This is a genomic window from Aeromonas sp. S18(2024), assembly GCF_041402525.1.
Lineage (GTDB): Bacteria > Pseudomonadota > Gammaproteobacteria > Enterobacterales > Aeromonadaceae > Aeromonas > Aeromonas enteropelogenes.
Window position 1 is genome coordinate 572,534 of sequence record NZ_JBGLQV010000001.1, and the last position, 168,242, is coordinate 740,775.

Genomic DNA, 168,242 nt, shown 5'->3' on the forward strand with positions numbered 1-168,242 from the left:
CTGGCGGTGATGGCCGAGCTGGATGGTTCGAAAAGCACCCATCTCTGCCCGGGCTGCGGAGAGCCGGCCTACTGCGCCGTCTCCGCTGGCGCCACCATAGATGAGTGTTGGTGCAGTCAGCTGCCGGCCCTGCCCATGAGCGAGGTCGGCGCCTGCTGGTGTCGCCGCTGTCTGGCCAAGGCCATCGCGGCCCAACCCTGAATGTGAGGGTTGACAGTAAAAACGAGAAAGGCGCCGAGGGCGCCTTTTTTATGCCTGTTGCTGGCGATGCCAGCGTATATGAACCTCATTTTCCTGCATCAAGCGGGGCAGCAGGAAGGTGGCGAAGATCACCTCGAATTCATCCTGATGATCCAGCAAGCCGACCCACACCTCTACCCAGCGTTCCATGTCGACCGGCTCGCCCAACTCTGTGGACCAGTCTGCATTGGGCAGCGTCGCCTCGACGGCGCCACGCTTTTCAAACTCCAGGGTGATATCGACAATTTGCTCAGGGGCCAGCATGTCTGCAGCCTGTTCGAGAAACTGATCATAGGCCCATTCGACCAGCTGATCCGGGGTACGCTGTTCCATGAAATCACTCCAGATTCGTCGGGGTTCGCTACTGTAGCAAGGATTGGCACCGGCGGCCAGACCAGTGCGCCGGCAGACGGGCGGGTCTGTCCAATTGGCCCCAGTAGGGGTATGGTTAACACGCAGCCAGGCAGGGGAGTCAGAGGATGAAACCGCGAGGACGACGACGGCAGATCAAGCGACGGCGGGAGACCTGGTGGTGGCACTATCTGCCGCTTCACCGCGAGACGGTGGGTGGCCATCTCGGTCCCCCGGCGCCTCCCGACGCCGGTTAATCATCAATCAGCCTGCTGGACCCGGGTCAGGGTGAGCTGGCCGAGCTGACTCATCTGGCGGCGGATCCAGGCCGAGCGCTGCTGCACATAGGGTGAAGGGGGATTGACCTTGTAGCGCCAGGGGTTGGGCAGCGCCGCCGCCAGCAGGGAGGCCTCATAGCGAGTCAGCCTTGCAGCCGGTTTGCCGAAGTAGTGTCTGGCCGCCGCTTCGGCGCCATAGATCCCCGGTCCGAACTCCACAATATTGAGATAGACCTCGAGGATGCGGGACTTGTCCCAGCCCAGCTCCATCAACAGGGTAAACCAGGCCTCCAATCCCTTGCGCAGGAAGCTGCGATCGCTCCACATGAAGAGATTCTTGGCCGTCTGCTGGCTCAGAGTGCTCGCACCGCGCACCCGGCTGCTCTGCTGATTGTGCTTGAGGGCGGAGCTGATGGCATCGAGATCGAAACCGTGATGCTCGGCAAAATGCTGATCCTCGGCGGCGATCACCGCCAGCTGCAACTCGCGGGAGATCTGCCCAAGCGGCACCCAGTCATGTTTGACCTCAGCCACCTTGGCAGGGGGAAACAGCGCACGCTCAATGCGCCAGCTCCACATGGGCGGATCGATAAAACGCAGCAGCGCCACCGAGCCGACCGACAACAGCAGGGCGGCCAGCAGCAGCTTGCCCACCCACTTCAGCAGGCGTTGCACCAGTGTCGGCCGCACGGGATAAGGCTCTGATCCCCAGTCGTAGTGATCCGGATCATCGGGATCCGGAATTATTGGGGGAGCCATTCGATGTGGCAGAACTTCTCGTCGACACGGCGGGAGAGTAGCATACGGGCAAACAGGTGTTCGTACTCTTCTTGCTCGTTGTCAAGGCCGACCCAGATCTCGGCATAGTCGGCATCGCTGACCTCAAATCCCACGTCCGCTTCCCAGTCGTCGGCCGGATCGGTTTCCGCCAGCAGGCCCCGGTTGTTGAACTCCTGGTTGAAGAGGGTGATCTCCTGCTCCGGCAGGTTGTCGGACGCCAGCTCCATGAAGAGTTCGAGGGCGGTGTCGAGCAGTTCCTCGACGCTGTGCATTTCGGCATTCAAAGACATAAACGGTCGATTCCAGAAAAGGGGGACAAGTGACCGGACGGGGCAAACCCGATGGTCGCGGCTATTCTAGCGATCGTGCGAGCGGTTGGCGAGACGGGGTGGGTCATGAGGGGGAAATAGTGATGATAAAAGACCGGATCCCGCCAAGGATCCGGTCTTTATTTGGGAAAAAGGTCACGCATAGGGCGTCAGCTCATCCCTTCTTGTCATCGGCGAAGGTGATGTTGAGCTCGAGGACCGACAGCTCATCACTCTTCTGATCCAGCTGGACGGTGATCTTGTCCGGATCGATGTTGACGTATTTACGGATCACATCAAGGATATCCTGCTTGAGCTGGGGCAGGTAATCCGGCCCCCCTCTGGATGAACGCTCGTGTGCAACGATGATCTGCAACCGCTCTTTGGCCAGTTGTGCGGTGTTCTGTTTCTTGTTGGAACGAAAATAATCCAATAATGACATGCTTAACTCCCGAACAGTCGGCTAAAGAAGCCCTTCTTCTCTGCTTCCAAAAAACGAAATTCCTTGGTGTCGCCCAGCAGGCGGGACACCGCATCTTCATAGGCCTGACCGGCATCGGACTCTTTGTCCAGAATCACCGGCTCGCCGGAGTTGGAGGCGCGCAGCACCGCCTGGGACTCCGGGATCACCCCGAGCAGGGGGATGGCCAGGATCTCCTGCACATCCTGCACGCTCAGCATGTCGCCGCGGTTGACGCGGGTCGGGCAGTAGCGGGTCAGCAGCAGGTGCTCCTTGATGGGGTCTTCTCCGCGCTCGGCACGGCGGGACTTGGAGGCCAGGATGCCGAGGATCCGGTCCGAGTCACGCACGGAGGAGACTTCCGGGTTGGTGGTGACGATGGCCTCGTCGGCAAAGTAGAGGGCCATCAGGGCGCCCGCTTCGATCCCGGCAGGGGAGTCGCAGACGATGTAGTCGAACTTCATCTCGGCCAGCTGATCCAGGATCTTCTCGACCCCTTCACGGGTCAGCGCGTCCTTGTCCCGGGTCTGGGAGGCGGGCAGGATGAACAGGTTCTCGCAACGCTTGTCTTTGATGAGGGCCTGGTTAAGGTTGGCCTCGCCATTGATGACGTTGACGAAGTCATACACCACGCGGCGCTCGCAGCCCATGATGAGATCCAGGTTTCTCAGACCGATGTCAAAATCGATGACCACTGTCTTGTGACCACGCTGGGCTAAACCTGTGCTCAGGGCCGCACTGGTTGTGGTCTTGCCAACGCCACCTTTACCCGATGTAACGACAATAATTCGCGCCATTCTCGCTTCCTTGTAACTCTATTTGATACGGTCTATTCGGAGTTGTTCATTGTCCAGCCGGATATGTACCGCTTGCTGGATCAGGCCTGCCGGCAGGGCATCGCTCAACTGGAAAGTACCCGCGATGGAGAGCAGCTCGGCCTGTAATTGCTGACAATAGATCCGGGCCCGGGTGTTACCACGGGCGCCGGCAATGGCCCTGCCGCGCAGGGTGCCATAAATATGAATGCTGTCATCGGCGAGCACTTCGGCCCCCGGACTGACTGAGCCCAGCACCACCAGGGAGGTGCCTGCGGCATAAATCTGCTGACCGGAGCGCACCGGCCCCACGTGTACCCTGGTCGGGATCAGGGGAGCTGGCTCGGGTTCGGGGGCCACCACGGGGGCGACCGGCTCGGGGGCCGGTTCACTCTTGCGGCTCTTGCCGGAGGCCATCACCGCCAGCCCTGCTGCCTTGGCCGCCGTCTTCATCTCTTCATTGCGCGCCCCGGTCACGCCCACCAGCACGAACTCCTCGGATTCCACCAACTCCTTGAGCTGCTCAAAATCCGGGATATGTTCCAGCCGGGAGACATTGATCACCAGGGGGGCACAGTTAAAAAAGTAGGGGGCCTGAGCCACCTTTTCGGCCAACAACTGACGGATCCGCTCTGGCTCGCCATCGCTGATATGCAACACAGAAATAGTGAAGGTGGACCCTTTCAATTCGTTATCGCGCTCAACCATGAATCTTCCCCGAGGCAGAGATGCTAATCCGTTATTGTTATTCAATTCCTGATGTTATAGTTTGCCCCCATCAGAGGCAATAAACTCGTCGGATTATATCAATTTCCATGTTGTGTGCAGTCTATAAAAGTCGCAAAAAAGCCGAGACCTATCTTTTTGTTGAAAGAAGAGAGGATTTTTCCCGCGTACCCGAGGCGCTGATGACCACCTTCGGCCGTCCCGAGCTGGTGCTGATGACCAAGCTGGACCCCGCCAAGCCTCTGGGGCTGGCCAATGTCAGCAAGGTGATGGCGGCGCTGACGACCCAGGGCTTCTACTTGCAGGTGCCACCCCCTCCGGAAAATTTGCTGGAACAGCACAAGGCGCAGCTGAAAAAGTCTGGTTAAATATCCAGTACCCAATCGCCGAGAATGGATGGCGAACCGGCTATTTGTATTTAGCGCCCCACTTCGGGGCGCGTCATCTCATGGCAAGGATGCAGATAATTCCGGCAATAATAGGTACGCCGAATTAATCGGTGCGTTGAAATATTGCCCAATACATCCAAATTAAAAGTCAATCCGGCCCGGACACAATATCATCAACTTTTGCGACCGCTCACAAAATAGCGTGAGTGGCCACCCCTGATACTTATTTCAGCGCGGACTTTTTGCCCCTTGTCCATATTTGCAACTCCCTGTTGCGGCTGAACTTCTCTTGTCTGGGCAAGTGCTCTCGTACGCAGACTCGCGCAGGCAATGAGATGGACTGCCTCATGCCGTGATACTGCGGGTGGCTGGCGAGGGCCGATAACGGGCGTCCGGAGCTGTGCCTGGAGATGTGAAAGAGAGTATTAAAGCGAGTCTAAAAAAAGGGTTAGCTGCACGAGCATAGCGGTACTGGCTGGCGCTATTGGCTTGCGTGATCCAAAAAGCTTGGCGCTGGCGTGGCGAAAAACGGCAATAAAAAAGGCGGGATATCCCGCCTTTTTTATATTCTGGACTGCTTATTCGCAAGCAACCTGCATCACCTTGATGGCCAGGCCACCGCGAGAGGTTTCGCGGTACTTGGAGTCCATGTCCTTGCCGGTGATGTACATGGTCTCGATGACCTTGTCCAGGGAGACGCGCGGCTTGGAGGTGCGGCGCAGGGCCATGCGGGAGGCGTTGACCGACTTCATGGCGGCAATGGCGTTGCGCTCGATGCAGGGTACCTGCACCTGGCCGGCCACCGGGTCACAAGTCAGACCCAGGTTGTGTTCCATGGCGATCTCGGCCGCTTCACACACGTGCTCCGGGCTACCACCCATCAGCTCGGTCAGACCGGCTGCGGCCATGGAGCAGGAGACGCCCACTTCACCCTGGCAACCCACTTCGGCGCCGGAGATAGAGGCGTTCATCTTGTACAGGATGCCGACGGCACCGGCTGCCAGGAAGAAACGGGTGTAGTCGTCGCGGCCAACCGGCTGGATGAACTTGTCGTAATAGGCCAGCACGGCGGGGATGATGCCGGCGGCGCCGTTGGTCGGTGCAGTCACCACACGACCACCGGCCGCGTTCTCTTCGCTCACCGCCAGGGCAAACATGTTGACCCAGTCGACGATACCCATGGGATCGTTGGAGAGGTTCTCGTTGGTGCTCAGCTGACGGAACAGGGGAGCGGCACGACGGGGCACGCGCAGCGGACCGGAGAGCACACCCTCGGTGCGGCAGCCGCGATCGATGGCTTCACGCATGGTGTTCCAGATCTTGCCGAACTTCTTGTAGATCTCTTCCGGGGTGTTGAAGCACTTCTCGTTCTCCATCATCAGGGAGGAGATGGAGAGACCGGTCTGGCTGCAGTGGGCAACCAGTTCGGCGGCACTCTTGAACGGGTAACGCACGGCCATGTCGCCGCTGTCGGCCTTGCCGAAGTTCTCCTCGTCGACGATGAAGCCGCCGCCGATGGAGTAATAAGTCTTGCTGTAGATGACGTCGTCTTCGATGAAGGCGGTCAGCTTCATGCCGTTTTCGTGCAGGGGCAGGGCTTCATCGTGGAACACCATGGCATCGCGCGGGAAGCTGACGGTGTGGCAGTGCAGACCGATGGGCAGACGCTCGGTCTGCTCGACACGGGAGATGAACTCGGGGATAGCGTCGATATCAACGTTCTCCGGCAGGTTGCCGGCCAGACCCATGATGATGGCGGTGTCGGTGTGGTGGCCCTTGCCGGTCCAGGAGAGAGAGCCGTAGACGTCGACCTTGATCCGGGTGATATCGCGGATCTTGCCGCCTGCGCGAAGCTCGTCAACAAACTGTTTGGCAGCCTTCATAGGGCCAACAGTGTGGGAAGAGGAGGGGCCTACACCGATTTTGAAGATATCAAAAACGCTGATCATGTCACTATTACCTCAGGGTAGAAGGGGGCGGCATGCCCACTCACTTGAATTGGGGAGATCCATGGTGCGCACAGATTGCGCGGGTCATTGAACCAGATAACCGCAGTGTAACGGTTCAAAGCCTAAAAAAAGTTGAAATAGATCTATTTTTGTTGAATCTGAGGCGCGAGTATAAAATTTATTTTGGTACTTATCCATTTTGTTAAGCCGATAAGCAAAAAAATACCCGGCCAGGCCGGGTAGTTGAGGGCTGAATGAAGCTCGCATCGGCTTATTAACATTCTGTAATGTTAACAGCCAGGCCACCACGGGCCGTCTCCTTGTACTTGGTCTTCATGTCGTTGCCGGTTTCCCACATGGTCTTGATCACCTTGTCCAGCGACACCTTGTGCTCACCGGTACCGCGCAGCGCCAGGCGCGCCGCGTTGATCGCCTTGACCGCCCCCATGGCGTTGCGCTCGATGCAGGGGACCTGTACCAGCCCGCCAATGGGATCGCAGGTGAGCCCCAAATTGTGCTCCATGCCGATCTCGGCGGCGTTTTCCACCATGGCGGGGCTGCCACCGAGCAGTTCGGTGAGGGCGCCGGCGGCCATGGAGCAGGCAACCCCCACCTCTCCCTGACAGCCCACTTCGGCCCCCGACAGCGACGCGTTCTTCTTATAAAGGATGCCGATGGCGGCGGCAGTGAGGAAGTAGCGCACCAGGATCTCGTCATCCACCTTGTGAACGAAGCGATCATAGTAGTGCAGCACCGCCGGGATGATGCCGGCGGCACCGTTGGTGGGGGCGGTGACGACCCGGCCGCCAGCCGCGTTCTCTTCATTGACGGCGAGGGCAAACAGGTCTACCCACTCCATCACCATCAGGGGATCCTTGTTGAAGTTGGTCTCGCAGCTGAGCTGGCGAAACAGTCCGGGGGCGCGGCGACGCACCTTGAGTCCGCCCGGCAGCACCCCCTCGCTCTTGCAACCCCGCTCGATGCAGCTTTGCATGGTGTGCCAGATCTTGCGAAGTCCTGCCTTTATCTGTTCGTCGCTGCGAAAGACCCGCTCATTGGCGAGCAGCAGGCCCGAGATGGAGAGGCCGCTCTCCTGGCAGTGGGCGAGCAGTTGGGCTCCGCTGTCAAAGGGATAGGGGATGGGGTGCTCGGCATCGAGACGGGCCGCGTCCTCCTTGGCGGTGGCGAACTGGCTCTCCTCTATGATGAAGCCGCCCCCGACCGAGTAGTAGGTCTGGCTCGACACCATGGCATCGTCGGCGGCAAAGGCGCGCAGGGTCATGCCATTGGTGTGGGCTGGCAGGGTGGTACGCCGGTTGAAGATGATGGCGCCGCTGCGGGGGAAGCGGCTCGGTTGCTCGCCTGCCAGCAGCAGGGTTTGTTCTTGGTCGACCCGGGCTAGCATGGCCGGGATTGCGTCGATGTCGACGGATTCGGGTTCGAATCCCGCGAGTCCCAGAATGATCGCCTTGCCGGTGCCGTGCCCCTTGCCGGTCTGGCCCAAAGAGCCGTAGCACTCCACCTCGACCCGGGTGATGTGGGGTAAATGGCCCTGCAGCTTGAGTTGTTGAACGAAGGCATAGGCTGCACGCATGGGGCCCACCGTGTGGGAAGAGGAGGGGCCGATACCTATGGAAAAAAGATCAAACACGCTGATCATGACATCACTCCGGTGATGGTTTATGTCTGTTTATTCTAGGATTTTTCCCATGGATGAAAAGCGGTGATCTGCTGCGCTGTGACCTGGACAGTGATATGGGAGCCGGTAGGCAAGCCGGGTTGAAGGGGAAACCCCCTTCAACCGGCAGGATCAGGAGAGAAACTCGCAGAGGTAGGCGGTGGGGGTGGCCACTTGCAGCTTGAAGGAGGAGTGGCCCGCGACCACGAAAGAGTGGCCCTGGCTGTAGGTGTGCCACTCCTCTTCACCGGCCAGTTGAATGGTCAGGGCGCCCTTGATCACAGTCATGCGCTCGGGGGCGGCAGTGTTGAACAGGTAATCACCCACGTTCATGACGCCAACAGTGGATTTCTCGTCATTTTGCTCAAAACCGATGGATTTTACATTTCCGTCGAAATATTCGTTAACTTTCAGCATCTTTACATCCTTGTTTATTCGTTGACAGGGTCAAACTAGCACACTCTTTCGCCCGTTGTCATGGCAAGATGCGGGAAAAACCGACAAGACCGTATTGAATCTTTACTTTTTAGCAAAATTATTAATAGCTTCGGTTAACGATTTGCTGATTTAAAACAGCAATTAAATATGAGATAAAGCGCCCAAACAGGGGAATGAGCAGATGCTCATTCCCCTGTTTGGTTAATTGCACTGGGAAAAGTGTGAATTTTGCTACATAAAGGAACAGATTGTGTTAACTAAAGGACTCATTAGAAATATCGGCTTCCAGGTGATGGTTGCCATGGTACTGGGTGTGCTGGCCGGGGTGTTCATGGGTGAACAGGCGGCCATCTTCGCTCCGCTCGGTAGCCTCTTCATCCAGCTGATCAAGATGCTGGTGATCCCCCTGGTGGCGGTGGCCATTCTCTCCGGTGCCGCCAACCTGGGGACCAGCCCAGCGGCCGGCAAGATAGGTGCCGCTACCCTGGGCTTCTTCCTGCTGACTTCTGCACTGGCCGTCTCCTTGGCGCTGGTGATGGGACAACTCTTCAAGCCCGGCATCGGTGTCGACTTCGGTGCCATGTCCACCCTGTTCAGTGGTGACTACTCCGACAAGGGCGCACTGCCCGATGCGGTGGCCACCGTGCTCGGGATGATCCCGACCAACGTGTTCCAGTCTTTGAACGAGGCCAACATTCTGCAGATCCTGGTGTTCTGCATGTTCCTCGGCATCGCGCTGGCCAAGCAGCCCCGTGAACGGGCCAAGCCGCTGGTCGATGGCCTCAACACCCTGGTGGATGCTTTCGTCTGGATGATCAACAAGGTGATGCTGATTGCTCCCCTGGGGGTCTTCGGCCTGATGGCCGATGCCATCGGTACCTATGGTTTCGATGTGCTGACCCTGGTGCTCAAGCTGTTCCTGGTCTATGTCGGCGCCATCCTGATCTTCGGTTTCGTGGTCTACCCGCTGCTGGTAGCGATCTTCTCCAATACCCCGGTGATGAAGTATCTCTCCGCCATGAAGAAGCCGCAGATCGTGGCCTTCTCCACCGCCTCTTCCATGGCGACCCTGCCGGTCAACATGGAAACCTGCGAGCGGGAGTTGAAGGTGAGCAACGCCACTGCCTCGTTCGTGCTGCCGCTGGGTGCCACCATCAATATGAGCGGTAACGCCATCTATTACGGTCTGGTCGCCATCTTCTTTGCCCAGATCTACAACATCGATCTGAGCGCCGGAGCCTGGGCTGCCATCATTGTGACCTCCACCCTGGGGGCCATTGGTCAGGCCGGCGTGCCGGGCCCGAGCTTCCTGGTGGTGGCTGTGCTGCTGGCGGCCGGCATTCCCATCGAAGGCTTGCCGCTGCTGTTTGCCCTGGATCGCCTGTTCGATATGATCCGTACCGCTCTCAATATCACGGGTGATGCGGCCTGTGCAGTCATCGTCGACCGCTTCAGCCCGGAATATGACCCGCAGCGCTGGAACAAGGCGTAACGGCGCCATCAGCCAACCTGATTGCATAACTTGAAGGACAAAGCCCCCACCTCGCGGTGGGGGCTTTTTTGATCCCAGCTGGCAGGCAAAAGTTCGTTCAGACGAGGTGAGCGAGTACGGTCAGGCCAGGGAAATTCAGATTGGGAGGGCAGGCCGTGGGGGGATGGCAGCGCCGATGGTCATTCAGGATTGAAGATGACGTGAGCAATCGCGGGCAGCAAAAAGGGGAGCCATGATCCCCCGGATATGATTGGACACTTCGTCCTGCTGTCCTGTCACCCTGGCGGTGAAAAAAACGACGCCAAGATGATGAAATCATATTTAAGTGGCTTGTGATGGCATCAAGGCTGAAAAATGCCTGTTAGTGGCGATTTATCAGGCTTGGCTGACACAAGCGGTCCGGATTGATGTCTCCCTATCCGGCTCAGAACTGTGACAGTGAGGGCAGAGAGACAGCAACCAGGGTGAAAAAGACGGTGAATACCGCAGTCACAACAAATTCTTTCATTTTTTTCTCCCCAAGTCGTTGATTGATGATGTCAAGATACCATACGCCAGCCTTAAAACAAGGGTTAAATTTGAAAAAGTGATGTCTTTTGTCGCCCATGATGATGAAGGCTGTATTTTTACAATATGGAGCTCGTTTAATGGGCATGGTGATGGTTAGGGAACATCTTTCTTGTTTGATGATATTTAATTATTTTAAATTCATATGGTTATGCGCTCATTTATCCTTCTTTTTTGTGGGCTTTATATGATTCCCATTCGTGAAATGGCACTTATCTGACTTAAAAGGGGTGCTTTTGGTTGACTAAAGTGCGTATAAACTGGATTTGACAGGATGTGACATGGATATCTCATCCACTGGATATCACCGAGCGTCATTTCATGGTCAGGCCTTGTCATATCAGGCTTCTATTCGTAGTGAACTGCATCCGAATTTGCAGAAAAGGGCCCGTTTTCAGGTGCATTGACTGCATAACAGAGGCTGCAGAGGCGTAGGTGTGCATTTTATCGCCACCAATATAGTGGTGCGACCGGTTAGCCTGTCTAGTGTGTCAGGGCAAGTCGCTGGTAGTGACGGATTGGCACGGGAGGCCAGGCTGGAATGCTCCGCCTTACATTGCTCGGCTTGAGGGCAGCATAAGCAAGGCGGGCGTCTTGGCTGTCGTACACAGCGGTACGCAAGAGAGCAGGGGGAGACAAGGCTGGTCGATGGCGACCGCGTCTTTGTTGAATCGAGACTGTTGAGTCGCGAGCCTGACAGGTACAAGCGCCTGGCGCTTGACGTTTCTCCTGAGCAGAGGCAGGTACAAGCTGTGCTGGATAAGCTCTGGCACAATGGGGTTGGCCATCAGGACGAAATAAAAAAACCCTCCGGGTGGAGGGTTTTTATCAGACTGGCCTGTTTGGGCTGATATGCCTTAGAACAGGGTGGTGGAGAGGTTGTAGAGCTCCTGATCGAAGGGGCGCTTCATGTTCTCGATACAGTCGATGATGTCGTGGTGAACCAGTTCGTTGCGCTGGATACCGACGCAGCGGCCACCGTGGCCGGCCAGCAGCTGTTCGACGGCATAGGCGCCCATACGGCTGGACATGATGCGGTCACGGGCCGTCGGGGCACCGCCACGCTGGATGTGGCCCAGAATGGTGGCGCGGGTTTCGCGGCCGGTCATGGCTTCGATATCCTTGGCCAGTGCATTCACGTCGGTAACGTGTTCACAGATGGTGATAATGGCGTGCTTCTTGCCCTTGACTTCACCTTCCTTGATCTGTTGCAGCAGCTTCTCTTTGTCAAAAGCCACTTCCGGCACGATCACGTATTCGGCACCACCGGCAACGGCGGCAGACATGGCCAGATCGCCACAGTGACGGCCCATGATCTCGACCACGGAGATGCGGTGGTGGGAGCTGCAGGTGTCGCGCAGACGGTCGATGGCGTCTACGACCACGTTCAGGGCAGTATCAAAACCGATGGTGAAGTCGGTGCCGGCGATATCGTTGTCGATGGTGCCCGGCAGGCCGATACAGGGGAACCCCTCTTCGGTCAGCTTCTTGGCCCCCATGTAGGAGCCGTCACCGCCGATCACCACCAGGGCGTCGATGCCGTGCTTTTTCAGGTTCTCGATCGCTTCGGCGCGAACGGCCGGATCTTTGAAGGCAGGGAAACGGGCAGAACCCAGGAAAGTACCACCACGGTTCACCACGTCGGAGACGCTGTGACGCTCCAGCTTGACGATGCGATCCTGGTGCAGACCGAGATAGCCATCATAGATGCCGTACACTTCCAGGCCATGATGCAGGCCGGCGCGCACCACGGCGCGGATGGCTGCGTTCATACCCGGCGCGTCGCCACCACTGGTCAGAACACCAATACGTTTGATTTGTTTGGTCATGAGTGCCTCTGGATCTGAGTTGTCAAATACGAATGTTTGGAAATAGACAAGCCATTTTTACTATATCGGCTTTCGTATGGGATGCGGGGGCCACCATAGGAAAAGCGATACGCAGGAGGGGGCAAGCGCCCCCTCCATGGCAGCCGATTACTTGGCCGCGCCAGCGATGATCTGGGAGAAGTCGTCCACTTTCAGGGACGCACCACCCACCAGGCCACCGTCGATGTCCGGCTGACCGAACAGGTCGGCAGCGGTCGCGCCAGTCACGGAACCACCGTACAGGATCTGTACCTTGGCAGCCACGTCCGCGTCAAAACCGGCCAGGTACTGACGGATGTGAGCGTGCACGGCCTGGGCGATTTCCGGGGTGGCAGTCTTGCCGGTGCCGATGGCCCATACCGGCTCGTAAGCGATGACGGCGTTGGCGAAGGAGGCGATACCGCAGCGGTCGATAACAGCCTTCAGCTGGGTCTCAACCACCTGGTTGGTGGTGCCGGCCTCGAACTGGGCCAGGGTCTCACCGATGCACAGAACCGGTACCAGACCGCCTTTCTGGATGGCTTCGTACTTGGCAGCAACCACGTCGTCGGTCTCTGCGTGCAGGGTGCGACGCTCGCTGTGGCCGACCAGAGAGTAGGTGCAACCGAAGGCTTTGAGCATGGAGGGGGCGTTTTCGCCGGTGAAGGCACCAGACTCGTGCACGTCAGCGTTCTGGGCGCCGTAGGCAATCTTGGTGCCGGCAGTCAGCTGTTCAACCATACCCAAAAAGATAACAGGGGGGCAGACGGCGACTTGAACAGAAGGATGAGCGGCAGCCGCCGGGGTCAGTCCTTTGATCAGTGCTTCGACGGAAGCCTTGGTGCCGTTCAGTTTCCAGTTACCCATTACCAGGTGCTGTCTCATCTTCTATATCTCCTAGGCATTTGATTGCGCGACATTATATGAATTGAACCGAGCCCAAGATAGCTGACCCGGCGGCAAATGACGTAATTTTTTTTCGCTTTCCTGATCCAAATCAGGAATGAAACGCTTGATCGCTCATTCGTTAACCTGCCCCCGCAAGCGTGCCCACCATACCCCAATCCATTCGTGAATGGCAGCCTCGGAATACATCAGATAACGCCCCTTGGGCAGATAACTATAGAGAGGCTGGGGCTCCTGGCTCTGCTTGGCGGTGTAATCGGTGGGTGCCGGCACGGCATTGAGTCCCTGTCCCTGATAGAGGGCCATGGCGCGGGGCAGGTGGGTGGCTGAACTCACCATTGCGACCCGTTTTCCCTTGAGATGGCGGCTGATACTGACTGCTTCATCATGAGTGTCTTTGTTGTTTTCAAACAACGTGATCCGTGTACGCGGTATGCCGAGGCTCTGTGCCACGCGGGCATTGACCTCGGCGTTGGAGAGGGGATCCCCCGACACGTAACCGGAGAAGATCAGCTCGGCATCGGGATAGGCCTGGGCCAGGCGCACCCCTTCCAGAGTACGGGCCAGGGCAATGTTGTTCTGCCAGGAGCGCTCAGGGATCGCCGGATCGCTGACATGGCCGTTACCCAGTACCACGATGGCCTGGATATCCGGATGCTGGCTCACCTCGAAGGGGGGGAAGGTCTGCTCCAGTGGGCGGGCCAGCTCATAGCTTACCGGCCGCATCCCCATCAGGGCGACGATGAGCAGGGAGAGGGTTGCCAGCAGCTTGCCGGTTTTCTGAAAGTGTGTGAACCAGAGCAGCAGCAGGGCCAGCAGCAACAAGGAGAGAGAAAAGGGGAGCGGCATCAGCAGCTGGCCAAGCCACTTCTTGATGGCAAAAAAGTTGAGCGCAAACACGGCACTATCGTCCTTGAGTTTTCAGCAAATTCGGGATGTGACAGAATACCTTCCTTTTTTTGTATGGCCAGAGTTGAGTTTCTCTTGAAGCAAGATCAGAGTTTTGACGGTCGCGCCGACAAGTTCGCCCGCAATATTTATGACTCCACCAAGGGGCGCATTCGTACCACCATCGTCTGGAGTGACATCGAGGCCTGTCTGGCTCGCCTTGGCAACCGGCCCCTGCGCATCCTGGATGCAGGGGGCGGATTTGGCTACTTTGCCCAGAAGCTGGCGGCCATGGGCCATCAGGTGGAATTGTGCGATCTCTCCGCCGAAATGCTGGAACTGGCCCGGACCCAGATCGCCGAGAAGGGGCTGGAAGACAATATTCGTCTCATTCATTGCCCCATTCAGGATCTGAAGCAACATGTGACCGGTACTTTTGATCTGGTACTCTGCCACGCCGTGCTGGAGTGGCTTGCCGAGCCACGCCAGACCCTGTTAGGTCTGTTTCCTTTCGTCAATGCCGGGGGCATACTGTCGCTGCTTTTCTACAACCGCCATGGCCTTCTGTTTCAGAGCCTGGTGGTGGGAAACTTTGACTATGTGCGCCTGGGTTTGCGCAAGAAGCGTCAGACTGCCCTGACCCCCACCAATCCCCAGCTGCCGGAGCAGGTCTATGACTGGATTGGGCGGGGTGGGCTCAAGATAATCGGCAAGACCGGGGTGCGGGTCATTCACGACTACATGCGCCACAAGCAGGATCAGCTGGAAAAATTCGACGATCTGCTGGCCATGGAGCAACAATATTGCCGCCAGGAACCGTTCGTTGCCCTGGGGCGCTATATCCATGTGATGGCGCAAAAGCCCGCCAGCTGATAGACGTTCCTGTTTTATCGGTGGAGATGCTGCTAACGAACGGGTTGCCGCTTGCATTTGATAGCACGACGAGATGGCCGGATTGTTCTGATAAGGCCATCCAATGGATAACAACGAGATGGCCGGATTTTCCTGATAAGGCCATCCAAATGGATAACAACGAGATGACAACGTCATGATGAGTACATCCCGTACCCTGCCCGAGCGTTCTTTGCCGGAGATAGTAGGGTGGGTCAGGCAGGAGGGGTTGGCGCTAAACCTGCCAACCGACCGGCTGGCCTTTCTGATTGCAATCAAGACACTGTCCGAAGATGAGTCGGATCTGTCGGAGGCGGCGTTGCACGACGCCTTCGGCTACGTCAGCAGTGCCTTTGGCCAGATGGACGAGACCCTCACCGGCCGCGCCAACAACGCCATCAACGATCTCATTCGCCAGCAGTTGCTGTCGCGCTTCAACACCGACATGGTGGCGGGGGAGAGCCTCTATCGCCTGTCGCGCCTTGGCATGAGCATCGTCGATTTCTTCCTGGATCAGCGCCAGGTTGACTCCATCAAGCTCTCCATTTTGCTCGAGCACCTGGCGGCCGAGCTCGATACCGCCCGCAAGGCGGCGCTCGAGACCAACACCCGCGAGCAGTGGGATGCCGAGGTGCTGCCGCGCCTCACCTTCTCCCTGGAAGAGACCCTGGGGCGCATCGATCTGACCCAGCGCGCCATGGATGAGCAGCAAAATCAGGTCAAAAACGAGATCGCGGCCCTGCTGACCCAGAACTGGGTCGATGCCATCCACAGCTGCGAAAAACTGCTGCACGAGACCGGCCAGACTCTGCGCGAGCTGCAGGATACCCTGGACGCCGCCGGTCACCGCCTGCAGGCGGGGCTGCTCAACATTCAGGAAGCTGCCCAGGGGCGTGAGGATCTGTTCCACGTCGAGGAGCTGACTCACGCCTTGCAAGGACGGCTCGATGTGATCACCAGCTGGGGCCAGCAGTGCATCGAGCTGTGGGCCCGCTATGACAGGCACGTCCACAAGTTCATCCGCAATGCCATCGACATGGACAAGAACCGCGCCTTCAGCCAGCGGCTGCGGGAATCCATCCGCAACTTCGATCAGCACAACTGGCAGCTGCGGGTGGCCGAAGAGCCGCGTTTGCTGGAGCTACGCGACGAAACCATCGCCATCCACGACGAGGAGGTGACCGGCGAAGTGCCCCTCGAGATGGAGTACATGGAGATGGTGGACATCAACCAGGAGCTGGCCGAGCGTATCGAGCGCTACCTGGCCCGCTATCCCGAGCAGGGTCAGCAGCTGGATTTGGCTGACGTGCTGCGGGAATACCTGCTGGACTACCCGGCCCACGCTCACTTCGACGTGGCGCGTCTTCTGATTGACCAGGCCGTGCGCCTGGGCCATGCCAGCGGCGAGCGCGAGCTGCATCGCCAACCTGCATGGAAACCCATTAACCAAGCTGGATCCAAGGTTCAGGCCTATGTCATTGATCAATACTGAGTTTCCCTTGCCGCTGCGGCTCGCAGAGGCCATTGCCAACCCCTTGTTTCCGCGCATCGATACCGCCTTGCGCTCCGGTCGTCACATCAGTGCCGACGAGTTCGAACAGCACTCGGCGCTGGTGGAGTATCACCAGGAGCTCGAGATCTTCTACGGCCGCTATCAGGTCGAGCTCATCAAGGCGCCGGAAGGCTTCTTCTACCTGCGCCCGCGCCCCAGTGCCGACATCGGCACCACAGTGCTCTCCGAGCTCGATATGCTGGTGGGCAAGGTGCTTTGCTACCTCTATTTGAGCCCTGATCGTCTCGCCTCGGAAGGGGTGTTTGCCATGGGCGAGCTGCAGGAGGAAGTGCTGAGCCTGGCTGACGAGAAGCAGTTGTTGCGCATGGTCAACAGCCGCTCCGGTGGCACCGATCTCGACAAGAAGAAGCTGCTCGAAAAAATTCGCACCTCCATGCGCCGCCTGCGTCGCCTTGGCATGATCACCGCCCTTGGCAACGGTGACAAATTCCGGGTCAACGAATCCGTGTTCCGCTTCGCCGCCGATGTGCGCTCCGATGAGGATCCCCGCGCGGTGCAGCTGCGGATGATCCAGGAAGGGGAGGCCATCTTCCACGACGACGAAATGCCGAGCAGCGACTCGCTCTTTGACGATATCGAGGCGGACCTCGATGAAGAACAACTGGATCTGGAGGTATAAAAGGTGCGAGGCAAGTTCAAATCCCTGACCATGGTCAACTGGAACGGCTTCTTCGCCCGGACCTTCGATCTCGACCAGCTGGTCACTACCCTCTCCGGCGGCAACGGCGCGGGCAAGTCCACCACCATGGCGGCCTTTATCGCGGCCCTCATTCCCGATCAGTCTCTGCTCCATTTTCGCAACACCACGGAGGCGGGATCGAGCAGCGCCTCCCGCGACAAGGGGCTCTACGGCAAGCTGCAGCGCGGTCACTGCTACTCAGTGCTGGAAGTGATAAACAGCCGCGAGCAGCGGATCTGGGTCGGCGTGCATCTGGAGCAGGTGGCCAACCGTGACAACAAGGTCAATATCACCCCGTTCGCCTTGGTGGATGTGCCGGACAATCTGGTGCCCACCGATCTGCTGCTGGAAAAACTCGAGGACGGCAAGGGGCGGGTGCGCGCGTTTGCCGATCTGAAAGGGGCGGCGGCGGAGCTTGGCGCCATCAAGGTCGCCAAGTTCAATACGGTGACCGACTATCACAACTTCATGTTCGAGTTCGGCATCACCCCGAAGAAGCTTCGTGATCAAAAAGATCGCGGCAAGTTCTATCGCCTGATCGAAGCCTCCCTCTACGGCGGTATCTCTTCGTCCATCAGCCGATCCTTGCGTGAATACCTGCTGCCGGAGAACTCCGGCGTGCGCAAGGCGTTCCAGGACATGGAGGCGGCCATCTACGAGAACCGCCGCACCCTTGAGGCTATTAAAGAGACTCAGGGCCAGCGGGATCTGTTCAAGAACCTGATCACCGAGACCACTCACTATGTGGCGGCGGATTATGTGCGCAATGCCGCCGAGAAGAGCCGCCTCTCCGATCTGGCCCTCAAGGCCCGGGCCGAGCTTGCGGGCAAACGCCGCCTGCTGGCCGAGGAGAAGCAGCGCGCCATCTATCTGGCCGACGAGGTGGAGCAGCTCACCAACCGCGAGAAACTGCTGACCGACGAGTTGGAGTCCGCCGCCGAGCACCTGGCCAAGGTGCTGGCCGCCGTGGCACTGCAAAAGAAGATCGAGATGTATCGCGCCGATCTGGCGGATCTGTCTGACAAACTCGAACAGCAACAAGCGGTGGTGGAGGAGATCCACAGCCAGTTGCTGGAGGTGGAAGAGCGCAAGGAGCTGGCTCAGGCCGAGGTGGACAGCCTCAAGACCCAGCTGGCCGACTATCAGCAGGCGCTCGATATCCAGCAGACCCGTGCCATCCAGTACCGTCAGGCGGTGCAGGCCCTGGAAAACGCCCGCGAGCAGTGCGAGCTGCCGGGGCTGACCGCCGAACAAGCGAGCGACACCCTGCACCAGTTCCGCGCCGCCGAGCAGAGCCTCACCAGCCGGGTGCTGGGGGCCGAGCAGCAGCTGGCGCTGGCCAAGGCGGCGGTGGCCGAGCACGAAGCGGCGCTGGCGCTGCTTTTGAACATTGCCCCCGAGACCGCCCGTGAGGCAGCCTGGCCCACCGCCCAGGGGCTGCTCAAGCGTCATATCGAAGACAAGGCCCGCATCGCCCAGGGGCAGGGGCTGCGCGCTGCGCTGGCCCGCCTCGAGAAAGAGAGCGAGAGCCAGCAGGCGCTGCTGCGCTTGCGTGACGAGCTGCAGCAGGCCTCCGGCCAGCTGATCGCGAGCCAGGACGAGCTGGAAATCTTCCTCGAAGCCCAGCGCACCCGTCAGGAGGAGCTCTCCGAGCAACAGGCTGAAGTCAATCAGCGCCGCGCCAGCCTCGAGCATCAGGGCAGCCAGCTCGGCCGCGATATCGCGGAGCTGACCAAGCTGGCCCCGCGCTGGCTGAAATCCTTCGAGAAGCTCGAGCAGCTGCGCGAGCAGAGTGGGCTGCCGCTCGCCACCGCCGAAGAACTTTCTTCCGGCATGCAGAGCGTGCTCGACAAGGAGCGCGAATTCGAGCAGGAGAGCAACCGCATCGCGGCGCAGAAACAGGCGCTGGAGCTGCAAATTCGCAACCTGCAGCTGGGGGCAGGTGAGGCGGATCCCCGTCTTGCCCGCATCGCCGAGCAGGTGGGGGGCGTGCTGCTCTCCGATGTCTATGACGACATCTCCATCGACGATGCCCCTTACTACTCCGCCCTCTACGGCCCGGCTCGCAGCGCCCTGGTGGTGCTCGACCTGGAAGGCGCCATCGAGCGGCTGAAAAAGCTGGAAGATTGCCCGGAGGATATCTACCTCATTCAGGGCAACCCAGACTCCTTTGACGAGGATCTGGTGGAAGCGGACGAGCTGGGTGACGCCGTGTTGGTGCGCACCAGCAAGCGTCAGGTGCGCTTCTCCCGCTACCCCGAGCTGCCGCTGTTTGGCCGCGCCGCCCGGGAAAAACGGATCGAACAGCTCGACCTTGAGCGCGAAGAGCTTATCGAGGGTTACGCCAAGGCCGCCTTCGAGCAGCAGAAGTACCACCGCCTCTACGGCCACTTCCGCGACTTTATTGGCCAGCATCTGGACATCGCCTTCCGCCCCGACCCGGAGGCCGAAGTGCAGGCCAAACAGGCCGAGCAGCGCAAGCTGCAAGAGAGCATCGCCGAGTGCAACAAGCAGCTGACCGAGGCCAAAGCGGCCGCCGCCCAGCTGACCCGCCATATCCAGCTGGTGCAGGGGATGCTGCCCTTTGCCCACCTGTTTGCCGAGACAGAGCTGGCTGCCCGTCTCGAAGCGGCCAACGCCGATGTGGAAGCCCTGAAACAGGCCGAAGCCTTTATCGCCAAGCACGGCAAGTCGCTCGAGAAGCTGGAAACCATGGTGCAGGTGCTGCGTCAGGATCCGCAGGATCTCTCTGCCCTACAGGCGGCGTTTGACGAAGCCAACAAATTGCTGGCCGAGCAGAAGCGCCGTTGCTACGCCCTTGATCAGCTGGTGGCCCGCCTGCCGCACTTTGCCTATCAGGATGCGCAAGACCTGCTGGGCAAGGCCTCCGAAATGAGCGAGCGACTCAAAGAGAAGCTGAAAGCGGCCGAGCTGGCGGCCCGCACCGCTGGCGAGCAGCACAAGCAGATTGCCCAGCGCCACACCGAGGCGTTGCAGCTGCGTACCGCCCTCAACTCCAGCGTCGAGGCCAAGCGCCAGACTCTGACCGAGTTCGAGCAGGAGCTGGCGGCCATGGGGCTGACCCTCTCTGACGATATGGAAGAGAAGGCGCGCGCCCACAAGAAAGAGATCGAGGAGCTGCTTATTCGCACCCGCTCCCGTCGCACCAGCGCCGAGGCCCAGCTGCAGGTAACCAAGCGCGAGATCGAATCCCTTGGCGGTCGTCTCAAGCTCGAAGGCAAGGATTACTACGGCGCCCGCAAATCCCTGGTGGGTCACAAGGCGAGCTGGTCGCGGGTGGTGCGGCTGGCACGGGAGACCGACGTCGAGAAGCGTCTGAACAAGCGCGAGCTGGCGTACCTTGACAGCGACGAGCTGCGCTCCATGTCGGACAAGGCCCTCGGCGCCCTGCGGGTGGCGGTGGCCCACGACGAGGCCCTGCGTGATGCGCTGCGTCTCTCCGAGGGCAACCGCAGCACCGAGCAGAAGGTCGCCTTCTACGTGCAGGTCTACCGTTACCTCAAAGATCGCATCCGCAACGACATCATCCGCTCCGATGATCCGGTCGAAGCGATCGAGGAGATGGAGATCGAGCTGGCCCGTCTTGCCGACGAGCTCAAGCAGCGGGAAACCCATCTGTCCCTCTCCTCCCACGAGGTGGCGGCCAAGATCACCAACATCATCCGCCGCGAGCAGAACCGCATCCGGGTGCTCAACCAGGGCTTGCAGAACATCGCCTTCGGTCTGGTGCGCGGGGTGCGCCTCAACGTCAATATCCGCGAGGCCCACACCCGTCTGCTGACGGCGCTGGCCGACCAAACTGCCATGCACAACGATCTGTTCGCCGACAAGGAGCTCAGCTTCTCCGAGGCGATGGCCAAGCTGTTCCAGCGCCTCAACCCGCAAGTGGAGCAGGGGGATCGCAGCTATCAGGTGATGGGCGACGTGCTGCTCGACTATCGCAACTACCTGGAGCTGGAGATCGAGGTGCAGCGCGGCGCCGATGGCTGGCTGCGGGCCGAAAGCGGCGCGCTCTCCACCGGCGAGGCGATCGGTACCGGTCAGGCCATCCTCTTGATGGTGCTGATCAGCTGGGAGGAGGAGTCCCGCCGTCTGCGCGGCAAGGACATCGCCCCCTGCCGCCTGTTGTTCCTCGACGAAGCGGCGCGGCTTGATGGCAAATCCATCGCCACCCTGTTCGAGCTGTGCGAGCGGCAGGACATGCAGCTGCTTATCGCGGCGCCGGAGAACATCAGCCCCGAGAAGGGCACCACCTACAAGCTCATCCGCAAGGTGCAGGGCAAGCACGAACACGTGCATGTGGTGGGCCTGCGCGGCTTCGGCTTTAGCGATGACAAGCTTATCGCCTGACAAAGCCTGACAAAGGTTGACGGGTGAATAAACAAAACGGGAGGCTTGGCCTCCCGTTTTCTATGGAAAATATGCGAAAGTGGGCGACTCGTGCGCGAAAGCCGCATTTTGGCAACGAAGCGCCAGCCTGCGGGTCGGGTGGCGCCATCAATATCGGGGAGACAGGATGAAGAGGGGAGTGCAAAAAGGGCTGCTGTTATCACTCAGTCTGCTGCTGGCAGCCTGTAGCAGCCAGCCTGATGCCGGTCGTGGCGGCAACTGGCAAGGTTATACCGAGACGGGACTCGCCTCCTACTACGCCGACCGCTACCACAACAAGCGCACTGCCAGTGGCGAGCGCTATCAAACCAATCTCAACACCGCCGCCCATATGACGCTGCCTTTTGGTTCCATGGTGCGGGTCACCAATCTCGCCAACGGCAGGAGCGTGGTGGTCAAGGTCAATGACAGAGGCGCCTTTAAGCGCGGGCGAATCATCGATCTCTCCCGAGCCGCGTTCAGCGCCATCGGCAATACACGCGCTGGCCTTATCAAGGTAAAGATCGAGGTGATGTAGCGAGTGGCGTGAGCCCAAAAATGGTTCAGCTCCCTGCCTTTGACCAACCTGCTCATTTTTCTGTGGAGTTTACTGGCGCCGGTTATGTCAGTTTCGATGGCTCTCGGGTATCGTCCTGATGGACTCGTTCTCTGACTGATAAAGAGGACGGAGTACCCGATACCTATTTTGATGATGTTTCTGGGATGGAGCAGAGTTGATGGAAATTATCAGGGCCGGCATGGATGATCTGGATATCATCAGCCCCTTATTTAACGCATACCGGATCTTTTACGGCCAACAAGAGGATATGACCCTGGCTCGTCATTTTCTGGCCGAGCGCCTGTCACAACAGGAGTCCGTGATCTTTTTTGCCAGAGATAAGCAGGGTGCCGGCATCGGTTTTACCCAGCTCTACCCCTCATTTTCATCGGTCGCCGCCAAACGGATATGGGTTCTGAACGACCTGTATGTCGCGGCGCAGGCCAGGCGCTTGGGAGTTGCCAAAAAATTGATGGATACGGCAAAGGAGTTTGCCATGGCGACAAACGCCAGGGGGCTGGCCCTGGAAACCGCGAGAGACAATTCGGCCGCGCAAAGATTGTATGAGTCCCTGGGGTATAGGAAGGAAGATGGGTATCACTATTTCCTGGCGCTCGATAAATAGCCGTTCGCAGGCGTGTAAAACCAAATACGGGGCCGCCTCTCCTCAAGGTGAATGGGGAGGAAAACAGAGCAGGGGATCAGAGATGAGGCGATGGCCGGGGATATCAATTCACCAGCGGCCCTTATCGCTATGATTGTGACGTGACCGTGATAGGGGAGCCTGATAGCCCGCCCGGGATGCTGGTGGTCTATAAAAAAGTATCGAGATAGTGCGCCAGCCGGTGTTAAAGAGCGAATAGCCATCTCAATGCCATGACGGCGTTTCTCGCCATACCCCGCGGCCAACAGGCCGCTTTTCTATTTGCGCGGTTTGCGTGCGCGATGTGCTCGACAAGTTGTTTGATATGGCCCACACGCCAGTCAGCCCTGCGGCACCCTGACTCCTTTATCGAGATAAAGGCTGCTGTAGTGGGCGCGGTGGGTGATAAACATGATCTGATGACGGCTGCCGTCGGAGAGAATGATAAAGTCCCCGGCGAGGGCGGGGCTTTGCAGGCTGATCTCCTGTTCGGGGGCTGTCAGGCGATCGGCTTCATCCTTGAAGGTGAGGGTGTAAGAGTACATATGGCGCTCCACAACAGGCTCATATCAAACACATCATCAAGGCTAGTTCGTGATAACGCCGTGCGCGGCGCCCGTTCGGCGCTCTTGCCCTTTATTTATGGGCAACCCGCGGGGGCTGGTGTTATTTGAGGATATTCGGCAATAAAAAACCGCCTGCTGGCGGTTTTTCTTATCGCGTAGCCCTTACTTCAGGGCCTTCTTCAGCTTCTTGATCTTGCTCTCGTGCTTGGCAATCTTCTCGAGGCGGGCGGCGATCTTCTTCTTGATCTCTTTCTTGCTGACTTTGGCCATCGGTGGCGCTCCTTTGCTGTGATGACACCTCGGTGTCGTGGTGGATCTTTCCCTGAGATTGGCCAGAGTGCCACAAGCTGGTTGCCCGGGCCACCCATAGCCGTTTCTTTTTGTTGAAAAAGTAGTCTATTTCGCAGCTGTGGGAGGATTGGGTCAGGGATGTTGATTGTCGCGTACCTGTGCTTTTTCCGGTTGTCAGGGGGCGCTGCGGCAGTGACCAGCTCAGGACATCGAAGGAACAGGTCCACCACTGCGAGGCAAGTCACGGTAACGGCCTGGAAAATCACATCTACTTCTTCATATGAAGCTGATGTGAAGGGGCTGCACCATGTCGTTATTTGCGGAAAAGCGTATACAAGGTCTCTGTGCCAGGTTGCTCGATAGCCATAACGAGAAGGGATGTTCATTTGATAGCAAGCATGGTCGTGAACTGCTGATCCGACTGCAGGCGGTTGACGGGATCAGGCCGGTTGGACGCAGTGCCCGTCATGTGTTAACAGAGGCAGGACGTGATTATCTCGTTAGACAACTGGCCCTAGTGGTCTCTGTGGCATCTGATAAACGTGAGCATTTGCAGACCCTTGGAGTGACACTGCCTTCGTATCTTAATCAGGCCAGTTTCCATGCCCTTTGGCATGGCGATAGCAAATATCCCCGCAGTGATAACTTGACCAGCCAACTGCCCATCAACATGGTACTGACACAGGATGAGGTACTCCGTCTGCGTACGTTGGACCCGATAGTCTTTGTTGATCACATTGGCCTGCGCCACGACATGACAGAATCCATGAGGCTATTGGGTGAGCTGGCCTTGCCTGAGCGAGCGCTGGCAACCCTGACTGCCGTTGATTGGCTGGGGACGCAAGTTATCACGGTGGAGAACAAGGGGGCTTTTGTCGATTACCCGTTACAAAGGGGTCAACTGTTGTTGTTTGCGCCGGGCCGTAATACGAGTCTGGCCAAACGGTGTATCCCTTTATTACCTGACTCTGTTCAGTGGGCTCATTTTGGCGATCTGGATCAGCGTGGCATTGATATTGCGGTGGAGTTGGCCCGGGATCTCAATCGCCCGGTAATGCTGTGGTTGCCCTGTCAGTTAACACTTTTCCTGCAACATTACGCTCGTCCGGTATGTGGTCTGTTAACCGGGGATGACAAGATCCCCTGGCGTTCGTCGGATTTCGCCGTGGCTGCGAGCGAAGCGGACAAGGTTGGCACAGGTTGGTTAAACGAGTTGCGGCAACAAGATAAGTGGTTGGAGCAAGAGGTATTGATCGTGGCGCCACACTGGCGAGCCTGGCCCCTTGTGGGAGGGGAGTGATGAGGCTCGTATTCTCATAATGATAATGGCAGCCCCGCCCATATCATTTATGTTCCCCATTGCGGGGCCCTGATGATAATTCCTGGCTGGCAAGGGGCATTTTTATCAATCTTGATTCATGCACTATTCACGGCAAATGACAGAAGCCGCCGACGTGATTGGATAACTCTCTGAAATAATCGTTATTTTTGTGCCGTTCATCACATACTTTTTCCTTTTCTTATTATTCCCCCGCCTTTTTTTAATCTGGCACGCTTATTGATTATCTCTTGTCGACGCTAACCGATGAGCTCACCCACAACCGTGACGCTGGTGACATCGTGAGTGAAAGGGGAGCTATCCATATATCATCCAATGATTGGGGCGAACGATGAAAGCAGTTAACGATTTAATCAAAGAGATAAAGGCACTCAACTCCAACCTTCACGAAAAAGATTTTCTGCTGACCTGGGAGCAAACCCCGCAGGAATTGGAATTGGTATTGAAACTGGCCGAATCCCTCAAGACCCTGCGCGCCGAAAATATTTCCACCAAGCTGTTTAACAGCGGGCTCGGTATCTCGGTTTTCCGCGATAACTCCACCCGGACCCGCTTCTCTTACGCGTCCGCCCTGAATCTCCTTGGCCTGGCCCAGCAGGATCTGGATGAGGGCAAATCCCAGATAGCTCACGGTGAGACGGTGCGCGAGACAGCCAACATGATCTCGTTTTGCGCCGACGCCATCGGCATTCGCGACGACATGTATCTCGGGGCCGGCAACGCCTATATGCGCGAAGTGGGGGCGGCGCTCGACGAAGGGTTCGAGAAGGGGGTGCTGCCCCAGCGTCCGGCCCTGGTCAACCTGCAGTGCGACATTGATCACCCGACCCAGTCCATGGCTGATCTCGCCTGGCTGCAGGAGCATTTCGGGAGCCTCGACAACCTCAAGGGCAAGAAGATTGCCATGACCTGGGCCTACTCCCCGAGCTACGGCAAACCGCTCTCTGTGCCGCAAGGCATCATCGGGCTGATGACCCGTTTTGGCATGGACGTGACCCTGGCCCATCCCGAGGGGTATGACCTGATCCCGGATGTGATAGAGGTGGCCAAAGAGAACGCCAAGGCCTCCGGCGGCAGCTTCCGTCAGGTCACTTCCATGGAAGAGGCGTTCAAGGATGCGGACATCGTCTATCCGAAGTCCTGGGCGCCCTACCAGGTGATGGAACAGCGCACCGAGTTGCTGCGGGCCAATGACCACGCCGGCCTCAAAGAGCTCGAGAAACATTGCCTCGCGCAAAACGCCAAGCACAAGGATTGGCACTGCACCGAAGAGATGATGAAACTCACCAAGGGGGGCGAGGCGCTTTATATGCACTGCCTGCCGGCGGATATTTCCGGTGTCTCCTGCAAGGAGGGTGAGGTGACCGAAGGGGTATTCGAGAAATATCGCATCGCCACTTATAAAGAGGCGAGCTGGAAGCCCTATATCATCGCCGCCATGATCATGGCCCGCAAATTCTCGGCGCCTGCCGAAACCCTGGAAAATCTTATCAAGGAAGCGCAAAAGCGCGTCAAATAATGGCAAGTCGGGCAGGGTGGTTATTTCACCCTGCCCACTGCAACAGCGCATTTATTATCGCGAGTCTTCTCCCCGGATAGCCCCTTTGAATAAGGTCTCTCCGGCGAGATGGCTCTTGGTGAAGTTACTCTTCGTGAGGTCACTCTTTGTGAGGTCACTATGTCCCAATTTTCTCTGAAGATGGATATTGCGGATAACCGCTTTTTTACCGGAGAAACATCCCCGTTATTTTCCCGTATCGAAGCACAAAAGGCCCGTGCATTTCATAAAAAACTGGCCGGATATGAACCGACACCGCTCTGTGATTTGAAAGCACTGGCGGATTATGTCGGGGTGAAAAATATATTGGTCAAGGACGAATCCAAACGCTTTGGTCTCAACGCCTTCAAGATGCTGGGGGGCGTCTATGCCATCGCCAACCTGCTTTGTGAAAAATTCGGGGTGGCCATCGAGGATTTCACCTTCGATCTCATCAAGCGCACCATCAAGGAGCCGATGATCTTCGCCACCACCACGGATGGCAACCACGGCCGTGGCGTCGCCTGGGCCGCCAAGCAGGTGGGCCAGCATGCGGTGGTCTATATGCCCAAGGGCTCGGCCCGGGAGCGGGTGGATCACATCCTGAACCTCGGCGCCGAGTGCATCGTCACCGACATGAACTATGACGATACCGTGCGCCTCACCATGAAGATGGCCGAAGAGCGCGGCTGGCACATAGTGCAGGACACCGCCTGGGAGGGGTACACCAGGATCCCGACCTGGATCATGCAGGGTTATTCCACCCTGGCTGATGAAGCGGTCGAGCAGATGCAGGGGATGGGCATCCAACAGCCCACCCATGTGCTGCTGCAGGCCGGGGTCGGGGCCCTGGCAGGCGGCGTGCTCGGCTATCTGGTGGACTGTTTCGGGGCAAGAAACTTGCACAGCATCGTCATCGAGCCGGATCAGGCCGACTGCCTCTACCGCTCCGGCGTGGCCGGCGAGATGGTCAACGTGGGGGGCGACATGCGCACCATCATGGCCGGGCTCGCCTGCGGTGAACCCAATCCCCTCGGCTGGCCGCTGCTCAAGCACTGCACCACCCAGTTCATCTCCTGTCACGACAAGGTGTCGGCGCTCGGCATGCGGGTGCTCGGCAATCCCCTTGGCGACGATCCCCGCATCATTTCCGGCGAATCCGGCTCGGTCGGCACCGGGCTGCTGGCGGCGGTGCGCCACCACCCACAGCGGGATGCTCTGATGGCGCGGCTGGGGTTCAATCAGGATTCAGTGGTGCTGCTGATCAACACCGAAGGGGATACCGACGTGGCCCACTACCGGGAAGTGGTGTGGGAAGGCAAGCATCCCGCCTGCGAGTAACCTCGGCTGCGAGCCACTTCCTGCAAGAGCAGAGACACGAATTGAAGAACTGATCGCGCCCTGTTAACGGGGGCGTGGTGAAGGGTCAGGGCGGGGCTGGCAAACAGGCCAAACCTCGCACATCAGGTTGTTATGGAGGATCACAATGAGCAAGCAAATTCCGTTTGAAATGGTGTTGGAGAAGGCCTACCAGTACAAGGCCGAGATGAGCCAGTTCCTGCGCGACATGATCGCCATTCCCAGTGAAAGCTGCGACGAGAAGAAGGTGGTGCTGCGCATCAAGCAGGAGATGGAGAAGGTCGGTTTCGACAAAGTCGAGATCGACCCCATGGGCAACGTGCTGGGTTATATCGGCCATGGCCCGCACCTGATTGCCATGGATGCCCACATCGACACCGTGGGGGTTGGCAACATGGCCAACTGGACCTTCGACCCCTATGAGGGGATGGAGGATCACGAGATCATCGGCGGGCGCGGCGCCTCGGATCAGGAAGGGGGCATGGCCTCCATGGTCTACGCCGGCAAGATCATCAAGGATCTGGGGCTGGAAGATGAGTACACCCTGCTGGTGACCGGTACCGTACAGGAAGAGGACTGCGATGGCCTCTGCTGGCAGTACATCATCGAGCAGAGCAAGATCCGCCCTGAATTCGTGGTCAGTACCGAACCGACCGACTGCAACATCTATCGCGGCCAGCGCGGTCGCATGGAGATCCGCGTCGAGGTGCAGGGGGTGAGCTGCCACGGCTCGGCGCCCGAGCGCGGCGACAACGCCATCTTCAAGATGGGCCCCATCCTTGGCGAGTTGCAGGAGCTCAGCCACAACCTCGGCAATGACGACTTCCTCGGCAAGGGTACATTGACCGTCTCCGAGATTTTCTTCACCTCCCCGAGCCGCTGCGCCGTGGCGGACAGCTGCGCCGTTTCCATCGACCGCCGCCTCACCTGGGGCGAGACCTGGCAAGGGGCGCTGGACGAGATCCGCGCATTGCCGGCCGTCAAAGCCGCCGGTGCTGAAGTCTCCATGTACCAGTACGACCGTCCGGCCTACACAGGGCTGGTCTATCCCACCGAGTGCTACTTCCCGACCTGGAAGGTGGAAGAGGATCACATCACGGTCAAGACCCTCTCCAAGGCCTACCGCGAGTTGTTCCGCAAGGAGCCGGTGGTCGACAAGTGGACCTTCTCGACCAACGGCGTTTCCATCATGGGTCGTCACGGCATTCCGGTCATCGGCTTTGGCCCGGGCAAGGAGCCGGAGGCCCACGCCCCGAACGAGAAGACCTGGAAGGAGCATCTGGTCAAGTGCGCCGCCATGTATGCGGTGATCCCCATGCTCTATCTGGCGGAGCTGGACAAGTAAGCAAGGGTGCAGGGATGCCGGCATCCCTGCTACCAACGATATGCCCCGCCCAGGCGGGGCTTGGTGCGTGAAGGGCAACAGGAGTTGAGGGGGAGTGGATGAAACGGCTCATCAAGAACGGCATCCTGGTGGATGCGCAGGGGGAATATCGCCAGGATCTGCTGATCGATAACGGGGTGATCCGGGCCCGCGCCGCCCATATCCAGCCCGATGACGAGACCGAAGTGATCGAGGCTGACGGCTGCTACGTAATGCCGGGGGGGATCGACGTCCATACCCACTTCAACATCGATGTGGGCATGGCCCGCAGCTGCGATGACTTCTTCAGCGGTACCCGTGCCGCCGCCTGTGGTGGCACCACCACCATCATCGATCACATGGGATTTGGCCCGGCGGGGTGCAACCTGCATCACCAGCTAGCTCGCTATCACGATTATGCCGCCGATCAGGCGGTGATTGACTACAGCTTTCATGGCGTTGTTCAGCATGTGGATGATGACATCCTCCACGAGATGGCCGCCATGGTGCAGGAGGAGGGGATCAGCAGCTTCAAGCTCTATCTCACCTACCGCTACAAGCTGGGAGACAGCGACGTGCTGCGCGCCCTGGCCCGCCTCAAGGAGGTGGGGGCGCTCGCCACCGTGCACCCCGAGAACGATGCCGCCATCGCGGTACGCCGTGAGGCGCTCCTGGCCGCCGGTCACCACGAGCCCTGGTATCACCCCCAGAGCCGGCCGCTTGCCTGCGAGGCGGAGGCCATCAGCCGGATGATCAATCTGGCGGCGTTGGCGGGCAATGCGCCCCTTTATATCGTTCACCTCTCCAATGGCCTGGGGCTTGAATATCTCAAGCTGGCGCGCCGTCAGGGCCAGCCGGTCTGGGTGGAGACCTGCCCGCAATATCTGCTGCTGGATGAATCCTGCTACCACCTGAAGAACGGAGTCGACTACCTGCTAAGCCCGCCGCTGCGTGGGCGTTGCGAGCAGGACAAGCTCTGGGTCGGGCTGGCGGCCGGGGATATCGATACGGTGGCCACCGATCACTGCAACTTCTCCCACGCCCAGCGCATGACCCTCTCGGGGGGGTATTTCAGCCGCTGCCCCAACGGCCTGCCCGGGGCAGAGAACCGCATGCTGCTGCTGTTTGCCCACGGGGTACTGGGCGGGCGCATCACGCCGTCGCGCTTCGTGGCCTTAACCAGCGCCAACCCGGCGCGCCTGTTTGGCCTCTGGCCGCGCAAGGGCAATCTGCAACCGGGGGCCGACGCCGATCTGGTGGTGATGGATCCCCGCGGTGAAACCCTGATTTCCCATCGACAGCTGCACGATAACGGCGACTACAGCCCCTACGAGGGGATGCGCTGCCAGGGGCGGATCAGGATGACCCTGAGCCGCGGCGAGATAGTGGCCCGCGACGGCGAGTTTCTGGGGCGGCGTGGCCATGGCCGTTTTCTGGCCCGCGCCCCCTTTGCCCCCGAGCTCAATCCGCTCCTGTACCCGGCGCCGCACTAGCATTTTGAGAACACCGCCCAGGGGCGCCTGCCCGTGGGGCGAGAGCCCAGCATATTGGCAGAACAGTTTTTCATAGAGAGATAGATGCACACAAAGGGAGCCGACCGCGCGCCGGTTTCTCCCATCACTGGAGAGCACAAGATGAAACAGCGAATCGTACTGGCCCTCGGCGGTAACGCCCTGGGCAACAACCTGCCCGAGCAGATGCAGGCGGTGCAGGGCACGGCGCGCACCATCGCCGACCTGATTGCGAAGGGGCATGAAGTAGTGGTGACCCACGGCAACGGCCCGCAAGTCGGGATGATCCAGCAGGCGTTCGAGGTGGCGGCCCGCTACGACCCTAAAGCCCCTCATCTGCCCATGTCGGTCTGCGTGGCCCTGAGTCAGGGTTATATCGGTTATGACCTGCAAAATGCCCTGCGCGAGGCGCTGCTCGAGCGCGGCATCCATAAACCGGTGGCCACCCTGGTGACACAAGTTGAGGTGGATAAAAACGACCCCGCCTTCCTCGACCCGAGCAAACCCATCGGCGGCTTTTTCAGCAAGGAGGAGGCCGAGGCGCTGATGGCCAGGGGCGAACGTCTTAAAGAGGATGCCGGTCGCGGCTATCGCCGGGTTGTGGCGTCCCCCAAACCCGTCGACATCATCGAGAAAGAAACGGTTTCGGCCATGCTGGCAGCAGGGCAGGTGGTGATCACGGTCGGTGGTGGCGGCATTCCGGTACTGCGGGAGGGGAATCATTTGCGCGGTGCCAGCGCGGTGATCGACAAGGATTGGGCCAGTGCCAGGCTGGCGGAGCTGATTGATGCCGACATGCTGATCATCCTCACCGCGGTGGAGAAGGTCGCCATCAACTTCGGCAAGCCCGACGTGCAGTGGCTCGACACCCTGAGCGTGGCGGATGCCCGGGGCTTTATCGAGCAGGGGCAGTTTGCCAAGGGCTCCATGCTGCCCAAGGTGGAGGCGGCGCTCTCGTTTGCTAGCTCCATGCCGGGGCGCAAATCCCTCATCACCCTGCTGGAGAAGGCGGCCGAGGGGATCGCCGGCAAGACCGGCACCCTGATAAGTCAGTAGGCTCGATCTTGTCAGTACAACCAAGGGGGCCATCGGCCCCCTTTCTGTTGGCTGGCGCAAGGGATTGACAGACGGGAAGAATAAGCCGGCAAGTTGTGATCCGCGATGGGCAGGGTGACGGGAGAGGCGTAAGATGGCTCCCCCAAAAGCGGGCTGATTGGCGATAGAAGAGGCAACAAGGCAAGCAATGAGTAGCAAGATCAACATGGCGGCGCTGGGGGGATTGGTCCTGCTCACCGCCATCTGGAGTTACAGCTGGATCGTGATGAAGCAGGTGATGCTCTACGCGGGGGCCTTCGAGTTCACCGCCCTGCGCTGCCTGTGCGGCTCTTTGGTGTTGCTGCTGGTGCAGTGCCTGCGTGGGCGCAAATACCTTAAACCCACTCCGTTTCGCTACACCCTGGCCATCGGGTTGTTCCAGACCTGCGGCATGGTGGGGCTGGCCCAGTGGGCCCTGATCAGCGGCGGGGCGGGCAAGGTGGCGATCCTGAGCTACACCATGCCGTTCTGGGTGGTGATCTTCGCGGCGCTCTTTTTGGGTGAGCGGATGCGCCGACTCCACTACGTGGCAGTGGGGGTGGCCGCCTGCGGCCTGCTGCTGGTGATCGAGCCCTGGCAGCTGCACCTCGACTCCATGAAGAGCGCGCTGCTGGGGATTGCCTCCGGCATCTGCTGGGGGATCAGCGCCATCATCGCCAAGCGGATGTATGTCCGCCATCCCACAGTGGATCTCATGTCCCTCACCACCTGGCAGATGATCTACGCCACCCTGGTGATGGCATTGGTGGCGGCGCTGGTGCCGGAGCGATCCATAGACTGGCAGCCTTATGTGTTCGGTGCGCTCGCCTACAGCGCCATCTTCGCCACGGCGCTGGCCTGGAGCCTCTGGCTGTTTGTGCTGAAAAAACTGCCGGCAGGGATCGCCGGGCTCAGCACATTGGCGGTGCCGGTGAGCGGCGTGTTGCTCTCCTGGTGGCTGCTCGGGGAAAACCCGGGGTCGGTGGAGGGGAGCGGCATCGCCCTTATCGTGCTGGCGCTTGTCGTCATCAGCCGCAAGGGCAAGCGTTCCGTGGTGTCGGTGGCGGGGGAGACCCGGGTCAAGCAGAGTTGAGTCGTATTGCTGACCAAAGGATTAAAAAGGGCCTGCCATCATGGCGGGCCCTTTGTGTTGGTGCGCTGGCTTATCTGCGTTGGGCCAGATGCATCATGGCCTCCTGCACGGAGCCGCCCATCAATGACGCGGGCCTTGCCGATAGGCTGTGTGTTCGCGCTTATCGGCGTTGGGCCAGGTGCATCATGGCTTCCAGCACGGCGCCGCCAATGGCGCGGGCCTTGTCCGACACCGTAGTGGCATCGGCGCGCTCACCTCTGGGGTCGATATCTCCGATCTTGAAGCCTACCGGTACCTCGATGCCGTCACTCAGCAGCCCCCGCACCATGCCTGACAGCGGCGCGATTATGGGGGCGTCCCCCACGTGAGCGATCACGTCCCCCTCCTGCACCAGATCGCCGAGCTTGATCAGGCTCTTCATTACCCCGGGGGCGGGGGCACGCACCACCCGGCGGGCGGAGTGCCCCTCGATGACCCCGGGAATGCCGGTATTGGGCTGGGCGGGGCCCTGATAGATAACCCGGCCCAGATGGTGGCCGCGGTTGGTCTCGATCACCGCATCGCAGTCGCGCCCCGCCTCAAAGCCCGGGCCAAGGGCCACCGTGATGGGGGCCATCTCCCTGTGGGTGCCGAGGTTCTGCTTGGCGAGGATGGCATCCACCAGGTAGCGGGGCTTGAGATCGCGCAGGGTGGCGCCCTCGGGGTCCACCAGCAGGGGGATGATCCCCTGCTCCAGCAGCGCAAAGGCCTGCTCGACACTCTCGGCCCGCTTGGCGCGCACTCCCTCGACGCAGGTCTCGCCGTCAAACATCGCCTGGGCGAAGGCGACGGTGCGGCGGATCACCGTGGGTTTGTCGAGATCCAGCATCACCACCTTGAAGCCCGCATTGTGCAGGCGCAGCGCCACCCCGGTGGCGATATCGCCTGAGCCGCGCATCACCACCAGCCGATCCTGTTTGAGGCGCACATCGTCCTGCATCAGGCCGCCCGCCTTGCCGTTTTTCACCTGCAACAGTTCGGCGAGGATGCTGATGGCGATCTCCTCCGGGGTCTCGGCCCCTATGTTGTAGCCGATGGGGGCGTGCAGTTGCTGCAACTGCTCCTGACTCACCCCTTGCTGGCGAAGGGCCTGGGTAAAGGTTTGCACCTTGCGCTTGCTGGCTAGCAGCCCCAGGTAGGCGAGGGGACGGGTGATGAGCCGATCCAGCGCCTCCTTGTCCTGATGGTTGGTGGCGATGATGACGAAGTTGGCGGGCTCGATGGCCAGCGCCTCGATGACGGCGCTGATGGTGTCGGCCTGCTGAAGATGAGTGCCGGCGGGGAAGCGTTCGGGATTGAGGCTCCCTTCAAAACAGTCGCCGACATGGATATCAAAGCCCAAGGGGGCCGCGGCATGGGCCAGCGCCCGGTTGACGTGACCGGCGCCGATGAGTACCAGCCGGGGACGCAGGCCGTAGACATCGATATAGACCGACATGGCGCCGCCGCAATCCGAGCCCACCGCATGTTCGCCGTTGCGGGCCATCCGACCGTGGAAGATGCGCGGCTTGCGCTCGGCAATGGCGGCGATCGCCTCCTCGATCACCCGTCGCTCTATCATGCCACCGCCGATGGTGCCGTGGATCCGGCCATCTCCCTCGATCAGCATCTGGGCCTGATGGCGCGGGGTGGAGCCGCGGCTCTCGATGATCCTGGCCATGGCGAAGGGGGTGTTGGCTTGTTCCAGCCGGGCGGCGTGTGCAAACAGATTCATAAGGTACCTCTTGTTATCCTTAACCAAATCGGGACCTGGTGGCTAAACCGGCTCCCCGGGTATGAGCGCGATGGCGTGGCGGATGGCTTGCGGTTCGCGCACCGCCCCCTGCCAGATGGCGTGAAGTTCGGGATGACGGGCCAGCAGGTTTATCAATGGCGGCTGCCATGACGCCTCATTTTGATAATCACCGTTGATAAACCAGATCCGTCGCGCCCTTGCAGGGGTGCCCTTGAACACCCCGTCGGGGTGGGAGAGCAGCCTATCGAACAGCGGCCAGTCCAGCGGTTCACCTGGCGCAATCCCGCATAAAGCCTGAAGCTCGGCCCAGCGGTGGATCTGCGCCGGGTCGGCCTTTGCCCCTACCATGGCGCCGCCCACCAGGGCTATCACCCAATCACTGCTTCCTGGAATGCAAGGTTCGTGCAAAGCCGGCACTTTCAATAACTTGTGATGGGCACCGTCCGCCTCGACCAGGATGATGTCGAAGCGCTGCTGCCCCTTGATGAGATCCAGCTGCTGGGGCGTGGGGCCTGCTACCTTGCCGCTGGCCTGCTCGATATGGCTGAACAGGGCGACCAGGGCCGGGCCATCGGGCAGCTGCTGGCAGCGGGTCAGCTGACGGACCGGATCTGCTTCGATGATCAATTCCCGATAGTGGGACGGGGAGGGCAGAAACATCCGGGTGGTGGTGGTGATCAGCACCTTCTTGCCCTGTTGATGGAAATAGTCGGCCAGCCAGAACAGGGTGCTGGTTTTACCGCCGGCCCCGCACAGACTAATTAATGTGGTATGGCTATCACTATTTTTTATGAGCTGGCCTAATAATGAGGAAATATCCGGAAAGGGGATCGATACAGGAGCAGGTAATGACATGGTGATGTCCGAATTAAATAAAGAAGGAAGCAAGAAGCAGTCTGCCAATCGAAAAGAATCGTGCGACTGCGTAATGACGGCGGCGGGATTGTCCTCCCGAATGGGTAGCTGGAAAATGATGCTACCTTACGGTTCGGGGACAATACTTGATGCAAGTCTCAAAAATGCCCTGGCTTGTTGTGAGCGGGTCATTCTGGTGGTGGGATATCGCGGCGACGAGCTGGTGGCCCGTTATGGCGGGCGGCGCGATATTCAGATCGTGAATAATCCCGACTATGAACAGGGGCTGGGCAGTTCCATCCGCTGCGCCCTGGCAGCGAGCGAGGCGGACTACCTCTTTATCAGCCACGGGGATCTCCCCTGCATTCCTCCTTCCGTGTTCCAGACGCTCTGGCAGGCGCGGGGAGAATATGCGCTTTTTCCGACCTGGCTGGGGGAGGCGGGTCACCCGGTACTGTTGCCAAAATCCCTTGCCAGGGCGCTGGCGGCGGCTCCGGCTCAAGGTTCGGTGCGGCGCTGGCTGCAGCAGCACCCTCACCGTCTGGTGCCGGTCGAGAGCCCCGCCATCCTGTTTGATGTGGATACGCCGGACCGTTATCAGGCTCTGCTGGCGCAGGCGCCGACATGCCCGCATCCACTCTTTAAGCAAGCCAGCCTGACAAAGTAGCCGCAGCTCATCTCTTGCTTTTCCTTTATTCCGGCAGCATCCGTGCATCTATATATGGCGGCCGACAGGGGTGCCATTATCGTGATAAAGGCGATAATTTTGGCCGTATCAAAGTGATATGGATACCTGCCTGATTTGATAGCCATCATTTTTATCACGGTATGCCTGAATATATTTTCTGGTGAGTGATAACCACTCTCATTTAATATGGCAGGTCAATTGCCTGTCACTTTCATTAATTGGAGCTGCCTCACGCTTTTATCGCAAAAAAATCATTTGCAGCCGCGCTGGCCTGATAGTTGCTCTTCTCCTTTACAAGGGGCGATCCCGCAGGAAAACCCCAGTTATTCACCATGTAAATGAGCAGAGCCGCTGCAAGGAGATCATCATGGGCGATATTATGCGACCCGTTCCCTTCAAGAACCTTCTGACCCGAATTTTTGCGGAATATAAAGAGAGCCAGTCCATCTTCGGCATTCCCGCCGCGCAATTCTATCGCAAGCAGGACGAGCGCAAGATCAAGGTATTCGGTGAAACCTGCGAGACCCCCATCGGCCCGGCAGCCGGCCCCCACACCCAGTTGGCCCAGAATATCGTCACCTCCTGGCTGACCGGCGGGCGCTTTATCGAGCTCAAGACGGTGCAGATCCTGGACCGTCTCGAACTGGCAAAGCCCTGCATCGATGCCGAGGACGAGTGCTTCAACACCGAGTGGTCCACCGAGTTCACCCTGACCAAGGCGTTTGACGAGTACCTGAAGGCCTGGTTCGCCCTCTATCTGCTGGAGGAGATCTTCGATCCACGCCTCGACGGGGAGGCCAAGTCCTTCATCTTCAACATGAGCGTGGGCTACAACCTTGATGGCATCAAACAGCCCCCGATGCAGCAGTTTATCCACGGCCTGATGGACGCAAGCCAACGCCCGGCATTTGCCGAGTATCAGCAGCAGCTGCGCGAGTTCGTGGCCGACGAGCAGTTTATCGCCGCACTGGGGCTGGAGGCGCGCCGGGATCGCCTGCAGCAGCTGGCGGACTGCATCCCGGCCACCTTGGTCCACGGGGTGACCCTCTCCACCATGCACGGCTGTCCACCCAACGAAATCGAGGCCATCTGCCGCTACATGCTGGAAGAGAAGGGGCTCAACACCTTCGTCAAACTCAACCCGACCCTGCTGGGCTACCCGCGGGTGCGCGAGATCCTCGATGGCTGCGGCTTTGATTACATTGGTCTGAGCGAAGAGTCGTTCGATCACGACCTCAAACTGGATCAGGCCAAGGGGATGCTGACCCGTCTGATGGCGCTGGGGGCCGAGAAGGGGCTCACCTTCGGGGTCAAGCTGACCAACACGCTCGGCACCATCAACCGCAAGGGGGCGCTGCCCGGCGATGAGATGTACATGTCCGGCCGCGCGCTCTTCCCGCTCTCCATCAACGTGGCCGCCGTATTGTCGCGCGCCTTCGATGGCAAGTTGCCCATCTCCTACTCGGGCGGTGCCAGCAAGTTCAATATCTGCGAGATCTTCGAGACCGGCATCCGCCCCATCACCATGGCGACCGATCTGCTCAAGCCGGGTGGCTACCTGCGCCAGCTGGAGTGTCTCAAAGAGATAGATGCGTCCGACAGCTGGGCCATGACCCGGGTGGATGTCGCCAAGCTGGAGGCCCTGGCCGCCAAGGCCCTCATCATGGATTACACCCAGAAGGAGTGGAAGTCCGAGGATCGCATCGAGGTAGGTGGCGGCCTGCCCCTGACCGACTGCTACGTGGCGCCCTGCGTCACCGCCTGCGCCGTGCATCAGGATATCCCCGAGTACATTCGCCTGATGGGCGAGGGGGAGTATGTGGCGGCCCTCGAGCTGATTTACCAGCGCAACGCCCTGCCGGCCATTACCGGCCATATCTGCGATCACCAGTGCCAGTACAACTGCACCCGTCTCGATTACGACAGCCCCCTCAATATCCGCGAGTTGAAAAAAGTGGCCCTCGAGCGCGGCTGGGAAGGGTACAAGGCGCGCTGGCACAAGCCGGCCGGCAGCGGTGACAAGCACCCGGTCGCGGTAATTGGCGCAGGCCCCGCCGGTCTCTCCGCCGGTTACTTCCTGGCCCGGGCCGGTCATCCGGTCACCATCTTCGAGCGCGAGGCCGACGCCGGCGGCGTAGTCAAACACATCATTCCCGAGTTCCGCATTCCGGCCGAACTTATCCAGCACGACATCGACTTTGTCGCCGCCCACGGGGTCAGGTTCGAGTTTGGTTGCGACCCGGCGCTCACCGTCGACAAGCTGCAGGAGCAGGGCTTTACCTATGTCTTCGTCGGGATCGGGGCCGACAAGAACGGCGGCATGCGTCTGGAAGGGGATCACGAGCGCATCTACAAATCCTTCCACTTCCTGCGCAGCTTCAATCAGGGCAAGCCGCTGCCGCTCGGCCGCCATGTGGCGGTGATCGGTGCCGGCAACACCGCCATGGATTGTGCCCGCGCCGCCCTCAAGGTGCCGGGAGTGAGCGATGTGACCGTCATCTACCGTCGCAGCGAAAAAGAGATGCCCGCCTATCGCGAGGAGTATCTGGAGGCGGTGGAGGATGGGGTGCGTTTTTGCTTCCTCACCAATCCGGAGCGCTTTGATAAAGATGGCAAGCTCACCGTGCGAATGATGTCCCTCGGGGATCCTGACGAGCAGGGACGCCGTCGCCCCGTGCCCACCGAACAGACCGAGGTGATGCAGATGGATTCCCTGATCACCGCCATCGGCGAGCAGCCCGATTGCGAGGTGTTGCAGCGCATGGGGATTCCCCTTGGCAGCGATGGTTGGCCCGAGGTGGATGCCCAGAGTGGCGAGACCCGCCGTCGCAACGTCTTCCTCATCGGCGACGTGCAAAGCGGCCCGTCCTCCATCGTGGCCGCCATCGGTGGTGCCCGCCGCGCCGCGGATCTGGTATTGGCCCGCGAGCATATTGCCGGCCAGCCGTGCGATGTGACCAGCCAGCCGTCTGACAAGGACGAGATCTACCGCCGCAAGGGCAATATCGCCGTCACCCTGGTGGACAAGGGAGAGCGGGATGCCTTCGTGGCCCAGGAGGCGCACCGTTGCCTCGAGTGCAACTACCTGTGCAGCAAGTGCGTGGATGTCTGCCCCAACCGGGCCAACGTCGCCATCGCGGTGCCGGGCTTCAAGGACCAGTTCCAGACCTTGCACCTGGACGCCTACTGCAACGAGTGCGGCAACTGCGCCCAGTTCTGCCCCTGGCAGGGCAAGCCCTATCAGGACAAGGTCACCATCTTCAGCCTGCCCGAGGACTTCGACAATAGCCGCAACCCCGGTTTCTATCTGGCCGAAGGCCATGACGGAGGCGGTGAGCTGCGGGTGCGTCAGGGCGGCAAGACCTATCGCCTGACCATAGACGCCCAGAGCCAGATTCTGGATGTGCCCGAGGCCCTTGGTGACATGTGCCGCATCATCAGCCATGTCCATGCGCACCACCACTACCTGCTGGGGGCCGTCGCGGCCTGAGCGAATAACGAATAAGCGAAGGAGCAAACCATGTTTATTCTGAAAAACGTCACCGCCGTCCAGCTGGAGCCGACCCGGGTGTTGGAGGGGGTGGATATCGCCATCGAAGGTTCCCTTATCAAGGCGGTAGGCCCTAATCTGCGGGCCCTCTACCCGGAGGCCAACTACCGGGAGATGGGGGGCAAGCTGGTGATGCCGGGCATTGTCTGTGCCCACAACCACTTCTACTCCGGCCTGTCGCGGGGGATCATGGCCAACATCGCCCCCTGCCCGGACTTTATCTCCACCCTGAAAAACCTCTGGTGGCGGCTCGATCGGGCGCTCGACGAGGAGTCCCTCTACTACAGCGGTCTCATCTGTTCGCTCGAGGCGATCAAGAGCGGCTGCAGCGCGGTGATCGACCACCACGCTTCGCCCAATTTCATCAAGGGCTCCCTCAATGTGCTGCGCAAAGGGTTCATGGAGGCGGGGCTGCGCGGCATGACCTGCTTCGAGACCACGGATCGCAACGGGGGGTTGGCCGAGCTGCAGGCCGGGGTAGAGGAGAATATCCAGTTCGCGCAAGCCATCGATGCCGCCAAGGCCAAGGGGGACGAACCCTATCTGGTGGAGGCGCACATCGGCGCCCACGCCCCCTTCACCGTGCCGGATGAGGGGCTGGCCATGCTGCGCGAAGCGCTGCAAGTCACCGGCCGTGGTCTGCATATCCATGTGGCGGAAGACCGCTACGACCTGGCCCATGGCCACCACCGTTATGGCAATGAGCCCATCGCCCGGCTGGACGCGTTTGATCTTGTCGACAGCAAGTCGCTGATTGCCCACGGCATCTATTTGAGCCCGGCTGACATCGAGCTGCTCAACAGCCGCGATGCCTTCCTGGTGCACAACGCCCGCTCCAACATGAACAACCACGTGGGCTACAACATGCACCTGCCACAGTTTCGCAACCTGGCCCTTGGCACCGACGGCATCGGCGCCGACATGTTCGAAGAGCTCAAGTTTGCCTACTTCAAGCACAGGGATGCGGGCGGGGCGCTGTGGCCAGACAGCTTTGCCCGGTTCCTGTGGAACGGCAACACCCTGCTCGAGCGCAACTTCGGTGCCCAGTTTGGCCGACTGGAGGCGGGTTACAAGGCCGACCTCACCATCTGCGACTACGCCGCACCGACTCCGCTGGCGCCGCGCAACCTCGGCGGCCACCTTGCTTTTGGCATGGGCTCATCCTCTGTCAACAGCGTGATGGTGGAGGGGCGTATGGTCTATCAGGATCGCGAGTTCGCCTTTGACGTCGAGCCCATTTATCAGCAGGCCAGCAAGGTGGCAAGCCGCCTGTGGCAACGGATGGACGCGCTGGCCTAGGGCCGCCGTTTGCAGATTTGCACCGGATTGCCCGCCCTGTGGAACGTCCCGGCGGCGGGCAGCAAGAGTAAGGACGACACATGATTGAACAATTCTTCCGACCCGAGCAACTGGGCCAGGCGTTGGCCCTCAAGGCCCAGTTTGGCAACGACGCCGTCTACATGGGGGGCGGCAGCAAGCTCAACGCCGCCCCGACCCGCACCGACAAGAAGGTCGCCATCTCCCTGGAGCGGCTCGGCCTTGGCCAGATTGAGCAACAGCATGGCCAGCTCCACATCGGCGCCAGCGTCACCCTGCAAACCCTCAAAGATGATCCCCGCACCCCGGCCGCGTTGGGCGAGGCGCTGGGATTTGTCTACTCCCGCCATCTGCGCAACCAGGCCACGGTCGGCGGCGAGCTTGCCTGCCAGCAGCAGGACTCCCCCCTGCTGCCGGTGCTGCTGGTGCTCGAAGCCGTGGTGGTGCTGGAGAACAACCAGCTGCAGCCCATCGACGCCTATCTGGCCGGCCAGCGCAAGGAGCTGGTGTTGGGGGTGGTGCTGCCGGAACCCGACCTGCGCTGCGCGACCCGTCGCATCAGTCGTAACGCCGACGGCCTGGCCGTGATGACGGCGGCGGTGGCCCTCGATGCCCTTGGCGAGATGCGGGTCGCCCTGGCCGGCGTGACGCCGCAGCCCATGCGGTTGCGTGATGTGGAGCGGCGCGATCTGCACGATGCGGCGCTGGAGGCGGCGGTGAGCGAGCTGGTCACTCCGCGTGCGGATCTCGGTGGCAGCGTGGCCTACAAGCGCTATATCAGCGGCGTGGTGGTGGCGGATCTGCTGGTGGAGTGCCAGCAGCAGGAGGTACAGGCATGATGGAACTCAACTTCACCCTGAACGGTGCCCTGCGCACCGTCATTTGCCCCGCTGGCGAGAATGCCCAGCGGGTGCTGTTCAACCAGTGCCGGATGCATTCGGTGCGCAACAGTGACGACGGCTTCGGCTTTGCCGGCTCCGACGCCATCCTCTTCAATGGCAAGGTGGTCAACGCCTCCCTGCTGATCGCCGCGCAACTGGAAGGGGCCGAGGTGCGCACCGCCGAGTCGCTGGGCAGCTGGAACCAGCTCAGCCTGGTGCAGCAGGCCATGGTGGATGTGGGGGTCGTGCAATCCGGTTACAACGATCCGGCCGCCTCCCTGATCGTGACCGACCTGCTTGATCGCCACCCGAACCCCACCCGTGATCAAATCGACGATGCGCTCTCTGGCCTGTTCCACCGTGACGGCGGCTACCAGCAGTTCTACCAGGCCATCGAGCTCGCCTGCTCGCGGATGAAGGATCCGGATTACCTGTGCCAGATCGCCCCCGAGTTTCGGGGCGACTTGCGCCACATCGGCAAGAGCTGCCCGAAGGTGGACGCCGCCAAGATGGTGCAGGCCAAGCCCTGCTACGTGGAGGATCGGGTCACCGAGGATGCGTTGGTGATCAAGATGCTGCGAAGCCCCCATCCCCATGCCCTCATCACCCGGCTCGACGTGAGCCGCGCCGAAGCCATGCCGGGGGTGGTGCACGTCATCACCTACCGCAACTGCCCAGATGTCTACTACACCCCGGGTGGCCAGAGCGCCCCCGAGCCGTCACCGCTGGATCGCCGCATGTTTGGTCGCAAGCTGCGCCACGTGGGGGACAGGGTGGCCGCCGTGGTGGCCGAGAGCGAAGCCATTGCGCTGGCGGCCCTCAAACTCATCGAGGTCGAGTATCAGGTACTGCCGGCAGTAATGAACATCGATGAGGCGATGGCCCCCAATGCGCCGTTGGTGCACGACGAACCCATCGTCTACATGGCCGGCGCCCCGGCGGATCTGGAGGCCCAGAACGCCAACGCCGTCTATCGCGATGACGAGCACATGATCATCAATTTCCCCATCGGGGCTCGCCCCCATGAGAACCAGGCCGCCAGCGTCCATGGCCAGATTGGCGATGTGGCCAAGGGCTTTGCCGAAGCGGATGTGGTGCTGGAGCGCACCTACGAATCCACCCAGGCCCAGCAGTGCCCGACCGAGCCGCACATTTGCTTCACCTACATGGATGGGGAGCGCCTCATCATTCACGCCTCCACCCAGGTGCCCTGGCACGTGCGCCGTCAGGTGGCGCGCATCGTCGGCATGAAGCAGCACCAGGTGCACGTCATCAAGGAGCGGGTAGGGGGCGGCTTTGGCTCCAAGCAGGACATCCTGCTGGAGGAGGTGTGTGCCTGGGCGACCAAGGTCACCGGCCGTCCGGTCACCTTCCGTTACACCCGTGAAGAGGAGTTCATCAGCAACACCTCCCGCCACGTAGCCAAGGTGACGGTGAAGATAGGAGCCAAAAAAGATGGCACCCTCACCGCCATCGACATGGATTTTCGTGCCAACACAGGCCCTTACGGCAACCACTCATTGACGGTGCCAAGCAACGGCCCGGCGCTCTCCCTGCCGCTCTATCCGTGCGACAACGTGCGTTTCACCGTCAACACCTACTACAGCAACATCTGCCCGACCGGGGCCTATCAGGGTTACGGTGCGCCCAAGGGCAACTTCGCGCTGACCATGGCCATCGCCGAGCTGGCAGAGCAACTGGGCATCGATCAGCTCGAGATGGTGGAGCACAACCGGGTCCACGAAGGGGACATCCTCAAGGTGCTGGGGGCCATCGGCGAGGGCAAGATGCCTACCTCGGTGCCCCATGCCGCCAGCTGCGCCCTCGAGCCCATCCTGAAACAGGGGCGCGAGCTCATCGCCTGGGACAGCCCCAAACCTGCGGACGGGGATTGGCGCATCGGCCGTGGCGTCGCCATCATCATGCAAAAATCGGGGATCCCGGACATCGATCAGGCCAACTGCATGGTCAAGCTGGAATCTGATGGCACCTTTATCGTCCACTCCGGTGGCGCCGATATCGGCACTGGCCTCGACACCGTGGTGGCCAAGCTGACCGCCGAGGTGCTGGGTTGCCCGCTCGGCGATGTGCATGTGATTTCCGGCGACACCGACCACGCCCTGTTCGACAAGGGGGCCTATGCCTCTTCGGGCACCTGCTTCTCCGGCAACGCGGCCAAGAAGGCGGCCGAGAACCTCAGGGAGAAGATCCTGTTTCATGGCGCCGCCATGCTGGGCGAACCGGTGACGGATGTCGAGCTGATCTACCCCGGGGTGGTGCGCGGCAAGATGGGAGAGGTCTCCCTTGGCCAGATCGCCCACAAGGCGGAGACCGGCACCGGCTTTGGCATCCTGGTGGGTACCGCCAGCTACATCACCTCGGAGCTGGCCTTCCCGTACGGGGCCAACTTCGCCGAGGTGGCGGTCAACGTGCGCACCGGCGAGATCCGCCTCGACAAGTTCTACGCCCTGCTCGACTGCGGCACTCCCATCAACCCCGAGCTGGCCCTTGGCCAGATCTACGGCGCCACCATGCGGGCCATCGGCCACTCCTTGACCGAGGAGATCTGCTACGACGGCAAGGGGATCCCGCTCACCCGGGATCTCAAGAGCTATGGTGCGCCCAAGATTGGCGACATCCCGCGCGACTTCAGGGCCTTCCTGGTACCGAGTGACGACAAGGTCGGTCCTTACGGCGCCAAGTCCATCTCGGAGATCGGGGTCAACGGCGCCGCGCCCGCCATCGCCACCGCCATTCACGACGCCTGCGGGATCTGGCTGCGCAAATGGCACTTCACGCCGGAGCAGATCCTGCGTGAGCTCGGCAAGCTGGAGCAACAAACGGTGGCATGACAAGAGAAAAGGTGAGGGGCGGGCGCAGGCTCGCCCCGACACCTGACAGCGGAATGAGTACTCCGCCCATATTCTGTGTGATGGGACAATCAAGATGTCTAAAACAACACGCAAGCACTCGGACCTGATTTACGAGCTGGAAGACCAGCCCCCCTTTTCGCAAACCCTGATGGGCGCAGTGACCCATCTGCTGGCCATTTTTGTGCCCATGGTGACCCCGGCTCTCATCGTCGGCGGGGCCCTCGGCCTCTCCACCGAGACCACCGCCTATCTGGTCTCCATGGCGATGATCGCCTCCGGCATCGGCACCTGGTTGCAGGTGAACCGCTACGGCCCCATCGGCTCGGGCCTGCTCTCCATCCAGTCGGTCAACTTCTCCTTCGTTACCGTGATGATTGCGCTCGGCAGCGCCATGAAAAAAGATGGCCTGCACGAGGAGCTGATCGTCTCGACCCTGCTCGGGGTCTCCTTTGTCGGCGCCTTCCTGGTGATGGGCTCCTCCTTCGTACTGCCTTACCTCAAGCGGGTGATCACCCCGACCGTGAGCGGGGTGGTGGTGTTGATGATTGGCCTTAGCCTCATCAAGGTGGGGATCATCGACTTTGGCGGCGGCTTCTCCGCCATGAGTAGCGGTACCTTCGGCAAGTACGAAAACATCGGCCTGGGGCTATTGGTGCTCTGCGTCATCGTCGCCTTCAACTGCAGCAAGAGTCCGCTGCTTCGCATGAGTGGCATCGCCATCGGTTTGCTGGTGGGATATGTGGTGGCCCTGATGCTTGGCATGGTGGATTTCTCCCCGTTAAATGATCTGCCCCTGGTCACCATTCCGGTGCCGTTCAAATACGGCTTTACCTTTGATGCCCACGCCTTCCTCTTGGCGGGTACCATTTATCTGTTGAGCGTGCTGGAGGCTGTGGGGGACATCACCGCCACCGCCATGGTCTCGCGCCAGGAGATCCGCGGCCCCGAGTTTCAAAAACGGCTTTCCGGCGGCGTATTGGCGGACGGCCTGGTGTCGGTGATCGCCTCGGCCCTCGGCTCCCTGCCGCTCACCACCTTTGCCCAGAACAACGGCGTCATCCAGATGACCGGGGTGGCCTCGCGCCACGTGGGCAAGTTTATCGCCGTCATCTTGGTGCTGCTGGGACTCTTCCCCGTGGTGGGGCGCTTCTTTACCACCATACCGTCCCCGGTGATGGGGGGCGCCATGACCATCATGTTCTCCATGATCGCCATCGCCGGTGGCCGCATCATCATCAGCCACGGCTTCGATCGCCGCGAGACCCTGATCGTCGCCACCTCGCTGGGCCTGGGGCTCGGCGTCTCCTACGACCCGAACGTCTTCAAGGTGTTGCCCGCCGGCATCTACATGCTGGTAGAGAACCCCATCTGCGCCGGCGGCATCACCGCCATCATCCTGAATCTGGTGCTGCCCCCGAGCCGCAAGCGCAAGGTGCTCAAGGGCGCCGAGGGGGTGGAAGTGATCCAACTCAGCGACAAGCCGGACAGCGCCTTTCAGACCGCCCCCGCCAGCCGGGAGGCAGTGCCCAGGGTAGAGGAAGCAGGGGGGAGTGAACCCGGGATAGAGCGGGTCTGAATCTCATTACAGAACGATAAAAACAGGGACAAGGTTATGAACTACGACAACTCAGTCAAAGCCATCCGTGGCAGCTTTTTTGACATCACCCGGGTGGTGGATCACCCCGAGGAGATAGAGGCTCACGCCCGCCTCGTCGAGGATGGGCTCCTGATCATCCGCAACGGCTGCATCGACTGGTTCGGTCAGTGGGAGGAGGGCAAGGGGCGAATCCCGACCGAGGTGCGGGTGCGTGATTATCGCGGCAAGCTCATCGTGCCGGGCTTTGTCGACACCCACATTCATTACCCCCAGAGCGAGATGGTGGGGGCCTATGGCGAGCAGCTGCTGGAGTGGCTCAACCAGCACACCTTCCCGGCCGAGCGGCGCTACAACGATCGCGAGTATGCCCGCGAGATGTCCACCTTCTTTATCAAGCAGCTGCTGCGAAACGGCACTACCACGGCGCTGGTGTTCGGCACCGTTCACCCCGAGTCGGTGGATGCCCTGTTCGAGGCTGCCAGTCGCATCAATATGCGGATGATCGCGGGCAAGGTGATGATGGATCGCAACGCCCCCGATTATCTGCTCGATACTGCCGAGAGCAGCTATCTGCAGAGCAAGGCGCTGATTGAGCGCTGGCATGGCAACGGTCGCCTGCTTTATGCCATCACACCACGATTTGCCCCCACCTCGACACCCGAGCAGCTGGCGATGGCAAAACGACTGCGTGAGGAGTACCCCACCACCTATCTGCACACCCATCTGTGTGAAAACAAGGAGGAGATCGCCTGGGTCAAATCCCTCTTTCCCGAGCATCAGGGTTACCTCGACGTCTATCACCAGCACGGTCTCACCGGCCACAACTGCGTGTTTGCCCACTGCATCCACCTGGAAGAGCAGGAGTGGGATTGCCTCAAGGAGACCGACTCCACCATCGCGTTTTGCCCTACTTCGAACCTGTATCTCGGTAGCGGCCTCTTCAAGCTGCACAAGGCTTGGCACAAGCAGGTGAAGGTGGGGATAGGCACCGACATCGGTGCCGGCACCACCTTCAACATGCTGCAGACCCTCAACGAGGCCTACAAGGTGATGCAACTGCAAAGCGAGCGCCTCTCGGCCTATCAGGCCTTCTATCTCGCCACCCTGGGGGGCGCCCATTCACTGGGGCTGGACGAGAAGATAGGCAGCTTTGCCACGGGCAAGGAGGCGGATTTCGTGGTGCTCGACCCGGTCGCCACTCCGCTGCAGCAGCTGCGTTATGACAACTCCACCACCTTGCGCGACAAGTTGTTCGTGCTGTTGACCCTGGGGGATGACAGATCCATCTACCGCACCTATGTGGATGGCCAGCTGGTGCACGAGCGAGGGTAGGGAAGGCAACGGGGCGGCGTGAAGTTGCCCCAGAGAACACGAAGGCTGGCGAACCCGCAAGGGGCGCCGGCATCGCAAACACCGGGGCCAGACCCCGGGACACAAGGGGAAATGGCCCGGTTTTGTTGACCAGCAAGGCAAACGTTTGAATCTGCCTGTCATCTGGTCTTGGCGCTGCGACAGGCCCGCAGGAGAGACCCGCAGTGAGTACCGCCATTTCGTCACGACACGCATGTCGTTACAACACATTCAGGTGTTTTCGAAAGGAGTTGGGTATGACCCAGGCAAACAGCAGGATACGCAGTGTGCAAGAGCAGGCCGGGCAGGAGGTTGGCGAGGCCGGATCAGGACAAACACCCATGGGGGCGCTCGATCGCTTCTTCATGATCAGCGAGCGGGGCAGCAACGTGCGCCAGGAGGTGCTGGCCGGGCTCACCACCTTCCTCGCCATGGTCTATTCGGTGATCGTGGTGCCCAGCATGCTCGGCAAGGCGGGCTTTCCCCCCGGCGCCGTCTTTGTGGCTACCTGTCTGGTGGCGGGCTTTGGTTCGCTGCTGATGGGGCTTTGGGCCAAGCTGCCCATGGCCATCGGCTGCGCCATCTCGCTCACCGCCTTTACCGCCTTCAGCCTGGTGCTGGGGCAGCAGATCTCCATCCCGGTGGCCCTCGGCGCGGTCTTTTTGATGGGGGTACTCTTTACCGCCATCTCGGTGACCGGAGTGCGCAGCTGGATCCTGGATAACCTGCCGATGGGGATCGCCCACGGCACCGGCATCGGCATCGGGCTCTTCCTATTGCTGATTGCCGCCAACGGGGTGGGGCTGGTGATCAAGAACCCGCTGGAAGGCTTGCCGGTGGCGCTCGGGGCCTTTACCTCCATGCCGGTCATCATGTCCCTTATCGGCCTTGCGGTGATCTTCGGCCTTGAAAAACTGCGGGTGCCGGGCGGGATCCTCCTGGTCATCATCGCCATCTCCATCTTCGGTCTCATCTTCGATCCGGCGGTGACCTATCAGGGGCTGTTCGCCATGCCGAGCCTGGCGGATGCGCAGGGCAACTCCCTTATCTTCAGCCTGGACATCATGGGAGCCCTCTCGCCCCTGGTGCTGCCCAGCGTGCTGGCGCTGGTGATGACGGCGGTGTTCGACGCCACCGGCACCATACGGGCGGTGGCGGGCCAGGCCAATCTGCTGGACAAGGATGGCCACATCATCAACAGCGGCAAGGCGCTCAGTGCCGACTCTGTCAGCAGCATCTTCTCCGGCCTGGTGGGGGCGGCGCCGGCCGCCGTCTATATCGAGTCGGCGGCGGGCACGGCAGCGGGCGGCAAGACGGGGCTCACCGCCACCGTAGTGGGGGTCTTGTTCCTGCTGATGCTGTTCCTCTCGCCGCTCTCCTACCTGGTGCCGGCCTATGCCACCGCGCCGGCCCTGATGTACGTCGGGCTCCTGATGCTGAGCAATGTCACCAAGCTTGATTTCAGTGACTCCGTCGGGGCCATGTCCGGCCTGGTGTGCGCCGTCTTCATCGTGCTCACCTGCAATATCGTCACCGGCATCATGCTGGGCTTCAGCGCCCTGGTGATCGGGCGCGTCTGCTCCAACGAGTGGCGCAAGCTCAACCCGGGCACCGTTATCATCGCCCTGGCCCTGGTGATTTTCTACGCTGGGGGGTGGGCCATCTAGGGATGCCTACCCGTTTCGGGGCCGCCGCCAGGCGGCCCCGTTTTTTTGTGGGGAGAGGGGAATTTTTGGCAACAGTGGTTGGCTTCTCTTGCCAGTGTGGCAAGAGAGCGGGGCGCCTCTTTTTGCTATGTGAAAAGAGAGTCAGAGCCCCTTTGGCTGCAAAGATCTGGCCGCTACCATTTTGATAAAGCCGGCTACCAGATTGATACGCCCGCTCTTTATGCTCCCCTTGTTTGCCACCATGCTTGCCTGCCAACAATTACATCGGGGGCAAGATATTCAGGCAGATGGGATCCCCTTCACACTTCTTGCCATCCTCCCGCTCCCATGGGGAAACGGGCGCATATCTTGCTGTTTTTCATCTGGTTCTGGAATTTTCCCATCTGAAAAAGGACTGGATCATGTCCATAGGATTACCCCTCAAGCGGGTGGATGCCGAGGCCAAGGTGACCGGCAGCGCCCGCTATACCGATGACAACATCATGCTCGGCATGCGCCACGCCAAGTACGTGCGAAGCAACATCGCCCACGGCAGGGTGCTCGCTATCGATGCCTCCGAGGCGCTGGCCCTGCACGGGGTCGAAGCCGTGTTTACCCATGAGGATGTGCCCGCCACCTGCTATCGCACCGCCGGTCACGCCTGGTCCCTTGATGAGGCCAAGCGAGATGTCAAAGACCGGCGTCTGCTCACCGACCATGTGCGCCACTTCGGCGACGGGGTCGCCATCGTGGTAGCCCGCGATCCCCTGGTTGCCGAGAAGGCCGCCGCCCTGGTCAAGGTGAGCTACGAGCCGCTGCCGGTGATGACGGATGCCCGGAGCGCCCTGGCTGACGATGCCCATCCCATCCAACCCGGCGGCAACCTGCTGCGGCAAAGCCAAATTCGCGCGGGGGAGCCGGAGCAGGCCATCGCTGCGGCAGATGTTCAGTTCAAGGGCCACTATCAGACCCCTGTGGTGCAGCACTGCCATCTAGAGACGGTCACCTGTTACGCCTACATGGATCAGCCGGATCATATCGTGGTGGTCTCCAGCACCCAGATCCCCCAGATAGTGCGCAGCCGGGTGGCCAAATCCCTTGGCCTGCCCTGGTCGAGCGTGCGGGTGATCAAGCCCTACATGGGAGGCGGGTTTGGCAACAAGCAGGATGTGCTGGAAGAGCCGATGGCGGCGTTTCTGAGCTACAAGCTTGGCGGCGTGCCGGTCAAGGTGACTTTGAGCCGGGAGGAGTGCTTCTTTGCCTCCCGCACCCGCCACGGTTTTGCCATCGACGGCACCCTCGGTATCGACCGGGATGGCACCCTCAAGGGGTATCAGCTTGACGTGCTCTCCAACACCGGCGGTTATGCCTCCCACGGCCATTCGATTGCCAGCGCCGGCGCCAACAAGATCAGCTACCTCTATCCACGCAGCGCCTTTGGCTACGATGCCAAGACCTTCTACAGCAACCTGCCCACCGCTGGCGCCATGCGCGGTTACGGCGCCCCCCAGGTGGTGTTTGCCCTCGAGTGCATGCTGGATGACGCCTGCGCCGAGCTTGGGCTCGACCCGCTCGCCGTGCGTATCGCCAACGTGGCCCGCGAGGGGGACGTCAATCAGGTCAACCAGAAGACCATCTACAGCGCAGGGCTCCCCGAGTGCCTGCGTCGGGGGGGCGAGCAGTTCGAATGGGCGCGCCTGCGGGCCAAGTGTCTGGCGCAGGATCCGGCGAGCCGGGTACGGCGCGGGGTGGGGGTGGCCTGCTTCAGCTACGGTTCCAACACCTATCCGGTGGGGGTGGAGATCGCCGGCGCCCGCATGCTGCTCAACCAGGATGGCACCGTCAATTTGCAGATCGGCGCCACCGAGATAGGGCAGGGGTCGGATACCGTCTTTGCCCAGATGGCGGCCCAGACGTTAGGCATTCCGTTTGAGCAGATCCGGGTCATCTCGACCCAGGATACCGACATCACCGCCTACGATCCGGGCTCGTTCGCCTCGCGCCAGAGCTATGTGGCGGCCCCCGCCATCCATCAGGCGGCGCTGCAACTGAGGGCCCGCATTTTGTCGCTGGCGGCCCAGCTCTGCCATCAGGATGTGGGATCGCTCACCCTGATCGACGGCTACGTGGTGCTGGCCGGTGCGCCGGACAAGGTGCTTATCAGCGTCGCCGAGGTGTCGGTCAACGCCTACTACCACCTCACCATCGGCGGCCAGATCACCTCGGAGGTCTCCCACAAGACCACCACCAACCCGCCGAGCTTTGGCTGCACCTTCGTCGATCTCAGTGTCGACATCGATCTCTGCAAGGTGACCATCAACCGCATCCTCAACCTGCACGATGCGGGCAAGATCCTCAACCCGCAGCTGGCAGAGGGGCAGGTGCACGGCGGCATGGGGATGGGGATCGGCTGGTCCCTGTTTGAGGAGATGATCATCGATGCCAAGAGCGGAGTGGTGCGCAACCCCAACCTGCTGGACTACAAGTTCCCCACCATGCTGGACTTGCCCGAACTCGAGTGCGACTTCGTCCAGACCCATGAGCCCCAGTCGGTCTATGGCCACAAATCCCTGGGTGAGCCGCCCATCATCTCCCCCGGCCCGGCCATTCGCAACGCCATCAGGATGGCCACCGGTGTGGCCATCAACGAGCTGCCCATCACCCCCAAGACCCTGTTTCGGGAGTTTGTCGCTGCGGGTTTGATCACCGAGGGCACAAGGGAGGAGCAACCCCATGTTTGATATTGCCCGTTACTACAAGGCCCACAGCGTGGCCGAGGCCGTCGCCCTGCGCCAGGCCGACCCCGAGGCGCGTCTGCTGGCCGGTGGTACCGACGTGATGATCCAGCTTCATCACCTCAACCCTGCCTATCGCCATATCGTCGATATTCACGACTTGCCCGAACTCAAAGGGGTGAGCGAGGGGGCCGACGGCTCTATTCGCATCGGCTCTGGCACCACCTTTACCGAGCTGATTGAAAACGAACTGGTACAGCGCCGCCTGCCGATGCTGGCGGAAGCCGCCGCCACCATCGCCGGCCCGCAGATCCGCAACGTTGCCACCTATGGCGGCAACATCTGCAACGGCGCCACCAGCGCCGACTCGGCGGCGCCCACCGTGGCGCTTGAGGCCGAGCTGGAAATCGCCGGCCCGGGCGGCACGCGCCGCATCCCCATCGCCGGTTTTCACACCGGCCCAGGCAAGGTGGCGCTGCAACCGGCGGACATCCTGGTGGCATTTCACTTTGCCCCGGACGCGCACCCCCATGCGGGATCCCACTACTTCAAGTACGCCATGCGGGGTGCCATGGATATCGCTACCATCGGCTGCGCCGCCTACTGCCAAATTGAGGATGGTCACTTCAAGCGCCTGCGGCTGGCTTATGGCGTGGCGGCCCCGACGCCGGTGCGCACGCCCCACGCGGAAGCGGCGGCCGAGGGGCAACCCCTGACCCGGGCGACGCTGGCAGCGATCGCCGAGGCGGTGGTGGCCGATGTGGCGCCGCGCTCCTCCTGGCGGGCGGAGAAAGAGTTCCGCTTGCACCTTATCAAAACCCTGGCGCAGCGGGTTGTCGCCTGCGCCGTCGAACGTGCCGGAGGCCAGATCCTATGATGCAACCGCAAAGCTGTCCCACTGTTGCGATCCAGTGCGAGATCAACGGCAAACCCTACTCCTATGCGGTCTCGCCCAGTGTGTCCCTGCTTCACTTTCTGCGCGGGCAGGGGCTTATCAGCGTGAAAGAGGGGTGCAGCGTCGGCGAGTGCGGCGCCTGTACCGTGCGGGTGGATGGCGTGGCCCTCGACAGTTGCCTCTATCTGGCGGTGTGGGCCGATGGCAAATCCATTCGCACCGTGGAGGGGGAGCGCAGAGGTAACGAGCTCTCCGACGTGCAGCAGGCCTTTATCGACGAGGGGGCGGTGCAGTGCGGCTTTTGCACCCCGGGATTGGTCATGGCGAGCGCCGCCCTGCTCGACAAGACAGAGCGCCGTCCGCTGACCGAGGCGGAGATCCGCCGCGGGCTGTCGGGGAATCTGTGCCGCTGCACCGGCTACCAGAACGTGGTGCGGGCGGTGAAAAAGTGCTGCAGGAGTGAGTGACCAGGCGCTTCACCTGCAAGCCGGATAGATAGCAAAAGGCCCGCCTTCATCAGGCGGGCCTTTTTATGGGGGATGGCAAGGGAACTCACCCCTTTTGCTGATCGATCACCAGTTTGCCATCCTTGACCGGGATGGTGGCTCCCGGCGCCTTGTCCATCCGGATCACCCCTTCCTGCCCCGCAAGGCGGTAGGTGACGTCATAGCCCAGAGTGCGGGTGCTGCTCTCCTGCACGGTTTTGCAGCGCTGCTCCGTAGTGGTGTAGGTATCCCCCGCCTGCATGTTGCCCTGCACCTGGTTGCCGGCATAGCCACCCGCGACTGCACCGGCGGCGGTCGCCACCTTCTTGCCACTGCCGCCGCCAAACTGGTGGCCGAGCACACCGCCAAGCGCCGCCCCCACCACTGTGCCCAGCACCTTGTGTTCATCCTGCACCGGCTTACGGTGGGTCACGGTGACGTTGCGACACTCCTGACGGGGCGTCTTGATGGTTTCGGTCACCGGCTTGCTGGCGATCACCTCGGCGAAGGTGGGCTCGGGGGTGAAGAAACCACCGCTGGCCGCAGCCGACAACGCCAGTGCCGATGTAATACCGATCCCGATCCCCGCCATCATGGACTTGTTCATCTTCTCTTCTCCTGCAATCTCAATCTGGGTGCTTGGCTAGCCTGTATTCATCTTGTCAATAGTGCCCTGGTCGGACAAGGCGAGCCGGGGCTGGCTGCGACAGCCGCTGACAAGGTCAAAAAAACGCCACTTCAAAAAGTGTCTGGCTTTGGCGACAACGGCGAAAAAATCGCCGCGAAATGGCGATGTCGAGGGAACAAGAGGGGGCATGGGCCTATTGTGAGTCGCATTTTGCAATCATCTGGCATGTTGATGGCCTCGGGCGAGGCTTGTTGGGTGGTTCGAGAGCCCTGGGCGTGGGGATTGGGGACAAGGTGTCGATCCGGCAAGGCTTTTGCAGCGTATGTGGCAAGAAGCGGAAATAAGTCAGGGCAGATGGATGGCGCGTTGACGCAGAGTCACAGCCAATCCGGGACCTGATACTGAAAGAGTGAGAAGGGGGACTTATGTCACTGTTACCCAGCTGGATCACCCCGGCCATCCAGGCCAATGTCATCACGATGCAGCAAGCCGAACGACTGCTCGCCTCCCTCTATCAGCCGCTGGCGGCAGACGGGGAAGAGTTGCCCGCCGACCTCGCAGACATCAGCCTCAAGCTCTACTGTTTTCGCCAGCAGGGACGGGTGCGTCACTAACGCCGGCATAAAAAACACGCCGCCCTGCGGCGGCGTGTCACGGCATTGGCCGATCAGGCCAGCATCACCTGCAGCACCAGCATCAGGGCGCCAAAGCCCAGCACGAAGCCCACCATGGGCAGCACGAACTTGACCCACTTGTTGAACTGGATGCCGAGCATCTGCAGGGTGACCAGCACCAGGCCGGTGGGGGCCAGGAACAGCATGGCGTATTGTCCCCAGTTATAGGCCGACACCACTATGTAGCGCGGGATCATCACGGTATCCGCCAGCGGCGCCATGATGGGCATGGAGAGCACCGCGAGCCCCGAGGAGGAGGGCACCACCAGTCCCAGCAAGGTGAAGACCAGCATCTGGCTCACCGCGAACACGGCGCCGTGCATGCCGGAGACCAGGTCGGAGGCATAGGCCAGTATGGTGTCCGAGATCATCCCCTGATCCAGCACCAGGTTGACCCCTCGCGCCAGCCCTATGATGAGGGAGACGGCCACCAGCTCGGAGGCCCCCTGGGTGAAGGCTTCGACCGCCTCTTTCTCCTTCAGTCCCGAGATGAAAATGATGATGATGGCGATGGTGAGGAAGGAGGCGGCCATCTGCGGGAACCACCAGCCGGCCATGGAGACGCCCCACACCATCAGCGGGAAGGCGAGGATGAACAGGGTCAGGATGATCTTGCGGCGCAGGGTGAAGGGCACGCCCTCATCCATGGAGCCCTCTTTCAGGAAGCGGGCCCGGAAGCTGTCTCTGTCCTCATAGGTGTAGGAGAAGGCCGGATTGGCCTTGAGCTTCTTGCAGTACCAGTAGAGATAGGCGATTACCACCAGGGTGCCCACCAGGCAGCCGACCGCACGGAAGATGAGCCCCTCGGTGAAGGGGATGCCGGCGGCATTGGAGGCGATCACTACGGAGAAGGGGTTGATGGTGGAGAAGGTGGTGCCCATGGAGGCGGCGAGGAAGATGGCCCCCACACAGACGATGGAGTCATACCCGAGCGCCAGGAAGATGGGCACCAGGATGGGGTAGAAGGCGACCGCCTCCTCTTCCAGCCCGCAGGTGGTCCCCCCCAGCGCCATCACCAGACAGACCAGGGCCACGAACAGGAACTCGTTGCCTTGTGTCTTGCGCGACAGTGCCACCAGGCCCGCACTGAAGGCTCCCGTCTTGTTAATGACGCCGATAAGCCCACCGAGCACCAGGATGAAGACGATGATGTCGGCCCCCTCTATGGTGCCCTTGACCATGCTGACCGCCACGTCACCAAGCCCCTTGGGGGCCTGCTCCAGCCGCTCATAGGTGCCGGGAATGGCGATGGGCTTGCGAATGGTGCCGTTGATGAACTGGGCAACATCGATATTGATATTCAATTTTTCAAGCTCGGCCTGGGTGGCGGGCACCCGACTGGTTTCCCCCTGCGGTGTGTTGACCATCAGGGTAGCGCTGGCGGGATTATAAGAGAGTTTGGCATAGGCTCCCGCCGGAATAATCCAGGTGAGGGCAATAGCCAGCAACATGATCAAAAACAGAATGGTAAACGCAGTGGGGAATTGTCTCCGGGTCTTGGTATTCGGCTCGGCACACATAAAATGCTCCTCGATAAAGCAGGTTAAGGTTCGGCGGAATATCGGGTCGATAGGGTTCCTTCGTCATGACAGAGAAGTGCGCAGTTTGACTGCCAGCTGCGCACTCGTTGGCGAGAAATCTGGCCTGATATTGAACATCCGGTGGATTGTTTCAGGACGTAACCATAACGTGCTGGAAAGGGAATGAACATGGTACTCACTCGGCTTTATGGGCTGGTTCACAGAATATATTTATGGCGATCGCAAACGTTAATTTCATGTTATTTGGTACATCGCAATACTTATTTCATAATTATTCCTGACGTCGCCTTTTAATTTATTGTCGGGTGATGACTGGATGAAAATTAATATATCTGGAGTGCGTATTCGGCTTGCTCCGAACCGCTCGCGCTATATCAATATTCAGCACAGGGAACAGGCTTGGGGGTTGCCCGAATGAGAGCTTGAAAAAAGACCCGCTCAAGATGCCGCACTCACGCTTTTAAAGCCTCATACAGATTCCAATACGACGTTTTGCTAATGGTTGCCACCCCTCCTCCCTGATACCCTGCCATTTTCGCAAGAGACCCACCCGAAGCATGATGCCCGGGTGCGGTGCCCGGTCTGTACCCGGACCGGATGAGCTCCCGCTTTGTGCCATATGTGAGGAAGGAACCCGATGACAAAGCAGAACATCTATGAAATGGGCCTTGAGCAGACATCCGCCAATTTCGATCCCCTGACCCCCATCAGCTTTCTGGCGCGGGCGGCCCGCGTCTATCCCGACTATCCGGCGGTGATCCACGGCCCCTTGCGCCAAACCTGGGCTCAGACCGAACGGCGCTGCCGTCAGCTGGCCTCGGCCCTCGGCCTGCACGGTATCGGCGAGGGGGATACGGTATCCATCGTGGCCCCCAATACGCCGGCCATGTTCGAAGCTCATTTCGGGGTGCCCATGAGTGGCGCTGTGCTCAACACCATCAACACCCGGCTCGATGCCGACGCCATGGCGTTCATCTTCCAGCATGCCCAGAGCAAGGTGGTGCTGGTGGACCGGGAGTTTGGCGCCGTGGTGCAAAAGGCGCTAGCACTTATCGAGAGCAAGCCGCTGCTGGTCGCCATCGATGATCCCCTCTATCAACAGGGGGAGATGATAAGCGAGCTCACCTATGAAGCTTTTGTCGCCATGGGGGATGGTGAAGCGCCCGGCTGGCTGCCAGAGGATGAGTGGCAGGCGATTTCCCTGAACTACACCTCGGGCACCACCGGCAATCCCAAGGGGGTGGTCTATCACCATCGCGGCGCCCACCTCAATGCAGTCAACAACGTGCTCTCCTGGGAGCTGCCCAAGCATCCTGTCTACCTCTGGACCTTGCCGATGTTCCATTGCAACGGCTGGTGCTTCCCCTGGACGCTGGCCGCGACCGCCGGGGTGAGCGTCTGTCTGCGCCATGTGCAGGCGGCGGCCATCTATGAGGCACTGCACGAACACAAGGTGAGTCACTTCTGCGCGGCGCCCATCGTGCTCAACATGCTCAACAATGCCGATCCGGCCCTCAAGCAGGGACTGGATCACCCCATCAAGGTGATGACGGCAGGGGCGGCGCCTCCTGCCACCGTGATCGCCGGCATGGAGGCGATGGGGATCGCTGTGACTCATGTCTATGGTCTGACCGAAACCTATGGCCCCTGCGTGCTGTGTGAACCGCAGCGAAGCTGGCAAGGGCAGGATGCCACCACGCTTTCTCGCCTCAAGGCTCGCCAGGGGGTGGCATCGCCGCTACAAGGCGAGATGCGGGTCATCAATCCGGTCAGTGGCGAGGTGGTCCCCAAAGATGGCAAGACCATGGGGGAAATCGTGCTGCGTGGCAACGTGGTGATGAAGGGGTATCTCAAGAACCCGGCGGCCACCGCAGAGGCGATGGCGGAGGGGTGGTTCAGGAGCGGCGATCTGGCGGTGTGGCACCCGGACGGTTATGTGGAGATCAAGGACAGATCCAAGGACATCATCATCTCGGGCGGGGAGAACATCTCCAGTCTGGAGGTGGAGGATGTGCTCTACCGTCATCCCGATGTGGATGAGGTGGCGGTGATCGCCATGCCGGACGAGAAGTGGGGTGAAGTGCCTTGCGCCTTCGTCAAGCTCAAGGAGGGGCGTGAGGCGAGTCAAGCCGAGCTTATCGCCTTCTGCCGCGAGCAGATGGCCCACTTCAAGGCGCCCAAGCGGATCATCTTCACTCCGCTGCCCAAGACTTCCACCGGCAAGGTACAAAAATTCATGCTGCGCCAGCAGCTGTAAGAAAAGTGACGGGGTGGGGGGCTTCCCCTCACCCCCGGTTATTGCTCAGCAGGCGATGCAATTGCGGCCAATCTGTTTGGCCCGATAGAGCATCTGATCGGCGCGGGCATAGAAGCTCTCCATCGACTCCCCGTGCTCGTTTTGTACCAGACCTGCGCTGATGGTGATGACGAGGCTGCTGCCATCGGGCAGTGTCAGCGGTTTGTTCATGACAGTATGCCGTAACCGCTCCGCCAGGGAGGCCGCGGCCGTCAGGTGGGTCTCGGGTAGCAGGATGGCAAATTCGTCCCCCCCGATCCGGGCCAGCACATCTTCACTGCGCAGCACGGGTTGCATCACCTGACTCAGATGGATTAAAGCCCTGTCCCCCAGCGGGTGGCCGAAGCGATCATTGATGGTCTTGAACTGATCCACGTCCATCAGGATCAGCACCGAGTGGCTGTGATGGCGGGTGTTGAAGTTCAGCTGTTTGTCGCACAGCTCGAAGAAAAACCGGCGGTTGTAGAGTTCGGTCAGGCTGTCGCGCACCGACTGGGCGTGCAACTGCTCCTTGAGATGGTGCAACTCCGTGATATCGGAGGAAAAACCGATCAGGGTAGGGGTGCCATTGGCCAGGACAAAGGGCACTTTCACCGACCAGTAGTAGTGCATCTTGCCCTGCTCATCGAACAGGCACTCCTCGCCGGCCTGGGTCTCACCGGTCGTAAATACTTTCCCATCCATCTGCTGCAACTGGGCGGCGATCTCCGCCGGCAAGAGATCATCGTCGCGCATGTTAACCATCTGCTCGGGGGGCATGCCAAACAGCTCAGAGGTCTTCTGGTTGACGTAGAGGTAACGATGCTGGGTGTCCTTCATGTAGATGTAGGCATCGACGTGGGCGAGGATGATCTCGAGCAGTTGGTGCTGCTCCGCCAGCTTGGCCTCGATAGCCTTGCGCTCCGTGATGTCGGTGGCGATGCCGCACAGGCCGATCAGGCGCTCCTCATCGTCGTACATCGGTTTTTTGACGCTCAGGTAGATGCGCGGCTCACCGGTCGCCTTGATGTAGTTGATCTCCTCGTCGGCGACGGTGATCTGCTGCTCCAGCACCTGGCGATCGTTGCGCCGCAGGGCGTCCGAGTCATTCAGGTTGAAAAAGCGACTGTCATCCTGCCCCTGCAACTGGGTCAGGGTACAGCCAAACAGATCCAGCACCGCCTGGTTGGCATAGGTGTAACGTCCGGCCAGATCCTTGGTGAAGATGTAGGCGCCAATCTCGTTGAAGATGGCTTTGAGCTGCTGCAGCTCTTGCTGGAGCTGGATGAGTGAAGCGGGAGGTTCCTGCATGAGTATATGGCCATCCTTGGAAGACACGATGGGATGGGTGGCAAAGGCGCCCACACCAACGCGCATCAATACTGCTAAATTAAGCTCCACTATCGGAAAAAATAGTGAATTTTCCGCGCCTTATGAGCTATGTCACAATGTTGTCAGTAGTCGAAACAAAAAAGACATCATATGAGTCTTTGTTTGTGCTACCGAAAGAGACGATTGTCGGCGCGTCCGTTTCCGCCGCCATTCATGTAGGCACACTCATGTTATGGATATTGGTGTCTGTGGTGTGAAATCGCCACTTAAGGGGCGAAAAACGGGCTAAACGGAAAGGAGGTTTGACGGTGAGCCGAGGGGGCCGAAATCCTGCTTAGGTCTGTCTGTAGTGGTCTAATACAAGCAGCATCACAGGAGGCAAACATGGCGCAATAAAAAAGGATGGCGCCGAAGCAACCACCCTTTCTGTGGTGTCAGCCCGGCATCATGGTTGCCGAGGGACATACTGTATGCCGGAATCAGGCCTTTTTCAGGTAGGCGGCAACCAGCACGATCTGCACGCCGTTGACCTTGCCTTCGATGTGCAGCGGGTTGTTAGTCAGGCGGATGCCCTTGACCAGGGTGCCGCGCTTGGCGGTGAAGCCAGCGCCCTTCACGTCCAGATCCTTGATCAGGGTGACGGAGTCGCCCTCTTGCAGCACGGCGCCGTTGGAATCGACGGTCGGTACGCTGTCGTCATCCTCATCGGCCATGCCCGCTTCGGCCCAGGCCTTGGTCTCGTCTTCCATGTACATCATGTCCAGCAGATCCTGGGCCCACACTTCGCCCTGACCGGACAGGGCCTTCAGCTGGCGCCATGCCATCACCTGTACTGCCGGCACCTGGCTCCACATGCTGTCGCCCAGGCAACGCCAGTGGTTGACCACCAGAGTGTCCGGTTGTTCCAGCTGACCACGGCAGGTGTCACAGAGGGCAACGCTGTGATCATCGTCGCTGGCGGGGGAGTGAGGTACCACGAAGGCAGTCAGCTCCTGCTCGGCGCTGCACAGTTCACACTTGGCGCCCGCGCGCGCCTGCAGAATGGCGTTGATGGTCATGTTTTTGGTCCCATTGCTATTGGTAAAACGGCCCGCACCAGGCTTGCCGCGTAAAAGAGGGGGCGGAATATAGCATAAAACCCTGTACTTTGTCAGGTTGAGCCTGGACGTTGCGGTGAGGGTGATGATTTTTTGTCTGTAAAAAGCGCCATTGACGCCGTGGCGGGAGTGCATTTTGAAGGGGGATCGCTAGAATGAGCCTCCTTTTTGCTGCTGGATAAGGGCTCCCGTGCTGGCTCAACGTTTTCAACAACTGGATCGACTGCTTACCCGGCACAGGCGCTGGTGGCAATATCAACCCTACCACCACCTGACGATGCCCTTTACAGAGGAGGCCCCCGAGCTGGTGGTGCAGCTCAATGAGCTGACCTGCGAAGAACTCGAGGCGCTCGATGGGGACATGGATGCGCTGGCACGCCTGCTCGCGCCCTGGATTGCGGAGGGTCCGGAACTGCAACAACTCAGTCGGCTTGAGCCCTTCACGCCCGAGCCCATTACTTGCAGCAAGAGCATGGCGAGCCACATTCCTGGGCGCAAGCAGGCCCAGATAGAGGCCTTCACCGCCAGCCTGCCCCCCCATCAGGGACCTTATCTGGAGTGGTGTGCGGGCAAGGGACACCTTGGCCGGCTGGTATCGCTCCATCGCAAGGCCCGGGTATCGAGCCTGGAGCTGCAGCCACAGCTATGCGAAGAGGGGCGTCAACTGGCCGAGCGCGACGGGGCGACCATGACCTTCACCTGCGCCGATGCCTTTTCCCCGGACTCCGCCCTGCTGCTGGCCCCGGAGCACCACGCCATGGCCCTGCATGCCTGCGGCGAGCTGCATACCCATCTGCTGGAACGGGTTGCCGAGCGCGGGGCGCGCGGGGTGACCATCTCCCCTTGCTGTTATCACCTGATCCGCAGTGCCGACTATCGGCCGCTGTCGGCGCTGGCCCGGGCAAGTGTACTGCGCCTGAGCAAAGCGGATCTCAAGCTGCCGCTGCAGGAGACGGTGACCGGTGGCGCCCGCATCACCCGTCTGCGTGAGCAGGAGGTGGTGTGGCGACTGGCGTTCGACTGCCTGCAGCGCCAGGTGCGCGGGGTAAACGCATATCTGCCGGTTCCCAATATGCAAAAAAGCCTGCTCACCGGCTCTTTCGAGGCATTTTGCCAATGGGCAGTTGCACGCAAGGGAATGGTATTGCCTGAGGACCTCGATTATCCCGCCTTTGTAGCGCAGGGTGAGCGCCGTTTTGGCGATGTGGCCCGTATGGAGTTGGTACGCCACCTGTTTCGCCGCCCCCTCGAGATCTGGTTGGCCCTCGATCGGGCGCTCTTCATGCAAGAGCAGGGCTATCGGGTCGAGGTGGGGGAGTTTTGTGCCAAGCCCATGACCCCGCGCAACATTCTGATCCGCGCCTGGCGTCCCTGAGGGGGTGATGAGAGGGGCTTCGAGCCTCTCTGCTCCATGAGGACACCATTCTATGAAGACACAATTAGGCACTGGCGTACATCTTCTCTGACAGGGGTATCAGGCTCAGGGTGTCCGCCTCTTTTTAAGCATGCGATGTGCTCTCTTCTGGCTGCTTGGCGGCACATTTTCAGGGAACTGCACCTCATCTGACGATCCTTTTGACGAAAATGGGCTCAAAGTGAATCCGCTCACACTTCTGATTAATTCTTAATTTTCATCGTGAATTTAGTCGCCCGAGTCCCTATGCTCGGGGGGCCATTCATTGAGGGACAAAGGAGTGTAGTGATGCTAAGACGCAGATATTGCGCCTGCTTGGTCGCAGCCATGTTTGCCGCGCCCGGTTATGCCGCCATGAATATCCAGCCCGATCCGCAAAATCCGGGGGGCTACCTTATCTCGGCGGCGGACGTGAAGGCGGTAGAGCAACAAAAGACCGCCAATCCCATGTACGCCATCTGGTCCAAGGCGCTGGCAACTCGCCCCAATACAGTAGTGGATGCCATCGAGCCTGCCCTTGCCAGCAACCCGGAGAACGTCAAACGGGTGGAGCGGGTCTTTCCACAGGCCGAGTGGGATTTTCTGACCCAGATGGCTGCGCCTGAATATACCTATGTCCGTTTCTTACGGGCCATCGGCAAGTTCCCGGCGTTCTGTGGTGATTACAGCGACGGTCGCAATGCCGACGAGATCTGCAAAAAATCCATTGTGACCGCCTTCGCTCACTTCGCCCAGGAGACGGGTGGCCACATCGCCAAAGACAACATCTCCGATAACCCGCTGGCACTGGAAGAGTGGCAGCAGGCATTGGTACACGTGCGGGAAATGGGCTGGTCGGAAGGGCAGACCGGCTATACCACTGGGTGTGGCCAGAACGACTGGCAAAACAAGAAGTGGCCTTGTGCCACCGGACAGGGCTACTTTGGCCGCGGGGCGAAGCAACTTTCCTACCATTTCAACTATGGCGCCTTCTCGGAAGCCATGTTTGACGGCGATGCCAGCGTATTGCTCAACAACCCGGGCCTGGTTGCCGACTCCTGGCTCAACCTGGCCTCGGCAATCTGGTTCTTCCTGACCCCACAGGCCCCCAAACCGGCCATGCTGCACGTGATCGATCGTACCTGGGTGCCCTCGACGCGAGAGACCAATGCCGGGATTGGTTATGGGTTTGGCACCACCATCAACGTCATCAACGGCGGCATCGAGTGTGGCGAACAGAACAAGGACAAGGGCCAACCGGTTAACCGGATCCGCTACTGGGAAGGGCTCTCCGCTCACTACCAGATCCCCCTCAAGAGTGACGAGAAAAACACCTGCTGGCAGCAGACGCCCTATGGCAGCCTCAATCTCAATGGCGCCACCGACGTGCTCTACACCAACTGGGATGGCAACTGGAAATACTACCCGGATCGCCCTGGGGGTTACTCCTTCGAGTGCGAGCTGGTGGGCTTCCAGACTGCCTATTCGGCTCTGGTGCCCGGAGACTACGAGAAGTGTGTGACCAACCTCTATGGCTCCCACGCCAGCTGGCCCAAGGTGCGGATCGTGGAGACATTGCCTGTACCGCCAGTTGATCCGGGTGAGCCACCTGTGGGCGGGATCCCGGCCTGGGATGCTGGCAAGGTCTACCAGGGGGGTGACAAGGTGAGCCACAAGGGCGTCGTCTATCAGGCCAAGTGGTGGACACAAGGGGACGATCCCGTCAAGGGGGGCCCCTGGGCGCCAGTCAGCCAGTGATGAGCGATGAATATTACTCGCGAGCGTCAGTTTGGTGCTGACTAAATGAAATTAATTGAGCAGCTGTAAGTCAAGAGGGAGGCTTGGTGCCTCCCTCCTTATTTATGCCGCCGGTTTGCCAGATACGAGATATCTCGCCATAGCCAAACCAGAGCGACATAGATAAGAGATAATGAGTGGTGGAATAGTGGAAGGTTCTTTATCTTCGGTACTTCTCAATACACTGAACATGTTGAGACTGTTGTAGCCGGTGTGATCATCATCAAATCGTTTGTGCAGGGTGCGTATAAAACTGTCGCATGCGCAATAAATACTCATGTAACTGACCACTGGGGTGTAAATGCACTATATCGGCGGTCTGCCACCAGATAATCGAGCAACACATCTTAAACTCACCTTCAATCTCATCAGCGAGATGAGATTAGTGTCACATATTATCCGGATACAACATGTTATGCATGTTAAATATACCTTGGATTCAAGCTAGTTAATCATATTAACAATAAAGAATAGCGAGCGATGAACAATGCTCCCCAACCTCATGAGATTAAATGGCTGGAGGGTGATGATAAGACAATGATGGTTCAGATATAGCAGTATTTTCTTCTCGTTATTGATGACAATGTGAGTTGTCGTCGAGTGAATGTAAACGATGTATATGGTTGAGTGACAAAATGACGGAGGGTGGAATGGTAAGACATTTCATAAATGATTCAATCTCATAGAGATATCAATTCTTTCAGGGAGGTTAGACGGTTATCATGGCTAAAACTAAAACAGTTTATTACTTGCTGGCAGTTTCAATAGCACTGATTGTTGTTCTACTGGTGCTTGCAGGATGCAATAATGACTCATCTGATACTGGCAAGCCTGTTACTCCAGAAGTTCCAGTTGTCTCGGTTATTCCAGCACCGGTAAAGCTTGAGCAAACGGAAGGTGGCTGGACGGTAGATAATACGGTGAGTATTGTCTATGAACAAAATACGGAGTTAAAGGATGAGGCTACTTATCTTGCTGATAAGCTTAAGCAGAATAATAATTTAAGCCTCAATATAAAGGAGTCTCCGGTTGATGACTCAACCAAGACTGAAAAATCTATCATTCTCTCTGTCGAAGCGTCAGCCACCGTATCCGAAGAGGGTTATAAACTGAATATTGTTGATGGGCAGGCAAACATTATTGGTAATACAGAGACGGGTGTGCTGTACGGCATTCAAACATTATTGCAACTCTTGCCATATGAAAAAAATACGTTGCCAATTGTCAGCATCATCGACTATCCAAAATTTAGCTGGCGTGGTATGCATCTTGATGTGGCACGAAACTTCTTCAGTGTTGACAATATCAAGAAATTCATAGACCAGCTGTCATATCATAAACTTAATAAATTTCATTGGCACCTGACGGATGATCAAGGGTGGCGGATTGAGATCCGTGACTGGCCAAAACTGACGGAAGTGGGTGGCTGCCGTGCATCAACACCGCCTTATGGGGACAGAACAGGGTCAGATGGTCAACCAACCTGTGGCTATTACACACAAGAAGAGATAAAAGAAGTCGTTGCGTACGCCAAGAGTCGGCATGTGGAAGTGATCCCCGAGATCGATATGCCAGGCCATATGGCGGCGGCCGTGGCAGCCTACCCTGAATTGGGCGTGACGGATACCACGGAACCCTTTAAGCCAGAAGTCAAAACAACATGGGGTGTACACCCTTATTTGCTGAATACAGATGTGGCAACATTTAGGTGGGTTGACCAAATATTCACCCAGATAGCCGAGCTGTTTCCCAATTCTCGCTATGTCCATTTGGGGGGGGATGAGGCGACTAAAGAGCAATGGAAAACATCCAAGTCAGAACAAGACAGGATTAAAGAGCTAAAACTCTCTGATGAGAATGGTCTGCAGCGTTGGTTTGTACGGGAAGTAGAAAAAACTATCAACAGCAAAGGATTCACCGCTGTTGGTTGGGATGAAGTTATGGAAGGTCGTGGAGTGGAAGGGGATGACATATCGAAGAATATGGTTGTGATGGCTTGGCGAGATAAAGATAAAGGCAGACTGGCAGCAGAAAGAGGGAACCCGGTTGTGATGGCTTCAGGGCTGTATTTTGATCATTATCAAGCACCAGAGAAGCAGGAGTTGGCGAAAGGGGTTGAATATGAGGCAATTTGTTGCCTGACAACATTACAGGATGTCTACAACTATGATCCTATTCCTCCCAAATTGGCTATTGAGTACAGGGGTAATATTCTTGGAGCACAGGGTCAGCTCTGGTCTGAGTATATGCATAGTTGGGACAAGGTTGAGTATCAAGCGTTTCCAAGGATGGCAGCACTATCCGAAATGTTATGGACACCGAAAGAAAGGCAAAACTATGAGGACTTTAGAGGACGCTTGAACAGCATGCTGGCTTATTATGAACGTGAAAATATTCGCTATGGCGAGATTTACGATGGCCCCAAACAGTAACAATATGTTGGTTATTGCTTAGTGAAGTGGAAGGGTTATAAAAGTGATGAGATGACTCTGTACTCTCTCGGTACAGAGTCATTGAAAAACCAAAAAGCCATCAAAGCTTTCATTTTTAATGCTGTTGCAGATGAATTTAAAATAATAACTAAAAGTGCTCATTTTGTTGTTGCAATGTACCGATGTAGCACAACTGAGAGAGACACGACATGACTGAACTCATAGCAGTATTAAAAGATGGGGCATGGCCGATAACTATTTTTATCGCATGGTATATGGGCGAGTTGGCGCAGCGCTGGGCAAAATTGCCACGTATTAGTGTGTATGCAGTGGTGGGTTTCATTCTGGCTTCATCACAAAGCGGTTTTTTGCCGCCAACAAACTCGAGCACCACATTGCTGGCAAATATTGCATTCGGGTTGCTGCTGTTCGAATGTGGTTACCGGATTAATTTACATTGGCTTCGTACTAATCCCTGGATTGTGGTAACCAGTGTCACGGAAAGCATGTTCATTTTTATCACTGTGTATGCCGTGATGATCTGGTTTGCGCAATCGCAAATGATTGCATTGTTGCTGGCGGCGTTATCAACGGCATCCTCGCCGGCAACAATCATACGAGTCATCCTTGAACAAAGAAGTTCCGGCCAGGTGACCGAACGGGCGTTGCATCTCTCGGTGTTGAATTCGATGTTGGCCGTGTTGGTGTTCAAAATGATACTTGGCCTGGTTGTGTTCAATACGTCTGGCAATGTATGGGATGCGATACATATCAGCCTGATGGTGTTGTTCGCTTCTGCGGGTGTCGGCGCTGTGATGGGAATGATGATTCCGACCCTGTTAAGGCCGACAGACCGAACCACCCATGATAATACCCTGGCATTCACGATCACCGTTATTGGGCTTGTTGCACTGACACATAGCCTCAAGCTCTCTCCCATCTTTGCTGTGCTGATATTTGGGATCGTGGCGCGCCATCGTCGGGTCGTGTTGACGTCATCACAACGTGGTTTTGGTTCATTGGGTGAACTTGTCTCCATATTTTTATTTGTCTTTATTGCGGCCAAGCTGGCATGGGGACAGGTATATGCCGGTATCTGGCTTGGTCTCTTTATTCTGGTCGTGCGACAGTTGGTTAAAGCGGTTGTGATAAGCATTTTCGCAAAACTGAGTGGTATCTCCTGGCATAAGGGATGGCTTGTCGGCCTGGCAACGGCTCCCATGTCGGTCTCCATTATCTTGATGCTTGAACAGGCCCGCTACCGTGGGGTTGATCTAGTCGATCAACTGTCACCACTTATCGCGATAGCCCTGATGCTGGAGATATTGGGACCTGTCTTGAGTCAGCTGGCATTGCGTTGGGCTCATGAAGTGGCTGAGCCACATAAGGAGGTTTGATATGCCACTTGAACCATTCAAGTCGTCACAGGCTCTGACGCTGGGGGTTGAACTGGAGTTGCAGCTGGTCAGCTTTAGCGATTTTGACCTGGCTGCTGCCAGCCCCGATATGCTCGAATTATTGGAGCGTGATATTTTCCCGGGATTTGTCGTGCCAGAAGTGACCGAGAGCATGCTGGAAGTCATGACGGATGTGCACGCTGAATACACCACGCTACTGTCTCAATTGATAAAAATCAGCACGGCTCTGGTACAGGCAGGTGATCGCCTTAATATCGGCGTCTGTGGGGGAGGGACCCATCCTTTTCAACTGTGGCCTGAGCGTCGTATTTTTAACAAGACAAGGTTCAAGGAGGTGTCGCTGTTATATGGATATTTGACAAAACAGTTTACTATCTTTGGTCAACATGTTCATGTTGGTTGTATTGAAGCCAATGAGGCACTCTTCCTTTTACATGCCTTGAGCCGTTATGTTCCCCATTTTATTGCGTTGTCAGCCTCGTCACCTTTTGTGCAGGGATATGATACCTGGTTTAATTCTGCCCGTCTTAATTCAGTATTTGCATTTCCTCTGAGTGGCCGGGCGCCATTTTATCTGTGCTGGGAAGAATTTGTTCACAAGTTTTTCTCAAAAATGGAAAATACGGGCATTGTCGCCAGCATGAAGGATTTCTATTGGGATATCAGACCGAAGCCGGAATATGGCACAATTGAATTGCGAGTATGTGATACGCCATTATCGGTAACTCGTGCTGCGGCAATAGCCGGATATTTACAGACGCTCTGCAAATATCTGTTGGAACGCAGTGAACCCGATCCGGTAGAGGATGACTATCTGGTCTACAACTACAATCGCTTTCAGGCGTGTCGTTTTGGCATGGAAGGGATACTGGTACATCCCAAGTCTCATGAAAAGATGTCATTACATGATGATATCTTGGCCACCGTTGCCCGCATTCAGCCCCATGCCGATGCCCTGCATTGTTCAGCCGCCCTCGAACATGTCTTGCAGATCGTTCGGGAAGGGAATGATGCACACTATTTGCGACGAGAGTATGAGTTGAACGGGAGCGTCGAAGGCATGGTCGATTTTGCCCTGCAGCGGTTTCGCTCATCGGTACAGAGCTAGTCAACCGCAGACGACCGGATACCTCGCGGATCAAGTGCATGAAAATGGAGAGTGGCTTTTTCGGTCATATTGAATGAGCCAGCCTCTGACACGGGCTTTACCAATGATGTCGTGTTTCACGCAAGGGGTGAGTCGGGCAGGTTACTTCATTACCTCCTGCTGGCAGCAGTTACGCCCCTGCTTTTTGGCCAGGTAGAGAGCGGTATCGGCCCTGTGCACCAGTTGTTCGACCGTATCCTGGGCACCCTGGCTGGTGCTGATGCCAATGCTGACGGTGAGTGGGACTTCGATGCCGCTATTGAGCTCATGAAGCCCTGATTCGATGATCGAGCGGATCCGCTCCGCGCTGCCCCAAGCTTGTTCCTGCGAGGTTTCCGGCAGTAGCAGGACAAATTCCTCGCCCCCCCAGCGTCCCAGCATGTCCACTTCCCGAAGCTGTCTGGCGATGCGCTTGACCAGGCTGAGGATGGCCCGATCCCCTTGCTGATGGCCATAAGTGTCATTGATCTGCTTGAAGTGATCGATGTCGATAAGCAGCAGACTCATGGTATGGCTGAAGCGTTGGCTGCGTTGCATCTCGAGATGCAGCATTTCGTCGATGCGGCGGCGGTTGGCGATCCCGGTCAGGGGATCCGTGGTGGCGGCCACTTTCAGCTCCTCCACCAGACGGGCCCGCTCCGAAATATCCCGCAAGATGGCGGTCATCTCGGTGGTTTGCCCCAGATTGATCTTGGCAATGGTCACCTCCAGCGGAAATTCGCTACCATCACGCCGCAATCCCATCACGGCGGAGCGGGCGTGCATGGGGCGAGAGTTGATGGGGGAGTTGCTGAAAGACTTGAAATAACCCTCATGATGGGCGCGAAAGCGTTGGGGCAACAGGGTTTCCAGGCGCTTGCCAATATAGCTCTCGTCGATCCCGAACATTTCGCAGGCGGCGGTATTGATGAGTTCGATGCGCGACTCGCTGTTGACGCTGATGATGCCGTCATAGGCGGAGTTGACCACGGCCTCGAAGCGCTTGCGGCTCATCTTGAGCGCCTCTTCCAGCTGTTTCTTGGTGGTGATGTCGATGGCGGTGACCATGATCCGGCTGATGCGGGAGTGCTCCGACATGATGGGGGAGATCACAAAACGCCACCAACTGGTGCGTGACAGGGTGTCGATGGGCAGTTCGCTCTCCAGCCCCGTCTGCTGGGTGACGCACTCGTTCATCGGCGGCTCTATACAACCAGTGATGTAACGGGGGAACATTTCGCCCAACCGCTTGCCGATGCTGCCGACGACATCCAGCTCGAATGCCTGGGCAAAGGTGTCATTGGCCGACACTAAAATAAAGCGGTCATCCTCATCAAGCTCAAACATGGCCACAGCGGCACCGATGGCATTGAGTGATGATTTGATATCGGCGTGGGTTCCCTGTGTAAACATGTAACCTCCATTGCGAATAACTCATTGATAATCAGTATAGAGCTGCTTTATTGAGCGTTATGTTTGTGTCGGGCATCGGGGCCGTTTGTACCAACAGTTTCATCCTGTATTGCCTGCATCAGATTTGGCAACTATTCCTTCGCGGCTGGTGGTGAATAAAGGGGTGAGCTTTACTCTGTGGACTCGTGGATCGACGTCATGCATCTTCGCAAGGTATGAATGGCAGCAGTGAGGGCGCGGCTCGATCGGGATTTTACCTTGGTACAAATCGGGAGAGGGTGATGAAGATCAGCGTCGAGACGCGTGTCGAACAAGAGATAGAAGCGGTGTGGTGGGCCTGGAATGATCCGGATTGTGTGGCCAGATGGAATGCGGCTAGCGATGACTGGCACACGACCAGCAGTCGGGTCGATCTGGTGGTTGGGGGGCGTTTTTGTCATCACATGGCGGCCAGGGATGGCAGTGCCGGTTTTGATTTTACTGGCACCTTCACCCGCATCGAGGCACCCAACCTGCTCTGTTATGTGATGGATGACAGGCGAGAGGTAGAGGTTCGTTTCACCGAAGAGGCGGACGTGACGCACGTTCATGAACTCTTCGATGCCGAGACCGAGCACAGTGCGGCCGCGCAGCAGGCCGGTTGGCAGAGCATCCTGGATAACTTCAAGCGTTATGTGGAGGCCGCCGGATAGTGACCCGTCAGCGCCGATAAAAAAACCACCGCAAGACGTCGGTGGTTTTTTTATTGCGCGGTGCGCCTCTGGCGCAGGCCGTGGATAGTCGCGAGGGCGTTACTCTTCTATATCCAGCAGCACCAGGATGGCGCTGTCACCGCCCCATTCGCGGGGGGCTTGGTGGAATGCGCGCACATTGGGGTGCTGGGCCAGCCAGCTCGGGATGCGCTGCTTGAGGATGTGTTTGCCGATGCCGTGCATCACGGAGGCGACGTGAATGTTCTCTTTTTGGCACAGGGTGAGCAGGGCGGCCAGCTCCTGCTTGGCCTGTTGCTGGGTCATGCCGTGCAGATCCAGATAAATCTCCGGCGGGTAGCTGCCGCGCTTGAGCTTTTTCAGCTCGAATTTCGACACGTCTTCACGCACGTAACGGGTCGGCCCATCCTCTTCCAGATGGGGCTGGTACTCATCGCTGAAATAGTGGTCAACCCCAAGCTTTTCGCGGCTTTCACGCTGTTCGCGTTTCTGCTTGACCGGGCGCAACTCGGCCCTTATGGTATCTTGCTTGATTTTCCGGGTACCTTTTATCGCATCGCGGAACAGCTGGGTTTCCTCGTCTGTCGGTGAGGGCGTTTTTTTCATCAGGTACTCGTCTTGCTCGCTTTGTAAAATTCTCGGGCCGGATATTACTCGACTTGGAGGTGGATTTGGACAAGATATTTATCGATGAGGTGGTTGCCGAGATGCACACCATCCAGGACATGTTGCGCTGGGCCATGAGTCGTTTCAACGACGCCGGTATCTTCTACGGACATGGGACCGACAACGCCTGGGATGAGGCTGTGCAACTGGTACTGCCCGCGTTGCATCTGCCGCCGGACGTTGATCCCGCCATGCGCCACTCCCGCCTGACCAGCAGCGAACGTCACCGTATCGCCGAACTCATTATTCGCCGTGTGCAGGAGCGGGTGCCGGCACCTTATCTCACCAACAAGGCCTGGTATGCCGGTTGGGAGTTCTATGTGGACGAACGGGTGTTGATCCCGCGCTCTCCCATCGCCGAGATGGTGGCCAACCGCTTCGCGCCCTTCCTCAAACATGAACCGACCCGGATCATGGATCTCTGCACCGGCTCCGGCTGCATCGCCATCATCATGGCTCACGAGTTCCCCGAGGCGGAAGTGGATGCCATCGACATCAGCGTAGATGCCCTCAACGTGGCCGAGCGCAACATCAATGATCACGGGCTCGAGCAGCAGGTTATTCCGATCCGCTCCGATCTGTTCCGCGATCTGCCGGCCGGGGACAAGTACGATCTCATCGTCTCCAACCCGCCTTACGTGGACTCCGAAGACATGTCGGATCTGCCGGACGAGTTTCGCCACGAGCCCGAGCTGGCGCTGGCATCGGGTTCCGATGGCCTCAAGCTCACCAAGCGCCTGCTGGCCCATGCCGCTGATTTCCTCAAAGAGGACGGCGTGCTGGTGGTCGAGGTGGGCAACAGCATGATCCACCTGGAGGCCCAGTTCCCCGAGATCCCCTTTACCTGGGTGGAGTTCGAGAACGGCGGCCACGGTGTGTTCGTGATGACCCGTGACGAGCTGGTGCAGTATCAGGATCATTTCGCCATCTACAAGAACTAAGCAGGAGCAAGCATGGCAGGGAACAGTTTTGGCCAACTCTTTCGGGTCACCACCTTTGGCGAGAGCCATGGCCTGGCGCTGGGCGCCGTGGTCGATGGCTGCCCGCCCGGGCTCGAGATAAGCGAAGCGGATCTGCAGGGGGATCTGGACCGGCGCAAGCCCGGCACCTCCCGCTATACCACGCCACGCCGCGAGCCGGACGAGGTAAAGATCCTCTCCGGGGTGTTCGAAGGAAAGACCACTGGGACTTCCATCGGGCTGCTTATCGAAAATACCGATCAGCGCTCCAAGGATTACTCCGATATCAAGGACTTGTTCCGCCCTGGCCATGCCGATTACACCTACCACCAGAAGTATGGCCAGCGTGACTATCGCGGCGGTGGCCGCTCCTCTGCCCGCGAGACCGCGATGCGGGTGGCGGCGGGGGCTATCGCCAAGAAGTACCTGAAACAGGTGCACGGCATCGAGATCATCGGTTTTCTCTCCCAGCTCGGTCCCATCAAGGCCGAGGCATTCGATGGGGCGCAGATCGAGCAGAATCCCTTCTTCTTTCCCGATGCGGGCAAGCTGGAGGAGCTCGATCAATTCATGCGCGATCTGAAGAAAGAGGGCAACAGTATCGGTGCCAAGGTGCAGGTAGTGGCCCGCAACGTGCCGGTTGGCCTGGGCGAGCCGGTGTTTGACCGCCTTGATGCCGACATCGCCCACGCCATGATGGGCATCAATGCGGTGAAAGGGGTGGAGATCGGTGACGGGTTTGCGGTAGTGGAGCAAAAAGGCTCCGAGCACCGTGACGAGATGACCCCGACCGGCTTTGCCAGCAACCATGCGGGCGGCATTCTGGGCGGCATCTCGTCGGGTCAGGATATCGTGGTGAGCATGGCGCTCAAGCCCACCTCCAGCATCACAGTGCCGGGCAAGACCATCACCACGGAGGGGGAGGCGACCGAGATGATCACCAAGGGTCGCCACGATCCTTGCGTCGGCATCCGCGCCGTGCCCATCGCCGAGGCCATGCTGGCCCTGGTGTTGATGGATCACCTGCTGCGCCACCGCGCCCAGAATCAGGGGGTGATGACTCATACCCCACAGCTGCGCTAAAGGGTGTTATGCGCTCGTGGCTGAGGCCATGATCAACAAGGCGACCACGGGGTCGCCTTTTTATTGCCGCGCGTCATTTTTGCCAGAAAAGTCCCAAGGCTGGCATCAGTCAGTGGTTTTCCTTCCGTGCTGGGAGGAATGTCACATTTTTCTCGTCTATCCGAAGCAACTCCGCTAGACTGCGCCTCTATTCTTTCCCCTTTGCTCTGCTCCCCGGGGAAATCGTTGTTTTCTCAAGGCCCGGATCCTGCGAGATGGCATCGGCTCAGCAGAGGAGCCCCATCACGGATCCCCGGCGCCCCTATCCCTAGCAGGTAACTATGAGCTTTACTTCCCTCGGTCTGGCCGAACCCTTGTTGCGTGCCGTTGCCGAACAAGGTTACGACACCCCGTCTCCCATCCAGCAACAAGCGATCCCTGCCGTCCTGGCCGGCCGCGACCTGATGGCAGCGGCCCAGACCGGGACCGGCAAGACCGCAGGCTTCACCCTGCCGATGCTGCAGCGCCTGACCGAGAGCAAGCGCAAGGTCTCCCCGAACCGCATTCGTGCCCTGGTGCTGACCCCGACCCGCGAGCTGGCCGCCCAGGTGGGCGAGAGCGTGCGCAACTACGGCAAGCACCTGCCCATTCGCAGCCACGTGGTTTTTGGCGGCGTGAGCATCAACCCGCAGATGATGGCGACTCGCCGTGGTCTGGACGTGCTGGTGGCCTGCCCGGGCCGTCTGCTCGATCTCTACAACCAGAATGCCGTCAAGTTTGACGAGGTGGAGATCCTGGTGCTGGACGAAGCGGATCGCATGCTCGACATGGGCTTTATCCGCGACATTCGCCGCATCCTGACCCTGCTGCCGAAAAAGCGCCAGAACCTGCTCTTCTCCGCCACCTTCGCCGACGAGATCCGCGAGCTGGCCACCGGTTTGCTGGACAACCCGGCGGTGATCGAAGTGGCCCCGCGCAACAGCACTGCCGAGCGTATCGAGCAGCTGGTACACCCGTGCGACAAGGCCAACAAGATTGCCCTGTTGAGCCACCTTATTTCCAGCAACAACTGGCAGCAGGTCTTGGTGTTTACCCGCACCAAGCACATCGCCAACCGGGTTGCCGAGAAGCTTGAAAAAGACGGCATCAGCGCCGCCGCCATCCACGGCAACAAGAGCCAGGGGGCCCGTACCCGCGCCCTGTCCGGCTTCAAGGATGGCAGCGTGCGCGTCATGGTGGCGACCGACATCGCGGCTCGTGGTCTGGATATCGACAAGCTGCCGCAGGTGGTGAACTTCGAGCTGCCGAACGTGGCGGAAGATTACGTGCACCGCATTGGCCGTACCGGCCGTGCCGGCGCCGCCGGTCACGCCATCTCCCTGGTAGCGGCGGATGAGGGCAAGCTTATCAAGGCCATCGAGCGTCTGACCAAGCAGAGCATCCCCTGCGAGCAGGTGGCGGGCTTTGAGGCTTCTCGCGAGACCCTCGACAATATCGCCCGTGGCATCGGTGCGCCGCTGCGCAAAGAGCCCCGTGATCCGGGCGAGCAGCGCCGTGCGCCGCGCCCGCAGGGTCAAGGCCAGCGTCAGGGCGCCGGTCGCTCCGGCAATGGCGCGGGTGGTAACGGTGGTGGCAATCGCACTGGCAACGGCGGCAAGCCCAAGCCTCAGGGTGGCCAGCGTCCGGCCGAAGGCGCCGGCAAACCGGCCCAGGCCCGTCGTCCGCGTCGCGCAAGCCACAATCAGTAATTGGATCGGGAGCGCTTCCGCTCTGCTCGGTTGATCTCACAAGCCCTGCCAATCTGGCAGGGCTTTTTTGTGCCCGCGATCCGGATTCCGCCCTCCGTTTTGGGGATCTGACTTGCTGGATGCAAAACGGGATAGAAAAAGCCCCGCCAAGTTTATTGGCGGGGCTTTTGAACTTCTGTCGTGCGGGAGGCGGGTTTTTACAGCGCCGGCAGCAGACCCATACTGACGCTCACCTGTACTCCGACGATCAGCACGCCCATGGCACCGGCAAGTCCCAGTGCCAGCACGCCGCCCGGGGCGCGGTAGTGGTGCGTCTCTGCCTGCTTGCGGCTCTGCCACACCAGGGCCACTGGCAGCAGCACCGCCAGCACCGCCAGCGCAATGGCCGCGTAGCCCAGCGCCATGATGAAGCCCTGCGGGAAGTAGAGGGCAAACAACAGGGGCGGCACGAAGGTGATGAGGCCGGTCTGGGTGCGACCCTGCCAGTTGTCCTTGCGACGGGTCACCTTGGCCATGAAGTCGAACAGACCCAGGGTCACGCCGAGGAAGGAGGTAGCCAGCGCCAGATCCGCAAAGAGGTGCATCGCCTGGTTGAACGCAGGCCAGCTGACCAGCTTGCCGACGCTGGCGAGCAGGCTATCGAGTGCGCCGCCGTTGGTGAGCAGGGCCTCTTGTCCCAGCAGCCCCAGAATGGCCACCTGCCACAACACATAAAGGATGAGCGGCAGGGCGGAGCCCCAGACAAAGACCCGGCGCAGCTGCTTGGGGCAATCACCCAGGTAGAGCATCACGCTCGGGATGGAGCCGTGAAAGCCGAACGAGGTGAAGATCACCGGCAGACCCGCCAGCAGCAGCCCTTGGCCCAACGGCATGGAGAGCAGGTGCTGTCCCTCGGTGCGCGGCAGCAGCAACGCCAGCACCGCCACCATGATCACCAGTTTCACGGTGAACATCAGGCGATTGAGGTAATCCACCGAGCGGGTACCGATGCAGACCATGCCGCCAAACAGCAGGGTGAAGGCCCAGGCTGCCTGTTCTTGGCTCAGGGGGATCCCGGCGTCTGCCAGTGCCTGGGCCAGCAGGCTGCTGCCGCCGCTGATGTAGGCGGAGGCGAGCGAGTAGAACAGCATCAGGATGCAGAAGGAGGTGATGCGTTTGCCCCAGGGGCCGAGCAGGTGATCCGCCAGCTGGTGCAGGTACCACTTGCCGGTGGTGAGGCTCGCTTCTACCTGCAGCATGGCGGTGAAGGCCATCAGGGCCCACAGGCCGATCATCAGCACCAGTGTCGCGGGGCCGCCGAGGGAAGAGGAAGCCAGCGGCAGGGCCAGCATGCCGGCGCCTATGGTGGTGCCGGCGATCAACAGGGTACAACCCAGGGTTTTGGTATTCATGGAGTCCATCCGAAATCGAGCGTGAAAGTGTAAACAATACGTGCCATTAGCGGTGTCGAGGCGCCTCCGGGAGTGAGACCGGAGGCTAGCAATATCGGAGTGAACCCATCGTTACGAAAAATCCATTGGCTGTAAAAGATGGTTGCCAAGTTAACGGATCAAAATATCGGAAACAACCCCTTCAAGGCAGATTTTGTACTGTAGTCCTGAGATAAGTGGAAATAAATGATGACAAGGAGGCTGGTTCGGTGAAAAAACGCGCTGTGGCAATGCCGTTGCCATCAGCGCGTCAACTTATTGTGCCAGCTTGAAGGGGCGAAGAGGGGGTCAGCGTCGGCGCTTGAGGGTTCGGCTCACATAGTGCAGGCCGCACTGATAGTCACCGTTGACCGCCTTGATGGCGAGCGCCAGCGCCTGGTTGGCGAGGGCATCGTGCTGCTGGGGCAGGGAGTTGATGCCAAAGGGGAGGAAGTCGAGCAGCCGATCGTCGCCGAAGGTGGCCATGGCGAGCCGGCTCATGTCGGCCTCCTGCTCTATCAGGTAGTCGAGCACCCCTTCCATCAGAATGTAGGAGGTGGTGATCAGCGCCTCGGGTAGCTGGCCAAGTTGCTGGTGCAACGTCTTGATCAGTCGATAGCCCTCGGTACGGGAGAAGTGGGCCCCCTCGCACAGATGGCGCTCGGCGCTGTGGCTGGCAACGGCCTGCTCGAAGCCGGCGCGGCGCTCCTGGCTGATCGTGAGGTGCGGCAAGGCGGTGATCAGGGCGATGTGGTGGATGGCCGGGGTGAGCAGGGAGGCGGTGAGATCAAAGCTCGCCTTCTCGTTTTCGCTGGCGACGGTCACGAACTTGTCGGCGGCCATGGCCCGGTCGATGGCCAGCACCTGGATGCCGCGTGCCTGCAAGCCCGGGTAGAAGGGATCGTCCGGCGGCAGACAGCTGGCCACCAGCAGGGCATCCACGTGGCGGCTGGCCAGCATCTGGGCCAGCTCCTTCTCGGTGGCGGGATCATCTTCCGAGCAGACGATGAGCAGCTGATAGCCATGGGGTCGGCTGCCCTGTTCGAGGCGTTTGGCCAGCTTGGCGTAACTGGCGTTCTCGAGGTCGGGCAGGATGAAGCCGAAGGTTTTGGTCTGGCCACCGCGCAGGGAGGCGGCGCGGCTGTCCGGCTGGTAGTTGTGGGCGGTCACCACCGCCATCACCTTGTCACGGGTCGCCTGGCTGATGCGGTATTGATCAGCCTTGCCGTTGATCACATAGCTGGCCGTGGTGCGCGAGACACCGGCGAGGGCGGCGATTTCATCCAGTTTCATCATATCGACTCTGTTCGAGTTGCAAGGCCCACGGGCACTGTGCCGGGTGAGGGCGGCGAAAAGTGTGCGCGGGATCATATCATTGAAAAGCACTCTTTGTGGGTACTTGATCAATTCGCTGAAACGATTCAGTCTGAGTGTAAGTGAAACGATTCAGCTTGTCAGCAGACAATCGATGGACGGGGATGAAAACCCGATAGGCCCGCGAAGGGATGCAATCCGGTCTATTGTCAGCTGATAAATGACCCGCATTGTCAATTGTGATGAGCCGGCGTCCCTCGGGCGCCAGGATCGGATGGAGGATCCCTATGTTGAAGTTGGAGCAACGGCAGATTTTGCTGGGGCAGTCGGTAGCGACCAAGGCTGACGCCATCGCATTGCTGGCAGAGAAGCTGACCGAAGCCGGTCTGGTGGAGGCGGGCTATGTGGAAGGGATGCTGGCCCGCGAGGCGCAGCACGCCACCTATCTTGGCAGCGGCATCGCCATTCCTCACGGCACCACGGACACCCGCCATCTGGTGAAGAGTACCGGCGTCATGGTGGCCCAATTCCCGCAGGGGATTGAGTGGGACGAGGGGCAGATCGCCTATGTCGCCATCGGCATCGCCGCCAAGTCTGACGAGCACCTGGGCATCTTGCGCCAGCTTACCCACGTGCTGGGTGACGAGCAGGCAGCCGCTCAATTGAAAGAGGCTACCGATGCCGACACCATCATCAATATCCTGACCGGCGCGACGACAGCAAAAGAGGTGCAGTTTCTGACCCTGGCTGACTTCCCGGCCGATGATCGCGACCAGCTGCTGCTGGGCGCCGCCGCCCGCGCCAAATCCGCCGGCTGGGGGGACGCCGCCATGGTGAGCGCTCTGCTCGCAAGCGAACCTGCTTATCTTGGTGAGGGGATCTGGTTGGCCCGCGCGCAAGCCGCCCAGACTGGCTGGTTGCTGGCGACCCCAAGCAGTGTGTTGACGGCGGGCGATCTGCCGGTAAATGCCATGTTGCTGCTGTGCGCGGCCGATGCGGGCCACCTGCCACAACTGGATAACCTGGCCAAACTGGCAGCCGCCGGTCAGCTCGAGACGCTTGCGGGCAGCGAGGGGCTGGCCATGCTGCAGGCGGGGCCGGCGAGCGGCCTCAGTGAGACCTTCACCATCATCAACCCCCATGGTCTACACGCCCGTCCGGGCGCCATGCTGGTCAAGGTGGCCAAGGAGTATGAATCGGACATTCGGGTGGCGAATCTGGATGGCAGCGGCGAGGCGGTCTCCGCCAAGAGCCTGATGAAGGTGATCGGCCTTGGTGTCAAGTGCGGCCACCGTCTGGCGTTTCGCGCCGAGGGGCCGGATGCCGAAGCCGCCCTCAAGGGGATCGGCGCGGCCATCGCCGCGGGTCTGGGCGAGGGAGCGCATTGATGGAGATCGTCACCATTACCCTCAATCCGGCGCTCGATCTCACCACCCGCCTCGACGCCATGCAGCTTGGCGAGGTGAACCTGGTGAACGAGGCCTCCTTGCGCGCCGCCGGCAAGGGGATCAACGTCGCCATGGTGTTGAAAGATCTGGGCCGTGACGTGGGGCTGACCGGCTGGCTTGGTGAAGGCAACCAGCAGAGCTTCGTCTCCCTGTTTGCCGAGCGGGGCCTGACCGATCACTTCGTGCGCGTGGTGGGCAGTACCCGCATCAACGTCAAGATTTCTGAGCAATCCGGTCGGGTCACCGATCTCAACCTGCCGGGGCTTACCGTTCACGAAGAAGAAGTACAGGCGCTGGAGGCTGTCATCGACGAGCTAGCCCCGCACACTGACTGGTTCGTGCTGGCGGGCAGCCTGCCCAAAGGGGTGGCACCTGACTACTGCGCGCGCCTGATCAGCCTGCTCAAGGCCAAGGGCAAGCAGGTGATCTTCGATTGCAGCGGCGCTGCCTTAAGCGAAGGGATCAAGGCGGCGCCGACTCTGGTCAAACCCAATCTGGAGGAGCTCGGCCAGTGGGCGGGGCACCCCGTCAAGACCCTCGCCGAGCAGGCCGAGTGTGCCCGCGCGCTGCAGGCAAGCGGGATCCCCCACGTGGTGATCTCCAACGGCGCCGATGGCCTCATCTGGTTTGGCCCGGATGCCACCTGGCAGGCCACTCCGCCGCGCATGCAGGTGGTCAGCACGGTGGGTGCTGGCGATTCCCTGGTGGCCGGGCTGGCTCATGGTCTGAGCCTTGGTTGGGCGCCGGAGCAGACCCTGCGCCTGGCCACCGCCGTCTCTGCGCTGGCGGTCAGCCAGGTAGCGGTCGGTTTTAGCGATATCAAGGTATTGAACCCCTTACTCGAGCAGGTGCGCCTCACCCGTCTGGATGAGCTGGCACAGGCTCACAGCACCACTCCCTCAATGGAAAACTCAGGAGATGCCCAATGAAAGCAATCCCACTCAAAGCAATACTAGTGACGGCTTGCCCGGCGGGCATTGCCACCAGCTTTCTCGCTGCAAAACGGATAGAACAGCAGGCCAAACTGGCAGGCTGGGAGCTCACCCTCGACGTCGGCTCCAGCGTGCAGCCCCGTCAGATACCGGGCAAGGAGCAGATTGCCGCAGCCGACCTGGTGCTGGTTGTCGCCAGCGCCCCGGTGGATCTCGCCGCCTATGACGGTAAGCGGGTCTATCAGGGGAGCATGGATCTTGCTCTGCAGGATCCGGCTGCGCTCCTGGACGCAGCCGCCAGTGGCGCCAGCGTCTATCGCCATCAGGCTGCCCCGGTCACAGCCAAACCGGCAACCACAGGAGCCAAGCGCATCGTGGCGGTAACGGCTTGTCCCACCGGCGTGGCCCACACCTTTATGTCGGCAGAAGCGCTGGAGACCATGGCCAAACAGCTGGGTCATCAGATCCGTGTCGAGACCCAGGGCTCGGTCGGTGCCCAGAATGCCCTGACAGCGGACGAGATTGCATCCGCCGATCTGGTGTTCCTCGCCACCGACATTGAGGTGGACATGGCCCGCTTCGATGGCAAGCCGGTCTATCGCACCAGCACCGGCGCGGCGCTCAAGAAGACCCGTGCCGAGCTGGATAAAGCCTGGGCCGAGGCCAAGGTGTATCGTCACAGCGGCGCTGCCTCGCCGAAGAAAGAGGAAAAGGCGGGTCCTTACAAGCACCTGCTGACCGGCGTCTCTTTTATGCTGCCCATGGTGGTAGCAGGTGGCCTCATCATCGCCATCTCCTTCATCTTCGGCATCGAGGCATTCAAGCAAGAAGGTACCCTGGCCGCGGCCCTGATGCAGATCGGTGGCGGCTCCGCCTTCGCCCTGATGATCCCGGTGCTGGCAGGCTACATCGCCTATTCGATAGCTGATCGCCCGGGTCTTGCTCCGGGTATGATCGGCGGCATGCTGGCAAGCTCCCTGGGCGCGGGTTTCCTCGGTGGCATCGTTGGCGGTTTCCTTGCCGGTTACAGCGCCAAGTTCTTGAGCGACAAGGTGCGCCTGCCGGTGACCCTGGAAGCACTGAAACCCATCCTCATCATTCCGCTTTTTGCCAGCCTGTTCACCGGCCTGGTGATGATCTACGTGGTGGGCGGGCCGGTCGCCGGCATCATGAGTGCCATGACCGAGTTCCTCAACAACATGGGCTCGGCCAACGCCGTGCTGCTCGGGATCATCATCGGTGCCATGATGTGCTTCGACATGGGGGGGCCGGTCAACAAGGCGGCTTATGCCTTCGGAGTGGGCCTGCTTGCCTCCAAGACCTATGCCCCCATGGCGGCCGTGATGGCTGCCGGCATGGTGCCTGCACTGGGCATGGGTATCGCCACCTTCCTCGCCAGCAAGAAGTTCATCAAGGCGGAGCAGGAAGCGGGCAAGGCCTCCTTCGTGCTGGGTCTGTGCTTCATCTCCGAGGGTGCCATTCCGTTTGCCGCCAAGGATCCGATGCGCGTCATCCCGGCCTGCATGGTGGGCGGCGCCCTGACCGGTGCGCTCTCCATGCTGTTTGGCTGCGAGCTGGTGGCGCCCCACGGTGGCCTGTTCGTGCTCTTTATTCCTAATGCCATCAGCCACGTCATGATGTATATCGTGGCGATTGCGGCGGGGTCGCTGGTGACCGGCGTCACATACGCCATGCTCAAGCGCGCCGAGCAACCGGCAGCCAAGCTGGCTGCGGCCTGACAACAACAATGACATTCACCAGGCGGCCTGCGGGCCGCCTTTTTTATGCTGGATAGAGGGGAATGATTGAGAAAGAAGGGAGGGGGTGAGGCTAGAAATCCCAGCCGGGTTGCGGCATCTGCTCAGGCTCTGCCCCTTCTCTGGCCTTGCGCCGCGCCGCCTCGACCCGGCGCTTGCGATCCCGGCACAGGCGCATCACCTCCTGCTGCTGGGCCTGGGTCATCTTCTGCCAGTTGAAACGCTCCTCGCGGCTGCGCAGGCATCCCTTGCAGTAGCCCTTGTTGTTCACTTCGCAGACCCCGATACAGGGGCTTTGCAGCGGGAAGATCTCGAGCTGTTCCATCCATGGCCTCTCACACCTTATTACCTTGTTATAACCCAGAAGATCCCCTTTGGAGAAATCCTGCGTCGTGGCGGGGAAGTCGTTTGCTTTCCCCCTGCAAATTTGGCATCTTCCCCGCCGAGCATGGCTCTTGGTGTTATATGAGGACATATGAACAAACACGCGTACTGGCTGACCGCCGCTGTGCTGGGGCTGGCCGGTTGTGCGGGCAACTCCGAGCAAGCGGAGATGCCCAAAAAACAGGCCGACAACAGATGTTTTCTCAACTGCGAGGTGCCGGAGAATCTGGGCAAGCAGTATCTGGACGGCTTCCTGCCGGATGATCTGGTGCGGGTGGAGCGGGTCAACAGCCAGGTTCCCGCCGATTACAGCAGGTTCGCTCAGCAGAGCAGGCTGGTGCTGGATCGCTCCGGCCGCATGGCGAGCCGCTATGGCGAGCTCTATCACCAGCTCTCCCGCTGGGTCGCCAATGGCGGCCATCCTGCCGACATCACCCGCTACGGCATCAGCCTGGCCCAGCTGGGCGGTGCCGATCGCATGGGCAACGTGCTCTTCACCGGCTATTACTCGCCGGTGCTGGAGGTGCGCCACCGTCCGGATGCCAACTACAAATACCCCATCTACGCCATGCCCAACTGCGGCAGCCGTTGTCCGACCCGGGCCCAGATCCATCGTGGGGCGCTGGCCAACCGGGGACTGGAGCTGGGGTACAGCAAATCCCTTATCGACAACTTCCTGATGGACGTGCAGGGCTCGGGCTTTGTCCACTACGGAGACAACGATCAGCTGCAATATCTGGGCTACAGCGGCAAGAATGGTCACGGTTATGTGAGCATTGGCCGGGTGCTGATCGACCGGGGTGAGGTGCCCAAGGAGCAGATGTCCATGAAGGCCATCAAGGAGTGGGCCAACCGCCAGCCGGAGGAGAGCGTCAAGGAGCTGGTGGAACAGAACCCCTCTTATGTCTTCTTCGAACGCCGTCCCACCAATGACGTGGTCGGCGCAGCCGGCATTCCGCTCTTGCCCATGGCGGCAGTGGCGGCCGACAAGACATTGTTGCCCATGGGCACCCCCATCCTGGCCGAGGTACCGCTGCTCGACAAGGCGGGCAACTGGACCGGCAAGCACCAGCTGCGGCTGTTGATTGCGCTCGATGTGGGTGGGGCGGTGAAGAAGGGGCACCTCGATCTCTACCACGGCATGGGGGAGAAGGCCGGGGTTGCGGCCGGTCACTACAAGCACTTTGGCCGGGTCTGGAAGCTGGGCCTGCACCACGGACCGACTGCTGCACCCTGGTTGTAAATCAGTGCTTTAGAGCAGATAAGAGAGGCAGAGCAGGTAAGAGGACCGTCTGATACAGGCCTGTGGTTTCCTCTTGCCATTGCTCGAACCGGGCAGAAAACGCCATAAAAAAACCGCCGGAGCAATCCGGCGGTTTTTTGTTTGGGCTATGTGTCGAGCACTTCACGAATGCAGATCGAGGTCACTCTTTCTGGCTATCGAGGGTCTGGATATCGAGACGGATGGCACCCACCGGCTTGCAGCAGCAGGGCAGGCACTCGCCCTGGGAGACAAAGGCCAGCGGCACGCTGGGGTAGTGCACCTTGCCGGCCAACAGCGGTGTGCGGCAAGCGCCGCAATAGCCGCTGCGACACTGGAACTCGACGCTGTGGCCGTGGCGCTCCAGGGTTTCCAGTACGCTCTCGCCCGGATGGGCATGCAAAACAACCCCATCCCGGGTATGAACCCGGGGGGAGGTTGTTTCGGCCTGTGTCGGGGCTGGTGACGTGCCCAGAGTGCCGACGGCGTCACTCACAGCTCGAAGTCACCCAGATCGTCGGCATTCACTTCGCTGTCGATCTGGCCCACCAGATAGGAGCTCACCTCGACTTCCTGGGGGGCGACCTGCACGTTGTCGGAGGAGAGCCAGGTGTTGATCCAGGGGATGGGGTTCTGCTTGGTGCCGGAGAAGGCCGGCTGCAGGCCCACTGCGGCCATCCGCAGGTTGGTGATGTACTCCACGTACTGACAGAGAATGTCCTTGTTCAGGCCGATCATGGAGCCGTCCTGGAACAGGTACTCCGCCCACTCTTTTTCCTGAATGGCGGCTTCCTTGAACAGATCGAAGCAGGCCTGCTCGCACTCGATGGCGATCTCTGCCATCTCGGGATCGTCCTGGCCGCTGCGCATCAGGTTCAGCATGTGCTGGGTGCCGGTCAGGTGTAGCGCTTCGTCGCGGGCGATCATCTTGATGATCTTGGCGTTGCCTTCCATCAGTTCGCGCTCGGCGAAGGCAAAGGAGCAGGCAAAGCTCACGTAGAAGCGGATCGCCTCAAGGGCGTTGACGCTCATCAGGCACAGATAGAGCTTCTTCTTGAGCTCGCGCAGGGTGATGGTCACCTCGCGGCCAGCCACCAGATGAGTGCCTTCACCATGCAGGTTGTAGAGGGCGGTCGCCTCAATGAGATCGTCGTAGAAGTGGCTGATGGAGCCGGCGCGCTTCAGGATCTGCTCGTTGGTGACGATGTCGTCAAACACCTGGGCGGGGGTGTTGACGATGTTGCGGATGATGTGGGTGTAGGAGCGCGAGTGGATGGTCTCCGAGAAGGCCCAGGTTTCAATCCAGGTTTCCAGCTCCGGGATGGAGACCAGCGGCAGCAGCGCCACGTTGGGGCTGCGGCCTTGGATGGAGTCCAGCAGGGTCTGGTACTTCAGGTTGGAGATGAAGATGTGCTGCTCGTGGGGAGGCAGGGCCTGGTAGTCGATGCGATCCCGCGAGACGTCCACCTCTTCCGGGCGCCAGAAGAAGGAGAGCTGCTTCTCGATCAGGCGCTCGAACACCTCGTGTTTTTGTTGATCATAACGGGCTACGTTGACCGATTGGCCAAAAAACATCGGCTCTTTGAGCTGGTCGTTTTGGGTTTGGCAGAAAGTTGAGTAGGCCATGGTTACCAGAATACGTGAATAGAGAAAACGGGAGAGCGGGAGCCAATGCTCCCGCCCGGTTTATCAGATCTTGCAGGCCCCACCCGCGCAACCGTCATCTTGCAGATCGGTCTGGGTGTCGTCCGCACCATCACGGGTGTTGTGATAGTAGAGGGTCTTGAGGCCGTATTTGTAGGCGGTCAGCAGATCCTTGAGCAGCTGCTTCATCGGCACCTTGTTGCCTTCGAAACGGGCCGGATCGTAGTTGGTGTTGGCCGAGATGGCCTGATCCACGAACTTCTGCATGATACCGACCAGCTGCAGGTAGCCATCCACGCTCGGCTGCTTCCACAGCAGCTCGTACTGATCTTTCAGACGATCATACTCGGGCACCACCTGTTTGAGAATGCCGTCTTTGGATGCCTTGACGGAGACCAGGCCACGTGGCGGCTCGATGCCGTTGGTGGCGTTGGAGATCTGGCTGGAGGTCTCGCTCGGCATCAGGGCGGTCAGAGTGGAGTTGCGCAGACCCACGGTGCGGATCTCCTCGCGCAGTGCTTCCCAATCCAGGTGCAGCGGCTCGTTGCAGATGGTGTCCAGATCCCGCTTGTAGGTATCGATGGGCAGGATCCCCTGGGCATAGGTGGTCTCGCCAAACAGCGGGCAGGGACCAAACTCGCGGGCCAGCTGCACCGAGGCTTTGAGCAGATAGTACTGGATCGCCTCGAAGGTGCGGTGAGTCAGGGCCAGACCGGATCCGTCAGAGTAGCGGGCACCGTTTTTCGCCAGGTAGTAGGCGTAGTTGATGACGCCGATACCCAGGGTGCGGCGACCCATGCTGCCTTTCTTCGCGGCGGCGATCGGGTAGTCCTGATAGTCGAGCAGGGCGTCCAGGGCGCGCACTGCCAGATCGGCCATCTCTTCGAGATCTTCCAGCTTGTCGATGGCGCCCAGATTGAAGGCGGAGAGAGTGCACAGCGCGATCTCGCCGTTGTCGTCATCGATGTTGTTAAGCGGCTTGGTGGGCAGCGCGATTTCCAGACAGAGGTTGGACTGGCGCACCGGCGCCACGCTCGGATCGAACGGGCTGTGGGTGTTGCAGTGATCCACGTTCTGGATGTAGATGCGACCGGTGCCGGCGCGCTCCTGCATCATCAGGGAGAAGAGATCGACCGCCTTGAGGGTCTTCTTGCGGATGGCCGGATCCTGCTCGTACTTGACGTAGAGCTCTTCGAACTTGTCCTGGTCTGCGAAGAAGGCATCGTACAGACCCGGCGCATCGGACGGGGAGAACAGGGTGATGTCGCCGCCCTTGATGAGGCGCTGATACATCAGCTTGTTGATCTGCACCCCGTAGTCCATGTGACGAACCCGGTTCTCTTCCACGCCGCGGTTGTTTTTCAGTACCAGCAGGCTCTCCACCTCGGTGTGCCACAGCGGGTAGAAGAGGGTGGCCGCACCGCCGCGCACGCCGCCCTGGGAGCAGCATTTGACCGCAGTCTGGAAGTATTTGTAGAAGGGGATGCAACCGGTGTGGAACGCTTCACCGCCACGGATGGGGCTGCCCAGACCGCGAATACGGCCGGCGTTGATGCCGATACCGGCGCGCTGGGAGACGTAACGCACGATGGAGCTGGCGGTGGCGTTGATGGAGTCCAGGCTGTCGTCGCACTCGATCAGCACGCAGGAGCTGAACTGGCGGGTCGGGGTGCGCACGCCGCTCATGATCGGGGTCGGCAGCGAGATCTTGAAGGTCGAGACCGCATCATAGAAGCGCTTGATGTAGTCCAGACGGGTATCTTTCGGGTACTTGGAGAAGAGGCAGGCCGCCACCAGCATGTAGAGGAACTGCGGGCTCTCGTAAATTTCGCCGGTGACGCGGTTCTGGACCAGGTACTTGCCTTCCAGCTGCTTTACCGCGGCGTAGGAGAAATTCATGTCGCGCCAGTGATCGAGGTGGGCGTTGAGCTCCTCGTATTCGGCCTGGGTGTAGTCTTCCAGCAGGTGCTTGTCGTACTTGCCCATGTCCACCAGCTTGGCGACGTGCTGATAGAGGTGGGGCGGCTCGAACTGGCCGTAGGCCTTCTTGCGCAGGTGGAAGATGGCCAGACGGGCAGCCATGTACTGATAGTCAGGGGTCTGCTCGGAGATAAGGTCAGCGGTCGCCTTGATGATGGTCTCGTGGATGTCGGCGGTACGGATGCCGTCATAGAACTGGATATGGGACTTGAGCTCCACCTGGGAGACCGACACGTTGTCGAGACCCTCGGCGGCCCAGTCCAGCACGCGGTGAATTTTATCCAGATCGATGGGTTCTTTGTGTCCGTTACGCTTCGTCACAAACAAGTTCATTGGCTGATGACCCCTTTCATTGATACCTGCCGGTATCGGTTGATTCCCGAAAAACCATCGCACAATGCTGCCGTGCTGACACCGACTTGAGGCGGAATTGGGCAGAGATTGTGCGATGAATCACAAGATATAGTGTTATTTTGATTTCGAGCTACAAGATAGTGAGGTCAGCCCCTCAATGCAATGTGTGGATAACTGGCTTGCTGTGGATAAATTGTGAGTGTTGCGACCGCTGTTAGTGATCGCTCACAGTGAGCGGGTTTTCATTCGTCCGCTTCGTCAAATGCAAGTATCCAGATCGAAGATGGAAAATTTAAATAACTTTTTTTGCTTGCGAAAGAGGGGGGATTTTACTAGCGCCAGAACACTGATTATCCCTTATGCAACAGGGTACAAAAGCTGTCCAGTTGTTGCGGTCGCGCTTCTTCGCGGCGCTGATGCAGGTATGGTGGACCCGGGAACTGCGAGGCGCCTTGGTTTTTCATATGAGTATGGTGGTAGGGATAAGGCGCCTTTAATATCCATCAATAAGGAATGGCGGCGCGGCAGAGTATAGGCATTGTCTGGGCATAAAAAAGGCGGACAACATGTTGCCCGCCTTTTTATGATCGCAGGATCAGCCCAGCTCGTAGCGTAACCAGTGGTGCAGCGCCTGCACGGTATCGAATTGCAGATCCGCGCCCCAGTCGGCGGGATCCTCATTGTCATTGAGGTAACCCCAGCCAGCGACGGCGGTGCGCATCCCTGCATTGCGACCCGCTTCTATATCTCGCACATGATCTCCCACATAGAGGCAGTGGGCGGCATCGACCCCCAGCTGTTCGCAGGCAAAGTACATGGGGGCGGGGTCGGGTTTGCGCACCGGCAGGGTGTCGGCACTGACCGTTACGCCGCAGCTGGCGAGTTCGGGCAGGGCGGCCAGGAGGGGTTCTGTGAGAAAACCCGGCTTGTTGGTGACGATGCCCCAGGGAAGTTGCCGCTCGTCGAGCCATTCGATGAGATCCACCATTCCCTCATAGGGGCGGGTACCGACGCAGAGGTTGGCCGCATAGTGGTCGAGCAGGGCAGTACGCAGGCGCGTTGCTCCCAGCTCCTCAAGCAGCTCGTCGCCAAGGCCTGCCTTGAGCAGGCCGAGCGCCCCATGGGAGGTGGTCTGGCGGATGATGTCGTCAGAGAGCGGGGCAAAGCCCTCACTCACCAGCACATGGTTCACAGCGGCGCCGAGGTCCGGCGCTGTGTCGAGCAGGGTGCCGTCCAGATCAAACAGCACGCAGCGAAGGGGCGCCCGAGGGGTATCTGCCATCAGCTCTGCTCCGGGCGGACGAATTCCACCATGTAGTTGACGTCGACGTTGCGGCCGAGCTTGAAGTGGTTGGTGAGCGGAGAGTAGTGAACGCCGCTCATGTCACGCACCAGAAGGCCTGCCGCTTCACCCATGCGGCACAGTTCGGCCGGAGTGATGAACTTTTTATGGTCGTGGGTCCCCTTGGGCACCATCTTCATCAGGTATTCGGCCCCGACGATCATCATCAGATAAGACTTGGGGTTGCGGTTGATGGTGGAGACGAACACCTTGCCACCCGGGCGCACCAGGGTGGCGATGGCGCGCAGCACGGAGGCCGGATCCGGCACGTGCTCCAGCATCTCCATGCAGGTGACCACGTCGTACTGGCCGGCGGCTTCGGCTGCGTGCGCCTCGGCGGTGATCTGGCGGTATTCAAGCTCCACCCCCTGCTCCAGGGCGTGCAGGCGGGCCACCCCGAGGGGCTCCTTGCCCATGTCGATACCGGTTACCCTGGCGCCACGACGGGCCATGCTCTCGGAGAGGATGCCGCCACCGCAGCCGATGTCGAGCACGCGCTTGCCAAACAGGCCGCCGCTCTTGTCGGTGATCCAGTCAAGGCGCACCGGATTGATCTGGTGCAGGGGCTTGAACTCTCCCTCCATATCCCACCAGCGGGAGGCGATGGCTTCAAATTTGGCGATTTCGGTCAGATCGACATTGGCGTCACTGTTCATTTCTCGAAGATCCTGTGGCAAGGGCGCGAGAGGGAGTCGCGCGCAATCTATTGTCCTGGCGGGCATTATAACGGACGGACTTTGTCAAACCAGCCCGATTTGTGGCTTAAGAAATTCGCCTTGGTGTGTTAACATGTCGCGCTGTTTAAGCCAAAGAACAACTAATTAGGGATTAAGGCTTTCTATGAGCGATCTGGCCAGAGAGATCACGCCGGTCAACATCGAAGAAGAGCTCAAGAGTTCCTATCTTGATTACGCCATGAGCGTGATCGTAGGACGAGCTCTGCCGGATGTGCGTGATGGCTTGAAACCGGTTCACCGCCGCGTTCTGTATGCAATGAACGAGCTGGGGAACGACTGGAACAAGCCCTATAAAAAATCGGCCCGTGTGGTCGGTGACGTAATCGGTAAATATCACCCGCACGGCGACAGTGCCGTGTATGACACCATCGTCCGGATGGCGCAGGATTTCTCCATGCGTTACATGCTGGTCGACGGTCAGGGCAACTTCGGTTCGGTCGACGGCGACAGCGCCGCCGCCATGCGTTATACCGAAGTGCGGATGGCCCGCATCTCCCACGAGCTGCTGGCGGATCTGGACAAAGAGACCGTGGACTGGGTGCCCAACTATGACGGCACCGAGATGATCCCGGCTGTCATGCCCACCAAGGTTCCCAACCTGCTGGTCAACGGCTCCTCCGGTATTGCGGTGGGCATGGCGACCAACATTCCTCCTCACAACCTCACCGAGATAGTCAACGGCTGTCTGGCGCTGATCGAGAATGGCGATCTCACCATCGACGAGTTGATGACCTATATCACCGGACCTGATTTCCCCACCGGCGGCATCATCAACGGTCGCTCCGGCATCGTGCAGGCGTACCGTACCGGTCGCGGCTCCATCTATGTGCGTGCCAAGGCCGAGGTGGAAGTGGACGATAAGAGTGGTCGCGAGACCATCATCGTTCACGAGATCCCCTATCAGGTGAACAAGGCTCGTCTGATCGAGAAGATCGCCGAGCTGGTCAAAGAGAAGAAGATCGAGGGCATCAGCGCCCTGCGCGATGAGTCCGACAAGGACGGCATGCGCATCGTTATCGAGATCAAGCGCGGCGAGTCCGGCGAGATTGTGCTGAACAATCTCTACAAGCACACCCAGATGCAGACCACGTTCGGCATCAACATGGTGGCGCTCGATAACAACCAGCCCAAGGTGATGAACCTCAAAGAGATCCTGGATGCGTTCCTGCTGCACCGCCGTGAAGTGGTGACCCGCCGGACCGTGTTCGAACTGCGCAAGGCGCGGGATCGGGCGCACATCCTGGAAGGTCTGGCAGTTGCACTGGCCAACATTGATCCGGTGATCGAGCTTATTCGCCACAGCGCGACCCCGGCGGATGCGAAAGCGGGCCTGGTTGCCAAGGGCTGGGAGCTCGGCAACGTGGCTGCCATGCTGGAGAAAGCCGGTGACGACGCGGCCCGCCCCGAGTGGCTGGAGCCCGAGTTCGGCATTCGCGACGGTCACTACTACCTGACCGAGCAGCAGGCTCAGGCCATTCTTGACCTGCGTCTGCACAAGCTGACCGGCCTCGAGCACGAGAAGATCCTGGAAGAGTACCAATCTCTGCTGGATCTCATTGCCGAATTGCTGCACATCCTGGCGAGCCCGGTTCGCCTGATGGAAGTGATCCGCGACGAACTGCTGGCCGTGCGCGAGCAGTACGGCGACGATCGTCGTACCGAAATCAGCATGTCCAGTGCCGAGATCAACATCGAAGATCTGATCACCCCGGAAGACGTGGTCGTTACCCTGTCTCACCAAGGTTATGTGAAGTATCAGCCGCTCTCCGACTACGAGGCCCAGCGCCGCGGTGGTCGTGGCAAGTCAGCCACCCGGATCAAGGAAGAGGACTTTGTTGAGCGTCTGCTGGTGGCCAACACCCACGACACCATTCTGTGCTTCTCCACCCGTGGCAAGGTCTACTGGCTCAAGGTGTATCAGCTGCCGGAGGCGTCCCGTGGCGCCCGCGGTCGTCCGATCATCAACCTGCTGCCGCTTGATGAGGGTGAGCGCATCACCGCCATCCTGCCGGTTAAAGAATATGACGCCGACAAGTATGTCTTCTTCGCCACCGCCAACGGTACCGTGAAGAAGACCAGCCTGTCCGATTTCAGCCGTCCGCTCTCCTCCGGTATTCGCGCCATCAACCTCAAAGAGGGCGATGAGCTGATCGGGGTGGACATCACCGACGGCAGCAACGAGATCATGCTGTTCTCCGACGCGGGCAAGGTCGTTCGCTTCGCGGAAGGCAGCGGTCGCGCCGATGCGGATGCCAGCGATGACGTCGAAAACGACGACGATGCCGGCAATGACGATGATGGCAGCGACAACGGCGAAAGCACCGAGAGCAAGGGCACCTTCAAGGGCGTGCGTCCCATGGGTCGTACCGCCGCCGGTGTGCGTGGCATCAAGCTGGGCGCCGGTGACCGTGTGGTCTCCCTTATCGTGCCCCGTGGCGAAGGTGCCATCCTCACCGCCACCGAGAACGGCTACGGCAAGCGTACCGCGCTGGATGAATACCCGACCAAGAGCCGCGGTACCCAGGGCGTTATCTCCATCAAGGTGGACGAGCGCAACGGCAAGGTGATCGATGCGATCCAGGTCGAAGATACCGACCAGATCATGCTGATCACCAATGGCGGTACCCTGGTACGCACCCGCGTCGCCGAGGTCAGCGTCATCGGTCGCAACACCGGCGGTGTGCGTCTGATCCGTACCGGTGAAGACGAAACCGTGGTCGGTCTGCAGCGTATCGCCGAGAGCGACGAGGACGAAAACGACGCAGTGGCCGTGGAAGGTGAGGTGTCCGAAGGCACCGATACCGAAGCGGATACAGGTGCTGTCGATGCCGGGGAGGCGGGCGACGAGTAATCGTTACCCCTTTGTCTGATGAAAAAAGAGCGACCTCATGGTCGCTCATTTTATTTGTGCGTGATTGGTGTCAGCCAGGCGTGAAACCGAAGCGAGTGGCTGTCATGCCCTTGTCATCGGGGAGAGTCATCCTGATGCGGCAACCAGCGAGTTATCCCTGTCATTACCGTTACAAGGAGCTGCATATGACCAGTTGGATCACATGGGAGATCTGGTGGAACCGGGTATGGGGCGAGTCAGAGATGCTGCATGCAAGAGAGGAAGAGCACGAAGTTGCTCATGAACCCTCGCGACTGCCGGTCGAACTACTGGCGCAAGGGCGGGGAGATCGACCTGGTTGAACTGCCCCTCGCAAGAGGGTCAAGTTCAGGGGCCTGCCATCATGATCAGAATTAAAACAGGCTGAGCTGTTCCCCGGGACGCATAAAGAGATCGCGCCGCAATTGAATGTGCCGCTTGCCGAGCGCAAGGCGCCTGCTGATGAGGCGAAAGCGTTGGGCAAGCAGATCGGCAAACTGACCCTGACCGCGCATGCGGGTGCCGAAGGCTGAACTGTTGAGGGTGCCGCCCCGGCTCGCCCGCAACTGGTTCAAAATGGCCTCCTTCTGGCCCGGATAGTGTTCATCCAGCCAGTCGCTGAACAGGGTGGTCAGCTCGTGAGGAAGGCGCAGCAAGATGTAATCGGCGCAGCCGGCACCAGCCGCGACAGCGGCCTTGATGATCTGCTCGAGCTCGGGCTCGTTGAGCCGCGGGATCATGGGGGCGGCCAGCACCCCGACCGGCACGCCTGCCCGGGTCAGCTTCTCGATCACCTTGAGCCGGCCGGTTCCGCTGCTGGCCCTCGGTTCCAGCTGTCGTCTGAGGGTTTCATTGAGGGTGGTGACTGACACCATCACCTGGCACAGGCCTTCCCGGGCCAGCTCGGTCAGCAGATCGAGGTCGCGCAGGATCATGGCGCTCTTGGTGATGATCCCCACCGGGTGGCGATGGGCCAGCATCACCGTCAAGAGCTCGCGAGTGAGGCGATAGTGGTGCTCGATGGGCTGATAGGGGTCGGTATTGGCCCCGAGGACGATGGTTTGTGGCTGATAACCCGGTTTGGCGAACTCCTTACGCAGCAGATCGGCGGCGTTGAGCTTGGCAAACAGTCGGGTTTCGAAGTCAAGGCCGGGGGAGAGCTCAAGATAGGCGTGGCTGGGCCTGGCATAGCAGTAGATGCAGCCGTGCTCGCACCCCTGATAGGGATTGATGGAGCGGCCAAAGGGAATGTCGGGGGAGTCGTTGTAGCTAATGATGTTGCGGGCCTGAATCTCTGTTATCCGGGTTTGCGGGTGGCTTGGGGTGAAGGCCGCTTCCCACTCGGATTGCTGCCAGCCGTCGTCAACCACCTCGATAAGCGGGCCGCTGAAACGGTGATCGATATTGTGAGCGCTGCCTCGTCCTGCCATCGTCTTGCATCATTACTGTTTATATATACAGTAATGATGCAAGTCGGCAGGGTAAAGTGCAAGCCTCTCCCTTCCTTTGCATAAAAAAGCATGACAAATGGATCTCTTGCTTGATCCGTTCGCTACATTTCGTTTACATAAGAAAAGTGCGAACCGGATCACGGAAATCATCATGAAGCCCATCTCTTCCCGCTGGTTGTTTATCGGTGTCATCGGTCTGGCTATCTGGCGTCTCATTCCGCTCACTACCGAGCAGGAGATGGCCTCGGCCAACCGGGCCTGGCGCACCGGCCATTTTGAAGAGGCGACCCGGGTCTGGTTGCCACTGGCCGAGCAAGGGCTCCCCCGTGCCAAAGCTCTGATGGGTTGGAGCCACGAGGTGGGGCAGGGTAGCGAGCAGGACATGACCCTGGCCATCGACCTTTATCGTCAGGCCGCTCAGGCGGGAGACGCCTTCGGCCAATATCGGCTGGGGGAAGTGTATCTGCGCGGAGCCGGGGTCAAGCAGGATCTGCGCGAGGCATTTCACTGGATGGAGCTGGCGGCTCGCAACGGTGATGTACCCGCCATGCTCAAAGTCGGTGTGCTTCACTTGATGGGAGCCAGTGGGCAGGTTGATCTCTCCCAGGCCAAACAGTGGCTCTATCAGGCCTCTCGGAAGGGCAACAAGCTGGCGCTGAAGGTGCTGCAGGAGCTGGTGCGGGCAGAGGAGGGGAACAGCACCTTCGATTTCAACTGGCAGCCTCTTTTGGGGCCATAATTGGCCATGCCCCCGGCCGGTTGTAGAAAATCTCGACAAACCCGATACAGCTGCAACAACTTCTGGTAGGATTGCCCCGTTTTGGCTTGGTTTGCCTCGATAAATTCGCTGTTCTCGTGACAGGCCGGCTTCGCAAAGTGCTGTGGAGAACCAGAACATCACCCTTTTTTGAATCGATTTTCCATCCCGCATGTGACCTTTGGTACGGGTCACCACTGTATAAGGAAACATATAATGCCAATCATTACTCTGCCTGACGGCAGCCAACGTCAATTTGCCCATTCTGTTTCCGTCATGGATGTGGCCGCGGACATCGGTCCCGGTCTCGCCAAGGCGTGCATTGCTGGTCGGGTAAACGGTGAACTGGTGGATGCTTGCGAGCTGATCGAAGCCGATGCCTCCGTGGCCATCATCACCGCCAAAGACGAAGAAGGTCTGGACATTCTGCGCCACTCCTGCGCCCACTTGCTGGGTCATGCCATCAAGCAACTCTGGCCCCAGACCAAGATGGCCATCGGTCCCGTCATCGACAACGGTTTCTACTACGACATCGATCTCGACCGCACCCTGACCGATGAAGATCTGGCTGCCCTGGAAGAGCGCATGATGGCGCTGGCCGCCAAGGATTACGACGTCATCAAGAAGAAGGTCTCCTGGCAGGAAGCACGCGATGTGTTCGAAGCCCGTGGCGAGACCTACAAGGTCGAGATCCTGGATCAGAACATCGCCCGTGATGATCAGCCCGGTCTCTATCATCACGAAGAGTACATCGATATGTGCCGCGGGCCGCACGTGCCCAATATGCGTCACTGCCACCACTTCAAGTTGCAGAAGATGTCAGGCGCCTACTGGCGTGGCGACTCCAACAACAAGATGCTGCAGCGCATTTACGGTACCGCCTGGGCTGACAAGAAACAGCTCAAGGCCTACCTGCAGCGCCTGGAAGAGGCCGCCAAACGCGACCACCGCAAGATCGGCAAGCAGCTCGACCTGTATCACATGCAGGAAGAGGCGCCTGGCATGGTGTTCTGGCACAATGACGGCTGGACCATCTTCCGCGAGCTGGAAACCTTCATCCGCGGCAAGCTTAAAGAGTACGACTATCAGGAAGTGAAAGGTCCCTTCATGATGGACCGTGTGCTGTGGGAGCGCTCCGGCCACTGGGATAAATATGCCCAGGCCATGTTCACTACCCAGTCAGAGAATCGCGAGTACGCCATCAAGCCGATGAACTGCCCGGGTCATGTGCAGATCTTCAATCAGGGTCTGAAATCCTACCGCGATCTGCCGCTGCGCATGGCCGAATTCGGATCTTGCCATCGCAACGAGCCGTCAGGCTCCCTGCACGGCCTGATGCGTGTGCGTGGTTTTACTCAGGATGACGCCCACATCTTCTGTACCGAAGAGCAGATCATGGAAGAGGTGTCTGCCTGTATCCGCATGGTCTATGACGTTTACGGTACCTTCGGTTTCGAGAACATCGTGGTCAAGCTCTCTACCCGTCCGGAGCAGCGCATCGGTTCCGACGAGGCATGGGATCGTGCCGAAGCCGCCTTGGCCGAAGCGCTGGAAGTGAATGGCCTGAAGTACGATCTGCAGCCGGGCGAGGGGGCTTTCTATGGTCCCAAGATTGAATTCACCCTGCACGATTGCCTTGATCGTGCCTGGCAATGTGGTACCGTGCAGCTCGACTTTGCCCTGCCGGGCCGTCTTGGCGCCACCTATGTGGGCGAAGACAACGAGCGACACGTACCCGTCATGATCCACCGCGCCATTCTGGGTTCGCTGGAGCGTTTCATCGGTATTCTGACTGAAGAGTACGCCGGTCTGTTCCCGACCTGGTTGGCTCCGGTTCAGGCAGTGGTCATGAATATCACTGACAATCAGGCCGAATATGCAGTAAAAGTAGCCAAAGCATTGAATGATGCGGGTCTTCGTGCAAAAGCGGACTTGAGAAATGAGAAGATAGGCTTTAAAATCCGCGAGCATACTTTGAAGCGAGTGCCTTTCATGCTGGTCTGCGGCGATAAAGAAGTTGAAGCCGGCAAGATTGCAGTACGGACTCGCAAAGGGGCTGACCTGGGTACTTATCCTGTTGAAGAGCTGATTGCTCTGTTGACCCAGGAAGTTCAGACCCGCGGACAAAAGAAAGTGGAGGAATAAGCTATAAAAGGCGGAAAAAAACTGGGCAAGCAGCCGCAAGCCCGCGCTCACCGGATCAACGAAGAGATCCGACTGAAAGAAGTTCGTTTGGCTGGTCTGGATGGCGAAGCGCTCGGTATCGTATCCATCCAGGAAGCTCTGAACTTGGCCGCTGAGGCCGAAGTGGATCTGGTCGAGATTAGTCCGAACGCTGAGCCGCCCGTTTGCCGGATCATGGATTACGGCAAATTCCTCTACGAAAAGAGCAAAACCACCAAAGAACAGAAGAAAAAGCAGAAAGTCGTCCAGGTCAAGGAAATCAAATTCCGTCCTGGCACTGACGAAGGCGACTATCAGGTAAAACTACGCAACCTGGTTCGCTTTCTGGAAGACGGGGACAAGGCTAAGGTCACCCTGCGCTTCCGTGGTCGTGAAATGGCCCACCAGGATCTTGGTATCAAGGTTCTGGAGCGCGTCAAGAACGATCTGGAAGAGTTGGCCGTAGTCGAATCGTTCCCGAAAGTCGAAGGCCGTCAAGCTGTGATGGTCCTCGCGCCCAAGAAGAAATCTTAAGGCCCACAAGTAATTGACACATGTGGCTCGCTCCATGTGTCGGTTCGCCTTGCGATTTTGTTGTCACTCACAATGCGGAGTATGAAATGCCGAAGATGAAAACCAACCGGGGTGCTGCGAAGCGCTTCAAAAAGACTGGCTCAGGTCGCTTCAAGTGCAAGCACAACCACCTGCGTCACATCCTGACCAAGAAGAGCAGCAAGCGTAAGCGTCAGCTGGGACCGAAGTTCTTTGTTTCCGCTGCCGACCACAAACGTGTTGTCGCTTGTCTGCCGTACGCATAAGGGGGGATGTGAAAAATGCCAAGAGTTAAACGTGGTGTGACCGCTCGTGCTCGTCACAAGAAAGTAATGAAAGCCGCCAAGGGTTACTACGGCGCCCGTTCCCGTGTTTACCGCGTAGCGGTACAAGCGGTAACCAAAGCCGGTCAGTATGCCTACCGTGACCGTCGTCAGAAAAAGCGTCAGTTCCGTCAACTGTGGATTGCTCGTATCAACGCAGCAGCCCGTCAGAACGGTCTGTCCTACAGCCGTCTCATCAACGGTCTGAAGAAGGCTTCCATCGAGATCGATCGCAAGATCCTGTCCGATATCGCCGTTCACGACAAGCTGGCTTTCACCGCCCTGGTTGAAAAGGCTAAAGCAGCACTGGCTTAATCCGGTTCTGTTATGAAAGATAAAAGGAGGCTCAGGCCTCCTTTTTTGTTGCCCCGTTTCTGCTAGCCAGAGGAATGGAAAGTCCAGAAGAGGCGATGTTAAGCCAGCGTGCTCTACTCTTTATATGCCAACAAGCTAATGTTCAAGCGAACGATTTAAAGAGGGTAGGGGATAAAGTGAGACTCGCTTGATATAACAAAATGATTTATAGGGAGAAAAGGGGACCTTAAGTATGGTCAGCGAAGGGGCTTTTTTTGTATTATTCCCCTCTTGACCTTATTTAGCCTAAAGGCTCCTGTACCGGGAGTGGTGACGAGGAAGACATGCAACAGCTTGAAGAAGTAGTCGGCCAAGCCAGGGCCGAAATTGAGGGCGTAAGCGACATCGCCGCCCTTGACGAAATCCGGGTCAAATATCTGGGTAAAAAGGGCTTTTTTACCGAGCAGATGAAGGGCCTGGGCGCCCTGTCCGCTGAAGAGCGTCCCGCCGCGGGCGCCGTGATCAACCAGGCCAAGCAGCAGGTTCAGGATACTCTGAACGCGCGTCGTGAAGCCCTCGAAATCGCCGTGCTGAACCAGAAGCTGGCCGCCGAGACCATCGACGTCAGCCTGCCGGGCCGCCGCATCGAGAATGGCGGTCTGCACCCGGTGACCCGCACCATCGAGCGCATCGAGCGCCTGTTTGGCGAGATGGGTTTCAAGGTTGCCCGTGGTCCCGAGATCGAAGACGGCTTCCACAACTTCGATGCGCTGAATATCCCGGCCCATCACCCGGCGCGTACCGATCACGATACCTTCTACTTCAATCCTGATCTGATGCTGCGCACTCACACCTCGGGTGTGCAGATCCGCACCATGGAAAAGCAGCAGCCGCCGATCCGCATCATTGCGCCGGGCCGCGTCTATCGTAACGACTACGACATGACCCACACCCCCATGTTCCATCAGGTCGAAGGTCTGCTGGTAGACGAGCATGCCAGCTTCACCGAGCTGAAAGGCATCCTGCACGACTTCCTGCGCAACTACTTCGAGGAAGATCTGACCATTCGTTTCCGTCCTTCCTACTTCCCGTTCACCGAGCCGAGCGCCGAAGTGGACGTGATGGGCAAGAATGGCAAGTGGCTGGAAGTGCTGGGCTGCGGCATGGTGCACCCGAACGTGCTGCGTTCGGTCGGCATCGATCCGGAAAAATACTCCGGCTTTGCCTTCGGCATGGGCGTTGAGCGCCTGACCATGCTGCGCTACGGGGTCAACGACCTGCGTGCCTTCTTCGAAAACGACCTGCGCTTCCTCAAGCAGTTCAAGTAAGGGCGAGAGAACATGAAATTCAGTAAATCCTGGGTGATGGAGTGGGTCCGCACCGAGTTGAGTGACAACGCACTGGCCGAACAGATCACCATGGCCGGTCTGGAAGTGGACGCCGTGGAAGCGGTGGCCGGCCAGTTTAATAACGTCGTGGTTGGTGAAGTGGTCGAGTGTGCCCAGCATCCGGACGCCGACAAGCTGCGAGTGACCAAGGTCAATGTAGGTGAAGAAGAGCTGCTGGACATCGTCTGCGGCGCGCCGAACTGCCGCCTGGGTCTGAAAGTGTGCGTGGCCAAGGTAGGGGCAACCCTGCCGGGTGATTTCACCATCAAGAAAGCCAAGCTGCGCGGTCAGCCGTCCCACGGCATGCTCTGCTCCTTCAGCGAGCTGGGTATCGACGTTGAGGCCGATGGCATCATCGAGCTGCCGAGCGATGCCCCCATCGGTACCGATATCCGTGAGTACCTGAACCTCAACGACGTCGCCATCGACGTGGATCTCACCCCGAACCGTGCAGACTGCCTCGGTATCGCGGGTCTGGCCCGTGAAATCGGCGTGCTCAACAGTGTGGATGTGGTCGAGCCGAGCTGGACGCCGGCTGCCGCCACCATTGACGCCACTTTCCCGATCCGGGTTGAGGCGCCGGTCGACTGCCCGCGCTATCTGGGCCGCGTCATCAAGGGGCTGAACCTCAAGGCCCAGAGCCCGCTCTGGATGCAGGAGAAGCTGCGCCGTGGCGGCATCCGTTCCATCGACGCCATCGTCGACATCACCAACTACTTGCTGCTGGAATACGGCCAGCCGATGCACGCCTTCGATCTGGACAAGCTGGAAGGGGAACTGGTGGTGCGCCGCGCCAAGGCTGACGAGCCCATGACCCTGCTCGACGGCACCGAGGTGAAGCTCAAAGAGACCACCCTGGTGATCGCAGACGCCCAGGGCCCTGCCTGCATGGCCGGCATCTTCGGCGGTGATCGCACCGGTGTGTCCGAGACCACCACCGACATCCTGCTGGAGTGTGCCTTCTTCGCCCCCCTCTCCATCACCGGTCGTGCCCGTGCCTACGGTCTGCATACCGACTCTTCCCACCGCTTCGAGCGCGGGGTGGATCCCGAGCTGCAAGCCAAGGTGATGGACCGTGCCACCCGTCTGCTGCTGGATATCTGCGGCGGCGAAGCGGGCCCGGTTATCGAGGTCAAATCCGATGAACATCTGCCCAAGGCTGCTCCTATCAAGCTGCGTCGTGCCAAGCTCGACAAGGTGATCGGCATCAGCGTGGCGGACGCGCAGGTGGTCGAGATCCTGACTCGCCTCGGCATGCAGGTGACCGTGGAGGCGGACGGCTGGACCTCGCTGGCTCCCTCCTGGCGTTTCGATATCGCCATCGAGGAAGATCTCATCGAGGAAGTGGCCCGTATCTACGGCTACAACAACATCCCCAACCTCAAACCGGCTGCCTCTCTGGCGATGGTGGAGCAGGCGGAAGGGCAGGTGACCCTCAAGCGGGTGCGCGACCTGCTGGTCGCCCGTGGCTTCCAGGAAGCGATCACCTACAGCTTCGTCGATCCCAAGACCCAGCAGACCCTGTTCCCGCAAAGCGATGCCATCGTGCTGCCGAATCCCATCTCGGTCGAGATGTCCGCCATGCGCGTCTCCTTGTTCCCGGGTCTGGTGGAAGCGGTGGTCTACAACCAGAACCGCCAGCAGCCGCGGGTGCGCCTGTTCGAGCAGGGCCTGCGTTTCATCAAGGATGAAAGCGCCGAGAACGGCATCCGTCAGGAGCCCATGCTGGCCGGTATCATCACTGGCAACCAGAGCGACGAACACTGGGACATCAAGAGCCGTGGGGCAGACTTCTTTGATCTGAAAGGGGATCTGGAAGCGGTACTGGATCTGACTGCCGAAGGCGCCACCTTCACCTTCGAGCGTACCGAACACAGTGCGCTGCACCCGGGCCAGAGCGCGGCCATCCTGCGCAGCGGCGAGGTCATCGGCCATATCGGCGTGATCCACCCGAGCCTCGAGAAGAAGCTGGGTCTCAAGAGCCGCGTTGTCATGTTCGAGCTGGAGTTGGACAAGCTGACCCCGGCCAAGGTGCCGGTTGCAGCCGAAGTTTCCAAGTTCCCGGCCAACCGCCGTGACATTGCCGTGGTGGTTGACCGTCAGGTTCTGGCAGGCGATGTACTGGCAGTAATTAAAAAAGTTGGCGGAAATCAGGTAGTTGGAATAAACTTGTTTGACGTATACCAGGGCGCTGGTATGGCTGAGGACAAGAAGAGCCTAGCCATCAGCCTGGTGCTGCAAGATACCCAGCGCACCCTGGAGGAGAAAGAGATTGCCGAGACCGTGGACAATGTCGTGCGGGCCCTTGGTGAAGAGTTGAATGCATCCTTGAGGGATTGATCTATGGCGCTTACCAAAGCCGACATCGCAGAGCACCTGTTCACCCAGCTCGGGATGAGCAAGCGTGAAGCCAAAGACATGGTGGAAGCCTTCTTTGAGGAAATCCGACAAGCGCTTGAGCGTGGTGAACAAGTCAAGATTTCAGGCTTCGGTAATTTTGACCTTCGTGAGAAGAATCAGCGTCCCGGACGTAATCCCAAGACTGGCGAAGATATTCCCATCAGCGCCCGTCGTGTGGTGACCTTCCGGCCTGGCCAGAAACTCAAGGCCAGGGTAGAAAATGTTGAACCCAACGAGTAATAAAGAGCCAGGCTGACGCCTGGCTTTTTTCTTTCCCTATGATCCGAACCTCCATGTTGTTGCTGACGGCGCTGGTTGCAACGCCGCTGTCAGCCACCATACTGCCGCTGGCGCCATCCACCCAGGCTTATGCCAACTCTCTCAAACAACTGACATTCTGTTACCCGGCCACGCTGCCGCCACCCTATCTGCTGGCACACGGTGGGTTGCTCAAGGATCAGATCACCCGTCTGGCCAAGCAGCTGCCGGTGCCGCTTCTGTTTCAGGAGCTGCCCGACTGGCAAACGGTGCGCGGCGCCTTGCTGGAGGGGCAGTGCGACATGGTTCCCCATATCGGGGCGGCGACGAGCAATCTGCCCAATACCTGGCTCAGTCGTCCCATGATGGAGACGGACTCTGCCGTGCTCTACCGGGGGGCGCTCCAGCAAGCCACTTTTCTGGCTTACGCAGGTTCCGATGCCGTATCGGTATTGCATGACATCTTTCCGGCGGCGGCGATCAGAACCCTGGCACCGGGGGAGTCCTTGTATGAGGCGATGAAGAGTGGCCAGGGCAATGCCTACTTTGGCGATTACCTGCAACTGCGTTATCTGATGAAGGAGTTTCCGGTGGAGGGGTTGCGACTGCGCCGTCTGCTCGGGGATGACAGGATAATAAGCTACCGTCTGATGATGCGAGAAGAGCCCGAGCTTGTTCGCCTCATCGACACCGCCATTCGCTACATGCCTGCCGGCAGTCTCTATACGGATCTTGATCACTACCTCGATCAGAGCGCGCTCTCCTTCAACCAACCCCGTTTCAGCGATATCGAACAGGCCTGGCTGGCCGGCAGCCGCCGTACTGTGCGGTTGGTGGTCAACCCGGAGCTGATGCCTTATAGCGGCCTTGACGAGCAGGGCAATCCAAAGGGGTGGAGCGCCGACGTGCTGCGCTGGATCACTCAGGAGACGGGTCTGAAGTACCAGGTGGTGCCTGCGCTTAGCAAGGCTGATGCCATCGAGAAATTGCGCAGCGGCGAGGCAGACATGATGACGGGCTTGCCTGAGTCTCCGAACCTGGCAGATGAGTTCACCTTCAGTCGGATGATCTCCATCAACCGCTTTGCGCTGATCAGCAAGGGGACCCTGGCAGCTACTCATATTTCGGCTCTCAAGCGGCAGCGGATCCTGGTGCCCGAATCGCTCTATGATCCCTCTTTGCTGACACTGCTGGGGGAGCAGGAGTGGATCCGTATCGGCACCCTGGAACAGGGGCTTGATGCGCTGCGAAGGGGAGAGGCGGATGCCATGCTGAGCGAACTCTATCAGTTGCAATATCCGCAACGAACCCAGTTGCTGGAAGGGTTCGAGATCAAGGAGATGGAGGACAGATTTGGCATCGGGTTTGCCATTCGCCAAGACGAGGCCGAGCTGGCCAGCGTGCTGGATCGCAGCCTGATGACCCTGACCCGCAACCGGATAAATGAGCTCAATCAACGCTGGCGCCGCTTGGTCGTCGTGCAGCAACCCGGGGTGAGCTATCTCGCCTGGTTCGGCTCTGTCGGCTTGGCACTGTTGATCAGCGCCATCGTCATCGGCGTGATCTGGCGATCCCGCCAGCAACTGGCGCGGGAAGTGGCTCAGCGCCAGGTAGCCGAGCGGGCCCTGGCCATCGAAAGCGAATTGCGTGACACCCTGTTCCAGACGCTGCCGCTGCCGGTGTTTATGCGTGACAGCCAGGGCAGGATCATCAAGTCGAACAAGCTGGGGCGGCGCCTGGCCACTCGATATGGCGATCAGCTGGCGTTGCCTCCGGTACAAGCCCACAAGGAGGAGGGGGAGCTGACACTGGGAGATCTGGTGTTCGCCTTTGTGCAACATCCACTGCCGCGGGACAAGCAGACTCCGGTGACCGATCTTATCGCCCTCTCTGATATCAGCGCGCTGCAGGAGCGGGCGCGTATCCTGCGCCAGGCGGAGCGGCGGCTGCGGGCCCTGACCAATACGGTGCCCGGCGTGGTGCTGCAGTTTTTGTTCGAAGATGGCAGGGTCCAGGGGATAGAGTTCATCAGTCGGGGCTGCTACGGGTTGCTTGGGCTGGCCAGCCAGCAGATCCGGCGCGATCCCGGCCAGGTCTTTGCCCTGCTGGCCCGTCACGAGCTACGCCAGTTGCGCGATACCATGCAGGAGCGGCTGCAAGCGGGCAAACCCTTCGTTTATACCCTGCGCTATCGTCATCCACAGCATCAAGAGCGCTGGTTGCAGCTCGATGGCCGTGGCCGTCGCCAGGGACAGGGGTGGCGCGTCTATGCGGTGATGCAGGATGTGACCGCGCGCATCGAGCAGGAGCGGGCATTGCAACGTTCCCACGAGCAGGCGCAGCAGGCCGTGCTGGCCAAGGGGCGCTTCCTGGCCGCAGTCAGCCATGAGATCCGCACCCCCATGAACGCCATCCTCGGCCTGCTGGAGTGGCTTGCCAGCACGCCGCTCACTCAGGAACAGAGCTCGGCGCTGGGGCGAGTGCGACAGGCAGGGGACGAGCTGTTGGGGCTGCTCAACGACGTGCTCGATTTCAGCCGCAACGAGAGCAGCAAACTCTCTCTCTCCCCCCAACCGACTGACTTCATCGAGTTGTGTGAACAGGTGGCTGCGGTGCACTGGAACAAGGCGCGCGACAAGCGCCTGCAACTGCGCCTGGTGCTGGATCCGGCCCTGCCTGCCTTGCAGACCCTGGACCCTCACCGGATCCGCCAAATCCTGCATAACCTGCTCTCGAATGCCATCAAATTCAGCCAGCGGGGGGAGGTGGTGCTCTGGGCCACCCGGGCGGGCGACAGGCTCCGCTTCGGGGTGGATGACGAGGGCCCCGGCATTACCGCCGAGATGCGTCCCACCCTCTTCATGCCTTTCGAGCAATTTGCCGTGGCAGGGCAGCTGCGGGCGCCCGGCACCGGGCTTGGGCTTGCCATCTGCAAGCAGCTGGTCGAGCAGATGGGGGGCCTGATCGATGTGATGGCCAGAGAGGGAGGCGGCAGCCGCTTCTTCTGCGAGTTGCCCCTCGATGTGATCCGGCAGACTCCCCACTGGCAACCCGAGGTACGGCAGCTGGCGCTGGTGATGCCGTCGGATGAAGCTGAGTCTCTCATCCCCTGGCTGGCGCGACTTGGCGTCAACGTGGCCCCGGATGCCGCCGATGTGCTGGAGGCCAGACAGGACGAGCATGGTTTGTGGCATTGGCAGTGGGCTGGGGAGTCCTGGGTGCCAGGCACCCTGATCAGCCTGTTGCAGCCGCCATGGGTACCTGATGAACCTGTGGCCGACCTCCAGCCAGGGTTGAATACCAGGGTGCTGCTGGTTGAAGATCATGACGTCAACCGGGAGCTGATCATCCTTCAGCTAAGGCAACTGGGTGCCAGGGTGATTGGCGCGGCCAACGGTCAGCTGGCGCTGCAGATCCTCACAGAGCAGGAGGTCGACCTGGTGCTGACCGATCTGCAGATGCCGGTGATGAATGGGGCCGAACTGTGCCGGGCGTTGCGTCATTCCCCCCAATGGCGCCATCTGCCTGCCTATATCATCACCGCCGATCTGAGCGAGCAGGCAGCCCTTGAGTTGCAGTCCTGCGGTTGTGATGGGCATCTCGACAAACCCGTGGCCCTGCGGGAGCTGGCAACCCTGTTGCAGCAGCTGGGAGGCGGGCAGCAGCCAGAGAAGACAAACACGCAGTGGGAGATGGCCCCCTCTCCCATGCTGACCGATGAGCTGATAGCGCTTTATCTGGAAACAACCCGGGGGGATCTCGCCGAATTGGCGCTGCACCTGGCCAACAAGGACACGTCCGGGGTGGAAGCCACTTTACACAAGGTCAAGGGGGCCGCCAAAATGGTGGGAGCTACCCCCATAGTCGCGGTGATTGAAGAGTGGCAGCGTGCTCGCCACTCTTTCCTCCAGGCCAGGTTGTCCCGGGCACTGGACGAGGTCAGTCGCCATTTCACCAAGAGAGCTCAAGATGATCATCACAGATGAAGAATTACTGGCGTTGCTCAACTCGGAAGAGCCCGGCTTGGCCGGCTTTAGACCCATCACTTTGTATACCCTGGATCGTGCCTCCTATGAGCACGTGAAAGGATGTGCACTGCCCGACTATGTCGCACTGCACCGTACCCAGCCCGACGCCTGCTGGCAGTGGGAGGGGCTCTTCACGGCCGGTGCCATCGCCATCTATGATCCCGCCTCTCACCGGCAAACCGGCGATCTTGCCCAGCTGCAAGGCCATGTGGGGATCTATGCCATTGACGAAGAGTGGCAGGCCGGGCTTGCCGACAGTTATCGCCGTTGGGGTGACTGGCTGGCGGCGCAGCGGATCCTGCTGCTCGAAGATCACCCGTTTCAGGGCAAGCAGTTGCAACAGACCATTGCCGAGCTGGGGATCCCCTGCCAGTGGGTGCAGGAGGAGCAGGCCTGTCTGACGGCCCTTGCCGACGGGGAAATCCGCATGTTGATCTGCGATCTCAGCCTGGTGGAGCAGGATGCCATCAGCGTCCTGATGGGGCAGCCCCAGCTGCGTGAGGCTGGGTTGCCGATTGTACTGCTGTCCGCCCATGAGCAGACCCTGCTCAACGGGGCGCGCCGCTTGTTGCACGATGCCGGCTTCAACGTCATGGCCGCTCTTGCCAAGCCCCTCGATACCGATGAACTGCTCAGATTGTTGCGCGCGCTCTATCTTGGTCCGTTGCGCCAGCGCCGCTTGAGCGGCCATCGCCGCACCATTCGTACCTGGCGGGGGGAGGTGCTGGGGCAACTCAGCCCGCGTTCCCATCCTTCCACCACCGCGCCGGTCTGGTTGACGGTGAGCGGCCTGCCGACCCGATGGGAGAGCCTGAGGGAGTGGCTGGGCGAACAGGCTCGCCAGCCTGCGGAGTTGACGCTGCTGATCCATCGCCGGGATCACCTGCTCACCAACGCCGAGCGCTTCGCACTGGTGCTGCAGGCCAGTCTGGCTGGCTGCAAGCTGGCCCTGGTGCTCGACAACAGCCAGCACCTTCCCTTTGATCTGCTGGAACGCCTGCCCCTTGAGGCATTGCTGGTCGGGCAGGGGATGCTGCCCGAGCTGGAGTCCTTGAGTCCGGACTCCCTGCTGGGCCGTTTCATGGCGCGGGTGCGCGAGCTCGGGATCACCATCTATCTTGACGACCCCTACAACCTGCTCGATATCGAGCCGTGGCGTGATCGCGGCATGGCCGGGCGCTGGTAACCATGGCCCGTTATCTTTGCTGGCCGATGCACAGGGAACGTCTGGAGAAGGGGTTGGCGGGATGGCACACTCCGCACTCCCGTGCCGAGCTGCCCGTCGCGATGACGATTGCAGAGGAGCCTTGCCAGCTGCGTGAGCTGCGGGGCGTCGAGCCTGCCAGCATGCTGGCGGCCTACGATGCCCTTAGCGAAGAGAGCGTCTATCTGCGTTTCATGCGCCCCAAGCTGGCACCGCCACCCGATCAGGTCGCGGCGTTTCTTCATTACGATCCGGCCCGCCAGATCTCGCTGCTGCTCACAGCGCAGGATGGCCGTCCGCTGGCCCAGGCCCAATCCATCCGTCGTCACCGCCATCCGGAGCGGGCTGAGTTTTCCTGCATTGTGGCGGATCATTTCCAGCACAGGGGGGCGGGCAGGCGCATCCTGCTGGCATTGGCTCTGCTTGCCAGGTCGGAAGGGATCCGGGAGTGGGTAGCCGAGGTGCTGGCCCAGAACCGCCCCATGCTGACCCTGCTCAAGCGATTGGGGTTGCCCCTGACCCTGGTTACGGGGCGCGAGCTGGTGTTCGTAAGGCTGGATCTCAGCGTGCTGGATGAGTGGCTCCCCGTTCACGCCCTTAATACCAAGGGCGAATAGAGCCCCATTTTCCCCTGTGCTAAGGTCACAGCTATGAGCAGGGATGAAAAGGAAGATGTCATGGGACAGACGTTCAAACATATAGTGATCCTGACCGGTGCCGGGATCTCTGCCGAATCCGGGATCAAGACCTTCCGTGCCTGCGACGGTCTGTGGGAGGAGCACAGGGTGGAAGACGTGGCGACGCCGGAAGGCTATGCCCGGGATCCGGAACTGGTTCAGCACTTCTACAACTCCCGCCGCAAGCAACTGCAGCAACCCCAGGTTCATCCCAATCCTGCCCACTATGCCCTGGCTCGACTCGAGCGCCTTTTCCCGGGGTCGGTGACCCTGGTGACCCAGAATATCGACAACCTGCACGAGAGCGCGGGCAGCAAGAACCTTATCCATATGCATGGCGAGCTGCTCAAGGCGCGTTGCCCCGAATCGGGGCAGGTGATCGAGTGGCGCGGCGATCTGTCTCAGCACGAACTCTGCTCCTGCTGCCAGTTTCCCCAGCCGCTGCGCCCGCACGTCGTCTGGTTTGGCGAGATGCCGCTGGGGCTGGATCGCATCTACAGCGCCTTGGCCCAGTGTGATCTCTTCATCTCCATCGGTACGTCCGGCGCCGTCTATCCTGCCGCTGGTTTCGTGCATGAGGCGGGTTTGAACGGCGCCCATACCATAGAGCTCAACCTGGAGCCGAGCGAGGTGGGCAGTCAGTTTGACGAGAAGCGTTATGGTCCGGCATCCCTGCTGGTACCCGCCTATGTGGACGAGTTGCTCGAGGCGTGTGGCATCCATCAGCCCAGGATAGTGGATGGACACAACTGGATGGAGATGCGTGGCTCCTGACGCTTCGGAACTACTTGTAGGGGAAGGGAAAAATCCATCTTGATTACAATATCTACAGTTGCAATGGCTCATTGAAGTCGCCACACTGACAGCCAAATGATGAGATCTAGTTGGCGCAATAATCATGAATAGAATGAAGCAATGGAGTGCTTTTATCCTCCTGGTGCTGGCCAGTGCCTGTGCATCGGCCGCTTCCCCCCTGATAACGCTGGTGTTGCCGGATGGCCAGCAGCGTCAGCTCAATGAAACCGACCTGGCGACGCTGCCGCAGACCGAATTTCAGACCGTGACCCCCTGGACCCGAGGCACTCATCGCTATCGCGGTCCGACCCTGACGACCGTGCTGGCTGCGCAAGGTGTGCCACAGGCCCGCAAGATCGCCGTATCGGCTCTCAACGGTTATCAGCAAGAGGTGGATCTCTCCCTGTTTGACGGGGTGCCCCTGACCCTGGTTCGCCATGAGGATGACAAACCGCTGACTCGGCGCAACAAGGGGCCGCTCTGGCTGCTGATCCCCTTTTCCGACTATCCCAAGCTGGACGTGCCGGCCATCCACAACAACATGGTGTGGCAGGTGAACCGCATCGAGGTGATCCGCTGATGGGGCGTCGACGCCACAATGGATTGCTGATCGCCATTATCCTGCTGTTTCTGATCTCCTCCGGCTGCGGCCTCTATCTGCAGCACAAACAGGATCAGCTGCTCGATACCTACTACCGCAATGTCCACTGGAACATCAGCCAGGTGATGCTGGAGTCCCAGCGCTTTCTCTTCGATCTGCGCCTCTATCGGGCAGGCCGGCTGGAGATGGAGACCCTGAGTCTTCATTACGATCTGCTGTGGAACCGGCTCGATATCTTCCTTATCGGCAGCGAGACCGCCGAGGTTCGGGAGCGCTATGGATTGGGCAGACATGTCGCCCGGCTGTTCGAGCAGCTCAAACAGCTCGAGCCCCTGATGGATGGTGGGACAGTGCCTTGGCGGGAGTTTGACATCTTGCTGGCTCAGATGGGCGAGCAGACCCGCCAGATTGAACAGATAGGCGAACACATTCTCTCCGGCCAGGAGCGGGAGGCGTCGGTCAACCAGATCCGCGATACCCTGTTCTGGCTGCAGATCTGGCAGCTCGTCCTGCTGGCGACCGGTGGCGTGCTGGTCTATGCCCTGATCCGGGCCAATTTGCAGAACCGGCGTCTCTCCTTGAGCGATCCCCTGACCCGGCTCGGCAATCGTCGGGCACTGCAGGAGGAGCTGGCGCGCGCCCTGCAAACCCCCGGCGTACTGGCGCTGGTGGTACTCGATCTCAAGCGCTTCAAGCAGGTCAACGATCTGCTCGGTTATCAGGTGGGCGATCGGCTGTTGCAAACGGTGGCCAGCAAGCTGCAGCAGGCCCATCAGGGGAATGCCTACCGGCTGGGCGGTGACGAGTTTGCGGTGATCTTGACCGCCGGCAAGCAGCCGCTGGCGGTGCAGATCCGCGATCTGATGGCGCTGCTTCACTTCGAATTCGTGACCCGGGAGAGCCGTTTCGATCTCGCCTGCAGGCTGGGTGGGTCTGAGGTGTTGCCACCGCAGGATCCCGTGCGCCTGCTCGATCAGGCCATCCTCGCCCTCAATCAGGCCAAGCGAGATGGCAGCAGCGAGCCAGTCTGGTACCAGCCCGGCATGCAGCAACAGCTGATGTTGAACCAGCAGCAGACCCAGCGATTGCGCGACTGGCTGGCCGACGAGGCGCCTTGCCCCTTGCTGATCGACAGGCTGGCGCTGTGCAGTGAGCAGGGGGAGCGTTTGTGGCAGTGGTCCCTTCGCTGGCAGGAGAATCTGGCTCCCTGTGAGGTGAGCTGGTTGCAGGAGGGGGGACTGCTTGGGCCCGTCATGGCCCGGTTGCTGCAAGAGGATGACACGGCGGCGAGTGAGCGCGAGTCACGGCTGGTGGCGCTGGATAATCAGGTGCAGTTGGCCCATCTGCTGGCTTATCTGCCGGATGTGCTCCCAAACCCCCTCGTGCTGCGAGTGCCCACCCTGCAACAGGAGGCGGCGCTGCTGGCGCGAGTGCAAGCCTGCGGCTGCGTGCTGGCCCTCGCGGAATTGGGCTCCAGCACGCCCGCCACGTTGGCGGCTGGCTGGCCGGTACGCTACTGGTTGCCTGAGCCTGCAACCCACGGCGATTTGTTGCAGCCGCTGGCCAATCGACTGGGATTGCAGTGGCTGCGTCCGGTCGATACGTCCGAGGCAAACAACCCGGCAAATCCATGACAAAGGGCGACCCCGGGGTCGCCCTTGTTGTCTCTGCGAACGTGTCGGTTCAGGCCTTGGGGGGAGGGGCGCAGGAGGTTCTGATCACCAGATCCGGCTCGACCGTGATCATCCGGTTTTCCACCTGTTCTCCATTGATCCGCGCCAACAGGCGAGTGACGGCAAGGCGTCCCAGCTCCTCCTTGGGTTGGTTGATGGTGGTGAGGGGCGGTGACATAAATTCTGCCAGCGCCACGTTGTCATAACCGACGATAGAGAGATCGCGGGGTATGTGCAGCCCAGCCTGATGGGCGGCACTGATGGCTCCCATCGCCATCATGTCGTTGCAGACAAACAGGGCAGTGGGGCGCGAAGGTTGCGCCAGCAGACGTCTCATGGCCTGATGGCCGCTGGCACAGTCAAAGTCACCCTCCTGGATCCAGGCCGGGTTCACGGTGAGCCCCGCTTCCTGCATCGCCTGCTCGTACCCCGCCTGACGCTGGTTGGCGGGGGCGCGGTTGTGGGGGCCCGTGATGCAGCCGATGGCAGTGTGGCCAAGTTCGATCAGGTGGCGGGTTGCCAGGTAACCGCCGCGATGGGAGTTGTCGGCGATAAGATCCACCTCCCGGCTATCCATGCCCCAGTCCATCACTACCACCGGCAGGCTCTTGAGCCAGTCGAGCTGGTTGAACACCTCCTGCTGCCCCTCGCTGCACATGATAAGCAGGCCATCCACCCGTTTGCGCAGCATCATCTTGAGGTAGGAGAGGGCAGTTTCGGCCTGTCCTTCGGTGTTGCCCAGCATCAGGTTGTAACCCTGTTCGAAGCAGTAACGTTCCACCCCGCGCACCACTTCGGCGAAGAAGGGGTTGCTGGAGGTGGTCACCAGCATGCCGATACTGTTGGTCTCTTTCACCTTGAGGCTGCGGGCGACCAGGCTCGGGGCATAGTTGAGCTCGCGCATGGCGGCAAAGACCCGCTCCCGGGTCGTATCGCTCACGAAGCGGGTCTCGTTGATGACGTGGGAAACGGTGGTGGTGGAGACCCCTGCCAGCGCCGCCACCTCCTTGATATTGGCCATCAGTGCCCCTGCGCTGCTTGGGCCTGCAGGAAGGTGTCGACCTCCTGCTTGCCGGGGATGGAGCTCTGGGCGCCGAATTTGGTGACGGAAAGCGCCGCCGCGCCGTGAGCAAAGCGTACCGCACCGTTGAAATCGGCCCCGGCGAGCTGGGCGGCCAGCAGGGCGCCGTTGAAGGTATCCCCGGCCGCCGTGGTGTCCACCGCCTCGACCCGAAAGCCCGGAATGAGCTGTTGCTGCTGGCCGTTGCTGCAATAGACCCCTTGCGAGCCTAAGGTGATCATCACCTCCGCAATACCCATCTGGTGGAAGCGATTGGCCGCCTCGCGGGCGCTCGCTTCATCGCTCACCTTGACCCCGGTCAGCAGCTCGGCTTCGGTCTGGTTGGGGGTGATGAGATCCACCAGTGCCAGCAGCTCGGCCGCGAGGGGCCGGGCGGGCGCGGGGTTGAGCACCACCCGGGTGCCATGGGCGCGGGCCAGGCGGGCGGCTTCAAATACGCTCTCGAGCGGCACTTCCAGTTGCAGCAGCAGGGTGTGGGCATCGGCGATCATGGTTTCATGGCGTTTTACCACGGCCGGGGAGAGGGCACCGTTGGCCTCGGCGGAGATGCCGATGCTGTTTTCCCCCTCATCGCTCACATAGATGATGGCGATGCCAGTGGGGAGCTTGTCGTCGAGCTCCACCGCGCTGACGTCAATTCCGTCCTGCGCAAAGCCCTCTCTCATCTGGCGGCCGATAGCGTCATCGCCGATACGGGCGATAAAGGAGACGCTGGCGCCGAGGCGGGCGGCGGCCACCGCCTGGTTGGCCCCCTTGCCACCCGGCACCACCTGGTAGCTGTGGCCGGTCAGGGTTTCACCCGGGCGAGGAAAGTGGGGAACGCGCAGCACATGGTCTGCATTGACACTGCCCAGAACGACGAGACGATTCATGTTGACTACTCCTGATGCATCTTGGCCTGGGGATCAGGTGGCGTGAGCCCAGGCCGAGAGACACCGAGGGAAGGGGGAGGCGATCCTCCCCCCATCCGTTTACTTGACGCGCTTACTTGGTGACCACTTGCAGCGGTACCGGGATGGATTTCTCCACCGGCTGACCCTTGAGCACCTTGTCGGCGGTTTCCACGCCGATGGCACCGATGAGCGCCGGTTGTTGGGCCACGGTAGCGGCCAGTTTACCCTTGGCCACGGCAGCCTTGCCATCGTCGGTGCCGTCGAAGCCGACAATCATCACCTCTTTGCCGGCGGCCTGCACGGCGCGGATGGCACCCAGCGCCATCTCGTCATTCTGGGCAAACACCGCCTGTACACCCGGGTGGGCGGCCAGCAAGTTTTCCATGACGTTCAGACCCTTGGTGCGATCAAAATCGGCGGGTTGGGAGGCGAGCACCTCCAGCTTGTTGGCGGCCACGGCCAGGGCGAAGCCTTCGCCACGGTCACGGGCGGCGGAGGTACCGGCGATCCCTTCCAGCTGAATGACCTTGGCACCCGGGCCCAGTTTCTCGGTGATGAAGTCGCCAGCCAGCTTGCCACCGGCCACGTTGTCGGAGGCGATGTGGGCCTTGACCTCACCCTGCGCGGCGCCGCGGTCCAGGGTCAACACCGGGATGCTGGCCCGGTTGGCCAAACGGATGGCGTTGCCCACGGCTTCGGAATCGGTCGGGTTGATCAGGATGGCATTGACCTTGCGCACGGTGAGATCTTCCATGTTGGAAAGCTCCTTGGCCGGGTCATTCTGGGAATCCAGCACCACCAGCTCGTAGCCAAGCTCTTTGGCTTTGGCCTCGGCTCCCTCCTTCATGGTGACGAAGAAGGGGTTGTTGAGGGTGGAGACCACCATGGCCAGGGTGTTGTCGGCGGAGTGGGCGGTGCCCAGCACGGACATGATGGCGGCAGCGAGCAGGGTATTGAGCTTTTTCATCATTTTATTCCTTGTGTGTGGCGTGGCTAGTGTTATCAACGGTTGCTTTTGTTATCGATCATCACGGCAAGCAAGATCACGCTGGCCTTGGCGATCATCTGGTAATAGGAGCTGACATCGAGCAAGTTGAGAGCGTTGTTGAGGAAACCGATGATGAGGGCACCGATCAGCGTTCCCATGATGCGCCCCTTGCCCCCCATCAGGCTGGTACCACCCAGCACCACGGCGGCGATGGCATCCAGCTCGTAACCCATGCCGGCGGTCGGTTGGGCTGAAGAGAGACGGGAGGTGACGATAAGGCCGGCCAGGGCTGCCAGGGCGCCGCACAGACCATATACCGCGAGCTTCACCCGATCCACATTGATGCCGGAGAGGCGGGTGGCGGACTCGTTGCCGCCCAGAGCATAGATGTAGCGACCCAGGCGTGTGTGGTTGAGCATGAACCAGGCCAGCAGAAAGACGATGGCCATCAACCAGATGGGCACCGGCAGGCCGAACAGGTAGCCGGTACCGAGCCAGGCGAAGTGATCAGCGCCGTCGCTAAAGCCGGTGGAGATGGGGCGACCCTCGGTGTAGACCATGGTCACGCCGCGCAGGGCTGTCATGGTGACCAGGGTGGCGATGAAGGCCTGCACCTTGCCCTTGGCGATGATGAGACCGCTGATCCCGCCGAGCAGGGTGCCGGCGATCAGGGTGAAGGGGATCACCATCCAGATTGGCAGATCCATGGCCACCATGCTGGCCGCCAAGGCGCCGCACAGGGCCAGCACCGAGCCGACCGACAGATCAATACCCCCGGTCAGGATAACCAGCGTCATGCCGACCGCGATGATGGCGTTGACCGAGGTCTGGCGCAGTATGTTGAGCAAGTTGTCGGCGGTGAAGAAGTTGGGGCTCAGGAAGGAGACCACGCCGATCAGCACCAGCAGGGCGACCAGGGATTTGTTCTCGATCCACCATGCCTTGCTCATGACGCCGCGGCGGGGAAGGGTTTGAGTTGTCATTATTGTGCTGCCTCTTGCTCTGCTTGCCACTGTTTACCGACTGCCGCCGCCATCAATTTCTCCTGATTGGCGCCCTCGGTGTTGAACTCTGCGCTGATGCGCCCTTCGTGCATCACCATGATGCGATCGCTCATGCCGAGCACTTCCGGCATCTCGGAAGAGACCAGAATGATGCTCATCCCCTCCTTCTTGAACTGGTTGATAAGCTGATAAATCTCTTTCTTGGCCCCCACATCGACGCCGCGGGTCGGCTCGTCCAGGATCAGCACCTTGGGCCGGGTCAGCAGCCCTTTGGCGATGGCCACCTTCTGCTGGTTGCCGCCGGAGAGCAGCTTGATGAGCTGTTCACTGCTGGGGGTCTTGATGTTGAACAGGCGCACATAGTCGCTCACCGCCTGACGCTCGGCCTGGCCGTCGATGCGGCCACCCTTGTTGAACTCGTCGAGGGCGCACAGGCTCATGTTCTCGCGTACCGACAGTTCCAGCACCAGACCGTCGCCCTTGCGATCCTCGGAGATGTAGGCGATGCCGGCCTTGAGGCCATCGGCAGGGCTCTTGGGGCGTAGCGGGTTGCCATCGATGCGGATCTCGCCATTGTGGATGGAGCTGGCGCCATAGATGAGCTTCATCAGCTCGGTGCGGCCGGAACCCATCAGGCCGCTAAAGCCAAGGATCTCCCCCTGGCGCAGGGAGAAACTCACCCCGCGCACGCCGGGGCCGGCAAGATCCTTCACCTGCAGGCTGACCGGGCCGAGCTCGCGCACCAGACGCGGGTACTGCTCCTCCAGTCGGCGGCCCACCATCATCTCGATGATCTTGTCTTCATCGAGCTCGCTTACTGCCTTCTCGCCGATCCATTTGCCATCGCGCAGCACTGTGACTCGGTCGCAAATTTCGAAGATCTCCTTCAAGCGGTGGGAGATATAGACGATGCCGCAGCCCTGCTCACGCAGCTCGCGGATCACCTTGAACAACTGCTCGGTTTCGGTGTCGGTCAGGGCATCGGTGGGTTCGTCCATGATGATGACGCTGGCATCAAACGACAGCGCCTTGGCGATCTCCACCATCTGCTGTTCACCGATGGAGAGATCCCCGAGTCGGGTATCCGGGCCGTGCTTGACCCCGAGACGAGCAAGCAGGCTGGCGGCACGTTCGCGCAGCTGCTTGTGGTCGATATTGCCAAAGCGGGCGCGCGGTTCGCGGCCAAGGAAGATGTTGGCGGCAATGGAGAGCTCCGGCAGCAGGTTCAGCTCCTGGTGGATGATGCTGATCCCCTGATCCTGGGAGTCGCGGGGCCCTTTGAAGTGAACCGGCTGGCCGCGATAACTGATGCTGCCACTGTCGGCCTGATAGATGCCGGTCAGCACCTTCATCAGGGTGGACTTGCCGGCGCCGTTTTCGCCGAGCAGGGCCATTACCTGACCCGGGTAGACCTTGAGGCCTGCCTCATCGAGCGCCCGCACGCCGGGGAAGGTCTTGACGATCCCGGTGAGCGACAGAATGGGCGAGGGGGTTGTACTCATGGCTGATTCCTTGAAAGGGCTTAAAACGCCACACCGGCGCAGAGGATCAGGTTGGCGTAGGGGGTCACCTCGCCGCTGCGCACGATGGCCTTGCTCTGGCGAGTGCGGGCCTTGAACGCTTCGTGCAGGCAGTATTCGATGGTGATGGGCTTGCCCTGGCTGATGGCGTGGGCCTCGATCTGCTCAAGCAGGGCCTGGTGAGCATCGGGGCTAACCTGCTTGATCTCGCTCGCCATGATCACCTTCTCCACCACCAGATCGGTGAGCAGGGCGCCCAGCACAGTCTCGAGGCTGGGGGTGCCCGCCATCAGCGCCAGATCGATGCGCTCGGGGCCTGCCGGGATGGGCAGGCCCGCATCGCACACGGTGATCTCGTCGGTGTGCCCCATCTGTGCCACCAGGGCACTCAGGGGGGCATTGAGCAGTACGCCTCGTTTCATACAGCACCTCGTCAGGTCTTGGCCTGTCCATCTGTTTTTGTCTGAAGCAATCGGTTACGCAACCGGTTGCGCGATGGCGCAAAGATAGGCCTTTCGGGTGCCAAGAGCCATCCCGATGGGGCAAAAATGTGAAAACGATCTCAAAGGTGCCAACAGAAAAGGCGGCAAGGGTGCCAGCAGAGGCCAAGCTTCCTGATGGATGCTGCTCCGTTGGCGAAGGGCTGGATAACTGGCGTGCAGGTTAACCCGCCCTGATGGTTATGAAACTGACAGTGCCCAATTGCCTTGCAAGCCAGGCGAGTCAGACCCCGTGTTGTGTCGCCAAGGTTTCCCGCTCACTTTCTTGCAAATGAACGAAGCGATGGAAAGGGCGGCACTGCAGATGCAGGGAGGATCAGGGCGCCTGCGTCGTTCGGCAAGGACTGAAAATATCGAGACGCTTGTCATAGACGGTCGTCTTGACGTCCCAGATCCCCAGCATGGACGAGAACAGATTGTCATGGGAGTAGGGGGTGGCGTTGGCATTTTTCTGCAGGCAGCGGATGTTCAGCTTCTTCTCCTTGATAAAGCCTGGCGACATCCAGATCTGCATCGGTATGCGAGTCTGTTCATCGGGGGCGATCCGGTACGGGGCCGAGTGCAGATAGAGCCCCATTTCACCGAGGGATTGGCCGTGATCCGAGAGGTAGATCAGCGCCGTGTTGTACTTCTCTTCATACAGCTTGAGTCTGGCGATCAGCCGGGCAACCACCAGGTCGGCATAGCGGATGGTGTTGTCATAGGTATTGACCAGCTGCTCGGTCGTGCAGTTCTCGATGTCGCTGCGCGGACAGTCCGGCACAAACTTGCGTTGCTCACTGGGGTAGCGCTTGTAGTAGGTGGGGCCATGACTGCCAAGCAGGTGAAAGGCGAGCATCTTGTCCCCCTTCATGTTGGCCACCTCATCATCCAGCCCCTGCAACAGTACCTCGTCGTAACAGGTGTCGCCCTTGCACAGAGTGGGATTGGTCGTGGGCTGGATCTGGATATTCGGGACCCGATCACAGACCCCTTTGCAGTTGCTGTTGTTGTCCTTCCAGTAGATGGAGATGCCTGCCTTTTGCAATACGTCCAGCAGTCCCTCGCTGTTTCGGGCCAGATTGCCGTCAAACTCCTCGCGCCCCATGTTGGAGAACATGCAGGGGACCGACACGGCAGTGGCTGTGCCACAAGAGCGCATCTGCCTGAAAGAGATGACGCCACCTGCCTTGCTGGTAAAGGGATTGGTCTCCCTTGCATAGCCATTCATCGAGTAGTTTTTGCTGCGGGCGGCTTCCCCCAATACCAGAAACATCAGGGTAGGTTTGGCCGAGCTGGCCGTCCGTTTGGCATCATCTCCCAGGGTCGTGAAGGGGATGGGCTCGACCAGAAAGCGCTTGTAGATAAATTTGGTGGTGCTGTTGACGACGTTGGCCGGCACGATTTCACGCTTGAGGCTCGAATTGTTGCGACCCACCGAGACGTAATCCTGATAATAGAGTGCGGCAATAGCTGTCACTATGGCCAGGGAGACCAGCATGGAGAGGGCACGAGCAAGGAGGCCTTTGTACCAGCGGTTGGCATAGTTGATCTTGATGAAAAACAGGCCGATCGCGGGGAGGATGCCCGTAACCGTCACCCAGGCGACGATGGGCGCACTGACATAGGCCAGGGCTTCGCTCTGGTTGGTCTCGAAGACGTTCTGGATCATGGTCTGATCAAACTGGACGCCGTATTTGAGCATGGTGTAACTGGCAATAGCGCTGATGACGAAGAGGAGCGCGAAGAAGGGCTTGAGCAGATAGCGGATGGAGAATGGCACAAACACGAAGTTGAGTGCTGCGACCAGCAGGATGGGGAGCGAGATGACAAAGCCCGTCTTGACGCGCTCCAGCTGGGAGAGAATGTCATAGAGATGAAGCCAGATAGGCCAGTTGAACAGGCATGCAAACACGACCGCCAGCAGGGCAATGAAGGGGACCACTCTTGTTTCCATCACAAAGGGCATACAGGCATCCTGATCGCAGATGGTGAAAATGGAATTCACGACAATGGCAGCGGCATACCACTTGGCAAGGTTGCCAATTTTCAGTGAATGACGCTGTGGATTACCGATATACGAAGTAGTTTATGAATGTGGTGTTAACGCTGGCATTGCTTGCCTGTGGCGCACGGCATGGCAGATTTGGCGGGACAACAACATAAAAACCCCCGGCGTGGCCGGGGGCAATGGACTTAATTGGCGTTGGCCACCATGGCCTTGAGCTGCAGGAAATACTGCTCGTAGAGCTGGGAGGCGTCCCCCACATCGGACTGGAACACCCCTTTTTGCTTGGTCTCGTCGCTTGGGAAGACCATGGCATTGTTACGAAACTCGGGAGAGAGCAGGGGGATGGCATCCTTGACCGGGGTCGGGTAGCCGATGGTTTCGGCCACCTTGGCCGCCACGTCCGGGCGCATCAGGAAGTTGATGAGGGCATGGGCCTCTTTCACGTGTTTGGCCTTGGCGGGAATGGCCAGGTTGTCCATCCACAGCACGGCCCCTTCCTCCGGATAGGTCATCTTGATGGCCGGGTATTCGCGCTGAGCGCCGTAGGCGGAGCCGTTCCACAGCATGCCGATGTTCACTTCACCGGCGATGAAGGGGTCGGCCGGGTTGTCGGAGTTGAACGCCTTGACGTTGGGCATCAGCTTTTTCAGGTACTCGAACGCCTCGGTGATCTGGGCCTTGTCCTGGGTGTTGGGGCTGTAACCCAGCTGAACCAGGGCGATATGGAACACCTCGCGAGCGTCATCCATCAAGAGCAGGCTTTCTTTCCACTCCGGTGCCCACAGCTGCTTCCAGCGGGTGACGGGTTCGCTAATCATCTCGCTGTTGACGCCGATGCCGGTGGCGCCCCAGATATAGGGGACTGAGTAGCGGTTATCCGGATCGTACTCGTGGTTGAGCAGGGTGGGGTCCAGGTGCTTGAAGTTGGGCAGCTGGGCACGGTCGAGGGGTTGCAGCATCCCCTCCTTGGCCATCTTGGAGATGAAGTAGGTGCTCGGCACCACCACATCGTAGCCGTCACCATGGGTCTTCAGCTTGGCGTAGAGGGTTTCGTTGGATTCATAGGTGGAGTAGATCACCTTGATGCCGGTCTCTTGCTGGAACTGCTCCAGCAGACCGTCCGGTACGTATTCCGACCAGTTGTAGAAATAGACCACCTTGTCTTCGCTGGCCTGTACCGGCGTGCTCAGCAGCGGGGCGGAGAGGGTGAGGGCGGCGGCCATCATGGCGCCCGCCTTGTACTTGATTGTCATCAGAAACTCCTTGAGGTAATGGGGCCTTGCGGCCCACCGTGACAGAGTTCGCCTGCGCCAGCGGTGTTGCTGCGTGACGCCGTCATGTGGCGAAAAGGGGCTGCGCCGGGGCGCAGCAAACAAGCCGAGCAAACGGGCAGGCTACGCCTGCCGCTTGCGCAGTAACAACTGGGCGACCAGCACCATCCCCAGTGAGGCGATGAGCATCAGGGTGGCCAAGGCGTTGACCTCGGGGGAGACCCCCACCTTGACCATGGAGTAGATCTTGAGGGGCAGGATCTCGTAGGCCGGACCGGTGACAAAGGAGCTCACCACCACATCGTCCAGGGACAGGGTGAAGGAGAGCAGCCAGCCCGCCATCACCGCCGGCAGGGCCAGCGGCAATATGATCCGGCGAAAGATGATCCCCTCGCCAGCTCCCAGATCCCGGGCCGCCTCCAGCATCCGCACATCGAAGCCGCACAGCCGCGAGTAGACGGTGATGACCACGAAGGGCAGGCAGAAGGTGATGTGAGCGATGAGCAGGGACCAGAAACCCAGGGCAACGCCGGTAGCCACGAACAGGGTGAGCAGCGAGATGGCCATCACGATGTCCGGGGACATCATCACCACGAACAGCATGCCGCTGACGTACTGCTTGCCCCGGAAGCGATAGCGAAACAGCGCCACTGCGGTGAGGGTGCCGATCAGGGTGGCCGACGTGGCGCTAAGGGCGGCGATGGTCAGGGAGTGCTGGGCCGCCTGCATCAGGCTGGCGCTGGCGAAGAGCTTCTCGTACCAGCTCCAGGTAAAGCCGCGCCAGTCGATGCCGTACTTGGAGAGGTTGAAGGAGTTGGCGATCAGCACCCCTATGGGGACATAGAGGTAGGTGAACACCAGCAGCAAAAATCCCGCTTTCAGTGCGCGCATCATGCCAGTTCCCCCTTCTTGCTCAAGAGTTTGCCCGCTCGCCAGTAGCAGTAGACCAACAGGGCCATCAGCACCGTCAGCATCACGCTGATGGCAGCGCCGAAGGGCCAGTCACGGCTGTTGAGGAACTGGGTCTTGATGAGGTTGCCGATCAGCAGGTGCTTGGCACCGCCCAAGAGATCGGAGACATAGAACATCCCCATGGCGGGCAGAAATACCAGCAGGCAGCCTGCGATGATACCGGGCAGGGTGAGCGGCAGCACGATGCGGTGCAGCCGCTGCCAGCCGTTTGCTCCCAGATCCCGCGCGGCTTCAAGCAGTCGGCCATCGAGCTTCTCGATGCTCGAATAGAGGGGCAGCACCATGAAGGGGAGCAGCACGTAAACCAGGCCGATGATGACGGCCACCTCGGTGTACATCATCTGCAGTGGCCGCTCAATGAGCCCCAGATCCAGCAACCAGCCGTTGATGAGGCCACGGGTGCTGAGCAGCACCTTGAGGGCATAGGTGCGGATGAGGGAGTTGGTCCAGAAGGGGACCACCACCAGAAACAGCAGCAGGGGGCGAATGCGGCTCGGCAGATGGGCCAGCAACCAGGCAAAGGGGTAACCCACCAGCAGACAGATAGCGGTGGCCACCAGCGCCAGCCACAGGGAGTGGAGCAGCACCTCAAAATAAAGGGGCTCCAGCAGTCGGCCATAGTTGCCCCAGGTGAAGATAGGGCTGATGAGGGCCGACTCGTCCCGGGTCAGGAAGCTGACCCCGAGGATCATCAGGTTCGGAAAGAAGACGAACAGGGTCAGCCAGCCGAGGATCAGCGCGATGGCCCCGTTGCGAAAACCGTTGTGGGCAAAGCTCAGGGGAACCCGGCCGCGGCGTGAATTAGTGAGGTTCATAGGGCAGCACTACCTCCCAGCTGTCGACCCAGTGGATGGCCACCTCCTGGCCCAGCCGGTAGTCGAAATCCGGGTCATCCTCGTCGAAGAACTCCGAGATCAGCAGTTGCTTGCCGCTCTCGAGCTCGATCACCGAGTCCAGGGTTGCGCCCTTGTAGTTGCGCTCGCAGATCTTGCCCGCCAGTGCGCCAGCCTGATCGTCCCCGTTGTCGAGAATGCGCAGATCTTCGGGACGTAGTAGCACCAGTACCTTGTCGGCGGGCTTGAAGGGCAGAGCGGTATGGAGCAGGCACTCGCGCCCTTCCACCTCGGCGCGCCAGACGCCGGGTTCGCTCTGGCTGATCAGGGTGCCATCCATCACGTTGATCTCGCCGATGAAGCGGGCAACGAACAGGTTGGCCGGAGATTCGTAGATGTCGCGCGGGGTGCCGCGCTGGATGATGTTGCCTCCCTCCATCACCAGGATGCGGTCGGACATGGTGAGTGCCTCTTCCTGATCATGGGTGACGAAGACGAAGGTGATGCCGAGGCGGCGCTGCAGTGCTTTCAGTTCGGTCTGCATCTGCTTGCGCAGCTTGTAGTCGAGGGCCGAGAGAGATTCATCGAGCAGCAGCAGGCGTGGCTTGTTGACCACGGCGCGGGCGATGGCAACCCGTTGCTGCTGACCGCCAGAGAGCTGATCCGGACGGCGGTTGGCCAGATCGGAGAGCTGCACCATGGCCAGGGTCTCCTCGACCCGCTGGCGGATTTCGCTTGCCGGTACCTTCTGCATCTCGAGGCCAAAGGCGACGTTTTCGAACACCGTCATATGGGGAAAGAGCGCATAGCTCTGAAACACGGTATTGATGTGTCTGTGTTCGGCGGGAATGTGGGTGATCTCGTCCCCGGCCAAGTGGATGGTGCCACCGTCTACCGATTCGAGCCCGGCCAGCAGGCGCAGCAAGGTAGTCTTGCCACAGCCGGAGGGACCCAGCAGCGTGAGGAATTCCCCGTCATAAATATCAAGGTCAAGGTCATTGAGAATCACCTTGCCATCGTAGTGTTTGCTGATCTTGTTCAGCGCGACAATTACCTGTTGGTTTTTCATCATCCGCCAGTCTCACCCCAGCCAGTGGCCATCGTGTTGAAAGAAGGGTCGCATTCTATTGCAGCCGACACATGAAATTAAAGGCTTTTTAGCCCGAACAGGACAGGAAAAACGGCTACGAATACCGGATCAAACCGCTATAATGTGCCACCTGATTCGTTCGTTTTCGATGTTGGATAGTCAATTGAGTAACAAAATGCGTATTGGTGGCTCCCTGGAGCAGTCCCTGAGCCAGGGTTATCGCCTCGATCTGAAAGGGGTGATCCAGGAGGGGTGGCAACAGACCCGCCGTACCGGATTCGGCCTGCTGCTGGCTATCGTCGGGGTAACGGCAATCTGGATCCTGCTCAGCAACATGTTGCTGGTGCCCTATATCAGTGACGATACGCAGATGAACGTGGCCATGGTACTGAGCCTGCTCATTACCGTCATCATGGCTCCCATGACCAGCGCCCTCGATATGCTGGGGCTGCAGCAGTCGGTGGGGGTACGTGCCAGGGCCAACCAGGTGTTCGACTTTTTTCGTCACTTCGTGCGTCTCGGTATGCTGAGCCTGCTCGGCAGCGTGCTCACCAGCCTGTTTGGCCCGCTGTTCGAGTTGGTCGGCTTGCCGGTGGTGTTCTCTTTTGTACCTTCTGCCCTCATCGGCATGGGCCTTATCTTCACCGTGCCCCTGGTGCTGGAGCGCGGATTGACGCCGGTGCAGGCCATTGTGGTTTCCCTGCGGCTGTTTGTGCGAGGCTGGCCCAGCCTGGTGCTGTTTCATGGCGTCATGGCGGCGCTGCTGTTTCTCGCCCTGCTCCCCATGGGGTTGGGACTTATCTGGATGGCCCCTCTCTACTTCAACTGCAAGGGGATCCTCTATCGGGATCTGTGCGGCGTGGCAGTAGAGGTCAATGAAGTGACCGAACGGGAAGGGCCCGATCATTTCAACGCATGATGCATAAGGATATTGAATGACCTGTCGCAATGGAGTGACCTCGGCGTTGCGCCGCGCCCTGCTGGCAAGCCTCTTGCTGCCGGGGCTGGCGGTGGCGGCACCTACGCTGGATCTGCAATACAGCACCTTCTACAGCCAGATGAAGAGTGTGGCCAAGGGGGATTTCGGTCATGCCAGGTTGGGATTTTATCTGACCGATCCGCAAAATGGCCGGCGCTGTACTCTGACCTCGGCCCGGGTGTCGACGCCGGACAGGGATGTAGCCGCCGAGGTAACGGTGGACAGCGAACTGCGCCTGCCTTTTGACGGGGATCTCAATCTCGACAAGGCCACTGTGGTGGTGGAGCTGCAAGAGCCCCATACCAGCTGTGACATGGCGGTACAGGTGATGGCCGATGCGCCGGCAGGCAGCCAGTTTCCGGTAGCGGAGATTGCCACTCGCCAGCAGCAGATGCAGCAGTTGCTCGACAAGATGGCGGGCATGGTGGGCAAGTATTTCCTGCCGGCCATGGAGGGGGTGCACATCGCGTTGGTCGAACCGAGCGGAACCGCCTATCTCATCGATGGGGCCCGTCAGGAGGCGCTGCCCTGGCAAGATGGTCAGCTGCAGTTGAACAAGGCACAGCTTGCCGATTTTGCGGGCGGCACCTTGCGTCTGCAGGGGGAGGTGCTGCGACTGACCCCCTGGTTGCGCAAGGAGTAACGGGGCAGAGCCAGCCACACGGATAGAAAAAAGGAGCGACGGGTCGCTCCTTTTTCATTGCTGTTGATTATTGCTGTTTTGGCAGCAGAGGGTTTAGCGCACCTCAATCACATCCAGCATGTCCATCTCGTCGATGTCGAGGTGAGGCACCTTCGGCATCTCGGGGGGATCAAACGCCTTGTCGCCGCCATCTATGATGCCGGAGTCGCGGTTGATGCTCTTGAAGTCAAACAGCTTGTGATCGAGCAGGTGGCTCGGGATCACGTCCTGAATGGCGGTGAACATGGTCTCGATGCGACCCGGGAAGCGGCGATCCCAATCCTGCATCATCTGCTTGATGGCCTGGCGCTGCAGGTTCTCCTGGGAGCCGCACAGGTTGCAGGGGATGATGGGGAAGGCCTTGACGTCCGCATAGCGGATCAGGTCTTTTTCCTTGCAATAGGCCAGCGGGCGGATCACCACGTTCTTGCCATCGTCGCTCACCAGCTTGGGCGGCATGGACTTGAGCTTGCCGCCGTAGAACATGTTGAGGAACAGGGTCTCGAGGATGTCGTCACGGTGATGGCCCAGGGCAATCTTGGTGCAGCCCAGCTCCTGGGCGGTGCGGTAGAGAATGCCGCGGCGCAGGCGCGAGCAGAGCGAGCAGGTGGTCTTGCCCTCGGGTACCTTCTCCTTGACGATGGAGTAGGTGTCCTCTTCGACGATCTTGTACTCGATGCCGAGGGTGTCGAGGTATTCCGGCAGGACGTGCTCGGGGAAACCGGGCTGCTTCTGATCCAGGTTGACGGCGACCAGATCGAAATGAATGGGGGCGCTGGCTTTCAGGTTCATCAGTATGTCGAGCATACCAAAGCTGTCCTTGCCGCCGGACAGACACACCATCACCTTGTCACCCTCTTCAATCATGTTGAAGTCGGCAATGGCCTGACCCACGTTGCGCCGCAGGCGCTTTTGCAGTTTGTTGAAACTGTATTTTTCTTTGGCGTTCAGCTCTTCTAGCATGCTCGTAAAACCCGGGACACAAATAAGCGCGTTATTATAGCCATGTCCCGGGGGAGGGCAAGGTGCCTTATGCCTGATTGCGGCGGCTGTCCACCGGGCAGCTGTAATCGGCCGGTTTAAGGATCAGGATGTCGCACGGCAGCCTGTCCACCACATGCTCGGCGGTGTTGCCAAGCAGGGCGGCCGAGAGGCCGGTACGGCCGACGCACCCCATGATCATCAGGTTGGCATTGAGCTCTTCTGCCATGTCCGGCAACACCTCTTCGGGCAGGCCTTCCGCGACCCGGGTCCAGAGGTGGCCGATCCCGAATTTGTCGGCGTGGCTCAGCAGCAGGTTTTCGTGATGCTTGCGGATCGCCTCGTTGTAGGCTTTAGGATCAAACTCCGGCAGTTCGATGGCCACGTTGACCGGCGTGCCTGGGTAAGTATTGACCAGATAGAGGTTGGCCCCCAGCAGTTCGGCGATGTCTGTGCCCTCCTGGGTGATCCGCTCGTTGAGTACCTTCTGATCGGGGTCGTCGCTCGAGCAGTTGATGGCGGCGATGATGTTGCCGCCACGCTGCCAGTGCCCTTCTTTCACCAGCAGAACCGGGCAGGGGCATTTGCGCAGCAGGTGCCAGTCGGTGGGAGTAAAGATGAAGGTTTGCAGGAAACTGTGATGGTGGGTGGCCTTGACCACCAGATCGTGGCGCTGCTCCAGCACCTCCTGAATGACGCACTCGAAGGGGCGGTTGTGCCAGACGACTTTCACTTCGCAGGTGATCCCTTTTTCCCGGTAGGGAGTCAGGATCTCGTCCAGCCACTCTTGGCGCTGGGAAATGACACCGTGGCGCATCTCTTCCCGCTCCTCCGCCGACAACATGGCGGTCATCTCGTACGAGAAGTCATAGATGGTGAGCAGCAGGGTCAGATGGGCATTGTTGTCCAGCTCGGCGATCTTGACCGCCCGTTCGAGAGCGATTTGCCGCTCTTCTTCGGGGTTGATAACCACCAGAATGTTCTGATATTTGACCATCTTCTCCTCCTTGGAAAATACCAATGTCAGCAGGACTTTAGCATTTACAGCTTAGCGCAGGAGGCAGGTGGCGGTCGTGTGCCGGATCAAATTCCAGAGGAAAGGATCCGGCAGAGGAGAGGGGAAATGGCGGGGAGATCAGCCGCAGGTAGGACGGGTGGCGCCAGCCATCTGGCCGAGTGCTGCGTGATCGAGCACGGTAATGTACTTGCCCTTGACGCTGATAAGACCGGACTTCTGGAAGCGACCAAGCAGACGGCTGATGGTCTCGACGGTGAGGCCCAGATAGTTGCCGATGTCGCCCCGGGTCATGGAGAGACGGAACTCCTTGGCGGAAAAACCGCGCTCGGAGAAGCGTACCGACAGGTTGTGCAGGAAGGCTGCCAGTCGCTCCTCGGCATTTTTCTTGGAGAGCAACAGGATCATCTCCTGATCGCCCATGATTTCGTTGCTCATCAGTCGCATGATCTGCTGGCGCAGCTTGGGCATCTTGCCGGAGAGATCGTCAAGCACTTCGAACGGGATCTCGCACACCATGGCGGTTTCCAGCGCCTGGGCGAAGGAGGGGTGAGCCTGTTTGTGGATGGCATCGAAGCCGACCAGATCACCAGCCAGATGGAAGGCGGTGATCTGCTCATCCCCTTGCTCTGTGATGGTGTAGGACTTGATGGTCCCGGAACGGATGGCGTAGAGAGACTTGAACTCGTCGCCGGCCTTGAACAGCTCTTCACCCTTCTGGATCGGCTTCTTGCGCTCGATGATGCTGTCGAGCTGATCCAGCTCGTTGTCGTTCAGGGTAAAGGGAATGCAGAGCTGACTGATACTGCAGTCCTGGCAATGAATTGCACAGCCACCGCTCTGGATACGTCTGCCAGGTTTCTTTTCCGGGATCATAGGCTCATACGAATAATTGATTTATATCAAACAAGTTTACCATCAACTCATCCGTTTTGGATAGGGTTTCAAAAGGATGCAATGCCAACCCACAGGGTGTGAACCCCATAAAAAATGAGCAACAGGGCGCCTCCGAGGCGCAAACTGCGCAAGGTCAGCCAGTAGCGCAACCGATCCGCGAGCCCCCCCAGAGCAAACAGAGTGGGCAGGGTGCCCAGCCCAAACGCAAGCATGATGAGAGCGCCGCCGCTGGTCGAGCCCGCCGCCGCACTCCAGGTCAGCATGGAGTAGACCAGCCCGCAGGGCAGCCAGCCCCAGACCATGCCAAAGGGCAGCGCCTGCAGGGGGGAGGTAAAGGGCAGAAACTTGCCCGCCAGCGGTTTGATGTGGGGCCAGAGTCTGGCGCCCATGCGTTCGAGCAGCAATATCCCTTGCCACCAGCCTGCCAGATAGAGGCCAAGGGCGATCATCAAGAGGGCCGCGATGAGCCGCAGTCCGGCGATGGCGTGTTTGCCAGCCCCAAGCTCGCTGGTGGTGGCAAGCAAGCCCCCCACCAGGGCCCCTGCGATCACATAGCTGAGGATCCGGCCCAGGTTGTAGTTGAGCAGATAAGCGAGGCGTCCCCAGAAGTGCTGTTTGTCAGCCGGGATCGCCATGGCAAGGGCCGCCGAGACACCGCCGCACATGCCGATACAGTGTGCCGAGCCCGCCAGTCCCACCAGCAGGGCCCCAAGAAGATCAAGATTGTGCGTCATCTGGGCTGTGCTTGGTTGGTTTCTGGGCAGGTTGGTCTTCATCAAACAGGATGTTGGAGCCCTGTCTGTCGAGGTCCTCAAACTGCTCGGAGCGAATGGCCCAGAAGAAGACGACTCCGGCGATGATCACAAACAGGATGGCGATGGGGATCAGGACAAAAATGATATTCATGGTCTCTACCTTGGCGAATGCCTCCTTGGCGACTGAGCCCCATGGTAACCCTGTTCGGGTCGCCGGCCAGTCGCCACGGATCAAAAGTGTGGCCTGCGTCGGTGACAGGCCATCGAGTCAATGGTCACGTCAGCGATTGAGCCGCATGGAGTTGGTGACCACGATGAGGGAGCTCAAGGACATACCGGCCGCCGCCAGATAGGGGGGCAACCAGCCGCTGGCAGCCAGCGGCAACACCAGCAGGTTGTAGCCGATGGACCAGGCGAAATTCTCGATGATGATCTTGCGGGTACGCAGGGCCAGCGCCCTGGCGTCCAGCAGACGATTCAGATCATCAGCCAGCAGGATGGCATCGGCGCTGTTCTTGGCCAGATCCGTGCCGCCCGCCATGGCGAACGAGGCATGGGCCCCGGCCAGCACGGGAGCATCGTTGATGCCGTCACCCACCATGATACTGATCTCCCCGTCAGCCTCCCGCCCCCTGAGGTAGGCGAGCTTGCCATCGGGGGTGACCCCCTTGATCAGCTCGTCCACGCCAAGCTCACGGGCTATCTCGTCGGCCTGGGCCGAACTGTCGCCGGTGAGGATGGTGGTCTGCAAACCGGCCGCCTTGAAGGCGGCGATGAGAGCCTTGGCGTCGGGGCGCAGGGTATCTTCCAGCTCGAAGCGGGCCAGGACCTGGCGCTCGTCGGCCAGATAGATGGCGAGGCCGCGGGGGCTGACGAGGTCATCGCCCAGTCCCAGCCAGCCAGCGCTGCCGATGCGATAGCGCATGCCATCGACAATCCCGGTGACACCGTGGCCGATGACGGGGGTGATGTCGCTCGCATGAGGCAGCAGGGCGATGCCATCTGCCGGCAGGCGGAAGGCGCGGGCGATGGGATGTTCGGACTGTGCCTCCAGGGCGCGGGCGATGGCAAGACAGGTGTCGCTGTCGAGATCCCCCAGCACCTGGGTGTGGCAGAGGCGAATTTCCCCCGTAGTCAGGGTGCCCGTCTTGTCCATCACCACCCGGTTGGCCTTGGTCAGCACATCCAGCACGTGACCGCGACGCAGCAGTATGCCGGAGCGGGTGAGGTGAGCCGTGGCCGAGGTGAGTGCGGTTGGCGTTGCCAGCGACAGGGCACAGGGGCAGGTGGCGACCAGCACCGCCAGGGTGATCCAGAATGCCTGCTCCGGCTGGTGAAAATGCCAGAAGGTCCACACCAGGGCCGCGATGATGAGCAGCACCAGAATGAAGTGGCGCGACAGCACATCGGCCATCTGGGCGATGGCGGGCTTGTCGTCGAGGGCGTGATCCTGCAGGCGCATGATCTGGGCGATCCGCGACTCCTCGATACGATGGCTGACCCGGATCTCGAGGGGGGCGTCAGTATTGATGGTACCGGCATAGACCTGATCCCCATGCCCCTTGAGCAGCGGCAGCTGCTCGCCGGTCAGCATGGATTCGTTAAGGCTGGCTTCCCCCCGCACTATGGTGCCGTCGGCCGGCAGGGTGGCGCCCGCCAGCACACGCACTCTGTCTCCAATTTGCAGGGTCTTGGCGGCGACCTCATGTTCACCGTCCTCGTCGATGCGGGTTGCCATGATGGGCACCAGTCGCGCCAGGTTGGAGCTCGACTCGGACGCCTTGCGTCTGGCCCTGAGTTCGAGAAAACGCCCCAGCAGCAGGAAGAAGACGAACATGGTGATGGAGTCGTAGTAGACCTCACCCGTGTTGAAGACGGTGGCCCACATGGAGGCGACAAAGGCGCCGATGAGGGCCAGGGATACCGACACATCCATCGAGAGGTGACCCTGCTTCAGGCTGCGCCAGGCGTTCACGTAAAAAGGCTGGGCCGAATAGATCATGATGGGGGTGGAGAGCAGCAGGCTTATCCACTTGAAGTAGACCATGAACTCCTCCTCCACGCTGATGAAGAAGTCCATGTAAAGGGCCACGGCGCACATCATCACCTGCATGGAGCCGAGCCCGGCAAGTGCCATCCGGAACATGTAGCGGCGCACCTCTTTGGCGTAAAGCGCCTCTTGCTGATGGGTCTGGAAGGGGTAGGCGCGATAGCCAACCTTGGCGAATCCCTTGAGGATGTCGCTTAAAGAGAGCTTGTCCGGATCCCACTTGATGCGGGCCCTGTGGGTGGTGGTGTTGACGTTGATATAACGCAGTCCGGGGAGGGTCATCAGGTGGCGTTCGATAAGCCAGGCACAGGCGGCGCAGGTGAGCCCCTCTACCGTCAGCTGGATCTCCCGCACGTTGCCGCTGTCGGTGACAAACTCCTGCTGCACCTCGGCCAGATCGTAGTGGGTGAGGGCGGCCAGCTCCTCGGGTACCAGATCCCCCTTGGCACCCGGTGCGGTGCGGTGATCGTAATAGCTGGCCAGGCCGCATTCCAGGATGGTTTCCGCCACCGCCTGGCAACCCGGGCAGCACATGGGACGGACAATGCCCTTGATCTCGAGGGCATAGTGACTGTCGGCGGGAACCGGCTCGCCACAGTGAAAACAGCCGGTCATGGTTTAACGTCCTTTGGGATCGAGTTCGACAGGGGCCTTGGTGGGCAGTTGAACCGTTTCTTGCAGTCGCCATTCGTGGTTGAAGGCATCGACCCTGAGGTGCCATTTACCGGTCAGGGGACGTTCAAAGTGGAAGCGATAGGTGCCGCTGCCATCGGCGGTGATCAGGTGCTCGCTGTCCTGACCGGCCAGGGTGGGGTGGAACAGGGAGAGGTACAGCGCCTGTCCTGGCGGGATGTCGCCACTGAGCGGCTTGAGGGTCAGCTCCTGACCGTTGACCTCCAGCGCAAAGCGGATGTTGAGCGCCTCGGCCCGGTCAAACTTGCTCAGATCCTGATTGATCTCTTTCCCTTGTTTGTAATAGTCCTCTGCCACCAGATTTACTCCATCCTTGCTGGCGATGATGGCGGTGGCGATGCTGCCGACAACAGCGGCGGTGGGGAGGGCGATGATAAACCAGGGCCAGAATTGGCGATACCAGGGTCGGGTCATGATTGCTACTACCGTGAAACGAATGATTAACGAGGAAGATGGCTTTTACGCAACACAAGATAACAAAAAGCCTCGAGTAGTCGAGGCTTTTTGCTGTGTAATCACGTGTTTATCACATGTTACTTCGGGGGTGGCCGACCTTATTTGGCAGTCTGTGGGTGAGACAGGCTGTAAACGTAGGAGGCCAGCAGGTGCACCTTGTCTTCGCCCAGAATGTCTTTCCAGGCCGGCATCACACCGTGGCGACCGTGGGTGATGGTCTGGACCACCACTTCGCGGGAGCCACCGTAGAGCCAGGTGCTGTTGGTCAGATCAGGTGCACCGACGGCGATGCCGCCCTTGGCATCCGGACCGTGACAGGCGGCGCAGACCGCAAAGCGGGCTTCACCCTTCTTGGCTTCCACCAGATCAACCTTGCGACCGGACAGGCTCAGCACGTAGGAAGCGACTTCCTGCACGCCATCCTTGCCCAGGATCTCGCCCCAGGCAGCCATGATCCCCTGACGACCGCCCATGATGGTGGTCTTGATCTGATCCGGGGCGCCGCCCCATTGCCATTCACTGTCGGTCAGGTTCGGGAAACCGCGACCACCGCGGGCATCGGAGCCGTGGCACTGGGAGCAGTTCTGCAGGAACAGACGCTGACCCACCTTGCGGGCTTCCGGATCGGCGGCGATCTCCTCGATGGGGCGATAGCTCTTGCCGTCGGCCTGGTAGGCCAGCTCGCGGAACTTGGCGCCGTAGATCTCGTCAGCCTTGGCGATCTCGCGGTCATACTCCACCGCACGACCTTCCGACTTGGCAGACTCGGTCGCGGCGCGGGATTCGGCAAGCGAACGGACATCCTGGTTGGAACTTTGCCAGCCCAACAACCCCTTGAAGTTGCCAAGGCCCGGGAAGGCGACCAGATAGACCAGACCGGTGACGATGAAGAAGAGGAACATGTAGGTCCACCACTTCGGCAGCGGGTTGTTGATCTCTTCGATGCCGTCGAAGGAGTGACCCATCGACTTGCCTTCTTCAACACCCATCTTGTCCTTGCGGCACCACATCAGCAGCAGGAAGCAGCCGAGGATGGTCCCCAGGGTAATGACGGTTACGAAAATACTAAACAGAGTGCTCATTATTGTTTCGCTCCTGCGTTCTTTTTATCAGCACCGGATTGCTCATCATCGGCGAAAACCAGATTGGCAGCCTCGTCGAAAGCGGTCTTGCGGCGTTTGCTGTAAGCCCAGACGAAGATGCCGATCATGATGGCCATCAACAGCAGGGTGTACAGACCGCGAAAAGTGCCGTAGTCCATCTCCACACTCCTTATTTCAGGGCATGACCCAGTGATTGCAGATAGGCCACCAGGGCTTCCAACTCGGTCTTGCCCTTGACGGCATCACCGGCGCCCTGAATATCGGCATCGGTATAGGGCACGCCGAAGTGGTCGCGGAACAGCGCCAGCTTCTTGCCCGTCATCTCGCCGGTCAACACGTTGCGATCAAGCCAGGGGTAGGCGGGCATGTTGGACTCGGGCACCACGTCGCGCGGGTTGATCAGGTGAACCTTGTGCCACTCGTCGGAGTAGCGACCCCCGACCCGTGCCAGATCCGGACCGGTACGCTTGGAGCCCCACAGGAAGGGGTGCTCCCACACGCTTTCACCGGCGACCGAGTAGTGACCGTAACGCTCGGTTTCGGCACGGAACGGACGGATCATCTGGCTGTGGCAGTTGGTGCAGCCTTCGCGAATGAAGATATCGCGCCCTTCCATCTGCAGGGCTGTGTAGGGCTTGAGGCCCTCCACCGGCTCGGTAGTCTGCTTTTGGAAGAAGAGCGGGGTGATTTCGACCAGGCCACCCAGGCTGATGGCAAATATGATGCCGACCACCAGCATGGGAACGCTTTTTTCAAAGATCTCGTGACGGTTATTGTTGCTCATGCTTTGACCTCTTCAATCATGCTGGCTGGGCGACGGGTTCCAGGGAACCCTTGGGCGCGGTGATGGTGCGATAGGCGTTGTAGGCCATCAGCAACATACCGGTGACAAAGAAGCAGCCACCCAGGAAGCGCACGAAGTAGAAGGGATAGGAGGCCTGCAGGGCTTCCACGAAGCTGTAGGTCAGGGTGCCGTCTTCGTTGACTGCACGCCACATCAGACCCTGCATCACACCGGAAATCCACATGGCGACGATGTAGAGTACGGTACCGACGGTCGCCAGCCAGAAGTGCACGTTGATCAAGCGGATGCTGTACATGCGGCCCTGGCCGAACAGGTTCGGGATCAGGTGGTAAACCGCCCCGATGGAGACCATGGCAACCCAGCCCAGGGCACCGGAGTGAACGTGACCTACGGTCCAGTCGGTGTAGTGGGAGAGAGCGTTGACGGTCTTGATCGCCATCATGGGGCCTTCGAAGGTCGACATGCCGTAGAACGACAGGGAGACGATCAGGAAGCGCAGGATGGGGTCATAGCGCAGTTTGTGCCAGGCACCGGAGAGGGTCATGATGCCGTTGATCATGCCGCCCCAGGAGGGCACGAACAGGATCAGGGACATCACCATGCCGAGGGACTGGGCCCAGTCAGGCAGGGCGGTATAGTGCAGGTGGTGCGGACCGGCCCAGATGTAGAGGGAGATCAGCGCCCAGAAGTGCACGATGGAGAGACGGTAGGAGTAAACCGGGCGGCCGGCCTGCTTGGGCACGAAGTAGTACATCATGCCAAGGAAACCTGCGGTCAGCAGGAAGCCTACCGCGTTGTGACCGTACCACCACTGCACCATGGCATCCATGGCACCGGAATACATGGAGTAGGACTTCATGCCGGACAACGGCACTTCCATGTTATTGACGATGTGCAGCACGGCGACCGTGATGATGAAGGCGCCGAAGAACCAGTTCGCCACATAGATGTGGGAGGTGGTGCGCTTCATCAGGGTGCCGAAGAAGACGATGGCGTAGGCGACCCAGACCACGGTGATCGCCAGATCGATCGGCCACTCCAGCTCGGCATACTCTTTGGCGGTCGTGAATCCCAACGGCAGCGAGATTGCCGCAGAGAGGATGATTGCCTGCCAGCCCCAGAACACGAAGCTGGCGAGCGGGCCGCCAAACAGCCGGGTCTGGCAGGTACGCTGCACCACGTAGAAGGAGGTCGCCATCAGGGCGCTCACCCCGAAGGCGAAGATCACCGCGTTGGTGTGCAGGGGCCGCAGACGACTGTAAGTCAGCCAGGGGGTTTCGAAGTTGAGGGCAGGCCAGATCAGCTGGGCTGCGATCAGTACGCCAACCGACATGCCGACAATTCCCCAGACAATCGTCATGACGGTAAACTGGCGAACAACGGTGTAGTTGTACTCAGGATGGTTAGTTGTATGGCTCATCGTTATATTCCGCTTCCGATGCTGCTGTTGTTTGGTTTTTTGTCCGGCGAACCGGACCTGTTTCATCGAGTCACCGCCCACCAGTTGTTAACATCTGTTAACGAAAGGAAAAGCAAAAGATGACCATATGAAAACTGCATGGGAATGATACTGAAGTGACCGGTAAAATAACAGTATAAACAGTGATATATTTGGCTCCGTCCGGCCTCGTTTTAACCGCGATTTACCTTGTGCGAGATCACAAAAATACTATTTTTTCCGCATCTTATTGGGACCGCTTTTCATGAAAGAAAAACTCACTAGCCGTAAAGTCATGCACCTCGGACTGGTGCTGGCCCTATTATTGGGGCTCATTGCATACCGTACCTGGTTTTCAACCGAAAACAGCGCCGCACCCGCGCCGATAAAAGATCAGATTTGTGATCTTTCCCACAGCAGTTGCACTGTCTTTGTCGGCGAAAAACCCCTGACGGTGGCGGTGGCCGAGCTGCCGGTACGCGCCGAACGGGATTTTGCCCTGCGCATGACGGGGGGTGAGCCGGCCATTACCCCGGTGAAGGCATGGCTGGAAGGGCGGGACATGTTTATGGGAACCATTCCGGTCAAGTTTGAACAAATAAGCGGCGGTTGGCAGGGAACGACCCTGGTGGGCAGTTGTACTTCTCCCACTATGGTCTGGCTGCTCAATATCGAATGGAACAATGGCGAGCGCCAGCAATTGGCGTTGTCGGTTGCCCGGGAATAAGTCGTTGGCCGCAAAGGAGTGGAAAAAATATTTGAAATTTCCATGCCAGGCGTTACCTTCCCTTGGCCTACAGGGAGTGAAATCTATTTAATCATGACTGAGAAAAATCAATTTTATCGAACCCTCAATCAACAGGCGCGAGCCCTGCTGGAGGGAGAAACCGACCTGATTGCCAACCTGGCCAACCTCTCCGCCCTGCTCAATCAGGAGCTGGCAGATATCAACTGGGTCGGTTTTTATCTGTTGCAAGGGGACACCCTGGTATTGGGGCCCTTCCAGGGCAAGCCGGCCTGTGTCCGCATTCCCGTCGGCCGTGGTGTCTGTGGCACCGCCGTGTCAGAGGGCAAGACCCAGCTGGTAGATGATGTGCATCAGTTTGATGGGCATATTGCCTGTGACGGTGCCAGCAATGCCGAAATCGTGATCCCGGTGCGCCGCAACGGCGAGATCATCGGGGTGCTCGACATCGACAGTCCGATTTTTAACCGTTTCGATCAGGAAGACCGGATTGGCCTGGAAGAAACGGTGCAAATTTTGGAAAGCATGCTCTAAGTGATTGCTTAGATGGTTCGCAAAAGGCCCCAAGCTCTCTATAATGAGGCCTTTGTTGTGCTCGGGAAGTGCCCGTGCGTTTATATGAAAGCCAAGGTTATACATGGAAAACACTGAGAAGCTGAAGAACAGTAAAGAAATCGTTGCCTACCTGGTCGAGAAATTCCCGGCCTGCTTCGTTGCTGAAGGAGAGGCCAAGCCGCTCAAGATTGGCATCTTCCAGGATTTGGCCGAGCGTCTTGCTGACGATGCCAGAGTCTCCAAGACCATGCTGCGCTCTGCTCTGCGTCAATATACTTCCAGCTGGCGCTACCTGCATGGCCTCAAGGCTGGCCAGGCTCGTGTCGATCTGGACGGTAACCCGGGCGAACTGCTGACCGAAGAGCACATCGAACACGCCAAGCAGGCGCTGAAAGAGAGTAAAGAGCGCGTCTTTGCCAGCCGTCGTACCAACAACAAAGAGAAGGATGACAAGGCCAAGAAACCCCGTCGTCCGGCTCCTCGCAAAACCGAGAAGGCGGATGTCGCCGCCAAGCCAAAGGCTCGGGAGAAAGCGCCTGTTGCCGATGCTCCGCTGGTCAAGGTGGATGCCGCTACCCTGAAAGTGGGTCAGGACGTCCGCGTGGTCATGGGCAAGTCTCCGGTTCCCGCAACCATCAAGGAAGTGACCAAGGACGACGTTCAAGTCCAGCTGCAGACCGGCATGACCCTGCGGGTCAAATCAGAGCACCTGGTTCTCTAAGGAGAGACATGTTGAAGCATGGCGTAATTCGTTTTTCCCTCGTTGCCTGTAGCCTGGCGCTTGCCGGGCTCGCACAGGCCATCGAGCCGGTGCTCAAGGAGAGTGATTTGCCTGTGTTGGCTCAAGAGAGCCAACATGCTACGGCCAGCAAGCGAATTGCCAATCTGTTTACCCGCTCGCATTACAAACAGTTCAAGCTGGATGATGCCTTTTCCTCCGTGATCTTCGACAAGTATCTGGAGAATCTGGATTACAGCCGCAACCTGTTTTTGGCCTCTGACATCAGCCGTTTTGAAAAGTACCGTAACGGGTTTGACACCGACCTTGAAAGAGGCCGTCTGGCGCCCGCCTACGAGATGTTCAACCTGAGTCAGCAGCGGCGTTATGAGCGGTTCGAATACGCCCTCAAACTGCTCGATACTCCTTTCGATTTTACCCAGCCCGACAACTATGTGTTCGATCGGGAAGGGGCGGCTTGGCCGAGGGATGAAGCCGAACTCAACGAGTTGTGGCGCCAGCGGGTCAAGTACGATGCACTGAGCCTCAAACTCAGCGGCAAGGAGTGGCCCGAGATCAAGGAGCTGCTTGGCAAGCGTTACAACAACGCCATCAAGCGGATGTCCCAGACCGAGAGCGAGGATGTGTTCCAGCTCTTCATGAACTCCTTTGCACGCGCCATCGAACCACACACCAGTTATCTCTCACCGCGCAGCGCCGATCGTTTCAACACCGAGATGAACCTCTCGCTGGAGGGGATTGGTGCCGTACTGCAGGCGGAGGATGACTTCACCGTCATTCGTTCCCTGGTGCCAGGTGGTCCTGCTGCCAAGTCCAACAACCTCAAGCCCGATGACAAAATAACCGGGGTAGGGCAGGAGGATGGCAAGATCGTTGATGTGATCGGTTGGCGTCTTGACGACGTGGTCGAGCTCATCAAGGGGCCCAAGGGCAGCAAGGTGAAGCTGGAGATCCAGCGCGGCAAGGGCGCCAGCGCCAAGACCGAGCAGATTGAGCTGGTGCGGGACAAGGTGCGCCTCGAAGATCGTGCCGCCAAGTCCAAGGTGATCAGCGCCGAAGGCAAGAAGATCGGGGTCATCGAGATCCCCAGCTTCTACGTCAATCTTCATGAAGATGTGATCAAGGAGCTCTCCAGCCTCAACAAGCAGAAGATTGATGGCCTCATCATCGATCTGCGCGGCAATGGTGGCGGTGCCCTGACCGAAGCTTCGGCCCTGAGCGGTCTCTTCTTTGCCAGCGGTCCCGTGGTGCAAATTCGTGATCACATGGGCCGCATCACGGTCAATGGCGATGACGATGGCCAGGTCTACTACGGCGGCCCCATGTCGGTGATGATCGATCGCTACAGCGCCTCGGCCTCCGAGATCTTTGCCGCCGCCATGCAAGACTACGGCCGCGCCCTGATCCTCGGGGAAAACTCGTTCGGCAAGGGGACGGTGCAGCAGCATCGCAGCCTGGCCAAGGTCTACGACTTCTACGAGCAGCCGCTGGGTCACGTGCAGTACACCATCGCCAAGTTCTACCGGATCAACGGCGGCAGCACCCAGAACAAGGGGGTTGCACCGGACATCAGCTTCCCGACGCCGGTTGCGCCGGAAGAGACTGGCGAGAGCCGCGAGTTCAACGCGCTGCCGTGGGACAAGATCGCCTCGGCCAACTACCAGACGCTGGGTAATTTCACCAGCCAGCTGCCCAAGTTGCAGGCGGCCCACGATGCGCGGATTGCCAAGGATCCCGAGTTTGCCTACGTAATGCAGGACATCGCCGAGTACCAGGGGGAGAAAGACAAAAAATCAGTCTCCCTCAACGAGGCAGAACGTCTGGCAGAGCAGGCCAAACAGGACGAGAAGGCGCTCAAGCGCGCCAACGAACGTCTGGCCCGCCTTGGCAAGCCAGCGGTGAAGAGCCTGGATGACTTGCCTGCCGATTTTGAGGCGCCCGACGAGTATCTCGTCGAGGCGGCCAACATCACAGCGGATCTGGCCAAGGCCGGCAAACGTAGTTGAGTTGGCCAATCTGAATCTACAAGGGCGACGCGAGTCGCCCTTTCTTTTATCGGACCGCAAATCGTTTGACCCCGCCTGCCGGTTGTGCCAGCCTCTTTCTCGCCTTTAACAAGCGTGGAAGCAGACAATAATGACAAATCACTCCCAGGCCATGACGGCCAAATATCGTCAGGACTACCAGGCCCCTCTCTACTGGATTGATACCATCGATCTGGATTTCCAGCTGCAGGAACCCCTCACCCAGGTCACCGCCATCACCCGCATTCGACGCAACGGCGATCACAACGAACCTTTGGTGCTCGATGGCGAACAGCTGATGCTCAAGAGCATCGCCATCGACGGTGTGCCGTGCGAGCATTATGAGCTGGGGGAGAGCAGCCTGACCCTGTTCAACCTGCCCATCGAGTGCGTGCTGACCATAGTCACGCTGCTGGATCCCGCCGCCAACAGCGCGCTGGAAGGGCTCTACAAGTCCGGTGATGCCTACTGCACCCAGTGCGAAGCCGAAGGGTTTCGTCGCATCACCTATTATCTCGACCGGCCCGATATCCTGGCTCGCTACAGCACCCGTATTACCGCCGACAAGGCCAAGTATCCCTTCCTGCTCTCCAACGGCAACAAGGTCGACAGCGGCAATCTGGACGGTGGTCGTCACTTCGTGCAGTGGCAGGATCCCTTCCCCAAACCCAGCTATCTGTTTGCTCTGGTCGCCGGGGATTTTGACGTGGAGCGGGGCAGTTACGTGACCCGAAGTGGCCGCAAGGTGGCCCTCGAGATCTTCGTCGACAAGGGCAATCTGGATCGGGCTGGTTTCGCCATGGAGAGCCTCATCAACTCCATGCGTTGGGACGAGCAGCGTTTCGGTCTGGAATACGACCTCGATATCTACATGATCGTCGCGGTGGACTTCTTCAACATGGGCGCCATGGAGAACAAGGGGCTCAACATCTTCAACTCCAAGTTCGTGCTGGCCAACCCGGCTACCGCCACCGACAGCGACTACCACGGTATCGAACGGGTGATCGGTCACGAATATTTCCACAACTGGACCGGCAACCGGGTCACCTGTCGCGACTGGTTCCAGTTAAGCCTGAAAGAGGGGCTGACGGTGTTTCGGGACCAGGAGTTTTCCTCCGATCTCGGCTCGCGCGGAGTAAACCGCATCAACAATGTGCGCACTGTGCGCGGCCCGCAGTTTGCCGAAGACGCCGGTCCCATGGCCCATCCCATCCGCCCGGATGTGGTGATCGAGATGAACAACTTCTACACCCTGACCGTCTATGAGAAGGGCTCTGAAGTGATCCGCATGATGCACACCCTGCTTGGTGAGGAACATTTCCAGGCCGGCATGCGCCTCTATTTCGAGCGTTTTGATGGTCAGGCTGTTACCTGCGATGACTTCGTACAGGCGATGGAAGATGCCTCCGGGGTGGATCTTGGCCGCTTCCGTCGCTGGTACAGCCAGTCCGGTACCCCCGAACTGACGGTAACCGACGAATACGATGCTGTCAGTGGCGTCTATCGCCTGCACGTGCGCCAGCACACGCCGCCGACCCAGGATCAGCCACAGAAACTGGCGCTACACATTCCCCTCGATATAGAGCTTTATGATGAGCAGGGGGCCGTCATCCCGCTGCAATACCAGGGTAAGGCGATAGGCAACGTACTCGATGTGCTGGAGTCTGAGCAGACCTTCACCTTTGAGCGAGTGCCAACCAAACCGGTTCCCTCCCTGCTGCGGGACTTCTCAGCCCCGGTCAAGTTGCACTATGACTACAGCGACGAGGCGCTGGCTTTCCTGATGCGCTTTGCCCGCAACGAATTTGCCCGCTGGGATGCCGCCCAAATGCTGATCAACAAGGCGGTGATGGACGGGGTTACCCGGGTACAACAAGGGCAGGATGTGGCGGTATCGGCCACCTTGCTGGATGCCTTTGTCGCTATTTTGGACGACAGCGACCTGGATCCGGCCCTCAAGGCCGAGATCCTGGCGCTGCCGGGGGAGGCGACCCTGGCCGAACTGTTCGAGGTGGCTGATGTCGATGCCATCCATCGGGTGCGCAACGAGATCCAGCAGCGGCTGGCGCAGGCCTTCGGGGCGCGGCTGGCCGCCCAGTACGACAGTCTGAAGCTGCCGACCTATCGGGTAGTGCATGCCGACATGGCCAAGCGCGCCCTCAAGGGCGTGGTACTCGGTTATCTGGCGGCCCTCGACGCAGACAGCGCCGATCTACTGGTGCGCCAACAATATGCGGCCGCCGACAACATGACCGACACCCTGGCGGCGCTGCAGGTGGCCAACAGCCATCTGTTGCCGTGCCGCGCCGAGCTCCTGGCCGATTTCGAGGGCAAGTGGGCGCACGATGGTCTGGTGCTGGACAACTGGCTGCGCCTGGTGGGTGCCAAGCCGGCCGCCGATGTGCTGGCCGATGTGAAGCTGGCGATGGCACACCCCACCTTCAGCATTCGCAACCCGAACCGGCTGCGGGCGCTGATCGGCAGCTTTGCCATGAACAACCAGGTGCAGTTCCATGCCCGCGATGGCAGCGGCTACCGCTTCCTGACCGATCTGCTGATCGAGCTCAACGAGGTCAATCCCCAGGTGGCGTCACGCCTCATCACTCCCCTTATCCAGTTCAAACGGCTCGATGAAGAGCGCAAGGGGCTGATCCGCGCCGAGCTGACCCGACTGGCCAGCCTCGAAGGATTGGCGCGGGATCTGTTCGAGAAGGTGAGCAAGGCGCTGCTGCAGTAAGGAAACAGGGCAGGGGATGGGTCTCTTCTGCCCACTCTTGCCTGCGTTATGCTCGTGAAGATAAAGACAAGGCGAGCGGTTCGGTTGAACCCTCGCCCTTTTTGAAGGAGCCGACGTGAAGCAGTTTACCTTTCGATTATCTCTGAGCCACGACAAGATCATGCTGATGTACCAGGGCCACGTCAGGCGCCTGGTGGTGGGAACCGAGCAAGGGCTCACCATAGAGATAGGGTTGGAAAAAATCCGCCCCTTTGTCGCCCACAGCGGGGTGTACGGCTATTTTCGCCTGAAAACCCAGGACGATTATCGCTTCATCAGCCTGGAACGCATAAATTAACATTTTCAGAACAGATTACCGACTAGTTATCTCGCTTTTATCACTAACTATCCGGTAATTTTCCGCAAAGGCAGTGAGAATTTCTGTTTTTTTTATCATTGGCAAAATTTCTCACAGTTTAAGTCGTGATCTGCCCCCTGTTTTTAACAACTTATTAGCACTATCGCTCGCCTTCCCTTATTCAAGCCATTACACTTCGCAACAACTCTGTACCAGCGGGCAATCAGGGTGATTGCCTCTGCGTCGGTGGTTAATGTCGTCCGATAAGGAATATAAAAATGGCATTGAAAGACGCCCCTACCTCAGTTCTGCTCGAAAACGTTCTCAGCCTGATCAACCAAAAATTGCCCAAAAACAGTGCCTCCCTGGTCGAGCGCTTCGTTGCCAAGTTTTACGGCAACATGGCCAGCAGCGACCTGCATGATCGCAACGACAGCGATCTCTACGGGGCGGCGCTGAGCCTGTGGAATGCGCTCAACCAGCGCGTCGGTACCGCGCCCTGCATCCGGGTCTACAACCCGGAGCTGACCCGCCACGGTTGGCAATCTCCCCATACCATCGTCGAGATCATCTTGCAGGATGCCCCTTTCCTGGTGGACTCCATCCGCATGGCCCTCAAGCGCCTCAATATCACCGCCCACATGATGCTGCACCAGCCGCTGCACCTTATCCGTGACGGCGAGGGCAAGATCAGCGCCATTCTGGATCTCGACAACACGGATGGGCAGACATCGGTTGAAACAGCCTTCCTCATCGAGATCGACCATCTGACCAGCGAGGCGCAAATGGAGGCCCTGGCCGCCGAGCTTGACTCGGTTGCCGGTGAAGTGGCGCTGGCGGTAGGGGACTGGCAGCCCATGCTGGCCAAACTCAACGAGATCATCGATGAGTTGCCCAAGCGCAAGCTCCCGGTCAGCAAGGCAGAGGTGGACTCTTGCGTCGCCTTCCTGAAATGGGTTGCCGCCCACAACTTCACCCTGATGGGCTATCGCCGCTATGACGTTAAGGCGGTGGAGGGGGATCACGAAATCCTGCCGCAAGCCAGCTCGAGCCTCGGGCTGATGAAGAACTCCATCAAGGAAGAGGGGCAGCGCCTGGGCACCATGCCGGCCAGCGCCCGTCACGAGGCATTGAGTTCCGATCTGCTGATCCTCACCAAGTCCAACAGCAAATCCCGGGTTCATCGTCCGGCCTATGTGGACTACATCGGCATCAAGCGCTTCGATGAGCATGGCAAGGTGATCGGTGAAGACCGCTTCATCGGCCTCTACGCCTCTTCCATCTACAACACCAGTGCGACCCAGATCCCCCTCATCAGCCATCGTCTCGAGCGGATCATGGCCGCCTCCGGGTTCGAGAAGGGCTCCCATGCCTACAAGGCGCTACTGAACGTGCTGGAAACCTATCCGCGTGACGAGTTGATCCAGGCCCGTGAAGAGGAGCTGCTGGCCACCGGTCTCGGCGTGCTGGAGATGCAGGAGCGTGACATGCTGCGCCTGTTCGTGCGTCGCGACGTCTACGGCCGTTTCTTCTCCTGCATGGTCTATGTCACCAAGGAGCGTTACAACACGGCACTGCGAGTCAAGACTCAGCAGATCCTGCAGAAATATTTCGGCAGCAACGAAGAGGTGGAGTTCAACGTCTACTTCACCGAAGGGGTGCTGGCGCGGACCCACTACATAGTGCGGGTCAACAACAACAACGTGGATGTGGATGTGAACGAAGTACAGAACAACCTGATTGAAGCTGCCCGCAGCTGGGATGACAGACTCGACTCCGTGCTGCTCTCCCACTATGGCGAAGCCCGTGGCAACGAACTGCGTCGCCGTTTCTGCGCCGCCTTCCCCCGTGCCTACAAGGAAGACGTGCTGCCGGGTTCTGCCGTCGCCGACATCATGGCGCTGGACAACCTGAGCGAGGCCGAGCCGCTGGGCATGCTGTTCTACCGCGCCCAGGAAGAGCAGAACGATCGCCGGGTGCGCCTCAAGCTGTTCCATCGTACCGAGCCCATCCACCTCTCCGATGTCTTGCCCATGCTGGAAAACATGGGGTTGCGGGTTATCGGCGAGACCCCGTATCAGGTTCGCACTCCGGCCGACGAGGTGTTCTGGATCCTCGACTTCTCCATGCTGCTGCACGGTGAGCAGCCGTTCGATCTGGAGCAGAGCCAGCAGCGCTTCCAGGAAGCGTTTGCCGCCATCTGGAACAAAAGCCTGGAAGATGACGGCTTCAACCGTCTGGTGCTGGGCGCAGGCCTCACCGGCCGCCAGGTCTCTGTGCTGCGTGCCTATGCCAAGTACATGCGCCAGACCGGGGTCTCTTTCAGCCAGTCCTATATCGAGGAAACGCTGACCCGCTACCCCGACATCGCCCAGTTGCTGTTCACCCTGTTCGAGCAGCGCCTCAATCCTGCCATCACCCAGGATGCCAAGGTGCAGGCGAAGATCCACGAGCAGCTCGCCGCCAAGCTGGATCAGGTCGCCAACCTGGATGACGATCGCATCATTCGCCGCTTCATGGAGATGATCGACGCCACCCTGCGCACCAACTATTACCAGAAGGACAAGGCGGGCAACATCAAGCCCTACATTTCCTTCAAGCTGGCCCCCTCCAGCATTACCGACATGCCGCTGCCGCTGCCGAAGTTCGAGATCTTCGTCTACTCGCCACGGGTGGAAGGAGTTCACTTGCGCTGGGGCAAGGTGGCCCGTGGTGGCCTGCGCTGGTCCGATCGCAAGGAAGACTTCCGCACCGAGGTGCTGGGGCTGGTGAAGGCCCAGCAGGTGAAGAACACCGTCATCGTGCCGGTCGGCGCCAAGGGCGGTTTCTACTGCAAGCAGATGCCGGCTGGTGCCCCTCGCGCCGTTATCCAGGAAGAGGGCAAGGCCTGCTATCGCCTGTTTATTCGCGGTCTGCTGGATGTCACCGACAACATCATCGGTGGTGAGGTGATCCCGCCAAAAGACGTGGTTCGCCACGACGAGGATGACTACTACCTGGTAGTCGCCGCCGACAAGGGCACCGCCACCTTCTCCGACATTGCCAACGAAATAAGCCTGGAGTACGGTCACTGGCTGGGCGATGCGTTTGCCTCCGGCGGTTCGGTCGGCTATGACCACAAGAAGATGGGCATCACCGCCCGCGGTGCCTGGGAGTCGGTCAAGCGGCATTTTCGCGAAATCGGCGTCAACTGCCAGACCACCGACTTCACCTGCGTCGGGATCGGCGACATGGCGGGGGACGTGTTCGGCAACGGCATGCTGCTCTCCGAACACACCCAGCTGGTGGGCGCCTTCAACCACATGCACATCTTCATCGACCCGACGCCGGATGCGGCCAGTAGCTTCGTCGAGCGCAAGCGCTTGTTCGAGTTGCCTGGTTCGAGCTGGGATGACTACAACCGCGAACTTATCTCGGCAGGGGGAGGCATCTTCCTGCGCTCGGCCAAGTCCATCAAGCTGAGCCCCGAGATCCAGACTCTGCTCGGTACCGACAAGGCCAGCATGGCCCCGAACGAGCTGATCAAGGCGCTGCTCTGCCTGAATGTGGACTTGCTCTGGAATGGCGGCATCGGCACCTATGTGAAGAGCGCCCGCGAGAGCGATGCCGAAGTGGGTGATCGCAGCAACGACGTGCTGCGGGTCAATGGTCGCTCCTTACGTGCCCGCATTGTGGGCGAGGGCGGCAACCTCGGCTTTACCCAGCTTGGCCGGGTGGAGTACGCCAGCCAGGGCGGACGCATCAACACCGACTTCACCGACAACGTGGGCGGCGTGGATTGCTCTGACAACGAGGTCAACATCAAGATCCTGCTGAACCAGCTTGTTGCGGCAGGGGATATGACTCTCAAGCAGCGCAACCAGATGCTCTATGAGATGACCGACGACGTGGCGCAAATCGTTATCACCAACGCCTATCGCCAGTCCCAGTCCATCTCGGTCACCAGTTTCCGCGGTGCCGAGCAGCTCAAAGAGCAGCAGCGCTTCATCCAGGGGCTGGAGCGTGAAGGCAAGCTGGATCGTGCGTTGGAATTCCTGCCCTCCGATGAGGAGCTCTCCGAGCGGATGGCGGCCGGGCAGGGACTGACCCGACCCGAGCTGGCGGTGCTGGTGGCCTACGGCAAGATGGTGCTCAAAGAGCAGCTCAATTGCCCCGAGGTGACCGACGAGCCCTTCCTCGCCAACATGTTGCTGACCAGCTTCCCGGCCCAACTGCAGCAGCAGTTTGGCGCGGCCCTTGCCCAGCACCCGCTGCGCGGCGAGATCATCGCGACCCGGGTGGCCAACATGCTGGTCAACGACATGGGCCTCAACTTCGCCAGCCGGATGAAGGACGAGACCGGCGCCTCCCTGGCCGAGGTGGCTTGCTGCTTTGCCATGGCTCGCGAGGTATTCGGCCTCAACGCCCTGTGGCGCGATATCGAAGCCTGTGACAACCAGGTGGGAGCCGAGACCCAGCTCGAGCTGATGTTCTACAGCCGTCGCATCGTGCGCCGTGCCACCCGCTGGTTCCTGCGCGCCCGTAATCGCAGCTGGAGCATCAGCGAGAATATCGCCTTCTTCCGTCCGGCCTTCGAGACCCTGGCCGAGCACCTCTACGAGGTGATGGACGAGAGCGAAGTGACCGAGCACCGTCAGGTAGTGGCCAAGTGGATGGAACGCCAGGTGCCCGAGCACATTGCCCGTCAGGTCGCCCACATGAGCAGTCTCTTCTCCAGTCTGGATCTGGCGCAGATTGCTGCGGAGCACAAGACCGACATCCTGCGCGTCGCCAATGTCTACTACCGTCTCGGAGCCAAGCTGGATCTGCACTGGTTCCTCGATCAGATCAACCATCAGCCGGTGGGCAACCACTGGCAGGCGATGGCTCGGGCCTCCTTCCGCGAAGATCTGGACTGGCAGCAACGCAGCCTCACTTCCGTGGTACTGGAAGGGTGCAAAGATCAGGGAGAATGCGCTACCATACTGGACGACTGGATTTCGGAGCATGAGCAACTCTTGTCCCGTTGGACCCATATGTTGGCCGACTTCAAGACCACGAGCACCCACGAGTTCGCCAAGTTCTCGGTGGCCTTGCGCGAGTTGAACCTGCTCCAGTTGAATTGCCGAGCACTGTAATTGCCAGATAAGGCATAACACCGGCATAACACCCAAAGCCCCGGCCAGTTGCCGGGGCTTTTTTTAAGGAGCAAAGATGTTGTACCCCATCGCCAGGCATTTCCTGTTCAAGCTCAATCCGGAACAGGCTCACGATCTTTCTATGAAATATTTGCCCCGCCTTCTCGGTACGCCACTCGATTGTTTCTTCCGTCAGAATTTGCCGAAACGCCCCGTCACCGTCATGGGGCTTTCTTTTGCCAATCCGGTGGGATTGGCAGCAGGTCTTGATAAAGATGGGGAGTGCATTGATGCGTTGGGAGCCATGGGATTTGGCTTTATCGAGGTAGGCACTGTTACCCCCAAACCCCAGAGCGGCAACGACAAACCCCGCCTGTTCCGGGTTATTCCGGCAGAGGGGATCATCAACCGCATGGGTTTCAACAACAAGGGTGTTGACCATCTGGTCGCCAGAGTCAAAGAGGCGAAATATCAGGGGGTGATCGGCATTAATATCGGCAAGAACAAGGACACCCCCATTGAGCAGGGCAAGGATGATTACCTGTTCTGTATGGACAAGGTTTATGACCATGCCGGTTATATTGCCGTCAATATCTCCTCGCCCAATACCCCGGGGTTGCGCCAATTGCAATATGGCGAGGCGCTTGATGAATTGCTGGCCGCTCTCAAGGTTCGTCAGCAGGAGCTGGCGGCCAAATATAAGAAGTATGTGCCGCTGGCTGTAAAAATTGCCCCAGATTTGAGCCTTGATGAAATAGATCAGGTTGCCGCCTCTCTGGTTCGCAATGGTATCGATGGCGTTATCGCGACCAATACCACCCTGGAGCGGGGAATGATCTATGACATGCCCCATGCTGGTGAAGCAGGTGGTCTCAGCGGTCGCCCATTGCAGCACAAGAGCACTGAGGTGATCCGCCACTTGGCAAAGGCTCTCGATGGCGCCCTGCCCATCATTGGGGTAGGGGGGGTGGACAGTGCCATGGCCGCCCGTGAAAAGCTGGCAGCCGGTGCCAGCCTGGTGCAAATTTATAGCGGTTTTATTTATAAAGGCCCGGGGCTGGTTAAAGAAATCGTCGAAAATATATAAGAAATAACCTGGAGCCCTTTATTTGACGTTGCCGATTTTATCTACATGGAATAAAGTCATCAGATGCAATATCAAGAAGGGCTCCCACATGTTTATCCAACCGACCGATAGCTGGCAATGGCACTACGATGCTCAGAATGACCGTCTGATGTTGGAGCTGTCTGATAACATGTTATTTGCCACCGAATATAAGGGGCGGCAATTGGTACCCAATGCATTCACGACTCAGCCTTTTTGTGTCGATGATGCTGCACTTTATTATCAGCTGATGGATAAAGCTGCCGAACTGCAGTGGAGTATTCCTCATCAGGTACAACTGGTACTCAATGCCATCGCCGTCAGTCGATTTTATAAACCACTGATGCCGCAAAGTTGGTTTTTCAACGAACAACATTCAACCATCTGGCCAATAAATGGTGATTTGGTCTGGATGTGTACCCCTCACGGGCGTGGCGAGTTCATGGTCATCGAAGCAGGGGAACAGGCCAGCGTCTGTCTGAATTTGACCGATGATTTGATATTGACTACCAGCAAGCAATTGCCCCGTTTTGGGGTGATCAAGGTCATGAATAACCGTATGGTTCCCCGTGTCGTTATGACGGAGCAATACCGTCAGGTTAGTTGAAGGTATTATTGTGCGGTGCCATTAAATAGCCCCAGGTGGCTATTTAATGGCACTGTTAGCTAGCCGTGTTCAACCGTGATCTTTCATCTCTCTATTGCAGATATGCTGCGATACTCTTCATGCCTTGTCGTGTTATGACTTGCTGGATTTTTCCTGCCATTCGAGATACCAATTTTCAACCTGATCGATGGGTAATGGGCGACTGATGTAATAGCCTTGCGCCAATTCGCACCCCAGCAAGGCCAGTTGCTGCCAATCTTCCTGATTTTCCACCCCTTCTGCGACGGTTTTTAACCCCAGTTTCTGACTCATCACGATGGCAGACGTCAATATTGCCAGCTTCTTGGGACTGGTGTGGGCATCGTGAACAAACTCCTTATCTATTTTGATTTCGGTGAAGGGGCAGCGAGAGAGCTGCTTCATGGATGAATAACCGGTGCCGTAATCGTCCATGGCAATGCCAAAACCGCGCAACCGCAAACGTGCCAGGGTGCCGAGCGACATGGCAATATTCGACATGAAGGTGGTTTCAGTAACCTCGATGATGAGGGTTTGACAGGAGAGTTGATGTTCCTGAGCAATCGCGACCATGTTGTCGACCAGCTTGTCGGTAAGCAAAAGGGAAACGGGCAGATTCACCGAGCAACTGAGATCATCAGGCAGGACTGTCATGTTACGCAGCGCCGCGCAGGTGTCATGTAAAAAGCGATAGAAGAAGTCCAGCGCCAGGGGGCCCTCTTCCAGATGATGCACGAAGCAGATCGGAGGGAGTAAGCCATGCTCGGGATGACGCCAGCGCACCAGCGCCTCGAAACCAAACAGCCGCGAGTCCACCATGGTGACCTTGGGTTGTAAAAACGGCACAAGTTGACCACTGTTCAGCGCTTGTCGCACATCCTCTGCGGTGAACGATAGCTGCATCCATTTGTTGCTTTCCCGTCGTACCTGGGGGTCGCAATGTCGCAACATATTGCGCAGGTCGTTTTTCTTGAGTGGTTTGGCCAGCACGCCGATCACCTCAAGGGTGCCGGCATCGGCGATGGAGTGAATTACGTCCAGTACATCCCGTTCGACCGCACTCATCACGGCGATAAACATCTGGTAGTTGGTGTCTTTTTCCAAATGGCCGATGAGCTCAACCCCATCCATGCCCGGCATGTTGAGATCGGTCAGCAGCAGGTCCACATGGTCTATCTGTCGCAGCTTGTTAAGGGCATCCTGACCGTCGCTGGCGACATGGATCTGGCCAAAGCCCAGCTCCTGAAGCAAGCAGGTCACCTCATACTGCTGGGTGCGAGAGTCATCGACCACCAGGGCACAGCGGCCCTTCCATTGCACTAATGGCATAGTTGATCCCCTAGTTAATCTGACAATGTGAGGGTTTGGGCTATCTGCATGAGTGACATCACCTGATCCACCCCACCATGAGCTATCGCCTCTTTAGGCATACCAAATACCACGCAACTTGCTTCATCCTGAGCGATGGTTCGTGCGCCCGCATCGCGCAGCTCTCTCATACCCCTTGCACCGTCATCGCCCATGCCGGTCATGATGACGCCAGTAGCATTCTGGCCCGCGCTCACGGCGACCGAGCGAAACAGGACATCCACAGAGGGGCAGTGACGGGAGACGGGAGGACCTTCTTTCACCTCCGCCAGATACTGGTTGCCACTGCGCTGGATTAACAGATGCTTGCCCCCTGGCGCTATCAGGGCCACGCCGGGCAGCAGGCGATCGCCTGTCACGGCTTCTTTGACCTCCAACTGCGAATGATGGTTTAGCCGCTCGGCAAAGGACGCCGTGAACCGTGCCGGCATATGCTGCACGATGGCGATCCCGGGGCAGGAAGCAGGCAAGCGGGTCAGCAGATACTCCAGCGCCTGGGTGCCTCCCGTCGAGGTGCCGATGGCAAAGATCTTGTCTGTGGTGCGAAACCTGGGGTGTTCCGCAGGGGCAGAGAGCACGGCATCGGCGGTATTTTTCGGAGGAACCGCGATGGTGCCGCCACTCTTGTTGCCGGCTGGATTGAGATTGCGCAACTTTGCATGGGCCGCACAGCGGATCTCCTGGATCAGATCATTGGCCCCCTGTTGCAGGAAATCTTTAATTCCTACTCCGGGCTTGGTCACAATGGCAATGGCTCCGGCAGAGAGGGCCTCCAGAGTGATGCTGGCACCCTCAGCAGTCAGCGACGAGCAGATGATGACCGGGGTCGGCCGCTCGGCCATGATCTTCTTGAGAAACGTCAAGCCATCCATCCTGGGCATTTCGAGATCCAGAATGATGACGTCAGGCCAGATCTTGTTCATCTGCCGCATGGCAAAGATGGGATCGAACGCGGCCCCCATGACCTCGATATCGGGCGCCTTGCCCAGCATCTGGGTCAACACTTCGCGCACCAGCGCAGAGTCATCCACGATCATCACTTTGATTGTCATCATGCGTCCCGGGTGAATTGGCAGCGATAGCGAGAGGTGGCTTCCTGCACCAGCGGAAGATCCGGTTGACGGATAGTCTCCGAATGCCCGATGAGCAGATAACCACCCGGTTTGAGCAGTTCACACAACTGTGACAAAACATGAACCTTGGTCGCTTCATTGAAATAGATGAGCACGTTTCGCAAAAAAATCACGTCAAAGTCCCGCTCGATAAAATCGCGACATCCGAGCAGGTTCAGGTTCGAAAACGAGACTTTCCTGGCCAGCTCCGGCTTGACCCGGATCTTGCCTTCGTACTCGTCGTGGCCACGCTGAAAATAGCGCAGCCACAGATGGGGAGGGACATGCCTGGCCCGTTCGACGGTATAGATGGCGCGCTGGGCAAAGGGAATGACCCGGGTGTTGATATCGGTGGCGTGGATGTCCCAGCGCTCATTGATCCCCAGCTGTTCTGCCAGCACCATGGCGGCGGAGTAGGCCTCCTCGCCGGTAGAGCAGGCGGCAGACCAGACGCGCAGCGGGGCGGGATCTTCTGCCAGGCGTTGCTCTGCGTAGTGTTTCAGCCAACCGAAGTGCGGCATTTCACGAAAAAAATAGGTCTCGTTGGTGGAGAGCAGATTGATGGCGATCTGTCGCTCCTGACGGGCCTGCGGTTGATTGATCCGCTCCCAGTAGGCGCGGTAGCTGCCCAGGTGGAGCGTTCGCAAGCGTTTGGCCAGTCTGGATTGCACCAGCGCCCGTTTGCTCGGCGCAAGATCAATACCGGCGGACGCCAGAATAAAGCGGCGAAACAGCTCGAACTCCTGCTGGCTCAAGATAGGATTAGGACCTGATCCCGGAGTGCCGGGGGGAGGGACCATCAGCACTCTCCCGCTCCCGCATTGAACAGCTGGTTGGTGGCAGCTTCCGCCATGACGCTCAGTTCGCTGATGGAGAGCGCCTTGGGCATATCGAGCAAGATGGCAAAGCGTTGGTCGATGGTAACCACGCCACGAATGAAGTCTCCCCTGATCTGGGTGCCAAAGGTCGGGGCCGGTTCGATGGCCTCTGTGGCTATCTCGAGTACTTCGCATACCGCATCGAGCAGCATACCGATTTCCTGGGTACCGCCACTGCTGGTGGGCAGCGACAAGATGGCCACGCAGCTGGTGGACTGCCGCTCGGTCTGGCCCCGCCCAAATCGGATAGAGAGATCAATGACCGGCACCACGGCCCCCCGTAGATTGATGATCCCCCTGACAAAGCGCGGCATCATGGGCACCGGAGTCACCCCCTCGAACTCGATGATCTCGCGAATGCAGCCGATATCGACACCGTACAGTTCCCCCCCGAGCATGAAGGTCACGCAATGAAAATGAGATGCTTCGGCGTCCTGGGCAAGCGTTGCGCACATAGATGGACTCCTAGTAGTTGGTGAACTTGCCATCTTCTGGTTCGCGCTCCTGCATCGCTTCATGAAAGTGCGTCAGATCCAGCGGGTTCACTTTGCTGCTCATCCGGCCAGGTGCATGGTAAGTGCCGTGCAAGGGATAGCTTGGCTGACGGTAACCGCTTCGCAAGATAAATTGTTGCATCAATTCTTGCAGTTGCTGGGCCGTTGCACTGAGCTCCTCCGAAGTGGAACTCAGTTCTTCGGCGGAGGCTGCAGACGCCTGCATGCCATCGCTTATCTGGGTGACGGCGATATTGATCTGGGAGACGTTGGCCCGCTGCTCGCGAGAGGCGGAGGCGATCTCCTGCACCAGGGTGGCGGTCTGCTCGATACCGGGCAACATTTCGCGCAGCAGGATCCCCGCCTGCTCGGCCACACCGACCGAACGGCTGGCCAATTCCCCGATCTCCTTGGCCGCGTTTTGCGAGCGCTCGGCCAGCTTGCGCACTTCAGCCGCGACGGTAGCAAATCCCTTGCCGTGCTCACCGGCCCGGGCTGCTTCAATGGCGGCATTGATGGCCAGCAAGTCGGTCTTGTTGGCGATGTCGTTGATCACCGTAATACGCGAGGCAATCTCTTTCATGGCATGCACCATTTCGCCTACCGCCCGGCCGCTTTCGGTAGCGCTGCTGGCCGCCTTGGTGGAGATGTTCTCTGTCACCTTGGCGTTGTCGGCATTCTGGCTCACCGTTGCTGTCATCTCTTCGACGGAGGCACTGGTTTGCTCCACGCTGGAAGCAAGTTCCGATGAGGTCTGGGAAAGGGAGTTTGCCGTGGCGGAGACCTGTTCGGAGGCTGATCCTATGGCCTGTGACATGGCACCCACTTCGCTGAGGGTATCGGAGAGGCGATGGGCCATGCTCTTGATGGCGTAGAGCAGGCTGCTGGTATCATCGGGGCTTAATTTGACCGGGGTTGAGAGATCGCCCTCAGCCACCCTGGCAACAATTTGCACCGTGTAAGAGGGGTCACCGCCGAGCTGGCGCAAGATACTGCGAGTGACCAGCAGTGCCAAGGCCAGACAAACCAGGAGTGCCGTCCCTGAAATCGCGATGAGTAGCTTGAGATTGTCATGATAGCCACTGCGGCTCTCTTCGAGTGAACGGGAGGCAAGCTCTGAATTGATCTCCACTAGTTTGGTCAGCAAGGTATCAACGTCATCGAATGCGGGACGACCTTTATCGCTCATCAATCGCAATGCATCCCGCTCTGCCTGTCCATCCGTATTGGAAAGTTGGGCCAGTCGAAGAACATCGGCCGCATACCTCTTGTACGTCGTCCATGTTGCATTGAAGTGGGAGAGCTGTTCGACTTCCTGCGGGTCGAGTTTGCTTTTGCGATACTGAACCATGGAATCCTGCATTGCCTGTTCGAATTTGTTTAAGTTGGCCAATGCCTCTTCTTTTGATTCGGTATCAATCTCTCCAAAGTAACGATAGAGCGCGCGGTTGTGGTAAATCGCATATCTTCTGGCGTTGGCGAGATCCTTGATAGGCAACAACCGGTCTGCATACATGCCGTCGATCAGGTGCATCATGGTGTTGGTGGTGTTGTAACTGATGGCGCTCAATCCCACCAACAACAACATCAGGGTGGAAAAGGACAGCACCAGTTTTGTTCTGACCTGCAAGTTGTGGAACCAGTCCATGGTATTGACTCCCTAACGTAGATACTCAATGCCTGATGTTTAACAAGGCGTCATTGTGTTGATGAATGACTTGATGTTCTCTGCGTCTGGCCAATCCGACCAGTTGCGGGACATCCAGAATGAGAGCCGGTTGGCCATTACCCAAAATGGTGGAGCCGCTGACATAACGCAGAGATTTGAACAGCTCGCCCAGCGGTTTGATCACAGCCTGTACTTCCCCGATCAGCCGATCCACCACGATACCGGCTCGGTTGTCCGCATAGTCGACCATCACCACAAATTCGGGCTCGCTTGCCGGTGCGAGGCCAAACAGCTCGCGCAGCACGATAAAGGGGACCCACTGTCCGCGGATATTGAGCTGTCGTGCCGGGGTTGCGAGGGCATCCGATGGCAATTCGATGCACTCGACCATCATGTCCAGCGGGATCACCAGTGACGAGTGAGCCACTTCGATACGAAAACCGTCGATGATGGCCAGCGTCAATGGCAGCCTCAGGCGAAACGTGGTGCCTGCCCCTGGCTGGCTTTCGATACTGATCTCTCCACGCAGGGACTCCAGATTGCGTTTGACCACATCCAGACCGACACCACGGCCCGAGATATCGCTGATGCCGGATGCCGTCGAAAAACCGGGTTGAAACAGGAACTGGAATATCTCCTGTTCGCTCAATGCGCTGCCTTCCTGAAGCATGCCCAGGGTCTGCGCCTTGGCCAGTATCTTGTTGCGATCGATGCCGCGACCATCGTCACTGACCTCCACGACAACGGCGCCGGCATCGTGAAACGCGTTCAGGGTGATCACCCCCCGGGGCGCTTTGCCGGCACTGAGACGGTTTTCTTCTGCTTCGATGCCATGGTCGGCGGCATTGCGCACCAGATGCATCAGTGGGTCGGTCAGCTTCTCCACCATGGATTTATCGATATTGGTCTCCGCATTGTTGATGCGCAGGGCGAGTTCCTTGCCGGTTTGCTGGGAGAGCTCATGCACCAGGCGCGGGAAGCGGTTGAATATTTCATTGATGGGGACCATGCGCAGGGCAAGGGCATCATCCCTGATCCCCTCGACCAGGGTGTTGACGGTGGCTACCGACTCGATCAACTCGGGCAAACCTGACTGTTTGGCCTCCAGCGTCGTGCTGGAGGTGGCGATCACCAGTTCGCCTACCCGGTTGATCAAGCGGTCCAGTTTGGCGGCTTCAATGCGGATGTAATGCCCTTCACCGCGCAGAGGTTGCGGTTTGGCTACGGCAGGTGCTTCGGCAAGCGGCTGGTTGTCGCTTGCCGTGGAGGCAAGGGAGGTGTCAGGGCCGGGCTGCACCGCCATTGGCGGTGTCTGGAGAGGCAGGCCATCCGAGATGGCAATCACCTCTTCACGGGTCAGGGCATCGGCTGCTTCCCAGCGCGCCAGCTGGTTTTCGAGTGGTTCATTGCGCCACTTGGCCAGCCGCTCCCCCTCTTTGGCAAATGCCGCCAGATCCTGATGGGGTGTTAACAGGGCAATGATGCTGGCATGGGCTACGAAATCGAAGGTGCTGCGTATGCGTTCGGGGGACTCGGCACTGCGCAGGCAAATCTCGTAACCCAGGAAACAATCGGTCGGATCGAGCAGCTGCAAGGGGGGCCACTCCTGCCAGACTGGCTCAATGAAGTCGATTTGTCCGAGATTGCCGAGATAGCGGATAAATGCCAGCAGATCGAACCCATCCTGATAGAGAGCCGGGTAGAAGCGCAGGGAGAGATGCCATCTGCGCAAGTCTTGCTCTGCCGCAGCAATCGGGGCAGGCAGGGTAGGCGGTTCGGTTGGCAGGTTCTGATGCCCCTGCAATTGGGAAAGCAGTGCCAGGATCTGCTGGGTTTCATTCTGTGGCAGCTCGGGATTGTGTTCGGCCCCTTGTAGCAGGTCGCGCAGCTGGTCATTACAAGCGAGTAGCAGGTTGATGAGATGTTCATCCAGCCTGAGCTCGCCGCTGCGCAAACGCGTCAGCATGTTCTCCATGGCATGGGTGAAGCGAACCAGCATGGTCATACCCAGCATGCCCGCCGATCCCTTTATGGTATGGGCGGCGCGAAACATCAGGTTGTAGGTATCCGCATTATCCGGATAGGTTTGTCGATCGAGCAGGGCATGTTCAAGGTTATCGCACTGCTCATAGGCCTCTTCAAAAAACAGGGCTCGCGCCTTATTGATATCCATCATCGGTCTCCGCAATGTTCAGCAAGGGCAGAAAGCCCAGCTGTTTCAAGACCAATAGCGCCAGACTTTCTTCTGCCAGTCTTATCTGCAGTTGCTTGCCTTGCTGGTGGGCCTCCTGTTGCAGCAATCCGATCAGCTGGGCACCGCATCCATCCAGTTCCTCCAGTTGACTCAAATCCAGCATGGAAGAGGTAAAATTGAGCATGCTGAACAAGTCGTCTTGCAGATCCTCCAGCGTCATGATGGTGAGTTCACCGGTCAAGGTGGCCAGCGGAGGGGTGTGCAGGATATCAAGTTCGAAGCTCATGCCTTCTTCCCTTTCATGGTTGCACCACCTTGTAGATGTGATCGAGCAACGCCAGTGGTTCAAATGGCTTGGTCAACCAGATCCTGGCGCCAGCCTCGAATCCTTCCTGGCGTATTTGCGGCGAGTTTTCCGTTGTCAGCATGATGAAGGGGAGGTAGCGAGTTGCCTCTTGTGCCTTGACCTGTCGGAGCAGAGTCATGCCATCCATGCCGGGCATGTTGAGATCCGAAATGATGAGGTGCACACGCTGCTGCTCAAGGCGAGCCATCGCCTCGTGACCATCATCGGCCTCAAGCACAGAAAATCCGGCGTTTTCCAGTGTCATGGTGATGGTTGCCCTGATGCTTGCGGAGTCATCCACCACGAGGACGGTTTTGGTCATAGGCATATCTGCTCTTTCATAATGAAGGTATTGATTTGCGACTTAATAATTGTTGTTCAATAACCCTGAGTCGGTGATTTTTTAATGTGATAGCACCGGTGCTTTTAGTTGTATTCGGTTTGTTGTCACCATGCTTGGTGAATGGATGATGTGTTTCGTGTTCCTGTTGAAATGAGATCAAGTCTCATTTATGATTTGTTATAACATAACAAAAGGAGCGGTAATGAAACCTCACATCCATCCCCAATATCGTCAGGTGCTGTTTCACGACACAGCGGCTGATGCCTTCTTTCTGGTAGGTTCGACCATCACGAGCGACCGTCGCTACGTCTGGAAAGATGGCAAGGAGTACCCTTATGTCGCGCTCGATGTCTCCAGCCAGTCCCACTCTTTCTACACCGGCAAGCAGAAGCAGGTTTCGGCAGAGGGCAGTGTGGCCAGATTCAATAAACGCTTTGGCGCTTTCGCCGGCAAGAAGGAGTCCTGACATGCAGGTCGTTTGTTCATTGAAATCTGCGCGAGCGCGTCATCCCGATTGCCAGCTGGTCCGTCGGCGGGGCAAGTTGTTCGTCATTTGCAAAAGCAATCCTCGCTTCAAGGCTCGCATGAAGTGATGCCCTCATAACCTTGGGCCCCTGATCCCATTTCGAATGGACAGGGGTCTTCTCGGTGTTCAAATGGCCATTTTCCCGTCTGCCATCCTGCTGTTTTTCCCGACTTTTACATGCTCCAGGCCGCTCTATGAGGTATAATGCGGCACTATTTTTATGGGTTTCCCGTGAGCGTGATGAAAGAATTTTTTGCAACCTGCCCCAAGGGGCTGGAAAACCTGTTGGCCGACGAGCTGACTACTCTGGGCGCTGAGCAGGTCCGCGAGACCGTGGCCGGCGTCCACTTCAAAGGCGAACTGGCGATTGGCTACAAGGCCTGCCTTTGGAGCCGTTTTGCCTCCCGCATTGTGCTGGTGCTCTCCGAATTCCAGATGAATGACGATCTGGATCTCTATCTGGGTGCCCATACCATTCCCTGGGAAGAGCACTTCTCCGGCACCGCCACCATCGCGGTGGATTTCACCGGTACCAATGCTTCCATTCGTAATACCCAGTACGGCGCGCTGAAGATCAAGGACGCCATCGTCGATCGCTTTACCAAGCGCGGCCATGTGCGCCCGGACGTGGACAAGAAATCCCCTGACATTCGCATCATGGCGCATCTGGGCAAGGGCAAGGCCAATATCACGCTGGACTTGTCTGGCCCGGCGCTGCACCAGCGCTTCTATCGTCAAGGGACTGGTGAAGCGCCGCTCAAAGAGAATCTGGCCGCCGCCATGATTGCCCGTAGCGGCTGGGCCGGCGAGCCCATGATGGACCCCATGTGTGGCTCAGGTACCCTGCTCATTGAAGCGGCCTTTATCGCCGCCGACATGGCACCGGCTCTGCGCCGGGAGCGCTTCGGTTTCGATCGCTGGCTGCAGCATGACAGCGAACTGTGGCAGAGTCTGATGATGGAGGCGCAAGTGCGCGCCAAACGTGGCATGCAGCGCTGCGAGACCAAGCTGTTCGGTTGCGATGCCGACTCCCGCGTGCTGCTCAAAGCTCGTGACAACGCCAAAGCCGCCGGTGTGGCCCACCTCATTACCTTCAAGCAGGCCGATGTCACTGCCCTTGAAAATCCGCTGCCCATGGCCGCGGAAGGGGAGACCCGTCAGGTCGGCATGCTCATTTCCAACCCACCCTATGGTGAGCGTCTTGGCGAGTTCCCGGCGTTGCTGGAAGTGCATCAGGCCCTTGGCGATGCCCTGCGTCGCAGCTTCCAGGGGTGGAAAGTCTCGATCCTTTCTGCATCCCCCGAGCTCTTGAGCTGTCTGCGCCTGCGCGCCGACAAGCAGTATCGTCTGTTCAACGGGGCGCTCGAGTGTCAGCTGCGCAACTACCAGATCGCACTGGACTCCGTGGCCTCGCAAAAAGAGGTGGCGCAGGACTTTGCCAACCGTCTGCGCAAGAATCTGAAGGCCCTTGAGAAGTGGGCGAAAAAAGAGAACCTCGACTGCTACCGTCTCTACGACGCCGATCTGCCGGAGTACAACGCCGCCATTGACCGCTATCAGGACTATCTGGTGGTGCAAGAATATGCGGCGCCCAAGGACATCCCTGCCCAGAAGACCCGTCAGCGTCTGCTCGACATGGTTCAGGCCGCCATCAAGGTGACCGGCATGGACGGCGAGAAGGTGATCCTGAAGGTGCGCGAGCGTCAGGAGGGCAAGCAGCAGTACCAGAAACTCGGTGAAGAGCAGCACCGGATGGAAGTGCAGGAGTACGGTGCACGCCTCTGGGTCAACCTCTACGACTATCTGGATACCGGTCTGTTCCTCGATCACCGTCAGACCCGCCGCATGCTGGGCGAGATGGCCCGTGGCAAGCGCTTCCTGAACCTGTTTGCCTACACCGGCAGTGCCACCGTGCACGCGGGCCTGGGCGGCGCCAGCGAAACCACCACGGTGGACATGTCGCGCACCTACCTGAACTGGGCGCAGGACAACATGCGTCTGAACTCGCTGGTGGGGCGTCAGCACAAGTTCGTGCAGGCCGACTGCCTGAAGTGGCTCTCCGAGGCGGACGAACAGTTCGATCTCATCTTTATCGATCCGCCCACCTTCTCCAACTCCAAGCGGATGGACGAGAGCTTCGACGTACAGCGTGATCACCTGTTGCTGATGCAACACCTCAAACGCCTGCTGGCTGCCGATGGCACCCTGGTCTTCTCCAACAACAAACGCCACTTCAAGATGGACCTGGCCGGTCTCGAGGCCATCGGTCTCAAGGCTCAGAACATCACCGGCAAGACCCGGCCGAAGGATTTCGAGCGCAACCAGCATATCCATAACTGCTGGATCATCACCCATGCCGAGGCGCAAGGTTGATGCTGACCCTGTTTCACACCGACGGCTGCCACCTGTGCGAACAGGCCTGGGCGCTGGTGGAGCAGGCGGGTATCGCCGCCCAGACCCGCCAGTGCGACATCATGGATGATGCAACCTGGCTCGATGCCTATCGGGTGCGCATTCCGGTCCTGCGCGATGAGACTGGCCGCGAGTTGGGTTGGCCCTTCACCCTGGTGGAGTTGCAGGGCTGGCTCGCGCGTCAGGGGTGAGTTTGATATGACGATAAAACGGGGGCAGGCTCAGTCTGCCGCCCGTTTTTTCATATGAAATAAGGAACGAACATGGCTCTTTTGACATTGCACGGCGGCTGTCTGTCGTTCAGTGATTTTCCATTGCTCGACAAGGCCGAACTGACCATAGAGCGGGGCGAGCGCCTCTGTCTGGTGGGCCGCAACGGGGCGGGCAAATCCACCCTGATGAAGGTCATTGCCGGCGAACTGCCGCTCGATGACGGTCGTCTGGTGTTGCAGCAAGACTTGAAAGTGACTCGTCTCGAGCAGGATCCGCCCGCCTCCAGCGAACTGACTGTTTTCGACTATGCCGCCGAAGGGCTGGCCGGGGTGGGGGAGCTGCTCAAGCAGTATCACCATGTCTCCATGGCGCTGGCGAGCGATCCCTCCGATACCAACATCCGCAAGATGAGCCAGCTGCAGGAGCAGCTCGACTACCAGAATGGCTGGCAGTACGAGACCCGTATCAATCAGGTGCTCACCCTGCTTGGGCTCAATCCGGATGTGACTCTCGACAGCCTCTCCGGCGGCTGGCTACGCAAGGTGGCCCTGGCCCGGGCGCTGGCGTGCGATCCTGATCTGCTGCTCTTGGACGAGCCGACCAACCACCTGGACATCGAAGCCATCAACTGGCTGGAAGAGTTTCTGAAAGATTTCCGTGGCGCCATCGTCTTTATCTCCCACGACCGTGAGTTCATTCACAAGCTGGCGACCCGGATCATCGATCTCGATCGCGGCGTGATCACCTCCTGGCCCGGCAACTACGACGAGTACTTGCAGGGCAAGGAGGAGTGGTTGCGGGTGGAGGAGCTGAAAAACGCCGAATTCGACCGCAAGCTGGCCCAGGAAGAGGTGTGGGTGCGCCAAGGGATCAAGGCGCGCCGGACCCGCAACGAAGGCCGCGTGCGCGCCCTCAAGGCGATGCGCATGGAGCGGACTCAGCGCCGCGAGCTGCAGGGCAAGGCCAAGCTGCAACTGGACGAGGCGGGACGCTCCGGCAAGCTGGTGTTTGAAGCCGAAGGGCTGGGTCTCGATTTTGGGGATCGCACCCTGTTCCAGGGGCTGGGTCTGCAGGTGCTGCGTGGCGACAAGATTGCCCTGGTCGGCCCCAACGGCTGCGGCAAGTCCACATTGATCAAATTGTTGCTCGGCCAGATCGAAGCCTCGCGCGGTTCTGTACGGCAGGGCACCAACCTGGAAGTGGCCTATTTTGACCAATACCGCGAGCAGCTCGATCCCGAGAAGACGGTGGTGGACAACGTGGGGGAGGGCAAGCAAGAGGTGATGGTACGCGGCCGCTCCCGCCATATTCTGGGCTACCTGCAGGACTTCCTGTTCGAGCCCAAGCGGGCCCGCACGCCGGTCAAGGCACTCTCAGGTGGCGAGAAGAACCGACTGCTGCTGGCCAAGTTGTTCCTCAAGCCCAGCAACCTGCTGATCCTCGACGAACCGACCAACGATCTCGACGTGGAGACTCTGGAACTGCTCGAAGAGCTGTTGGCGGACTACCCCGGCACCCTGCTGCTGGTGAGTCACGACCGTCGCTTTATCGACAACACGGTTACCGGCTGCTGGTTGTTTGAAGGGGACGGCCGCATCAGCGACTATGTCGGTGGTTATGCCGATATGATGGCCACCCGGGCCCAGCAACAGGCGGCGCTTCAGGCCAAAAGTGCCCCGAGCAAGGCCCCCGAACCCTTGGTGGTGAGCGAAGCGCCGAAGAAGAGCAAGAAGCTCTCCTACAAACTGCAGCTGGAGCTGGATGGTTTGCCTGCCCGTCTCGAGCAGCTGGAAGCGGAGCTGGAGGCCCTGCAAGGGGAGATCAACCAGCCCGGATTCTTCTCCCTGCCTAGCGATCAAACCCAGCCGAAACTGGATGCTCTGAATGCAGCCGAGGCGGCGCTGGAAGAGGCGTTTGCCCGTTGGGAAGAGCTGGAAGGACTCAAAAATCAGGAGTAAGTTCCCTGTAATTAAAACTTAATCCAGTTCAGTGTCTTGTGTCACACAGGCCGGTTAGTCTGGCAGTTTTTGTTTGACCGACCCTGTTCACTGGGGTAAAGATGAAAGCGACCGATGGAAAATTGGTCGCTTTTTTTGTTCCACGAAGAGGGTCGTAGATGATGAAGAGACAGAAACGGGACCGTCTGGAGAGAGCTCGTGCTCGTGGTTATCAGGCTGGCGTTGTCGGCAAACAGAAAGAAGCGTGTCCGTATCAATGCCTGGATGCCCGCGGGCACTGGCTTGGAGGTTGGCGTGAAGCCATGGAAGGGCGGGGCTCAGGCCTCTTCATGAAGTAACCGGTACTTCATCACTCATGACAAAGGAAAGGGGCCATCGAGGCCCCTTTACGTTGCAGTTCATCATCTGTTTTTGCAGATCAGAATGCGGTGGTGTCCTTGAACAGGCCCACTTTTAGATCGGTCGCGCTGTAGATCGGGCGACCGTCCACCTCGACCACTCCATCGGCGATACCCATCACCAGCTTGCGGTTGATCACGCGCTTGAAGGTGATCTTGTAGGTCACTTTCTTGGCGGTCGGCAGGATCTGGCCGGTGAACTTCACTTCACCCACACCCAGCGCACGGCCCTTGCCCGGGCCGCCTTTCCAGCCGAGGAAGAAGCCGACCAACTGCCACATGGCATCCAGGCCCAGGCAGCCAGGCATCACGGGATCCCCCGGGAAGTGGCAGTCGAAGAACCAGAGATCCGGCGTAATGTCGAGCTCTGCCAGGATCTCGCCCTTGCCATGCTCACCGCCGTGGTCGTTGATCTTGACGATGCGATCCATCATCAACATGTTGGGGGCGGGCAGCTGACTGTTACCCTCACCAAATAATTCGCCACGGCTGCAAGCGAGCAGCTCTTCACGAGTAAAAGACTCTTTGCCCTGTTCGCACAGGGAAAGGCGGGCTTCCATGGTGGTATTGTCTGGGGTCACGCTGTATATCCTTCAAGTGGGTCAAAGCGGGGCCAATTTAGCGTACAGTTGTGCGCTAAACAACTCCGATCACTTCGTTACCTGTCCAGCAGCCGTGCCAACAGGGCGCGCAGCCCAGTGGGCTTGACGCTGGTGCCATTCAATTCATCCAACCGCTCCTGAATACGGCCAAACAGGGTATCCGGCATATCCGGCTCGCCGGCCACGCACCCTGTCAGCAGCTCGATGGCCTCCTCCACATGATCCACCGGATGGATATGGAACTGGCCCGCTTCCACTGCGGCTATCACCTCATCGGAGAGGTTCAGCTGCTGGGTATTGGTGCCCGGCAGAATGATCCCCTGTTTGCCGGTGAGACCGTGGATCTGGCACACCCGGAAGAAACCTTCGATCTTCTCGTTGACGCCCCCCACCGCCTGCACATTGCCAAACTGATCGACGGCGCCGGTCACCGCGAAATGCTGGTAGATGGGCTGGCGGGCGAGGGCAGAGAGCAGGGCACACAGACCGGTGAGAGAGGCGCTGTCGCCGTCAATCTCGTGATAGGACTGCTCGAACACCAGGTTGGCCGATAGTGGCGAGGGGTTCTCGGCGCCAAATTTATTGGAGAGATAACCGTGGATGATCATCATCGCCTTGGCGTGGATATGGCCGGCCAGCTCGGCCTTGCGTTCGATATCCGCCACATCGCCATCCCCCAGGTGCACGGTGGCGGTGAGGCGCACCGGTTCACCGAAATCATAGGGGTGACCCGAGACCTGGATGACGGAGAGGCCGTTGATCTGGCCTATCTCCTCACCATCGGTCTGCAACAGGATCTGGCCATCGATAACCCCTTGATCTGATTGTTCAACCAGGTAGTTGAGGCGGTAATCCTGTTCTTCCAGCGCACCGCGAATATGGGCATCGGTGACCACTTCCGACCCCAGCTCCCGAGCCAGACTGTCCGACATGCGCATGATGGCGGAGAGTTGTATCTCGGACAGGGAGAGCCACTCCTGATGATCGCACAGGCGGCTGGCATGACGGCAAATGGCGGCGAGGGCGGCCGGAGTGAAATCCAGCAAGTTCCAGCGCTGGCGAAGCCAGGCCAGATATTGCAGAAATTCGGGCAGTTGTTCCTCGATATTGACCTCGGAAACCAGATCGGCGCGCAGGAAGATACGCTCCGACATGTCCCGGTCCAGCATCTGGAATTCCGCCACATCGAGGCGATCCCCCACCAGGATCAGCTTGAGCTTGAGTGGGGTTGCCTCAGGGGTGAAGAAGGGGGTAAGGGTTTTACCTTCCTGATAAGCAATCCAGTCCAGCTCGCCCTTTTGCATGGCATTTTTCAGCTTGAACCAGAGGTGAGGCTGATCGAGCAACTCGTCCAGCTGCAGGATGAGATAACCACCGTTGGCCTGGCGCAGCAGACCCGGCTCCAGCAGATGCTGGTTGGCATAGACGGAGCCCTGCTCTGTCTGGTAGTTGATGGAGCCGAACAGGGTATCCCAGTTGAGATCCCGCCCGTAAATGATCGGCGCCTGTTGATCTTCGTGATGGATCAGCAAATTGATCAGCACGGGATGCTGGAACTCCAGCCCCAGGGCGACGTGGGCGGCGAGATCGGTCAGGAAGTCGTCAATCTTGGGATCATTGTTCTGCTTGCGCATGATGCGGGTCACCAGACGCTCGGCGTCCAGATGGTGGCTCATCAACTTGAGCAGTTCACCCACCATCTCACAGAATTCGATACCGGTTCCCGGTTGCAGCCGCAGCCAGATGGGTTTGAACGGGTTGTTGAGGTTTTCGGTATAGCAGAGGTCGAACAGGTCGCCATCCTTGCCGTTGGAGTCGGCGATCAGCGTCTGGCAGACCCCCTCATAGTCGGCGCCGGGAAAACCGTTGAGCAGCATGACCGGACAATCGCCATCGAAGCTGGCCAACCGTTTGACCGCCGAAATGGCTCTGGGCTGCAAGGCTGCAAAGGGGATGGGTTCAAGCTCACTGAGCATGGAAAACTGTTCAATTGCAAAAGCGGGTTTTAGTTGTTCTGATGTTAATTCAGCCACTTAAGACATCCGGTCGAAAAATAGGATCAATTGTTGCCATTATACACAGTTCAACTAGTGGTGACAGGAAACAAGGAGCCTGTTTATAGGCTCCTTGTTTCCTGCTGCATTAGGGTATGCAATTGATTTTTAGGCGCAAAATTCAGATCTTGGCACCGTGCTCGAAGGCTATGGCAACAGCCAGCGGGTGCTGCGATGACGTGATACCATCCAGCTTGTCAACAAGGAGGCCGCACCGCTTAGGGTGACCCATAGCGGGATCGCCCATACAGGGTTGCCTTCTTGCAGCATGGTGTAGTTTTTTAGCGGCCACAGGAAGATAGGGTGTAGCAGATAGATACCCAGACTGTGTTGACTGATGACATTCACACCTTGCTGCCAAGACAAGGGCAATCTGGTGGCCCAGGTTCGTGCCAGGACAAATATCATGCTGGCGATCACCACAACATTAAGGGTCTTGTAGGAAAACCATAGCCCCACGCTGTACTCGCCCTGGGCAAGACTTAATGCGACCACTTCACTGACAGTGAGATAGAGAGCCCCCAATCCGGACAGTGTCAAAAGCAGCAGGCTCCATCGGTTGCTCGGCCACTTGTGGTACAACAGATAACCCAGTGGCAAATACCCGGAAAACAGCCACAAATCGTTGCTCCATAGCCCATCAACACCAAGCAGGAACAGGGTCGTTGTGATGAGCCACGGCACAACCAACCAGTAGAGGAGGGGATCACTCCAGCGTTTTACGCCCCATTGCAGAAACGGGATCACCAGATAAAGCGGGATGAAATAATAGAAAAATCCGAGATGGTAATAAGTTGCCTCTTGCGGGCTGGCGAGCAGGGTTTGCCAGGCCGTGCCACCCTCAAAGCCACTGGTGCTCCATCCCGATAACCATGCATAGAACAGCGACCATACGACAAACGGGATAACTACTTTCCCCAGTCGACGCCGCACATAGTAGCGAAGATCAAATGGGCGCCGATCGCTTAGCATCAGCGCGCCGCTAATCAGAATAAATATGGGCACGGCCCAACGGCTCGCGCCGTTGATGGCAACTGCGGTCACCCATTGATTAAACGGTATCGTGCCGAGCGAGTCGCAATAGGTGGCGACTACATGGATGGCGATCACCGCAACAGCGGCCATCACTCGCAATAAACTGAAGAAAAAGACACGCTGCTGCATTTCTGTTCCTGTTTATGGGGGATGTGATATGGGTGAAGGCCAAATGTCATCATCCTGTGCCCATAGGCCGCATGATTGGACTGACTTGGCGTGTAATAAGAGCAAGAAGAGAAAATGGAGGGCTCGACGGAGTAGAGATCGTCGAAGTGGTGCACGCCTGAATTGGCCATCACAGCGTGCAGGGGAACATAAAGTCGGGTTCTGGGATGACGGGTGACAAGCCACAGTTGCAGAAGAGCCAGCAGGAATGGACTTGCACCGGTTACCCATAGTCATCCCGTTTGCGGTAGAAAATACACAGCAACAAGCAAAAGCTTGCAGTTACCGTAACACCCATTTTCTCGTCAGTTCGAAAACGGTACACCTAGGCAAGCGTCAATGAAATGCATCCAGCCATGCGGCGCGTCATGGGTTTACGCAGTAATCAGGCTAGGTGTGTCACTCGATACGAACGAGACTGGCTGGCTAAGCAAACAAGCTGTAATAGGGATACTGGGAGTTCATCTCTATATATAATTTAACATAATATACATTATGCGCGGTAAGAACTGCCCGTGGTCTGGGGTCAGCAGCACAGCCATAGCAAGGGCTACAGCCGTGCTAGATGCTTTTGTGTACTGGGCCAGGATGTCGTACCAGG

The 168,242-nt window shown here is 59.2% G+C and carries 138 protein-coding genes (1 of these 138 cut by a window edge); 75 read left to right on the top strand and 63 right to left on the bottom strand.

Annotation, left to right across the window (positions count from 1 at the left end):
• Positions 1 to 201 carry the 3' portion of a DUF1289 domain-containing protein gene (locus tag ACB034_RS02500; protein ID WP_371171990.1) on the top strand. Its footprint begins 111 nt before the window's first position, so only the last 201 of its 312 coding nucleotides appear in the window; its start codon lies beyond the left edge, outside the window; its stop codon occupies positions 199 to 201.
• A 48-nt stretch (positions 202 to 249) separates the two neighbouring features.
• On the opposite strand, the gene ACB034_RS02505 is transcribed toward ACB034_RS02500, so the two are convergent.
• Positions 250 to 573, bottom strand: a complete 324-nt coding sequence (locus tag ACB034_RS02505; RefSeq protein WP_026457797.1) for an HI1450 family dsDNA-mimic protein — start codon at positions 571 to 573, stop codon at positions 250 to 252.
• Positions 574 to 719: 146 nt separating this feature from the next.
• On the opposite strand from ACB034_RS02505, the gene ACB034_RS02510 reads away from it, so the two are divergent.
• Positions 720 to 848 carry a hypothetical protein gene (locus ACB034_RS02510; RefSeq protein WP_267884078.1) on the top strand — a complete coding sequence of 43 codons (129 nt, stop codon included), beginning with the start codon at positions 720 to 722 and terminating at the stop codon, positions 846 to 848.
• Between the two features lie 3 nt (positions 849 to 851).
• Here the strand turns inward: ACB034_RS02510 and mtgA are convergent, their stop codons facing one another.
• From mtgA to minC, 5 genes are all read right to left on the bottom strand, one after another.
• Positions 852 to 1,628, bottom strand: coding sequence for a monofunctional biosynthetic peptidoglycan transglycosylase (gene mtgA, locus ACB034_RS02515; protein ID WP_371171991.1), 777 nt, complete (start codon positions 1,626 to 1,628; stop codon positions 852 to 854).
• Positions 1,613 to 1,939, bottom strand: coding sequence for an HI1450 family dsDNA-mimic protein (locus ACB034_RS02520; protein ID WP_371171992.1), 327 nt, complete (start codon positions 1,937 to 1,939; stop codon positions 1,613 to 1,615). The genes mtgA and ACB034_RS02520 overlap by 16 nt, the downstream gene beginning before the upstream one ends.
• Before the next feature lie 193 nt (positions 1,940 to 2,132).
• A complete protein-coding gene (gene minE / locus ACB034_RS02525; protein ID WP_042012553.1) occupies positions 2,133 to 2,399 on the bottom strand; it encodes a cell division topological specificity factor MinE in 267 nt (88 codons plus the stop codon).
• Positions 2,400 to 2,401: 2 nt separating this feature from the next.
• On the bottom strand, positions 2,402 to 3,214 hold the full coding sequence (gene minD, locus ACB034_RS02530; protein ID WP_042026066.1) for a septum site-determining protein MinD: 813 nt from the start codon (positions 3,212 to 3,214) through the stop codon (positions 2,402 to 2,404).
• An 18-nt stretch (positions 3,215 to 3,232) separates the two neighbouring features.
• Positions 3,233 to 3,940: a septum site-determining protein MinC gene (minC, locus tag ACB034_RS02535; RefSeq protein ID WP_061477495.1), complete on the bottom strand. Its 708-nt coding sequence runs from the start codon at positions 3,938 to 3,940 to the stop codon at positions 3,233 to 3,235.
• A 107-nt stretch (positions 3,941 to 4,047) separates the two neighbouring features.
• Here minC and ACB034_RS02540 point away from each other — a divergent pair, with 107 nt between their 5' ends.
• Positions 4,048 to 4,326 carry a YcgL domain-containing protein gene (locus ACB034_RS02540; protein ID WP_042026070.1) on the top strand — a complete coding sequence of 93 codons (279 nt, stop codon included), beginning with the start codon at positions 4,048 to 4,050 and terminating at the stop codon, positions 4,324 to 4,326.
• 599 nt (positions 4,327 to 4,925) lie between these two features.
• Here the strand turns inward: ACB034_RS02540 and ACB034_RS02545 are convergent.
• From ACB034_RS02545 to ACB034_RS02555, 3 genes are all read right to left on the bottom strand, one after another.
• The gene (locus ACB034_RS02545) at positions 4,926 to 6,296 is read right to left on the bottom strand and encodes an L-serine ammonia-lyase (RefSeq protein ID WP_042026072.1); all 1,371 of its coding nucleotides are present in this window, start codon (positions 6,294 to 6,296) and stop codon (positions 4,926 to 4,928) included.
• Between the two features lie 274 nt (positions 6,297 to 6,570).
• Complete coding sequence (locus ACB034_RS02550; RefSeq protein WP_042026074.1) at positions 6,571 to 7,956, bottom strand: L-serine ammonia-lyase; 1,386 nt, start codon at positions 7,954 to 7,956, stop codon at positions 6,571 to 6,573.
• A 150-nt stretch (positions 7,957 to 8,106) separates the two neighbouring features.
• On the bottom strand, positions 8,107 to 8,391 hold the full coding sequence (locus ACB034_RS02555) for a pyrimidine/purine nucleoside phosphorylase (RefSeq protein ID WP_042026075.1): 285 nt from the start codon (positions 8,389 to 8,391) through the stop codon (positions 8,107 to 8,109).
• Positions 8,392 to 8,662: 271 nt separating this feature from the next.
• Between ACB034_RS02555 and ACB034_RS02560 the strand changes: the two genes are divergently transcribed.
• Positions 8,663 to 9,904, top strand: coding sequence for a dicarboxylate/amino acid:cation symporter (locus tag ACB034_RS02560; RefSeq protein WP_042026077.1), 1,242 nt, complete (start codon positions 8,663 to 8,665; stop codon positions 9,902 to 9,904).
• A 1,424-nt stretch (positions 9,905 to 11,328) separates the two neighbouring features.
• Here the strand turns inward: ACB034_RS02560 and pfkA are convergent.
• From pfkA to elyC, 3 genes are all read right to left on the bottom strand, one after another.
• Positions 11,329 to 12,300, bottom strand: a complete 972-nt coding sequence (gene pfkA, locus ACB034_RS02565; RefSeq protein ID WP_026457843.1) for a 6-phosphofructokinase — start codon at positions 12,298 to 12,300, stop codon at positions 11,329 to 11,331.
• 147 nt (positions 12,301 to 12,447) lie between these two features.
• Positions 12,448 to 13,203 carry a triose-phosphate isomerase gene (gene tpiA / locus ACB034_RS02570; RefSeq protein WP_026457842.1) on the bottom strand — a complete coding sequence of 252 codons (756 nt, stop codon included), beginning with the start codon at positions 13,201 to 13,203 and terminating at the stop codon, positions 12,448 to 12,450.
• Between the two features lie 135 nt (positions 13,204 to 13,338).
• A complete protein-coding gene (gene elyC / locus ACB034_RS02575) occupies positions 13,339 to 14,124 on the bottom strand; it encodes an envelope biogenesis factor ElyC (protein ID WP_371171993.1) in 786 nt (261 codons plus the stop codon).
• Between the two features lie 84 nt (positions 14,125 to 14,208).
• On the opposite strand from elyC, the gene cmoM reads away from it, so the two are divergent.
• The 6 genes from cmoM (at position 14,209) to ACB034_RS02605 (ending at position 22,828) form a co-directional block, all read left to right on the top strand.
• Positions 14,209 to 14,985 (top strand): tRNA uridine 5-oxyacetic acid(34) methyltransferase CmoM, encoded by a 777-nt coding sequence (gene cmoM / locus ACB034_RS02580; RefSeq protein WP_371171994.1) that lies wholly within the window; start codon positions 14,209 to 14,211, stop codon positions 14,983 to 14,985.
• A gap of 175 nt (positions 14,986 to 15,160) precedes the next feature.
• Positions 15,161 to 16,495 carry a chromosome partition protein MukF gene (mukF, locus tag ACB034_RS02585; RefSeq protein ID WP_042069246.1) on the top strand — a complete coding sequence of 445 codons (1,335 nt, stop codon included), beginning with the start codon at positions 15,161 to 15,163 and terminating at the stop codon, positions 16,493 to 16,495.
• A complete protein-coding gene (gene mukE / locus ACB034_RS02590; protein ID WP_026457138.1) occupies positions 16,476 to 17,195 on the top strand; it encodes a chromosome partition protein MukE in 720 nt (239 codons plus the stop codon). Before mukF ends, mukE begins: the two co-directional genes overlap by 20 nt.
• A gap of 3 nt (positions 17,196 to 17,198) precedes the next feature.
• Complete coding sequence (gene mukB / locus ACB034_RS02595; RefSeq protein WP_371171995.1) at positions 17,199 to 21,626, top strand: chromosome partition protein MukB; 4,428 nt, start codon at positions 17,199 to 17,201, stop codon at positions 21,624 to 21,626.
• Positions 21,627 to 21,792: 166 nt separating this feature from the next.
• The gene (locus tag ACB034_RS02600; protein WP_185378217.1) at positions 21,793 to 22,182 is read left to right on the top strand and encodes a septal ring lytic transglycosylase RlpA family protein; all 390 of its coding nucleotides are present in this window, start codon (positions 21,793 to 21,795) and stop codon (positions 22,180 to 22,182) included.
• Between the two features lie 199 nt (positions 22,183 to 22,381).
• Positions 22,382 to 22,828 (top strand): N-acetyltransferase family protein, encoded by a 447-nt coding sequence (locus ACB034_RS02605; RefSeq protein WP_371171996.1) that lies wholly within the window; start codon positions 22,382 to 22,384, stop codon positions 22,826 to 22,828.
• Positions 22,829 to 23,187: 359 nt separating this feature from the next.
• On the opposite strand, the gene ACB034_RS02610 is transcribed toward ACB034_RS02605, so the two are convergent.
• A complete protein-coding gene (locus ACB034_RS02610) occupies positions 23,188 to 23,391 on the bottom strand; it encodes a hypothetical protein (protein ID WP_026457241.1) in 204 nt (67 codons plus the stop codon).
• Between the two features lie 619 nt (positions 23,392 to 24,010).
• On the opposite strand from ACB034_RS02610, the gene ACB034_RS02615 reads away from it, so the two are divergent.
• The 7 genes from ACB034_RS02615 to ACB034_RS02645 all read left to right on the top strand — a co-directional run bounded on the left by ACB034_RS02615 (position 24,011) and on the right by ACB034_RS02645 (position 32,979).
• Positions 24,011 to 25,003 (top strand): Wadjet anti-phage system protein JetD domain-containing protein, encoded by a 993-nt coding sequence (locus tag ACB034_RS02615; RefSeq protein WP_371171997.1) that lies wholly within the window; start codon positions 24,011 to 24,013, stop codon positions 25,001 to 25,003.
• Between the two features lie 370 nt (positions 25,004 to 25,373).
• On the top strand, positions 25,374 to 26,561 hold the full coding sequence (gene ygeW / locus ACB034_RS02620) for a knotted carbamoyltransferase YgeW (RefSeq protein ID WP_026457240.1): 1,188 nt from the start codon (positions 25,374 to 25,376) through the stop codon (positions 26,559 to 26,561).
• A gap of 159 nt (positions 26,562 to 26,720) precedes the next feature.
• Positions 26,721 to 27,920, top strand: coding sequence for a diaminopropionate ammonia-lyase (gene dpaL, locus ACB034_RS02625; RefSeq protein WP_371171998.1), 1,200 nt, complete (start codon positions 26,721 to 26,723; stop codon positions 27,918 to 27,920).
• A gap of 145 nt (positions 27,921 to 28,065) precedes the next feature.
• Entirely contained in the window at positions 28,066 to 29,283 is a 1,218-nt protein-coding gene (locus ACB034_RS02630) for a YgeY family selenium metabolism-linked hydrolase (protein WP_371171999.1), read from the top strand.
• A gap of 98 nt (positions 29,284 to 29,381) precedes the next feature.
• Entirely contained in the window at positions 29,382 to 30,794 is a 1,413-nt protein-coding gene (hydA, locus tag ACB034_RS02635) for a dihydropyrimidinase (protein ID WP_371172000.1), read from the top strand.
• A 141-nt stretch (positions 30,795 to 30,935) separates the two neighbouring features.
• Complete coding sequence (gene arcC / locus ACB034_RS02640; RefSeq protein WP_371172001.1) at positions 30,936 to 31,868, top strand: carbamate kinase; 933 nt, start codon at positions 30,936 to 30,938, stop codon at positions 31,866 to 31,868.
• Positions 31,869 to 32,055: 187 nt separating this feature from the next.
• The gene (locus tag ACB034_RS02645; protein WP_371172002.1) at positions 32,056 to 32,979 is read left to right on the top strand and encodes a DMT family transporter; all 924 of its coding nucleotides are present in this window, start codon (positions 32,056 to 32,058) and stop codon (positions 32,977 to 32,979) included.
• Positions 32,980 to 33,139: 160 nt separating this feature from the next.
• Here ACB034_RS02645 and yqeB read toward each other — a convergent pair whose 3' ends face one another.
• On the bottom strand, positions 33,140 to 34,732 hold the full coding sequence (yqeB, locus tag ACB034_RS02650; RefSeq protein ID WP_371172003.1) for a selenium-dependent molybdenum cofactor biosynthesis protein YqeB: 1,593 nt from the start codon (positions 34,730 to 34,732) through the stop codon (positions 33,140 to 33,142).
• A 42-nt stretch (positions 34,733 to 34,774) separates the two neighbouring features.
• Positions 34,775 to 35,608 (bottom strand): selenium cofactor biosynthesis protein YqeC, encoded by an 834-nt coding sequence (yqeC, locus tag ACB034_RS02655; protein WP_274437324.1) that lies wholly within the window; start codon positions 35,606 to 35,608, stop codon positions 34,775 to 34,777.
• Between the two features lie 73 nt (positions 35,609 to 35,681).
• Between yqeC and mocA the strand changes: the two genes are divergently transcribed.
• The 11 genes from mocA (at position 35,682) to xdhC (ending at position 53,607) form a co-directional block, all read left to right on the top strand.
• Complete coding sequence (gene mocA, locus ACB034_RS02660) at positions 35,682 to 36,275, top strand: molybdenum cofactor cytidylyltransferase (protein ID WP_371172069.1); 594 nt, start codon at positions 35,682 to 35,684, stop codon at positions 36,273 to 36,275.
• A gap of 388 nt (positions 36,276 to 36,663) precedes the next feature.
• Positions 36,664 to 39,786 carry a putative selenate reductase subunit YgfK gene (ygfK, locus tag ACB034_RS02665; protein WP_371172004.1) on the top strand — a complete coding sequence of 1,041 codons (3,123 nt, stop codon included), beginning with the start codon at positions 36,664 to 36,666 and terminating at the stop codon, positions 39,784 to 39,786.
• A 30-nt stretch (positions 39,787 to 39,816) separates the two neighbouring features.
• The gene (gene ssnA, locus ACB034_RS02670) at positions 39,817 to 41,145 is read left to right on the top strand and encodes a putative aminohydrolase SsnA (RefSeq protein ID WP_371172005.1); all 1,329 of its coding nucleotides are present in this window, start codon (positions 39,817 to 39,819) and stop codon (positions 41,143 to 41,145) included.
• 80 nt (positions 41,146 to 41,225) lie between these two features.
• Entirely contained in the window at positions 41,226 to 42,002 is a 777-nt protein-coding gene (ygfM, locus tag ACB034_RS02675; RefSeq protein ID WP_225632509.1) for a molybdopterin-dependent oxidoreductase FAD-binding subunit, read from the top strand.
• On the top strand, positions 41,999 to 44,896 hold the full coding sequence (locus ACB034_RS02680) for a molybdopterin-dependent oxidoreductase Mo/Fe-S-binding subunit (protein ID WP_371172006.1): 2,898 nt from the start codon (positions 41,999 to 42,001) through the stop codon (positions 44,894 to 44,896). Before ygfM ends, ACB034_RS02680 begins: the two co-directional genes overlap by 4 nt.
• A 94-nt stretch (positions 44,897 to 44,990) precedes the next feature.
• Positions 44,991 to 46,493 (top strand): nucleobase:cation symporter-2 family protein, encoded by a 1,503-nt coding sequence (locus tag ACB034_RS02685; protein ID WP_042069271.1) that lies wholly within the window; start codon positions 44,991 to 44,993, stop codon positions 46,491 to 46,493.
• Positions 46,494 to 46,529: 36 nt separating this feature from the next.
• Complete coding sequence (gene guaD, locus ACB034_RS02690; RefSeq protein WP_042069273.1) at positions 46,530 to 47,846, top strand: guanine deaminase; 1,317 nt, start codon at positions 46,530 to 46,532, stop codon at positions 47,844 to 47,846.
• 359 nt (positions 47,847 to 48,205) lie between these two features.
• Entirely contained in the window at positions 48,206 to 49,531 is a 1,326-nt protein-coding gene (locus ACB034_RS02695) for an NCS2 family permease (protein WP_201939808.1), read from the top strand.
• 401 nt (positions 49,532 to 49,932) lie between these two features.
• On the top strand, positions 49,933 to 52,251 hold the full coding sequence (gene xdhA / locus ACB034_RS02700) for a xanthine dehydrogenase molybdenum-binding subunit XdhA (RefSeq protein WP_371172007.1): 2,319 nt from the start codon (positions 49,933 to 49,935) through the stop codon (positions 52,249 to 52,251).
• Entirely contained in the window at positions 52,244 to 53,122 is an 879-nt protein-coding gene (gene xdhB, locus ACB034_RS02705) for a xanthine dehydrogenase FAD-binding subunit XdhB (RefSeq protein ID WP_371172008.1), read from the top strand. Before xdhA ends, xdhB begins: the two co-directional genes overlap by 8 nt.
• Positions 53,119 to 53,607: a xanthine dehydrogenase iron sulfur-binding subunit XdhC gene (gene xdhC, locus ACB034_RS02710; RefSeq protein WP_371172009.1), complete on the top strand. Its 489-nt coding sequence runs from the start codon at positions 53,119 to 53,121 to the stop codon at positions 53,605 to 53,607. The genes xdhB and xdhC overlap by 4 nt, the downstream gene beginning before the upstream one ends.
• An 85-nt stretch (positions 53,608 to 53,692) precedes the next feature.
• On the opposite strand, the gene ACB034_RS02715 is transcribed toward xdhC, so the two are convergent.
• Positions 53,693 to 54,232, bottom strand: a complete 540-nt coding sequence (locus ACB034_RS02715; RefSeq protein WP_042069279.1) for a glycine zipper 2TM domain-containing protein — start codon at positions 54,230 to 54,232, stop codon at positions 53,693 to 53,695.
• Positions 54,233 to 54,678: 446 nt separating this feature from the next.
• Here ACB034_RS02715 and ACB034_RS02720 point away from each other — a divergent pair, with 446 nt between their 5' ends.
• Positions 54,679 to 54,867, top strand: coding sequence for a hypothetical protein (locus tag ACB034_RS02720; RefSeq protein ID WP_224209690.1), 189 nt, complete (start codon positions 54,679 to 54,681; stop codon positions 54,865 to 54,867).
• A gap of 53 nt (positions 54,868 to 54,920) precedes the next feature.
• Here ACB034_RS02720 and ACB034_RS02725 read toward each other — a convergent pair whose 3' ends face one another.
• The gene (locus tag ACB034_RS02725; protein ID WP_201977775.1) at positions 54,921 to 56,447 is read right to left on the bottom strand and encodes a YfcC family protein; all 1,527 of its coding nucleotides are present in this window, start codon (positions 56,445 to 56,447) and stop codon (positions 54,921 to 54,923) included.
• A gap of 658 nt (positions 56,448 to 57,105) precedes the next feature.
• Between ACB034_RS02725 and ACB034_RS02730 the strand changes: the two genes are divergently transcribed.
• Positions 57,106 to 58,725, top strand: a complete 1,620-nt coding sequence (locus tag ACB034_RS02730) for an acyl-CoA synthetase (RefSeq protein WP_371172010.1) — start codon at positions 57,106 to 57,108, stop codon at positions 58,723 to 58,725.
• Positions 58,726 to 58,770: 45 nt separating this feature from the next.
• Here the strand turns inward: ACB034_RS02730 and ACB034_RS02735 are convergent, their stop codons facing one another.
• The gene (locus ACB034_RS02735; RefSeq protein ID WP_371172011.1) at positions 58,771 to 60,054 is read right to left on the bottom strand and encodes a diguanylate cyclase; all 1,284 of its coding nucleotides are present in this window, start codon (positions 60,052 to 60,054) and stop codon (positions 58,771 to 58,773) included.
• A gap of 500 nt (positions 60,055 to 60,554) precedes the next feature.
• A complete protein-coding gene (locus ACB034_RS02740) occupies positions 60,555 to 61,133 on the bottom strand; it encodes an alkylphosphonate utilization protein (protein WP_042069286.1) in 579 nt (192 codons plus the stop codon).
• Positions 61,134 to 61,362: 229 nt separating this feature from the next.
• Here ACB034_RS02740 and ACB034_RS02745 point away from each other — a divergent pair, with 229 nt between their 5' ends.
• The 5 genes from ACB034_RS02745 to ACB034_RS02765 all read left to right on the top strand — a co-directional run bounded on the left by ACB034_RS02745 (position 61,363) and on the right by ACB034_RS02765 (position 69,320).
• Complete coding sequence (locus ACB034_RS02745; protein ID WP_371172012.1) at positions 61,363 to 62,547, top strand: methyltransferase; 1,185 nt, start codon at positions 61,363 to 61,365, stop codon at positions 62,545 to 62,547.
• Positions 62,548 to 62,874: 327 nt separating this feature from the next.
• Positions 62,875 to 64,323, top strand: coding sequence for a chitinase (locus ACB034_RS02750; protein ID WP_371172013.1), 1,449 nt, complete (start codon positions 62,875 to 62,877; stop codon positions 64,321 to 64,323).
• Positions 64,324 to 65,084: 761 nt separating this feature from the next.
• The gene (locus tag ACB034_RS02755; protein ID WP_371172014.1) at positions 65,085 to 66,794 is read left to right on the top strand and encodes a beta-N-acetylhexosaminidase; all 1,710 of its coding nucleotides are present in this window, start codon (positions 65,085 to 65,087) and stop codon (positions 66,792 to 66,794) included.
• A 209-nt stretch (positions 66,795 to 67,003) separates the two neighbouring features.
• Positions 67,004 to 68,191 carry a cation:proton antiporter gene (locus tag ACB034_RS02760; protein WP_371172015.1) on the top strand — a complete coding sequence of 396 codons (1,188 nt, stop codon included), beginning with the start codon at positions 67,004 to 67,006 and terminating at the stop codon, positions 68,189 to 68,191.
• A 1-nt stretch (position 68,192) separates the two neighbouring features.
• A complete protein-coding gene (locus tag ACB034_RS02765; protein WP_371172016.1) occupies positions 68,193 to 69,320 on the top strand; it encodes a YbdK family carboxylate-amine ligase in 1,128 nt (375 codons plus the stop codon).
• Positions 69,321 to 69,461: 141 nt separating this feature from the next.
• Here the strand turns inward: ACB034_RS02765 and ACB034_RS02770 are convergent, their stop codons facing one another.
• The gene (locus ACB034_RS02770) at positions 69,462 to 70,751 is read right to left on the bottom strand and encodes a sensor domain-containing diguanylate cyclase (protein WP_026457123.1); all 1,290 of its coding nucleotides are present in this window, start codon (positions 70,749 to 70,751) and stop codon (positions 69,462 to 69,464) included.
• Positions 70,752 to 71,032: 281 nt separating this feature from the next.
• Between ACB034_RS02770 and ACB034_RS02775 the strand changes: the two genes are divergently transcribed.
• Positions 71,033 to 71,443 carry an SRPBCC domain-containing protein gene (locus tag ACB034_RS02775; RefSeq protein WP_371172017.1) on the top strand — a complete coding sequence of 137 codons (411 nt, stop codon included), beginning with the start codon at positions 71,033 to 71,035 and terminating at the stop codon, positions 71,441 to 71,443.
• A gap of 99 nt (positions 71,444 to 71,542) precedes the next feature.
• Here ACB034_RS02775 and smrB read toward each other — a convergent pair whose 3' ends face one another.
• Positions 71,543 to 72,067 (bottom strand): endonuclease SmrB, encoded by a 525-nt coding sequence (smrB, locus tag ACB034_RS02780; RefSeq protein WP_201939600.1) that lies wholly within the window; start codon positions 72,065 to 72,067, stop codon positions 71,543 to 71,545.
• A 65-nt stretch (positions 72,068 to 72,132) separates the two neighbouring features.
• On the opposite strand from smrB, the gene prmB reads away from it, so the two are divergent.
• The 3 genes from prmB to ACB034_RS02795 all read left to right on the top strand — a co-directional run bounded on the left by prmB (position 72,133) and on the right by ACB034_RS02795 (position 75,896).
• Positions 72,133 to 73,068 carry a 50S ribosomal protein L3 N(5)-glutamine methyltransferase gene (prmB, locus tag ACB034_RS02785; protein ID WP_026457121.1) on the top strand — a complete coding sequence of 312 codons (936 nt, stop codon included), beginning with the start codon at positions 72,133 to 72,135 and terminating at the stop codon, positions 73,066 to 73,068.
• Positions 73,069 to 73,080: 12 nt separating this feature from the next.
• Positions 73,081 to 74,169 (top strand): chorismate synthase, encoded by a 1,089-nt coding sequence (gene aroC / locus ACB034_RS02790; protein ID WP_225632486.1) that lies wholly within the window; start codon positions 73,081 to 73,083, stop codon positions 74,167 to 74,169.
• Positions 74,170 to 74,489: 320 nt separating this feature from the next.
• Positions 74,490 to 75,896 carry a DEAD/DEAH box helicase gene (locus ACB034_RS02795; RefSeq protein WP_371172018.1) on the top strand — a complete coding sequence of 469 codons (1,407 nt, stop codon included), beginning with the start codon at positions 74,490 to 74,492 and terminating at the stop codon, positions 75,894 to 75,896.
• A gap of 197 nt (positions 75,897 to 76,093) precedes the next feature.
• Here ACB034_RS02795 and ACB034_RS02800 read toward each other — a convergent pair whose 3' ends face one another.
• Positions 76,094 to 77,287: an aromatic amino acid transport family protein gene (locus ACB034_RS02800; protein WP_371172019.1), complete on the bottom strand. Its 1,194-nt coding sequence runs from the start codon at positions 77,285 to 77,287 to the stop codon at positions 76,094 to 76,096.
• A 327-nt stretch (positions 77,288 to 77,614) separates the two neighbouring features.
• Positions 77,615 to 78,601: a catabolite repressor/activator gene (cra, locus tag ACB034_RS02805; RefSeq protein ID WP_201977752.1), complete on the bottom strand. Its 987-nt coding sequence runs from the start codon at positions 78,599 to 78,601 to the stop codon at positions 77,615 to 77,617.
• Between the two features lie 305 nt (positions 78,602 to 78,906).
• Here cra and fruB point away from each other — a divergent pair, with 305 nt between their 5' ends.
• The 3 genes from fruB to fruA are packed head-to-tail and all read left to right on the top strand — an operon-like array spanning position 78,907 to position 82,738.
• Positions 78,907 to 80,007: a fused PTS fructose transporter subunit IIA/HPr protein gene (gene fruB / locus ACB034_RS02810; protein ID WP_371172020.1), complete on the top strand. Its 1,101-nt coding sequence runs from the start codon at positions 78,907 to 78,909 to the stop codon at positions 80,005 to 80,007.
• Positions 80,007 to 80,996 (top strand): 1-phosphofructokinase, encoded by a 990-nt coding sequence (pfkB, locus tag ACB034_RS02815; protein ID WP_371172021.1) that lies wholly within the window; start codon positions 80,007 to 80,009, stop codon positions 80,994 to 80,996. Before fruB ends, pfkB begins: the two co-directional genes overlap by 1 nt.
• Positions 80,993 to 82,738, top strand: coding sequence for a PTS fructose transporter subunit IIBC (fruA, locus tag ACB034_RS02820; RefSeq protein WP_371172022.1), 1,746 nt, complete (start codon positions 80,993 to 80,995; stop codon positions 82,736 to 82,738). The genes pfkB and fruA overlap by 4 nt, the downstream gene beginning before the upstream one ends.
• 91 nt (positions 82,739 to 82,829) lie before the next feature.
• Here fruA and ACB034_RS02825 read toward each other — a convergent pair whose 3' ends face one another.
• Entirely contained in the window at positions 82,830 to 83,081 is a 252-nt protein-coding gene (locus ACB034_RS02825) for a DUF1289 domain-containing protein (protein ID WP_026458027.1), read from the bottom strand.
• Positions 83,082 to 83,231: 150 nt separating this feature from the next.
• Here ACB034_RS02825 and mltA point away from each other — a divergent pair, with 150 nt between their 5' ends.
• A complete protein-coding gene (mltA, locus tag ACB034_RS02830) occupies positions 83,232 to 84,383 on the top strand; it encodes a murein transglycosylase A (RefSeq protein ID WP_201977746.1) in 1,152 nt (383 codons plus the stop codon).
• A gap of 181 nt (positions 84,384 to 84,564) precedes the next feature.
• Here mltA and yfaE read toward each other — a convergent pair whose 3' ends face one another.
• The 5 genes from yfaE to ubiG all read right to left on the bottom strand — a co-directional run bounded on the left by yfaE (position 84,565) and on the right by ubiG (position 90,377).
• Entirely contained in the window at positions 84,565 to 84,897 is a 333-nt protein-coding gene (gene yfaE / locus ACB034_RS02835) for a class I ribonucleotide reductase maintenance protein YfaE (protein WP_268854520.1), read from the bottom strand.
• Positions 84,894 to 86,027 carry a class Ia ribonucleoside-diphosphate reductase subunit beta gene (nrdB, locus tag ACB034_RS02840; RefSeq protein WP_026457495.1) on the bottom strand — a complete coding sequence of 378 codons (1,134 nt, stop codon included), beginning with the start codon at positions 86,025 to 86,027 and terminating at the stop codon, positions 84,894 to 84,896. Before nrdB ends, yfaE begins: the two co-directional genes overlap by 4 nt.
• A gap of 63 nt (positions 86,028 to 86,090) precedes the next feature.
• The gene (gene nrdA / locus ACB034_RS02845) at positions 86,091 to 88,358 is read right to left on the bottom strand and encodes a class 1a ribonucleoside-diphosphate reductase subunit alpha (protein WP_371172023.1); all 2,268 of its coding nucleotides are present in this window, start codon (positions 88,356 to 88,358) and stop codon (positions 86,091 to 86,093) included.
• Positions 88,359 to 88,974: 616 nt separating this feature from the next.
• Positions 88,975 to 89,661, bottom strand: coding sequence for an HAD family hydrolase (locus tag ACB034_RS02850; RefSeq protein WP_042069311.1), 687 nt, complete (start codon positions 89,659 to 89,661; stop codon positions 88,975 to 88,977).
• The gene (gene ubiG, locus ACB034_RS02855) at positions 89,661 to 90,377 is read right to left on the bottom strand and encodes a bifunctional 2-polyprenyl-6-hydroxyphenol methylase/3-demethylubiquinol 3-O-methyltransferase UbiG (RefSeq protein ID WP_042069312.1); all 717 of its coding nucleotides are present in this window, start codon (positions 90,375 to 90,377) and stop codon (positions 89,661 to 89,663) included. The genes ACB034_RS02850 and ubiG overlap by 1 nt, the downstream gene beginning before the upstream one ends.
• Positions 90,378 to 90,561: 184 nt before the next feature.
• Here ubiG and gyrA point away from each other — a divergent pair, with 184 nt between their 5' ends.
• A complete protein-coding gene (gyrA, locus tag ACB034_RS02860) occupies positions 90,562 to 93,309 on the top strand; it encodes a DNA topoisomerase (ATP-hydrolyzing) subunit A (RefSeq protein ID WP_371172024.1) in 2,748 nt (915 codons plus the stop codon).
• A 392-nt stretch (positions 93,310 to 93,701) separates the two neighbouring features.
• Here the strand turns inward: gyrA and ACB034_RS02865 are convergent, their stop codons facing one another.
• The gene (locus ACB034_RS02865; RefSeq protein ID WP_371172025.1) at positions 93,702 to 94,757 is read right to left on the bottom strand and encodes a PA0069 family radical SAM protein; all 1,056 of its coding nucleotides are present in this window, start codon (positions 94,755 to 94,757) and stop codon (positions 93,702 to 93,704) included.
• A gap of 172 nt (positions 94,758 to 94,929) precedes the next feature.
• On the opposite strand from ACB034_RS02865, the gene ACB034_RS02870 reads away from it, so the two are divergent.
• The 14 genes from ACB034_RS02870 to ACB034_RS02935 all read left to right on the top strand — a co-directional run bounded on the left by ACB034_RS02870 (position 94,930) and on the right by ACB034_RS02935 (position 111,852).
• Positions 94,930 to 95,517, top strand: coding sequence for a tetratricopeptide repeat protein (locus ACB034_RS02870; protein ID WP_268854514.1), 588 nt, complete (start codon positions 94,930 to 94,932; stop codon positions 95,515 to 95,517).
• Between the two features lie 234 nt (positions 95,518 to 95,751).
• Positions 95,752 to 97,680: a threonine--tRNA ligase gene (gene thrS / locus ACB034_RS02875; protein ID WP_225632466.1), complete on the top strand. Its 1,929-nt coding sequence runs from the start codon at positions 95,752 to 95,754 to the stop codon at positions 97,678 to 97,680.
• Between the two features lie 21 nt (positions 97,681 to 97,701).
• A complete protein-coding gene (gene infC / locus ACB034_RS02880; RefSeq protein WP_234923365.1) occupies positions 97,702 to 98,232 on the top strand; it encodes a translation initiation factor IF-3 in 531 nt (176 codons plus the stop codon).
• 86 nt (positions 98,233 to 98,318) lie between these two features.
• Positions 98,319 to 98,516, top strand: coding sequence for a 50S ribosomal protein L35 (gene rpmI, locus ACB034_RS02885; protein WP_005300673.1), 198 nt, complete (start codon positions 98,319 to 98,321; stop codon positions 98,514 to 98,516).
• A 15-nt stretch (positions 98,517 to 98,531) separates the two neighbouring features.
• Entirely contained in the window at positions 98,532 to 98,888 is a 357-nt protein-coding gene (rplT, locus tag ACB034_RS02890; protein WP_026456846.1) for a 50S ribosomal protein L20, read from the top strand.
• A gap of 323 nt (positions 98,889 to 99,211) precedes the next feature.
• Complete coding sequence (gene pheS / locus ACB034_RS02895) at positions 99,212 to 100,195, top strand: phenylalanine--tRNA ligase subunit alpha (RefSeq protein WP_371172026.1); 984 nt, start codon at positions 99,212 to 99,214, stop codon at positions 100,193 to 100,195.
• A gap of 12 nt (positions 100,196 to 100,207) precedes the next feature.
• Entirely contained in the window at positions 100,208 to 102,595 is a 2,388-nt protein-coding gene (gene pheT / locus ACB034_RS02900) for a phenylalanine--tRNA ligase subunit beta (RefSeq protein WP_371172027.1), read from the top strand.
• A 3-nt stretch (positions 102,596 to 102,598) separates the two neighbouring features.
• Complete coding sequence (gene ihfA / locus ACB034_RS02905) at positions 102,599 to 102,895, top strand: integration host factor subunit alpha (RefSeq protein ID WP_005300715.1); 297 nt, start codon at positions 102,599 to 102,601, stop codon at positions 102,893 to 102,895.
• Positions 102,896 to 102,948: 53 nt separating this feature from the next.
• Complete coding sequence (locus ACB034_RS02910; RefSeq protein ID WP_371172028.1) at positions 102,949 to 106,899, top strand: ATP-binding protein; 3,951 nt, start codon at positions 102,949 to 102,951, stop codon at positions 106,897 to 106,899.
• A complete protein-coding gene (locus tag ACB034_RS02915) occupies positions 106,883 to 108,127 on the top strand; it encodes a response regulator (protein ID WP_371172029.1) in 1,245 nt (414 codons plus the stop codon). The genes ACB034_RS02910 and ACB034_RS02915 overlap by 17 nt, the downstream gene beginning before the upstream one ends.
• Before the next feature lie 2 nt (positions 108,128 to 108,129).
• Positions 108,130 to 108,762, top strand: coding sequence for an N-acetyltransferase family protein (locus ACB034_RS02920; protein WP_371172030.1), 633 nt, complete (start codon positions 108,130 to 108,132; stop codon positions 108,760 to 108,762).
• A 60-nt stretch (positions 108,763 to 108,822) separates the two neighbouring features.
• Positions 108,823 to 109,596, top strand: a complete 774-nt coding sequence (cobB, locus tag ACB034_RS02925; RefSeq protein WP_061477530.1) for a Sir2 family NAD+-dependent deacetylase — start codon at positions 108,823 to 108,825, stop codon at positions 109,594 to 109,596.
• A 124-nt stretch (positions 109,597 to 109,720) separates the two neighbouring features.
• Positions 109,721 to 110,197 (top strand): hypothetical protein, encoded by a 477-nt coding sequence (locus ACB034_RS02930; protein WP_224209664.1) that lies wholly within the window; start codon positions 109,721 to 109,723, stop codon positions 110,195 to 110,197.
• Positions 110,197 to 111,852 (top strand): GGDEF domain-containing protein, encoded by a 1,656-nt coding sequence (locus ACB034_RS02935; RefSeq protein WP_371172031.1) that lies wholly within the window; start codon positions 110,197 to 110,199, stop codon positions 111,850 to 111,852. Before ACB034_RS02930 ends, ACB034_RS02935 begins: the two co-directional genes overlap by 1 nt.
• A gap of 49 nt (positions 111,853 to 111,901) precedes the next feature.
• Here the strand turns inward: ACB034_RS02935 and ACB034_RS02940 are convergent, their stop codons facing one another.
• From ACB034_RS02940 to potA, 11 genes are all read right to left on the bottom strand, one after another.
• Positions 111,902 to 112,912 carry a substrate-binding domain-containing protein gene (locus ACB034_RS02940; protein WP_371172032.1) on the bottom strand — a complete coding sequence of 337 codons (1,011 nt, stop codon included), beginning with the start codon at positions 112,910 to 112,912 and terminating at the stop codon, positions 111,902 to 111,904.
• On the bottom strand, positions 112,912 to 113,844 hold the full coding sequence (gene rbsK / locus ACB034_RS02945) for a ribokinase (RefSeq protein ID WP_371172033.1): 933 nt from the start codon (positions 113,842 to 113,844) through the stop codon (positions 112,912 to 112,914). The genes ACB034_RS02940 and rbsK overlap by 1 nt, the downstream gene beginning before the upstream one ends.
• Positions 113,845 to 113,956: 112 nt before the next feature.
• On the bottom strand, positions 113,957 to 114,832 hold the full coding sequence (gene rbsB / locus ACB034_RS02950; RefSeq protein WP_371172034.1) for a ribose ABC transporter substrate-binding protein RbsB: 876 nt from the start codon (positions 114,830 to 114,832) through the stop codon (positions 113,957 to 113,959).
• Between the two features lie 35 nt (positions 114,833 to 114,867).
• Positions 114,868 to 115,836 (bottom strand): ribose ABC transporter permease, encoded by a 969-nt coding sequence (rbsC, locus tag ACB034_RS02955; RefSeq protein WP_042026171.1) that lies wholly within the window; start codon positions 115,834 to 115,836, stop codon positions 114,868 to 114,870.
• Entirely contained in the window at positions 115,836 to 117,359 is a 1,524-nt protein-coding gene (gene rbsA / locus ACB034_RS02960) for a ribose ABC transporter ATP-binding protein RbsA (RefSeq protein ID WP_371172035.1), read from the bottom strand. Before rbsA ends, rbsC begins: the two co-directional genes overlap by 1 nt.
• A 20-nt stretch (positions 117,360 to 117,379) precedes the next feature.
• Entirely contained in the window at positions 117,380 to 117,799 is a 420-nt protein-coding gene (gene rbsD / locus ACB034_RS02965; RefSeq protein ID WP_201977714.1) for a D-ribose pyranase, read from the bottom strand.
• A 394-nt stretch (positions 117,800 to 118,193) separates the two neighbouring features.
• The gene (locus ACB034_RS02970) at positions 118,194 to 119,825 is read right to left on the bottom strand and encodes a phosphoethanolamine transferase (protein WP_371172036.1); all 1,632 of its coding nucleotides are present in this window, start codon (positions 119,823 to 119,825) and stop codon (positions 118,194 to 118,196) included.
• A gap of 227 nt (positions 119,826 to 120,052) precedes the next feature.
• Entirely contained in the window at positions 120,053 to 121,120 is a 1,068-nt protein-coding gene (locus ACB034_RS02975; RefSeq protein ID WP_225632438.1) for an extracellular solute-binding protein, read from the bottom strand.
• Between the two features lie 141 nt (positions 121,121 to 121,261).
• Complete coding sequence (potC, locus tag ACB034_RS02980; RefSeq protein ID WP_061477533.1) at positions 121,262 to 122,032, bottom strand: spermidine/putrescine ABC transporter permease PotC; 771 nt, start codon at positions 122,030 to 122,032, stop codon at positions 121,262 to 121,264.
• On the bottom strand, positions 122,029 to 122,925 hold the full coding sequence (potB, locus tag ACB034_RS02985) for a spermidine/putrescine ABC transporter permease PotB (RefSeq protein WP_216992356.1): 897 nt from the start codon (positions 122,923 to 122,925) through the stop codon (positions 122,029 to 122,031). Before potB ends, potC begins: the two co-directional genes overlap by 4 nt.
• Positions 122,912 to 124,015: a spermidine/putrescine ABC transporter ATP-binding protein PotA gene (gene potA, locus ACB034_RS02990; protein ID WP_061477535.1), complete on the bottom strand. Its 1,104-nt coding sequence runs from the start codon at positions 124,013 to 124,015 to the stop codon at positions 122,912 to 122,914. Before potA ends, potB begins: the two co-directional genes overlap by 14 nt.
• A 193-nt stretch (positions 124,016 to 124,208) precedes the next feature.
• Here potA and ACB034_RS02995 point away from each other — a divergent pair, with 193 nt between their 5' ends.
• Positions 124,209 to 124,952 (top strand): hypothetical protein, encoded by a 744-nt coding sequence (locus tag ACB034_RS02995; protein WP_371172037.1) that lies wholly within the window; start codon positions 124,209 to 124,211, stop codon positions 124,950 to 124,952.
• 16 nt (positions 124,953 to 124,968) lie between these two features.
• Positions 124,969 to 125,655: a DUF2987 domain-containing protein gene (locus tag ACB034_RS03000; RefSeq protein WP_061477536.1), complete on the top strand. Its 687-nt coding sequence runs from the start codon at positions 124,969 to 124,971 to the stop codon at positions 125,653 to 125,655.
• 93 nt (positions 125,656 to 125,748) lie between these two features.
• On the opposite strand, the gene ttcA is transcribed toward ACB034_RS03000, so the two are convergent.
• The 11 genes from ttcA to ccoN all read right to left on the bottom strand — a co-directional run bounded on the left by ttcA (position 125,749) and on the right by ccoN (position 135,869).
• Positions 125,749 to 126,657 carry a tRNA 2-thiocytidine(32) synthetase TtcA gene (ttcA, locus tag ACB034_RS03005; protein ID WP_042026184.1) on the bottom strand — a complete coding sequence of 303 codons (909 nt, stop codon included), beginning with the start codon at positions 126,655 to 126,657 and terminating at the stop codon, positions 125,749 to 125,751.
• A gap of 67 nt (positions 126,658 to 126,724) precedes the next feature.
• The gene (gene uspE / locus ACB034_RS03010) at positions 126,725 to 127,672 is read right to left on the bottom strand and encodes a universal stress protein UspE (RefSeq protein ID WP_026458104.1); all 948 of its coding nucleotides are present in this window, start codon (positions 127,670 to 127,672) and stop codon (positions 126,725 to 126,727) included.
• Positions 127,673 to 127,810: 138 nt separating this feature from the next.
• Positions 127,811 to 128,566 carry an FNR family transcription factor gene (locus tag ACB034_RS03015; protein ID WP_026458105.1) on the bottom strand — a complete coding sequence of 252 codons (756 nt, stop codon included), beginning with the start codon at positions 128,564 to 128,566 and terminating at the stop codon, positions 127,811 to 127,813.
• A 68-nt stretch (positions 128,567 to 128,634) separates the two neighbouring features.
• The gene (locus ACB034_RS03020) at positions 128,635 to 129,321 is read right to left on the bottom strand and encodes a sulfite exporter TauE/SafE family protein (RefSeq protein ID WP_342016467.1); all 687 of its coding nucleotides are present in this window, start codon (positions 129,319 to 129,321) and stop codon (positions 128,635 to 128,637) included.
• Complete coding sequence (gene ccoS / locus ACB034_RS03025; RefSeq protein ID WP_026457736.1) at positions 129,305 to 129,493, bottom strand: cbb3-type cytochrome oxidase assembly protein CcoS; 189 nt, start codon at positions 129,491 to 129,493, stop codon at positions 129,305 to 129,307. The genes ACB034_RS03020 and ccoS overlap by 17 nt, the downstream gene beginning before the upstream one ends.
• A 129-nt stretch (positions 129,494 to 129,622) precedes the next feature.
• Positions 129,623 to 132,007 (bottom strand): heavy metal translocating P-type ATPase, encoded by a 2,385-nt coding sequence (locus ACB034_RS03030; protein WP_371172038.1) that lies wholly within the window; start codon positions 132,005 to 132,007, stop codon positions 129,623 to 129,625.
• A gap of 3 nt (positions 132,008 to 132,010) precedes the next feature.
• Positions 132,011 to 132,499, bottom strand: a complete 489-nt coding sequence (locus ACB034_RS03035) for a FixH family protein (protein ID WP_042069350.1) — start codon at positions 132,497 to 132,499, stop codon at positions 132,011 to 132,013.
• 140 nt (positions 132,500 to 132,639) lie between these two features.
• Positions 132,640 to 133,623 (bottom strand): cytochrome-c oxidase, cbb3-type subunit III, encoded by a 984-nt coding sequence (ccoP, locus tag ACB034_RS03040; RefSeq protein ID WP_042026190.1) that lies wholly within the window; start codon positions 133,621 to 133,623, stop codon positions 132,640 to 132,642.
• Entirely contained in the window at positions 133,623 to 133,802 is a 180-nt protein-coding gene (locus ACB034_RS03045) for a CcoQ/FixQ family Cbb3-type cytochrome c oxidase assembly chaperone (protein WP_026456585.1), read from the bottom strand. The genes ccoP and ACB034_RS03045 overlap by 1 nt, the downstream gene beginning before the upstream one ends.
• Before the next feature lie 11 nt (positions 133,803 to 133,813).
• Positions 133,814 to 134,428: a cytochrome-c oxidase, cbb3-type subunit II gene (ccoO, locus tag ACB034_RS03050; RefSeq protein ID WP_042026191.1), complete on the bottom strand. Its 615-nt coding sequence runs from the start codon at positions 134,426 to 134,428 to the stop codon at positions 133,814 to 133,816.
• A gap of 16 nt (positions 134,429 to 134,444) precedes the next feature.
• Positions 134,445 to 135,869, bottom strand: a complete 1,425-nt coding sequence (gene ccoN, locus ACB034_RS03055; RefSeq protein WP_026456586.1) for a cytochrome-c oxidase, cbb3-type subunit I — start codon at positions 135,867 to 135,869, stop codon at positions 134,445 to 134,447.
• A 283-nt stretch (positions 135,870 to 136,152) separates the two neighbouring features.
• On the opposite strand from ccoN, the gene ACB034_RS03060 reads away from it, so the two are divergent.
• From ACB034_RS03060 to ACB034_RS03100, 9 genes are all read left to right on the top strand, one after another.
• A complete protein-coding gene (locus tag ACB034_RS03060; RefSeq protein ID WP_371172039.1) occupies positions 136,153 to 136,614 on the top strand; it encodes a hypothetical protein in 462 nt (153 codons plus the stop codon).
• A gap of 93 nt (positions 136,615 to 136,707) precedes the next feature.
• Positions 136,708 to 137,166 (top strand): GAF domain-containing protein, encoded by a 459-nt coding sequence (locus ACB034_RS03065; RefSeq protein ID WP_042026193.1) that lies wholly within the window; start codon positions 136,708 to 136,710, stop codon positions 137,164 to 137,166.
• 103 nt (positions 137,167 to 137,269) lie between these two features.
• Positions 137,270 to 137,908, top strand: coding sequence for an RNA chaperone ProQ (gene proQ, locus ACB034_RS03070; RefSeq protein WP_371172040.1), 639 nt, complete (start codon positions 137,270 to 137,272; stop codon positions 137,906 to 137,908).
• 8 nt (positions 137,909 to 137,916) lie between these two features.
• A complete protein-coding gene (gene prc / locus ACB034_RS03075) occupies positions 137,917 to 139,932 on the top strand; it encodes a carboxy terminal-processing peptidase (protein WP_371172041.1) in 2,016 nt (671 codons plus the stop codon).
• Positions 139,933 to 140,062: 130 nt separating this feature from the next.
• Complete coding sequence (gene pepN, locus ACB034_RS03080; RefSeq protein WP_371172042.1) at positions 140,063 to 142,687, top strand: aminopeptidase N; 2,625 nt, start codon at positions 140,063 to 140,065, stop codon at positions 142,685 to 142,687.
• Positions 142,688 to 142,802: 115 nt separating this feature from the next.
• Complete coding sequence (locus tag ACB034_RS03085; RefSeq protein WP_371172043.1) at positions 142,803 to 143,024, top strand: DUF2835 family protein; 222 nt, start codon at positions 142,803 to 142,805, stop codon at positions 143,022 to 143,024.
• A 278-nt stretch (positions 143,025 to 143,302) separates the two neighbouring features.
• A complete protein-coding gene (locus tag ACB034_RS03090; protein WP_371172044.1) occupies positions 143,303 to 148,141 on the top strand; it encodes an NAD-glutamate dehydrogenase in 4,839 nt (1,612 codons plus the stop codon).
• A 76-nt stretch (positions 148,142 to 148,217) separates the two neighbouring features.
• Positions 148,218 to 149,228, top strand: a complete 1,011-nt coding sequence (gene pyrD / locus ACB034_RS03095; protein WP_042026201.1) for a quinone-dependent dihydroorotate dehydrogenase — start codon at positions 148,218 to 148,220, stop codon at positions 149,226 to 149,228.
• An 88-nt stretch (positions 149,229 to 149,316) separates the two neighbouring features.
• Complete coding sequence (locus tag ACB034_RS03100; protein WP_042069362.1) at positions 149,317 to 149,853, top strand: cell division protein ZapC; 537 nt, start codon at positions 149,317 to 149,319, stop codon at positions 149,851 to 149,853.
• A 132-nt stretch (positions 149,854 to 149,985) separates the two neighbouring features.
• Here the strand turns inward: ACB034_RS03100 and ACB034_RS03105 are convergent, their stop codons facing one another.
• From ACB034_RS03105 to ACB034_RS03140, 8 genes are read right to left on the bottom strand one after another with little or no spacing between them, the layout of a single operon-like run.
• The gene (locus ACB034_RS03105) at positions 149,986 to 151,200 is read right to left on the bottom strand and encodes an EAL domain-containing protein (RefSeq protein WP_026456956.1); all 1,215 of its coding nucleotides are present in this window, start codon (positions 151,198 to 151,200) and stop codon (positions 149,986 to 149,988) included.
• 14 nt (positions 151,201 to 151,214) lie between these two features.
• A complete protein-coding gene (locus ACB034_RS03110; RefSeq protein ID WP_371172045.1) occupies positions 151,215 to 152,294 on the bottom strand; it encodes a chemotaxis response regulator protein-glutamate methylesterase in 1,080 nt (359 codons plus the stop codon).
• Positions 152,291 to 153,151: a protein-glutamate O-methyltransferase CheR gene (locus tag ACB034_RS03115; RefSeq protein WP_371172046.1), complete on the bottom strand. Its 861-nt coding sequence runs from the start codon at positions 153,149 to 153,151 to the stop codon at positions 152,291 to 152,293. Before ACB034_RS03115 ends, ACB034_RS03110 begins: the two co-directional genes overlap by 4 nt.
• The gene (locus ACB034_RS03120; RefSeq protein ID WP_371172047.1) at positions 153,151 to 153,684 is read right to left on the bottom strand and encodes a chemotaxis protein CheW; all 534 of its coding nucleotides are present in this window, start codon (positions 153,682 to 153,684) and stop codon (positions 153,151 to 153,153) included. Before ACB034_RS03120 ends, ACB034_RS03115 begins: the two co-directional genes overlap by 1 nt.
• Before the next feature lie 10 nt (positions 153,685 to 153,694).
• Positions 153,695 to 155,371: a methyl-accepting chemotaxis protein gene (locus tag ACB034_RS03125; RefSeq protein ID WP_371172048.1), complete on the bottom strand. Its 1,677-nt coding sequence runs from the start codon at positions 155,369 to 155,371 to the stop codon at positions 153,695 to 153,697.
• A 25-nt stretch (positions 155,372 to 155,396) separates the two neighbouring features.
• Positions 155,397 to 157,568 (bottom strand): chemotaxis protein CheA, encoded by a 2,172-nt coding sequence (locus ACB034_RS03130; RefSeq protein ID WP_371172049.1) that lies wholly within the window; start codon positions 157,566 to 157,568, stop codon positions 155,397 to 155,399.
• Positions 157,552 to 157,872 carry a lipid asymmetry maintenance protein MlaB gene (locus ACB034_RS03135; protein ID WP_268854488.1) on the bottom strand — a complete coding sequence of 107 codons (321 nt, stop codon included), beginning with the start codon at positions 157,870 to 157,872 and terminating at the stop codon, positions 157,552 to 157,554. Before ACB034_RS03135 ends, ACB034_RS03130 begins: the two co-directional genes overlap by 17 nt.
• Before the next feature lie 13 nt (positions 157,873 to 157,885).
• Positions 157,886 to 158,254: a response regulator gene (locus ACB034_RS03140; RefSeq protein WP_268854487.1), complete on the bottom strand. Its 369-nt coding sequence runs from the start codon at positions 158,252 to 158,254 to the stop codon at positions 157,886 to 157,888.
• A 223-nt stretch (positions 158,255 to 158,477) separates the two neighbouring features.
• Between ACB034_RS03140 and ACB034_RS03145 the strand changes: the two genes are divergently transcribed.
• From ACB034_RS03145 to rmf, 6 genes are all read left to right on the top strand, one after another.
• Positions 158,478 to 158,741 (top strand): type B 50S ribosomal protein L31, encoded by a 264-nt coding sequence (locus tag ACB034_RS03145; RefSeq protein ID WP_224209638.1) that lies wholly within the window; start codon positions 158,478 to 158,480, stop codon positions 158,739 to 158,741.
• A gap of 1 nt (position 158,742) precedes the next feature.
• Positions 158,743 to 158,868, top strand: coding sequence for a type B 50S ribosomal protein L36 (gene ykgO / locus ACB034_RS03150; protein ID WP_005336596.1), 126 nt, complete (start codon positions 158,743 to 158,745; stop codon positions 158,866 to 158,868).
• A 137-nt stretch (positions 158,869 to 159,005) separates the two neighbouring features.
• Entirely contained in the window at positions 159,006 to 161,174 is a 2,169-nt protein-coding gene (gene rlmKL, locus ACB034_RS03155; RefSeq protein WP_371172050.1) for a bifunctional 23S rRNA (guanine(2069)-N(7))-methyltransferase RlmK/23S rRNA (guanine(2445)-N(2))-methyltransferase RlmL, read from the top strand.
• A complete protein-coding gene (locus ACB034_RS03160; RefSeq protein WP_223377685.1) occupies positions 161,174 to 161,404 on the top strand; it encodes a glutaredoxin family protein in 231 nt (76 codons plus the stop codon). The genes rlmKL and ACB034_RS03160 overlap by 1 nt, the downstream gene beginning before the upstream one ends.
• 72 nt (positions 161,405 to 161,476) lie before the next feature.
• The gene (locus tag ACB034_RS03165; RefSeq protein ID WP_371172051.1) at positions 161,477 to 163,384 is read left to right on the top strand and encodes an ABC transporter ATP-binding protein; all 1,908 of its coding nucleotides are present in this window, start codon (positions 161,477 to 161,479) and stop codon (positions 163,382 to 163,384) included.
• Positions 163,385 to 163,542: 158 nt separating this feature from the next.
• Positions 163,543 to 163,722: a ribosome modulation factor gene (rmf, locus tag ACB034_RS03170; RefSeq protein WP_185378225.1), complete on the top strand. Its 180-nt coding sequence runs from the start codon at positions 163,543 to 163,545 to the stop codon at positions 163,720 to 163,722.
• Positions 163,723 to 163,802: 80 nt separating this feature from the next.
• Here rmf and fabA read toward each other — a convergent pair whose 3' ends face one another.
• From fabA to ACB034_RS03185, 3 genes are all read right to left on the bottom strand, one after another.
• Positions 163,803 to 164,342, bottom strand: coding sequence for a 3-hydroxyacyl-[acyl-carrier-protein] dehydratase FabA (gene fabA, locus ACB034_RS03175; RefSeq protein WP_197460150.1), 540 nt, complete (start codon positions 164,340 to 164,342; stop codon positions 163,803 to 163,805).
• 98 nt (positions 164,343 to 164,440) lie between these two features.
• On the bottom strand, positions 164,441 to 166,417 hold the full coding sequence (locus tag ACB034_RS03180; RefSeq protein ID WP_371172052.1) for a Lon protease family protein: 1,977 nt from the start codon (positions 166,415 to 166,417) through the stop codon (positions 164,441 to 164,443).
• Positions 166,418 to 166,585: 168 nt separating this feature from the next.
• Positions 166,586 to 167,602, bottom strand: a complete 1,017-nt coding sequence (locus ACB034_RS03185) for an acyltransferase (RefSeq protein WP_225632407.1) — start codon at positions 167,600 to 167,602, stop codon at positions 166,586 to 166,588.
• Positions 167,603 to 168,242: the final 640 nt, after the last annotated feature.

Bases quoted from the DNA above. Each gene is read 5' to 3' on its own strand.
- ACB034_RS02505 (WP_026457797.1), bottom strand. From the start codon at position 573: ATGGAACAGCGTACCCCGGATCAGCTGGTCGAATGGGCCTATGATCAG.
- ACB034_RS02510 (WP_267884078.1), top strand. From the start codon at position 720: ATGAAACCGCGAGGACGACGACGGCAGATCAAGCGACGGCGGGAGACC.
- mtgA (WP_371171991.1), bottom strand. From the start codon at position 1,628: ATGGCTCCCCCAATAATTCCGGATCCCGATGATCCGGATCACTACGAC.
- ACB034_RS02520 (WP_371171992.1), bottom strand. From the start codon at position 1,939: ATGTCTTTGAATGCCGAAATGCACAGCGTCGAGGAACTGCTCGACACC.
- minE (WP_042012553.1), bottom strand. From the start codon at position 2,399: ATGTCATTATTGGATTATTTTCGTTCCAACAAGAAACAGAACACCGCA.
- minD (WP_042026066.1), bottom strand. From the start codon at position 3,214: ATGGCGCGAATTATTGTCGTTACATCGGGTAAAGGTGGCGTTGGCAAG.
- minC (WP_061477495.1), bottom strand. From the start codon at position 3,940: ATGGTTGAGCGCGATAACGAATTGAAAGGGTCCACCTTCACTATTTCT.
- ACB034_RS02540 (WP_042026070.1), top strand. From the start codon at position 4,048: ATGTTGTGTGCAGTCTATAAAAGTCGCAAAAAAGCCGAGACCTATCTT.
- ACB034_RS02545 (WP_042026072.1), bottom strand. From the start codon at position 6,296: ATGATCAGCGTTTTTGATATCTTCAAAATCGGTGTAGGCCCCTCCTCT.
- ACB034_RS02550 (WP_042026074.1), bottom strand. From the start codon at position 7,956: ATGATCAGCGTGTTTGATCTTTTTTCCATAGGTATCGGCCCCTCCTCT.
- ACB034_RS02555 (WP_042026075.1), bottom strand. From the start codon at position 8,391: ATGCTGAAAGTTAACGAATATTTCGACGGAAATGTAAAATCCATCGGT.
- pfkA (WP_026457843.1), bottom strand. From the start codon at position 12,300: ATGACCAAACAAATCAAACGTATTGGTGTTCTGACCAGTGGTGGCGAC.
- tpiA (WP_026457842.1), bottom strand. From the start codon at position 13,203: ATGAGACAGCACCTGGTAATGGGTAACTGGAAACTGAACGGCACCAAG.
- mukF (WP_042069246.1), top strand. From the start codon at position 15,161: ATGATGAGTACATCCCGTACCCTGCCCGAGCGTTCTTTGCCGGAGATA.
- mukE (WP_026457138.1), top strand. From the start codon at position 16,476: ATGTCATTGATCAATACTGAGTTTCCCTTGCCGCTGCGGCTCGCAGAG.
- ACB034_RS02600 (WP_185378217.1), top strand. From the start codon at position 21,793: ATGAAGAGGGGAGTGCAAAAAGGGCTGCTGTTATCACTCAGTCTGCTG.
- ACB034_RS02605 (WP_371171996.1), top strand. From the start codon at position 22,382: ATGGAAATTATCAGGGCCGGCATGGATGATCTGGATATCATCAGCCCC.
- ACB034_RS02610 (WP_026457241.1), bottom strand. From the start codon at position 23,391: ATGTACTCTTACACCCTCACCTTCAAGGATGAAGCCGATCGCCTGACA.
- ACB034_RS02615 (WP_371171997.1), top strand. From the start codon at position 24,011: ATGTCGTTATTTGCGGAAAAGCGTATACAAGGTCTCTGTGCCAGGTTG.
- ygeW (WP_026457240.1), top strand. From the start codon at position 25,374: ATGAAAGCAGTTAACGATTTAATCAAAGAGATAAAGGCACTCAACTCC.
- dpaL (WP_371171998.1), top strand. From the start codon at position 26,721: ATGTCCCAATTTTCTCTGAAGATGGATATTGCGGATAACCGCTTTTTT.
- ACB034_RS02630 (WP_371171999.1), top strand. From the start codon at position 28,066: ATGAGCAAGCAAATTCCGTTTGAAATGGTGTTGGAGAAGGCCTACCAG.
- hydA (WP_371172000.1), top strand. From the start codon at position 29,382: ATGAAACGGCTCATCAAGAACGGCATCCTGGTGGATGCGCAGGGGGAA.
- arcC (WP_371172001.1), top strand. From the start codon at position 30,936: ATGAAACAGCGAATCGTACTGGCCCTCGGCGGTAACGCCCTGGGCAAC.
- ACB034_RS02645 (WP_371172002.1), top strand. From the start codon at position 32,056: ATGAGTAGCAAGATCAACATGGCGGCGCTGGGGGGATTGGTCCTGCTC.
- yqeB (WP_371172003.1), bottom strand. From the start codon at position 34,732: ATGAATCTGTTTGCACACGCCGCCCGGCTGGAACAAGCCAACACCCCC.
- yqeC (WP_274437324.1), bottom strand. From the start codon at position 35,608: ATGTCATTACCTGCTCCTGTATCGATCCCCTTTCCGGATATTTCCTCA.
- mocA (WP_371172069.1), top strand. From the start codon at position 35,682: ATGACGGCGGCGGGATTGTCCTCCCGAATGGGTAGCTGGAAAATGATG.
- ygfK (WP_371172004.1), top strand. From the start codon at position 36,664: ATGGGCGATATTATGCGACCCGTTCCCTTCAAGAACCTTCTGACCCGA.
- ssnA (WP_371172005.1), top strand. From the start codon at position 39,817: ATGTTTATTCTGAAAAACGTCACCGCCGTCCAGCTGGAGCCGACCCGG.
- ygfM (WP_225632509.1), top strand. From the start codon at position 41,226: ATGATTGAACAATTCTTCCGACCCGAGCAACTGGGCCAGGCGTTGGCC.
- ACB034_RS02680 (WP_371172006.1), top strand. From the start codon at position 41,999: ATGATGGAACTCAACTTCACCCTGAACGGTGCCCTGCGCACCGTCATT.
- ACB034_RS02685 (WP_042069271.1), top strand. From the start codon at position 44,991: ATGTCTAAAACAACACGCAAGCACTCGGACCTGATTTACGAGCTGGAA.
- guaD (WP_042069273.1), top strand. From the start codon at position 46,530: ATGAACTACGACAACTCAGTCAAAGCCATCCGTGGCAGCTTTTTTGAC.
- ACB034_RS02695 (WP_201939808.1), top strand. From the start codon at position 48,206: ATGGGGGCGCTCGATCGCTTCTTCATGATCAGCGAGCGGGGCAGCAAC.
- xdhA (WP_371172007.1), top strand. From the start codon at position 49,933: ATGTCCATAGGATTACCCCTCAAGCGGGTGGATGCCGAGGCCAAGGTG.
- xdhB (WP_371172008.1), top strand. From the start codon at position 52,244: ATGTTTGATATTGCCCGTTACTACAAGGCCCACAGCGTGGCCGAGGCC.
- xdhC (WP_371172009.1), top strand. From the start codon at position 53,119: ATGATGCAACCGCAAAGCTGTCCCACTGTTGCGATCCAGTGCGAGATC.
- ACB034_RS02715 (WP_042069279.1), bottom strand. From the start codon at position 54,232: ATGAACAAGTCCATGATGGCGGGGATCGGGATCGGTATTACATCGGCA.
- ACB034_RS02720 (WP_224209690.1), top strand. From the start codon at position 54,679: ATGTCACTGTTACCCAGCTGGATCACCCCGGCCATCCAGGCCAATGTC.
- ACB034_RS02725 (WP_201977775.1), bottom strand. From the start codon at position 56,447: ATGTGTGCCGAGCCGAATACCAAGACCCGGAGACAATTCCCCACTGCG.
- ACB034_RS02730 (WP_371172010.1), top strand. From the start codon at position 57,106: ATGACAAAGCAGAACATCTATGAAATGGGCCTTGAGCAGACATCCGCC.
- ACB034_RS02735 (WP_371172011.1), bottom strand. From the start codon at position 60,054: ATGCAGGAACCTCCCGCTTCACTCATCCAGCTCCAGCAAGAGCTGCAG.
- ACB034_RS02740 (WP_042069286.1), bottom strand. From the start codon at position 61,133: ATGACCATCAACGCCATTCTGCAGGCGCGCGCGGGCGCCAAGTGTGAA.
- ACB034_RS02750 (WP_371172013.1), top strand. From the start codon at position 62,875: ATGCTAAGACGCAGATATTGCGCCTGCTTGGTCGCAGCCATGTTTGCC.
- ACB034_RS02755 (WP_371172014.1), top strand. From the start codon at position 65,085: ATGGCTAAAACTAAAACAGTTTATTACTTGCTGGCAGTTTCAATAGCA.
- ACB034_RS02760 (WP_371172015.1), top strand. From the start codon at position 67,004: ATGACTGAACTCATAGCAGTATTAAAAGATGGGGCATGGCCGATAACT.
- ACB034_RS02765 (WP_371172016.1), top strand. From the start codon at position 68,193: ATGCCACTTGAACCATTCAAGTCGTCACAGGCTCTGACGCTGGGGGTT.
- ACB034_RS02770 (WP_026457123.1), bottom strand. From the start codon at position 70,751: ATGTTTACACAGGGAACCCACGCCGATATCAAATCATCACTCAATGCC.
- ACB034_RS02775 (WP_371172017.1), top strand. From the start codon at position 71,033: ATGAAGATCAGCGTCGAGACGCGTGTCGAACAAGAGATAGAAGCGGTG.
- smrB (WP_201939600.1), bottom strand. From the start codon at position 72,067: ATGAAAAAAACGCCCTCACCGACAGACGAGGAAACCCAGCTGTTCCGC.
- aroC (WP_225632486.1), top strand. From the start codon at position 73,081: ATGGCAGGGAACAGTTTTGGCCAACTCTTTCGGGTCACCACCTTTGGC.
- ACB034_RS02795 (WP_371172018.1), top strand. From the start codon at position 74,490: ATGAGCTTTACTTCCCTCGGTCTGGCCGAACCCTTGTTGCGTGCCGTT.
- ACB034_RS02800 (WP_371172019.1), bottom strand. From the start codon at position 77,287: ATGAATACCAAAACCCTGGGTTGTACCCTGTTGATCGCCGGCACCACC.
- cra (WP_201977752.1), bottom strand. From the start codon at position 78,601: ATGATGAAACTGGATGAAATCGCCGCCCTCGCCGGTGTCTCGCGCACC.
- fruB (WP_371172020.1), top strand. From the start codon at position 78,907: ATGTTGAAGTTGGAGCAACGGCAGATTTTGCTGGGGCAGTCGGTAGCG.
- pfkB (WP_371172021.1), top strand. From the start codon at position 80,007: ATGGAGATCGTCACCATTACCCTCAATCCGGCGCTCGATCTCACCACC.
- fruA (WP_371172022.1), top strand. From the start codon at position 80,993: ATGAAAGCAATCCCACTCAAAGCAATACTAGTGACGGCTTGCCCGGCG.
- ACB034_RS02825 (WP_026458027.1), bottom strand. From the start codon at position 83,081: ATGGAACAGCTCGAGATCTTCCCGCTGCAAAGCCCCTGTATCGGGGTC.
- mltA (WP_201977746.1), top strand. From the start codon at position 83,232: ATGAACAAACACGCGTACTGGCTGACCGCCGCTGTGCTGGGGCTGGCC.
- nrdB (WP_026457495.1), bottom strand. From the start codon at position 86,027: ATGGCCTACTCAACTTTCTGCCAAACCCAAAACGACCAGCTCAAAGAG.
- nrdA (WP_371172023.1), bottom strand. From the start codon at position 88,358: ATGAACTTGTTTGTGACGAAGCGTAACGGACACAAAGAACCCATCGAT.
- ACB034_RS02850 (WP_042069311.1), bottom strand. From the start codon at position 89,661: ATGGCAGATACCCCTCGGGCGCCCCTTCGCTGCGTGCTGTTTGATCTG.
- ubiG (WP_042069312.1), bottom strand. From the start codon at position 90,377: ATGAACAGTGACGCCAATGTCGATCTGACCGAAATCGCCAAATTTGAA.
- gyrA (WP_371172024.1), top strand. From the start codon at position 90,562: ATGAGCGATCTGGCCAGAGAGATCACGCCGGTCAACATCGAAGAAGAG.
- ACB034_RS02865 (WP_371172025.1), bottom strand. From the start codon at position 94,757: ATGGCAGGACGAGGCAGCGCTCACAATATCGATCACCGTTTCAGCGGC.
- ACB034_RS02870 (WP_268854514.1), top strand. From the start codon at position 94,930: ATGAAGCCCATCTCTTCCCGCTGGTTGTTTATCGGTGTCATCGGTCTG.
- thrS (WP_225632466.1), top strand. From the start codon at position 95,752: ATGCCAATCATTACTCTGCCTGACGGCAGCCAACGTCAATTTGCCCAT.
- rpmI (WP_005300673.1), top strand. From the start codon at position 98,319: ATGCCGAAGATGAAAACCAACCGGGGTGCTGCGAAGCGCTTCAAAAAG.
- rplT (WP_026456846.1), top strand. From the start codon at position 98,532: ATGCCAAGAGTTAAACGTGGTGTGACCGCTCGTGCTCGTCACAAGAAA.
- pheS (WP_371172026.1), top strand. From the start codon at position 99,212: ATGCAACAGCTTGAAGAAGTAGTCGGCCAAGCCAGGGCCGAAATTGAG.
- pheT (WP_371172027.1), top strand. From the start codon at position 100,208: ATGAAATTCAGTAAATCCTGGGTGATGGAGTGGGTCCGCACCGAGTTG.
- ihfA (WP_005300715.1), top strand. From the start codon at position 102,599: ATGGCGCTTACCAAAGCCGACATCGCAGAGCACCTGTTCACCCAGCTC.
- ACB034_RS02910 (WP_371172028.1), top strand. From the start codon at position 102,949: ATGTTGTTGCTGACGGCGCTGGTTGCAACGCCGCTGTCAGCCACCATA.
- ACB034_RS02915 (WP_371172029.1), top strand. From the start codon at position 106,883: ATGATCATCACAGATGAAGAATTACTGGCGTTGCTCAACTCGGAAGAG.
- ACB034_RS02920 (WP_371172030.1), top strand. From the start codon at position 108,130: ATGGCCCGTTATCTTTGCTGGCCGATGCACAGGGAACGTCTGGAGAAG.
- cobB (WP_061477530.1), top strand. From the start codon at position 108,823: ATGGGACAGACGTTCAAACATATAGTGATCCTGACCGGTGCCGGGATC.
- ACB034_RS02930 (WP_224209664.1), top strand. From the start codon at position 109,721: ATGAATAGAATGAAGCAATGGAGTGCTTTTATCCTCCTGGTGCTGGCC.
- ACB034_RS02935 (WP_371172031.1), top strand. From the start codon at position 110,197: ATGGGGCGTCGACGCCACAATGGATTGCTGATCGCCATTATCCTGCTG.
- ACB034_RS02940 (WP_371172032.1), bottom strand. From the start codon at position 112,912: ATGGCCAATATCAAGGAGGTGGCGGCGCTGGCAGGGGTCTCCACCACC.
- rbsK (WP_371172033.1), bottom strand. From the start codon at position 113,844: ATGAATCGTCTCGTCGTTCTGGGCAGTGTCAATGCAGACCATGTGCTG.
- rbsB (WP_371172034.1), bottom strand. From the start codon at position 114,832: ATGAAAAAGCTCAATACCCTGCTCGCTGCCGCCATCATGTCCGTGCTG.
- rbsC (WP_042026171.1), bottom strand. From the start codon at position 115,836: ATGACAACTCAAACCCTTCCCCGCCGCGGCGTCATGAGCAAGGCATGG.
- rbsA (WP_371172035.1), bottom strand. From the start codon at position 117,359: ATGAGTACAACCCCCTCGCCCATTCTGTCGCTCACCGGGATCGTCAAG.
- rbsD (WP_201977714.1), bottom strand. From the start codon at position 117,799: ATGAAACGAGGCGTACTGCTCAATGCCCCCCTGAGTGCCCTGGTGGCA.
- ACB034_RS02970 (WP_371172036.1), bottom strand. From the start codon at position 119,825: ATGCCCTTTGTGATGGAAACAAGAGTGGTCCCCTTCATTGCCCTGCTG.
- ACB034_RS02975 (WP_225632438.1), bottom strand. From the start codon at position 121,120: ATGACAATCAAGTACAAGGCGGGCGCCATGATGGCCGCCGCCCTCACC.
- potC (WP_061477533.1), bottom strand. From the start codon at position 122,032: ATGATGCGCGCACTGAAAGCGGGATTTTTGCTGCTGGTGTTCACCTAC.
- potB (WP_216992356.1), bottom strand. From the start codon at position 122,925: ATGAACCTCACTAATTCACGCCGCGGCCGGGTTCCCCTGAGCTTTGCC.
- potA (WP_061477535.1), bottom strand. From the start codon at position 124,015: ATGATGAAAAACCAACAGGTAATTGTCGCGCTGAACAAGATCAGCAAA.
- ACB034_RS02995 (WP_371172037.1), top strand. From the start codon at position 124,209: ATGCGTATTGGTGGCTCCCTGGAGCAGTCCCTGAGCCAGGGTTATCGC.
- ACB034_RS03000 (WP_061477536.1), top strand. From the start codon at position 124,969: ATGACCTGTCGCAATGGAGTGACCTCGGCGTTGCGCCGCGCCCTGCTG.
- ttcA (WP_042026184.1), bottom strand. From the start codon at position 126,657: ATGCTAGAAGAGCTGAACGCCAAAGAAAAATACAGTTTCAACAAACTG.
- uspE (WP_026458104.1), bottom strand. From the start codon at position 127,672: ATGGTCAAATATCAGAACATTCTGGTGGTTATCAACCCCGAAGAAGAG.
- ACB034_RS03015 (WP_026458105.1), bottom strand. From the start codon at position 128,566: ATGATCCCGGAAAAGAAACCTGGCAGACGTATCCAGAGCGGTGGCTGT.
- ACB034_RS03020 (WP_342016467.1), bottom strand. From the start codon at position 129,321: ATGACGCACAATCTTGATCTTCTTGGGGCCCTGCTGGTGGGACTGGCG.
- ccoS (WP_026457736.1), bottom strand. From the start codon at position 129,493: ATGAATATCATTTTTGTCCTGATCCCCATCGCCATCCTGTTTGTGATC.
- ACB034_RS03030 (WP_371172038.1), bottom strand. From the start codon at position 132,007: ATGACCGGCTGTTTTCACTGTGGCGAGCCGGTTCCCGCCGACAGTCAC.
- ACB034_RS03035 (WP_042069350.1), bottom strand. From the start codon at position 132,499: ATGACCCGACCCTGGTATCGCCAATTCTGGCCCTGGTTTATCATCGCC.
- ccoP (WP_042026190.1), bottom strand. From the start codon at position 133,623: ATGAGCACTCTGTTTAGTATTTTCGTAACCGTCATTACCCTGGGGACC.
- ACB034_RS03045 (WP_026456585.1), bottom strand. From the start codon at position 133,802: ATGGACTACGGCACTTTTCGCGGTCTGTACACCCTGCTGTTGATGGCC.
- ccoO (WP_042026191.1), bottom strand. From the start codon at position 134,428: ATGAGCAACAATAACCGTCACGAGATCTTTGAAAAAAGCGTTCCCATG.
- ccoN (WP_026456586.1), bottom strand. From the start codon at position 135,869: ATGAGCCATACAACTAACCATCCTGAGTACAACTACACCGTTGTTCGC.
- ACB034_RS03060 (WP_371172039.1), top strand. From the start codon at position 136,153: ATGAAAGAAAAACTCACTAGCCGTAAAGTCATGCACCTCGGACTGGTG.
- ACB034_RS03065 (WP_042026193.1), top strand. From the start codon at position 136,708: ATGACTGAGAAAAATCAATTTTATCGAACCCTCAATCAACAGGCGCGA.
- proQ (WP_371172040.1), top strand. From the start codon at position 137,270: ATGGAAAACACTGAGAAGCTGAAGAACAGTAAAGAAATCGTTGCCTAC.
- prc (WP_371172041.1), top strand. From the start codon at position 137,917: ATGTTGAAGCATGGCGTAATTCGTTTTTCCCTCGTTGCCTGTAGCCTG.
- pepN (WP_371172042.1), top strand. From the start codon at position 140,063: ATGACAAATCACTCCCAGGCCATGACGGCCAAATATCGTCAGGACTAC.
- ACB034_RS03090 (WP_371172044.1), top strand. From the start codon at position 143,303: ATGGCATTGAAAGACGCCCCTACCTCAGTTCTGCTCGAAAACGTTCTC.
- pyrD (WP_042026201.1), top strand. From the start codon at position 148,218: ATGTTGTACCCCATCGCCAGGCATTTCCTGTTCAAGCTCAATCCGGAA.
- ACB034_RS03100 (WP_042069362.1), top strand. From the start codon at position 149,317: ATGTTTATCCAACCGACCGATAGCTGGCAATGGCACTACGATGCTCAG.
- ACB034_RS03105 (WP_026456956.1), bottom strand. From the start codon at position 151,200: ATGCCATTAGTGCAATGGAAGGGCCGCTGTGCCCTGGTGGTCGATGAC.
- ACB034_RS03110 (WP_371172045.1), bottom strand. From the start codon at position 152,294: ATGATGACAATCAAAGTGATGATCGTGGATGACTCTGCGCTGGTGCGC.
- ACB034_RS03115 (WP_371172046.1), bottom strand. From the start codon at position 153,151: ATGGTCCCTCCCCCCGGCACTCCGGGATCAGGTCCTAATCCTATCTTG.
- ACB034_RS03120 (WP_371172047.1), bottom strand. From the start codon at position 153,684: ATGTGCGCAACGCTTGCCCAGGACGCCGAAGCATCTCATTTTCATTGC.
- ACB034_RS03125 (WP_371172048.1), bottom strand. From the start codon at position 155,371: ATGGACTGGTTCCACAACTTGCAGGTCAGAACAAAACTGGTGCTGTCC.
- ACB034_RS03130 (WP_371172049.1), bottom strand. From the start codon at position 157,568: ATGATGGATATCAATAAGGCGCGAGCCCTGTTTTTTGAAGAGGCCTAT.
- ACB034_RS03135 (WP_268854488.1), bottom strand. From the start codon at position 157,872: ATGAGCTTCGAACTTGATATCCTGCACACCCCTCCGCTGGCCACCTTG.
- ACB034_RS03140 (WP_268854487.1), bottom strand. From the start codon at position 158,254: ATGACCAAAACCGTCCTCGTGGTGGATGACTCCGCAAGCATCAGGGCA.
- ACB034_RS03145 (WP_224209638.1), top strand. From the start codon at position 158,478: ATGAAACCTCACATCCATCCCCAATATCGTCAGGTGCTGTTTCACGAC.
- ykgO (WP_005336596.1), top strand. From the start codon at position 158,743: ATGCAGGTCGTTTGTTCATTGAAATCTGCGCGAGCGCGTCATCCCGAT.
- rlmKL (WP_371172050.1), top strand. From the start codon at position 159,006: ATGCGGCACTATTTTTATGGGTTTCCCGTGAGCGTGATGAAAGAATTT.
- ACB034_RS03160 (WP_223377685.1), top strand. From the start codon at position 161,174: ATGCTGACCCTGTTTCACACCGACGGCTGCCACCTGTGCGAACAGGCC.
- ACB034_RS03165 (WP_371172051.1), top strand. From the start codon at position 161,477: ATGGCTCTTTTGACATTGCACGGCGGCTGTCTGTCGTTCAGTGATTTT.
- rmf (WP_185378225.1), top strand. From the start codon at position 163,543: ATGATGAAGAGACAGAAACGGGACCGTCTGGAGAGAGCTCGTGCTCGT.
- fabA (WP_197460150.1), bottom strand. From the start codon at position 164,342: ATGGAAGCCCGCCTTTCCCTGTGCGAACAGGGCAAAGAGTCTTTTACT.
- ACB034_RS03185 (WP_225632407.1), bottom strand. From the start codon at position 167,602: ATGCAGCAGCGTGTCTTTTTCTTCAGTTTATTGCGAGTGATGGCCGCT.